General features: G+C 58.2%; 178 protein-coding genes, 10 tRNA genes, 1 other RNA gene, 5 pseudogenes and 1 riboswitch (2 of these 195 only partly in view). Of the genes and pseudogenes, 73 read left to right on the top strand and 121 right to left on the bottom strand.

Annotated elements, in window-relative coordinates; translation table 11 throughout:
• Positions 1-1,781, top strand: partial view of an RNA polymerase-associated protein RapA gene (gene rapA, locus ACTG27_RS19490; protein WP_439980217.1) — the 3' portion only. Its footprint begins 1,087 nt before the window's first position; the window shows 1,781 of its 2,868 coding nt (coding positions 1,088-2,868); the start codon falls outside the window, past its left edge; its stop codon occupies positions 1,779-1,781.
• Positions 1,782-1,896: 115 nt separating this feature from the next.
• Positions 1,897-2,553, top strand: a complete 657-nt coding sequence (gene rluA / locus ACTG27_RS19485) for a bifunctional tRNA pseudouridine(32) synthase/23S rRNA pseudouridine(746) synthase RluA (protein WP_069528708.1) — start codon at positions 1,897-1,899, stop codon at positions 2,551-2,553.
• 60 nt (positions 2,554-2,613) lie between these two features.
• On the opposite strand, the gene ACTG27_RS19480 is transcribed toward rluA, so the two are convergent.
• The 5 genes from ACTG27_RS19480 to treR all read right to left on the bottom strand — a co-directional run bounded on the left by ACTG27_RS19480 (position 2,614) and on the right by treR (position 7,848).
• Positions 2,614-2,802 carry a hypothetical protein gene (locus ACTG27_RS19480; RefSeq protein ID WP_005336040.1) on the bottom strand — a complete coding sequence of 63 codons (189 nt, stop codon included), beginning with the start codon at positions 2,800-2,802 and terminating at the stop codon, positions 2,614-2,616.
• Positions 2,803-2,922: 120 nt separating this feature from the next.
• A complete protein-coding gene (locus ACTG27_RS19475) occupies positions 2,923-3,546 on the bottom strand; it encodes a sugar O-acetyltransferase (RefSeq protein ID WP_439980215.1) in 624 nt (207 codons plus the stop codon).
• A gap of 3 nt (positions 3,547-3,549) precedes the next feature.
• Positions 3,550-5,211: an alpha,alpha-phosphotrehalase gene (gene treC, locus ACTG27_RS19470; protein ID WP_439980214.1), complete on the bottom strand. Its 1,662-nt coding sequence runs from the start codon at positions 5,209-5,211 to the stop codon at positions 3,550-3,552.
• A gap of 66 nt (positions 5,212-5,277) precedes the next feature.
• Positions 5,278-6,708 (bottom strand): PTS trehalose transporter subunit IIBC, encoded by a 1,431-nt coding sequence (treB, locus tag ACTG27_RS19465; RefSeq protein WP_005336043.1) that lies wholly within the window; start codon positions 6,706-6,708, stop codon positions 5,278-5,280.
• 192 nt (positions 6,709-6,900) lie between these two features.
• Positions 6,901-7,848 (bottom strand): trehalose operon repressor TreR, encoded by a 948-nt coding sequence (treR, locus tag ACTG27_RS19460; protein WP_439980213.1) that lies wholly within the window; start codon positions 7,846-7,848, stop codon positions 6,901-6,903.
• Between the two features lie 137 nt (positions 7,849-7,985).
• On the opposite strand from treR, the gene ACTG27_RS19455 reads away from it, so the two are divergent.
• From ACTG27_RS19455 to pbpG, 7 genes are all read left to right on the top strand, one after another.
• Positions 7,986-8,936: an AEC family transporter gene (locus tag ACTG27_RS19455; protein WP_268011743.1), complete on the top strand. Its 951-nt coding sequence runs from the start codon at positions 7,986-7,988 to the stop codon at positions 8,934-8,936.
• 62 nt (positions 8,937-8,998) lie between these two features.
• A complete protein-coding gene (locus ACTG27_RS19450) occupies positions 8,999-9,193 on the top strand; it encodes a heavy-metal-associated domain-containing protein (protein ID WP_120416408.1) in 195 nt (64 codons plus the stop codon).
• A 130-nt stretch (positions 9,194-9,323) separates the two neighbouring features.
• A complete protein-coding gene (gene ansB, locus ACTG27_RS19445) occupies positions 9,324-10,382 on the top strand; it encodes an L-asparaginase 2 (RefSeq protein WP_429211222.1) in 1,059 nt (352 codons plus the stop codon).
• A 17-nt stretch (positions 10,383-10,399) separates the two neighbouring features.
• Positions 10,400-10,663: a hypothetical protein gene (locus ACTG27_RS19440; protein ID WP_429211221.1), complete on the top strand. Its 264-nt coding sequence runs from the start codon at positions 10,400-10,402 to the stop codon at positions 10,661-10,663.
• The gene (locus ACTG27_RS19435) at positions 10,626-11,918 is read left to right on the top strand and encodes a hemolysin family protein (RefSeq protein WP_040069001.1); all 1,293 of its coding nucleotides are present in this window, start codon (positions 10,626-10,628) and stop codon (positions 11,916-11,918) included. Before ACTG27_RS19440 ends, ACTG27_RS19435 begins: the two co-directional genes overlap by 38 nt.
• 18 nt (positions 11,919-11,936) lie before the next feature.
• Positions 11,937-12,602: a DedA family protein gene (locus ACTG27_RS19430; protein WP_005343012.1), complete on the top strand. Its 666-nt coding sequence runs from the start codon at positions 11,937-11,939 to the stop codon at positions 12,600-12,602.
• Positions 12,603-12,761: 159 nt separating this feature from the next.
• Positions 12,762-13,589 (top strand): D-alanyl-D-alanine endopeptidase, encoded by an 828-nt coding sequence (pbpG, locus tag ACTG27_RS19425; RefSeq protein ID WP_005348750.1) that lies wholly within the window; start codon positions 12,762-12,764, stop codon positions 13,587-13,589.
• 343 nt (positions 13,590-13,932) lie between these two features.
• Here the strand turns inward: pbpG and ACTG27_RS19420 are convergent.
• The 12 genes from ACTG27_RS19420 to pncC all read right to left on the bottom strand — a co-directional run bounded on the left by ACTG27_RS19420 (position 13,933) and on the right by pncC (position 21,465).
• A tRNA-Arg gene (locus ACTG27_RS19420) sits at positions 13,933-14,009 on the bottom strand.
• Between the two features lie 27 nt (positions 14,010-14,036).
• A tRNA-Arg gene (locus ACTG27_RS19415) sits at positions 14,037-14,113 on the bottom strand.
• Positions 14,114-14,142: 29 nt separating this feature from the next.
• Positions 14,143-14,219, bottom strand: a tRNA-Arg gene (locus tag ACTG27_RS19410).
• A 25-nt stretch (positions 14,220-14,244) separates the two neighbouring features.
• Positions 14,245-14,321: transfer RNA gene (locus ACTG27_RS19405), tRNA-Arg, on the bottom strand.
• Positions 14,322-14,421: 100 nt separating this feature from the next.
• A tRNA-Arg gene (locus ACTG27_RS19400) sits at positions 14,422-14,498 on the bottom strand.
• Between the two features lie 3 nt (positions 14,499-14,501).
• Positions 14,502-14,594 (bottom strand) — tRNA-Ser (locus tag ACTG27_RS19395).
• Between the two features lie 213 nt (positions 14,595-14,807).
• A complete protein-coding gene (gene csrA, locus ACTG27_RS19390; RefSeq protein ID WP_005336053.1) occupies positions 14,808-14,996 on the bottom strand; it encodes a carbon storage regulator CsrA in 189 nt (62 codons plus the stop codon).
• 103 nt (positions 14,997-15,099) lie between these two features.
• Complete coding sequence (locus tag ACTG27_RS19385; RefSeq protein WP_005336054.1) at positions 15,100-16,338, bottom strand: aspartate kinase; 1,239 nt, start codon at positions 16,336-16,338, stop codon at positions 15,100-15,102.
• A gap of 16 nt (positions 16,339-16,354) precedes the next feature.
• Entirely contained in the window at positions 16,355-18,979 is a 2,625-nt protein-coding gene (gene alaS / locus ACTG27_RS19380) for an alanine--tRNA ligase (RefSeq protein ID WP_042033273.1), read from the bottom strand.
• A gap of 295 nt (positions 18,980-19,274) precedes the next feature.
• The gene (locus ACTG27_RS19375) at positions 19,275-19,784 is read right to left on the bottom strand and encodes a regulatory protein RecX (protein WP_158110449.1); all 510 of its coding nucleotides are present in this window, start codon (positions 19,782-19,784) and stop codon (positions 19,275-19,277) included.
• A 44-nt stretch (positions 19,785-19,828) separates the two neighbouring features.
• Positions 19,829-20,893, bottom strand: coding sequence for a recombinase RecA (gene recA, locus ACTG27_RS19370; RefSeq protein WP_149153707.1), 1,065 nt, complete (start codon positions 20,891-20,893; stop codon positions 19,829-19,831).
• Between the two features lie 80 nt (positions 20,894-20,973).
• Complete coding sequence (pncC, locus tag ACTG27_RS19365; RefSeq protein WP_421279173.1) at positions 20,974-21,465, bottom strand: nicotinamide-nucleotide amidase; 492 nt, start codon at positions 21,463-21,465, stop codon at positions 20,974-20,976.
• A gap of 610 nt (positions 21,466-22,075) precedes the next feature.
• Between pncC and ACTG27_RS19360 the strand changes: the two genes are divergently transcribed.
• The 3 genes from ACTG27_RS19360 to ACTG27_RS19350 all read left to right on the top strand — a co-directional run bounded on the left by ACTG27_RS19360 (position 22,076) and on the right by ACTG27_RS19350 (position 25,087).
• A complete protein-coding gene (locus ACTG27_RS19360; protein WP_139392548.1) occupies positions 22,076-23,026 on the top strand; it encodes a DUF932 domain-containing protein in 951 nt (316 codons plus the stop codon).
• A 94-nt stretch (positions 23,027-23,120) separates the two neighbouring features.
• Positions 23,121-24,110 (top strand): YqaJ viral recombinase family protein, encoded by a 990-nt coding sequence (locus ACTG27_RS19355; RefSeq protein WP_438403814.1) that lies wholly within the window; start codon positions 23,121-23,123, stop codon positions 24,108-24,110.
• Positions 24,107-25,087 (top strand): recombination directionality factor, encoded by a 981-nt coding sequence (locus ACTG27_RS19350; protein ID WP_438403815.1) that lies wholly within the window; start codon positions 24,107-24,109, stop codon positions 25,085-25,087. Before ACTG27_RS19355 ends, ACTG27_RS19350 begins: the two co-directional genes overlap by 4 nt.
• 11 nt (positions 25,088-25,098) lie before the next feature.
• Here ACTG27_RS19350 and ACTG27_RS19345 read toward each other — a convergent pair whose 3' ends face one another.
• Complete coding sequence (locus ACTG27_RS19345) at positions 25,099-25,449, bottom strand: helix-turn-helix domain-containing protein (RefSeq protein WP_101530889.1); 351 nt, start codon at positions 25,447-25,449, stop codon at positions 25,099-25,101.
• A 246-nt stretch (positions 25,450-25,695) separates the two neighbouring features.
• Here ACTG27_RS19345 and ACTG27_RS19340 point away from each other — a divergent pair, with 246 nt between their 5' ends.
• The 7 genes from ACTG27_RS19340 (at position 25,696) to ACTG27_RS19310 (ending at position 28,340) form a co-directional block, all read left to right on the top strand.
• Positions 25,696-26,019, top strand: coding sequence for a hypothetical protein (locus ACTG27_RS19340; protein WP_123173866.1), 324 nt, complete (start codon positions 25,696-25,698; stop codon positions 26,017-26,019).
• Positions 26,020-26,031: 12 nt separating this feature from the next.
• Positions 26,032-26,481, top strand: a complete 450-nt coding sequence (locus ACTG27_RS19335; RefSeq protein WP_439980211.1) for a hypothetical protein — start codon at positions 26,032-26,034, stop codon at positions 26,479-26,481.
• Positions 26,482-26,564: 83 nt separating this feature from the next.
• Positions 26,565-26,912, top strand: coding sequence for a YkvA family protein (locus tag ACTG27_RS19330; RefSeq protein WP_139729610.1), 348 nt, complete (start codon positions 26,565-26,567; stop codon positions 26,910-26,912).
• A 19-nt stretch (positions 26,913-26,931) separates the two neighbouring features.
• Positions 26,932-27,357: a DUF2787 domain-containing protein gene (locus ACTG27_RS19325; protein ID WP_439980209.1), complete on the top strand. Its 426-nt coding sequence runs from the start codon at positions 26,932-26,934 to the stop codon at positions 27,355-27,357.
• Between the two features lie 9 nt (positions 27,358-27,366).
• Positions 27,367-27,693, top strand: a complete 327-nt coding sequence (locus ACTG27_RS19320; protein WP_439980208.1) for a hypothetical protein — start codon at positions 27,367-27,369, stop codon at positions 27,691-27,693.
• Between the two features lie 75 nt (positions 27,694-27,768).
• Entirely contained in the window at positions 27,769-28,026 is a 258-nt protein-coding gene (locus ACTG27_RS19315; protein WP_201944266.1) for a hypothetical protein, read from the top strand.
• A 110-nt stretch (positions 28,027-28,136) separates the two neighbouring features.
• A complete protein-coding gene (locus tag ACTG27_RS19310) occupies positions 28,137-28,340 on the top strand; it encodes a hypothetical protein (RefSeq protein ID WP_236381743.1) in 204 nt (67 codons plus the stop codon).
• 134 nt (positions 28,341-28,474) lie between these two features.
• Here ACTG27_RS19310 and ACTG27_RS19305 read toward each other — a convergent pair whose 3' ends face one another.
• The gene (locus ACTG27_RS19305) at positions 28,475-28,876 is read right to left on the bottom strand and encodes a hypothetical protein (RefSeq protein ID WP_158651142.1); all 402 of its coding nucleotides are present in this window, start codon (positions 28,874-28,876) and stop codon (positions 28,475-28,477) included.
• Here ACTG27_RS19305 and ACTG27_RS19300 point away from each other — a divergent pair.
• The 4 genes from ACTG27_RS19300 to ACTG27_RS19285 all read left to right on the top strand — a co-directional run bounded on the left by ACTG27_RS19300 (position 28,839) and on the right by ACTG27_RS19285 (position 33,455).
• Complete coding sequence (locus tag ACTG27_RS19300; RefSeq protein WP_429072315.1) at positions 28,839-29,996, top strand: putative glycoside hydrolase; 1,158 nt, start codon at positions 28,839-28,841, stop codon at positions 29,994-29,996. The genes ACTG27_RS19305 and ACTG27_RS19300 overlap by 38 nt on opposite strands.
• A 61-nt stretch (positions 29,997-30,057) precedes the next feature.
• On the top strand, positions 30,058-31,347 hold the full coding sequence (locus tag ACTG27_RS19295; protein WP_236381745.1) for a carbohydrate porin: 1,290 nt from the start codon (positions 30,058-30,060) through the stop codon (positions 31,345-31,347).
• A 74-nt stretch (positions 31,348-31,421) separates the two neighbouring features.
• Positions 31,422-32,291 (top strand): MalM family protein, encoded by an 870-nt coding sequence (locus ACTG27_RS19290; protein WP_123172738.1) that lies wholly within the window; start codon positions 31,422-31,424, stop codon positions 32,289-32,291.
• A 141-nt stretch (positions 32,292-32,432) separates the two neighbouring features.
• Positions 32,433-33,455, top strand: coding sequence for a LacI family DNA-binding transcriptional regulator (locus ACTG27_RS19285; protein ID WP_042084009.1), 1,023 nt, complete (start codon positions 32,433-32,435; stop codon positions 33,453-33,455).
• Positions 33,456-33,785: 330 nt separating this feature from the next.
• Here ACTG27_RS19285 and ACTG27_RS19280 read toward each other — a convergent pair whose 3' ends face one another.
• The 3 genes from ACTG27_RS19280 to ACTG27_RS19270 all read right to left on the bottom strand — a co-directional run bounded on the left by ACTG27_RS19280 (position 33,786) and on the right by ACTG27_RS19270 (position 39,912).
• Complete coding sequence (locus tag ACTG27_RS19280; protein WP_439980207.1) at positions 33,786-35,114, bottom strand: ABC transporter substrate-binding protein; 1,329 nt, start codon at positions 35,112-35,114, stop codon at positions 33,786-33,788.
• A gap of 10 nt (positions 35,115-35,124) precedes the next feature.
• Positions 35,125-37,098 (bottom strand): methyl-accepting chemotaxis protein, encoded by a 1,974-nt coding sequence (locus ACTG27_RS19275; RefSeq protein ID WP_439980206.1) that lies wholly within the window; start codon positions 37,096-37,098, stop codon positions 35,125-35,127.
• 93 nt (positions 37,099-37,191) lie between these two features.
• Positions 37,192-39,912: a glycoside hydrolase family 3 protein gene (locus ACTG27_RS19270; RefSeq protein WP_236381749.1), complete on the bottom strand. Its 2,721-nt coding sequence runs from the start codon at positions 39,910-39,912 to the stop codon at positions 37,192-37,194.
• A 667-nt stretch (positions 39,913-40,579) separates the two neighbouring features.
• Here ACTG27_RS19270 and ACTG27_RS19265 point away from each other — a divergent pair.
• The 7 genes from ACTG27_RS19265 (at position 40,580) to ACTG27_RS19235 (ending at position 48,232) form a co-directional block, all read left to right on the top strand.
• Positions 40,580-42,931, top strand: coding sequence for a glycoside hydrolase family 9 protein (locus tag ACTG27_RS19265; protein WP_240037875.1), 2,352 nt, complete (start codon positions 40,580-40,582; stop codon positions 42,929-42,931).
• Positions 42,932-43,853: 922 nt separating this feature from the next.
• Positions 43,854-44,159, top strand: a complete 306-nt coding sequence (locus ACTG27_RS19260; protein ID WP_042658343.1) for a PTS sugar transporter subunit IIB — start codon at positions 43,854-43,856, stop codon at positions 44,157-44,159.
• A 27-nt stretch (positions 44,160-44,186) separates the two neighbouring features.
• Positions 44,187-44,396, top strand: a complete 210-nt coding sequence (locus tag ACTG27_RS19255; protein WP_439980205.1) for a hypothetical protein — start codon at positions 44,187-44,189, stop codon at positions 44,394-44,396.
• A gap of 29 nt (positions 44,397-44,425) precedes the next feature.
• A complete protein-coding gene (locus tag ACTG27_RS19250) occupies positions 44,426-45,538 on the top strand; it encodes a PTS sugar transporter subunit IIC (RefSeq protein ID WP_439980203.1) in 1,113 nt (370 codons plus the stop codon).
• A gap of 57 nt (positions 45,539-45,595) precedes the next feature.
• Positions 45,596-46,975 (top strand): glycoside hydrolase family 1 protein, encoded by a 1,380-nt coding sequence (locus ACTG27_RS19245; protein WP_100654524.1) that lies wholly within the window; start codon positions 45,596-45,598, stop codon positions 46,973-46,975.
• 10 nt (positions 46,976-46,985) lie between these two features.
• Positions 46,986-47,297 (top strand): PTS lactose/cellobiose transporter subunit IIA, encoded by a 312-nt coding sequence (locus ACTG27_RS19240; protein ID WP_010673336.1) that lies wholly within the window; start codon positions 46,986-46,988, stop codon positions 47,295-47,297.
• Between the two features lie 239 nt (positions 47,298-47,536).
• A complete protein-coding gene (locus ACTG27_RS19235; protein ID WP_139729615.1) occupies positions 47,537-48,232 on the top strand; it encodes a family 16 glycosylhydrolase in 696 nt (231 codons plus the stop codon).
• An 18-nt stretch (positions 48,233-48,250) separates the two neighbouring features.
• Here ACTG27_RS19235 and ACTG27_RS19230 read toward each other — a convergent pair.
• The 3 genes and pseudogenes from ACTG27_RS19230 to ACTG27_RS19220 all read right to left on the bottom strand — a co-directional run.
• Positions 48,251-48,371 (bottom strand): annotated as a pseudogene (locus tag ACTG27_RS19230) (IS3 family transposase); the annotation flags it as partial.
• 822 nt (positions 48,372-49,193) lie between these two features.
• On the bottom strand, positions 49,194-49,877 hold the full coding sequence (locus tag ACTG27_RS19225) for an inovirus Gp2 family protein (RefSeq protein WP_439980202.1): 684 nt from the start codon (positions 49,875-49,877) through the stop codon (positions 49,194-49,196).
• Positions 49,878-50,558: 681 nt separating this feature from the next.
• A complete protein-coding gene (locus tag ACTG27_RS19220) occupies positions 50,559-50,741 on the bottom strand; it encodes a helix-turn-helix transcriptional regulator (protein WP_162517042.1) in 183 nt (60 codons plus the stop codon).
• Between the two features lie 410 nt (positions 50,742-51,151).
• Between ACTG27_RS19220 and ACTG27_RS19215 the strand changes: the two genes are divergently transcribed.
• Entirely contained in the window at positions 51,152-52,198 is a 1,047-nt protein-coding gene (locus ACTG27_RS19215; RefSeq protein WP_139729618.1) for a hypothetical protein, read from the top strand.
• Between the two features lie 411 nt (positions 52,199-52,609).
• Here ACTG27_RS19215 and ACTG27_RS19210 read toward each other — a convergent pair whose 3' ends face one another.
• Positions 52,610-53,572 (bottom strand): tyrosine-type recombinase/integrase, encoded by a 963-nt coding sequence (locus ACTG27_RS19210; RefSeq protein WP_439980201.1) that lies wholly within the window; start codon positions 53,570-53,572, stop codon positions 52,610-52,612.
• Positions 53,573-53,774: 202 nt separating this feature from the next.
• On the opposite strand from ACTG27_RS19210, the gene mutS reads away from it, so the two are divergent.
• Positions 53,775-56,330 carry a DNA mismatch repair protein MutS gene (gene mutS / locus ACTG27_RS19205; protein ID WP_439980200.1) on the top strand — a complete coding sequence of 852 codons (2,556 nt, stop codon included), beginning with the start codon at positions 53,775-53,777 and terminating at the stop codon, positions 56,328-56,330.
• A gap of 90 nt (positions 56,331-56,420) precedes the next feature.
• Here the strand turns inward: mutS and ACTG27_RS19200 are convergent, their stop codons facing one another.
• The 4 genes from ACTG27_RS19200 to ACTG27_RS19185 form a co-directional block, all read right to left on the bottom strand.
• Positions 56,421-57,284, bottom strand: a complete 864-nt coding sequence (locus ACTG27_RS19200; protein WP_139740563.1) for a patatin-like phospholipase family protein — start codon at positions 57,282-57,284, stop codon at positions 56,421-56,423.
• A 277-nt stretch (positions 57,285-57,561) separates the two neighbouring features.
• A complete protein-coding gene (locus tag ACTG27_RS19195; protein WP_439980199.1) occupies positions 57,562-58,461 on the bottom strand; it encodes a hypothetical protein in 900 nt (299 codons plus the stop codon).
• Between the two features lie 74 nt (positions 58,462-58,535).
• Entirely contained in the window at positions 58,536-59,225 is a 690-nt protein-coding gene (locus tag ACTG27_RS19190) for an LrgB family protein (protein WP_041210813.1), read from the bottom strand.
• Entirely contained in the window at positions 59,218-59,619 is a 402-nt protein-coding gene (locus ACTG27_RS19185; RefSeq protein WP_139740561.1) for a CidA/LrgA family protein, read from the bottom strand. The genes ACTG27_RS19190 and ACTG27_RS19185 overlap by 8 nt, the downstream gene beginning before the upstream one ends.
• Positions 59,620-59,753: 134 nt before the next feature.
• On the opposite strand from ACTG27_RS19185, the gene ACTG27_RS19180 reads away from it, so the two are divergent.
• The gene (locus ACTG27_RS19180; RefSeq protein WP_103252113.1) at positions 59,754-60,638 is read left to right on the top strand and encodes a LysR family transcriptional regulator; all 885 of its coding nucleotides are present in this window, start codon (positions 59,754-59,756) and stop codon (positions 60,636-60,638) included.
• Here ACTG27_RS19180 and ACTG27_RS19175 read toward each other — a convergent pair.
• The 5 genes and pseudogenes from ACTG27_RS19175 to argE form a co-directional block, all read right to left on the bottom strand.
• Positions 60,632-61,516: a hypothetical protein gene (locus ACTG27_RS19175; protein ID WP_439980197.1), complete on the bottom strand. Its 885-nt coding sequence runs from the start codon at positions 61,514-61,516 to the stop codon at positions 60,632-60,634. The genes ACTG27_RS19180 and ACTG27_RS19175 overlap by 7 nt on opposite strands.
• A 110-nt stretch (positions 61,517-61,626) precedes the next feature.
• Entirely contained in the window at positions 61,627-62,418 is a 792-nt protein-coding gene (locus tag ACTG27_RS19170; protein WP_439980196.1) for a substrate-binding periplasmic protein, read from the bottom strand.
• A gap of 119 nt (positions 62,419-62,537) precedes the next feature.
• Positions 62,538-63,002: a Cys-tRNA(Pro) deacylase gene (ybaK, locus tag ACTG27_RS19165; RefSeq protein ID WP_323892028.1), complete on the bottom strand. Its 465-nt coding sequence runs from the start codon at positions 63,000-63,002 to the stop codon at positions 62,538-62,540.
• A 341-nt stretch (positions 63,003-63,343) separates the two neighbouring features.
• A complete protein-coding gene (gene ppc, locus ACTG27_RS19160; protein ID WP_115522987.1) occupies positions 63,344-65,977 on the bottom strand; it encodes a phosphoenolpyruvate carboxylase in 2,634 nt (877 codons plus the stop codon).
• A gap of 231 nt (positions 65,978-66,208) precedes the next feature.
• Positions 66,209-67,355 (bottom strand): annotated as a pseudogene (argE, locus tag ACTG27_RS19155) (acetylornithine deacetylase).
• Between the two features lie 271 nt (positions 67,356-67,626).
• Here argE and argC point away from each other — a divergent pair.
• The 5 genes from argC to argH all read left to right on the top strand — a co-directional run bounded on the left by argC (position 67,627) and on the right by argH (position 73,290).
• Entirely contained in the window at positions 67,627-68,634 is a 1,008-nt protein-coding gene (argC, locus tag ACTG27_RS19150) for an N-acetyl-gamma-glutamyl-phosphate reductase (RefSeq protein ID WP_110304444.1), read from the top strand.
• A 22-nt stretch (positions 68,635-68,656) separates the two neighbouring features.
• Positions 68,657-69,436, top strand: coding sequence for an acetylglutamate kinase (gene argB, locus ACTG27_RS19145; RefSeq protein WP_101348150.1), 780 nt, complete (start codon positions 68,657-68,659; stop codon positions 69,434-69,436).
• 25 nt (positions 69,437-69,461) lie between these two features.
• On the top strand, positions 69,462-70,373 hold the full coding sequence (locus ACTG27_RS19140) for an ornithine carbamoyltransferase (RefSeq protein WP_180343753.1): 912 nt from the start codon (positions 69,462-69,464) through the stop codon (positions 70,371-70,373).
• An 84-nt stretch (positions 70,374-70,457) separates the two neighbouring features.
• On the top strand, positions 70,458-71,693 hold the full coding sequence (locus tag ACTG27_RS19135; RefSeq protein WP_033115910.1) for an argininosuccinate synthase: 1,236 nt from the start codon (positions 70,458-70,460) through the stop codon (positions 71,691-71,693).
• Between the two features lie 211 nt (positions 71,694-71,904).
• Positions 71,905-73,290, top strand: coding sequence for an argininosuccinate lyase (gene argH, locus ACTG27_RS19130; RefSeq protein ID WP_236283103.1), 1,386 nt, complete (start codon positions 71,905-71,907; stop codon positions 73,288-73,290).
• Positions 73,291-73,364: 74 nt separating this feature from the next.
• Here argH and ACTG27_RS19125 read toward each other — a convergent pair whose 3' ends face one another.
• The gene (locus tag ACTG27_RS19125) at positions 73,365-73,820 is read right to left on the bottom strand and encodes a hypothetical protein (RefSeq protein ID WP_139428313.1); all 456 of its coding nucleotides are present in this window, start codon (positions 73,818-73,820) and stop codon (positions 73,365-73,367) included.
• A 254-nt stretch (positions 73,821-74,074) separates the two neighbouring features.
• Positions 74,075-74,590, bottom strand: coding sequence for a ClbS/DfsB family four-helix bundle protein (locus tag ACTG27_RS19120; RefSeq protein WP_139428312.1), 516 nt, complete (start codon positions 74,588-74,590; stop codon positions 74,075-74,077).
• Positions 74,591-74,723: 133 nt separating this feature from the next.
• On the opposite strand from ACTG27_RS19120, the gene ACTG27_RS19115 reads away from it, so the two are divergent.
• Entirely contained in the window at positions 74,724-75,056 is a 333-nt protein-coding gene (locus tag ACTG27_RS19115; RefSeq protein WP_139435018.1) for a nucleotidyltransferase family protein, read from the top strand.
• Between the two features lie 86 nt (positions 75,057-75,142).
• On the opposite strand, the gene ACTG27_RS19110 is transcribed toward ACTG27_RS19115, so the two are convergent.
• From ACTG27_RS19110 to plsY, 6 genes are all read right to left on the bottom strand, one after another.
• On the bottom strand, positions 75,143-76,315 hold the full coding sequence (locus tag ACTG27_RS19110) for a CD0519/CD1768 family membrane protein (protein ID WP_219264531.1): 1,173 nt from the start codon (positions 76,313-76,315) through the stop codon (positions 75,143-75,145).
• Between the two features lie 105 nt (positions 76,316-76,420).
• Positions 76,421-76,496: transfer RNA gene (locus ACTG27_RS19105), tRNA-Asn, on the bottom strand.
• 8 nt (positions 76,497-76,504) lie between these two features.
• Positions 76,505-76,580: transfer RNA gene (locus ACTG27_RS19100), tRNA-Phe, on the bottom strand.
• 3 nt (positions 76,581-76,583) lie between these two features.
• A tRNA-Thr gene (locus tag ACTG27_RS19095) sits at positions 76,584-76,659 on the bottom strand.
• 52 nt (positions 76,660-76,711) lie between these two features.
• A tRNA-Phe gene (locus tag ACTG27_RS19090) sits at positions 76,712-76,787 on the bottom strand.
• Positions 76,788-76,834: 47 nt separating this feature from the next.
• Entirely contained in the window at positions 76,835-77,497 is a 663-nt protein-coding gene (gene plsY / locus ACTG27_RS19085) for a glycerol-3-phosphate 1-O-acyltransferase PlsY (RefSeq protein ID WP_042053596.1), read from the bottom strand.
• Between the two features lie 157 nt (positions 77,498-77,654).
• Between plsY and folB the strand changes: the two genes are divergently transcribed.
• The 3 genes from folB (at position 77,655) to ACTG27_RS19070 (ending at position 79,150) form a co-directional block, all read left to right on the top strand.
• Complete coding sequence (gene folB, locus ACTG27_RS19080) at positions 77,655-78,026, top strand: dihydroneopterin aldolase (protein WP_042053564.1); 372 nt, start codon at positions 77,655-77,657, stop codon at positions 78,024-78,026.
• Positions 78,026-78,535 carry a 2-amino-4-hydroxy-6-hydroxymethyldihydropteridine diphosphokinase gene (folK, locus tag ACTG27_RS19075; RefSeq protein WP_005336107.1) on the top strand — a complete coding sequence of 170 codons (510 nt, stop codon included), beginning with the start codon at positions 78,026-78,028 and terminating at the stop codon, positions 78,533-78,535. The genes folB and folK overlap by 1 nt, the downstream gene beginning before the upstream one ends.
• Positions 78,536-78,661: 126 nt before the next feature.
• Entirely contained in the window at positions 78,662-79,150 is a 489-nt protein-coding gene (locus ACTG27_RS19070) for a YbaK/EbsC family protein (protein ID WP_439980194.1), read from the top strand.
• On the opposite strand, the gene mdtD is transcribed toward ACTG27_RS19070, so the two are convergent.
• On the bottom strand, positions 79,122-80,525 hold the full coding sequence (mdtD, locus tag ACTG27_RS19065) for a multidrug transporter subunit MdtD (protein ID WP_439980191.1): 1,404 nt from the start codon (positions 80,523-80,525) through the stop codon (positions 79,122-79,124). The genes ACTG27_RS19070 and mdtD overlap by 29 nt on opposite strands.
• Before the next feature lie 11 nt (positions 80,526-80,536).
• A complete protein-coding gene (locus tag ACTG27_RS19060) occupies positions 80,537-81,145 on the bottom strand; it encodes a TetR/AcrR family transcriptional regulator (RefSeq protein ID WP_005355070.1) in 609 nt (202 codons plus the stop codon).
• 90 nt (positions 81,146-81,235) lie between these two features.
• On the opposite strand from ACTG27_RS19060, the gene ACTG27_RS19055 reads away from it, so the two are divergent.
• Both ACTG27_RS19055 and ACTG27_RS19050 read left to right on the top strand, forming a co-directional pair.
• The gene (locus ACTG27_RS19055; RefSeq protein WP_257686559.1) at positions 81,236-82,336 is read left to right on the top strand and encodes an efflux RND transporter periplasmic adaptor subunit; all 1,101 of its coding nucleotides are present in this window, start codon (positions 81,236-81,238) and stop codon (positions 82,334-82,336) included.
• Positions 82,333-85,440 carry an efflux RND transporter permease subunit gene (locus ACTG27_RS19050; RefSeq protein ID WP_439980189.1) on the top strand — a complete coding sequence of 1,036 codons (3,108 nt, stop codon included), beginning with the start codon at positions 82,333-82,335 and terminating at the stop codon, positions 85,438-85,440. The genes ACTG27_RS19055 and ACTG27_RS19050 overlap by 4 nt, the downstream gene beginning before the upstream one ends.
• On the opposite strand, the gene ACTG27_RS19045 is transcribed toward ACTG27_RS19050, so the two are convergent.
• The 5 genes from ACTG27_RS19045 to ACTG27_RS19025 all read right to left on the bottom strand — a co-directional run bounded on the left by ACTG27_RS19045 (position 85,425) and on the right by ACTG27_RS19025 (position 95,074).
• The gene (locus ACTG27_RS19045) at positions 85,425-86,552 is read right to left on the bottom strand and encodes a CobW family GTP-binding protein (protein ID WP_335820103.1); all 1,128 of its coding nucleotides are present in this window, start codon (positions 86,550-86,552) and stop codon (positions 85,425-85,427) included. The two genes, ACTG27_RS19050 and ACTG27_RS19045, sit on opposite strands and share 16 nt — an antisense overlap.
• Before the next feature lie 9 nt (positions 86,553-86,561).
• Complete coding sequence (locus tag ACTG27_RS19040; RefSeq protein WP_439980187.1) at positions 86,562-87,956, bottom strand: D-arabinono-1,4-lactone oxidase; 1,395 nt, start codon at positions 87,954-87,956, stop codon at positions 86,562-86,564.
• A gap of 162 nt (positions 87,957-88,118) precedes the next feature.
• Complete coding sequence (locus tag ACTG27_RS19035; protein ID WP_088868335.1) at positions 88,119-89,705, bottom strand: EAL domain-containing protein; 1,587 nt, start codon at positions 89,703-89,705, stop codon at positions 88,119-88,121.
• 280 nt (positions 89,706-89,985) lie between these two features.
• Positions 89,986-92,583: a bifunctional aconitate hydratase 2/2-methylisocitrate dehydratase gene (gene acnB, locus ACTG27_RS19030; RefSeq protein ID WP_439980186.1), complete on the bottom strand. Its 2,598-nt coding sequence runs from the start codon at positions 92,581-92,583 to the stop codon at positions 89,986-89,988.
• 229 nt (positions 92,584-92,812) lie between these two features.
• Entirely contained in the window at positions 92,813-95,074 is a 2,262-nt protein-coding gene (locus tag ACTG27_RS19025; protein WP_439980542.1) for a patatin-like phospholipase family protein, read from the bottom strand.
• A 234-nt stretch (positions 95,075-95,308) separates the two neighbouring features.
• On the opposite strand from ACTG27_RS19025, the gene ACTG27_RS19020 reads away from it, so the two are divergent.
• Complete coding sequence (locus tag ACTG27_RS19020; RefSeq protein ID WP_439980185.1) at positions 95,309-97,219, top strand: methyl-accepting chemotaxis protein; 1,911 nt, start codon at positions 95,309-95,311, stop codon at positions 97,217-97,219.
• Between the two features lie 84 nt (positions 97,220-97,303).
• Here ACTG27_RS19020 and ACTG27_RS19015 read toward each other — a convergent pair.
• The 6 genes and pseudogenes from ACTG27_RS19015 to ampD all read right to left on the bottom strand — a co-directional run bounded on the left by ACTG27_RS19015 (position 97,304) and on the right by ampD (position 106,332).
• A pseudogene (locus ACTG27_RS19015) lies at positions 97,304-98,265 on the bottom strand (sensor domain-containing diguanylate cyclase).
• 123 nt (positions 98,266-98,388) lie between these two features.
• Positions 98,389-99,816: a dihydrolipoyl dehydrogenase gene (lpdA, locus tag ACTG27_RS19010; protein WP_005336123.1), complete on the bottom strand. Its 1,428-nt coding sequence runs from the start codon at positions 99,814-99,816 to the stop codon at positions 98,389-98,391.
• A gap of 148 nt (positions 99,817-99,964) precedes the next feature.
• On the bottom strand, positions 99,965-101,854 hold the full coding sequence (aceF, locus tag ACTG27_RS19005; RefSeq protein ID WP_439980184.1) for a pyruvate dehydrogenase complex dihydrolipoyllysine-residue acetyltransferase: 1,890 nt from the start codon (positions 101,852-101,854) through the stop codon (positions 99,965-99,967).
• Positions 101,855-101,973: 119 nt separating this feature from the next.
• On the bottom strand, positions 101,974-104,634 hold the full coding sequence (gene aceE, locus ACTG27_RS19000; RefSeq protein ID WP_005355086.1) for a pyruvate dehydrogenase (acetyl-transferring), homodimeric type: 2,661 nt from the start codon (positions 104,632-104,634) through the stop codon (positions 101,974-101,976).
• A 79-nt stretch (positions 104,635-104,713) separates the two neighbouring features.
• Positions 104,714-105,478: a pyruvate dehydrogenase complex transcriptional repressor PdhR gene (gene pdhR, locus ACTG27_RS18995; protein ID WP_439980183.1), complete on the bottom strand. Its 765-nt coding sequence runs from the start codon at positions 105,476-105,478 to the stop codon at positions 104,714-104,716.
• A 278-nt stretch (positions 105,479-105,756) separates the two neighbouring features.
• Positions 105,757-106,332 carry a 1,6-anhydro-N-acetylmuramyl-L-alanine amidase AmpD gene (gene ampD, locus ACTG27_RS18990; protein ID WP_439980182.1) on the bottom strand — a complete coding sequence of 192 codons (576 nt, stop codon included), beginning with the start codon at positions 106,330-106,332 and terminating at the stop codon, positions 105,757-105,759.
• A 130-nt stretch (positions 106,333-106,462) separates the two neighbouring features.
• On the opposite strand from ampD, the gene ACTG27_RS18985 reads away from it, so the two are divergent.
• The 9 genes from ACTG27_RS18985 (at position 106,463) to yacG (ending at position 114,302) form a co-directional block, all read left to right on the top strand.
• A complete protein-coding gene (locus ACTG27_RS18985) occupies positions 106,463-106,933 on the top strand; it encodes a retropepsin-like aspartic protease family protein (protein WP_040068932.1) in 471 nt (156 codons plus the stop codon).
• Between the two features lie 3 nt (positions 106,934-106,936).
• The gene (gene nadC / locus ACTG27_RS18980) at positions 106,937-107,812 is read left to right on the top strand and encodes a carboxylating nicotinate-nucleotide diphosphorylase (RefSeq protein WP_439980181.1); all 876 of its coding nucleotides are present in this window, start codon (positions 106,937-106,939) and stop codon (positions 107,810-107,812) included.
• A 315-nt stretch (positions 107,813-108,127) separates the two neighbouring features.
• Positions 108,128-108,583: a pilin gene (locus tag ACTG27_RS18975; protein WP_368171061.1), complete on the top strand. Its 456-nt coding sequence runs from the start codon at positions 108,128-108,130 to the stop codon at positions 108,581-108,583.
• Positions 108,584-108,586: 3 nt separating this feature from the next.
• The gene (gene tapB, locus ACTG27_RS18970; protein ID WP_005336134.1) at positions 108,587-110,293 is read left to right on the top strand and encodes a PilB family type IVa pilus assembly ATPase TapB; all 1,707 of its coding nucleotides are present in this window, start codon (positions 108,587-108,589) and stop codon (positions 110,291-110,293) included.
• Positions 110,294-110,533: 240 nt separating this feature from the next.
• Positions 110,534-111,775, top strand: a complete 1,242-nt coding sequence (locus ACTG27_RS18965) for a type II secretion system F family protein (protein WP_005355091.1) — start codon at positions 110,534-110,536, stop codon at positions 111,773-111,775.
• A 61-nt stretch (positions 111,776-111,836) separates the two neighbouring features.
• On the top strand, positions 111,837-112,709 hold the full coding sequence (locus tag ACTG27_RS18960; protein ID WP_439980180.1) for a prepilin peptidase: 873 nt from the start codon (positions 111,837-111,839) through the stop codon (positions 112,707-112,709).
• A gap of 14 nt (positions 112,710-112,723) precedes the next feature.
• On the top strand, positions 112,724-113,338 hold the full coding sequence (gene coaE, locus ACTG27_RS18955; protein WP_439980179.1) for a dephospho-CoA kinase: 615 nt from the start codon (positions 112,724-112,726) through the stop codon (positions 113,336-113,338).
• A gap of 37 nt (positions 113,339-113,375) precedes the next feature.
• A complete protein-coding gene (gene zapD, locus ACTG27_RS18950; protein WP_005336141.1) occupies positions 113,376-114,098 on the top strand; it encodes a cell division protein ZapD in 723 nt (240 codons plus the stop codon).
• Positions 114,099-114,107: 9 nt separating this feature from the next.
• On the top strand, positions 114,108-114,302 hold the full coding sequence (gene yacG / locus ACTG27_RS18945; RefSeq protein ID WP_439980178.1) for a DNA gyrase inhibitor YacG: 195 nt from the start codon (positions 114,108-114,110) through the stop codon (positions 114,300-114,302).
• A 75-nt stretch (positions 114,303-114,377) separates the two neighbouring features.
• Here yacG and mutT read toward each other — a convergent pair whose 3' ends face one another.
• From mutT to mraZ, 18 genes are all read right to left on the bottom strand, one after another.
• Positions 114,378-114,782, bottom strand: a complete 405-nt coding sequence (gene mutT, locus ACTG27_RS18940; protein WP_019444787.1) for an 8-oxo-dGTP diphosphatase MutT — start codon at positions 114,780-114,782, stop codon at positions 114,378-114,380.
• A gap of 74 nt (positions 114,783-114,856) precedes the next feature.
• The gene (gene secA / locus ACTG27_RS18935; RefSeq protein ID WP_005336144.1) at positions 114,857-117,577 is read right to left on the bottom strand and encodes a preprotein translocase subunit SecA; all 2,721 of its coding nucleotides are present in this window, start codon (positions 117,575-117,577) and stop codon (positions 114,857-114,859) included.
• 59 nt (positions 117,578-117,636) lie between these two features.
• Positions 117,637-118,542 carry a M23 family metallopeptidase gene (locus ACTG27_RS18930; RefSeq protein WP_005355107.1) on the bottom strand — a complete coding sequence of 302 codons (906 nt, stop codon included), beginning with the start codon at positions 118,540-118,542 and terminating at the stop codon, positions 117,637-117,639.
• Positions 118,543-118,682: 140 nt separating this feature from the next.
• On the bottom strand, positions 118,683-119,606 hold the full coding sequence (gene lpxC, locus ACTG27_RS18925; protein ID WP_005336146.1) for a UDP-3-O-acyl-N-acetylglucosamine deacetylase: 924 nt from the start codon (positions 119,604-119,606) through the stop codon (positions 118,683-118,685).
• Between the two features lie 99 nt (positions 119,607-119,705).
• A complete protein-coding gene (gene ftsZ / locus ACTG27_RS18920) occupies positions 119,706-120,857 on the bottom strand; it encodes a cell division protein FtsZ (RefSeq protein ID WP_005336147.1) in 1,152 nt (383 codons plus the stop codon).
• Positions 120,858-120,896: 39 nt separating this feature from the next.
• Complete coding sequence (ftsA, locus tag ACTG27_RS18915; protein ID WP_005336148.1) at positions 120,897-122,156, bottom strand: cell division protein FtsA; 1,260 nt, start codon at positions 122,154-122,156, stop codon at positions 120,897-120,899.
• A complete protein-coding gene (locus tag ACTG27_RS18910; RefSeq protein WP_005336149.1) occupies positions 122,137-122,889 on the bottom strand; it encodes a cell division protein FtsQ/DivIB in 753 nt (250 codons plus the stop codon). Before ACTG27_RS18910 ends, ftsA begins: the two co-directional genes overlap by 20 nt.
• A 97-nt stretch (positions 122,890-122,986) precedes the next feature.
• A complete protein-coding gene (murC, locus tag ACTG27_RS18905; protein ID WP_005336150.1) occupies positions 122,987-124,441 on the bottom strand; it encodes a UDP-N-acetylmuramate--L-alanine ligase in 1,455 nt (484 codons plus the stop codon).
• A 111-nt stretch (positions 124,442-124,552) separates the two neighbouring features.
• Positions 124,553-125,635 carry an undecaprenyldiphospho-muramoylpentapeptide beta-N-acetylglucosaminyltransferase gene (murG, locus tag ACTG27_RS18900; RefSeq protein ID WP_107684325.1) on the bottom strand — a complete coding sequence of 361 codons (1,083 nt, stop codon included), beginning with the start codon at positions 125,633-125,635 and terminating at the stop codon, positions 124,553-124,555.
• Positions 125,635-126,816: a cell division protein FtsW gene (ftsW, locus tag ACTG27_RS18895; RefSeq protein WP_439980177.1), complete on the bottom strand. Its 1,182-nt coding sequence runs from the start codon at positions 126,814-126,816 to the stop codon at positions 125,635-125,637. The genes murG and ftsW overlap by 1 nt, the downstream gene beginning before the upstream one ends.
• Positions 126,813-128,096, bottom strand: a complete 1,284-nt coding sequence (gene murD / locus ACTG27_RS18890) for a UDP-N-acetylmuramoyl-L-alanine--D-glutamate ligase (RefSeq protein ID WP_439980176.1) — start codon at positions 128,094-128,096, stop codon at positions 126,813-126,815. Before murD ends, ftsW begins: the two co-directional genes overlap by 4 nt.
• Positions 128,097-128,100: 4 nt before the next feature.
• Positions 128,101-129,183: a phospho-N-acetylmuramoyl-pentapeptide-transferase gene (gene mraY, locus ACTG27_RS18885; RefSeq protein WP_005356635.1), complete on the bottom strand. Its 1,083-nt coding sequence runs from the start codon at positions 129,181-129,183 to the stop codon at positions 128,101-128,103.
• Entirely contained in the window at positions 129,177-130,532 is a 1,356-nt protein-coding gene (locus ACTG27_RS18880; RefSeq protein ID WP_439980174.1) for a UDP-N-acetylmuramoyl-tripeptide--D-alanyl-D-alanine ligase, read from the bottom strand. Before ACTG27_RS18880 ends, mraY begins: the two co-directional genes overlap by 7 nt.
• Positions 130,529-132,061 carry a UDP-N-acetylmuramoyl-L-alanyl-D-glutamate--2,6-diaminopimelate ligase gene (gene murE, locus ACTG27_RS18875; RefSeq protein WP_439980173.1) on the bottom strand — a complete coding sequence of 511 codons (1,533 nt, stop codon included), beginning with the start codon at positions 132,059-132,061 and terminating at the stop codon, positions 130,529-130,531. The genes ACTG27_RS18880 and murE overlap by 4 nt, the downstream gene beginning before the upstream one ends.
• Positions 131,994-133,748, bottom strand: a complete 1,755-nt coding sequence (locus ACTG27_RS18870; protein WP_005336163.1) for a peptidoglycan glycosyltransferase FtsI — start codon at positions 133,746-133,748, stop codon at positions 131,994-131,996. The genes murE and ACTG27_RS18870 overlap by 68 nt, the downstream gene beginning before the upstream one ends.
• Positions 133,745-134,059: a cell division protein FtsL gene (gene ftsL, locus ACTG27_RS18865; RefSeq protein WP_005336166.1), complete on the bottom strand. Its 315-nt coding sequence runs from the start codon at positions 134,057-134,059 to the stop codon at positions 133,745-133,747. Before ftsL ends, ACTG27_RS18870 begins: the two co-directional genes overlap by 4 nt.
• 3 nt (positions 134,060-134,062) lie before the next feature.
• Positions 134,063-135,001, bottom strand: a complete 939-nt coding sequence (gene rsmH, locus ACTG27_RS18860) for a 16S rRNA (cytosine(1402)-N(4))-methyltransferase RsmH (RefSeq protein WP_420939024.1) — start codon at positions 134,999-135,001, stop codon at positions 134,063-134,065.
• Positions 135,002-135,460, bottom strand: coding sequence for a division/cell wall cluster transcriptional repressor MraZ (gene mraZ / locus ACTG27_RS18855; RefSeq protein WP_013723406.1), 459 nt, complete (start codon positions 135,458-135,460; stop codon positions 135,002-135,004).
• A 114-nt stretch (positions 135,461-135,574) separates the two neighbouring features.
• Between mraZ and ACTG27_RS18850 the strand changes: the two genes are divergently transcribed.
• Positions 135,575-136,024, top strand: a complete 450-nt coding sequence (locus tag ACTG27_RS18850; protein WP_159157764.1) for a hypothetical protein — start codon at positions 135,575-135,577, stop codon at positions 136,022-136,024.
• An 80-nt stretch (positions 136,025-136,104) separates the two neighbouring features.
• The gene (locus tag ACTG27_RS18845) at positions 136,105-137,112 is read left to right on the top strand and encodes a lytic transglycosylase domain-containing protein (protein ID WP_439980171.1); all 1,008 of its coding nucleotides are present in this window, start codon (positions 136,105-136,107) and stop codon (positions 137,110-137,112) included.
• Here ACTG27_RS18845 and ACTG27_RS18840 read toward each other — a convergent pair.
• From ACTG27_RS18840 to lfgB, 22 genes are all read right to left on the bottom strand, one after another.
• Positions 137,045-137,506 (bottom strand): hypothetical protein, encoded by a 462-nt coding sequence (locus tag ACTG27_RS18840; RefSeq protein ID WP_115521595.1) that lies wholly within the window; start codon positions 137,504-137,506, stop codon positions 137,045-137,047. The two genes, ACTG27_RS18845 and ACTG27_RS18840, sit on opposite strands and share 68 nt — an antisense overlap.
• Positions 137,493-138,440, bottom strand: a complete 948-nt coding sequence (lafU, locus tag ACTG27_RS18835) for a lateral flagellar motor protein LafU (RefSeq protein ID WP_439980170.1) — start codon at positions 138,438-138,440, stop codon at positions 137,493-137,495. The genes ACTG27_RS18840 and lafU overlap by 14 nt, the downstream gene beginning before the upstream one ends.
• Positions 138,440-139,297, bottom strand: a complete 858-nt coding sequence (gene lafT, locus ACTG27_RS18830; protein ID WP_019444796.1) for a lateral flagellar motor stator protein LafT — start codon at positions 139,295-139,297, stop codon at positions 138,440-138,442. Before lafT ends, lafU begins: the two co-directional genes overlap by 1 nt.
• A 50-nt stretch (positions 139,298-139,347) precedes the next feature.
• Complete coding sequence (gene lafS, locus ACTG27_RS18825) at positions 139,348-140,064, bottom strand: lateral flagellar system RNA polymerase sigma factor LafS (protein WP_047438672.1); 717 nt, start codon at positions 140,062-140,064, stop codon at positions 139,348-139,350.
• A 7-nt stretch (positions 140,065-140,071) separates the two neighbouring features.
• Positions 140,072-140,494: a lateral flagellar basal body-associated protein LafF gene (gene lafF, locus ACTG27_RS18820; RefSeq protein WP_272868844.1), complete on the bottom strand. Its 423-nt coding sequence runs from the start codon at positions 140,492-140,494 to the stop codon at positions 140,072-140,074.
• A gap of 71 nt (positions 140,495-140,565) precedes the next feature.
• A complete protein-coding gene (locus ACTG27_RS18815) occupies positions 140,566-141,591 on the bottom strand; it encodes a flagellar hook-length control protein FliK (RefSeq protein WP_368149916.1) in 1,026 nt (341 codons plus the stop codon).
• A 47-nt stretch (positions 141,592-141,638) separates the two neighbouring features.
• Positions 141,639-142,040, bottom strand: coding sequence for a LafX (locus ACTG27_RS18810; protein WP_234921483.1), 402 nt, complete (start codon positions 142,038-142,040; stop codon positions 141,639-141,641).
• A gap of 59 nt (positions 142,041-142,099) precedes the next feature.
• Positions 142,100-142,492, bottom strand: coding sequence for a lateral flagellar export chaperone LafC (gene lafC / locus ACTG27_RS18805; RefSeq protein WP_005336195.1), 393 nt, complete (start codon positions 142,490-142,492; stop codon positions 142,100-142,102).
• 49 nt (positions 142,493-142,541) lie between these two features.
• Entirely contained in the window at positions 142,542-143,828 is a 1,287-nt protein-coding gene (gene lafB / locus ACTG27_RS18800; RefSeq protein WP_374884854.1) for a lateral flagellar capping protein LafB, read from the bottom strand.
• A gap of 121 nt (positions 143,829-143,949) precedes the next feature.
• Entirely contained in the window at positions 143,950-145,098 is a 1,149-nt protein-coding gene (locus ACTG27_RS18795) for a flagellin N-terminal helical domain-containing protein (protein WP_362775096.1), read from the bottom strand.
• A gap of 251 nt (positions 145,099-145,349) precedes the next feature.
• Entirely contained in the window at positions 145,350-146,357 is a 1,008-nt protein-coding gene (locus ACTG27_RS18790; protein ID WP_368149914.1) for a hypothetical protein, read from the bottom strand.
• A 14-nt stretch (positions 146,358-146,371) separates the two neighbouring features.
• Positions 146,372-147,271: a lateral flagellar hook-associated protein LfgL gene (gene lfgL / locus ACTG27_RS18785; RefSeq protein WP_368149913.1), complete on the bottom strand. Its 900-nt coding sequence runs from the start codon at positions 147,269-147,271 to the stop codon at positions 146,372-146,374.
• Between the two features lie 11 nt (positions 147,272-147,282).
• Positions 147,283-148,626 (bottom strand): lateral flagellar hook-associated protein LfgK, encoded by a 1,344-nt coding sequence (lfgK, locus tag ACTG27_RS18780; RefSeq protein WP_439980168.1) that lies wholly within the window; start codon positions 148,624-148,626, stop codon positions 147,283-147,285.
• The gene (locus ACTG27_RS18775) at positions 148,626-149,024 is read right to left on the bottom strand and encodes a rod-binding protein (protein ID WP_019444809.1); all 399 of its coding nucleotides are present in this window, start codon (positions 149,022-149,024) and stop codon (positions 148,626-148,628) included. Before ACTG27_RS18775 ends, lfgK begins: the two co-directional genes overlap by 1 nt.
• An 8-nt stretch (positions 149,025-149,032) precedes the next feature.
• The gene (gene fgIL, locus ACTG27_RS18770) at positions 149,033-150,139 is read right to left on the bottom strand and encodes a lateral flagellar basal body P-ring FlgIL (RefSeq protein WP_043821934.1); all 1,107 of its coding nucleotides are present in this window, start codon (positions 150,137-150,139) and stop codon (positions 149,033-149,035) included.
• Positions 150,140-150,147: 8 nt separating this feature from the next.
• The gene (flgH, locus tag ACTG27_RS18765) at positions 150,148-150,819 is read right to left on the bottom strand and encodes a flagellar basal body L-ring protein FlgH (protein WP_439980167.1); all 672 of its coding nucleotides are present in this window, start codon (positions 150,817-150,819) and stop codon (positions 150,148-150,150) included.
• Positions 150,819-151,604 (bottom strand): lateral flagellar basal-body rod protein LfgG, encoded by a 786-nt coding sequence (lfgG, locus tag ACTG27_RS18760; RefSeq protein ID WP_005336212.1) that lies wholly within the window; start codon positions 151,602-151,604, stop codon positions 150,819-150,821. Before lfgG ends, flgH begins: the two co-directional genes overlap by 1 nt.
• 78 nt (positions 151,605-151,682) lie before the next feature.
• Entirely contained in the window at positions 151,683-152,417 is a 735-nt protein-coding gene (gene lfgF / locus ACTG27_RS18755) for a lateral flagellar basal-body rod protein LfgF (protein WP_005336213.1), read from the bottom strand.
• Between the two features lie 9 nt (positions 152,418-152,426).
• Positions 152,427-153,617 carry a lateral flagellar hook protein FlgEL gene (gene flgEL / locus ACTG27_RS18750; RefSeq protein WP_160881731.1) on the bottom strand — a complete coding sequence of 397 codons (1,191 nt, stop codon included), beginning with the start codon at positions 153,615-153,617 and terminating at the stop codon, positions 152,427-152,429.
• Positions 153,618-153,635: 18 nt separating this feature from the next.
• Positions 153,636-154,343: a flagellar hook assembly protein FlgD gene (locus ACTG27_RS18745; RefSeq protein WP_149152008.1), complete on the bottom strand. Its 708-nt coding sequence runs from the start codon at positions 154,341-154,343 to the stop codon at positions 153,636-153,638.
• A gap of 4 nt (positions 154,344-154,347) precedes the next feature.
• Positions 154,348-154,773, bottom strand: coding sequence for a lateral flagellar basal body rod protein FlgCL (flgCL, locus tag ACTG27_RS18740; protein WP_019444815.1), 426 nt, complete (start codon positions 154,771-154,773; stop codon positions 154,348-154,350).
• 2 nt (positions 154,774-154,775) lie between these two features.
• The gene (gene lfgB, locus ACTG27_RS18735) at positions 154,776-155,165 is read right to left on the bottom strand and encodes a lateral flagellar basal body rod protein LfgB (protein ID WP_088868307.1); all 390 of its coding nucleotides are present in this window, start codon (positions 155,163-155,165) and stop codon (positions 154,776-154,778) included.
• 59 nt (positions 155,166-155,224) lie between these two features.
• Between lfgB and flgA the strand changes: the two genes are divergently transcribed.
• The 3 genes from flgA to ACTG27_RS18720 all read left to right on the top strand — a co-directional run bounded on the left by flgA (position 155,225) and on the right by ACTG27_RS18720 (position 156,808).
• A complete protein-coding gene (flgA, locus tag ACTG27_RS18730) occupies positions 155,225-156,016 on the top strand; it encodes a flagellar basal body P-ring formation chaperone FlgA (protein ID WP_439980166.1) in 792 nt (263 codons plus the stop codon).
• 76 nt (positions 156,017-156,092) lie between these two features.
• Entirely contained in the window at positions 156,093-156,368 is a 276-nt protein-coding gene (flgM, locus tag ACTG27_RS18725) for a flagellar biosynthesis anti-sigma factor FlgM (protein WP_040068869.1), read from the top strand.
• Entirely contained in the window at positions 156,365-156,808 is a 444-nt protein-coding gene (locus ACTG27_RS18720) for a flagellar protein FlgN (RefSeq protein WP_040068868.1), read from the top strand. Before flgM ends, ACTG27_RS18720 begins: the two co-directional genes overlap by 4 nt.
• A 9-nt stretch (positions 156,809-156,817) precedes the next feature.
• On the opposite strand, the gene lfiJ is transcribed toward ACTG27_RS18720, so the two are convergent.
• The 16 genes and pseudogenes from lfiJ to rsmI form a co-directional block, all read right to left on the bottom strand.
• On the bottom strand, positions 156,818-157,231 hold the full coding sequence (gene lfiJ / locus ACTG27_RS18715; protein WP_439980165.1) for a lateral flagellar protein LfiJ: 414 nt from the start codon (positions 157,229-157,231) through the stop codon (positions 156,818-156,820).
• Positions 157,232-157,240: 9 nt separating this feature from the next.
• Entirely contained in the window at positions 157,241-158,572 is a 1,332-nt protein-coding gene (gene lfiI / locus ACTG27_RS18710) for a lateral flagellar FliI-like assembly ATPase LfiI (RefSeq protein ID WP_439980163.1), read from the bottom strand.
• Positions 158,565-159,257 (bottom strand): lateral flagellar assembly protein FliH, encoded by a 693-nt coding sequence (gene lfiH / locus ACTG27_RS18705; protein ID WP_439980162.1) that lies wholly within the window; start codon positions 159,255-159,257, stop codon positions 158,565-158,567. The genes lfiI and lfiH overlap by 8 nt, the downstream gene beginning before the upstream one ends.
• Positions 159,258-159,269: 12 nt before the next feature.
• Positions 159,270-160,298 (bottom strand): lateral flagellar motor switch protein FliGL, encoded by a 1,029-nt coding sequence (gene fliGL, locus ACTG27_RS18700; protein WP_005336238.1) that lies wholly within the window; start codon positions 160,296-160,298, stop codon positions 159,270-159,272.
• Positions 160,285-162,026 (bottom strand): annotated as a pseudogene (gene fliFL, locus ACTG27_RS18695) (lateral flagellar M-ring protein FliFL). The gene fliGL and the pseudogene fliFL overlap by 14 nt, the downstream one beginning before the upstream one ends.
• A 17-nt stretch (positions 162,027-162,043) precedes the next feature.
• Positions 162,044-162,370, bottom strand: a complete 327-nt coding sequence (gene lfiE, locus ACTG27_RS18690) for a lateral flagellar hook-basal body complex protein LfiE (protein WP_005336241.1) — start codon at positions 162,368-162,370, stop codon at positions 162,044-162,046.
• Between the two features lie 3 nt (positions 162,371-162,373).
• Positions 162,374-163,759, bottom strand: coding sequence for a lateral flagellar response regulator transcription factor LafK (lafK, locus tag ACTG27_RS18685; protein WP_160881735.1), 1,386 nt, complete (start codon positions 163,757-163,759; stop codon positions 162,374-162,376).
• 138 nt (positions 163,760-163,897) lie between these two features.
• Positions 163,898-163,985: riboswitch (cyclic di-GMP riboswitch) on the bottom strand.
• 174 nt (positions 163,986-164,159) lie between these two features.
• Complete coding sequence (gene lfhA / locus ACTG27_RS18680; RefSeq protein WP_439980161.1) at positions 164,160-166,235, bottom strand: lateral flagellar biosynthesis protein LfhA; 2,076 nt, start codon at positions 166,233-166,235, stop codon at positions 164,160-164,162.
• Between the two features lie 3 nt (positions 166,236-166,238).
• Positions 166,239-167,375, bottom strand: a complete 1,137-nt coding sequence (gene flhB / locus ACTG27_RS18675; protein ID WP_429189919.1) for a flagellar biosynthesis protein FlhB — start codon at positions 167,373-167,375, stop codon at positions 166,239-166,241.
• The gene (lfiR, locus tag ACTG27_RS18670; RefSeq protein ID WP_005336245.1) at positions 167,372-168,154 is read right to left on the bottom strand and encodes a lateral flagellar biosynthetic protein LfiR; all 783 of its coding nucleotides are present in this window, start codon (positions 168,152-168,154) and stop codon (positions 167,372-167,374) included. The genes flhB and lfiR overlap by 4 nt, the downstream gene beginning before the upstream one ends.
• Positions 168,151-168,420: a flagellar biosynthesis protein FliQ gene (gene fliQ / locus ACTG27_RS18665; RefSeq protein ID WP_005336246.1), complete on the bottom strand. Its 270-nt coding sequence runs from the start codon at positions 168,418-168,420 to the stop codon at positions 168,151-168,153. The genes lfiR and fliQ overlap by 4 nt, the downstream gene beginning before the upstream one ends.
• A gap of 1 nt (position 168,421) precedes the next feature.
• Positions 168,422-169,156, bottom strand: a complete 735-nt coding sequence (gene fliP / locus ACTG27_RS18660) for a flagellar type III secretion system pore protein FliP (protein WP_439980159.1) — start codon at positions 169,154-169,156, stop codon at positions 168,422-168,424.
• Positions 169,156-169,533, bottom strand: coding sequence for a lateral flagellar motor switch protein LfiN (gene lfiN, locus ACTG27_RS18655; protein ID WP_019444828.1), 378 nt, complete (start codon positions 169,531-169,533; stop codon positions 169,156-169,158). The genes fliP and lfiN overlap by 1 nt, the downstream gene beginning before the upstream one ends.
• Before the next feature lie 8 nt (positions 169,534-169,541).
• Positions 169,542-170,414, bottom strand: a complete 873-nt coding sequence (gene lfiM / locus ACTG27_RS18650) for a lateral flagellar motor switch protein LfiM (protein WP_193559147.1) — start codon at positions 170,412-170,414, stop codon at positions 169,542-169,544.
• 227 nt (positions 170,415-170,641) lie between these two features.
• Positions 170,642-171,028: RNase P RNA component class A (gene rnpB, locus ACTG27_RS18645), an RNA gene on the bottom strand.
• Positions 171,029-171,185: 157 nt separating this feature from the next.
• The gene (gene rsmI / locus ACTG27_RS18640; RefSeq protein WP_019444830.1) at positions 171,186-172,019 is read right to left on the bottom strand and encodes a 16S rRNA (cytidine(1402)-2'-O)-methyltransferase; all 834 of its coding nucleotides are present in this window, start codon (positions 172,017-172,019) and stop codon (positions 171,186-171,188) included.
• Between the two features lie 199 nt (positions 172,020-172,218).
• On the opposite strand from rsmI, the gene ACTG27_RS18635 reads away from it, so the two are divergent.
• The 4 genes from ACTG27_RS18635 to dolP are packed head-to-tail and all read left to right on the top strand — an operon-like array spanning position 172,219 to position 175,502.
• The gene (locus tag ACTG27_RS18635) at positions 172,219-174,006 is read left to right on the top strand and encodes a penicillin-binding protein activator (protein WP_439980158.1); all 1,788 of its coding nucleotides are present in this window, start codon (positions 172,219-172,221) and stop codon (positions 174,004-174,006) included.
• On the top strand, positions 173,948-174,319 hold the full coding sequence (locus tag ACTG27_RS18630; RefSeq protein ID WP_005341723.1) for a YraN family protein: 372 nt from the start codon (positions 173,948-173,950) through the stop codon (positions 174,317-174,319). Before ACTG27_RS18635 ends, ACTG27_RS18630 begins: the two co-directional genes overlap by 59 nt.
• A gap of 9 nt (positions 174,320-174,328) precedes the next feature.
• Positions 174,329-174,919, top strand: a complete 591-nt coding sequence (locus ACTG27_RS18625; RefSeq protein WP_005336275.1) for a D-sedoheptulose-7-phosphate isomerase — start codon at positions 174,329-174,331, stop codon at positions 174,917-174,919.
• 4 nt (positions 174,920-174,923) lie between these two features.
• Positions 174,924-175,502, top strand: a complete 579-nt coding sequence (dolP, locus tag ACTG27_RS18620) for a division/outer membrane stress-associated lipid-binding lipoprotein (RefSeq protein WP_005336277.1) — start codon at positions 174,924-174,926, stop codon at positions 175,500-175,502.
• Between the two features lie 44 nt (positions 175,503-175,546).
• Here the strand turns inward: dolP and ACTG27_RS18615 are convergent, their stop codons facing one another.
• The 8 genes from ACTG27_RS18615 to zapE form a co-directional block, all read right to left on the bottom strand.
• The gene (locus ACTG27_RS18615; protein WP_005336278.1) at positions 175,547-175,972 is read right to left on the bottom strand and encodes a ClpXP protease specificity-enhancing factor; all 426 of its coding nucleotides are present in this window, start codon (positions 175,970-175,972) and stop codon (positions 175,547-175,549) included.
• Positions 175,969-176,598: a stringent starvation protein SspA gene (sspA, locus tag ACTG27_RS18610; RefSeq protein WP_005336279.1), complete on the bottom strand. Its 630-nt coding sequence runs from the start codon at positions 176,596-176,598 to the stop codon at positions 175,969-175,971. The genes ACTG27_RS18615 and sspA overlap by 4 nt, the downstream gene beginning before the upstream one ends.
• An 87-nt stretch (positions 176,599-176,685) precedes the next feature.
• Complete coding sequence (locus ACTG27_RS18605) at positions 176,686-177,420, bottom strand: cytochrome c1 (protein ID WP_005336280.1); 735 nt, start codon at positions 177,418-177,420, stop codon at positions 176,686-176,688.
• On the bottom strand, positions 177,417-178,634 hold the full coding sequence (locus ACTG27_RS18600) for a cytochrome b (protein ID WP_005336282.1): 1,218 nt from the start codon (positions 178,632-178,634) through the stop codon (positions 177,417-177,419). The genes ACTG27_RS18605 and ACTG27_RS18600 overlap by 4 nt, the downstream gene beginning before the upstream one ends.
• A gap of 2 nt (positions 178,635-178,636) precedes the next feature.
• Positions 178,637-179,227, bottom strand: coding sequence for a ubiquinol-cytochrome c reductase iron-sulfur subunit (gene petA / locus ACTG27_RS18595; RefSeq protein WP_005336284.1), 591 nt, complete (start codon positions 179,225-179,227; stop codon positions 178,637-178,639).
• Positions 179,228-179,522: 295 nt separating this feature from the next.
• Positions 179,523-179,915: a 30S ribosomal protein S9 gene (gene rpsI / locus ACTG27_RS18590; protein WP_005336286.1), complete on the bottom strand. Its 393-nt coding sequence runs from the start codon at positions 179,913-179,915 to the stop codon at positions 179,523-179,525.
• Between the two features lie 15 nt (positions 179,916-179,930).
• The gene (gene rplM, locus ACTG27_RS18585) at positions 179,931-180,359 is read right to left on the bottom strand and encodes a 50S ribosomal protein L13 (protein WP_005336289.1); all 429 of its coding nucleotides are present in this window, start codon (positions 180,357-180,359) and stop codon (positions 179,931-179,933) included.
• A gap of 266 nt (positions 180,360-180,625) precedes the next feature.
• The gene (gene zapE, locus ACTG27_RS18580; RefSeq protein ID WP_115544965.1) at positions 180,626-181,720 is read right to left on the bottom strand and encodes a cell division protein ZapE; all 1,095 of its coding nucleotides are present in this window, start codon (positions 181,718-181,720) and stop codon (positions 180,626-180,628) included.
• A gap of 140 nt (positions 181,721-181,860) precedes the next feature.
• On the opposite strand from zapE, the gene ACTG27_RS18575 reads away from it, so the two are divergent.
• From ACTG27_RS18575 to degS, 3 genes are all read left to right on the top strand, one after another.
• Positions 181,861-182,241: a YhcB family protein gene (locus ACTG27_RS18575; RefSeq protein WP_005355138.1), complete on the top strand. Its 381-nt coding sequence runs from the start codon at positions 181,861-181,863 to the stop codon at positions 182,239-182,241.
• 81 nt (positions 182,242-182,322) lie between these two features.
• Positions 182,323-183,684 carry a Do family serine endopeptidase gene (locus tag ACTG27_RS18570; protein ID WP_005336295.1) on the top strand — a complete coding sequence of 454 codons (1,362 nt, stop codon included), beginning with the start codon at positions 182,323-182,325 and terminating at the stop codon, positions 183,682-183,684.
• Between the two features lie 109 nt (positions 183,685-183,793).
• Positions 183,794-184,918: an outer membrane-stress sensor serine endopeptidase DegS gene (gene degS / locus ACTG27_RS18565; protein WP_201992403.1), complete on the top strand. Its 1,125-nt coding sequence runs from the start codon at positions 183,794-183,796 to the stop codon at positions 184,916-184,918.
• Positions 184,919-185,112: 194 nt separating this feature from the next.
• Here degS and ACTG27_RS18560 read toward each other — a convergent pair whose 3' ends face one another.
• Positions 185,113-185,382, bottom strand: coding sequence for a hypothetical protein (locus ACTG27_RS18560; protein WP_439980552.1), 270 nt, complete (start codon positions 185,380-185,382; stop codon positions 185,113-185,115).
• Between ACTG27_RS18560 and ACTG27_RS18555 the strand changes: the two are divergent.
• From ACTG27_RS18555 to ACTG27_RS18525, 7 genes and pseudogenes are all read left to right on the top strand, one after another.
• Positions 185,281-185,591: pseudogene (locus ACTG27_RS18555) on the top strand (transcriptional regulator). The gene ACTG27_RS18560 and the pseudogene ACTG27_RS18555 overlap by 102 nt on opposite strands.
• Before the next feature lie 17 nt (positions 185,592-185,608).
• Positions 185,609-185,974: an SFCGS family glycine-rich protein gene (locus ACTG27_RS18550; protein WP_005355141.1), complete on the top strand. Its 366-nt coding sequence runs from the start codon at positions 185,609-185,611 to the stop codon at positions 185,972-185,974.
• A complete protein-coding gene (locus tag ACTG27_RS18545) occupies positions 185,974-186,270 on the top strand; it encodes a DUF4312 family protein (protein WP_439980157.1) in 297 nt (98 codons plus the stop codon). The genes ACTG27_RS18550 and ACTG27_RS18545 overlap by 1 nt, the downstream gene beginning before the upstream one ends.
• 39 nt (positions 186,271-186,309) lie before the next feature.
• On the top strand, positions 186,310-187,086 hold the full coding sequence (locus tag ACTG27_RS18540; protein WP_005341754.1) for a DUF4311 domain-containing protein: 777 nt from the start codon (positions 186,310-186,312) through the stop codon (positions 187,084-187,086).
• Positions 187,087-187,097: 11 nt separating this feature from the next.
• Positions 187,098-187,748, top strand: coding sequence for a DUF4310 family protein (locus ACTG27_RS18535; RefSeq protein ID WP_005355144.1), 651 nt, complete (start codon positions 187,098-187,100; stop codon positions 187,746-187,748).
• A gap of 42 nt (positions 187,749-187,790) precedes the next feature.
• On the top strand, positions 187,791-188,930 hold the full coding sequence (locus tag ACTG27_RS18530) for an amidohydrolase/deacetylase family metallohydrolase (RefSeq protein WP_439980155.1): 1,140 nt from the start codon (positions 187,791-187,793) through the stop codon (positions 188,928-188,930).
• Positions 188,914-189,376: the 5' portion of a DgaE family pyridoxal phosphate-dependent ammonia lyase gene (locus ACTG27_RS18525; RefSeq protein WP_439980154.1), read on the top strand. 653 nt of this gene lie beyond the right edge of the window; the window shows 463 of its 1,116 coding nt (coding positions 1-463); it begins with the start codon at positions 188,914-188,916; its stop codon lies off the right edge, out of view. Before ACTG27_RS18530 ends, ACTG27_RS18525 begins: the two co-directional genes overlap by 17 nt.

Raw genomic sequence — 189,376 nt, 5'->3', positions numbered from 1 at the left:
CCCTGAGCGATGAAGCCAGACAGATCCTCGCCAGCCAGCTGGAAGGGCTGGATTTGAGCGATGCGACTGCCCGCCAGCAGGCAGTCGCCAAGCTGCTGGATCAGCATGGCACCGGCCGGGTGCTGTTCCGCAACAGCCGCGCCAATATTCAGGGCTTCCCCGAGCGTCACCTCAACGTCTACCCCATGCCGCTGCCGGAGCAGTACAAGACTGCCATCAAGGTGATGGGCATGATGGGTGGCAACGGTGGCGATCTGCAGACCCGCGCCCTGCGCTACCTCTATCCCGAGAAGATCTTCCAGCAGTTCGAAGGCGACAACGCCACCTGGACCCAGTTCGACCCACGCGTTGAATGGTTGCTGGAGCTGCTGCTCTCTGCCCGTCAGCAGAAGGTGCTGGTGATCTGCTCCGAAGCAGCGACCGCCATCGCGCTGGAAGAGGCGCTGCGTACCCGTGAAGGGATCCGTGGTGCCGTGTTCCACGAAGGGATGTCGATCCTTGAGCGGGACAAGGCCTCCGCCTATTTCGCCCAGCAAGAGGGTGGCGCCCAGGTGCTGCTCTGCTCCGAGATCGGCTCAGAGGGTCGCAACTTCCAGTTTGCCAGCCATCTGGTGCTGTTCGATCTGCCTCTCAACCCGGATCTACTGGAACAGCGTATCGGCCGACTGGATCGTATCGGTCAGCAGAATACCGTCGAGATCCATGTTCCCTATCTGGAGGGTACCTCCCAGCGCGCCCTGCAGCTCTGGTATCACGATGGCCTCGATGCGTTCGAGCAGACCTGCCCGACTGCCCGCCCGGTATTCGAAGCGGTACGTGAAGAGCTGTTCGAGCTGCTGGCCGCCAACACCGGCGATCAGGCGGCCCTCGAGACCCTGCTGGTCAAGACCCGCGAACTGCACGAGCCGCTCAAGGCCCGGCTGGAACAGGGCCGCGATCGCCTGCTGGAGATCCACTCCAGCGGTGGCGCCGCCGCCCAGCAGCTGGTCGACAAGCTGGCCGCCGAAGATGATGACACCGGCATGATCTCCTTCGCTCTCAAGATGTTCGACGAGATCGGCGTCAATCAGGATGACCGTGGCGAGAACGCGCTGGTGCTGACCCCCGGGGATCATATGCTGGTCTCCAGCTTCCCGGGCCTGCCGCAAGACGGTATGACCATCACCTTCGATCGCAACACAGCCCTGTCGCGGGATGACATGGCGCTGCTCTCCTGGGATCACCCCATGATGCGCGGCGGTATCGACCTGATCCTGGGTTCCGAGATCGGTGCCACCTCGGTGGCACTACTCAAGAACAAGGCGCTGCCCATCGGCTCCATCCTGCTTGAGCTGATCTTCGTTGCCGAGTCTGCGGCCCATCCCCAGCTCTACCGCTTCATGCCGCCGACACCGATCCGTCTGCTGATGGACAAAAACGGCCAGAATCTGGGTGAGAAAGTGGCGTTTGATGCCTTCAACCGTCAGCTGACGCCGGTCAATCGCCACCTCGGCAGCAAACTGGTCACCGCGTCCCAACCGGTGATCCACGGTCTGATTGGCAAGGGCCAGGCCATTGCCGAAGAGCTGAAAGCCGGGATTGTCGACAAGGCCCGCGCCCAGATGGCGCAGACCCTGCAGCAGGATCTGGATCGTCTGGAAGCGCTCAAGGCGGTCAACCCGAACGTGCGAGACAGCGAACTGGATTATCTGCGCAATCTGCAGGCAGAATTGCACCACCTGATCGATCAGACCCAACTCAAGCTGGATGCCATCCGCTTTATCGTGGTCACCCATAACTGACAAGGTACCGACCGACAGCGGCCAGAACCAGCTCAAACTGGATACCCAAGGCCACTTTGTCGTGGTTACCCATAACTGATGGGGGCTTGCCCCCACCTTCTGATGCGAGACATTTATGTTTGAATACTCACCGCCTCTGGAACCCTGGCTCGATATCCTGTTCAAGGACAAGGACATCATGGTGGTCAACAAGCCCACTGGCCTGCTAAGCGTCCCCGGGCGCGGCCCCGAGAATGAAGACAGCGTCCTGCATCGGGTGAAACAGCAGCACCCCAAGGCGGCTGCTGCTCATCGCCTCGACATGTCCACCACTGGCGTCATTGTCATTCCCCTCAATCCCAACTCTCATCGGGAGCTGAGCAGACAATTCCGTGAGCGGGAGACCGAGAAGCACTACCTCGCCTGGGTGTGGGGTGAGCCGGAAGCAGAGTCAGGTCAGGTTGACCTGCCGCTCTGCGTCGACTGGCCCAACCGCCCGAAGCAGAAGGTGGATCACGAGGAGGGGCGTCACGCTCTGACCCTGTGGCAGAAGCTGAAGGTGGAAAATGGCAACAGCCTGATCAAGCTGACTCCCATCACAGGTCGCTCGCACCAGCTGCGCGTCCATATGCTGGAGCTGGGGCACCCGATCCTGGGTGACAACCTCTACGCCCATCCGGATGCGCTGGCGGCGGCGCCCCATCTCTACCTGCATGCGGCCAGCCTGACCATCAGCCACCCCCGCAGTGGCGAGCGGATGACCTTCGAGGCGCCGGCTCCTTTCCCGGTCTGATCCCGCAAATCGCTGAGATAAAAAAGCCCCCATCGCGAGATGGGGGCTTTTTCATTAGGGTCAGACGCGAATATCGATCTTGCTTCCCAGAGAAGCGCTGGCCGATGTCGGTGCAACCGGCGCTGATTGCGCTGCGTTTTGCAGCAGCTTCAGCGCAGCTTCGCCCTCTTGGGTCTGCTGTTTCTTGGCCAGACTGGCCGTCATCAGAGCAGAACCAAACGACGCATTTGCAGAACTTGATATATCCATAGGGTTCCTCCTGCACTCAACAGTATCGACCAAGCTGCCCAGAACATAAGCACTGAATGCAAAACAATCTGAAAGTCGCTTTTCTATCAATCAGATAGCAATAGCATTCATGGCCCCTGTTCACCGCTGGATGACGCCTTCAAGCTCCTGTGCCGTCATCGGTCGAAGTACCTTGCAAGGGTTGCCAGCCGCCACCACATTGGCGGGCACATCTTTGGTCACCACCGAGCCGGCGCCGATGACGCTGTTGTCACCGATGGTGACGCCGGGGCAGATAACCGTGCTGCCGCCAATCCAGACGTTGTGACCGATCCGTACCGGCTTGCCGAACTCGACACCCCTGATGCGCGGCGCCACCGCCACCGGGTGAGCGGCGGTGTAGATCTGCACCCCGGGCGCCAGCAGCACGTTGTCGCCGATGTGCACCTCGCAGACGTCGAGGATGGTGCAATTGACGTTGGCGTAGAAGTTCTCGCCGACGAAGATATTGGCACCATAGTCGCAGAAGAACGGCGGATTGATGGCACACTCCTGGCCGCGGCTACCGAGCAGCTCGTGCAGCAAAGCATCCTGCGCCGGTTTTTCCTGCCAGCTGGTGTTGAAGGTGTGATAGAGCTTGCGGCAGCGCTCGCGCGCCGCTTTCAGCTCGGGATCCCCCGCATCATAGGGATCACCGGCCACCATCTTCTGCCACTCGGCACCACGCGCATGCTGCTGTTCAGCTGCAACCATTTCCTCGCTCATCCACTACTCCATCAGCCAGATCAGGGATTCATAAGGGCGCAGCATACCCGATTGCGGTTGGGCCGGGCTATCGGGGTAGTTGCCGAGCAGCAGCCGACCTTGCCCGCTTTGCAGCTCAGCAGGCAAGGCAAACTCCACCGGCTCGCCGTAGAAGTTGCTCACCACCAGCAGGGTCTGACCGTTGGCACGGCGGGCATAGGCCCAGATCTGCGGGTGCCCGGTCAGCAGCTCCTGATAATCCCCCTGAGTGAAGATGGGGTGCGCCTTGCGAAGGGCGATGAGATCCCGATAGTGCCAGAACACCGAGTGCTGGTCGGCCAGCGCCGCCTCGGCATTGATCTCGGAATAGTTGGCGGCTGGCTTGAGCCAGGGCGTCCCTTGGGTGAAACCGGCATTGGCCGCAACGCTCCACTGCATCGGGGTGCGCGAGTTGTCGCGGGACTTGGCACCGAGAATGGCGAGGATCTCGGCCTCGCTCATCCCTTCCGCCTGCTTGATGGCGAAGATGTTACGGCTCTCCACATCCTGATAGTCATCGATGCGCTGATAGCCGGGGTTGGTCATGCCGATCTCCTCCCCCTGATAGATGTAGGGGGTGCCCTGCAAACCGTGCAGCGTGCTGGCCAGCATCTTGGCGGCCACTACCCTATGCTCGCCCTCATCGCCGAAGCGGGAGACGATGCGCGGCTGATCGTGGTTGCACCAGAACAGCGCCGACCACCCCTTGCCATGCATGCCGCTCTGCCAGTGGTTGAAGATGCGCTTGAGTTCGAGGAAGTCGAACGGCGCCTTGGTCCACTTGTCGCCGTTGGGGTAATCCACCTTGAGGTGGTGGAAGTTGAACACCATGGAGAGCTCTGAACCGTCGAGGGCGCCATAGCGCTGACAGTGCTCCAGACTGGTGGAGGACATCTCCCCCACCGTCATGGCTCCCACCGGGGCAAACACGTCGCGGCTCACGTCCTGCAAAAATTCGTGGATGCGCGGCCCGTCGGTATAGAAGCGACGGCCATCGCCAATCTCGTCGTTCGGGAACGCCTGATCCTTGGAGATAAGGTTGATGACGTCGAGGCGGAAACCATCCACCCCCTTCTTGGCCCAGAAGTGGATGATGTTTTTCACCTCGGCGCGCACCGCCGGATTTTCCCAGTTGAGATCCGCCTGCTCGCGGGCAAACAGGTGCAGGTAGTACTGACCGGTGGCGGGATCCAGCTCCCAGGCGCTGCCACCAAACTTGGATTGCCAGTTGTTCGGCACACCGCCATCCACCGGATCTTTCCAGATGTAGTAGTCGCGGTAGGGGCTGTTTTTATCCCCCAGCGCCGACTTGAACCAAGCGTGCTCGGTGGAAGTGTGGTTGACCACGATATCCATCACGATGCGGATGTCGCGCGCGTGGGCGGCGGCCAGCAGCGCCTCGAAATCTGCCATGGTGCCGTAGGCGGGGTCGATGGCAAGGTAGTCGGCGATGTCGTAGCCGTTGTCCACCTGCGGCGAGACGTAGACCGGGGTCAGCCAGAGGGCATCGACCCCCAGCGTCTTGAGGTAATCGAGGCGGGCCATGATCCCCTTGAGATCACCGGTGCCACGGGCGCCGGAATCCTGAAAGCTCTTGGGATAGATCTGGTAAATCACGGCGCTCTGCCACCAGGGTGTTTGGCTCATGGCTCTTTCTCTTGTCTCGAATAGAAAATGGAGAGGGCGACCCGCGGGTCGCCCTGATAATCAGTGTCAGGCGCTGGCTTGGGCCAACTTGCCAGCGGCTTGCTGGCGCTTGTAGACCAGCAAGGTCAGCACCACCGGCACCACGATGGCCACCAGCATGGCGATGGCAAATACCGCCCAGTATTGCGGCTGGATGGAGAGGATGCCCGGCAGGCCGCCTACCCCGATGCCGTTGGCCATCACCCCGGCGAAACCGCAGATAAGGGCGGCAAGGCTGGAGCCCACCATGGCGCACAGCATGGGGAACTTGTACTTGAGGTTGATACCGTACATCGCCGGTTCGGTCACCCCGAGGTAGGCGGAGATGGCGGCAGGCACCGAGATCTCCCGCTCGTTCTCCTTGCGGCTAATCAGAATGATGCCGACGACCGCAGAAGCCTGAGCGATGTTGGAGAGGGCGATCAGCGGCCAAATCGGGGTGCCACCCATGCTCTGCATCAGCTGCAGATCCACTGCGTTGGTGGTGTGGTGGATACCGGTAATAACCAGCGGTGCGTAGAGGAAACCGAAGAGGGCGGCACCGATGGGAGCGAAGGAGCCGGTCATGGCGGCCTTGGCAGCGAAACCAACGCCATCACCAATCCAGCGACCGAACGGGCCGATAAAGGCGTGGGCCACGATCACTGCCAGCAGCAGCGAGACAAACGGCACAATCACCAGATAGAGATAGGCCGGAATGATCCGCTTGAGGTTGGTCTCAACCCAGGCCAGGAAGACACCCGCCAGCAGCGCCGGAATGACCTGGGCCTGATAACCTACCTTCTGGATCACGAACAGGCCGAAGTCCCACACCTCGGGAGTCTGCTGACCGATGCCGTAGGCGTTCATCAACTGCGGTGACACCAGCGTCACCCCCAGCACGATACCCAGGATCTCGGAGCCGCCCATCTTCTTCACTGCAGACCAGCAAACACCAACCGGCAGGAAGTGGAAAATCGCCTCGCCCAGCAGCCAGAGGAAGGCGTGTACCTGAGCCCAGAACTGGCTGATCTCGGTGAGGGTGTGAGTGCCATCGTCGAACATCTTGATGTCGCCGATGACGTTGCGAAAGCCCAGGATCAGACCGCCGGTGATGATGGCGGGCAGCAACGGTACGAAGATCTCCGCCAGATGGGAAATGCCCCGCTCCAGCGGGTTCATGTTCTGGCGGGCCGCCTGCTTGGCGGTCTCCTTGCTACCACCGCTGACGCCGAGCTGCTCGGTCAGCGCCTTGTACCACTGCTCTACCTCGTTACCGATCACCACCTGGAACTGACCGCCCTGGGTGAAGCTTCCCTTCACCGCCGGGATGGTTTCGATAGCCTTGCTGTCGGCCTTGGCCGGATCGTTCAGGACGAAGCGCAACCGGGTCAGGCAGTGGCTGACGGTGGCGATGTTCTCCTTACCGCCGATCTTGTCGATCAGGGTGGCAAGCTGCTGTGCGTTGATCTTGGACATGGGTCTTCCCTCTGTGACGCCATTGAATAGTGGTCTGTATCGCCCTTTTGAGCCAGTCTGTCGGCCGGAGCGTTTTTGGTATCGTTCCCATTTAGCATGCCGACAATCTGGCCAGATCGAAATGGGAACGTTCCCAATTCGTGGCCAGCATCACAAAAAGCGCACTTTTTGTTCAGTCCGGAGTGATGGGGGTCACAGGGTTCGACAGGGGGCGATAGTCACCAGCGGCGGCTGATCCTGCTCAATCTGGCCGAGCAGCTGACGCGCCGCCTGCTCCCCCGCCCCTTTGTAACCGAGATCGAGACTGAGGGCGTTGGGGAAGAGGAAACTGAGCATGGGATTGTTGCCAAGTCCGGTCACCAGCACCTCGCTACGCCCTTGTTCTTGCAGGTATTTTGCCGCACCGATGGCGAGGGTGTCGCTGGCGCAGACCAGCGCCTGGGTGGAGGGCGTCAACAGCTCGGCCGCCAGCCGGTAGCCGCTCTGCAGGCTGAGATCGCCGAGGGCGCTGCGCGGGCGCAACCCCTGCTCTGCGCAGTAAGCGAGATAGGCGTCGAGGCGGCGCTGGCCGGTGGTGAGATCCGAGGCATCCACCCCCAGATAGGCGATGTCGCGGGCGCCACGGCTTGCCAGTTGCGCCAGCATGGAGCGCACCGCACCGGCGTCGTCAAAGCAGACCGAGGAGAAACCGGGATATTCACGAGCGACCAGCACCAGCTTCTCTTTCAGCGGCGTCATGGCGGCATAGTCCAAGTCATTGAAGGCGAACAGGATAATGCCATCCACCCCGCGCCGCTCCAGCACCGCCAGATGCTCCTGCACCTTGGCGGGGGAGAACTTGCTCTCCATCAGCACAGCATCGTAGCCACGCTGGTAGAGGGTCTCCAGCATGCCGCGCACCGCCTGATTCTCCGAGCTGGAGTCGAGCCGCGAGACGATGATCCCCACCACCTGCTGGCTCTGGCTGCGCATGGCCCGCGCCGATTTGCTCGGCACGAAGCCATGCTCGGCGATGATTTGCTCCACCCGCTCGCGGGTCTCCTGCTTCACCTTGGGATCCTGGTTGAGCACCCGGGAGACGGTCGACTTGCCGACGCCACTCAGTCTGGCGATATCGAGGATGGTCAGTTTCTTGTCCATGAATTGGCTCACAGGAGGCTAGGCGGTGGAATTGCCCACATTGTTGTGATTAACCCCTGTGAATACAAGCCCATGGCGTTAGAATGCCCTTTTTGCCCCGCCTTCAGGGTGTGTGGGCACAGCACAGGATGCCCATCATGGATCTGCTGGCCAGTCTGCTCTTCTCCCTCTCCATCACAGGCCCCATCTGCGTGGTGCTGCTGCTCGGCATCTTGCTCAAGCGGTTGGGGCTGCTGCCGGATCCCTTTACCGAATCCGCCTCGCGACTGGTGTTTCAGGTCACCCTGCCCGCTCTGCTCTTTCTCAGTATTCTGGGTACCAACTTCGCCACCATGCCGAGCCTCTGGTTTATCAGCTATGGCCTGCTCGCCACCGTTATCAGCTATCTGGTGCTGGAGCTGCTGGCCGGACGTTTTATCGGGGAGCAGCGGCTGCGCGGCATCTTCGTGCAGGGGAGCTTTCGCGGCAACAGCGCCATTATCGGGCTCGCCTATGTGCAAAACGCCTACGGCCACGAAGGGTTGGGGGCGGCGGCCTTCTATGTCGGCGCGGTGACCGTGCTCTACAACATTCTCGCAGTGATCACCCTCACCCGCAGTCTCGGCGGTGCCACCGGCATTCGCCCCATTCTGCTCGGTATCATCAAGAATCCGTTGATCATCGCCATTGTGGCGGCGCTGCCCTTTACCCTGCTCGGTATCAAGATGCCGCAACTGTTGCTCACCACCGGCAGCTACTTCGCCAACATGACGTTGCCGCTGGCGCTGCTCTGCACCGGCGCCTCCCTCAGCCTGGATGCTCTGCGTGGTGGTGCAGCCATTGCGGGCTGGGCCAGCATCATGCGGCTCTGCCTCATTCCGGCTGCGTTCACTCTTGGGGCAGCACTGCTCGGCTTCAGCCATCTGGAGCTGGGTATTCTGTTCCTCATCAGCGCTACCCCGACTGCCGCCGCCAGCTATGTGATGACCCGTGCCATGGGGGGCGACAGCGTGCTGGCCGCAAACATCATCGCCACCACCACCCTCGGTTCGCTGGTTACTACCAGCCTCGGGGCGACTCTGATGAACTACCTAGGGTTGATGTACTGACGGCTTGACCTTGCCGGAGGCGGCAGCTTTAGGCTGGCGCCCATCAACAAAGGAGATATCCCATGACCATCGAACTCACCGTGTCCGGCATGTCCTGCGGTGGCTGCGCCGCCAGTCTGCAAAAAGTGCTGCTGGCCCAGCCTGCGGTCACCACCGCAACCGTCGATTTCGCCAGCAGCAAGGCCGTCATCGAGAGCGATCTGAGCAAGGCCGAGCTGATCGCCCTGATCGAAGCCAAGGGTTTTTCTGCGAGTTAAATTATCTCCATAGAGGTATAAAACAGGTTAAAAATCTGTACTCACCTGTCTTTTGGTGAGTTTTATCACAGACCCGGGTTATTAAACGGGCAAACTTGCTGCGATTATTCCAACCACAAGGATTTGCAGCATGACCCTACCGATCCGCAAGACCCTGCTCGCCGCCGTCGTCGGCCTGACCCTCTCCCCCATGGCGATGGCGCTGCCCAACGTCCATATTCTGGCAACCGGCGGCACCATTGCCGGGGCTGGCCAGTCGGCTACCCAGTCCAACTACGAGGCTGGCAAGGTGGCCATCGAAACCCTGATCGCCGCCGTGCCCGAGATGAAAAACGTGGCCGATGTGCAGGGAGAGCAGGTGGTGAAGATCGGCTCCCAGGACATGAACGACGAGGTTTGGCTCAAGCTGGCCAAACGGGTCAACGAGCTGCTGGCCAAGGATGACGTGGATGGCATCGTCATCACCCACGGCACCGACACCATGGAAGAGACCGCCTACTTCCTAAACCTGACCGTCAAGAGCGACAAGCCGGTAGTGCTGGTTGGCGCCATGCGCCCCTCCACCGCCATGAGTGCCGATGGCCCGCTCAACCTCTACAACGCCGTGGTGACCGCCTCCGACCCCGCCTCCAAGGGCCGTGGTGTGATGGTGGCGATGAACGACACCGTGCTGGATGCCCGTGACGTCACCAAGACCAACACCACAGGCGTGCAGACCTTCACCTCCCCCAACTTCGGCCCACTGGGTTACATCCACAACGGCAAGATCGACTATCAGCGCACTCCGGCCCGTCTGCACACCAGCAAGACGCCGTTTGACGTGAGCAAGCTCGACAAGCTGCCGCAAGTGGGCATCGTCTACAGCTACGCCAACGCCACCGACTTGCCGGCCAAGGCGATGGTGGATGCCAAGTTCGATGGCATCGTCAGTGCCGGGGTGGGTAACGGCAACCTCTACCACACCCTGTTCGATACCCTGGCCAAGGCGAGCAAGGACGGCATTCGCGTCGTGCGCTCCGCCCGCGTACCGACCGGCGCCACCACTCTGGATGCCGAAATTGATGACGCCAAGTACGGCTTCGTCGCCGCCGAGACCCTCAACCCGCAGAAGGCACGGGTGCTGCTGATGCTCTCCCTGACCCAGAGCAAGGACCCGGCCCAGATCCAGCGCTGGTTCCAGCAGTTCTGACAACGGTTGTCTGAACCATGACAAGCAAGGGCGGGACTTCCCGCCCTTTTCCCTTCTGCAATGCTGCCTCGCCCATTACGCCGTTTGGCGGGGTCATCCTTCCCTTGTCCGGCCATCTTTTTCTGCCATCCCAGAGCGCTGTCATCAAATTAGCGAGCCGGATCACCCGCTTTCACAAGCGCATCGCCGCCAAATTCATTACACTGCCAGCGATCTTATCCACTCAAGGAGTGCTGTTGCTGTATGGAAATATTGATCCTGCTGGGATTGATTTTGCTTAATGGCGTCTTCGCCATGTCAGAAATCGCCATCGTCACCGCACGCAAGGCTCGCCTCGGCAAGCTTGCCTCTGAAGGCAACCGCTCCGCCGCCATTGCCCTCAAACTGGGCGAAGACCCGACCCATTTTCTCTCTGCCGTCCAAATCGGCATTACCAGCATCGGTCTGCTCAACGGTATCTACGGCGAATCCCTGCTGGCCCAGCCCTTCTCCCTCTGGTTGCAGGAGTGGGGACTCCCGGCCAAGAGCAGTGGCCTGATCGCCACCGTCATAGTGGTGGTGGTGGTTACTTACCTCTCCATCGTGGTGGGGGAGCTGGTGCCCAAGCGGCTCGGCCAGCTCAATGCCGAGCGCATCGCCTGTCTGGTGGCCCGCCCCATGCACTGGCTCGCCACCCTGACCCGCCCCTTCGTTTGGCTGCTGTCGGCCTCTACCAATGCCAGCCTGCGGCTGCTGCGGGTCAACCAGAACGGCAGCGCCAACGTTACCGAGGAGGAGATCCACGCCATGCTGGTGGAGGGCTCTGAAGCCGGGGTGATCGAGGATCATGAACACACCATGCTGCGCAACGTCTTCCGTCTCGACGAGCGCAGCCTCTCCTCCCTGATGGTGCCGCGCAGCGATATCCGCTATCTGGATCTGGCGCTGCCGCTGGAGACCAACCTGCAGCGGCTGGTGGAGTATCGCCACAGCTATTTTCCGGTCTGCGACGGCAACCTGTCAGAATTGGTGGGTATCATCAATGTCAGCAAGGTGCTGCACGCCTATATCAAGGGGGAGCCCATCGATCTGGCTGCCCTGACCCAGGAGGGCAGCCTGCTGCCCGAGACCCTCAACGGCGTCGAGCTGCTCAACCACTTCCGCACCCACAGCGAACAGATGGCGCTGGTGGTGGACGAATATGGCGAGCTGCAGGGACTGGTCACCCAGCAGGATCTGCTGGAGGCGCTGGCGGGGGATTTCCAGCAGGAGGATGGCGAGGACAACTGGGCATTCCGGCGCGCCGACGGCAGCTGGCTGCTCGATGGCCTGATCCCGCTGCCGGAGTTGAAGGACTGTCTGGAGCTGGTTCGTCTACCAGAAGAAGAAAAACATCACTATCACACCCTCGGAGGGCTTATCATGCTGCTCCTTGGTCGTGTTCCACAAACCGGAGACCTGGTGACACTGGAACAGTGGCAACTGGAAATTGTTGACATGGATGGCCTGCGCATCGACAAGGTGCTCGCCATGCCCTTGACCGATCAACCCAGCTAACCTGCGGAGTTTGCAAGTATGGAGCAGTTTTACCAACTGGCTCACGCCTTTATGAATCACGATCTGAACACACTTTCCGATCCCAAGATGGCCTTCATGATCTGTGGTGTGATTCTGACGTTTCTGGTACTGGAAAACGGATTCATCCCTACCGCCTTTCTGCCCGGTGACAGCCTGCTGATCCTCACCGGCGTGCTCATCTATCAGGATGTATTGTCTCTCGGGGTGATCCCGCTGTTGATCATGGCTACCTTTGTCGGCACCTGGCTCGGTTACATGCAGGGGCGCTTTCTCGGCCACACCCAGCTCTACCATCGGCTGATGTCCCACGTGGAAGAGCGGCACCAGCAGAAGGTCTACCACCTGCTGGACAAGTACGGGATCATCACCCTGATCACCGCTCGCTATATCGCCTTCGTGCGCACCGCCTACCCCTATATAGTGGGAGCTACCGAGCTGCCCCAGGGGCGCTTTCTCATCGTCAATCTGATCAGCTCCATCATGTGGATCTGCCCGCTGGTCGGGTTTGGCTACTACCTGAGCCACACCAAGCTGGCCGCCGAATACCAGACCCAGTTCTTCAACATCATCATCTATCTGCCGGTGGCCCTGCTGGTGGGTGGCATGGTGGCGCTGGTCTGGCGCTGGATCAGCAAACGCAGGGCCGCGCAGCCGCGGGATTGACCCCTCGCCCAACGCCCGACCTGAAAGCCCTCGCCAGAGGGCTTTTTTGATCGCCTATTTTGCGCAAATAGCAGAAATAGTCCCGCTCGGCCCTTGTAAAGCCGGGGTAAAAATGAGTGAATCTAGCGCCTTTTTTTGGATGGGAACGGAGTCGGTTGTATGTGGTGTCGGATTCGCGCAGCAGCGCTGGTTGTCGGGTTGATGGGAATGTTGGGATTGCCTGCTGTCAGCGCGGCACCCAACCCTGCCAAACTGGAAGTACGTTCGAGCAGCGCCCTGGTCGTGGATGTAAAAACGGGCAAGACGCTCTACCAGAAGAATGCCACCAAGGTGCGTCCCATCGCCTCCCTCACCAAGCTGATGACAGCGCTGGTGGTGCTGGATGCCAAACAGAATCTCAACCAGACCATCACGGTCGACAAGAACGATCTGGATCGGGTCAAACACACTCACTCCCGCATCCGCATGGGCACCAAGGTGACCCGCCGCGACGCCCTGCATCTGGCATTGATGTCCTCCGAAAACCGGATGGCCTCGGCACTGGCGCGTCACTATCCGGGCGGTCGCAGCGCCTTCGTGCGGGCCATGAACAACAAGGCCAGACAGCTGGGTATGCGAAATACCCACTTCTATGACTCCACCGGCCTCTCCACCCGCAACGTCTCTACCGCCCAGGATCTCGGCAAGCTGGCCGCCGCCGCCTATCGTCAGCCGCTGATCCGTCAGTTCACTCAGGATGAGAACCGGGAGATGCGCTTCAGCGCCCCCGCCTATAGCCTGATGTTCAACAACACCAACCCGCTGGTGAAAAACCCGGATTGGGACGTGCGCCTCTCCAAGACCGGCTTCACTGACGAGGCAGGACGCTGTCTGGTGATGCGCGCCAAACCGGACAGCCGCGAGCTTGCCATCGTGCTACTCAACTCGGTGGGCAAACGCACCCCTATCGGCGATGCCAACCGCATTCGCAAATGGTTGAAAAGCTGAGTCAATATCTCAACACAAAAGGATGCTGCGGCATCCTTTTTTATTGCCCGCAAAACGCCTCTGCAGGCCTTGCAGGATGTAGATGAGCGAACCTTGAGTGATAAGCTGCGCGGCATCTGCCGTTGCAACAGCAGGCATACAGGGCGCCTATAGATGAGGCAAAGGGTGGCAAGGGGTTGCACCGTTCAGAAGAACTGTGCGCAATCACAGAAAGGGGAAGAAATGAGGACAAGAACAGCCAGGTAAACGGGCGATCCACCCGCAACAGCGCACGGGGATCCGCACCAAAAGCTAAATATCGCCCATAAAAAAACAGCCCCGACCGAAGTCGAGGCTGTCTGTATGGTGCGCCCGAGAGGATTCGAACCTCTGACCACCTGGTTCGTAGCCAGGTACTCTATCCAGCTGAGCTACGGGCGCTCATAAACTTTGGTACTGCTTGAAATATGGTGCGCCCGAGAGGATTCGAACCTCTGACCACCTGGTTCGTAGCCAGGTACTCTATCCAGCTGAGCTACGGGCGCTCACAAACTTTTGTGTACTGCTTGAAAAATGGTGCGCCCGAGAGGATTCGAACCTCTGACCACCTGGTTCGTAGCCAGGTACTCTATCCAGCTGAGCTACGGGCGCTCATAAATCGTTGTGTCGTTTTAAATGGTGCGCCCGAGAGGATTCGAACCTCTGACCACCTGGTTCGTAGCCAGGTACTCTATCCAGCTGAGCTACGGGCGCCCTGTTTTAAAACGATAAAAAAAGCTTACTTATCAGTAAGCCTTTTCCAAAGTGCCGACTTGCTGATGGTCAACACATGACTCTTGCTTGAGTCGTAATATGGTGCGCCCGAGAGGATTCGAACCTCTGACCACCTGGTTCGTAGCCAGGTACTCTATCCAGCTGAGCTACGGGCGCAAATGGCGGAGAAGGGGGGATTCGAACCCCCGATGCGGGTATAAGCCGCATACTCCCTTAGCAGGGGAGCGCCTTCAGCCTCTCGGCCACCTCTCCGTTTGCGGGGCTGATAATACTTCACAGGGATTTTTAGTCAAACACTTTTTTGGAGAAAAAAGTGCGTTCGCTCAGCATTTGGTCAAAGCGTGGAATATTCAAACAATATCGGCACTTATCCCGCAGTTTCGCGCCCTGCAGGGCGATTTCAGGGGGCCGGAAAAACAAAAGGCGACACATGAGGTGTCGCCTTGTCACAGCCATGAAAGTGGCTTAGAAGCCCGGTTGGCCCGGAACTTTCTCGGCCTGGATGCGCTGGTAGATCTCTTCGCGGTGTACGGAGACCTCTTTCGGCGCGTTAACACCGATACGGACCTGGTTGCCTTTCACGCCCAGTACGGTGACAGTCACTTCATCACCAATCATCAGGGTTTCCCCAACACGACGAGTCAAAATAAGCATTCGCTTGCTCCTGTATCCTGTTTTGTTTTTATATCGATATGCGACATTATCTAACAAAGATACCGATATGGTAAATGGTTGAAACTAAATCAATCAGAGATTGTTAGCCCAAGGGCTGCTCTTGCGGTGCCTGATCCAACCCGAAAGCCGCGTGCAGGGCTCGCACCGCCAGCTCCAGATACTTCTCGTCAATCACCACAGAGATTTTGATTTCAGAGGTCGAGATCAACTGCATGTTGATCCCCTCCTCGCCCAATACCTTGAACATGGTGCGCGCAACACCGGGATGGTTCCACATGCCGACACCGACAATGGAAACCTTGGCAATCTCGCCATTTCCCTGCACGCAGGAGGCGCCAAGTTCGGTGGCGGTCTCCTCCAGCAGTGCCCGGGCGCGGCGATAGTCGTCACGATTCACCGTGAAGGTGAAGTCGGCGGTGCCATCTCCCAGGGTGTTCTGCACAATCATGTCGACATCAATGTTGGCGTCGCTGATCGGATTCAGGATCTGCGCGGCAACGGTTGGTCTGTCCGGCACGCCCAGAATGGTCAGGCTGGCCTCGTTGCGGTTAAAAGCGATCCCGGATACCAGGGGAGCTTCCATCCTATCACCTCCATATGTGATTAAGGTTCCCTCTCCATCGATAAAGCTCGACAGCACCCGCAGCGGGACGCGGTACTTGCCCGCAAACTCCACCGAGCGGATCTGCAACACCTTGGCGCCGAGACTTGCCATCTCCAGCATCTCCTCGAAGGTGATGGTGTCGAGACGACGCGCCTTGGGCTCGATGCGCGGATCCGTGGTGTATACCCCATCCACATCGGTAAAGATCTGGCACTCATCGGCCTTGATGGCCGCCGCCACGGCAACCGCCGTGGTATCCGAACCGCCGCGGCCCAGCGTCGTGATGGCGTTATGCTCGTCACGGCCCTGGAAACCGGCGATCACCACCACCTTGCCCGCAGCCAGTTCGGCATGAACCAGCTCGGTGTCGATGTGGGTGATGCGCGCCTTGCCATAGGCGGAATCGGTGTGAATCCGCACCTGATCACCGGTCATTGAGACCGCAGGACAACCGCGTTTGTTCAACGCGATCGCCAGCAGCGCTATGGTGACCTGCTCACCGGTGGAGACCAGTACATCCATCTCCCGCCGGTTGGCATCAGGATCCAGCTGCTGGGCCATGCCCAGCAGCCGGTTGGTTTCGCCCGACATGGCGGAGACAACCACCACCACGTCGTGTCCCTGGGCGCGGGTCTGCTCGACCCGCTCAGCTACCGCCTCGATCCGCTCCAGTGTGCCGACCGAGGTGCCGCCGTACTTCTGTACATAGAGTGCCACAGATCACCTCGCCCGATTACAGGCGCTCTTCCAGCCAGGAGTGAACGGATTGCAGCGCTGCCGGCACCGCCTCAGGCTGGGTACCACCCGCCTGTGCCATGTCCGGACGGCCACCGCCCTTGCCACCCACCTGCTGGGCAACCAGATTGACCAGCTCACCGGCCTTGACCTTGCCGGTCAGGTCGTTGGTGACGCCCGCGATCAGGTTGACCTTGCCATCGGCACAGGTTGCCAGCAGCACAACACCGGACTTCATCTGGTTTTTCAGCTCGTCCAGCATGCCGCGCAGGGATTTCGGATCAGCCCCTTCCAGCGCTGCAACCAGCACCTTCTGACCGTTGATCTCGATCACCTGACCCAGCAGGTCGTTACCGGCCTGAGCGGCCAGCTTGGCCTTAAGCTGCTCCAGCTCGCGCTCCATCATCTTGGCCTTGTCCAGCATCTGGCGAACCTTGTCGGCGATGCAGAACTGGTCGCCTTTCACCAGGGCAGCAGCCTCTTCGATCTGCTCGCCAACCTGATGCATGAAGTCGATGGCCGCTTTGCCGGTCACCGCTTCGATACGACGCACGCCAGCAGCGATACCGCTCTCGGCGATGATCTTGAAGAAGCCGATATCACCGGTGCGCTTGGCGTGAGTACCGCCGCACAGCTCGGTGGAGTAGTCACCCATGCGCACGACACGCACGTCGTCTTCATATTTTTCACCAAACAGCGCCATGGCACCGGCGGACTTGGCCGCTTCCAGATCCATCAGCTGGGTGGTGATTTCGTGGTTGGCGCGGATCTGGTTGTTGACCAGCTCCTCGACCCGGCGAATGGTCGCCATGGTCAGCCCCTCGAAGTGGGAGAAGTCGAAACGCATGCGCTCGGCTCCAACCAAAGAACCTTTCTGGGTGACATGCTCGCCCAGTGCCTGACGCAGGGCAGCGTGCAGCAGGTGAGTTACGGAGTGGTTCAGGGCGATGGCCTGACGACGGTCAGCGTCCACCACGGCCTCGACCTCGGCCCCTTTCTCCAGGGTGCCCAGCTCCATGTAGCCCTTGTGGATGATCGCCTTGCCCGCTTTCAGGGTGTCGGTCACGGCAAAGATGCCGTCGTCCACTTTCAGGGTACCGCTGTCGCCAATCTGGCCACCGGACTCGGCGTAGAAGGGGGTCTCTTCCAGCACGATGACTGCTTCGTCACCGGCGATCAGACCGCTCACCTCTTCCACACCCTTGTAGATGCCGACCACGCGAGTGCGCTCGCTCAGGGTCTTGTAACCGGTGAAGGGGGTCTCAAAGTCGAGCTTGAGCATCTCGTTGTAGTTCACGCCGAAGCTGGAGGCCTCTTTGGCGCGAGCACGCTGCTTCTCCATCTCGGCCTTGAAGCCCTCTTCGTCGATGCCGATCTCGCGCTCGCGCACCACGTCGGCAGTCAGGTCGGCCGGGAAGCCGTAAGTGTCGTAAAGCTTGAACACCACTTCGCCCGGAATAACCTTGGCATCGCCCAGGTTGGCCAGAGCGTCTTCCAGCAGCAGCAGACCGCGATCCAGCGTGCGGACGAACTGCTCCTCTTCGATGCGCAGCACACGCTCGACCAGCGGCAGCTGGGCGATCAGCTCGGCAGCGACATCCTTCATCTGCACTGCCAGCTCGGCAGCCAGTTTGTAGAAGAAGACATCGGTAGCGCCCAGCTTGCGACCGTGACGCACGGCGCGGCGGATGATGCGGCGCAGCACATAGCCACGACCTTCGTTGGACGGCATCACGCCATCTGCCACCAAGAAGGCGCAGGAGCGGATGTGGTCAGCGATGACGCGCAGGGACTGGTTGCTCAGATCGGTGGTACCGACAATCTCGGCCGCTTTCTTGATCAGCGCCTGGAAGATGTCGATTTCGTAGTTGGAGTGGACACCCTGCATGATGGCGGAGATACGCTCCAGACCCATGCCGGTATCCACGGACGGACGCGGCAGCGGCTCCATGGTGCCGTCAGCCTGACGGTTGAACTGCATGAACACCACGTTCCAGATCTCGATGAAACGGTCGCCATCCTCTTCCGGTGAGCCGGGACGGCCACCCCAGATGTGATCGCCGTGGTCATAGAAGATCTCGGTGCAGGGACCGCACGGGCCGGTATCGCCCATCGCCCAGAAGTTGTCGGAAGCGTAAGGGGCACCCTTGTTGTCACCGATGCGCACGATGCGATCGGCCGGGACACCGACCTCTTTTTCCCAGATGTCGAAAGCTTCATCGTCAGTCGCGTAGACGGTCACCAGCAGGCGATCTTTCGGCAGTTGCAGCACCTCGGTCAGGAAGCCCCATGCAAACTTGATGGCATCCTGCTTGAAGTAGTCACCGAAGCTGAAGTTACCCAGCATTTCGAAGAAGGTGTGGTGACGAGCGGTATAGCCGACGTTTTCCAGATCGTTGTGCTTACCACCGGCACGCACGCAACGCTGGGAAGTCGTCGCGCGATTGTAGGCACGCTTGTCTGCGCCAAGGAACACATCCTTGAACTGGTTCATACCCGCGTTGGTAAACAACAGGGTCGGGTCGTTATGCGGTACCAGCGAGCTGGAGGAGACAACCTGGTGCCCCTGGGAACGGAAATACTCGAGAAACGCAGCGCGAATCTCTGACGTGGACATATACATGGAAAATCCTGCTTGATTCGAATACGGACTTTTAACCGCATTAATGTAAGTTTTCTGCGGGGTAAAGTAAAACGGACAGGGCCGCCACGGGCGAAAAAGCGCGCATAAACGGGCCAGAAAAGAGCGCCACTGCTCACAGTGGCTTTTTCTACTGTCGAGAGGTAAAAAAGCAGCGCAGAAAGAGGGATGAGATGAACAAAAGGTGGCTCTTTCGGAATTGCACTCGCAACCTACTGAGCCGGTAGGAAAAACCTGCAACAAGGAGAGGTAAAACGACGTTTGCCACGCAGTAGCGTTACTCCTCCCGCTCCTGCAGGGCCGAGATGGCATAACGGGCCTGATCCTGGGTAAAGCCGCGCCCCAGCAGATATTTGAGCCACTTCATCCTCAGCTTGAAATCGGCCAGATCGGCCACCCGGGCGCGCCGTTCGAGCAGGGCAAACGCCAGTTCGAACCAGTCCAACTCCGGCTGATCGAATGCGGCATCAATCTGCATATCGTCGAGCCCCTTGCGGCGCAGATCGAAACGGATCTTGATGGGGCCATGGCCCTTGGCGGCACCGGCCCGTACAGCCATACCGCCGTAACGTTCGTCATTGACCCAGTTGTAACCGCGGCAGTAGTCGACCACCGCCTCGATCACCTCTTCATTGAAGCCCTGCTGGCGCAGCCGGTTGGCCAGCTCTGACTCGGCACTCTCGCGACGGGCCAGACTGCGCATGGCATAGCCGCGGGCAGCGGCCAGCTGTTCGGCAAAGGTCGGCTCGGCGGGCTCGACCGGTTCGGTCACGGATTCATCTACCATCATAAATAACAAGGCCGGGTATCTACCCGGCCTTCCTTTGTTCCTTATTCGAACTCTTGTTCGCTTTCGGCATCGAACTCTTCTGCCTCAACCGATGCAGCCTTGTCATCGACAGGCACTGCGCCGGAGAGCAGCAGCTCGCGCAGACGAGCCTCCACTTCACCAGCCATCACCTTGTTCTCGGCGAACAGCTTCATCACGTTGGCCTTGCCCTGACCGATCTTCTCGCCGTTGTAGCTGTACCAGGCACCCGCCTTGTCGATCAGCTTGTGCTTGACGCCGAGATCCACCAGCTCGCCCTCTTTGGAGATACCGGCACCGTAGAAGATCTGGAATTCAGCCTGCTTGAAGGGCGGGGCAACTTTGTTCTTGACCACTTTGACGCGAGTCTCGTTACCGACCACTTCGTCGCCTTCCTTGATGGCGCCGATACGACGGATATCCAGACGCACGGAGGCGTAGAACTTGAGCGCGTTACCACCGGTAGTGGTCTCCGGGCTACCGAACATGACGCCGATCTTCATCCGGATCTGGTTGATGAAGATGCACAGGCAGTTGGCGTTCTTGATGTTGGCGGTCAGCTTGCGCAGCGCCTGGGACATCAGACGGGCCTGCAGACCAACGTGGGAGTCACCCATCTCCCCTTCGATTTCCGCTTTCGGCGTCAGGGCCGCCACGGAATCGACGATGATGACGTCAACCGCGTTGGAGCGAACCAGCATGTCGCAGATCTCCAGCGCCTGTTCGCCGGTATCCGGCTGGGAGATCAGCAGGTCGTCGACGTTGACGCCCAGCTTGGCAGCGTAGATAGGGTCGAGAGCGTGTTCCGCATCGACGAAGGCACAGGTCTTACCCTTCTTCTGGGCTTCGGCGATCACCTGCAGGGTGAGGGTGGTTTTACCGGAAGATTCCGGGCCGTAGATCTCGACGATACGGCCACACGGCAGACCGCCAATGCCCAGCGCCACGTCCAGCGAGAGGGAACCGGTAGAGATGGCTTCGATATCCATGGTCTTGCTGTCGCCCAGACGCATGATGGAACCTTTGCCGAACTGCTTTTCAATCTGACCCAGCGCAGCCGCCAGTGCCTTCTGTTTGTTCTGATCCATGCCAATCTCCGCTGGAAATCGTGAGTAAGAAGTGAAGTTGGGCTAAGTATACTGTCTATTCATACAGTATCAAGCCCAATTTATCTGAGCAGGGCCAACAGACCCGACAAGGCCTGTCTCACCGCCTGCTGGCGCACCTGTCGGCGATCCCCGTCGAAGCGGGCGAGCAGGGAGTGGTGACGGCCGTTGCAGTCGGCCCAGGCGAACCAGACGGTGCCGACCGGCTTGCCCTCGGTGGCGCCGCCGGGGCCGGCGATACCACTGATAGCAACGCTGATGGAGGCAGACGAGTGGGCCAGCGCGCCGCGGGCCATCTCCAGCACCACGGCTTCGCTCACTGCACCGTGCTGATCCAGGCTCTCACTGCTCACCCCCAACATCTGCTGCTTGGCCTCGTTGGTGTAGGTGACAAATCCGCGATCGAACCAGCCGGAGCTGCCCGCGATGTCGGTGATGGCGCTGGCCACCCCGCCGCCGGTACAGGATTCGGCGGTCGCAGCCAGCCAGCCCCGTTGACCGAGGGCCCGTCCCAGCTCGATGGCAAGGTGCTCTATCTCTGCATCCAGTTTCATCACGACTCCTTCTGATCCGCTCAAGAGGCACATTATGCGATCCCGCTAGCGCCGCCCGCAACCACGGCAGACCGCCCTTGCCTGCCGCAATGTGAGGTGCCGCACCTGTGTCATGCCGTCAATAGTGCAGAACAACCGCGCCCGGAACACCCGCTCCCCCGTCGAGGCGCTTATGTGTAGAATGGCGCCATCAAGCTCAAGGCTCATCACCGCAGACATTGGCCCGCAGAGGCCCCTTCTGGAACAGAACATGACCGCACAACACCAAGCCAGCGGCGCCACAAGCTCCGCTCCCGGCGCCAATCTGAGCGCCCACACGCCCATGATGCAAGGGTGTTTACATGTTGATTTTAATGTGTTTTTTTGAAATTTATTTGTCTACCTACGCTTTAACCTACGCTATAAACACCCTTCATGATTGAGCCTCTTTTACCAATCCTGCACCCACATCTCCAATGAAGGGCATTGTCCAAACATAACAACCTGTACGCTGCTTAACAGCACACACAAATAAAAACACGACTACATCCTATTCAATAAACTTTCAAACCTACATCACCTCCATGAGTTAGCAGGCTGATGTCTGCATTTCACAATTCCTGGAGGAGATATGGCTCACCTGATTGACACCATGGCCTACACGGGGCAAACCCCTTGGCATGGCCTTGGCAATATTTTGCCCCCGCAACAATCTCTCGATATCTGGCTACAGGCAGCCGGGATGGATTGGACCATCGAGCAGAGCGACGTGATGTTTAACGTCGCCTCCGATGCACTGCATATCCGCCCCTACAGCGACAGCAAGGTGCTGTATCGCTCCGATACCCTCGCCCCCCTATCGGTGGTCTCAAGTCGCTACAACGTGGTACAGCCTCACGAGGTGCTGCATTTCTATCAAGACCTGGTGGAAGCCGGAGGCTTTGAGCTGGAGACCGCAGGCTCGCTCAAAGGCGGCCGCAAGCTGTGGGCTCTGGCCAAAACAGGCCAGGATCTAAAACTCAAAGGCAATGACTTGGTAAAGTCCTATTTGCTGCTGGCGACCAGCTGCGACGGCACGCTCTGCACCACGGCGCAGTTCACCTCGCTGCGGGTAGTCTGCAACAACACCCTACAGATGGCACTGCGCGGTGCTACCGGTGCCATCAAGGTGCCCCACTCTACTCAGTTCGATGCAGCTGCCGTCAAAGAGTCGCTCGGGCTGGGGCTCTCTCATTGGGATGAATTTAAGGCGCAGACCAAGGCGCTGGCACAGCGGCCCGTGGCCCCTGAAGAGGCACTGCGCTTTTTCAGCGACCTGTTGGCGCAACCGCTGGATGAGGAGAACATCATCCTCACCAAGCCGGTACAACGGCTGCATGAGCTCTATCAGGGCGCAGGCATGGGCTCAGAACTTGTCAGCTCCCGCAATACCGCCTGGGGGCTGGTCAATGCGGTAACGGAATACGTGGATCACCATCGCCGTGCTCGCAGCCAGGATCACCGGCTTGATTCCGCCTGGTTCGGTCAGGGCGCCCAGCTCAAATCCCAAGCCCTGAATCAGGCACTCACTCTGCTGCAGTAATTCCGCTTCCCCATTTAAACCGCATAACAACCTCACCCGGACTGGCGCAAGCCAATCCGGGCGTAGCCATTTATGCCGTCAACAAGGAGTCGTCATGAAAGCAAAAGCCAAATATGGCCAAGCCCTGCGGCTGGCCTCCACCACCCAATTAACCCGCGAACAGTGGCTTGCTATCCGCAAACTCGGCATTGGCTCCTCCGATGCCGCCGTGGCAGTGGGGCTCTCCCCCTACAAATGCCCGCTCAGCCTGTGGCTGGAGAAGACCGGTCGCAAGGAGTCGGAAGATATCTCCCACAAGGAAGCGGTGCTGTGGGGCATTGAGCTGGAGCCGGTCTTGGCGCAGGTCTATGCCAAACGCACTGGCTTTCGTGTTCGCCGGGTCAATGCAGTGCTGCAACACCCTGAGCACCCCTTCATGCTCGCCAATCTCGACCGGGAGGTGGTCGGCCATCCCGATGGTCCGGGCATTCTGGAGATCAAGACAGCCAGCTATCACAGCGCCCCCCAATGGGAGGAAGGGGTGCCGGTGGCTTACCAGTGTCAGGTACTCCATCAACTCGCCGTCACCGGCCATGCCTGGGCCGAAGTGGCAGTGCTGATCGGCGGCCAGGATTTTCGGATTTACCGCATCGAGCGCGATGAGGAGAAGATCCAGGATCTCACCGAGCGGGAAGCGCAGTTCTGGCAGATGGTGCAACAAGACCAGCAGCCCGAGCCTGACGGCTCCAATGATGCCGCCAATGCCCTGAGCTGGCTGTTTCCGCATGACGATGGCCAGACGGTGGATCTCTCCGATTCTCCCGAGTTCAACCAGCTCTTTGGCGAACTGCTGCGATTGCGTCAGCAGAAAGAAGCTGTCGAGCTGCAGGAGTCACAGCTCAAACAGCGGCTACAGGCCACTTTGGGCGAAGCCACTGCCGGACTGTTTGCCGATGGCAAGATCACCTGGAAGCGCAGCAAAGACCGGCTGGCGCCGGATCTGGATAAGCTCGGTCAGGATCATCCCGACCTGCTTACTCGTTACGTCAAACCGGTGCCCGGCGTGCGCCGTTTCACCATTCAACCCTTGAGGCACACACCATGATCAAAGGACTGGCGATCACCCCGCCCGTGATCGGGCGGATCTGCATCGGCAAGCTGGTGCAAAAACAGGATAAGTGGGTGCCGGAGAAGGACGACAGCTTCACCCTCACCACTCAGGTACAACAAAAAGGGGGATGGCTGCTCCATCCCCTGCATCAACACTACTCATCGCAAAAGAGTGGCCAAGGGCAGGAGCAGACCAAGATCCGCGCCATTCCGGTGCGGGTGCTGTTCAACGATAGCGACTTGAATCTACGGGCGGAATACAGCGCATTTGACCGGCAAACCGGCAGGCCGCTCTGTGTCGGGAATGGGGAGGTGGCAAGACGTGTGGGGGCACAAGGCATGGAGGAGGTCAGCTGCTCTGGACCAGAGCGCTGCGCCTTTGCAGGCCAACAGGGTTGCAAGCTGTACGGGCGACTGAACCTGTTTGTGGAGGGGCAAGGAGATGAGCTGGGCAGCTTTATCTTCCGAACCACCGGCTACAACTCGGTGCGCACCCTGGCGGCCCGGCTCAAGTACCTGGAGGCTGTGAGCGGTGGCCATACTCGCTATCTGCCGCTCACCTTGCGCTTGCGGGCCAAGAGCACTACCCAGTCCTACCGCACACCGGTCTACTACGTGGATTTAACCTTGCGGGAAGAAACCAACCTGACCGAGGCAGTCAGACAGGCTCAGGAGGAGGCCCAGCGTGACCAAGAGGCGGGGCTCGCCATCGACAATATGGAGCAGGCCGCTCGTGACTTGCTGCGTAATGGCCAGTTTGAGGATATCGATGAAGAGGTGCCGATGTTGCTGGAGGAGTTCTATCCCGAAGCAAACAGCGACGATACGGCGAATGGTATCAATGGTTCTGAGGCGACAACCTCACCTCACGTCCCGCTAGTCAAAGCAACCAGAACGCCACAGAGACCACAACCAAGAAGGAGTCCACTCACCAACAAATTGGGGAAAGGGACCCCATCCCCTCCTCAGTGAATGGTGGATGATCAGCGAGGACGCGCCAACCGCTCCACCAACCGTTCTACCGTTTCCAGCAACAGGGTTCGGTCCGCATCATCGAGCCGGGCCAGTTGCTGGCTCAGCACAATGCCCTGCTCGGTCGGGCGGTTACTGGTCTCGCGCAGAAAGTCCGCCAGCTCACAACCAAACAGTTGAGCGAGCTCCGCCAGCCGCACCACGGTCGGCACCACAATCCCTCGCTCCATTCGAGAGACGGCCTCCATCCCGATATTGAGGTGTTCAGCCACATGCTCTTGCGTGAATCCGGCTTGAGTACGCTTGTGGCTAATCGCCTTGCCAACGCTCTTGGCTAACAGCTCAAGGTTGATATCTGTCATGGTTCCTCCAGTCAACCCGTATGGTTGACCATGGACCCATTGACGATAAGGACTCAAAAAGGCGAGTATCAACTCAGTTGGTTGCAATTGGTCGTGAATCGATGATCGCTACGCTGACCGACTCACCGACAACAAACATCAATCCTCGTTTGTGGCATCCCCTCCTATCTCGGGTAAAGCGCTTTTACGCGAGCGGTTAGGGCGACTGCCATTGTTACTATTACTCTGTTACATAAGGAAAAGTACATGGCTCGTTATCCCGTTATTGCCTCCCTCTTTTTTCTCGTCGTCACCATTTACTCACTCTGGACCGGTAGCTCCCCGCAGCTCGGGTTCTGGGGCCATATCTGGCACTTTGTCTTTGGCTCTCTGTTTACCTCACTTGGCCTGATGGGAGGGGAATTGTTCCGCCGCTTCACCCAACCAGACATGTTGTTTGCTGACGGCGCACAGGAGATGTTCAAGAAGAAGCTGTTTTGGAAAGTTGGCCCCCAGCTCATCGGGGGTGTGGTGGGCTACATCGCGGCAGGTGGCTTTTTACAAAATGTGTTGGGTTACTACGTTGGATAAGGAGAGTTAACCATGAACAAATGTTGGATCACGTTGACGGCCATCCTGCTATGCAACAACGCCCTGGCCTATGGCGAGGCCGGACGCTGGAGCAGCGGCTGGGGTCAGGGCACCAGCGAATACACGGCGGTGGTCAACGAGCAAAACAACCTCTATATCGCCTGTAATGACACCCGCAAGGTCAGCATGACGGCTACCGTGCAGGGCAAGGAGTACGGCTCTTATGCTGGGCAGGCTTTCTCCATCGTCGTCGATGGCAGCCAATACGATGCGCCCTATGAGACCGAGTCCCGTGTCGGTGAGAACAATTTCTTCGACATGTGGGGCAAGCTACGCAAGGCCAAGTCGATCAGCATTTTAACGGCTGACGGCAAGCAGCTCGCACTGCCGACCCAAGAGGTGGCATCAGTTCTGCCCGCCACCAATACCCCCGAGTTTGACTGCTTGATGTGGGACCAATAGGTCACACCCATTCCCATCCAAGAGGAGGCATTTGCCTCCTCTTTTTATTTCTGCCATTCACCCACTCTTGAAGGAGACGCACTATGCCCCCCTGCATTCCCCCTGAATGCGAGCCGTTCGATCACACAGGCTTTTGGCACAAACTTTGGGCCTTTGCCAAACGGGCCGGTCGGCCCTTTATTGAGACCTGCCTGCTGCTCTACTACACCAGCCAGAAGGATGATCTGCCGCTGTGGGCCAAGCTACTGATCTACAGTGCGCTGGCCTACTTTATCTCACCCATAGATGCGCTCCCGGACGTGTTGCCGATGGGGCTCACCGATGACATCGTGGTACTCAGTGCGGCGCTCGCCAGCATTACCGCCTTTATTGATGAACAGATCCGTGCCCGTGTGGCCAGAAAAATGAACGCGTTGTTCGGCCAAGATTAACCCCCACAAGGAGTACACCATGACAATTCCCTTTTACCGGGACGGCTTTGCCATGCCCGTTGCACAAGCATTGCTGGTTCAGCTTAACCAGGAAGTCGCTAAAGCCGAGCTCAATCTTGAGCGCTTAACCCAACTGACCTTCAACTTTCGCAATCCCGGCTACAGCGCCGAGCAAGGCGGCGTACACCCGGTCGAGATCCGCCTGATCCGTGGGCTAGATGGCTGGCTGTTCGATTACGTCACCGACTTCAGCTACCAGGGGCAGGGCCAAGATGCTGAGCTCAGCAAGGAGCTTGATTTCAACTTCCTCGATGGCGAACACACCATGTTGGGCTGGGGACCGCTGCGGCTGGCTGAGGCGCGGGAGTTGTTCGACATCTGGCAAAGTAACTTCATTGCCTACTGCCGGTTGGAATGCTTCAGCGTCACGGTCGCAGGAGATTAGGAGGTAACGATGAGCCAAGAATTAGCGATCTCCCACTATACACGTCAGTGGCTGGGACGAGTCGCCACAAGCTCCAAGCTAACCCCCACTCGCAGTGGTCAGCGTTGGCTGCTGCACCTAACACCGGATAGCCCACCAGCCCGCACAGTCACCTTACAAGTGCGCTGGTCTGGCGTGCAGTGGCAACTGCTCTCTCTCACCAATGCCGAGGACTGGCGCACCATGAGCCAGCCGGTCGATGAGCTCTGCATTGACCCCAAGCGCCGTTGTTTCTGGCATTGCCAGCTGGCCCCGTGCCGCTCAGCGAGCAGCCCCGCGTGCTGGCCAACTTTCTGAACGATCTGCAGCGCACCTGCATACATCGCGGCTATCGCGTGGAGAGTGACCCCATCCCCGACAAGGAGACCGAAGATGATTAACGCCATGATCGCCATCGAACTGGAGGCTTATCTTGAGCGCGATGGTCAAATTGAAGTGGTGCATGACCAAGGCCAGCCCGTGAACGGTTATGGCCTCTACCTGCGCTATGAAAACGAACGGGGCGACGCACTGGCGCAATGGCTATGCGACCACCCGGATCACCGCTGGCTAACCCAGTTCGGCACCCTACTAGCCACCAGTTACCACATTCCGTTGCACGACTACACACCGCACACCTTGGCGGCATGAACACCGCCAACCAAGCCTGCGGTCACACCCCATGCAGTAACCTATTACCCAACTACTTCGCCTACCCTGCGCGTCCAATGCGGTGGGGCAATGGCGTATGGAGCCTAATCATGTTGCATCACAAACTGATCGCCGGGGAGATCCCCGGCACCTATCTCGTCACCGAGCTGATTAACGAAGAGGATCTGTTGAGCATCGCCAACCAAATTGCCTATCAGAAACGAGCAAAGGAAAATTTACGTTTAGGACCGATGCCAAGCCCCGCCTTATTGAATACCACACATGAAATCGAAATCAAAAAACCAAAACCGTAAAAACACCATGAAAACTTAGAATTACGTTCCATATTAACACCGAAACAACACTGACCCCCTCCCCCAAAAAAAATAAAAAAAAACACAAGAAAATCAAAAGCAAAAAGATTAAAGGCAAAGGAGGCAAGTAATCATCAACGTCCAGCCAAAAATGAATAGAAGTTGTTTTGTGATATACCACACAAACTTTGATAATTACGGTGGATAAGCATTGCTTTGGAAATCGATTTCAAGAAAATGGGCGCAGTGTGATTTGCCTTGGCATCGATTGCATGGTGGCAGTTTGAGTCTCGACAATTCATCGTGATGGACATTTTCCCATTGATTGGAGTGGTCAGTATGAATGCAACAAAAAAAGGACTTTTAGCAACATTGATCGCCGCAGCCTTGCTCGGTGGATGTGGCGGTGAAGAGAACATTTCTTCTAGCAACGGCAGTGAAACCCATCCGGGTGAAACGCTTCCTGGTGAAACACCTCCAGGCGGTGAAGATGGCGTATTGTTGCTGTTTGGTGTTGGAGCGAACGCAAAAGTCACCCCCAATATTCAGTCGGAGAAGGATAACTGGAACCTGCAGCCAGTCACGTCTACTCCTGTCGCCATGACCAGCATCAGTGCTGTGCTCATCAACAATGCTGGTACCGATGACACAGCCGATGTGCAGGTAGCCGGTGACGGAGATGGCACCTTTATGCTCAAATCCGCCACCCCTCTGAACCTGAGCAAATACGCTTCCGGTTTCATCGAGTTCCAGCTGCGAACCAAGAGCAAGGTGCCGGAAGTGCTCAATGCCTCCATCGACAACGAGTATCCCAACCGCAGCAGCCTGCCCATTGCAAGCGCCCTGACCGGTTCCGGCAACTGGGAAACGCTCACTCTGCCCATCAACTGCATGAAGCCCTTCCCCGGTGCCAAGGCCGTCAACCTCGCCACTGTGGGCACACCGTTCCACCTGGCCACCAAGGAAGCCTTCAACTACGAAATCACCAACATCAAGTACCTGCTCACCACCTCAGCCAAGCCCGTTGTCGACCCGGTCACCTGTGAAGCGCCTGGCGGCGCTACCGACCCTGGAACCGATCCTGACACCAATCCAGACACAGGCTCCGGCGTCAACAATGCCCCCGCGCTGGTGGCCACCGATGCCGCACTCTACTACTCCGGTGACAAGAGCCAGGCCCAAGACCGCAGCGCTGATTACCCGGCAGCCAGCTTCGGCGGCACCCTGACCGATGAAAACCAGGTCATCACCATGGACCTGCCAGGCAATGGCGCCGCCTTCCTCGGGACCGACAGCGCCAATGGGGATCTCTCCGCCTATCAGGACGGCGTCATGCTGCTCGACCTGAAAGTCTCCAGTTACGGTGACTCCCCCAACATCCAGATCCGCATGGACGGTACCGCAGGCCCAGACTTTGGCACCTTCTTTACCATGGACAGCAACATCGTGCCCGATGACGACACCTGGTACCGCTGCATCCTGCCGGTTGCATCTCTCATTCCGGCGGCCAACACAGGCTCAGTACAAAAGGCGCTCTACCTGAGCGGGGCCTGGGACTCCATGGCCGGTCTGCGCTTCGCCTTCACCAACGTAGCCCTGAAAACAGCCATCCCGGCAGACTTTGACAGCAATCAGCCCTGCCAGCAGATCAAGTGATAAGGCATTGAATCTTCGAGAAATCGATTGAAAATAATTTTCTACGGATTGGAGCAATAAGATGAAATTGAAGTCACTCGCCTTGTTTGTCGGGGCATGTTACGGGCTAGCAGTGCCCGCCGTATCGAATGCCGCCGAGAGTTTTGGCTTCCACGGTTATATTCGTGCTGGTTCAATGTTTGACGCCAAGGACAACTTCGCCAAGGCGGGGTACGAATATGAGATGGACAAGACCATGGGGCGCCTGGGCTCCGAGCTGGACAACAGCTGGGAAGCGGGTCTGAACAAGTTGTGGGATCTGGGCAACAACAAGTCGGTCAACATTCACTTCAAGGTGGAGTCCGATGCCGATGGCCTGCAAACCCGTGCAGCACCTCGCGAAAGCGGTGTGTCAGAAACCTATGTGGAGCTGGGTGGCATCACCCCGACCGGGACCATGTGGGGTGGTCTGCGCTATTACGACCGCGAGAACTACATCTGGACAACCGACTATTTCTACACGGACTACTCGGGGACCGGCGTCGGCATCAAAGCCATGGAGATGGCGGGTGGCAAGTGGGACTTTGCCTATATCAACAGCAACGACACCAGCCACTCCGACCGCGCCAATGGCACTGAAGCCACCATGCACACCCTCCACACCAGCGCCCTCTACGGCGCCTGGGACATGGAGATCGCACTCAAGCAGATGCCCAGCAACGAATTCACCGGCGACAACAAGCAATATGCGACCAAGGGGGCAGAAGGAACCGTCATTTATTCCCGCGACGACTTCTTCTTCATGCCGGGCGGCTTCTCCAAGTTCATCGCCCAGGCAGGACGTGGACTGGGTTCAGGCGACTTGCTGGGGGCCAACCTGACCAATACCGCCATGTATCGCAAGGGCTCCCTGTATCAGAAGACACTGCAGGACAAGGCGGATGGCTATAAACCCTACCAGTCCAAGGTGATGGAAGGCGATCAATCCTATCGCGTCTTCCTCTGGGGTGGCTGGTATGGCGCCAATATTCATCTGCTGCCGACCCTCTCCTACCAGTACAACGACTACGAGCTGGGTGGCCATGACTCCTGGTATGCCGCATCTCTGCGCCCGGTATTCCCGATCAATGAGTTCTTCTCCATCCAGACGGAAGTCGGATATGTGAAAAACAACCTGATCATCGATAACGTCGAACGGGGTGGCACCTCTCACAAGGTCAGCATAGTGCCGACATTTACGGTCAATACAGGCATGGGGCCGTCACCGGAGATCCGCATTCTGACGACCTATGTCGATCACAACAACGAGACCCCCTGGCAGGAAGACCGGGAAGATTTCCTGGTCGGTGTGCAGGCGGACATGTGGTGGTAGGTTAGGTCGCGATACTTATTTTCACTATAATCTCGGGTCCCTTGGGGGACCCGCATTGCATACGAGGAAACACGATGAAGGGAACGAAACAGTGTCTGCCTTTCCTGGTCAGTCTGTTGATGGCCGGGTGCGTCAGTAAAAGCCCGGAGCATCCGCCAAGATCGGCCACCTCCGACTTGCAGCAGCAGCTTCAACATGACCGAGAACAATTGTCGGGCAAAATGGCGATCGCGGCATTCAAGGATCTTCGCTTCCAGCCCTTCGGGCAAGAAAGCCGTTGGGTAAATGTGGGTACTGACAGCCCAGTTTACGCATTCGATTCGGGCAAAAGCTATGTGATGGCATTCTCATTGCCCGCTTTCCCCCAAGCTGCCCGCGTCAAAGTAACCATCCCAATCGACTATACCATTTTTCTGCCCAGCATCCTGTTACTGGACGAGAATCACCACCCCGTTCAAACCATTCCCAGCTCCTCTTTCAGTTATAACGGCCGTTCATTAATTTCAGGACAGAACATCCAGGGAGAATTTACCATTCCGGCCCCCATCGGCAGCGTCCGAGCTGCCTATATGGTGATCTATTCTACTACTCTGGATATGCAAGGCAGCACCAGGCTCAATCCCGACGATCTCCAGCGCGCAATGCAATATGATCGCTCCACGGATGTCGCCCGTCTCATCAATGTGGAAGTGCCCCATTCGGCCACCGGACGATTATATTTGGCACTGGACGCAGAGGCTGCTGTAAATGCGACACCGAACGCAAAAACCATATCGCCCGTGATGATCACAGCAGATAAAGCGCTAGGTGAACTGGATTATTATCAACATATTCGCACTGCGGTTGTGAGCAAAAACTACGAGCAGGCTCTCGCCTGGGTCAAGGCCGCCGAACAGGCCGGTTTTACCAAAGCAAGAGAGGTTTTTTTTGCCGCCCAGCAGTAGTGGGCCCCTCAATCTGAGGCGAAGCATCATTGCTTGTCACCACCAAGGGAAAGGGTTATCCTAACCCGCTGATTTATTGAGAATATATTCTTGTAATATTGGTTATAGCCAAGGGTTTTCACAGTCGAGTACGGAGGGCGGATGTCGAAGTCAGCTCAGGAGAAAAAAGCCACTGTCTATGATATCGCCAGACGAGCCGGTGTCTCGGCAAGCACTGTATCCCGGATATTAAACGGCTCGGCCAAAGTGGCCGCAGATAAACGCCAAGCGGTTGAAGATGCAATTCAGGAATTGAATTTTCGTCCCAACCTTATGGCACAATATCTGAAAACGGGTCAATCCATGACCCTTGGGGTATTGACTCAACATGTAGAGAGTCCATTTTCCAACGAAATGTTGCGTGGTGTTGAACATACCCTTCAGGGCATGGAGTATGTGCCGCTGATTGTCAGCGGTCACTGGAATGCGGAAGAAGAAGTCGAACGGTTGCGCCTGCTGGTAGCTCGTCGGGTCGATGGTCTTATTATTTTGACCGGCCACGTAAATCAACAAACGCTGCTCGAGTTTTCACAGCAAATACCCATTGTTGCCACTGGCCACAATATCATGACCGAGCGGGTACATTCCTTCAGCATCAATAATCGGCTGGGTGGCTACATGGCAACTCGCTATTTATTGGATCTGGGTCATCATGACATCGCCCACATTGTCGGCTTACCGGATCAAAACGATGCCATCGAACGTCATCATGGTTATCGTCAGGCCTTAGTCAGCGCGGGAATCGAATATGATCCATCCTTGGTCATCCAAGGGGATTTCGCCGAGGCTGGTGGCCTGAATGCAGTGAAGAAACTGGTGCAGAGTGGCCGGAAATTCTCAGCCATATTCTGCGCCAACGATCAGACCTGCTACGGGGCTATTTTGGGGCTCAAGCAGTGCGGCTTAAGGGTACCAGAGGATGTTTCACTCATTGGTTTTGATGACCTGCCATTCTCTACCTATTCCAACCCGCCATTGACCACGGTACGCCAGCCCATCTACGAGATGGGGGTCAAAATGGTCAAGACTCTGTTGGGTTTGATCGAGGGCACGGAGCCAAACTCGGACGAACTGCCCGAATTGAGCATTGTGGTGCGTGATACTACACTGCCGTACAAAGGATGAATGTCGACTGGGGGTTTTTCCCTGCGCAGCATCCGCTCAAAGCGGCCTTCGGGCCGTTTTTCTTTTGTCAGCCGCCTGTCCAGCGAGCGACTTGTCCTTGTCGCATCTTCCACCTTGTCTCTCTGACGTAGCACAGACTCCACACACAACCCGGCGTACCTCTTCTACCGGCCCCTCAATCCGGCTGGCTCCATAAAACCAGCCAGAGCCTGGCAATGACAACCCGATGACATCTGCCTACAAACCGGCCCTGATGGAAAAAGGCGCCTGAAGGCGCCTTGAAGAGTCTGCTGATCGCAGCGGGGGATTGCCCTGTGGGCGTGTCCACCGTCAAGGCGCAGCGAAGGGAGACTCCGTCCCGATAGCTGTGCTGGTTGCCAGCGTGGGAAGATGCTCGTCCGCCTCACAGAGACGGGCTCTTTTTGCCGTCTTCTGGGGGAGATACCAGCTTGCCAACCCCTGCTGGATGCGCGCGGCGGCCGCTTCCGGCGTCATGGTGCCGAGCACCACGGATTGCGATACCTCCGCAAGCTCTGTGGTAAGCAATGGCTCACCCCGGGTGAGGAACTGCGCCCCCAGACGCAAGGTGGAATCGCAGGTATCCCGCCAGCCCATCATGGTGCTCGCCACCGGTTCCTTGAGCTCGAAGAAGTGGTTGGAGAGGGAGAAAAAACCGGGTACCGAATTGGAGAAACGCTCGGCAAAGTCGGCGCTTGCCATCCACTCCACCAGTTTCAGGGCGGCCTCCTTGTTCGGGCTGGCGGCATTGATGCCGATCCCCATGTCGGTGTGATCGGTGAAATAGCAGGTGTCCCCCTCCCGCGCGACGGGGGGCGGGAAGGCACCAAAATTGACCTTGCCGGTGAACTGGGCCAGCGACCAGGAGCCCGCCACTATCATGGCGGCCTTGCCCGCAGCAAAGGCATCCACCGCCTGTGCTTCGGTGGCATCGGCAGGATGGTCCCCTATGTAGGGCCGCCAGCTCGCCAGCTCACGAAACGCCGCCACATAAGGGGCGTCGGTCACTCGCGCCTGACCGTTGATCAGCGCCAGGCGGCCATCTTCCCCATGCCAGTAATTGGGACCGATATTCTGATAACCAAGCTCGGAGACCACCCAGCTGTCGTGAGCCGCCAGTGCCAGCGGCAGATAGCGGCCATCCTGCTTCACCTTCTCCAGCACGGCGAAGAAGTCGGCACGGGTTCGCGGCAGTGTCAGCCCAAGGGCGTTGAAGATATCGACATTGAAGTAGAAACCCTGGATCACGGAGGCAATGGGCAGGCAGAAGGTCTGGGCCCCGGAGTCGGTCTGCCAGGCGGCCTTGGCAAAGCTCGGGAAGTTCTCCATCCCGGGCAGGTCCGTCAGATCCATCAGATGCCCCTGCTGGAACAGCCGCAGGGACTGATCATAAGGGCGGCAAGTGATGAGATCCCCCGCCTTCCCCGCCGCCAGCCGCTCGGCAAGCTCCCGATCGTAATCCGCCGAGCGCTGCGAATGCAGCTTAAGGGTGATCTCGGGATGGATCGCCTGAAAACGGGGCAGAAACTGCTCCTTCCAGAGCGCCTCGTCATCCACGCGCCAGGTTTCCAGCACCAGCTCCTGGGATACCGCCGCCGTACTCAGCCCCCAGACCAGCAGGGCACTCACAGATTTCCACATCGCCTCTCTCCTACACCTTGAAACGGGCCACCAGACTCTGCTGCTGGCTGGCCAGCCCCGACAACACCTCACCACTGCTCGCCGATACCCGGGACGCCTGCTCGGTCTCGTGAGCCACGTCTGCGATGGCCGCCACATGCTGGGCCACTCCCTGACTCACCGAAATCTGCTCCGCTGCGGCATAAGCCATGTGATCCGCAATCTCCTTGATTGCCTCCATACGCGAGGCAATCCGCGTGAGGGCACTCTCAACATCCCGAGTCTGCAGCACACTCAGCTCAGTCTGCTCATGGCTCTGGGCCATCACGTTCGCCACATCGCGGGCGCATCCCTGCAGGTTATCGATCATCACTTGGATCTCCTGAGTCGCCCCTTGTGAACGGGTAGCCAGCGCCCGCACCTCCTCGGCCACCACGGCAAAACCCCGCCCGGCCTCCCCTGCACGGGCCGCTTCGATGGCCGCATTGAGGGCCAGCAGGTTGGTCTGTTCAGCCATGCCACGGATCACCTCAAGAATGTTGCCAATGTTGCTGCTGTAGCCTTCGAGCTTGCGGGTGATCGCCATGGCCCCGGCGATGTCGGTCGCCAGTTGCTCGATGCCATCCCGATTGGCCTTCATCAGATGACGTCCGCGCCGGCTCTCGTCATTGGCCTCACCCACCTCCCGACGAACATGATCGCTCGAGCGCGCCACTTCGGTCGCACTGGTCTCCAGCTCGAAGATGGCGGCCGCCACCTGATCGGTCTGCGCCTTCTGCGCCTGCACCTGCGACATCACCTGCTCGCCGATCTCTGCGGTCTTGCGCGTCTCGCTCACCAGGTACTCAGACCCGGTCTGGACCTCCATCAGGAGCGTCTTGGTGTGGTGGGCCAGCTGGTCGATGGAGTTCGCGACCTCACCAAGCTCGTTCCTGGCGGGGTAGCGAACCCGCAGCGTCATGTCCCCTTGTGCCATCAGACCGAGAACCCGATTGATCCGCACCAGCGGCACCTGGATGCTGCGGGCCGTACTCCAGGCAACAATGAGGGCGATGAGCACGGAACACAGGGCCACCATCACGATCCAGGTGCGGGCGCTGTCAACCGCGACGTCGGCACTCAGCCTGTCCTCCTGCATGCTCTGGTTGCTGATGGCGATAAGCCTGTCCAGGACCTCCCCCAGTTGCTGGCTCTGCGCCTCCTGCTGTTCACGCAAGCCATGGAGTTGCTGGCTGATTTGCTGACGGCGCACCAGGGTGGCAATCAGCCCCTTGTCGCCAAATACCAGCTGGGGAATGCGCGCCACATGGCGGATGAACCTGGCCTTGACGTCATCGGGGACAACAATCCGCTCCAGACGCTGGTTCGCAATGTCGATGTCTTTGGCCAGCACCCCCTGTAGCGCCACCAGATCCGTGTTGTCGTCGGCACGCAGGATCAGCTTGAGATCCCGTGCAATACCGCTGGTGATGAGCTCCGCCTTGTTCTGCAAAGAGCGCCGCCCCGCCGTGTAACGCACCAGCAGGTCCGCCGCCGAACGGTAGTTGTCGTCCAGGTGCAGCAGCTCGCTCCGCATCCGTGCGAGCACCCGCTCCAGCTCGACCGACTCTTCGTGCAGGCTCATCAACTGCTCAGAGATGGTAAACAGCCGGGGGGCCTGGTCGGTGACCCGGGCGAGTTGCCGCTCACTCTCGGTATCGAGCGTCAGGGCCGCGAATGCCTTGATGTGCTGCTCATAGCGGACCTTGTCATGGGCAACACGCTGACGGGACTCGGGGAACGCCGACGCCTCCCGGATGGCGAGATGCGCCAGGCTGTCCCTGTCAGCCATCAGCAACGCGGCGCGCAACCGGCTGGCGGTCAGGGCCTGAGGCGTCGCCTCCTCGGTCACCTGCTGGAAACGACCGTGAATGGAGGTCGTCTTCAGGTAACTGATGGCCCCGAGCAATAGCAACAGGACCAGCAGCAGCGCAAAGCCCAATCTGATCCGCTGTACGATCGACATCCTTTTCTCCCACCTCTCCCTCCGCATCGGGGCGGAGCCGGTTATCAAGGCACCAGGAGCCCGACAGGCATCCTGGTGCATCTGGCTGACGGCTTATCGACTCAACCTGCCCTGGCAATCGAGCCTGACCACTTCCCCTGAGGCCCCCAGCAGAGAAGCCGGTACCCAGCGTACGGTCGCCATGTCGATGCGTGCCTGTCCACTGGTGCCCAGGATGAAGGGGGTATTGACCTTCGCGAAGTCCATGCCCTCTTCGAGGCAGCGCAGGGGCAGACTCAGGGTCACCCACTTCTGCGGGGGCAACTGGCGCAAGGCCGGAGCAATCTCGATGGACTTGCCGCAGGGCCAGCCACACTGCAGCCCCAGCGTCATGTCCCCCGCTGGTGCCTGCTGCACCCGCAGCGTCACCTGCAGCTCGCTTTCGCCCTTCAGGTAGGTGCGACGATCCGCCCCCTTGACCTGGGTGGTCTGCAACTGGATCGTTGCCCCGGAGTCGACACCCGGCTTGTCCGCCCCGAGGAAGGTGACCGCTCGCGCATCCTGCTGGCGCAGGTAGTCGATGGGCTGAACCTTGATGAAGGTCATCTCGGTCACGCTGTTGCCGGAGACTTCAGTCCCCGTCCAGTTGCTGGCATCCCCCATGCGCAGACGGTGTTCTTCACCCGCCTTTGGCCCAAACAGCTCGAGCACCTTGTCAGCGGCGCTCAGTTTAGCGGGGTCGCTCTCGTTGCAACCGAAGGTTCGTTTATCCAGGGTCAGGGTATTGAGGTTGCTGACCCGGGCCGCCACAGGGGAAGGCTTGCCGTAGCTGAGCCCGTAGCCATAGGGGAAGAGCGGTGCGTACTCACCCGCTGGATCCTGCTCGAAGGTTGGGCGCTGCCAGCCCGGGATATGGGTGGGCGTGCGATTGATGGTGGTGGCGCACTTGCTGAAGGGCCACGAGAAGGAGAGGCGTCCCTGGAAGTCATGGGCCACCTTGCCCTTGGCATCCTTGAACAGCAGATCGGTGATCCCCTCCCCCTCGGTGCCCGGCAACCAGGCGGCGACAAAGGCGGAAGAGAGATTGATCTCCTCATTGACGTAGAGCGGACGTCCGGAGAAAAGCACGGTCACCACGGGGATGCCGGCCGCCTTCAGTCGCTTGAGGGTCAAAAGATCCTCGTGATAGCTGCTCTTGAGATCCCCATAGGCAAGGGTCTTGTTGTCAGGAATGTCACCGAACCACTCGGCATAGGGATCCTCCCCCATGACCAGGATGGCGACATCGGGCTTGGCTCCCGCAAGCTCACCAGATCCCGTGCTCACCTGTACATGATCCGCACCGACGGTGGCGGTCACCGCATCCAGTACGCTCTGGGCACCGGGGAAATCACCGCGCCCGTTCTCGCTGCCTTGCCAGGTCAGGCTCCAGCCCCCCACCTGCTTGCCCAGATCGTTGGCGGCGCTCCCAGCCACCAGCACCCGGCTCTGCCGGCTCAGGGGCAGGATCCTGCCCTCGTTCTTGAGCAGCACCAGCGACTTGCGTACCGCCTCCCGGGCCAGCGCCTTGTGCGTCACTGCACCAAGTTCACTCTGTTTGCCCGCCAGCTCACGGGCCGACGGCATGGGTTTCTCCCACAGCCCGGCCCGCATCTTGACCCGCAGGATACGCGTCACGGCATCGTCGATCCGGCTTATCGGGATCTGCCGACTCGCCACGCCATCGAGCAGGCTCTGGCGAAACTCCATCCAGTCCTTGCGCGCCGTGACCATGAAGATGTCGACCCCGGCCAACACCGCAGGCAGGCAGCTCCCCATGGTGCAGCCGGCGATCTCGCTGTGACCGTTCCAATCAGAGACGACAAGACCATCAAAGCCCATCTTGCCCTTGAGCACGTCGGTCAGCAGATAGCGGCTGCCGTGCAGCTTGCCGTTGTACTCCACCCCGTCTTCTGGCAGCACGTCGCGGTTGAGCTCGTTGTGCCAGCTGTTGAACGAAGCCATGACCACCTGGGCACCGGCATCCAGCCCCGAGAAGTAGCCCACCGCGTGCAGGTTGCGCAGATCCTCTTCCGAATAGAAGTTCTGACCCCGGTCGACCCCGTTCAGGGTACCACCGTCCCCCACGAAGTGTTTCACGTTCGAGATGACATGGCGCTGGCCGCGTAGATCCGTCGCGGAACCTTGCAGGCCACGCACCATCTCGCCAGCATAGTGATAGACGATGGCGGGATCTTCGGAATAGCCCTCATAGGTCCGGCCCCAGCGATCATCTCTGGGCACCGCCACCGTCGGGGCGAAGGTCCAGTCCAGCCCGGTGGCGGCCACTTCCCGCGCCGTCACCTGGCCGATACGGTAGATGAGCCCCGGATCCCGCGCAGCACCAAGGCCGATGTTGTGCGGGAACAGGGTCGCCGCAAAGACGTTGTTGTGGCCGTGCACCGCATCGGTCGCCCACATGAATGGAATGCGATAGCCCCTGCCCTCAAAGCCCGCTTCCGCCGCTTGCCAGTAAGTGTCGGCCTGGCGTGCCCAGTCCGCTGCTGAGGCGTGTTTGTTGTTGCCTGGCCAACCGCCACCCCCGTTGAGGACGGAACCAATCTTGTAGCGAGTGACCTCCTCTGGGGTCACTTCACGAAAGTCGGGCTGGATCATCTGGCCGACCTTCTCCTCCAGGGTCATCCGGGAGAGCAGGGACTGGATCTGGCGCTCCATCCCCTCGTCCTTGGCAATGGCGCTATGGATCTGCGGCCAAGTGACAAAATAGGGCATGGTCGACAGCTCATCCGCCATCCCGGCACTCCAGATGCCGCACCCCACGAATAGGCAGGTCATAGACCTGGTGAGACCTGTAGTTTTACGCATTTTCCTTATGACTCTCCGGATATTCTCATTCATCGCCTGACGCATCGATCATGGGGGTCCGCCTTGAAAAACAGTCCAAATATGAAATCGATTGCAAGAATATTTAATGGTAAACAGAAATCTCCTCACCATTCCAGCAGTATCTTTACCCTGCCACGGTAAAAATCCCACCGAGAGAGTAAATAGTGATGTAGCTCACAAAGATCAGACTGTTTCTCGCCAGCAAAATATCCAGGAGGGGATGGAGCACACGGAAAAGCACCATGATAGAAAAAGCAATAAAATTATAAACATATAGTGTATTTTTCATCTCATGCCACTGCATATTTTACCGAGAATGGCACCCATTTGGTTAAACTGGCGGGAAATAAAGAGAGGATGATAAGGATTCAATAGAATTCAAACCTCGTAGATCTACATATCAATAAACGAAAATTTGTAGCCCACATCACAGTTCATAAAGGCAAACTTGATTTGCCACAAACTTTACTATTACCTAATCCATGAAATCGATTTCCACTCAAGGGTTGTATGTAAGTCTTGACAGTGAAATGCGGGTAGCAGGATGACTCGGTCATTTTCAGCGCGAGTGCGAAAATCGACGCCATTATTTCCGTCTGTGATCAAAGGGGTAACAATGAAAATATCTCGGCTTAGTGCCCTGACGCTTGCCATGTCTTGCGTCATTGGCTTGCATGGCTGTTCCCTGCCCAGCGCAGGGGCATCAGGCTCCGGTGCCTCCTCGGCATCTGCCGGACCTGTGGGTGAATTGCTAACCAACGGGGGCTTCCAGGGAACCGATGGCTGGTGGACGGCTGGGGGCACCCTGAACGCCGAGAACCAGATGGGCTGTATCACCTTCACCGAGTCGGGATCCAATCCCTGGGATGTCATCCTGGGCCAGTCCAACCTCGGCCTGGTTCAGGGGCAAACCTACAAGCTCCATTTCACTGCCATGGCCAAGAGCGACATCAACGTCAAGGCCCTGATCCAGCATGATGGCGCCCCCTACACCAACCATATGGTGCAGGACCTCGCCCTCAGCAGCACACCCAAACCTTTCGACATCCAGTTCACGCCCTCCTCCACGGACGAGAAGACCCAGTTTCAACTCCAGATGGGCACCCAGACACCGACCACCGTCTGCATCGGTGAAGCAACGCTCTCGGGTCCATCCCTGGTCAAGAAATCTGATCTGGCCAGCGTGCGCGTCAACCAAGTCGGCTACCTGAGCAAGGCATTGAAACGTGCGACCATCGCCACCGACAGTAAGGACTCGCTCCCCTGGACCCTGCGCAATGCCCAGGGTGAGGCCATCGCCGAAGGCAAGACCACACCCTTTGGCCTGAATGCAGCATCCGGCGAGAACGTACAGATTGCCGACTTCAGTCAGGTCACCACCCCGGGCACCGGCCTGGTACTGGAGGTCGCCGGCCAGAAGAGTCATCCATTCAGCATCGGCGATGACATCTATCACACCATGAAATTCGATGCCCTCTCCTTCTTCTATCAGCAGCGTAGCGGCATCGACATCGAGGCCAAATATGTCCAGCGCCCCGATCTCGCTCGCCCGGCAGGACACAAGCCCGAGAAAGTGACCTGCTTCAACAAACAGGATGCCAAGGGCAACCAGTGGCCAGGTTGTGACTTCACGCTGGATGTGACCGGCGGCTGGTACGACGCTGGCGATCAGGGCAAGTACGTGGTCAACGGCGGCATCTCGGTATGGACCTTGATGAACCTCTATGAGCGAGAGCAACTGGCGCAAGAGGGTGACAAGAGCGCCTTTGCCGACGGCAAGGCTAAAATCCCGGAACAGCACAACGGCCACAACGATCTGCTGGACGAATCCCGCTGGATGATGGAGTTCTTCCTCGCCATGCAGGTACCCGAAGGCAAGAATGCCTGGGTACCGGTAGGAGATCAGTCCAAGCAGCTCGACAGCCTGAAACTGACCGAGATCGATGCCTCAGGCATGGTCTTCCACAAGGTCGCCGATGAAGCCTGGACCGGGATGCCGCTCCCGCCCCACAAGGATCCACAACCCCGTTTCCTGAGCCACCCCAGCACGGCTGCGACCCTGAACCTGGCTGCCACCGCAGCCCAGTCTGCTCGCGTATGGAAAGATCTGGATCCGGCCTTCGCACAGCGCAGCCTACAGGCAGCCGAACGAGCCTGGAAGGCGGCAAAACGCCATCCGGACGTCTATGCCTATGACAACTTTGTGGGATCCGGTCCCTACGATGACACCAACCTGAAGGACGAATTCTACTGGGCTGCCGCCGAGCTATTTACCACCACCGGCAAATCCGAGTACAAGCAGGCCGTCCAGCAGTCCCCTCTCTATATGGCCGCCCCCAAGGGGGATCGCAGCGCAAGCGGTGATCTCTACTGGCAGGATCTCAGCAGCGCAGGGACCATCACGCTGGCCATGGTGCCTAACAAACTGGGCAAACAGGAAGTGGAGAAGGCGCGCGCTGCTATCATCGCCGCCGCCGACGGCTACCAGAAGAGCGTGGCGACAGAGGGTTACCTTATCCCCTATCAGGCCACCGAATACCCCTGGGGCTCCAACTCCAACCTGATGAATCGCAGCATCTTCCTCGGGTTGGCCCATGACTTCACGGGGGAGCGCAAATACCTGCAGGCCATGTCCGATGCCATGGACTATGTGCTGGGCCGCAACCCCCTCGACCAGTCCTATGTGTCGGGCTACGGCAGTCGTCCGCTGAAGAATCCGCACCACAGGTTCTGGGCACACCCAGCTGATCACGCGTCCCCCCTGGTTCCGCCAGGAGTAATGTCTGGGGGCCCCAACTCCATCAACTTCAGCGATCCCGTTGCATCCACTATGAAAGGGAAGTGCACCGGCCAGACCTGCTGGAAAGACGAGATAGGAGCCTGGACCCTGAACGAAGTTACCATCAACTGGAATGCTCCCTTCTTCTGGGCTGTCAGCGTGCTGGATGAAGGCGGATTAACCCGTTAAGTGCGCTCCCGATGCTCCGTCACCATGGCGGAGCATTTTCCCCTCCCGACCTTGTCCCTATGCAGATATCGGGCCTGTGTCTATCTTTTTCCCCATCTCCCATCAATACAAACGCCACAGGGCGAATAGATAAGTGGCCCCGCAAACTCTTGCGTCCCTCCCTTATCCACAGCCTTTACGACAAAGTTATGCCTTCTGAGTGCTTCTCATCCACCTTTGGGCGCTGCTGATTTTCTACCGTAATACCGTGCCCTTAGGCCTCCTGACGCAATACGGCAGCCGCGCAGAGCAATCTCTCCTGCGATGCAATACAGTGCTACATACAGGTAGATGAGCCCGTGCCAGTACCTAGAGTCGATACTGTCATCATCCCTTCGGGCTTACGGCAAGGTTAGGTCAACGCCTCCATCGGCGCAGGGCTTTGCCCTAGGTCTGCGAGCTTCTGCAATGAAATCTTGCAACCATCTCACATCTGAAAGGTCTCCCTATCCCCGACATGGTCCAGAAAAGGCCCCTAGGCCATGACGAGACCTGCCATCAGGGCGGAGTAACCATCAGCAGAGAGCGGTAAAGCACAGGACATCATGGAGGCGGGTATCTGTTGGGGCTTTCAACATCAATGCACCGCGGGAAGAGTACGCTCTGCATCTTGTGGGGCCTGCCCAGCAGGTGTTGGGTTGGCATAAAGAACCAACAGATATGAAATCGATATTCCAAAAGAAAAACCCAACAACAACCAGATCAAAATAATCAACACAAAAACAAAAAACCTTATTTTCAAAGCACTTAACATCCTTATCACGCACAAACACAACCCGATGAGTGATCGGCATCACAATTGCAAAAGCTCAAATGTGAAATCGATTTCCCAAATTATTAGGTCGATCTATAGTGAGTTCAATTTAATAACTGAGGAATGATCATGAAAAAAATCATGCTGTGCTGCTCTGCCGGGATGTCCACCAGCCTGCTGGTGAAAAAAATGCTGGTAGAAGCCGAAAAACGGGGCCTGGCTGCCGAGATCAAGGCTTTTGGCGCATCAGAGTTCGATGATCAGATGCCGCTCTACCAGGTGGTCTTGCTAGGGCCACAGATCAAGTACATGCAACCTGAATTACAAGCCAAGGCAGCCGTTCATGGTGTCAAGGTACAACCCATCGACATGATGGATTACGGCATGCAGCGCGGTGACAAGGTGTTGGATTACGCCCTGTCCCTGATTGGTTAAGCGTGCTCACAAGGAAGGACACACACAATGAGTTCACTCTATGGGATGCTGGTCAAGTTGATCGAACAACGGATCGGCCCATTGGCAGGAAAACTGGGCCAGCAACGCTATGTTCTGGCCATCCGTGACGGCTTCATTGCCGCGCTGCCGTTCATGATCGTCGGCAGCTTTATGCTAGTCTTCATCTTCCCCCCATCTCCAGCGAAACCACCTGGGGCTTTGCCAGAGCTTGGCTAGATTTTTCCAACACCTATCGTGCCGAACTCATGTTGCCCTTCAACATGAGCATGGGACTGATGACGGTCTTCATCTCGGTGGGCGTCGCATCCAGCCTGGCCAAGCAATACTCCCTGGACCCCATCACCACGGGCCTGCTCTCCCTGATGTCGTTCATGCTGGTGGCGGCGCAATATAAAGACGGCACCATCTCCACCCAGTATTTCTCCGGTCAGGGCATCTTTACCGCTCTCATTTGTGCCATCTATTCGACCGAGGTCTACGCCTGGCTCAAGCGCAACAACATCACCATCCGTCTGCCCGAGCAGGTCCCGATGGGGGTGGCGCGCTCCTTCGAGGTACTGATCCCGGTCCTGGCGATCATCCTGACCTTACACCCCTTCAACATGCTGCTGCAGGAAACCACAGGCATGATCCTGCCCGAGGCGATCATGGCCATGCTCAAACCGCTAGTGGCGGCTTCCGACAGCCTGCCTGCCGTCTTGCTGGCGGTGCTGTTGTGCCAGATCCTATGGTTTGCCGGCATCCACGGCACCATGATCGTCACCGGCATCATGAACCCCTTCTGGATGGCAAACCTGGCCAGCAACCAGGCCGCACTAGCCGCAGGTCAGGCCATTCCTCACACCTTCCTGCCCGGTTTCTGGGATCACTTCCTGTTCATCGGCGGCGTGGGATCCACCTTGCCACTGGCATTCCTGCTGATGCGCAGCCGTGCCGTGCACCTGCGCACCATAGGACGAATGGGCGTGGTCCCCGGGTTCTTTAACATCAACGAACCGATCCTGTTTGGTGCCCCCATCATCATGAACCCGGTCTTCTTCCTGCCCTTCATCCTGGTGCCGGTGATCAACGCCATCCTGGCCTGGTTTGCCGTGGATCTGGGTCTGGTTGAGAAGGTCGTGATGCTGACCGCATGGACCACGCCGGCCCCCATCGGCGCCTCCTGGGCGACCAACTGGGCCTTCAGTCCGGTCATCATGTGCTTCATCTGCATGGGGATCTCCGCCCTGATGTATTACCCCTTCGTGCGGGCTTACGAACGCACCCTGCTCAAGCAGGAAGCCGAGACGGCTGAAGCGGAAGAAGCCGCCAGATCAGAAAAAGCAGACACAATCACACCGATTCAGAGTCAGGCGTAAGCACCCGGCGTGCGGGCGCCACGCCGCCTGCACGCCGGTCATCAAGAGGAAACTGCAATGCAATATACATTCCCCGAAGGCTTCTGGTGGGGTAGCGCCTCGTCGGCCGCACAATCGGAAGGGGCTGCCAACGTGGGCGGCAAGGCACCGACCATCTGGGATCACTGGTTCGAGACGGAGCCACATCGTTTCCACGGTCAGGTAGGCCCAGCCAACACCTCCACCTTCTACGATCGTTATCGTGAAGACATCGCATTGATGGAACAGATTGGCCACAACAGCTTCCGCACATCCATCTCCTGGGCCCGGTTGCTGCCGGATGGCCACACCGTCAACCAGGAGGCCGTCGACTTCTACAACAAGGTTATCGATGAGCTGCTGGCCAAGGGGATCAAACCCTTCATCGGCCTGTTCCACTTCGACATGCCGATGTACTGGCAGGAGCAGGGGGGCTGGGAGAGCCGCGAAACCGTGGCGGCTTATGCCGAGTACGCAGAGCTCTGCTTCAAACTGTTCGGTGATCGCGTCGCCTGCTGGATGACCTTCAATGAACCAGTGGTGGTGGTGGAAGGTGGTTATCTGTATGACTTCCATTACCCGAACCAGATGGACTTCAGACGGGCAGCCCAGGTGGCTTATCACATGATGCTGGCCCACAGCCTGGCGGTGAAGCGTTATCGAACACTATCCCTGCCCGGCCAGATCGGCATTGTCCTGAACCTGACCCCCTCATATCCGCGCTCTTCAAACCCGGCGGACTTGAAGGCCTCGTTCATTGCTGACCTGTTCTTCAACCGCGCCTTCCTCGATCCTGCGGTGAAGGGAGTTTATCCCCAGGAGCTGATCGATATCCTGCGCGAACACGATCAGATGCCCGTGGTGCAAAGCGGCGACTGCGAACTGCTGGCCGCCGGCAAGATCGATCTGCTCGGCATCAACTATTACCAGCCGCGGCGAGTGAAGGCACGCATGACCGCCATCAACCCGGACTCCCCTTTCCTGCCTGACTGGTTCTTCGAGAATTACGAGATGCCAGGCCGCAAAATGAACCCTTATCGTGGCTGGGAAATATATGAGCGCGGTATTTATGACATATTGATCAACCTGCGCGACAACTATGGAAATATTCCAAGCTATATCTCCGAAAATGGCATGGGTGTCGAAGGGGAACACAGATTCATTGGTGAAGATGGTCAGGTAAAAGACGACTATCGTATCGACTTCATTCGTGGCCACCTCCAGTGGATTCATACCGCCATTGCTGAAGGAAGTAATTGCCGTGGTTATCACCTGTGGACCTTTATTGACAACTGGTCCTGGATGAATGCCTACAAGAACCGCTATGGATTCATCAGCCTTGATTTGGAAAGCCAGCAGCGCACCGTCAAGAAAAGTGGTGAATGGTTCGCCAACGTCTCTCGTAATAATGGATTTTAAGGAGTCATAAATGATGGATCTTGAAGAAGCAGTCATGGGCATCATCGTCAATGCCGGTCAATCTCGCAGTCTCTGTTTCGAAGCCCTGCGTCAGGCTCGTGCTGGCCAGTTCAGCGAAGCGGATGCCTTGCTGCTCCAGGCCACCGACGCAGGGAAGGCTGCCCATGCCGTACAAACCAAACTGATTGAAGCCGATGAGGGCGAAGGCAAGACCAAGATGACACTGGTCATGGTACATGCTCAGGATCACCTGATGACATCCATTCTGTGCCGCGAACTGGCCACCGAACTGGTCGAGATCTATCGCCGCCAAGCAAGCTGATTTTAACTCATCGGATCGGGAGTCCGTGCTTTTGCCACCGTTATATACGGTGGCTTTTTTTATTCTGGTTATACCAACCAGCCGTCATGTATTTCATACCTTTTCAGGCAATTTCAAAAATATGAAACTGTCATGACGCGATACCAGTATAAGTTTCAATATCTGTTTATGGCTATTCTTATGCTGCTTGTAGTCATCAATAAAACACTCATTAATAAACACACAGGAATGTGGATAATATGCGTAAACTTGGACTGATGTCAGTATTGCTGATGGCGGGAGGATTATATTCCACTCAGGCATCGGCATGGTGGTGGAGCAATCAGGATTGGCAGGTCTCTGATGGTTGGCGTAATGGAGGGGCAGAATTCGACTGCACCTGGCGCGCCGCCAACGTCTGGATGGAGTCCGGCATGGCCATCCTCCATGCGAAATCCGACAAAGGAAACAAGAGCTGCGCTGAGCTGCGAACCTACAACTACACCCGCAAGGGTCGTTATGAGGTGCAGATGCAGGCAGGATCGGTGCCCGGCACCATCAGCTCCTTCTTTACCTATACCGGAGATGCAGGCACCAGCTCTCACTATGAAGTCGACATCGAGCTGATGGGGGGCACCAACCTGCTCCATACCAACATCTGGATCCAGGGGCGTCAGTATCCTCAAGACATCGATTTAGGCAAGTACGGCATGTCAATCTGGAATATGGAGCGCTACGCCTTTAATATCGATGCAGCGGGTGTCACTTGGCAGGTGTTCAGCCGCACCCAGAACAAATGGGTGAGCGTGCGCCGAGAGAGCCGCCCCGTCACCAGTTGGATGCAGGTTTTTGTGAACAACTGGATCAGCGCCAATCCCAGCTTCCCACCCAGTACCTACAACAGCCAACCTGTCTACGCCAAATACAAGTACGTCAACGTAACTCCATGGGAATGATAGTAGGCTATGTAATGATCAACTAAATTCGGACACTTGGTAAGGTCAGTCTTCGGCTTTTTCTGGCGACAATCACAAGATTGTAACGATGTGGATGCCGCCAGTTGTAGTAATCCATCAGGTAATAACTGATATCCCGCTTTGTGTATATATATGATTATCAACTGACACCGACTTAAGGTCGGTGTTTTTTGTTGTTTTAGTACGAAATTCCTTCAGTATCAATTTAGCACTTTTCTTGAACATAGCGTTGTTGCCCAAATCAGCCAGCAAATCATGACTTCCCCAGCCCCAAGCGACCGTTACACTCGGGCCTTTCTGACAGGTAGGCCAATGGTCGTCCCGGTTTGCCAAGCCTTCAATCGATGACGGTAAGTTAGGTTGAGATTGCAGCCATAGATCCGGACTGTGATCGAGGCTACTGCCTCGGTCCCTGATGGGATTCGATTACGCGCTCCTCTATCAGTTTGTCGCTCTCGAAAGTGCTTTGAATACCTCGGGTTTTGCCAGTCACGGTCTGACCTGTCTCGCCATCACGTCACATCCCTGTTTATCGCCATGCCGGAAAAGCTGCGTCGCCACTACCGACGAGCCAAAACCATCACGCTGATCCTCGATAACTACATCATTCACTAGAGCCAAGGAGGCATGGATGCATGGATGCATGGATGCATGGATGCATGGATGCATGGATGGTGCGGATCCGGTTCTCTCAACGCAACATAAGAACCTGAGAGCTCTGAGCAAACCGCTACAGCCCCAGCAACTCAGCGATATCCGCCACTCGACTCAACATGGCATGGGTCATGGGTGAAGGAAGGGGAATAGGCTGCCATGGGTTACTCCAACTGATGCGATAACAAATGAGGAATTAGCTTAACAGATCCGGGAGTAGAAACTCTCCCAGTTGAATTTGAATGGCCAAGCATCCCCGCTAGAGCCCATGAATTAAGTGTAAACATTACCTTATCAGTTGACTACGCCCGAAATTACGCTCACCTCGTACTTTCGAACGTAATTTAAATAAATACGCAGTCCTCTCCAAGAATTTATAAAATTTCTCATTGTGTAGGTCAGCATCTCGGCGATCAAATCGATACTCTGCATCATCAGGGAAATGCACCAAAGACGCATAATCAGGGTATGCGAGCCTCAATGCACTACACCAAGCTTTACGGATGCGTGTAGCCATGTTATCCGCATCAAAATTAGAGTAATCACCAAGATGACCGTAGTCATCTCGGTTAAACAGTAGCACCACGTGGTAATGAGGATGTTGGCTTGCTACTTGCTCCTTCACCCAGATATAACCCAAGAAGAATGGTTTACCGGTCTTCCCCTTACGGTGACGTGCCGCCTGTATTTGGCTTTTTAGTGAAGCTATAAAGCGCTTAATCACCCTTTCCTCCTCTACCTCCGGTGGAAAGCTTGTCGGCATGTCCGGATCATCCATAACTGGTATCTGGGGAAAGCGTAGATCAACGCGCACTGCAAACACTCGTGGGTAGCGATGCAAGAAGTTCATGATCACACCTAATGACGTTTCCAATTGTTCATGTGATATTTCGCCATACTTGGCTTCTGCATCAATTCGCAAGTTTTCTAGCTCGTCGGCTATTAAATGATACCCAACAATTGACTTCATATACAGACCTATTGTTCGCATGGAATATCCATGCCTTGGGGTTAGATACTCAGGTGACTTCACTTATCGTAATTAATGAGGATTGCTACGTAAAACTTTACGGACAACTGATACCTTGCTCTCTTATCAAACCACTAGGTTTATATATCAACCAACATTTAGCACCCTGTGTTTTACATATGCTTCGCTATGCAGATGTATACGGCTAATGGCTTGTCTCTGATGTACAAGCCTGATGTGCATCTGATTGGTATACACGAAGTGTATATATCACATATTCTCGTTCACATACCCTGTGATACACTCTGATGGTGTATCACTCTCACCCTCGATATATCTCCTACCCCCTCTACCTGGGTATACACCTTGGTGTGTATATCCTCTACGCCGCATTTACCTTGTTATACACTTCGCGTGTATAGTAATACTATTACCGAACTTAGCGACCTCCTAAATCACCGGGGAATACGTGATCACTTTAAATAAAACTCCAGCAGCACCGGATGTTAAGGCAAGAACGTCACTCTGAACTTAGCTTCAACGTACAAGCAACTACTCCATGCCAAGAAATTAACTAGCAAAGAAAATTGACGACCAACATTTACCTCCCCTAAATAGATAAAATTAAACCACCAAGCTAAAAAAGGCTCCCCAAAGGGGAGCCCAGTAAATTGTTAGTTGTTAGCCTTCTCGCTCCATTATCAATTTGCGAATCCAGTCCTCTATTTCTGATTTTTCCCATGCCACAGTCTTGGGCGATGTTTTGAGTTGTGAAGGGAACTTTCCAGCCTTGATTAGCCGGTAGATTGTAGGGCGAGACAGCTTAGTCATTGCTATCAATTCATTTATTTTAATGAGACCCATCTTACTCTCCTTAGATTTTTTCATACCTAAGGTTCGTTGTGTTCATTTTTACATATCCCAGACGCCATCATCACAGTAGGATCCATTACCCCACAATTTAAACTCACTGATCCACAGCAAATACCAAATCACCAACGCCTCACCGATGCTACTACAGGCATTCACATACCAGCTCTCTCTAAAAACCAGTGATGAGCAAGCTCACGCCAACCACGAGAACCAAAACTCTCCCCCCCCATAAGAAGCTAATGAAAATCAATGAAAAAGCACAAGGAGTGGGGATAACAGTCCAAACGTAGATACTATAAATCGACTACAAAAACTCAATAAAAACCCTATGATGACACTTGACTAGCACTATAAAAACTCTAGTATAAAATTTTAATTATTTTTAAATGGAATGAATTTATATGAAAACATCCAGCTATGAACAACCAATAGCAAGTGATTCAAAATACCCATGGGGTGATCGTTTCAATAGATTGAAAGCCACAGAGGAAATGAGAAGATTTGCAGAGTATATTTTGCATCAACTACAATTTGACACCATAAACACTGATTTTGACTCAATTTTATCAATTTTTAATGACCATTTAAAAACCAAGCAAGATTATATTTTCGCAAACTACATTCGAAAGATAGATAGCTCAATCCAGCTAGATAACACCGATGCTATCGCAGAATTTCTATTCAAACAGTTCAGTAGAAACTGCCTAGAGATGGAGCACTTTTATTGGATACAGGTAGCGAACCAAAGAGTGTGTAATTTTGTATTCGCTATAACTAATAATTGGAGTTATTTTTTTGACAAAGACAGTGACCTTTACAAGAAAATCATCCCAAATCTTAGTCAACCAGGGCTAGCTTATTTTAGAAGTAATTCTTTTGAAGACACAATCTCATTAAGCCACATGCGTTTTACCAATAGTCACCCCAGAGCCAAAACTTCTCGTCAAAAAAAAGAAAGGATAATTGAGTATTTTGATCGCTTAGAAGATGGTATCGCTATAAAATCCAAACAACTTCAGCTTATTGAATTGCTTTGGGGTAAAATAATTAAAAGACAAAAACCTAAAAGCTGGTTGAACTTTAAAGAATTAGATGATGAAGATGTGCTATGGATAAAAGACCAGATAGATCAAGAGGACATTTTTTTAAAAATAATTGACGGCAATAGCAATGAAGATATTTCTGAAGCCATTACAACTTACTTTGATTTACTATTCGTATTTAAAGAAAGTGACTGCATAATCAAAGTTGATAAAATCAAAAAATCCCTAACCCAAAAAAATTACAGAAAAAACAACCCACACAACAAGCAATATAACTTTGTCATGAATATAGATATTGAAAGGAAATTAAAAGCAATAACAAAAGCAAAGGGACTAAAAAGAAATGCAGTCTTAGAAGAACTAATTAACGATGCATACTGCAGCATCAATCCCTATGAGAAATAGCATCAACCGTTAAGATCTAACTATAAAAATAACATGTTACATGGGGGCTATTACGCCCCCAGGAAAACTATATTTAATCGAGGAAAACCATCTATATCGCAGTTAACCTGTCTAAATGATCCGCCCACTTTTGCAACCACTCTTTGCACTCATCATTGTATCTGTGGAGGTTATATGTTCCTTCTATGCCCTTTGGAGCATGACCTAGTATTGCCTCCGCAATATCACTTGGGCATTTCAGCTTTGCAAGCCCTGTTCTAACGGTACGCCTAAGGTCATGTGGTGTCCACGAAGGTATATCAATCATTACATTGTCTTTGCGCAATCGCCACGCAGTTTCAGTTAACAACTTTTGAGGTATCGGCTTTTTAGTCAAAAGAGAGGGGAATAAACAATCACCTGTGATTAATTTCAGTGAATGAAGAAAGTCGATAGCTTGTTTGGCAGCTGAACATATCGCTCGGTATCAGTTTTCGTTTCTTTTAAATGGAATGTACCATTACTTAGATCAATATCTCGCCAATAAGCACCACAGATTTCTCCGGTTCGACACCCTGTCCATAGCGTCATTCTGAGCACGTTTTTCTGTGGAATAGTAAAACCAGAACTTGGTAACCAGAGAAGAAATTTTTTTAGCTCTTCATCACTAAGAATTCGAGTTCCTTTTTGACATGTTAAACGCACTTTCGCTAATTTTAATCTTTTCTTTGCGTTCGTAACTGGGTTTACAAAGTGCTCATCCAGTTTACCCGTTCCAATTGCATAATCGAAAGCAGCTGATAGCTCACGAAGAACACTACCAGCTTGAACATTCGCTCCCCGCGCAACAATCTCCATGACCAAAGCCACGATATCGTTAGCTAGCACCTCCGTGGCTAACCTCTCTCCGAATACACGCACAGGATCGTTATAGAGAGTCCTTCGAGTTTCTGCTTGCCCTTTGGGTTTACGGGCTCCAGGTAAAATCCCTCCTTCCTTGGCGTGCCGATCTTCGATGTGCTCAGTCAGGTAAAGCTCGATCATGTCAGTGATGGTAAACGGTGCAACGACTTCAGGTTCCTGCTCGAGCTTGACTTTAACTGCGCTCAGCTCTGTAGCCGGACAGACACCTTGATGCCTCATGAGCTTCAATTCCTTGAACTTGGTCCTTGCCTCCTCCAATGACATGGCAGGAAAGACACCTAAGGTGACTTGCTTTTGTTTACGCGGATTCAAAGGGTCATTGTAGCGGTAGTAAAAGCTTTTCTTTCCCGTTTTCCCGCACGCTACTCGCAATCCTCGGTAATCACCGATGTCGACTTTATCTTTGTCTCCTGGCTTCATCGACTCAATTGCCTTGTAAGAAAGCGGTTTGCTATTCTGGGGCGCAGCCATCACTTACATCCTTTCATATCGTTTTTTATGAGAGAAAAGCGTAGGTTTTCATTCTAATCACGTTCATCATCACACAAACCTACGCTTTAGCCTACGCTTAGAAGCAAGATTCAGTGAGCTTAGGTGAGACAAACTGAACCATGCTGAGCTTTAACAAAGAATAAAGACAGTTTAAGAACAGCAACTTAACGGCGATCAGACATTGATAACAATAGAAAATCTACAACAACACACACCTATGATGCAGCAGTACCTCGGCCTCAAGGCCGAGAACCCGGAGATCCTGCTGTTCTACCGGATGGGCGACTTCTACGAGCTGTTCTATGACGATGCCCGCAAGGCCTCCCAGCTGCTCGACATCTCCCTGACCAAGCGCGGCCAGTCGGCGGGTAGCCCCATCCCGATGGCGGGGGTGCCCTATCACGCCATCGAGGGCTATCTGGCCAAGTTGGTACAGCTCGGCGAGTCGGCCGCCATCTGCGAACAGGTGGGGGATCCCGCCACCAGCAAGGGGCCGGTAGAGCGCAAGGTCATTCGCATCATCACCCCAGGCACCGTCTCCGACGAGGCGCTGCTCAGCGAGCGACAGGACAACCTGATCGCCGCCGTCTACCACGATGGCCGCCGCTTCGGCTATGGCACCATGGACATCGGCTCCGGCCGCTTCTTCATCAACCAGTTCGAGAAAGAAGAGACCCTGCTGGCGGAGCTGCAGCGCACCAATCCGGCGGAGCTGCTCTATCCCGAATCCTTCGCCTTCCTGCACCACGTCGAGGGGCGCCGCGGTCTGCGCCGCCGCCCGGAGTGGGAGTTCGAGCTCGGTACCGCCCGCAAGCTGCTCTGCCAACAATTCGGAACCCAGGATCTGGTGGGCTTTGGCGTCGAGCAGAGCGAGACCGCCCTGTGTGCTGCCGGTTGCCTGATGCAGTACGTCAAGGACACCCAGCGCACCGCCCTGCCCCACATTCGCAACGTGCGCCTCGAGCAGCCGGATCACGCCGTCATCATGGATGCCGCCACCCGCCGCAATCTGGAGCTGACCCAGAATCTCGCCGGCGGTCACGACAACACCCTCTCCGCCGTGCTGGACTGCACCGCCACGCCGATGGGCAGCCGGCTGCTCAAGCGCTGGATCCACCAGCCGATCCGCGATCGGGTGATCCTGAAAGGTCGCCAGAGCACCATCCATACGCTTATCGAGCAGAACCTCTACGATGAACTGGGCAGCCTGCTGCGTCAGGTAGGGGATGTGGAGCGGGTGCTGGCGCGTCTGGCCCTGCGCTCGGCCCGTCCGCGCGATCTCACCCGGCTGCGGCAGGCTTTTGCCCAGCTGCCCGAATTGCAGCGCCTGCTGGCGGAGAGCGAGCATGAGGCGGTGCAGCAGCTGCGCGAGCGGGCCAGCACCTTTCCCGAGCTGCTCGACCTGCTGGAGCGCGCAGTGATGGAAGTGCCGCCGGTGCTAATCCGCGATGGTGGCGTCATCCGTGACGGCTTCAATCAGGAGCTGGACGAGCTGCGGGATCTCGCCAACGGCGCCACCGCCAGCCTCGCCCGCATCGAGGAGCGGGAGAAGCTGCTGACCGGCATCAACACCCTCAAGGTGGGTTACAACAAGGTGCACGGCTTCTATATCGAGGTGAGCCGCGCCAACAGCCATCTGGTGCCGGCCCACTACATCCGCCGCCAGACCCTCAAGAACAACGAACGCTACATCATCGATGAGCTGAAGAAATATGAGGACAAGGTACTCACCGCCCAGTCCCAGGCGCTGGCGCTGGAAAAACGGCTCTACGAAGAGCTGCTCGATGCCCTGCTGCCCCACCTCGGCGATCTGCAGGATTCCGCCGCCGCACTGGCGGAGCTGGACGTGCTGGCCAACCTGGCCGAGCGGGCCGAGACCCTCGACTATCGCTGCCCGACCCTCATCGATGAGGATCAGATCCTGATCGAGGCGGGCCGCCATCCGGTGGTTGAGCAGGTAATGACAGATCCCTTTATCGCCAACCCCATCCGGCTGGAGCGAGAGCGGCGGATGCTGATCATCACGGGTCCCAACATGGGCGGTAAATCGACCTACATGCGCCAGACCGCGCTCATCGTGCTGCTGGCCCATATCGGCGCCTTCGTGCCTGCCGACAGCGCCCGCATCGGCCCCATCGACCGCATCTTCACCCGCATCGGGGCGTCGGATGATCTCGCCTCCGGCCGCTCCACCTTTATGGTGGAGATGACCGAGACCGCCAATATCCTCAACAACGCCACCGCCCGCAGTCTGGTGCTGATGGACGAGATTGGCCGCGGCACCAGCACCTACGACGGCCTCTCGCTGGCGTGGGCCTGTGCAGAACAGCTGGCGAGCAAGATTGGCGCCTACACCCTGTTTGCCACCCACTACTTCGAGCTGACCCGCTTGCCCGAGCTGATGAGCGGGCTGGCCAACGTCCACCTAGATGCGGTGGAGCACGGCGACACCATCGCCTTTATGCACGCGGTGCAGGAAGGGGCGGCCAGCCGCTCTTACGGTCTGCAAGTGGCAGCGTTGGCAGGGGTGCCGAAATCGGTGATCCAGCAGGCCCGTCACAAGCTGCATGAGCTGGAGAGCGCCACTCCGGTCGCCGCCGGTGAAAGCCGCCCAGCCCCGGTGGCCCTCGCCCCGCAGCCTCATCCGGTGGTTGAAGAGCTGGAAGCGGTGCGCCCGGACGAATTGACCCCCCGTCAGGCCCTCGACCTGCTCTATCGCCTCAAGCAGCTGCTGTAAGCAGCTGCCGCCGCGCAAGCATGCAAAAGGGGAACCGCGAGGTTCCCCTTTTTATGTTCAGCGCATCATATTCAGCACCCGGCAAACCAGTCAGGCCACCGCCCGCACCTCTCCACGGGCCCGCAACAGACTCTGACGCCCCTGCCAGTAACCCTGCAGATAACCGGACTCCAGCTTGACCGGATCCTGGGTAAAACGGGAGACCATGAAATCGGCCGGTGGCGCGATCACCTCGATCTCGCAATCGGCAGGGGGATTGGCAATGAAATCGAGCGCCCGGTTGTAGGCGCGATCCCGCTCCAGCATGGCTTGCGCCAGCGCAGGCTGGGTTTTCAGCAAGGCTTTGACCATCCAGCAGAAACGGGCCGGCTTCTTGCGATATCCCCAGGGCTCCGACAGCACCACCGTCATCCGACGCGCCCCACGACGATAGGCCTCGATCACCGGAATGGAGTCGCTGATGCCGCCATCGGCCATCGGGCGACCATCGACGCAGGGGGTATCGTGCTGCACCACCGGCAGAGCGCAGGTGGCAGTCAGCACCTCATCCATGTTGTCGGGCCGCACCGGCAGATAGATGGCCTTGCCGCTCGCCACATCGGTCGCCACCGCGTAAAAGGGAATGTCGCGGGCGCAGAAGGTCTCGAGATCGAGCGGGAAGCGATAGCGACTGGCTTGCCACAGCCAGCCGATGTCCACCAGATCGCCCCCTTTGACGAAACGCAGGGGATCGAGAAACCGGGAGCTGCAAGCCAGCTCGGTGATGATGTGGTGACTGCGGCGCGGCTGCTCGCTCAGGTAGGAGACCAGATTGGTGGCACCGGCCGAGACGCCCATGACGAAATCGAACGGGTAGTGGTGACTTTCGACAAACGCATCGAGCACGCCGCTGGCAAAGATGCCGCGCATCGCGCCCCCTTCGACAATCAGGGCGCAAGGGTGGGGATTAAACATAACAAGGCTCCGTCAGCTGTAATACCTGCCGGGATCGATCCCGGCCCAGTGATGGACGCCTTCATGCAGAACATCAAGACGCCGCAGCAGGACGATTCAGGCTCACTCGCACAAGCCAGAAGCGGGCAGGAGCAAACCTGAACCGTGAAGCGACCCCCAGTATATGCAGCGCACCAACCTTCAAAAAATGAATTTAAATAATAAAAAGCATGCCTTTTGGGCATGATTTAGCACATCAGCAGAGACGGCCCTTTATCCGGTAACAGCCCCATCAGGATCAAGGTAGCCCGGGCCCGAACGTCCCGTCGACGGGGTTGTAGTGGTACGCCCGATAGTCAAAGTCCACCTTATCAAGGCGCGGATTGGCCAACTCGAACAACAGGCGTCCGGGGAGCTGCGCCTGCTCGAGGGAAGGTTTGAAGTGGCGCAGCCAGAGCTGTTGCAACGAGCCATCCCGCCACGCCAGCTTGAGCCCGACCGAGAGGCGGCGGATGGCGGCCTGATTATCCTTGTGGGTGTAGAAGAGGTGGAGGAAGGGATAGTGCAGCGCCACTCGCCGATCCACGGTGAGGCCGGGCAGATCACTGTGCTGCTCCTGCTCGATAAAGAGCTCGTTGGCACCGCGGCAGAAGAGATCGATGCGACCGCGCGCCACCAGCTTGAACAGCCGCTCGTAACCGTCGATCTCCTGCACCTTGAATCCCCCATGACGCAGGATCTCCGCATCCTGCCAGCCACGCCCCTGCCCGTGCAGAAATTGCTGCAGCTCGGTCAGGGTATTGATCCTTGCCACCGCGTCGGCCTGCTGCGGACTGACAAAGCAGATGCGATAACCGAGGATGCCCAGCTCCACCGGAAAACGGACGTAATCCAGCGCTCCGCTCTCCGCGGCCGGACGCAGACTGTCGGCCACAAACAGATTGGGGTATTGCTGAGTCTGCACAATCTGTCGCATCCGGATACGGTTCATCGGCGGCGCGGTTCGCAGCTCGTAGTCACCGAAGCTATCGCGGGTCTTCTCCAGCGCCAGCTGCAACAGATCGCGAAAATAGAGGGTACGCAAGTCCCGATCGCTCTCGGGGCTGATATGAGTGATGACGTCGCTCGCCCTTAGGGGAGTGGCAAGGAGGGAAAGACTGCACAGCAGCAAGCAGGAAGCGAGGCAATGAAAGGTCATACTGCTCATCCCGGAAATACAGGCTCACTAGAGTGTAGCGCCGGGGCGAGCCGCCTTCTAAATGGAAGCCAGGCCTACCAGAACATCCGGCCCAGCAGGGGTGCCAGCAGCACGGTCACCATGCCGGCGATCATCATCACCATGCTGGAGACCACCCCCTCTTCGTTACCCATTTGATAGGCCTTGGCGGTACCGGCGCCGTGGGCCGAGGCGCCAAAGCCAGCCCCCTTGCCGAGGCGACTGCGAATGGCCAGCACGGTCAGCACGCTCTCCCCCACCGCCATACCGATGACGCCGGTCAGCACCACAAACAGCGCAGTGAGATCGCTCTGACCACCGATGGCGCGGGTCGCCTCCACCGCAAACGGCGTGGTGATGGAACGCATCGCCAGACTGCGCTGCAGCATGTCGGAGAGATCCAGCCAGCGAGCCAGCAGCACGGTACTGCCCACCGCCATGATGACCGAGGCAACCACCCCGACCGATAGCGACAACCAGTGGCGACGAATGAGCTGGCGGTTCTCGTAGACCGGCACCGCGAAGGCGACGGTCGCCGGGCCCAGCAGCCAGAGCAGCCAGTGGGATTCCGCCATGTAATCCTGATAGGGGATGTGGAACAGCAGCACCACGGCCACCAGCAGGGTCGGCGCCAGCAGCAGCGGCATCAGCGGCAGGATCCGCTTTTTGCCATAGAGCCATTTGCTGGCGTAGTAGAAGAGCAGGGTGAGGGCGAAGCAGATCAGCCCGAGCAGGGTATCAGACATGACGACGACTCCGGCGGGCCAGTTTCAGTTCGAGGCGGTAAATCCGATCTACCACCAGCGCCGTGGTGCCGAGTACCAGGGTGGTGCTCACCAGCAGCACCACCATGATGCGCCACCCCTCCTGCAGCAGCAGATCCTGATAGTTGACCACCGCCACCACGGCAGGAACGAAGAACAGCAGCATCTCCGCCAGCAGCCAGCGAGCCCCCGCGCTGAACCACTCGGCCTTAACCACCCCGAGCAGGATGCAGGCCAGCAGCAACAGCATGCCGGTGAGGTTGGCGGGCAGCGGCAGATGGAGGGTACGCACCGCGGTATCGGCCAGCAGCCAGATGGCTGCCAGCAACACAATCTGGAAGGGAGTCTGTAACCAGCGCAAGCAGAGGGCTTTCATGATCATCGTCTTTCTGTGAACCGGCTCACAGTATAGAGTTGAGCAAAACCTGCCAGAAATGAATTAAAATTATCGAATTCATGCCGCATAGGCATACTTCATCCCGTACCCGCCAACACGAGTCGAGAGAGTCCATGGATATTCGAGCCTTGCGCTATTTTGTCGAACTGGTGCGGGAAAAAAGCTTCACCCGCGCCTCTGAAAAGCTGTTCGTCACCCAGCCCACCATCAGCAAGATGATCCGCAATATCGAAGAGGAGCTGGGCCAGCCCCTGCTCAACCGGGAAGGGCGCCGCTTCACCCTGACCGACAGCGGCCAGGTGCTGTTCAACCGTGCCCAGACCATCTTGGCGGAGATGCAGCAGCTGGAGGCCGAACTGGCGGATCTGCAGAGCCTGCAACATGGTCGCCTCACCCTCGGCATTCCCCCCATGGTGGGTCACGTCTATGCAGATCTGATCCGCGCCTACCGCACCCGCTACCCCAAGGTGGAGCTGACCCTGGTGGAGTACGGCGGTCGCCGCATCGAACAGGCGGTGCTGGAGGGGGAGCTGGATCTCGCCATCACCATGCTGCCGACCAAAGAGGGGGGCGCCCTCAGCGCGCTGGAGCTGGATCAATACCCGATCCGGGTGGTGCTGCCTGATCAACCCCGCTGGCATGGCGAGGCACCGCTGCGGCTGGAGTCCCTGCAGGAGGAGCCCTTCCTGCTTTATACCCAGGCGTTTACCCTGAGCGAGCGGCTGGAGCAGGCGTGTCAGGAAGCGGGCTTTGTGCCTCAGGTGGCGGCGCGCAGCAGCCAGTGGGATTTTCTCACCGCCATGGTACGCAGCGGCATGGGGGTCGCCTTCTTGCCGGAGCCGGTCTGCCACCGGCTGACCCCGGATGGTCTGGTGCTGCGGCCACTGGAGCCCGAATTGAGCTGGCGACTCGGGGTGATCTGGCCGAGCGAGCGCTATCTGTCGCGCACCGCCGAGGCCTGGCTGGCCCTCTGCCGCCAGCGGCAGGCACCTCAGTAATCGCCGAAGCGATCGGTCTGCGGATTGTAGAAGTAGGGGCGGTAATCGAAGCTGATCCCGTCGAGGAAGGGGTTATCCAGTCGCAGCAGTCGGCGCTGGGAGAGCTTGGCAAAAGCGATGGCCGGGCCAAAGCTCTTGCGCCACAGAGCCTGTAGCGAGCCATCCTGCCACGCCAGCTGCAACCCCCGCTCGACCCGCTGCAGTGCCTCGCGATTGTTGGGATTGGTGTAGAAAACCCGGGGCAGCGGGTAGTAGATCAACAAGGCGTCATCCACCAGCAGATCCGTCATATCCTTGTGGGTAAGCTGCTCGCTGCGCAGCTCGCTCACCCCGCGGCAGAAGAGATCGAAGCGGCCCCGCGCCACCATCTTGAACAGCTTTTCGTACCCCTCCACTTCCACCACCTCCATCCCGGCGTAACGCAGGATATCCACATCCAGCCACCCCTTGCCCTGACCGAAGGTAAACTGCCGCAGCCCCTTGAGGTCGGTCACTTTGCTTACCGCCACCTTTTGCTGCGGGCTGACAAAACAGATGCGGTAGCTGACGATCCCCAGATGGATGGGAAAACGGACATAGGCGAGCCCCAGATCCTCGCGGGTGCTGCTGTAGCTGTCCATCACAAAGAGGTTGGGATAGCTGTCGAGCTGCATGCTGAGCCGCTCGCGCGCCTTGGTCATGGGCGGCGCAGGCTCCAGCAGATAGTCACCAAACTGGTCGCGGGTCTTGTCGAGGGCGAGCCGCAGCAGCTCCCGATCATAAGTGGTACGCGGATCCCGCTCGCTCTCCGGGCTGATGAAGGTAAACCGGGTGGCCGCCTGTCCGGTCAGCGACAACATGCAGAGCAGAGCGGTGGCCAGCAGATGCAGGGGTGACATAAACCGCGCCTTGGCTGAAGGGGGTACTTTCAGTGTAGCCCTGAGCGTGGGCGCTCGGCCCTGCCCCCCCCACGCTCTCCTCCCCTTTTCGGCCAGTCGCATCCATCAGCCTACTCCCCCACCGGAGGCGTTCTTCTGAGCGCTGTGGCATAACGCTGATAGGCAGCAGAGTCGCGCACCTGCTCGATAGCATCCCACACCTGCCGGCTTTGTCGGGGATGGGCCTGATAGAAGCGGTGAGAGAAGACCAGATAGTAGGGCTTCTCCACCAGCACCGGCGACAGCCGCTCGATGCGAGTCTGCAACGCGGGATGGGCCGCCAGAATACTGTCAGCCACCTCGGTCTGTATGGCGGTCGCCTGCGCCCGATCCATCACCAGCTTTTTCAAAATGATCAGCGGGTCACGGCTGGAGTCATCCACCTCGGCTCCCGCAGCCTGCAACAAGTCGACGATGGAAAATCCTGACTGGGCCGCAACCACGCCATTGACCCTGAGGGTGGTGCCATCCCACTGGCTCTTACCCCCCTTGAGCTGGTAAAGACTGTAACTCTCGGTCAGCAGCCGCTTGGCAGGGTCGGGTTTGCCCTCACGCATGGGATAGACCCCCACTGTGGTCGCCCGCTCGACGCTATAGCTCATCTTGATGGCCGCATCCATCTGGCCACTGCTCACCCGAGAGAGGCAGCGCTTCCACGGTAGCGGCGTCAGCACGATCTCGGCATCAAGAGCGGTAGCAACCGCCTTGAGGTGATACTGCACAACCCCCTCCCCCGATTGCAGCAGCCAGGGGTAGGAATCACTGTTTTCAAAGCAGGTACGCAGCGTAAAGGCAGGGGCCGCACTGCCGGTGGCGGGCAGCAGCAACGCAATAAAGAGCAGATAGCGGGCAGATGCGCGCATGGGCCATATCCTTGGCGGCAATTATTCCATCTCCACTATATCAGCCAACAGGAGTGAGCCAACAAGGATACATCCGGGCCACCACAGACCCGGAGGGCAGGTTCACAACGTGCCCGGCACTACTCTTCGCCGATGGGAGCGGCGATCCACTTCATCAGCGTCAGCATATCCTGCGGCGCCACCCCTACCGAGAGACCGCGCTTGCCGCCGCTCACCAGGATCTCGTCAAACTGCAGCGCCGACTCGTCGAGTACGGTGGGCAGCAGTTTCTTCTGCGCCAGCGGGCTAATGCCGCCCACCTTGTAACCGGTCAGCTTCTCCGCTTCCGCCGGTTTCATCATCTCCACCTTCTTGAGGCCGGTCGCCTTGGCCAGCTGTTTCAGACTGCACATGCCGGATGAGGGAACGATGGCCACCACCGCCTGCTTGTCGTGATGGGCGACCAGGGTCTTGAACACCTGCGCCTCCGGCAACCCGAGCTGGGTCGCGGCATACTTGCCGAAATCGTCGTGGGCTTCGCACTCGTAGGGGTAGAGCTTGTGGGGGATTTTGAGCTTCTTCAGCAGGTTGATGGCAGGAGTCATGATGGTTGCCTTGAATCGAATCGCATAAAAACAAGGCCAAACAGTCTGCGCCTGCGTGGCGAGGGATGCAAGCCGGAGGGTCAATCTGCGCTCGTCATCCGTAGGGTGCAATGAACGAAGTGAATTGCACCGCTTGCCATATCAAACGCAGGACGAGTCCGGGCAAAACACATTGTCGAGCGGTGCAATGCGCTGTGCTTATTACACCCTACGAAATACAGCCCAAAACATGGGGGTTCCCATCGAGCCCAATTCTGCCGGACAACAAAAAACAAAGGGCGCCTTGTCGGCGCCCTTTGGCTTGATGGATATTGCTGAAGCCTGCTGGATTGAGCTGGCTATCAACCGGTGTTGCGCATCCCTGCGGCAATACCGGCGATGGTGACCATCAGCGCCTTGTCCAGCTCGGGGTGCAGGGTCTCCGGGTGGTTGCGGGAGCGGTTGAGCAGCTCGGCCTGCAGCACGTTGAGCGGGTCTGTGTAGGGGTTGCGCAGCTTGATGGACTCCTTGATCCAGGGCTGATCCTCCAGCAGATCCCCGCGCGGGCTCAGTTTCAGCACCACTTCAATAGATTCGGCGAGCTCCTGACGCAGCTGTTTGCCAAGGCCCCACAGCTCCTGCGGCACCAGACGGGTGTCGTAGTACTCGGCGAGCCAGACGTCCGCCTTGAGGAACACCATCTCCAGCATCTCGAGGCGAGTGCGGAAGAAGGGCCACTGGGCGCTCATCTCTTCCAGCACCGCCAGCTTGCCGCCGTCGATGGCCTGTTGCAGCGCCTTGTGGGCACCGAGCCAGGCCGGCAGCATCAGGCGGTTCTGGGTCCAGGCGAAGATCCACGGAATGGCGCGCAGGCTCTCGACGCCGCCGTTAGGCTTGCGCTTGGAGGGACGGGAGCCGAGCGGCAGCTTGCCGAGCTCCATCTCCGGGGTAGCGGCACGGAAGTAAGGGACGAAGTCCGGATGACCGCGCACGATACTGCGGTAGTGATCGCAGGAGTCGGCGGCCAGCTGTTCCATCACCTCGCGCCAGCACTCTTTCGGCTTGGGTGGCGGCAGCAGGTTCCCTTCCAGCACGGCGCTGGTGTAGAGCTCCAGACTCTTGATCGCCACTTTCGGCAGACCGAACTTGAAGCGGATCATCTCCCCCTGTTCGGTGGTACGCAGACCGCCGCGCAGGGATCCCGGCGGCTGGGAGAGGATGGCCTGATGGGCTGGCGCACCACCACGACCGACGGTACCGCCACGGCCATGGAACAGGGTGAGTCGGATGTTGTTGGCTTCGGCCAGCCCCACCAGGGATTCCATGGCAGCGTACTGGGCCCAGCCTGCGGCCATCATGCCCGCATCCTTGGCGGAGTCGGAGTAACCGATCATCACGTACTGACGGCCCTGAATGTAGCCGCGATACCAGTCCACCGAGAGCAGGCGCTCCATCACGGCGGTGCCTGCCATCAGGTCATCCTGGGTTTCAAACAGCGGGGCGACCGGCATGCGGAACTTGCAGCCCGCCTCTTTGAGCAGCAGTTGCACCGACAGCACATCGGACGGCGCACCGGCCATGGAGATGATGTAGATACCGAACGCATCGGGGTCGTGCTCGGCGATAACCTGACAGGTATCCAGCGTCTCGCGCACCTCGGCGCTCGGCTCCCAGTCGTGGGGAATGAGCGGGCGACGGGAGTTCAGTTCGTTGAGCAAGAAGGCCTGCTTGTCATCTTCACTCCACTCGGCGTAGTCACCCAAACCCAGATAGCGGGTCAGCTCGGAGAAAACCAGCCCGTGACGCTCACCATCCTGACGGATATCCAGCTTGACCAGATGGATGCCGAAACAGGCGACCTTGCGCAACACGTCCAGCAGCATGCCATCGGCGATGTTGCCCATGCCGCAGGCGTGCAATGAGTGGTAGCAGAGCTCCAGCGGCTCGCGCAGCTGGGCGGTGGTCTTGACCAGATCCTGGCTCTCACTCGCCTGGCCCTGCACCTTGGCGGTGAGGTGCTCCTTGGTTTCGCGCAGCGCTTCACGCAGCTCGCGCACCAGCGCGCGGTAGGGCTCGGGGTGATCGCCAACGCGAGCGCGCACGGCGTCGGTACAGTCGGACATGGAGAGCTCGGAGGTGAGCTCCTTGATGTCTTTGTAGAAGAGGCTCACCGCCATCCAGCGGCCCAGCTCCAGCACTTCGGCAGTCACCTTGGCGGTGACGAAGGGGTTGCCATCGCGGTCACCGCCCATCCAGGAGGTGAACTTGACCGGCGCGGCATCCAGCGGCAGCCGCACACCCAGATGGTGTTGCAGACGCTCGTCCAGATTGCGCATGAATTCGGGAATGGCGGGCCACAGGCTGTTCTCCACCACCGCAAAGCCCCACTTGGCCTCGTCGACCGGAGTCGGGCGCTGTTCGCGGATCTCGTTGGTGTGCCACGCCTGATTGATCAGCTGTTCGATGCGATTGAGGATCTTGTCCCGCTCGCGGGGCAGCAGGTCGGAGAGCTCCAGCGCCTCGAGGCAGTCGTTGAGCTGTACGTGCTTGTGGATCAGAGTGCGACGAGTCACCTCGGTCGGGTGAGCGGTCAGCACCAGATCGATATCCAGCTCGCGCACGGCCTGAATGATGGCCTCTTGCGACAGGTTGGACGCTTTCAGCTTGTCGAACATCTGCTCCAGCGGGTCCGGGGTGCAGACCTGCTCTTCACAGCGACGGGAGATGGTGTGGAACTGTTCCGCCACGTTGGCCAGATTGAGGAACTGGCTGAAGGCGCGGGCCACCGGCAGCAGTTCATCATCGCTCAGGGTGCGCAGGGTATCGAGCAGACGTTCCCGGTCTGATTCATTGCCCTTGCGGGAGGACTTGGCCAATTGGCGAATGGTTTCGATCTTGTCGAGAAAGGCCTGACCCTGATGATCCTTGATGGATTTACCCAGCAGCTGACCCAGCATACCTACGTTGGCGCGTAGTGCGGCGTACTTTTCGTTCATTCCACATCCTTATCTTGTTGGTGCCTGACACCCATCCGGGGTGCTAGACGACCTCACTTATTGTTGTGCGATTACAACATATGCTCCGTCATCTTAGGGTGACAATCTACCCAGATTGTCTGCGCAAGGTCAAATAACAGGCCGATTCAGAACATGTATTTCCATCACCACTCCACAACCGGCTTGTTATGTAACTTACTTACAGTTTTTACGCCCCTTTCACCGCCGCCGCTACAGGCAAAAACGTCTGATCAGGTGCTGCAACACTGCGGTGGTCGGCTTGACGAAGGAGAGGTCCAGATACTCATCCGGCTGGTGCGCCTGGGTGATATGGCCGGGCCCCATGACGATGGTCTCGCAGCCAAGCTGCTGGATAAACGGCGCCTCGGTGCAGTAGTTGACCGACTCGGCGGCGCGGCCGCTCGCCTTCTCCGCTTCGCGCACCAGCACAGAGTCGTCGGCGCAGGCGTAGGCAGGAATGGGTTCATGCAGATGTTGCAGATGCAGGCAGCCCGGCTGGTGGATCTCGATGGGCGACAGCGCTTCTTTGAGCATCCCCATCAACTCATCCGGCCCCACCTGCGGCGTGGGTCGCAGGTCGATATGCAGCTCGCAGCAGCCGCAGATACGGTTCGGGCTGTCCCCGCCCTGAATGTAACCCAGGTTCAGGGTCGGCTGTGGCACGGCAAAGCGGTGGTCGGCGTAGCGATCTTTCAGATCCTGCTGCAAGCGCAGCACCTGCCCCATCGCCTTGTGCATGATCTCCATGGCGTTGACGCCGTTGGCGGGATCCGAGCTGTGACCGCTCTTGCCGGTAATACGGATCGCCTCCGACATATGTCCCTTGTGGGCCACCACAGGCACCAGCCCGGTCGGCTCGCCAATCACGGCGTAGTCGGGTTTAAGCTCCGCCGCCGCGGCGATGGCGCGGGCGCCCGCCATGGTGGTCTCTTCATCGGCGGTAGCGAGAATGCGAAGAGGCTTGGTCAGCTTGGTGAGATCGATTTCTTTGAGCGCTTCCACTATGAAGGCGAAGAAGCCCTTCATATCGATGGTACCGAGACCATAGAGACGGTTGCCCTCTTCGGTCACCTTGAAGGGATCCTTGCTCCACCCTCCTTCATCAAACGGCACCGTATCGGTGTGGCCTGCCAGCAGCACCACCGCCCTCCCCCTGACCAATCGTCGCCACCAGATTGAACTTGCCCGGCAGGTCGGGGAGCGCCGTTACCTCGCACTGAAAACCGAGCTGACCGAACCAGCCAGCCAGCAGCCGGATCACCGCCTCGTTGCTCTGATCCCACTTGGGATCCGTGCTGCTGATAGAGGGAATCGCAATAATATTCTTATAAAGTGAAAAAAAATCCAGATTGGCCATCAGCTCCTCCTTGCGTCCCCGGAATGTTTCTGTTAGAAAATACAAATGCAAAGTGAGTGCATGAATATTCTGTAATTTTACCTGAATATCTGGCTCATCAACAAAGGCTTCTAGTTGTAAGGGAAAGTTAATGTTCTGTCACCTGATCTATAACCGACGACACACACCCGCCTGAATTGCCCCTCCGCACTTGTGCAAAGGGGCGATCGAACACCCTTGTGCACTGCAGCGTCATGCTGTGAATCTCGAACCCTGACTTGGAATATTCAACATGCTTAACACCGTTATCGTCGGTGCCAGTGGCTACGCGGGAGCCGAACTGGCCGCACTGGTACAGAACCATCCACAACTCAAGCTGTTCGGCCTCTATGTCTCCGCCGGCAGTCAGGATGCCCACAAGCGCTTCTCTTCCCTGCATCCCCAGTGGGTCGGAGCCCTCGATCAACCGCTGCTACCGCTGGACGACGACGGCATGACCCGGATCCTGACCCAGGCCGATCTGGTGCTGCTGGCCACCGCCCACGAGGTGAGCGCCGAGCTGGCGCCCAAGTTTCTTGCCAAGGGGCTGCCGGTATTCGATCTCTCCGGCGCCTTCCGGGTCAAGGATCAGGGCTTCTACGACAGCTTCTACGGCTTCACCCACGACAGCGAGCAGTGGCTGGATCAGGCCGTCTATGGCCTGGCGGAGTGGAATGCCGATGCCATCGCTACCGCCCAGCTGATTGCGGTGCCGGGTTGCTACCCGACCGCATCGCTGTGCGCTCTCAAGCCGCTGCAGCAGGATGGTCTGATTGCCAAGGGGTGGCAGCCCATCATCAACGCCGTCTCCGGGGTTTCCGGCGCCGGTCGCAAGGCGGCCATCAACACCAGCTTCTGCGAAGTGAGCCTCAACCCTTACGGCACCTTCAATCACAGACACCAGCCGGAGATCAGCCATCACCTCGGTAAAGAGGTGCTGTTCCAGCCCCACCTTGGCAACTATGTGCGCGGCATTCTGGCCACCATCTATGTGCAGCTGGCGGATGGCGTCACCCCCACCCAGGTGGATCAGGCCTTCCTCAAGGCTTATGAAGGCAAGCCGCTGGTGCGCCTCACCGGCCAGATGCCCTCTATTCGCGGTGTGGCAAACACCCCTTACTGCGACATTGCATGGCAACAGCAGGGCAACATGCTGGTGGTGGTCTCCGCCATCGACAACCTGCTCAAGGGCGCCGCCTCGCAAGCCATGCAGTGCATAAATATCAAATTTGGTTTTGAACCGGCCACCGGCCTGATTTAAGGACTTAGGAAGGATCTCGAACATGGACAAACAGACGTTGGTAATCAAGCTGGGCGGCGCCCTTATCGAGAACGACGAGGCGCTGACCGCCCTGTTCGCCACCCTCAAAACCTTTCTCGACGATCAGCACCGTCCGCTGGTGCTGGTACACGGCGGTGGCTGTCTGGTGGATGACCTGCTCAAGGGGCTGGGTCTCACCTCCACCAAGAAGAATGGCCTGCGGGTGACCCCGTTCGAGCAGATCCCCTTTATTGCCGGGGCGCTGGCGGGGACCGCCAACAAGCAGATGATGGCCAAGGCGATCGCCACCGGCATTCCGGCGGTGGGGCTCTGTCTGGCAGATGGCGGCCTCTGTCAGGTGACCCAGCTCGACCCGGATCTCGGCGCCGTCGGCGAGTGCAAGCCGGGCAATCCGGCACTGGTGGCGGGCATCCTCGGTCAGGGCTTCCTGCCGGTAGTGAGCTCCATCGGCATCACAGCCGACGGGCAACTGATGAACGTCAACGCGGATCAGGCGGCCACCGCCATTGCCGAGGCGCTCGGTGCCGATCTGGTGATGCTCTCCGATGTGAGCGGCATCCTCGATGGCAAGGGCAAGCTGGTGCCCCAGCTCGACAAGCTGACCGCGCTGGATCTGATGGAGAAAGGGGTGATCCGCGATGGTATGGCGGTCAAGGTTGAAGCAGCCCTGCACGCCGCCGAGACCCTCGGCAAGCCGGTCTGTGTCGCCAGCTGGCGTTACCCGGATCAGCTGCTCAAGCTGCTGGCTGGCGGCGCGGTCGGCACTCAAGTGGCCATTTGATCTCCACCGGAACAAGGAACATCCGATGCAACATCTTCTGAAAGACAGTGATCTGAACAAAGCCCAGATTGAAGCGCTGATTGCGCTGGGCAAGGCAGTGAAGGCCGACCCGAAGAAGTACAGCCAGGCGCTAGCGGGCAAGAGCGTGGTCACCCTGTTCGAGAAGCCCTCCCTGCGCACCCGGGTCACTTTCGACATCGGTATCGCCAAACTGGGCGGCCACAGCGTCTATCTGGATCAGCAAAACGGCGCGCTGGGCAAGCGGGAGTCGGTGAAGGATTTCGCCGCCAACCTGTCCCGCTGGTGTGATGCCATCGTCGCCCGGGTGTTCGATCACCAGACCCTGATCGAGCTGGCGGAGCACGGCACAGTGCCGGTGGTGAACAGCCTGTGCAACCTCTACCACCCCTGTCAGGGGCTGGCCGACTTTATGACCATTGCCGAGCACTACGACGACCTGTCGAAGGTGAAGCTTGCCTACCTCGGTGATGGCAACAACGTCAGCCACTCTCTGCTGCTGCTGGGGGCGACACTGGGCACCGACGTCACCCTGATATGCCCGAAAGGCCACGGCCCGGATACCCAGATCTTCCTGCAGGCGCAGGCTCTGGCGGCCAAGTCGGGGGCAACCATCCACATCAGCGATGACGTGGCAGATATCGAAGGGTTCGACGTGGCCTACACAGATACCTGGGTCTCCATGGGTGACAACACCCCGATGGAGCAGGTCAAAGACCTCTTTATGCCTTACCAGATCAACCAGGCCCTGCTCGACCGCACCGGCATCCAGCACGTGCTGCACTGCCAGCCGGCGCACCGGGAGCTGGAGATCACCTCGCAGGTGATGGATGGCCCCGCCTCCCTCATCATGGACGAGGCCGAAAACCGGATGCATATCCAGAACGCCGTGTTGCTGACCCTGTTTGGGCATAAATAGTCAGGGCAACAAGTAACGCGGCACTCAACCTGAATCACGACCCTTTTATTGAATCATCATCGAATCATCACGGAGAGAAGTAACATGAGCGGAATCAACAAGATCGTACTGGCTTACTCGGGTGGACTGGATACCTCGGCCATCATTCCCTGGCTGAAAGAGCACTATGATGCCGAAATCATTGCCTTCGTGGCCGACGTCGGTCAGGAGCGCGACGATCTGGAAGGGATCGAGCAGAAGGCGATCGCCTCCGGCGCCACCAAGTGCATCATCAAGGATCTGCGGGAAGAGTTCGTCAAAGAGTACGTCTACCCGACCCTGAAGACCGGCGCCGTCTATGAAGGCACCTATCTGCTGGGCACCTCCATGGCCCGTCCGGTGATCGCCAAGGCGATGGTCGAGGCCGCGCTGGCGGAAGGGGCTGATGCCATCTCCCACGGTTGCACCGGCAAGGGTAACGATCAGGTGCGTTTCGAAGGCGCGGTCGCTGCGCTGGCCCCCCAGCTGAAAGTGATCGCCCCGTGGCGGATCTGGGACATGCGCTCCCGGGAAGATCTGCTCTCCTATCTGGAGACCCGCAACATTCCCTGCAAGGCGACCCTGAAGAAGATCTACAGCCGCGACGCCAACGCCTGGCACATCTCCACCGAGGGTGGTGAGCTGGAGAGCACCTGGAACGAGCCCTCCGAAGCAGTCTGGCAGTGGACCGTGCCCGCCGAGCAGGCTCCGGATCAGCCGGAGTACGTCAAGCTGACCGTGGCGCAGGGTGAAGTGGTGGCCGTTGACGACCAGCCGCTCAGCCCGCACCAGATCCTGATGACCCTGAACGAGCGTGCCGGCAAGCACGGCGTGGGCCGCATCGACATCACCGAAAACCGGATGGTGGGCATGAAGTCCCGCGGCTGCTACGAAACCCCGGGCGGTACCGTGATGGTCGCTGCGCTGCGCGCGGTGGAAGAGCTGGTACTGGATCGCCCGACCCGCGCCTGGCGGGAGAAGCTGGGTGCCGAGTTCTCGCATCTGGTCTATGACGGTCGCTGGTTCACCCCGCTGTGCAAGGCGATCCTCGCCTCTGCCAACGCCATCGCCGAAGATCTGGATGGTGAAGTGGTGCTGAAGATGTACAAGGGTCAGGTCACTGCGGTGCAGAAGAAGTCGCCGAATAGCCTCTACTCCGAAGACTTCGCCACCTTCGGGGCCGACGAAGTGTATGACCAGAGCCATGCCGAAGGCTTTATCCGTCTCTACACCCTGGCCAGCCGGATCCGCGCCATGAAGGAGCAGCATCAGGCCATCGGTGGCGACCATACCCACGGCTAAGCAAGCGCGATAACCCGTTGATTCCGTTGAGGGGGCATGGCCCCCTCTTCTATAGGCAGAGGGCATAGCCCCTGACCCATCATCAGCGGGTGTGACAAGAGCGGCAGCGCCCCGGCCGCTTCTGTGAGATAACAGGCTCGCAGAAAAACAGGGCACGATTTCAAGCTCGGTGGCGCAAGGCGCCGCCGACAACGCATTCAAGGAGAGCAGTATGGCACTTTGGGGTGGACGCTTCAGTCAGGGAGCCGATAGCCGGTTCAAGCAGTTCAACGATTCGCTGCGGTTCGATTACCGGCTGGCGGAGCAGGATATTCAGGGCTCCATGGCCTGGGCCAAAGCGCTGGTCAAGGTGGGCGTGCTGACCGCCGATGAGCAGGGCAAGTTGCAACAGGCGATGGAGGTGCTGCTCGCCTCGGTGCAGCAGGATCCACAGCAGATCCTGAGCTCGGACGCCGAAGATATCCACTCCTGGGTCGAGAGCCAGCTCATCGCCGCCGTCGGCGATCTTGGCAAGAAGCTGCACACCGGCCGCTCGCGCAACGATCAGGTCGCCACCGACCTGAAACTCTGGTGCAAGGCACAGGGCGAGCTGCTGCTCGGCTCCATCACCGCCCTGCAGCAGGGGCTGGTCGCCTCTGCCCGTGCCAATCAGGCGGCGGTGCTACCCGGTTACACCCACCTGCAGCGGGCCCAGCCGGTCACCTACGCCCACTGGGCACTGGCCTATGTGGAGATGCTGGAGCGGGATTACTCCCGCCTGCAGGATGCGCTCAAGCGCCTCGACACCAGCCCGCTCGGCTGCGGTGCGCTGGCGGGCACCGCCTACGCCATCGACCGTGAAGCGCTGGCGCTGGACATGGGCTTTAGCGGCGCCACCCGCAACAGCCTGGATTCGGTCTCCGATCGGGATCACGTGGTGGAGCTGATGCACGTGGCGTCACTCTCCATGACCCACCTGTCGCGCTTTGCCGAAGATCTCATCTTCTACAACACCGGCGAGGCGGGCTTTGTCGAGCTCTCCGACGCGGTCACTTCCGGCTCCTCCTTGATGCCGCAGAAGAAGAACCCCGATGCGCTGGAGCTTATTCGTGGCAAGACTGGCCGGGTCGTCGGCGCCCAGATGGGCATGCTGATGAGCCTCAAGGCGCTGCCACTGGCCTACAACAAGGACATGCAGGAAGACAAGGAGGGGCTGTTCGATGCACTGGACACCTGGCACGACTGCCTCGATATGGCGGCGCTGGTGCTGATCGATCTGAAAGTGAATGGCGAGCGCACCATGGCGGCCGCGCAGGGCGGTTACGCCAACGCCACCGAGCTGGCGGACTATCTGGTGGCCAAGGGGATTCCGTTCCGTGAAGCGCACCATATCGTCGGCGAAACCGTGGTCTTCGCCATCAGCGTGGGCAAACCGCTGGAGGAGCTCTCCATCGGCGAGTTCCAGCGCTTCAGCCCGGTGATCGAGTTCGACGTCTACCCCAATCTGGAGCTGGAAGCGACCCTCGCTAAACGGGTCGCCAAAGGCGGCGTCGCCCGGGAGCAGGTTGAGGCAGCCCTGACCGCAGCCGAAACCTGGCTGGCAAAACGGACGGGTTAAACCAACCTGCTTGTCATTCGAACTAGAAAGCAAAACGGCAACCTCGGTTGCCGTTTTTTATTGCCTGCCACCGTTCACGCGCTGGCATTTAGCAGCTTGCCTACCCCCTCCCCCTTGCCATTGGGCAAGGTCTGTTTAAAGGCGCCGAGCAGCTGGTCGAGGTTGAGATGGCTGGCACCGAGGGAATCCTTGAGAGTATCAAGCTCGCTTTGCAGCGCATCGAGGCGGGTGCTCTGGGTACCATTGGCCAACTGGTTGCGGGCGCTGTCGATGGCAGCCGGGAGGGATTGGCCGCCATTCTCCTGCCCCAGAGTCTGCATCAACTCACCCATAAAGTGGTTGATGGCAGCGCGATTTTGCTCGCTGTCGGCATCCTTGATGCCGAGTCGCTGGAACAAACTCTGGACGGTCGGGGCGAGGCGATCTTCCTGCACTGTTTGCTGCACAGGCTCAGGTTTGGCACTGCTGCCGAGCAGCTGACTGCCCAGCTTGAGGGCGATAGAGGCAAGGGGAAGCAGGTTGCTGATCATGATATCTCTCCGCGACAACGACCCTTGATGGTGTTGCCAAGAGATGTGCATAAGCGGGGCCAGCACGGCGATAAAACGCACCGCACCGGCTAATCCCTTGAATGACAGAACTATTTGTTCACCCACCACGCCAGCACGCAGGAGATGGCCGAGCGCAAAGGGGGGTCAGGCGGCCAGTAGCTGCCGCCACGGGCGGTAGTGGCAATATGGTGGCAAAGCGTTTTGCCGCCCACCCGAGCCGCGACCCCTGCCTTTCACACCCTGATCGCCAACTCTCTTAGCCACTTGCGCAGCCGCCCGTTGGCGTTGAGATAGGGGGAGGCGCTATTGAACTGGATCATCCGCCCCAACGTCCACTTCTCATACCAGAGGCAACCATACAGCTGCAGGTCGCTGCGCGCCTCCACCAGTTCGATGATGTGCCCTCTGGCGGCAGCCAACCGCTGCAACAACGCCGGATAGCTGAGCCCCTCGTAATCCCGATAGAACTTTTGGGCCAGCCTGCCCAACTCGTTCCACTTAAAACCGGTTTCGGGAAAATCCACTGGCAGACCTGCCGCATCCCGCTCGATCCACTTGATCAGCAGTTCGTTCCAGCCGATAAGGTAGGCCAGCAGATTGACAACGCTCATGGTGGTTCCCTTGCTGTGCCCTGCCAGATTCGGCTCCCGCACCCGGCTCTCGGGGACGGTCTGCAACGCCTTGAACAACTTGCTGAAATTGGTATCGATCGCGAGTAGCAGCTCGGCCTTGTTTTGCGGGATCCCCATTGCTCTCCCCTTTTCAGATTTGCTTGCGGTGCAGCCGAGGCGATTGCCGCAACCCCGGCAGCACGTTACGCTAGCCCGCTTCCATCCTGTGCAGCTCATCCAGTGCAGGCCAACCATCACGGCAAGATCGGCAATGAATCAACTAATCAGTTATATCAGGGCCATTCATCGACAGGCGAGCCCCGTCACTCTCACACGCCAAGAGAGTGAACACTATAGCGAGCATGATGAGAGCGGCACTGTGATCCAGCACCAGATAACCACCAGCTGGTTTGCCAATGGGGTCGTCATCCGCCAGCAAACCGAACAGGACGAAGCGCCATCGCAGCAGCTTTGTGCCGAGTGCTGGATCAGCTATCGGGTCATCGCCAGTCCCATCCCCATCACTCCAGCCAGCAAGCTGTTTCACAACCACTGTCAGGAGCAATTCTGGTTGAAGGTGCAGGGCATCACGCCACACAGGTGATTGGTGCGCCCGTGAGCAGGGCGCGGCAGGGGGAAACGCAAAGAGGCTCCGAAGAGCCTCTTTTTGTTTCCGTGTCTGAACCCGACTCAGCCCAGCAGTAGATAGAGCTGGTGAGCCGCCACACCAGCGCACAGGCCGCCGATGGTGTGGGCAACGATGGCGCGGGAGGTGAGGTGGCGATAGCCGAGGGCATCGAGCATGGCGGTGTGGGTGCTCAGGAAGCCACTCCAGCACATCCCCATGGCGGTAAACACCGCGACCTCGTTACCAGTGATCCACCCCTTGGCGATAAAGGGGGGCACCAGTGACATGGCGGCACCGACCGCACCGAGGGAGGTGGCTGGGAAGGCGACCAGCTCCGGCTGCTGGAAGCCGAACAGCAGGTCAAACAGCCAGCTCACCTTGGCGGCCAGCACCGGCAGCAGGGCTACCCCCTGAAACGCTTCGCCGGTGTACCCCTTGTCGCCCGGGCCGAAGGTGAGCAGCATCACGAAGGTACTAATGATCAGCACCCCGGGGATCACCGCCATTCCCAGCTCCACACCAGATTTGCCGCCATCGAGCAGAGAGTTGAGGATCCGCAGCCAGCCGGGAGCCGCCTCTTTGGTTACCCCGACCTTGCGGCCGTCGGACGATACCGCGTCATCGTTCAGCACTTCCCCCACCAAGGGGCGGATCATCCGTTGCATCAGTCGGGTAGAGACCACCGAGCCCACCAGAGCACCGAGCAGCCCGATCAGCGCCGCGCTGGCGGTGGATTCACCGCTCGGCAGCTGCAAGGTGGCCATAAAGGTGACCACGATCAGCCCCATGCCGAAGGCGGTGCCGAAGTTGGTCAGCGACACCAGTTGCCACGGAGTGAAGCCTTTGCGAAAGCGGCTGTCCTTGGCGAGGCTGATCACCGCCGGGTTGTCTGAGAAGAAGGTCATCAGCGCCGCCAGCGCGGTGCGACCGGGCAGACGAAACACCGGCTTCATCAGCGGGGCCAGCAGCACTTCCAGCAGGCGGATCACTCCGAACTCGCTCAATAGCTGGCTCAGGGCACCAGAGAGCACCGTGATCCCCATGATAAAGAGCACGGTATTGAGCAGTAGCTGGTGGGCGGTATTGAACAGGGTGTTGACCATGGCAGAGAGGCCCATCTGGCTGCCGAGGTAACCGAACAGGCTGCCGAGAATAAGCAGCACCAGCACGGGTTCCATCCAGTTCCGAATGACGGCAAGTCGCCCCTTTGACTCTATAACTACATGATTTTCCATATCTATCCTGCGGTTCATCTGTGCGTGTGTGGTTGTTTTTATGGTTAAAAAATGGCTGCGCCAAATAGAAAAAAGCCCTTGTCTTGCGACAAGGGCTTTTTGAATTGGCTCCTCCTACTGGACTTGAACCAGTGACATACGGATTAACAGTCCGCCGTTCTACCGACTGAACTAAGGAGGAATTGTAATTGGTGCCCAGAGACGGAATCGAACCGCCGACACGGGGATTTTCAATCCCCTGCTCTACCGACTGAGCTATCTGGGCAAATGGTGCCGGCTACCGGAATCGAACTGGTGACCTACTGATTACAAGTCAGTTGCTCTACCTACTGAGCTAAGCCGGCACACTTTAAACCATTGTGCATGAACAAATTTTTTATTTCATGGCACCAAAATTGGTGCCCAGAGACGGAATCGAACCGCCGACACGGGGATTTTCAATCCCCTGCTCTACCGACTGAGCTATCTGGGCGTGGGCGCTATTAAACGGATTTTAAGGCGGATGGTCAACGGGAAATTTCACTTTTTGTCTCGTTCGTCTCTTTTTTGCGCAACATCGTCCATTTCTGCCACTTCTTCGGCACAGGCCGCGCCTTTTCGCCCCCAGACTCTGGGTTCCTCCCCCTTGAGCAGGCGGGAGATGTTCTCGTGATGGCGGATCAGGATGAGGCAGGAGAGCAGCGAGACTGGCAGGGTGTATTCGGGTTTGAGCAGATAGGTAAAGAGTGGCGTCAGCAGCACGGTAATGATGGAGGCCAGCGAGGAGTAGCCGCTCACCAGCAGCACCAGCAGCCAGGTGCCAATCACGGCGCCCCCCATGGTAAAGCCGATGGGCATCATGGTCCCCAGTGCCGTGGCGACTCCTTTGCCACCACGAAAATGAAAGAAGATGGGGTACATATGGCCGAGGCAGGCGGCGACCCCGATAAAGCCGAGGTAGACGGGTTTGATCTGCAGATACCAGGCGAGATAGACGGGCACAGTGCCCTTGAGCACATCGAGCAACAGCACCACCAGCGCCGCCATCCGGCCACCGAGGCGCAGCACATTGGTTGCCCCCGGATTGTGGGAGCCATGATCCCGCGGGTCGGGCAGACCTGTGCAGCGGGAGACCAGCACAGCACTGGATAGTGAACCACCCAGGTAGGCCAGAATAATCATCAAAATCGTCAGGGCCGTCATCTTGGTCGTTTTTACCACGATATGAATGGGGTATGATGCGGGCCACATACGCTGGCATGGGCCCATGCCCACCCAGAGCGCCTCGGCAAGCCTGTTGCCCGGCCAGCATCCCTGCGCTGTCATCACAGCCCATCAAGAGTAAAGAAGAAGTACAGTCATGGACAAGGTGTTTATTCGCGGACTCGAAGTTTTGACCACCATAGGTGTATATGAGTGGGAGAAGGGCATTCGCCAAAAGCTCCGTTTTGACCTCGAGATGGGGTTCGACAACCGCCCCGCGGCAGCAACCGACGACATCAATCTGGCACTGGATTATGCCGACCTCTCCAACAAGATTTGCGAGCATGTCACCGGCAAAGTCGTTGAGCTGGTCGAGACCATGGCCGAGCAGGTTGCCATGCTGGTGCTCGCCGACGAGCGGGTACAGTGGGTCAAGGTGACCCTCACCAAGCCGGGCGCCGTGCCCAATGCCGCCGGGGTCGGCGTCGAAATCCTGCGCCATCGCACACCAACTGCGAGCAGCAACTGATGACCACCATCTATATCAGCCTGGGCTCCAACATCGAGCGGGATCGCCATATTCGCGCCGGGCTCGATGCCCTGCACGCCGAATTTGGCGAGCTGCGGGTCTCCCGGGTATTCGAGAGCGAGGCGGTCGGCTTCAACGGCCGCCCCTTCTACAACCTGGTGGCGGCTGCCGAGACCGATCTGCCGCTGACCACCGTCTGCCAGCGACTGCGGGCCATGGAGTTCGCCCACGGCCGCGAGCCGGATGCCAAGAAGTTCGCCCCGCGCACTCTGGATCTCGACCTGCTGCTCTATGGCGATCTGGTCTGTGACACCCCGCTGGTGCTGCCGCGCGGTGAAGTGCTCACCAACGCCTTCGTGCTCTGGCCGCTGGCCGAACTGGCACCCAAACTGCGCCACCCCGTCGATGGCCGTACCATGGGCGAGCTGTGGCAAGCCTATGACAAGGCCTCCCAGCAGCTGTGCCCCATTCCCTTTCACTGGGAAGCGTGCGAATTGCAGCATCACTGATCAACAAGGGCGCCTCACGGCGCCCTTGTTGTTTGCACAGACAGGGTTGCTTATCACGGATAAGAAAGTGTCATTGGGCCTGACCCTGCGAGGCTGGCAGGATAGCGCCCACTACAGGAGAACCCCATGCCACTCGATACCATTCACCACTTTAACTGCCAGCTACTGGCCGAACTGCCCCACCAGCGCTATGAGCATGAACCCATCCTCGACTACGCCACCGATGAAAAGGTCAAGGCCCGCCTCGGCTGGCAGGCGGAGTTCAGCAAGACCCTGTTTCTCAAGTTCAAGGATGGCCGCTTCGCCCTGCTGCTGACCCACAGGGACGGACGGCTCGACAACAAGGCGGTCAAAGCCGCGCTCGGTGCCAAGCCCTCCATCTGCACCGCCGAAGAGATGCAGGCGGAGATTGGCTGCCTGCCGGGGGCTGTGTGCCCCTTCCTGCCCCGCGCCGATATTCCGCTACTGGTGGATCCGCAACTGCTCAACCACACTGCCTTCACCTGGACTCCGGGCCACCCGGAGCAGACCTTTCTGCTGGCGACCGAGCATCTGACCGAGGTACTGGCGCAGCTCCCCTGCGAGGTCAGCTATCTGCCCTCGCCGACGGCGTAGCCCCATCGCGCGCCAGCTGGGCAAAGATCAGCGCCGCCAGCATGGAGAGCAACCCGACACAGAGGTAGGTAAGGTGGAACCCGGCCAGCCACTGGCCGTTAGCCGCTGAGGTACCCGCCGAGAAGAGCCCGAGCAGGCTGGCGGCAATCGCCACCCCCAAGCTCATGGAGAGCTGCATCACCACCGAGAGCAGACCGTTGCCACTGCTGGCCAGGGTCGGGCTGAGATCTTGCAGCGTGAGAGTGTTCATGGCGGAGAACTGCAGCGAGTTGATGGCGCCGAAGATCGCCAGCCAGCCCAGCAAGACCCCGAAGGGGAGCTGGTTGTCGATAAAGTAGAAGCTGGCGATCATCGCCCCCAGCAACAGGGTGTTGCCGATCAAAATGCGGCGATAGCCCACCTTCGGAATCAGCTTGTTCACCAGCGTCTTGGTCAGCATGGCGCCAATCACGGTGGGGATCATGGTCATCCCCGCCTTGCTCGGGGAGAAGCCGAGCCCCAGTTGCAGAAACAGCGGGGTGAGGAAGGGCATGGCGCCGCTGCCGAGGCGGGCAAACAGGTTGCCCCAGATGCCGATGGCAAAGGTGGTGGTCTTGAACAGGTTCAGGCTAAAGAGCGGCTGCTGTGCATTGGCGGCATAGAGCCAGTAGCTCGCCATCGCCGCCAAGCCGAAGATCAGCGCAAACAGCGCCCAACCGGTGGAGATGCTGTGCTCCCCCAGCCCCTGCAAGCCGACCGACACCAGCACCATGCCGACGCTGAACATCACAAATCCCTGCCAGTCGAACCGGGCGGTCTGCTGCCGCAGCTCCGGCATAAAGTGCCAGCTGGCGATAAAGCCGAGCAACCCCACCGGCAAGTTGATGAGAAATACCCAGTGCCAGCTCGCCACTTCCACCAGCCAGCCACCGAGCGCCGGCCCCATCAACGGGCCGAGCAGCCCCGGGATGGTGACAAACGACATCACCCGCAGCAGCTCGTGCTTGTCATAGACCCGCAGCACCGCCAACCGTCCCACCGGCATCAGCAGCGCACCGCCAATCCCCTGAAGCACACGGGCGGCCACCAGCATGGAGAGGGAATTGGAGGCGGCACAGGCGAGCGAGCCGAGGGTAAAGAGCGAGATGGCGGCCAGATAGATGCGGCGGGTACCGAATCTGTCTGCCAGCCAGCCGGAGGCCGGGATCAGCAGCGCCACCGTCAACATGTAGGCGATGATCACCGACTGCATCTGCAGCGGGCTCTCTCCCAAGGTCTCGGCCATGCTGGGCAGGGCGGTGTTGAGAATGGTGCCATCCAGCGCCTGCATAAAGAAACCGACCGCCGCCAGCAGGGGCAGCCACTTGCGCTGGGCATCTGTCACTGTGTGGCTCATTGCCACCTCCATTATTTTTGCGGGGGAGCGGCGGCGGTCAGGAAGAGATCGACACAACTCAGGGTCCAGGCATCCTGCTCGGCAGCGCTCTGGGTCAACGGCAGACCCAGCTCACGGAGCATGCGCTCCTTGCCCTGCCACATCAGCAACAGCTGCAAGGCGGCCTGTTCACTGTCTTGATGGCACAGCAGGCCTTGCTGCTTCTGCTGCTCCAGCCAGTTGGACAGCATCTCGGTCACATAGAGCGGGCCCGCCTCGAAAAAAAGGGTGGCCAGCTGGGCATCGTTGCAGCTGATGCAGGTGCGAAAGATATTGATGGCATCATCGCTCAGGATCAACTTGCGAAAGCTGCGACCAAAGGCAATCAGACTCTCCCGCACATTGTTGCCACGCAACAATACCTCCGGCATCAGCTCGCTGCTGACGCACTTGCTGCCCACCGCCTCGGCAAACAGCGACTCCTTGTTGGCAAAATGGCTGTAGACCGTCTGCTTGGAGACGCCCGCTTCACTGGCCACCATGTCCATGCTGACCAGATGCAGACCGTGCTGACAGAAGAGCCGCCCTGCAGCATCGAGGATCGCAGCCCGCTTCTGCTGACTACGGGGTGAAATGTTCATTTTTCCTCCACAATCAAACTGGACAGTCTAGTTTCGAAAAACTAGACTCACCGGTGTGATTTGATGTTATGTCAACCAGAGGATGATGTCATGACACTTTGCTTAATCCTGCTGGCGCTGTTACTGAGTGGCTGCAGCCCGGTCACAGAGTCAGAAGAAACACCCGCCCTGACCCGGGTGATCGCCCAGCCGCTGCAAGCCAGCGATCACTACCCGGTGCTGCACCGTTTCAATGGCCGGGTGATCGCTGCCGAACACAGCCAGATAGGCTTCGAGCTGGCAGGGCGGATCGCCACCCTGCACAAGGGACGCGGAGAGCCGGTAGCGGCCGGTGAGCTGCTCGCCACACTGGACACCCGGCTGCTGGCAGTGGAAGCCAAAGAGCTGGCCGCCCGGGCAGCCCAGAACGAGGCCGAGCTGACCCTTGCCCGACAGACGCTCGAACGACTCACCGCCCTGCGCCAGCAGCAGTTCAGCTCCCGACAGGCGCTGGATGAACAGCAAGGCAAAGTCCGCATGCTGGAGGCAAGCGCCAACCAGCTGGCCGCCGCCCTCGAAGCCAACCGGGTCACACAGGAAAAATCACAGCTGCGCGCCCCCTTCAACGGGATCGTAGTCAGCCGCGAGCAGGCATTGGGGGCCGTGGTGGCCGCAGGCCAGCCTCTCTTCTCCCTGACCCGCAGCGGCCAGTGGGAGGCCGATATCGGCGTGCCGGTGAAACAGGCCGAGACCCTGCTCGTCGGCCAACACTACCCCCTGCAAAGCGGGGAGCAATCACTGGAGGGGCGCCTGCTTAATCTGGGGGTACAAGTGGACGGGCAGACACACACCCGCACCGCCCGCTTCCAGCTGACCCGGGGCGGTGAACAGCTGGCAGAGGGACAACTGATCACCCTGCTGCATCAGACCCGCGAGCCCACCCGCGCCTACGAGGTACCGCTCACCGCGCTGACCCAGGGATTGCGCGGCAGCTGGACCCTCTATCTGCTCAATGACGAAACGCCACCCCGGGTGGTCAGTCGGGACGTCACCCTGCTGCAGCAAGATGGCGAGCGGGCCTGGATCAGTGGTGCCCTGAATGGACAGGAACAGCTGGTGACCGATGGCCTGCATAAACTGGTGCCGGGCCAGCAGGTCACCCTGACAACCAGCGTGGCTCATCAGGCAGGCCATCCGGAGCCACAGTCATGATCCGCCCGTTTATCGAGAATGGCCGCCTGCTGCTGCTGACGGTCGCGCTGCTGCTGACGGCCGCCCTTGCGGCATTGCAGACCCTGCCCAGAACCGAAGATCCCCAGCTCACCAGCCGCTTTGCCAGCGTGGTTACCCACTTCCCCGGGGCCAGCGCCGAGCGGGTGGAAGCGCTGGTGAGCGAGCCCATCGAGAACCGGCTGCGGGCCCAGAGCGAGATCAAGCTGATCGAGTCGAGCTCTCGCCCCGGCCTCTCCATCATCAATCTGGAGCTCAAGGATGAGGTCAGCGATGTCGAACCCGTCTGGTCCAGAGTCCGTGACCGGCTGGCAGATCTGGCCGCCGTGCTGCCAGCCGGCGCCAGTGCCCCCAAGCTGGATGACGAGAAGGGCTACCCCTTCACCCGGCTGGTCAATGTGGTCTGGCGCGGGCCGGGCCAGCCGCAGCTGGATCGCCTCGCCCGCTACAGCGCCGAGCTGGAACGCAGGGCTCGCCAGCTGCCGGGTACCGAATACGTCGAGCGGGTCGGGGCACCGCATGAGGAGATCGAGGTGCGGTTCGATCCCCTCGCCCTCAGTGCCAGCGGCATGAGTGGCGAACAGCTTGCCCAGGCGCTGAGTGGTGCCGATGCCAAGGTGGCCGCCGGGGAGCTGCAGGGCAGCCACAATCGCTTTCAGGTGGAGATCCGTGGCGCCCTCGATACCCTGGAGCGGATCCGCCAGATCCCGCTGCGTACCGGCGAGCAGGGCCAGACCCTGCGTCTTGGCGATCTGGCCGAGGTAAGACGTACCCTGCACCAGCCGGAGAGCCAGCTGGCCTTTGCCAATGGTGAACGGGCCGTGGTGGTCGGTCTGCGCATGGCACAGGATCACCGCATCGACCTCTGGTCGGCACGGGTCGATACCATGCTGGCCCAGCTGCAACAGGACTTGCCGGATAATATCGGCCTCGTCACCAGCTTCGATCAGCAGCGTTATACCGATCAGCGGCTCGACACCCTGCTCATCAACATTGTGCAGGGCTTCCTCATCATAGTGGCCGTGCTGCTGGTGACCTTGGGGGTCAAGGCTGCCATTATCGTGGCCCTGTCGCTGCCGCTTACCGTGGCGTTCTCTTTCGCCTGCATGAACCTGATCAATCTGCCCATTCACCAGATGTCGGTCACCGGTCTGGTGGTGGCGCTCGGGATCATGGTGGACAACGCCATCGTCATGGCGGATCGGGTGCAGTATCAGCGCCGCCGCGGCATGGCCATGAGTGCCGCCGCACTGGAAGCCATCGGCCACCTCTGGCTGCCACTGCTGGGCTCCACCCTCACCACCATGCTCGCCTTTATGCCGATCATTCTGATGCCGGGCCCGGCGGGCGAGTTTGTCGGCGGCATCGCCTGGGCGGTGATCTGCTCGCTGCTGGGATCCTACCTCATCGCCCACACCCTGGTGGCTGGCCTCGCAGCCCGCTGGATTGGCCGTGCTCAGGGGGGACGCTGGTATCAGGATGGCTTGCACCTGCCCCGGGTGAGCGCCCGTTTCCAGCAGAGCATCGCCATGGCGCTGGCTCACCCCTGGCGCACCCTGCTGCTGGTCAGTCTGCTGCCCCTGCTCGGTTTCTGGGTGGCGGGCCGCCTCACCGAACAGTTCTTTCCCCCTGCCGACCGGGACATGATCCACATCGAGGCCAGCCTCTCCCCACAGGCGAGCCTGGCACGCACCCGCGAGCTGGCACTGGGGGTTTCCGCCGAGCTGGCCAGTCTCCCCGAGCTGGTTCGACAGGATTGGGTGGTGGGCGACAACGCACCCAGCTTCTACTACAACCTGGTGCCCAGAAAACAGGGGCGGGCCGATTACGCTCAGGGGATGATCACCCTGCAGGATGCCGATGCTGCCGAGCGGCTCATTCCACAACTGCAGCAGCGACTCGATGCAACATTTCCCGAAGCGCAGATCCTGGTGCGCAAGCTGGAACAGGGGCCGCCTTTCAATGCCCCGGTCGAGCTGCGGCTGTTTGGCCCCGACCTTGAACAACTACACCGTCTGGGAGAGGAGCTGCGCAGTCTGCTCGCCAATACCCCGGCCGTAGTGCAGACCCGCGCCACCTTGCAGGCAGGGGCCCCCAAACTCTGGTTGCAGGTCGATGAGGAGGCCGCCCGACTGGCAGGCATGAGCCTGACCGATGTTGCCTCCCGGCTGGCGGGCGCACTGGATGGCAGGTTGGGCGGCACTGTGCTGGAAGGCACCGAGTCAATCCCGGTTCGGGTGCGACTGGCCGAGCCCTTGCGTCAGGATCCGGATGCGCTGCTCAATGTGCCGCTATCGCTCACCGGCACCGGCCAGCAAGGGGCTGCCAATCTCACCTTGCGGGCACTGGCCACTCCCGAGCTGCTGCCAAGCTGGGGGGAGATCAGCCGTCGGGATGGTGAGCGGGTCAATGTGCTGGAGGCCTATCTGGCGGTCGGCGTACTGCCGCAAACTGTGCTGGAGCAGGTCAAAGAGAGGCTGGCCGCCAAGGCGCTGGCATTGCCGCCGGGCTATCGACTGGAGTTTGGCGGGGAAGCCGCCAAGCGGGATGAATCGGTGGGAAATCTGATGGCCCATGTCAGCCTGGTCGCCGTGCTGCTGGTGGCCGTGCTGGTGCTCAGCTTCCACTCGTTCCGGCTGGCGGGCATCGTCACCCTGGTGGCGATCCAGTCGGCGGGGCTTGGGCTGCTGTGGGTCTGGCTGCTGGGGTACCCCTTCGGGTTTACGGTGATCATCGCCCTGCTGGGACTGATGGGGCTGGCCATCAACGCCGCCATCGTCATTCTGGCTGAGCTGAGGGCAGACCCGCTGGCACAACAGGGCAATCTGCCGCAGATCCGCGATCTGGTGGCCGGTTGCAGCCGCCACATCGTCTCGACCACCATCACCACGGTGGGCGGCTTCATCCCGCTATTGCTGGGGGGCGGCGGCTTCTGGCCACCCTTTGCCATCGCCATCGCCGGTGGCACAGCGCTGGCGACCCTGCTCTCGTTCTACTTTGTGCCGGTGGCGTTTGTGCTGTTCAACCGTCGCCGTCCTGACCTGATGCAGGAGAGCTGCAACGCGCCAGATCAGTTGTCGGGCTGACCCAGCATGGCTTTGAGCCGCTCTTCCAGAGTGGGCTCGGGGGCCTTGAGGGTCGCCATAAAGAGTTGCTCGATACCGGCCTTGTCCTGACTTTTCACGATAAACACCAGTCGGGACTGGGCCTTGCCCTCCGGCCAGTCGCCCAGCGCCTGCAGCGGATAGAGCTGGCCGTGGACGCCGTGGATCACCACCGGCTGGCTCTCTCCCTCCAGCTGCAAGATCCCCTTGAGGCGCAGCAGGGCATCGCCATATTGGGCCTGCACCGCATCGATGGCCGCCAGCAGGCGAGAGGGCTTGAGCGGCTCGCCGATACGCAGGGAGAAACTCTCGATGTTGCCGTGCTCGAAGTGGGTGGGGGCAGCTGTGCCTACCTTGGCGGCGAACGGTTGCATCTTCGGCTGCATCGGTGACGCCAGCCCCTGCTTGGGGGATTCGGTGCGCAGCCAAGCAAGGAGCTGGCGCATATCGCGCCCCGCCGCTTCGTTGTAGGCACCGAGCTTCTCCAGCACCGCTGGCGACAGTTCACCATTGGTCACCTGCTGGATCGGGGCCGCAGGATTGAGTGCAGCCAGCTGGGCTTCGACCCGTGCCAGCTGCTCGTCATCCACCAGATCGCCCTTGCTCACCACCAGCAGATCAGCCAGCGCCACCTGTTTGACCGCCTCATACTGGGCCGCCAACTGCTGCTCGATATGACCGGCATCCACCACGGTGACGGTGCCATCGAAGCGGTAGCGCTGGGCGATAAAGCCCTCTTCGCGCAGGGTAAAGAGCACGGGGGCCGGATCTGCCAGACCGGTGGTCTCGATAATCAGTCGCTTGAACGGTTTGATTTTGCGCTGGATGGCCTTCATAAAGAGCCCCTGCAGCGCCTCCACCAAGGAGCCCTGCACCGAGCAGCAGATGCAGCCGGAGTCGAGCAGCATCACCTGCTCATCCACCTGTTGCACCAGATGGTGATCCAGCCCCACCGAGCCGAACTCGTTGATCAGCACAGCGCACTCGCCAAGCTCGGGCTGCTTGACCCAGTGGTTGAGCAGAGTTGTCTTGCCGCTGCCGAGAAAGCCGGTCAGCAGGGTCACTGGGATACGGGTATCTTGCATATCGGTCATGTCAGATCCTTACCGGTTGGCAAACAGGTCGCTGAGCCAGCGGTTCTCAAAGCGGCCGTGGGGGTCGAGCTCGGCTTTCAACGCAACAAAGTCGTTCCAGCGCGGCAGCAGGGCCGGGAAGTCGTAGAGATCCATCGCCAGATGTTTGCCGAAATGGGGAATGCCGCCGAGCGGCGCCAGCAGTTGTTGCAGCTCGTGCATCTGCTCCATGGAGCCGTTGACGAAGGTGCCGTCCGCCGCCAGATAGACCAGAAAACCGATCCAGCAGACCGGCTGGCCGTAAGCGGCACTGAGCCAGGCCTCGGAAGGGCCGGTGCAACGCAGGATAAAGGGGTAGTGCAACACGCCGGGGTTGGCCTGCTGCCACGCTTGCAGAGTCTCCAGCGCCTCGTTCATGCGATGAAGCGGCACCGCCACCTCACAGTTGATCTGAGGTGCCGGGATCCCCTTGCAGAGAATTTGGTAGACGTTGCCCACCAGATCGGAGGCATCCTTGAAGCGGCGCACCGTCTCGAAGTGCTCCCCCGCCAAGGCCTCATCCTTGGTGTCTTTCGCCATCTTCTGCAAAGTGGCATCAATGGTGGCATTCATGCGGGCGTCGATATCGCCATCCAGCAGCAGCGGCTCGCTGCCACCGACACGATAGCGGGCCACCTCCTCATCAGAGGCAGGGTCCACCAACCAGATGTGGCTCTCGCCGGTCCAGGCAAACCACCAGCTCTTCACAAAGCCGTGCTCGCGGTTGAGCCGCTCGTTGTGCTCCAAGAGGAAGGAGTAATCTGTGGTGAACTTGGTGCAGCGCATAATGCGGTTGGGCACGGTACGCAAGGTGACGTCGAGCAGGATGCCGAGCATCCCCATCCCCATCACGAAGGCGCCGAAGCGCGGGTCACTGCGATCCACCCGGATGATGTCGCCATTGGCCAGCATCACGGTCAGGGCCTCCACCGCATCGCAGAGGGCAGACTGGTGCAGCCCCTGACCGTGGGTGCCGGTGCTGAGGGCGCCGCCCAGGGTCTGGATGCCGATAACGCCCGGGGATGCGGGCAGCATCCGCTCCATGGCGATCAGCTCGGCATAAACGGTATCGAGCGGCGTCCCCGCCTGATAGGTCACGGTATCGGCCGTTTTCGCCAGCTGGCCGCGCAGGTGGTGCAAGTCCACCAGCAGCGCCTGACTGCCCTCGGCATAGACGCTATGGATGGGTTCAAAAGAGAGGCCGGAACCGATAAGGCGCAGCTTGCGCTCGGGGTGTTCCCGCAGCAGCGCTTGCAGCTCGTCGCGGGTTTTCGGGCGCCACACCTGATCCAGCGCCCCGAGGGGATTGGTTCTCGACCAGTTGAACAGCACCTCCCGATTACCGATCGCCTTGATGCTGTGAAATGCCTGGAACTGAACCGTCATACCGCGCCTCATCTTTTACTGACGTCAAAATGAGCGCCGATTCTACCGAAAAGTGAGCCACAAGGCATGGAAAACAAGCCCCTGCAGTCGAGGGGGGATAGGGATATAGCACTTCCCTACCCTGCCAGACGGGAGCGTGGCCGCCCGTCTGTCACCGATAGATCAGGTGGCGTTCGGGATGCCTCGCACCCCATCTGGCTGGCGGGTCTGTGCCTCTTCCGGCAGCAGCTCCTCACAGAACTGGCGCAGCGGCATGGGGCGGGCAAACAGGTACCCCTGCAGATAATCGACCCCTTTGGCCCTGAGGTAGTCAGCCTGACGCTCACTCTCCACCCCTTCCGCCACCAGCGCCAGACCGAGCCGGGTCGCCAGATCGATCACGTTGTCCACGATATGTTCCGAGAGCGACTCGGTACCGATGCGGGCGATAAAGGATTTGTCGATCTTGAGGTAATCCACATGAAACTGCTGCAGGTAAGCCAGGCTGGAGTGGCCGGTACCAAAGTCGTCGATGGCGAGTTTGACCCCCATCTCGTCCAGCTGGCGGAACAGGGAGAGGGTCTGGGGATCTGACATCAGCAGCTCCCGCTCGGTCAGTTCCAGCACCAGTACCACCTTGCCGGGAACAAAGTGACCGAGGAAGGCGCGACACTCGGCCAGCAGGGCAAAATCGTGGCAATGGGCGGCGCTGATGTTGAAGCTGATATGAAACCCGTCGGGCAACTGCTCCTGAGAGCGGTTCAACCGTGTCGCCACCTGCTTCATGATATGGGTGGTCATGGGGACGATCAGTCCCGACTCTTCCGCTTGCGGGATAAAGAGATCGGGCCGGATCACCCCTTCATTGACATGCTCCCAGCGCATCAGCACCTCGGCGCCCATCATCTTGCCGTCGTGGCTGGCAATCAGCGGCTGCAGGTAGGGAACAAACTCCCTGGCTCGCAGGGCCCGTCGCAATTCATCTGTTGGCGAGCCGGGACGCCCCAGCACCCACCACACCAGCCAGGCCAGCAAAAGCGAGGAAACCGCCAGCCACGACAGCGCCACGTGCCGCGCGGCCCACAGCGACTTCCAGTAGACCGGCATGGCATAACCGGCATGGATGGTGAAAGGATAATGGGATGAGGTGAGGGCCTGGCTGATCCCGCGATGGAGGGTGGGCGCCTCGCTCAGATAGCGGCCAGACTCATTGAGCCAGGCCGATCCCACCTGCAGATAGAGCGCACTGGATTTTCCACTCATGGAGAGCATGAAGCTGAGCTGGGTACTGTCGATGGCACTCAAGGCGGCATCCTTGCCCTGTTCGGTGCGCACCACCAGCAGCGGGTGATTTTGCCGCACCCGGTTGCCACTCATCAGCAACAGCTTGCGGCCGGTGTAGATGGAGCCGTCATCGGCATCATTGGCCTCACCAAACAGCGAAGTGCAATTGATGATGCCGTTTCGCACCAGATTGACCGAACGCAGGAAGGGCTCGATTGCGACCTTCTTGCGCAGCACCAGCAGGTTGTCGCGACAGGGAGCATTCACCAGAGGCAGCACAGAGCGATTGGCCTGCTCCGCATGATCCAGCATCGACTCCATCAGGGTTCTGGCCTTGTGGGCCGAGGCACTGGATTCCGCTTTCAGCTCCTGCACATAATTGCTGTGGATGAGCCAAGCTCCCACCAGCAGCGGCAGGGTAAAGACCAGCAAGGCACCGCCGAAGCGTAACCCGGTTCGGGAGAGATCGATCCTGAACAGAAACATAAAGAACCACGCCGCAATTCGTCAGGCCTGCCAACGCAAGCACCCAGTGAACAGATATCCACTTTCCCTCGATAACGATGCCTCATCATTACCGCACATAACCGAACAACATAACCCAAAGCGTTTATAAAACGAACCACCAAACAGGTGGTTGGATCTCTCTAGCAAGGATCGTGCAAACAATCTTCAAAAAAGACGGTGAATAACACACAAATAAATAATGCCGCGTAAATACGCGGCATTATTGGCTTCTTATCGTGCAAATCGCGCAAGAACTCCGTTAAACGGCTTGTTGCAGGATCACCGCATCGGCCTTCTTGGTGTAGGAGGCGATCTCGTTGAAGTTGAGGTAGCGGTAAGTATCTGCCGCAGTGGCATCCAGCGCCTTGGCGTACTGCAGGTACTCCGCCACAGTCGGGATCTTGCCGAGGATGGCGGCAACGGCGGCCAGCTCCGCAGAGGCCAGATAGACGTTGGCACCTTTACCCAGACGGTTCGGGAAGTTACGGGTGGAGGTGGAGACCACGGAGGCCCCTTCCGCTACCCGCGCCTGGTTGCCCATGCAGAGGGAGCAGCCTGGGATCTCGATGCGGGCACCAACGCGACCAAAGATGCCGTAGTAGCCCTCTTCGGTCAGCTGATCCTTGTCCATCTTGGTGGGCGGTGCGATCCACATGCGGGTCGGCAGCTCGCCCTGATACTTCTCGAGCAGTTTACCGGCGGCGCGGAAGTGACCGATGTTGGTCATGCACGAACCGATGAACACCTCGTCGATCTTGTCGCCAGCCACGTCGCTCAGCAGACGGGCATCGTCCGGATCGTTCGGCGCACAGAGGATCGGCTCCTTGATGGTGGCCAGGTCGATCTCGATGATTTCGGCGTACTCGGCATCCTTGTCAGCTTCCATCAGGGTCGGGTTGGCCAGCCACTCTTCCATCCCCTTGATGCGACGGGTGATGGTACGCGGGTCACCGTAACCTTCGGAGAGCATCCATTTCAGCATCACGATGTTGGACTTCAGATACTCAATGATCGGCTCTTTATCCAGCTTGATGGTGCAACCGGCAGCGGAGCGCTCAGCGCTGGCATCAGCCAGTTCGAACGCCTGCTCCACCTTCAGGGTCGGCAGACCTTCGATCTCGACGATGCGGCCGGAGAAGATGTTCTTCTTGCCCGCTTTCTCGACGGTCAGCAGCCCTTTCTGGATGGCGGCGTAGGGGATGGCATGAACCAGATCACGCAGGGTGATGCCCGGCTGCAGCTCGCCCTTGAAGCGCACCAGCACGGACTCCGGCATATCCAGCGGCATCACGCCGGTAGCAGCGGCGAAAGCCACCAGACCGGAGCCCGCCGGGAAGGAGATACCGATGGGGAAACGGGTGTGGGAGTCACCACCGGTACCCACGGTATCCGGCAGCAGCATGCGGTTCAGCCAGGAGTGGATGACGCCGTCACCCGGACGCAAGCTCACACCGCCGCGGTTCATGATGAAGTCCGGCAGGGTGTGGTGGGTCTGTACGTCGATGGGCTTCGGATAGGCTGCGGTGTGGCAGAAGGACTGCATGGTCAGATCGGCGGAGAAGCCGAGGCAGGCCAGATCTTTGAGCTCGTCGCGGGTCATCGGGCCCGTGGTGTCCTGAGAGCCGACCGTGGTCATCTTGGGCTCGCAGTAAGTGCCTGGGCGAATGCCCTTCACGCCGCACGCCTTGCCCACCATCTTCTGGGCCAGGGTGAAGCCTTTACCGGTATCGGCCACCGGCTGCGGGCGACGGAATACGGTGGAGAACGGCAGCCCCAGCGCTTCGCGGGCCTTGTCGGTCAGGCCGCGGCCGATGATCAGCGGGATACGGCCACCGGCGCGCACTTCGTCGATCAGTACATCGGTTTTCAATTCAAACTGTGCCAGCACCTGTTCGGTGCCGTGTTTGCAGATCTTGCCGGCATAGGGGTAGATGTCGATTACATCGCCCATTTCCAGCTTGGAGACGTCCACTTCGATAGGCAGAGCGCCGGCATCTTCCATGGTGTTGAAGAAGATCGGGGCAATCTTGCCACCCAGACAGACACCGCCAGCGCGCTTGTTCGGCACGAACGGAATGTCGTCGCCCATAAACCAGAGCACCGAGTTGGTGGCGGATTTACGGGAAGAACCGGTACCGACCACGTCACCCACATAGGCCAGCGGGAAGCCTTTCTCTTTCAGGGCATCGATGGTCTTGATGGGGCCGACGGCGCCATCCTTGTCCGGAGTAATGCCGGGACGGGCGTTTTTCAGCATCGCCAGGGCGTGCAGCGGAATGTCCGGGCGGGACCAGGCGTCCGGTGCCGGAGAGAGGTCGTCGGTGTTGGTTTCGCCGGTCACCTTGAACACGGTGACAGTGATCTTCTCGGCCAACTCCGGGCGGGAGAGGAACCACTCGGCATCAGCCCAGGACTGCATCACCTGTTTGGCGTGGACATTGCCCGCCTTGGCCTTCTCTTCCACGTCGTGGAAGGAGTCAAACATCAGCAGGGTATGGGAGAGCCCCTTAGCGGCAAGCGGCGCCAGGGTGGCGTGATCCAGCAGGTCGATCAGCGGCTGAATGTTGTAACCACCCTGCATGGTGCCCAGCAGCTCGACAGCTTCGGCGGCAGTCAGGATGGGAGAGTGGGCTTCGCCCTTGGCGACGGCGGTGAGGAAACCGGCTTTGACATAGGCCGCTTCATCAACACCGGGGGGAATACGGGAGGACAACAGCTCTTTCAGAAAGTCTTGTTCGCCAGCGGGCGGGTTCTTGAGCAGCTCAACCAGGGCGGCGACCTGCTCTGCATCCAGAGGTTTGGCAACCACGCCCTCGGCGGCACGTTCTGCGACGTGTTTACGGTATGTTTCAAGCACGACTAATTCCTCTTTGGTCTTTTTTTGGGGTTCGCCCACGCTCGCGGCGATCGTCCTTGCGGGACACCCCGTAGGGTGCTCCCCACTATATAAGTTTTAACGACTAATTAAAATCCAAACCCTGTTTACTTATTCACCACAAAATCGTAACCAATTAAACAGACTGGTATTTTTTGAAAATTAATTGAACGCCCTCAACCAGAGTTAACAAATTGGCATCATTTCGGCATTATTCGAACGTACTGCCCAATTGCAGATAGAAGACGTCATTGCCCCCCTCCGCCATGCCGTAGCCGAGGAACACAGGGCCGAGGAAGCTCTCCACCCCGACATAAACCGACCCGGCGGTGAAGGAGCTCTCCAGACTGATATCCTCACCCTTGTTCCAGACCCCGCCCTGCTCCAGAGATCCACCCAGATAGAGCGGCATTTTGAGGGCACCGAAGTCGTTGTCCGCCACCCGATAGATGTAACGCAGGCCACCAAACAGGCTGTAGCGACCGCTCAGCTGGTAGCGCTGGAAACCTGAGAGGCGGAACAGCCCGCCCAGATCCTGAATATGCAGTGGCACCACCTCTTCACTGCCCGAGCCACCCCCTTCGAGGATCAGGTTGAGGCTGTGCCTGTCCCATGACCAGGGCTTGATCATCGAGAGCTGATAATTCCAGCCTTCACTGCGGCCATCTGCCGACTCGAGTCCATCCACACTGACGTGGGAGTGGCCCAGTTTCATGTCCCATTTCACCCCCTGATAGGGGAAATAGCGGCTATCCAGATTGTCGTGTTCAAAGCGGACATAGGGGCCCCACGCCGTGGCATCCATCTCCAGCCCCTTGAAGTTCTTCACATCAATCGTGCCCAGTTGTCCCTCCAGCCCCATCGACAACCTGCTCCAGGGCTGGCGGTTCCAGCCCACCGCCAGATCACCGCTGAAGAAGGAGTATTCGGAGTCGAGATAGCTTATCGAAACCGCCTCGGGATCCGGATTGGGGAAAAACAGGCGGCGCAGGGTCTGGTCATAGGCCAGACTCGCCTCACCATAGAAGGTCTGGGAGGGTTCGAGCGGGGTATAGAAGTCGGTCTTGATATGTTTGGCCGTGCCCAGCGACGCCTCGGTCAGCCACTCCGCCCCCCACTCATTGACGTTAGTGAGGGTATAGGACATGCCGACGTTGTAGTTGGAGGTGTTCTCGAAGTCATCGGTGAAACCGAACTGGAAGTTGAGGTAGCCCGGCCCCCAGTTCTTCTCGCTGGCATCCACCAGCAGCACGTTTTCCCCGTCACGCTCCTCCACCTCGTAGGTGATGCGGTCGAACGACTCAAGGGCATAGAGGCGGCGAATACCCGCTTCCAGACTCTCATTGGTCTGTACCTTGTCCGGACGCACTTTCAGCATGGCGCGCACCGTCTCGTCGGAGAGGCGCGACTTGTTGATGATCTCCACCTTGTCGATGAAGTAGGCGGGCTGACCGCTACGCTCGGCACGGCGGCTCAGCTTCTGGTTGCGATAGGCGTTGTACTGCGCCTTGGTGAGCGACAGCTTATCGAGTTGCAGCGACACCTTGTCAGCCGCCGTCTCACCGATCTTGATCCCCTCCGGCATCCGGGCAAAGTCGGCGATCCCCATATCGCCAAACTCGGGGGCGATCAGAATATCCTTCGGTCCCATCAGCGCCTTCTGCTTGTCGGTGCCCACCTGGGTCATGTAGGTGGTGAGCTGGTCGATCATAGCCAACCCTGACTTGAGGGATTCACGGGTACGCAGCTTGGCACCGATATCCACCGCGATCACCACGTCGGCCCCCATCGCCTTGGCGACATCCACCGGCATGTTGTTGACGCTGCCGCCGTCCGCCAGGATGTGCCCCTCCCACTCCACCGGCTTGAGGGCGCCGGGAATGGACATGGAGGCCTGCATCGCCTTGGCCAGGCTGCCGTGATCCAGCACAAAGGGGGTGACCGTCTCCATGTCGGTCGCCATGGCGCGGTAGGGAATGGGGAGATCGTCGAAACTCGCCTGCACCGGCAGGTTGGAGGTGGCCCCCCGTAGCAGGCTGGCCATGGATTGGCCCTGGAAGAAACCGTCCGGCAGCTGGGTGGTGTCGCCATTCACCCCGATGTCGGTGCGCAGCTGATACTGCTCGTTCTGCTGCTTTTTGCGCAACGACAGTTCGTCGCGGCCCACCTTGTCCTGATACCCCTTGTTCCAGTCGATGGCCAAAGTGGTGCGCTCCACCTCCTCGGCACTGAGCCCCATGGCGTACATCCCCGCCACATAAGAGCCCATGCTGGTGCCGACTATGATGTCGACCGGAATCCGTTTCTGCTCCAGTACCTTGAGGATGCCGATATGGGCCGATCCCTTGGCGCCGCCGCCGCTGAGCACCACCGCAATTTTCGGGCGATCCCCCTGTGCCGCCACAGCCAGCAGCGGCATCGCCGCCAGCATCACCAAAAGCAGACGGGTCCATCCCGCACCTAAGCTGCGCATCATATTTTCCATATTATTCAGAGGGTCAGTCACCAAGGATGGCCTCTACTATAAGGGGCCCGGCAGTTAGCGCAACCGTCAATCCGCATCCCGCCTGTGCTGCATGGCGAAGGGGCACGCCGCCGCCCCTGTGAGCGCAAACGTAATCCGCAAATAAAGGGCTGCAAGCCTCATGGGTAGCGCCGCGCTGCCGCTAATATGAGCGTCGTCAATCTCAACCTTTTGAGCACCTTTATGCTGGCAACCCTCACTCTTAAACAGAAAATACTGGCCACGGTCACCCTGGCCGTGGTCGTCTCCTGCCTGCTGGTAGGCTACTTCAGCCAACGCTCGGCCCAGCAACTGATCGAAAACCGGATGTTCGAACAGGAGCTCCCCAACCTGACCCAGCGGATCAGCAAGGAGATTGAACAGGATCTCCACGGCATCGCCCAGGCCGCACGCCAACTGGCCACCGACCGCTTCATCCTCGACTGGGTGGATCGGGGCATGCCCAAAGAGCAGGAGCCGATCCTCATCAACCAGCTCAAGGATGTGGCCAACCAGTACAGACTGGTGACCGCCTCCTTCGCCGATCGCCAGACCGCCGCCTACTACAACCAGGATGGCTTTCTGCGCAACCTGACCCCGACACAGGACGCCTGGTTCTATGACTACACCAAGAGCCAGAAGGAGATGACCCTCAGCATCTTCCGCGAGAGCAACGGCGAGGTGAAGCTGTTCGTCAACTTCCAGCAGCTCAACGGGCGCGGGCTGGCCGGCTTTGCCAAATCCCTCGATACCATGGTGACCATGGTCTCCAACTTCCGGCTGGAAGAGAGCGGCATCGTCTTTATGGTCGATGGCAGCGGCAAGGTGAAGCTGCACCCCGAGGCCAACCGTATTGAACGCGATACCTTGGGCGGCATCGCCAGCGGTGATACCGGCAGCCTGCTGGCCAAACGCCCCTTTGCCGTTATCAACGCCGAGGTAAATGGCGAGCCCATGGTACTGGCCAGCAGCTATATCCCGCTGCTCGACTGGTATCTGGTGGCCCAGGTGCCAGAAGCCGAGATCTATGCCGAGCTGGATCAGACCCGCAACGAGATCCTGATGATCTCGCTGGTGATTGCGCTCGCCATGGGGCTGATGGGGATGCTGCTGGCAGGCTCGGTCAGCCGCCCGCTCAACGAGCTGGCCCGCCTGTTCAAGGAGCTGGGCAGCGGCGATGGGGATCTCACCCAGCGCCTGAAAGTGGAGGGGCGTGACGAACTGAGTCAGGTCGCCACCGGCTTCAACAACTTCGTCGCCAAGATCCACGGCTCCATCGAGCAGGTGGCGGAGAACTCCCGCCAGCTCGCGGCCACCGCCAACGAGGTGGCCAACAAGGCGCAGCTGACCCAGCACAACTGTACTGCCCAGCGTGACCGCACTGTGCAGGTGGCCACCGCTATCCATGAAATGGGGGCCACGGTGAGCGAGATCGCCGGTAACGCTTCGCTGGCAGCCGAAGTAGCCAGACAGGCCAACGATCAGGCCGATGCGGGTGCGGTAGTGGTGGCGCAGGCACGCCACGGCATCGTCGACCTCTCCGGCGAGATTGAGCAGGTGGCAGGGGTTATCGAGTCGCTGGCGAGCCAGACCGACTCCATCGGCAGCATCCTCGAAACCATCCGCAGTATCTCGGAGCAGACCAACCTGCTGGCATTGAACGCCGCCATCGAGGCCGCTCGCGCCGGTGAACAGGGTCGAGGTTTCGCCGTGGTGGCAGATGAAGTGCGCAATCTGGCCAACCGCTCCGCCGCCTCGACTGCCGAGATCCAGGGGATGATCAACCGCTTGCAGGAGCAGAGTGCCCGCGCGGTCAGCGCCATGGCACAGGGACGCAACCAGAGTCTGGAGGTGGTGAGCCAGGCCGATGAGGCCAACGCCGCCCTCGGCCAGATCACCGCCCACATCACCCAGATCAACGACATGAATATCCAGGTCGCCACCGCCACCGAGGAGCAATCCAGCGTGGTCGGCGAGATCAACCGCAACGTAGAAGACATCAACCAGCTCACCATGGAGACAGCCGATATCGCCCACCAGCTGACCGAGTCCAGCCGCAGCCTGCAGCAGCTCTCCGGTCAGCTGGACAAGCTGGTTGGCAACTTCCGACTCTGACCCCGACCTTGACCTGAGTCCTCAACAACAGAGAGCGCCGTGGCGCTCTCTGTTGTTTTGGTGGCGGCTAATCCGGCATAGCCGTCAGCCCTTGCCATCCCGTTTGCGCTGATACATCAGCTCATCTGCCCGGGTGAGCAGCGCGGCCAGAGAGACACAGCCGCGCCCGTCGTAGCAGACAATCCCGGTGCTGCAGGTCAGCGCATAGCCGCAACCACTGCGCTGATTGTGCTCGACCAACATGGCATTGAAACGCTCATAGGCCAGTTGTGCCTGCGCCTCCACCACATTGGGCAGCAGGACGGCGAACTCATCGCCGCCCATGCGGGCAAACACGTCTGCGCCCCGAAAAGCCTGCTTGAGCAGAGTGGCAAAGGCGATCAGGGTCCGATCCCCTTCTGCATGCCCCCACCGATCATGATCCCCTTGAAGCCATTGAGATCCAGATAGAGCAGCGCCAGCGGCATCTGCAAGCGACTGGCCAGCGAGAGGCTCTTCTCCGCCAGCATCACGAACCCGCGCCGATTGGAGATCAGGGTCAACTCATCAATGGTGGCCAGCTGCACCGCTTCGAGCTCCCGCACCACCATCGCAGCCAGATCCTTGAGCAGCCCCACATCCTCATCGCTCAATTCCCGCGGCACCGTATCGATGATGCAGAGTGTCCCAAGTTTGCAGCCGTTGGCGATCCGCAGTGGCTGTCCAGCATAGAAGCGGATGCCGGGCCCACCCACCACCAGCGGATTGTCGGCAAAGCGGGGATCCTGCGAAGCATCCGGCACGATGAAGGTCTCATTACCCATGATGGCGTGGCCACAGAACGAGATGTCCCGGGCGGTCTCGCGGACCTCCAGTCCGATACAGGATTTGAACCACTGGCGATCTTCATCCACCAGACTCACCAGCGCGATGGGGACATTGAACACCCGTCGGGCCATGCGGGTCAGCCGGTCAAACCGCTCCTCGGCCTCGGAATCCAGCAAAGATAGCCGCTGCAGGGTCTCCAACCGCAATGCCTCATCAGGTGGAATGGGTGCTTCTAGCATTATGCCTCTCTCGTCAGTGCCAAACCTATCTTTAGCATATTGGGCTTTGTCGAAGCCGGGGCAGCAAGGAGAAAACAAAAAGCCGCTCATTCGAGCGGCTTTTTAGACAAGCGGGGAAGAAAATTACTTTTTCTTCTTGGCCTTGGCGTTCGGCAGGTCGGTGATGGAGCCTTCGAACACTTCGGCAGCCAGACCCACGGACTCGTGCAGAGTCGGGTGAGCGTGGATGGTCAGCGCGATATCTTCGGCGTCCGCACCCATCTCGATGGCCAGACCGATTTCACCCAGCAGTTCACCACCATTGGTACCGACGATGGCACCACCAATGACGCGGCCGCTCTCCTTGTCGAAGATCAGCTTGGTCATACCGTCGGAGCAGTCGGACGCAATGGCGCGGCCGGAAGCAGCCCACGGGAAGGTGGCGACTTCGAAGTTCAGGCCCTGTTGCTTTGCTTCCTTCTCGGTCAGACCAACCCATGCCATCTCTGGCTCGGTGTAGGCGATGGACGGGATCACTTTCGGGTCGAAGTAGTGCTTCTTGCCGGCGATCACTTCGGCGGCAACGTGACCTTCGTGAACACCTTTGTGTGCCAGCATCGGCTGGCCAACGATGTCACCGATGGCGTGGATGTGCGCCACGTTGGTACGCAGCTGCTTGTCCACCTCGATGAAACCGCGCTCGGTCACGGCAACGCCTGCCTTCTCGGCATCCAGCATCTTGCCGTTCGGCACACGACCTACGGCAACCAGCACGTTGTCGTAACGAACCGGCTCGGCCGGAGCGTGCTTGCCTTCATAGGAGACGTACAGGCCGTCTTCGCGCGCTTCAACTGCGGTGACCTTGGTCTCCAGCATGATATTGAATTTCTTGGCGACGCGCTTGGTGTAGATCTTGACGATGTCTTTGTCGGCAGCCGGAACCAGCTGGTCGGCAAATTCCACCACGTCGATCTCGGAACCCAGAGAGGAGTAAACGGTACCCATCTCCAGACCGATGATGCCGCCACCGATAACCAGCAGTTTGCCGGGAACGGTTTTCAGCTCCAGCGCATCGGTAGAGTCCCATACGCGCGGGTCATCGTGGGGGATGAACGGCAGTTTCACCGGACGGGAACCGGCCGCGATGATGGCGTTGTCGAAGGTCACGGTAGTCTTGCCGTCTGCACCTTCCACTTCAAGGGTGTTCGGGCCGGTAAATTTACCCAAGCCGTTAACAACCTGAACTTTACGCATCTTGGCCATGCCAGCCAGACCGCCGGTCAACTGGTTGATAACCTTCTCTTTCCACAGACGGATCTTGTCGATGTCGGTCTGCGGGGCACCGAAGACGATGCCGTGCTCGGCCAGCGCCTTGGCTTCTTCAATCACTTTGGCAACGTGCAGCAGCGCCTTGGAGGGGATGCAGCCCACGTTCAGGCAGACGCCACCCAGGGTGGAGTAACGCTCGACGATAATAGTATCCAGACCCAGATCGGCTGCACGGAAAGCAGCGGAATAACCGGCAGGGCCAGCACCCAGTACTACGACCTGGGTTTTGATTTCTTTACTCATCATGACCTCTTTGTCGTTCTTATATCCCCGGACAGCGCAGTCTTATACCGAAACGGGTGGCTGCAGCCGTGAAAAAAACGGGGCAAGTTTACGATCATGTTAATGAAATGAGAAGTAAAAAGGGCAGGCTCTGGGCCCGCCCTCTCACTTACAGGACCAGTCGACGAATGTCGGACAGCACGCCGTTCATGGTGGTGATGAAGCGAGCCCCATCGGCACCATCGATCACGCGGTGGTCGTAGCTCAGAGCCAACGGCAGCATCAGGCGCGGCGCAAACTCTTTGCCATTCCACTTCGGCTTCATCTCGGACTTGGAGACACCGAGGATGGCCACTTCCGGCGCGTTGACGATCGGGGTAAAGCTGGTACCGCCGATGCCACCCAGGCTGGAGATGGTGAAGCAACCGCCCTGCATGTCGGCAGCGGTCAGCTTGCCGGCACGGGCCTTCTTGGAGATCTCGGCCAGATCGCGAGACAGCTCCATGATGCCCTTCTTGTTAACATCACGAACCACAGGCACAACCAGACCGTTGGGGGTATCCACCGCCACACCGATGTGGATGTACTTCTTCATGATCAGCTTGCTGCCATCTTCGGACAGGGAGCTGCAGAAGCGCGGGTGAGCTTCCAGCGCCTTGGCGGCGGCTTTCAGGATGAACACCAGCGGGGTGATCTTCACGTCAGCCTTCTGCTTCTCGAGCATCACGTTCTGCTCTTTGCGGAACGCTTCCAGCTCGGTGGTATCGGCTTCGTCGAACTGGGTGACATGAGGGATCATGACCCAGTTGCGGTGCAGGTTCGGACCGGAGATCTTCTGGATGCGGGTCAGCTCGACCTCTTCCACATCGCCAAACTTGCTGAAGTCTACCTTCGGCCACGGCAGTACGCCCAGACCGTTGCCACCGGCTACGCCGGCAGAGGCAGGAGCGGACTCGGCACGCTTGATGGCATCCTTCACGTAGGCTTGCACGTCTTCTTTGACGATGCGACCCTTGCGACCGGAGGCTTTCACCTTGGCCAGGTTGACACCGAACTCGCGTGCCAGACGGCGTACCGCCGGAGAGGCGTGTACATAAGCGTCATTGGCAACGAAATCAGTCGCAGCGGCAGCAGCCTGGGCAACCGGAGCCGGAGCAGCGGCAACAGGGGCTGCAGCGACCGGGGCGGCAGCTTGAGCAACCGGCGCGGCGGCAGGAGCTGCGCCAGCCACTTCGAATACCATGATCAGGGAGCCGGTGGAGACCTTGTCACCCGCCTTCACCTTGATCTCTTTGACCACACCGGCGAACGGCGCAGGCACTTCCATGGAAGCCTTGTCACCTTCCACGGCGATCAGGGACTGGTCGGCTTCAACCTTGTCACCCACAGCAACCATGATCTCGGTGACTTCCACTTCGTCGCCACCGATATCCGGTACGTTGACCTCTTTGGCAGCAGCGGCAACCGGGGCAGCAGCAACGGGCGCGGCAGCTTGAGCCGGAGCAGCAACGGCAGCAGGCGCAGCGCCCGCCACTTCAAATACCATCACCAGAGAGCCGGTAGAGACCTTGGCGCCAGCGGCCACCTTGATCTCGACTACGCGGCCTGCGAACGGTGCCGGTACTTCCATGGAGGCCTTGTCACCTTCCACGGCAATGATGGACTGGTCAGCTTCAACCATGTCGCCCACGGCAACCATGATCTCGGTGACTTCAACTTCGTCACCACCGATGTCCGGTACGTTGACATCTTTGCGAGCGGCAGCGACCGGTGCGGCAGCCGGAGCAGCAGCAACCGGTGCAGCCACTTCAGCAGGGGCGGCAGCGCCTTCGGCTTCGAAGATCATGATCTGGGAACCGGTGGCAACCTTGTCGCCCACCTTGATCAGGATCTCTTTAACGATACCGGCAGACGGGGCCGGTACTTCCATGGAGGCCTTGTCGCCTTCTACCGCGATGATGGACTGGTCCAGCTCGACCTTGTCACCCACGGCCACCATGATCTCGGTGACTTCAACTTCATCGGCGCCGATATCCGGCACCATAATCTGTTTGGACATTGTGCTTTATCCTCTTGCGTCGATCCGCGCGACTGGCTGATGCCGCCACGCACATCTCGCGTTAACCGTTTTAAATCCTGGCAGGGTCGCGCCCTATGACGGCGCGACCCTTGATCCACTTACGCGTACAGCGGGTTGACCTTGTCGGCATCGATGCCGTACTTGGCGATGGCGTCGGCCACAACCTGCTTGTCTACCTCGCCGCGCTTGGCCAGTTCGGTCAGAGCAGCAACCACCACGTAGAACTCGTTCACTTCGAAGTGACGACGCAGGTTGGCACGGCTGTCGGAACGGCCGTAACCGTCGGTACCCAGCACGCGGTAGTTCTCGGTCGGAACGAAGGCGCGAACCTGATCGGCGAAGGACTTCATGTAGTCAGTCGCAGCGATGGTGGCTTCGGAACCCAGTACCTGAGCGATGTACGGTACGCGAGCTTCGGCAGTCGGGTGCAGCATGTTCCAGCGATCCGCGTCCTGGCCGTCACGAGCCAGCTCGTTGAAGGAGGTGACGCTGAACACATCGGAACCGATGCCGTACTCGCTGGCCAGGATCTGGGCAGCCTTGCGCACGTGACCCAGGATGGAACCACAACCCAGCAGCTGAACTTTCGCCTTGGCACCGGCTACGGATTCCAGCTTGTAGATACCCTTGCGGATGCCTTCCTCGGCGCCTTCCGGCATGGCCGGCATGGCGTAGTTCTCGTTCAGGGTGGTGATGTAGTAGAACACGTTCTCCGGGTTCTCACCGTACATGCGGCGCAGGCCGTCCTGTACGATCACCGCCACTTCATAGGCGTAGGACGGATCGTAGGAGATGCAGTTCGGGATGGTGTTCGCCAGGATGTGGCTGTGGCCATCTTCGTGCTGCAGACCTTCGCCGTTCAGGGTAGTACGACCGGAGGTCGCACCCAGCAGGAAGCCACGGGCTTGCTGGTCACCGGCTGCCCACGCCATGTCGCCGATCCGCTGGAAGCCGAACATGGAGTAGTAGATGTAGAACGGGATCATCGGGCAATCGTTGGTGCTGTAAGAGGTCGCAGCAGCCAGCCAGGAGGACATGGCGCCCAGCTCGTTGATACCGTCTTGCAGAACCTGACCCTGCTTGTCTTCCTTGTAGTAGGAGACGATGTCGCGGTCTTGCGGGGTGTACTGCTGACCGTGCGGGCTGTAGATACCGATCTGGCGGAACAGACCTTCCATACCGAAGGTACGGGCTTCGTCAGCGAGGATCGGAACAATGCGCTTGCCGATGGACTTGTCTTTCAGCATCACGTTCAGGGAACGCACGAACGCCATGGTGGTGGAGATTTCGCGCGCCTGCTCACCCAGCAGCGGGCCGAAGGCATCCAGCGCCGGGATTTCCAGCTTGGTGGTGCTTTCACGCAGACGGGTCGGCACATAGCCTTTCAGGGCAGTGCGACGGTCGTGCAGGTATTTGTGCTCGGCAGAACCGGCTTCGATCTTCAGGTAAGGCAGATCGGCCAGCTGCTCGTCGGCTACCGGCAGGTTGAAGCGGTCACGCAGGTGACGCACGGAGTCCAGCTCCATCTTCTTGACCTGGTGAGCGATGTTCTTGCCTTCGGCCGCTTCACCCATGCCGTAACCCTTGATGGTCTTGGCCAGAATAACGGTCGGCTTGCCCTTGGTCTGGGTCGCCTTGTTGAATGCGGCGAACAATTTGCGAGGATCGTGACCACCGCGGTTCAGAGCGAAGATCTCCTCGTCGGTCATGTCTTTGACCAGCGCGGCAGTTTCCGGATAACGGTTGAAGAAGTGCTCGCGGATGTAGCCACCGTCGCGGGACTTCATGGTCTGGTAGTCACCGTCTACGGTCTCGTTCATCAGCTGGATCAGCTTGCCTGAAGTGTCTTTCTTCAGCAGCTCATCCCACTTGCGACCCCAGATAACCTTGGTGACATCCCAACCGGCGCCGGCGAACAGGCCTTCCAGCTCGTTGATGACCTTGCCGTTACCGACAACCGGACCATCCAGGCGCTGCAGGTTGCAGTTAACCACAAACACCAGGTTGTCGAGCTTTTCACGCACGGCAACAGTCAGGGCGCCCTTGGCTTCCGGCTCGTCCATCTCGCCGTCACCCAGGAAGGCGTAAACGGTCTGCTCGGAGCAATCCTTGATGCCACGGTCGGTCAGGTACTTCAGGAAGCGAGCCTGATAGATGGCGGCGATGGGGCCCAGACCCATGGAGACGGTCGGGAACTGCCAGAAGTCCGGCATCAGTTTCGGGTGCGGATAGGAAGGGATACCCTTGCCGTCCACTTCCTGACGGAAGTTGTCCAGCTGCTCTTCGGTCAGACGACCTTCAGCAAACGCACGGGCGTAGATGCCCGGGGAGATGTGACCCTGGAAGTAAACCAGATCGCCACCATCCTTCTCGTTGCGAGCACGGAAGAAGTGGTTGAAGCAGACATCATAGATGGTCGCAGAAGAAGCGAAGGAAGACATGTGACCACCCAGGTCCAGGTCTTTCTTGGACGCGCGCAGCACGATCATCATGGCGTTCCAGCGGATGATGGCGCGAATGCGGCGTTCCATCTCCAGGTCACCCGGGTAGTCCGGCTCGTCGCTGGACGGGATGGTGTTGATGTAATCGCGATTTGCCTTGGCAGCCACGTCCACACCGCTTACGCGGGCTTTCTCGGCCAACTGTTCAAGGATGAACTGAGCGCGTTGCGGACCCTCTTCACGCAGCAGGGATTCCAGAGAGGCAAGCCACTCCAGCGTTTCTATCGGGTCCACATCGTTCTTCAGGATATCAGACATGGCTGGTTCCTATGTTGTTGTGATTGCACGGCATTGCACGGCGAAGGGCGCAAGCATTCGACAATAAAGCCTTGTGGGATTAGTTTTCCTGCTGACGGATCCGACGCATGGATCGCTGGATCCGGCTGTCTTCCCTCTGCATATCCAACAAGGTGTCCTCGATAAAGGCCAGATGCTCATGACAAGCTGTTCTGGCCCGCTCCGGAGCCCCCGAAAGAATAGCCTCGATCAGATTCACGCGATGGCGACGTATCTTGGCTACCACTCCCGGGCGGCGATTCAAAATCTCGTTATTCTGCAGAATGTTCTGTTCGAGCATGGGGCTCATGGCCCGCAGCAGGTGCAGCAGCACCACGTTGTGGGACGCCTCGGCCACCGCCAGATAGAACTGGGTCACGGCTACCGATTCGGCCACCAGCGAGCCCAGCTGGCCCGCCTCTTCGATGGTGGTTTGCACCTGACGAATGCGCTCGAAATCAGACCCGGTTCCCCGCAAGGCCGCGTAGTAGGCACAGATGCCTTCCAGCGCGTGGCGAAACTCCAGCAGGTCATACTGTGCTTCCGGGTGGGTACTGAGCAGTTCGAACAGAGGATCGGCGATCCCCTTGCTCAGGGCATTCTGCACATAAGTGCCGCCGCCCTGACGGCGATAAAGCAATCCGCGCGCTTCCAGTCGCTGGATGGCTTCGCGCAAGGAGGGGCGCGATACCTGAAACTGGATGGCGAGTTCCCGCTCAGGAGGCAATTTCTGCCCCGGCTGCAGGCTGCCTTCCAGAATCATCTGTTCCAGCTCGGCGACAATGGAGTCGGCCAACTTGGGTTGCGTAATCTTGCGATAGGGCATGAGGCTACTTTGTTAAATTGGTATTACCAATTTTATGGATGGGGCGAAAATTAGCAGAGGCCTTTTGAAAAGTCCACTCAAAAGATGATCTGAGTCAAGAATCAGCCCCACCACTTAAGGGGTAAAGCAGGGGAAACATGATTTAGCTCATAGAAAATGGTCTGACCAATATTCTTGACCACGCTCACAAATAACATTTGCGCAACCAGAGACAAAAATGGCCTGCCAGATAGGCAAGCCATTGATTTTAAAATCCAAACTAAATTTGAATATTTACTTTAGCTGTTTAGTAGTTGCCGGTAGTAATCCCACTGGAAACTGGCTCCGGGATCCGTCTTGCGCCCTGGCGCGATATCGCAATGGCCGACAATTTTTTCGTGGGTGATGGCCGGATAGCGCTCCGAAATGGCTCGAGTGAGCCCTACCAATGCCCGGTATTGAGCCTCGGTGTAGGGGATTTCGTCAGTCCCTTCCAGCTCGATGCCGATGGAGAAGTCATTGCATGCCACCCTCCCCTGCCAGCTCGAGACACCTGCATGCCAGGCGCGTGCGCCGAACGGCACATACTGCACCAACTCGCCATCACGGCGGATCAGGCAGTGTGCCGAGACCCTCAGCTGATGGATACCGGCAAAATAGGGGTGAGCCTCGGGGTCGAGCTGCCCCATAAAGAGATCGTCGATAAAGGGGCCGCCAAACTCCCCCGGCGGCAGGCTGATGCCATGCACCACCAGCAGGGAGATATCATCCGGCACGGCCCGTTCGTTGTGATGGGGAGAAGGCACCCGGCGCGCCTGCTGGCACCAGCCAGCGGCATCGATAGAGAAACAAGGTTGCGAAGCGAGTTGAGTCATCGGCTACTCGAGTTGGCTGATAAATGGCGAGAAAACGAAGATACCTGATAGGCAACCCGGCACCAACTCACTGAATCAACGGGAAATGGTATGTTAGGCTGAGTCATCTTCCGCTCGATATGGATGGGGTATGCAGCACACGGCACGCTGGATGTGGTTACTGGCCTGGCTCTCTTTGATGGGCCTGCTGACCCTCTATTTTCACTCCCGCAACCAACCCAGCGTAACCGCCAGCGGCGAGTTGTTGCTGCGGGCCGACCAGAGCGGCCACTATCGTCTGGAGGGTGCCATCAACGGCCAGCCGGTGCAACTGCTGCTCGATACCGGCGCCACCCGTATCACCATCCCGCAGCAGGTTGCCGAGCGGCTCGGCCTGACCGCTCATGGCAGCAGCCAGGTCAATACTGCCGCGGGGCAGATCCGGGTCGGCAACGGCACCATCGAAACGCTGGCGATGGGGCCATTGACCTTGTACGATCTGGCCATCTTTATCAATCCGGCGGCAGACGGTGACGAAGTGCTGGTTGGCATGAACGCCCTCGGTCGGCTGGAGCTGGTTCAAAAGGAGCGGCAACTGCTGCTCAGACCCTTGCAGGAATAAGGCATGTTTCAACAGGATGTCAGCCGCGCCGTGCGCGCCGCACTACTCGAAGATCTGGGCGATGCCCTCACCGCGCTGGACCAACCGGACGCCAGCGCCGATATCACCGCACAACTGATCCCGGCCGACCGGATGGCCAGCGCCCGGGTCATCACCCGTGAAGCCGGAGTATTCTGCGGCCAGCCTTGGGTGGATGAAGTCTTCCTGCAACTGAAGGCCCAGCTCGGTGGCGAAGTGAAGGTGGAGTGGAAGGTGCAGGATGGGGAAGTGCTCTCCCCCAATCAGGAGCTGTTCCGCCTCCATGGCCCTGCCCGCCTGCTGCTGACTGGCGAGCGCAATGCGCTGAACTTTGTCCAGACCCTCTCCGGCGTCGCCACCCTCACCGCCCGCTATGTGGCGGAGCTGGAGGGCACTGACTGCCGCCTGCTCGACACCCGCAAGACCATCCCTGGGCTGCGCACCGCCCAGAAGTACGCGGTCACCTGTGGCGGCGGCAAGAATCACCGCATCGGCCTCTACGACGCCTATCTCATCAAAGAGAACCATATCCTTGCCTGCGGCGGCATTGCCGAGGCGATTAATGAGGCTCGCCATCTCAATCCGGGCAAACCGGTAGAGGTGGAAGTGGAATCACTGGCAGAGCTGGAACAGGCACTGGCGGCAAAGGCCGATATCGTGATGCTCGACAACTTCGACGTGACCATGATGCGGGAAGCAGTCGCCATCAATCGGGGCCGCGCCAAGCTGGAAGTCTCCGGCAATGTCACCCTCGATACTCTGGCCGAGTTTGCTGCCACCGGTGTCGATTTTATCTCGGTCGGGGCGCTCACCAAGCATGTGCGGGCGCTCGATCTCTCCATGCGCTTTATCCAGCAGTGAGATTCACCCCGCAGGCCTGAGCAAATACTCGACCTAACCGGATAAACAACTTGCAAAAGGCGCCATGGGCGCCTTTTCTTTATGCAGGATCCCTCAGCAAAGGAGTGTAATGACGGACCCGCTTTCACCCGTAACAAAGAGTCATAGGAAGCCACTTATTTTATGACTCGCATCAAGTTTTTGGTAAATGACATGAAAGTAGTTAACAAAGGCAGCAATCTCTGTTGCCACCCCTGACAGCTCGGATAAGATACTGACGTGCGGATGATTTTCCACCGACACTTCCCAGGAACCAAGGATAAAAGGATATTTTCCATGAAGAGCGAAATGAAGAAACAATCGGGTTTTACCCTTATTGAACTGATGATCGTGGTCGCAATCGTGGCCATTCTGGCGGCGGTAGCACTGCCTGCGTATCAAACATATACAAAGCGGGCTAAATTTGCTGAAGTTGTCTCAGCTGTAGGCCCAGCAAAAACCGCAGTTGAAGTTTGTATCCAAGGCTCTTCAGCAACTGTGGATGCGAACTTAATGGCAACATGCTCCACCGCTGGTGACTCAGCAGTCAGCGGCGCATTCAACACGGCGATAGTCGCAACTGTTGATGCGGCCGCCAGTGGCGCTACTGGTGTTGTGATTACAGCTACTGGGGCCACTGCTCCTTTTGGCGCAACAAACAACGCGTTTACATTAACCGGTACAGCCAATACTACCACTCGCCAAGTAACCTGGGTTAAGGGTGGAACATGTGAAGCAGGCGGTCTCTGTTAACGCATGACCTCTAGTCCTAATAGCGGCCTGGCGTTAAGCCTGGCCGCCTCTTCACTGATCAGTGAAGAGGACTCCCAGCGCTATCTGAGCCAGGCCAAGGCCCAGCGCAAACCCTTTGTGACATTTCTGATAGAGAACGAGATCCTCGACAGCAAGGCGCTCGCCGATTTTTGCGAGCTGGAGTATGGGGTACCTCTGCTGGATCTTGCCGCCTTCGATTTGGCCGAGATCCCGCAGAAGTACCTCAATCAGAAGCTGATTGAGAAACACCACGTCCTGCCCATCTACACCCAGGGCCACACCCTCTATATCGCCATGTCGGATCCGACCAATGTCTCGGCGTTGGAGGACTTTGGCTTCAGCTTCGGTCTTCATACGGAAGCCCTGCTGGTGGAGGAGAACAAGCTCACCGCCGCCATCGGCAAGCTGCTGGAGAGCGAAAATGACGCCCTCGGCATGGAGGATATCGACGAGTCCGAAATTTCGGATCTCGAGGTCTCCGACGAAAACAGCCGGCTGGACGAGAGCGTCAATACCGCCGATGACGATGCTCCCATCGTCAAGTACATCAACAAGATCCTGATGGACGCCATCAAGCGCGGTGCCTCCGACCTGCACTTCGAGCCCTATGAGTTCAAGTATCGGGTCCGCTTTCGCATCGACGGCATTCTGCATGAAATCGCTACGCCGCCGGTCAACCTCTCCAACCGTTTCTCCGCCCGCCTCAAGGTCATGGCGCGGCTCGATATTGCCGAGCGGCGGCTGCCACAGGATGGCCGCATCAAGCTGAAGCTGTCGCGCAACAAGTCGATGGATATGCGGGTTAATACCCTGCCCACCATGTGGGGCGAGAAGATCGTTATCCGTCTGCTCGACTCCTCGGCGGCACGCCTCAATATCGAGCAACTCGGCTTTGATGACCGACAGAAGGCGCAGTACCTGCGCGCCCTCTCGAAACCACAGGGGATGATCCTGGTGACCGGCCCCACCGGCTCGGGCAAAACAGTCTCGCTCTATACCGGCCTCAATATTCTCAACACCACCGAGGTAAATATCTCTACCGCCGAAGATCCGGTGGAGATCAACCTGCCCGGCGTCAACCAGGTGCAGGTCAACCCCAAGGCGGGGCTCACCTTCGCCAGCGCCCTGCGCTCCTTCTTGCGACAAGATCCGGATGTGGTGATGGTGGGGGAAATTCGCGATCTCGAAACCGCCGAGATCGCCATCAAGGCGGCCCAGACCGGCCACCTGGTGCTCTCCACCCTGCATACCAACTCCGCCGCCGAGACCCTGACCCGGATGATGAACATGGGGGTGCCCGCCTTCAACATCGCCTCCTCGGTGACCCTGATCATGGCCCAGCGGTTGGCCCGTAAACTGTGCGACCACTGCAAGGCGCCGGAAGTGGTGCCGGAAGCCGAACTGCTGGAGCTGGGCTTTACGCCGCAGCAGCTGGCAGCCGGGCTGCGACTGTTCAAACCGGTCGGTTGCAAGGAGTGTTCCGGCGGCTACAAGGGGCGGGTCGGCATCTACGAAATCATGCTGATGTCGGAGAACATCGCCAAATTGATCATGCAGGGGGCCAACTCCCTGCAAATCGCAGCTATCGCGCAGAAAGAGGGGATGCGTACCTTACGTACCTCGGGACTGGAGAAGGCCCGGCTCGGGGTCACCAGTCTGGCTGAGGTCAACAGGGTCACCACCAACTGATCCGTATGACGGAACGACCCGACGGTTTGGCTGGCAGAGCGAATTCGTCGTTCACGAACACGGAATAGATGACAACCCGAACGACAGAATAATCAGGTATTAAAGTGACCGGGCTGGCGCCAAGAAGGTACCACCCACCCTATCAGTACCCCGCAGGCATCAAGCCAGTCGGGCACCTTGACCAAGTTGGTGACGTGCAGAGTCCGACTCTGACAACTAACCCCATTGCAGGATGCAAAGATGGCAACCCTAACGAAAAAGAACAATGCCCCCAAGAAAGTCTTCGCCTTCCGCTGGCACGGGGTTAATCGCAAGGGGCAGAAGGTCTCCGGCGAGCTGCAGGCCGACAGCATCAACACCGTCAAGACAGAACTGCGCAAGCAGGGAGTCAACGTCACCAAGGTAGCCAAGAAATCCCAGGGGCTCTTCTCCAAGGGCGGCGCCAAGATCAAACCAATGGATATCGCCATCGTCTCACGCCAGATCACCACCATGCTCTCCGCCGGTGTACCGCTGGTGCAGAGCCTGCAGATTATCGCCCGCAGCCACGAGAAAGCCTCGATGCGCGAGCTGATGGGGCAGATTGCCGCCGATGTGGAGACCGGTACCCCCATGTCGGAGGCGCTGCGCCGCCATCCTCTCTATTTCGATGATCTCTACTGCGATCTGGTGGAAGCCGGTGAGCAATCCGGTGCACTGGAGACCATCTACGACCGTATCGCCACTTACCGGGAAAAGTCGGAAGCGCTCAAGTCGAAGATCAAGAAGGCGATGTTCTACCCCACCATGGTCATTCTGGTCGCCATCGTGGTCACCTCCATCCTGCTGCTGTTCGTCATTCCGCAGTTCGAGGATATCTTCAAGAGCTTCGGTGCCGAGCTGCCGGTGTTCACCCAGTTTGTTATCGGCATCTCCCGCTTTATGCAGAACTGGTGGTATGTCTTCTTTGGTGGCACCGCCCTTGGCATCTTCCTCTATGTGCGGGCCTGGCGGGCCTCCCAGAAGGTGAAAGACAATACCGACAAGTTCGTCCTCACCATTCCGGTGGTCGGAATGATCCTGCACAAGGCGGCGATGGCTCGCTTTGCACGCACCCTGTCGACCACCTTCTCCGCCGGTATCCCGCTGGTGGATGCGCTGATTTCGGCGGCAGGGGCCTCCGGCAACTATGTCTATCGCACCGCGGTCATGGCCATTCGCAACGAGGTGGTGGCGGGCATGCAGATCAACGTGGCGATGCGCACCGTCGATCTCTTCCCTGACATGGTGATCCAGATGGTGATGATCGGTGAGGAGTCCGGTGCCATCGATGATATGCTCTCCAAGGTCGCCACCATCTTCGAACAGGAGGTGGATGATCTGGTCGATGGCCTCACCAGCCTGCTGGAACCCCTCATCATGGTGGTGCTCGGGGTGCTGGTCGGCGGTATGGTTATTGCCATGTACCTGCCCATCTTCAAGCTTGGCGAAGTGGTAGGCTGATTCATCAGGGCATGGCACCACAACCATGCCCTCCCCCTCATCCAATAACTGACGGTTGGTTATGACACTTCTTCTCGAGCTGGCTCACGGCTTGCCCTGGCTCTACTTCTCGCTGGTTTTTCTTTTCTCCCTGATGATCGGCAGCTTCCTTAACGTAGTGATCCACCGCTTGCCCATCATGCTGGAGCGGGAGTGGCAGACCGAGTATCACAGCTACTTCGCCCCCGATGAGGAGGCCATCGCGCCAGAGCGCTACAACCTGATGGTCCCCCGCTCCGCATGCCCTCACTGTGGCCACGCCATCACTGCGCTGGAGAACATCCCGCTGTTGAGCTGGCTCTGGCTCAAAGGGCGTTGCCGCGACTGTCAGGCCCCCATCTCGGCCCGCTATCCGCTGGTAGAGCTGCTGACCGCCCTGCTATCGGTGGCCGTAGCCATGGTCATAACGCCGGGCTGGGGTACGTTGGCCGCCCTGTTGCTGACCTGGGTGCTGGTCGCCCTCACCTTTATCGATCTCGACAAGATGTTGCTGCCCGACCAGCTCACCCTGCCACTACTGTGGGGCGGGCTGCTGTTCAATCTGGCAGGTGGCTTCGTCCCCTTGGCTGATGCAGTGATCGGCGCCATGGCGGGCTATCTGGTGCTCTGGAGCCTCTACTGGGCTTTCAAACTGCTCACCGGCAAAGAAGGAATGGGTTATGGCGACTTCAAGCTGCTGGCGGCGCTGGGCGCCTGGCTCGGTTGGCAGGCGCTGCCCATAATTCTGCTGCTCTCATCTCTGGTCGGCGCCGTGATCGGCATCAGCCTGATCGCCTTGCACAAACACCATCAGGGCAAGCCTATCCCCTTCGGCCCCTACCTCGCCATCGCGGGCTGGATCGCCCTGCTGTGGGGCGATACCATCACCCGCTGGTATCTCTCTACCCTGCTTTGAGCAAGAGGCCCCCCATGTATGTAGTTGCTATCACAGGTGGTATCGGCAGCGGCAAGACCACTATCGCCAATCAGTTTGCCGCGCTGGGTATCGAGGTGGTGGATGCCGATGTGATCGCCCGCGAAGTGGTCGAGCCGGGCACCCCGGCCCTTGCCGCCATCGCCGACCATTTTGGCCCTGATGTGATTGAACCTAGCGGTCAACTCGACCGTCGCGCCCTGCGTGAGCGGGTCTTCAGCGACCCGCAGGCCAAGGAGTGGCTCAATGCCCTGCTTCACCCGCTTATTCGCAGCGAAATGCAGCGCCAATGTGCCGCAGCCAGTTCACCTTACTGCCTGCTGGTGGTGCCGCTGCTGGTGGAGAACAAACTCACCGGCCTCGCCAATCGGGTGCTGGTGATCGATGTGGATGAAGCGACCCAGATTGAGCGCACCTGCCGCCGGGATGGGGTATCGGCCGAGCAGGCCCGTGCCATCATCGCGGCCCAAGCGAGTCGGGTGGAACGCCTCGCTGCGGCGGATGATGTCATCGAAAACCACAATGGCAGTGAAATGGCGATTAAAACGCGGATTTTGGCGCTGCACGAGACATATCTGGCAATTGCCTCTCAACAAGGCCGCCAAGTGTGAGTACACTAGGCCGGTTTATGGCTGGCCAGGATTAGGCATGATTTACGATTTCCCCCTCAATGAAAAAAGCCGGACCTATCTTCGTCTGGAGTCCCTGTTTTCCCAGATCCGCGACAATCTGGAGAGTGAACAATCCTGGGCACATATCGCCTTCTTCAAAGGGCTGTTCGATCTGCAGGAGTTGCTGGAGCGTGGTGACCTGCGCGCCGACCTCATCAAGGATCTGGAGCGTCTCGGCCAGCGTCTGAGCCACTGGGCCAGCCTGCCCGATGTCGATCTGGAGCAGATCAAACTGATGCAGCAAGAGAGCAGCCAGCTCTCTCGCAACCTGCTCAACTCGCCACGCCCAGGTGCCCGCCTGAAAGAGGATCGTCTGCTCGGCTCCATCCGCCAGCGCTTCTCCATCCCGGGTGGCCTGTGTGCCTTCGATGTGCCGCAGCTGCACCACTGGCTCGGTACCCCGGCCATCACCCGTCACCAGCAGATGCAGGGCTGGCTGAGCGATATCAATCTGCTGATGAATGCCATCACTCTGCTGCTGCGCCTGTGGCGCGAATCAGGCAGCTTCAGTGAGCAGGTTGCCAGCAACGGTTTCTTCCAGGACACCGCCGAGAGCGCCGAGCTGATCCGCATCAAGCTGCCGGGCAATCTGTTCTGCTACCCAACCCTGAGCGGCCACAAGAACCGCTTCGCCCTGCGCTTTCTGCCCACCGCAGAACAGCCGATTGGCGATGTGCCGTTCCAGCTCGCCTGCTGCTAAGGAGGGCTTATGGTCACCAAGGTAAAGTGTCCGACCTGTCAGAGCGAAGTGGAATGGGGCCCGCAGAGTCCGTTCCGCCCCTTCTGCAGTAAGCGCTGCCAGCTGATCGATCTCGGCGAATGGGCCGATGAAGAGAAGCGGATCCCGGGGGAGATCAACCCGGATCTGCTGCAGGAACCGGAAGAGGGCGATCAGTGGCTATAAGCACCAGATCACCCACCTCTGCAATATGAAAAAAGGGCCGATTGGCCCTTTTTCATGCTTGTTGTTGCAACCGGTTCAAGCCAGCAGGCCTTGAAGCCGCGCGACAATCGGACCGTTGGCATCGGGGAAGTGGTAATTGTGCAGCTCGGCCACCGGCACCCACAGACACTCCTGCCCCTCTTTGCCGAACGGCTCACCGCTGAAACGGGTCACCTTCCAGATATCCAGCAATACCTGCTTCTCGGGGTAGTCGTGCTGCAGTTCCATAAAGGGGGCACAGTCCAAAACCCGAATACCGATCTCTTCCCACAGCTCCCGATCCAGTGCGGTGAGCAGATCCTCGCCCGACTCCACCTTGCCACCGGGAAACTCCCAGCGATCCCCCTGATGGCGATCGGAGGAGCGTCTGGCGATGAAGATATCGCCCCGTTCATTCTCGATGACGCCAACCGCCACCCAGATCCGTTTTTTCTGTTCCATCAATTACCTCTGTTCGCTTGTTGCCACCAATAACAAGGCGGGCACTTGGCCCGCCTGTTATGGCATAGCGTCGATCAGGTCAACTGACCGTGGCAGTGCTTGTACTTCTTGCCGGAACCGCACGGGCAGGGATCGTTGCGACCAACCTTCTGCTCGTCGCGCACGAAAGTGGTGTGACCCTCTTCGCCTGCGGCCTGTTCATCGGCCAGCTGGCTCTCGGCAGCGGCGTGGGTATAGGTGCGGGGAGCGGCTTCCGCCTGCTGGCGCTGCTGCTCTTCCATCGCTTCCACATCGCGCTCCTGCACCTGAACACGGCTCAGGATGCTGACCACGTCGCGCTTGAGGGTTTCCAGCATCTGGGTGAACAGATCGAAGGATTCGCGCTTGTACTCCTGCTTGGGGTTCTTCTGGGCATAACCGCGCAGATGGATGCCCTGACGCAGGTGATCCATGGCCGCCAGATGCTCTTTCCACAGACCATCCAGGGTTTGCAGCATCACCGCTTTCTCGAAGTTGCGCAGCACCTCTTTGCCGACCAGCTCCTCCTTGTGGGCATAGAGCTTGGTGGCTTCGTCCAGAATGCGCTCGCGCAGCTTCTCTTCGTACAGCTTGTCATCTTCCGCCAACCACTGTTGCAGCGGCAGATCCAGCGCGAAGTCCGCCTTCAGGCGCGCTTCCAGACCCGGCACATCCCACATCTCTTCCAGAGACTGGGGCGGGATGTACTCGTCGATCACCGCGCCGTAGACGTCGTCACGGATAACGTGAATAGTCTCGGAGATGTCGTTGGTATCCAGCAGCTCGTTGCGCTGCTCGTAGACCACCTTGCGCTGATCGTTGGCCACGTCATCAAACTCCAGCAAGCTCTTGCGGATGTCGAAGTTGCGACCTTCCACCTTGCGCTGGGCGTTTTCGATCGCCTTGGTGACCCACGGGTGCTCGATGGCTTCGCCCTCTTCCATGCCCAGCTTCTTCATCATGCCGGTCACGCGATCGGAGGCGAAGATCCGCATCAGGGTATCTTCCATGGAGAGGTAGAAACGGGAGGAACCCGGGTCACCCTGACGACCGGAACGGCCGCGCAGCTGGTTGTCGATACGACGGGATTCGTGACGCTCGGTGCCGATAATGTGCAGACCACCAGCGGCCAGCACCGCATCGTGACGCACCTGCCAGGCGGCTTTCAGCTCGGCAATCTGCTCGCTGGTCGGGTTCTCCAGCTTGGCAATCTCTGCTTGCCAGTTGCCGCCCAACACGATGTCGGTACCACGACCGGCCATGTTGGTGGCGATGGTGACAGCGCCAGTCTGACCGGCCTGGGCGACGATCTCCGCTTCCATGGCGTGGAACTTGGCGTTCAGCACCTTGTGCGGGATCTTCTCCTTGGTCAGGATGCCGGAGAGCAGCTCGGAGTTCTCGATAGAGACGGTACCAACCAGTACAGGCTGGCCCTTGGCCACGCACTGACGGATATCTTCGATGATGGCGGCATACTTCTCATTGGCGGTCAGGTAGACCAGATCGCCCATGTCCTTGCGCACCATCGGCTTGTTGGTCGGGATAACCACGGTATCCAGGCCATAAATCTGCTGGAATTCAAAGGCTTCAGTATCTGCAGTACCTGTCATCCCCGCCAGCTTGTTGTAGAGACGGAAGTAGTTCTGGAAGGTGATGGATGCCAGCGTCTGGTTCTCGTTCTGGATCTTCACCCCTTCCTTCGCTTCAACGGCCTGATGCAGACCATCGGACCAGCGACGACCCGGCATGGTACGACCGGTGTGCTCGTCAACGATGACGATTTCGTCTTTCTGGACGATGTAGTCCACGTTGCGCTCGAACAGGGTGTGAGCACGCAGACCTGCATTGACGTGGTGCAGCAGGCTGATGTTGGAGGCGGAGAACAGGGAATCGTTCTCGTCCAGCAGCCCCTCTTTCTTGAGCAGCTCTTCCACGAAGATCTGACCGTTTTCGGTCAGCAGCGCCTGACGGTTCTTCTCGTCTACTGTGTAGTGACCGTCGCCGGTGTACTCTTCGGTGTCTTCCTTGTCCTGCTTGACCAGCAGCGGGATCAGCTTGTTGACGCGGATATAGAGCTCGGAGCTGTCTTCGGCCGGGCCGGAGATGATGAGCGGAGTACGGGCTTCATCGATAAGCACCGAGTCCACCTCATCCACCAGCGCGTAGTTGAGCGGACGCTGTACGCGCTGCTCTGGCGAGAACGCCATGTTGTCGCGCAGGTAGTCGAAACCGAATTCGTTGTTGGTACCGTAGGTGATGTCGGCGGCATAGGCGTCACGCTTCTGGGACGCATCCATACCGGGCACATTGCAGTCGACGGTCATGCCGAGGAAGGCGAACAGCGGGCGGTTCGCCTCTGCATCACGCTTGGCCAAATAGTCGTTCACCGTTACCACGTGCACACCACGGCCACTCAGGGCATTCAGGTAAGCTGGCAGGGTTGCGGTCAGGGTTTTACCTTCACCGGTCTTCATTTCTGCGATGCGGTTGGAGTTCAGCACCATGCCGCCGATCAGCTGCACGTCGAAGTGACGCATGCCGAACACCCGCTTGGAGGCTTCACGCACGGTCGCGAACGCTTCCGGCAGCAACTGCTCCAGGGTCTCACCCTGCTCGATACGCTGACGATATTCAGCCGTTTTGGCCTGCAACTCGGCATCGGAGAGAGCTTCGAACTGCGGCTCCATGGCATTGATCTGTTTTACAATTTTGCGCAAAGCCTTGAGCGTTCTGTCGTTCCGGCTGCCGATAATCTTGGTAAGCAGTGTGCTAATCATGGGTACCAACTATTTCTGGTTATAAAAGCGTTCCGTCACTGGAACCTGAAGAAAAAAACCTAACCCCGTCTGGCACTGAGAAAGCGTGCGGGGTTGACCTGACGACCATCTTTCAACACTTCGTAATGCAGATGGACCCCGGTCGCGCGACCGGTGCGTCCCATCAAGGCAATCTTCTGACCCTGATCAACTAGGGTGCCCACCTCGACCAGCAACTTGGAGTTGTGGGCATAGCGGGTGACCAGGCCATTGCCGTGATTAATCTCCACCATATTGCCAAATTCCGGATGACGGCCCGCCCAGCTGACAATGCCGGGCCCGGTGGCCAGAATCGGGGTTCCGGGTTTGCCACGGAAATCGACCCCTTTGTGCATCTTGGCACGCCCATTGAACGGATCGACCCGTCCACCAAACCCGGACGAGACCCAAACTCGCTCCTGTTTGACTGGCGTGCCGGAAATAAAACCGGCATCGGTGATATGGTGATTCATGATGAAAGATTCAAGTACCGACAGCTGCTCTTCACGGCTGCTGAGCTGCTGGCTGAGGTGCTTCATCGAGGCTTGCAGCTCGTTGAGGCTCACTTCCAGCTCTTCATCATAAGAAGGGCCGCCCATGGGGGGCAGCTCTTTGAAATTGAACTCGTCGGGATCGAGATCGGCCTGCTCGGTCAATCGTTCGCCGAGGGCATTGAGACGGCCAAGCTGGCCCTGCATGGTGCCTACCTGAGCAGCCAGCATTGCCAACTGTTCACGGGCTTCGTCGCCACTCTGGTCGACGGACTGTTGCTCGGCAACGGCAAGCGCCACTTCCAGCGCCTCCATTTTCTGGTGCCAGCTCTGCCAGAGCCAACCACCACCAAGGGCCAACAGGGAGAAGAGAATACCGCCGACCCAGGCCAGACGTTGTTTGGGCAGGTGCAACTTGCGTCGCTGCTTGCCATGGAGGATCAGGGTAATGCTCATAGAAATCAGTCTGCTCGGTCAGGTGCGGCCAGGAGCCTGCACGGGAAATAAAACCGGGAGATAATCGGTATTAAAGGATGGAGTAAACAAATGACGGAACGTCGGTGCGGAGAGAGGACCGACGTTCCGTTGCACAGCTATCAGGCCAGAACCAGACCGTTATCGTAGTAAGCGATAGGCGCTTTGTCGCCCTCACCCTCGAAGGTCACCAGTTCCCACGCCTCCTGCTCGGCCAGCAAGGCACGCAGCAGCTTGTTGTTCAGGGCATGTCCGGTCTTGTAGGCACGGAACTCACCGATGATGCTGCGGTTACACATATAGAGGTCACCGATCGCGTCCAGCATCTTGTGCTTGACGAACTCGTCCTCATAACGCAAACCGTCTTCGTTCAGCACCCGATAGTCGTCCAGTACCACGGCGTTTTCCAGGCTTCCGCCCAGCGCCAGGTTCTGGGAACGCAGGTACTCGATATCGCGCATGAACCCGAAGGTACGGGCACGGCTGATCTCTTTCACGAAGGAGGCACCGGAGAAGTCCAGTACGCAACGCTGATTGCGCCCTTCAAAGACCGGATGCTGGAAATCGATCTCGAGATCCATCTTGAAGCCGTTGCGGTAGGGGTGGAATTCCGCCCACTTGTCGCCGTCTTCAACCCGGATGCTCTTTTTGATCCGCACAAACTGCTTGGCAGCATTCTGCTCACGGATCCCGACTTCCTGCAGCAGGTAGATAAAGGGATGCGCACTGCCGTCCATCACCGGGATCTCGGGCGCGTCAACCTCGACATAGAGGTTGTCGATCCCCATTCCGGCCAGCGCGGCAGAGAGGTGCTCAATGGTAGAGACACGGACACCGGCTTCGTTGACCAGAGCGGTACAGAGCACGGTATCGCGCACCTGATCGGCATTGGCTGGCAGCTCCACCACAGGATTCAGGTCGGTACGCAAGTAAACGATCCCTGTGTTCACAGGCGCCGGACGGAACGTCATGGTGACTTTCCGGCCCGAATGCAGGCCGACACCAGTCGCCTGTACACTCGTTTTCAAGGTTCTTTGTCTAATCATGGGTGTACCCTAAACAGCTTAAAATCCGGACCAGATGGTCGTTGGCAGGCCATCTTAGCACATTCCTTGAACAACAAACAAACGAGAGCCATATAAGGCTTAATCAGCTTGCTTGCGCAGGAACGCCGGAATATCCAGGTAATCCGGTTCACGACGAGCTTGCGGCTCGGCGTTGACCACCTTGGCTGGGGCTTCGTCCATCACGCGGCCTTGCATCATGTCGCTAACCAGCGGCTGACGCACCGGGCGCTCTTGCACCTGGCTGCTCTTGACCAAAGTGATGTCCGGCTTGCGCTCGGCACCGATACCGGTAGCAACCACGGTCACACGCAGCTCGTCGTGCATTTCCGGATCGATTACGGTACCCACAACTACAGTGGCGTTCTCGGAAGCGAAGGCCTTGACCGCGTTACCCACGGTTTCGAACTCTTCGATGGTCATGTCCATACCGGCGGTGATGTTGACCAAGATGCCACGGGCACCAGCCAGATCCACATCTTCCAGCAGCGGGCTGGAGATGGCTTTCTCGGCCGCTTCTTCGGCACGGTCATCACCAGAGGCGGAACCGGTACCCATCATGGCAGTACCCATTTCACGCATTACGGTACGTACGTCCGCGAAGTCGACGTTGATCAAGCCCGGGCGGGTGATCAGCTCGGCAATGCCCTGTACCGCGCCAAGCAGTACATCGTTGGCCGCCTTGAAGGCATCCAGCAGGGAGATACCGCGACCCAGCACCTTCAGCAACTTGTCGTTGGGGATGGTGATCAGGGAGTCGACGTTCTTGGAGAGCTCTTCGATACCGTGCGCGGCGAAGCCCATCCGCTTCTTCCCTTCGAAGGAGAACGGCTTGGTCACCACAGCAACGGTCAGGATGCCCATCTCGCGCGCCACTTCGGCCACGATCGGCGCAGCACCGGTACCGGTACCACCACCCATACCGGCGGCGATGAACACCATGTCGGAACCGGTCAGCAGCTCACGCAGTGCTTCACGATCTTCCATGGCCGCATCACGACCCACTTCCGGATTGGCGCCGGCACCCAGACCCTTGGTGATACCACCGCCGATCTGCAGGGTAGTGTTGGCGCTGGAGTTACGCAGTGCCTGGGCGTCGGTGTTGACGGTAATGAACTCAACACCCTCAATATTTTGACGAACCATGTGCTCGACAGCGTTACCGCCGCCGCCACCTACACCGATCACTTTAATGACGGCTTCGTCAGTGTGGCTATCCATAAATTCAAACATGTTGTCTCTCCGCTTTATTTGCCTGACTCAGCAAAATTCTTAGAACTCGCCACGCAGCCAGTTGCTAACCCGTTTGACCAGGCCACCGACGCTTGCCTTGGCGGCATATTCTTTGTTGCTACCTGTGGCTTGATGGGTGCGGCCATATTGCAGCAACCCGACCGCAGTCGAGTACACCGGTGCCTGCACGTAATCACTCAAACCACGTATGTTCATGGGCTCTCCCACCCGGACCTGGCTCTGGAAGATCTGCTCTGCACACTCCACAATGCCTTCAATCTGGGCAGCGCCGCCGGTCAAGACCACACCGGCTGCCAGCTGATGCTTGACCCCCTGCGCTTTCAACTCGCTTTGTACCCGCACCAGCTCATCATTCACCATGGAGAGCAACTCGGTGTAACGGGGCTCAATCACTTCAGCCAGTGTCTGCCGTTGCAGGCTGCGCGCCGGGCGACCGCCGACACTGGGTACTTCAATATTGTCTTCCTTGCTGACCAGACGGCCGAGGGCGCAACCGTAGCGGACCTTGATCGCTTCCGCGTCGAGCGGCGGCGTGCCAAAGGCGTAGGCGATGTCGCTGGTCACAGTGCTGCCAGCGTACGGGATCACCTTGGTGTGGCGCAGGGCACCGCCGGTAAACAGCGACATATCCATGGTGCCGCCACCGATGTCCACCACGCAGACACCCAGCTCTTTCTCGTCTTCGGTCAACACGGCATAGCTGGAGGCCAGCGCGGAGAAGATCAGTTGATCCACACGCAAGCCGACCTTCTCCACGCATTTCTCAATGTTGCGGGCCATGTCGTTGTGGCAGGTGATCAAGTGAACCTTGGCTGCCATCCGCACACCGGAGAGGCCAACCGGATTCTTGATCCCTTCCTGATAATCGATGGCAAACTCCTGAGGCAGCACATGCAGCACACGCAGCTCATCGGAGAGGCGAACCGACTTGGCGGTGTGGATCACGTTATCCACATCCTCCTGGGTCACCTCTTCATCGGAGATGGGCACCATGCCGGTCTCGTTACGGCAGTCGATATGCTTGCCGGACAACCCCAGATAGACCGAGCTGATCTGGCAATCTGCCATCATCTCGGCCTCTTCCACCGCGCGGCGCAGTGACTTGACCACGGAGTCGAGGTCATTGACCCCGCCCTTCTCCATTCCGCGAGAAGCGTGACTGCCCATACCGATGACGTTCAGTTCACCGTCCGGCAATACTTCCCCGACCAGAACCGCCACCTTGGTTGTGCCGATATCCAGTCCGACAATCAAATTCCTATCTGCGGTGTTGGTCATGCACTTTCTCTTCGCTCTTCTTCCAGCCAACTGCCATTCCGGTGTCATATCGAAGATCCACGTAGGCGACTTGCGCACGGGGTTCGATAACCGGGAAGGCATCGATAAACCGCTGCAACCGGAGCGCAATGTCATTGCGTCCCAGGAACAGCTTGATATTGCCATCCAGGGTCAGTTCCCAGGCATGGCGGGGGGTCAGATTCACCCCCAGCAACTTGTATCCCTTGGCAGCCAGTTGCGACTCGTACTGCCGACTCTCTTTCAACACCCGGGCGGCCTGGTCATCCGGCCCTGACAGCTGCAACAGCGGCGTCTTGACCCGATCCGGGGCACTGAATACCTTGCCCTTGGTGTTGACGAAGCGGTTGCCATTCCAGCGCGCCGCCACATCTTGTTCCGTGAGGTAGATCTTGATCTTGTTCGGCCACTTCTTTCGTACCGAGACCGAGGCCACCCATGGCAGGGCATTGAGCCTTGCCTGCAATTCGTTGACGTCCAATTCGAAGAAGTTGCGCAGCTCGGCGCCATCCAGCACGGCCATCCGCAGCTCTTCGGTTTGCAAATACTGGTGTTGCCCCTGCAGCAACAGCTCGCTCATGGGCAACCGGTTGGCATCTGTCAGCCAACCTTTAACATCCAGCGCCGTCCGGTAGCAGCCCCATATCACCAGCAGGAAAAACGCTACCCCTGCGATGAAGCCACCCTTGGTGCGCCCCTGTGCCCTTGCCTCCACCCGATCGATCCCCGTGTAACGCGCTAAACCGGCCTTTGACAGACCGGTTCGCCATTATATAGGCCCCGGCTTGGCGGTCAAAATACTCATTGGGCCCTCAGGCGCCAGATTTCATGCTATCTATGCTCAATTTCATCTCTCCGAGACGACGGGCCAGTGCCCCGACGTTCCCGGCGCCTTGAGTCAACACCAAATCCCCCTCGCCGATCAGGTCGGCCAGCACGGCTGGCACGTCATCCGGTGTAGCGACGAAGATGGGTTCCAGGTTGCCGCGCGAGCGAATGGAGCGGCACAGTGCCCGTCCATCAGCGCCCGGGATCGGCTCCTCACCGGCAGCATAAACCTCCAGCATCACCAGCACGTCTACCTTGGAGAGCACATCGGCGAAGTCCTCGTAGAGGTCGCGGGTGCGGGTATAACGGTGCGGCTGGAACACCATCACCAGACGCTTCTCGGGCCAACCGGCACGGGCGGCGTTGATGGTGACCTTCACTTCGCTCGGGTGGTGACCGTAATCGTCCACCAGCATCGCCTTGCCGCGACCGGTTTCAAACTCGCCATACTGCTGGAAGCGACGACCGACCCCTTCAAATTTGGCCAGAGCAGAGATGATGGCCTCATCGCTAACACCGTCCTCTGTCGCGACAGCTATCGCCGCTGCAGCGTTCAATGCGTTGTGAATACCCGGCAAATTGAGGGTCACCTGCAGCTCGCCCGCTTCTTTGCGGCGAACACGGAAGCAGCTGTGGTTGGTGGTCTGGACAAAATCCAGCACCTGCACATCCGCATCGTCAGAGAGACCGTAGGTCAGGGTCGGACGGGCAATCTCGGGCAACATGCCACGGATCACCGGATCATCGATGCAGACCACCGCCAGTCCGTAGAAGGGCAGGTTGTGCAGAAACTCGATGAAGGTGGCCTTCAGCTTGGAGAAATCACCGCCGTAGGTATCCATGTGATCAGCTTCGATGTTGGTCACGATAGAGACCATCGGCTGCAGATGCAGGAAAGAGGCGTCGCTCTCGTCCGCTTCGGCAATCAGGTAGCGGCTGCTACCCAGACGGGCATTGGTACCGGCACTGTTGAGCAGGCCACCGATGACGAAGGTCGGGTCGCGGTCGGCTTCGGCATAGATGCTCGCCACCAGACTGGTGGTGGTGGTTTTGCCGTGGGTACCGGCGATGGCGATACCGTGACGGAAACGCATCAGCTCGGCCAGCATCTCAGCGCGGCGCACCACCGGGATCCGCAGTTCGCGGGCAGCCAGCAGCTCCGGGTTGTCCTGCTTGATGGCGGTAGATACCACTACCACGCTGGCACCCTCAACGTGTTCGGCACTGTGGCCGACGAAGATGTGCGCGCCCAGTCCGGCCAAGCGCTCGGTCACGGCGTTGCGAGCCAGATCAGAACCCGTTACCTGATACCCTTCGTTGGCAAGCACTTCGGCGATCCCGCCCATACCGGCACCACCGATGCCGATAAAGTGGATGCGACGCACGCGACGCATTTCGGGGATCACAGTACGCAGTTTTGCCAGTTCAACCTTGGTCATAATCGTCTCTTTAGTCTGCCGCAGGCCATGTGCCGTCAAAGCGCGGCTGCACGGCGGCATCAATACATACAGGTACAAGGCTGCACGGTGTCACCGCTGCAACCTTGCTCATCAATCTTTACCACGCTGCCCGGTTGCGAGCTGTTTGCACTCATCTGCAACCCGCTCGGCCGCATCGATGATGGCGACGCGGCGAGCCGCTTTCGCCATGTTAAACAGGGTCTCCCTGCGACCAGCCAACCAGGTCAGGCGCGCCGCCAGCGACGCGGTATTCAGCTCGGACTGGGGCAGAAACTCGGCCGCTCCGCCGTCGACCAGGGTCAGGGCGTTACGGGTCTGGTGATCATCCACCGCATGGGGCAGCGGCACGAAAATGGCGGCCACACCGGCGGCAGCCACTTCGGAAACAGTCAGGGCACCGGCACGGCAAACCACCAGATCGGCCCAGGCGTAGGCGCTGGCCATATCCTTGATAAATTCACTCACCTCGGCATTGATGCCGTGCTGGGCATAGGCAGCAGAGACAGTCTCGGCATTGCCCTTGCCACACTGGTGACGCACTTCAATGGGCACGCCAGATGCCGCCACCGCAGCAGGTACCTGCTCGTTGAGCACCCGCGCCCCCAGACTGCCACCCACGATCAGCAGATGCAGTGGCTCGTCCCCGCTGCGCAGTTGCGGATCCGGCAGGGCGACCACTTCGGGACGCACTGGATTACCGACCACGGCGGTGCGACGGCTCGGCGCGAAGGCGCCCGGAAATGCCATCAAAACCCGCCTGGCGATACGGGCCAGCAACTTGTTGGTCATGCCAGCAGCAGCATTCTGCTCATGGAGCAACAGCGGAATGCCGGAGAACCAGGCCGCCACGCCACCCGGGCCGGAAGCAAAACCGCCCATGCCGAGCACCACATCAGGGCGAACGGTCTTGAGTACCTGACGCGCCTGCAAGATCGATTTGACGATGCGATAGGGCGCCACCAGCAGTCGCTTGATGCCGTTGCCACGCACCCCCTGAATATCGATGAAGGAGATGGGATAACCGTGGGCTGGCACCAGTTCCGCCTCCATCCGGTCGGCAGTGCCTAGCCAGTGGACAGTCCAGCCCTGGGCCTTAAGGCGATCGGCCACGGCCAGACCGGGGAACACATGCCCACCGGTACCACCTGCCATCACCAACAGAGTCTTGCTCACTAAACCTCCCGCACGCGCGCCTGGGCTGTCGCCTGACGCAACTCAAAATCGATTCGAATCAACATGCTCACCGCCACCGACATGATGATGAGACTGGAACCACCGTAACTGACCAGCGGCAGGGTCAAGCCCTTGGTTGGCATCATGCCACTAGCCGCGCCGACGTTAACGAAGGTCTGGAAGCTGAACCAGATGCCAATGCCGATCGCCAGATAACCGTCATAGAGCCGCTCGGCCACCAGCGCGCGATGCCCCAGCTTGAGCGCCTTGACCGCCAGCGCAAAAATCAGGAACAGGGCGCCCAGCACCCCGACGTAACCCAGCTCTTCACCGAGGATCGCAAACACGAAGTCGGTGTGCGCTTCCGGCAGGTACTCCATCTTCTGGATGGAGTTGCCAAGCCCTTCGCCAAACCAGCTGCCACGGCCAAACGCCATCAGCGACTGGGTCAACTGGTAGCCGCTGCCGAACGGATCGGCCCAGGGATCCATAAAAGAGGTCACCCGCCGCATCCGGTAGGGCTCGACGATGATCAGCATCACCACCGAGCCGAGACCCGCGCCGATCAGAGTCAAAAACTGTCCCAGTCGGGCACCGGCCAGAAACAGCATGCCGAACGAGGTGACGAACATCACTACGGTGGAACCCAAGTCCGGCTGCAACAGCAGCAAGACCGCCAGCACCCCGAACACCGCCAGCGGTTTCAGGAAGCCGATCCAGGCTTCACGCACTTCACTCTGGCGCCGCACCAGATAGCCGGCCAGATAGACAAACAGCGCCAGCTTGCCAAACTCGGCAGGCTGCAGGTTGAAGGGGCCAAGCGGCAACCAGCGCACCGCACCGTTGACGTTGCGGCCCACCAGCAGCACCAGCACCAGCATCAAGAGCGCCAGCAGCAGCATGGGGCCGTTGTGCTGTTGCCAGCGCGCCATCGGCACCTGCAACACAAACCAGGAGATACCGAGCGCCATCACCAGAAACAGGGCGTGACGCTTCACAAACATGAAGGGGTCATCCCCCAGCGCAATCCCTTCGGGGATCGACGCCGAGGCCACGATGACCACCCCGACCGCCATCAGGGAGAGCGCAAGCAGTACCAGCTGCCGATCGTAGAGACCGGCAGGACGCGCCGGTAACAACCAGCGCTGGAACAGACCTGCGGCTGCGCGAAGGGCGTTCATAGCGCCAGCACCATTTCGGTGAAGCGATCGCCGCGCACCTCGAACGACTTGAACTGATCGAGGCTGGCACAGGCTGGCGCCAGCAGCACCCAGTCACCGGGCTTGGCATCTGCCGCCGCTTTGGCAACCGCAGCGGCCAGGTCGGCCACCCGTTCGGTCTGCTCGCCCAGTGCCAGCAGCACCTCGGCATCCTGACCGAAGCAGTACATGTGATCGATCTGGTTGCCCAGCAGCGCCTGGATAGGGCCAAAATCCTGCCCCTTGCCCTGACCACCGGCCAGCAGCAGCAGGCGCCCCTTGACCGACTCGCGCACACCGGCAACGGCAGCCAGCGTGGCTCCCACATTGGTGGCCTTGGAGTCGTTGATCCAGCGCACTCCGTTCACCTCGCGCACGAAGCGGGCACGATGGGGCAAGCCCTCGAAACGACGCAGCACGGTAAGCTGAGCCGCACGAGGAATACCGACCGCATCGCACAGCGCCATGGCCGCAAGGGCGTTGGCCTGATTGTGGGCACCGACGATCTTCATCTCGTCCACCGCCAGCAGCGGTTCGCCGTGCAGGGTCAACCAGTAGCGACCATCCAGCAGGCAACGGCCATAGCCATTGCAGTCGAGACCAAAGCTCTGCCACACCTGACCCACATCGGGCAAAGTCTGGGGATCGTCGCGATTGACCAGAATGTGTTTGGAGTGCTGATGGATCTCCATCTTGGCGGCACGGTAGTCAGCCATACCCTGATAGCGATCCATGTGATCTTCGGAGAGGTTCAGCACCACGGAAGCGGCAGCACGCAAACTGTGAGTAGTTTCCAACTGGAAGCTGGAGAGCTCCAGCACGCAGAGATCCATCGGCTGCTTGAGCAGCTCCAGCGCAGGCGTGCCGATATTGCCGCCCACACCGACATTGAGACCGGCTTCGGCAATCATCTCGCCCACCAGGGTAGTGACGGTGCTCTTGCCGTTCGAGCCGGTGATGGCGATGACCGGGGTCTGGGTCTCGCGCACAAACAGCTCGATGTCACCGACGATCTGCACGCCACACTCGGCAGCTGCTTTCAGTTCGGGGGTCGCCAGCGCGATACCCGGGCTCGCGACAATCATGTGCGCCTGCTTGAGCAGCGCCTCGTCGAGACCGTGAATGAGCTCTACCTCAGGCGGCAGTTGATCCTTGCCAGGCGGGTTGGCACGGGTATCCATCACCAATGGCGTCACGCCACGGCCGAGGAAGTAGTCGACACAGGAGAGTCCGGTTTTGCCCAATCCGATGATGATGACCATGGCCTTACCTCACCTTCAGGGTGGCAAGACCCAGCAGCACCAGCACGAGGGTGATGATCCAGAAGCGCACGATGACGCGCGGCTCCGGCCAGCCCTTCTTCTCGTAGTGGTGATGGATCGGCGCCATGCGGAAGATCCGCACGCCGCGCAGCTTGTAGGAACCCACCTGCAGGATCACCGAGACGGTCTCCATCACGAAGACGCCGCCCATGATCACCAGCAGGAACTCCTGACGGACCAGCACGGCGATGGTGCCAAGCGCGCCGCCCAGCGCCAAGGAACCGACGTCCCCCATGAATACCTGCGCCGGATAGGTGTTGAACCAGAGGAAGCCTAGGCCCGCCCCGACGATGGCGGTACAGACGATCACCAGCTCGGAGGTATAGGGCACGTAGGGAATGTGCAGGTAGCTGGCAAAGTTGACGTTGCCGGTGGCCCAGGCAATCAGGGCAAAGCCCCCCGCCACCATCACGGTCGGCATGATGGCCAGGCCGTCGAGACCGTCGGTCAGGTTGACCGCATTGGAGGTACCGACGATGACAAAGTAGGTCAGCACGATAAACATCAAGCCAAGCTGCGGCATCACATCCTTGAGGAAAGGCACCACCAGCTGGGTCTGCCCCTCATGGGTTGCAGTCGCATAGAGGAACACAGCCACCGCCAGCGCTACCGCGGATTGCCAGAAATACTTCCAGCGCGCGATCAGGCCGTCGGTATTCTTGCGCACCACCTTGAGGTAGTCGTCGGCAAAGCCGATGGCGCCATAGGCACCCAGCACAAACAGCACCAGCCAGACATAGGGGTTGTCGAGGCGGCACCAGAGCAGCACAGACGTAAAAATCGCAGCAATGATCATCAGGCCACCCATGGTCGGGGTACCCCGCTTGCTGAGGTGGGACTCGGGACCATCGTTGCGGATCACCTGACCAAACTTCAGGATCTGCAGGCGACGTATCAGGCGTGGCCCCATCCAGAGGGCAACCCCCAGTCCGGTGATGATCGACAGGATGGCGCGAAACGTCAGGTAGGAGAAGACGTTGAAGAAGGTGAAGTGCGGGGTGAGCAGTTCGGCCAGCCAGACTAGCATGTGGCTGACTCCTGACGGTCTTTGACCATCTCGACGATATCTTCCATGCGGGAGCCACGTGCCCCTTTGACCAGAATCGAAATTTCCTGATGTGTATTTATCATTTGCGCAAGCACTTCAAACAACGACGCCTTGTTATCGAAATGTCGGCCCGCCGCGGCATCTGCGGTATGGCGACTCTCTTCTCCCACTGTCAGCACGGCATCCAGACCGCACTCGCGGGCATGACGGCCAACCCGGGCGTGTTGCTCGGCAGACTCCTCACCCAGTTCCCGCATATCACCAAACACCAGCACCTTGAAGCCGCCCATGGCGGTCAGGGCATCGATGCCCGCCAGCACGGACTCCACGCTAGCATTGTAGGTATCATCTACCAGGGTCAGACCGCCCCAGCGCTGCACGCAGAAGCGCCCCTTGACCGGAGCCATCTGCTCCAGCCCCGCCTTGACACCGGCGAGGGATGCGCCGAGTGCCAGACAGCCCGCGGCGGCAGCCAACGCATTGGCCACGTTGTGGCGACCCGGGATCGCCAGAGTCAGGCTCAGCTCGCCTTGCGGGGTCACCATCACGAACTCGGCGCAGCCTCGCTCGTTGAGCACAAGGTTGCGCGCGTGGAACGGCTGGCACTGATCTTCGATGGTGAAGGCGCACTGAATGCCGCGTTCCCGCCACTTCGGCCAGAATTCGTTGTCGGCATTGACGATGGCGGTGCCGCCTTCGCTCAGCCCCTCAAAGATTTCGCTCTTGGCGTGAAACACGCCTTCCAGCGAGCCGAAGCCCTCCAGATGGGCCGCCGCCACGTTGTTGATGATGGCGGCATCGGGTTTGGCCAGCGAGGTAGTCCAGGCGATCTCGCCCGGATGGTTGGCACCCAGCTCCATCACCGCAAACTTGTGCTGCGGCTCGAGGCGCAGCAGGGTGAGCGGCACGCCCACCTCGTTGTTGAAGTTGCCAGCGGTGGCCAGTACTTCCCCTTCGTTGCGCAGGATGGCGGTTGCCATCTCCTTCACCGTGGTCTTGCCGCAGCTGCCGGTAATGGCCAGCACTTTCGGGTTGATGCGCTCGCGCACCAGTTTGCCGAGGCGGCCCAGTCCTTTCAGAGTGTCGGTCACCACCAGCTGGGGGATGGCCAACGGCAGCTCACGCTCGACCAGCAGGGCAGAGGCCCCTGCCTGAACGGCCTGCTCGCAAAAATCGTGGGCATCGAAGCGCTCGCCGCGCAGGGCAACGAACAGGGCACCCGCGCCCAGTGTGCGGGTGTCGGTACTGACGACGGTGATCTCGCCATCGTTACCAATCAGACGGGCATCGAGTACCTGCGCCAGCTCGGCAAGCCTGAGGGTCATCATTTGAATGACTCCAATAATGTGTGCAAGGCGGCCGCAACGGTTTCCCGGTCGCTGTAGTGCCGCTTGTCGGTTCCAATGATCTGATAATCCTCGTGACCCTTACCGGCCACCAGGATGATGTCCTGTTTGCTCGCCTGACCGATGGCCAGCGCAATCGCCTTGACCCGGTCGTGCTCCACCTGCACCGCAGCAGGATCGCGAAGACCCGCCACCATGTCGGCCATGATCCGGGCCGGCTCCTCGGTACGGGGATTGTCGTCGGTCAGGATCACGCGATCCGCATACTGCTCGGCCATGGCGGCCATCATGGGGCGCTTGCCGCGATCGCGGTCGCCACCACAACCGACCAGACACCAGAGCTGCCCTGTGCAGTGCACCCGCAGGGCCTGCAATGCCTTCTCCAGCGCATCCGGGGTGTGGGCGTAATCGACCACCGCCAGCGGCGTATCACCACCGCCAAAGCACTCCATGCGGCCGGTCACCGGCTGCAATTGAGGCGCTGTAGCAAGCAGTTCGTTGAAGTCGTAACCGAGCGCCAGCATCACGCCCATCGCGGCCAGCACATTGCTGACGTTGAAGCGCCCGAGCAAGGGGGCGGATAATACACCATTCCCCCAGCTGGAGTTAATCTGCGCGCGAAAACCTTGCTGGTGAAAATCAAGCTGCTGCGCCGTTAATTGACGGCCAGAATGGTGTTCAATCGGGCCATCCACACTGAAGGCCACCGCTGCCGGGTATTTCTCGAGCCACTTGGCACCCAGCTCGTCATCGCGGTTGATCACTGCATTCGACTCATCGACCAGTTGCAGCAACTGCTCTTTGGCCGCGCCATAGGCTTCCATGGTGCCGTGGTAGTCGAGGTGATCCCGGCTCAGGTTGGTGAAAACGGCAGCGGCAAACGGCAGTGCGGCAACACGGTGCTGTACCAGACCGTGGCTTGAAACTTCCATCGCCACCAGATCCGCCCCCTGCGCTTGCAGCGCTGCCAGATTGGCTTGCACCTGCACGGCACTGCCGGTGGTATTTTCCGCTTCGATCAAATTGCCAAACAGGCCGTTGCCGATGGTGCCCATCACACCCGCCTTGCCACCCAGCAGGGTGCGCCAGTTGGCGACCAGCAGTGCTGTAGTGCTCTTGCCGTTGGTGCCGGTGATCCCGACCAGATCCAATTTTTGGGCTGGCTGATCGTAGAAATAGCCCGCAAGAGCAGAGAGGTGAGCGGGCAGATCCCGCATCCCGATACAGGGAACCGGAGTCGATGGTGGGATAAATTCACCATCCTCCTCAAACACAACAGCGGTCGCTCCCTGAGCCACCGCCTGTTCGATAAACCGTCTGCCATCCACCTGATGACCACGAATGGCCACGAAAAGCGAGCCGGGGCCAACCCGCCGACTATCCAGCTGGATATCGGTCAGGGTGAGCGCCGGCGCCTGGATACCGAAGGGGCGCAGTAATGCATCAAGTGCGCGGGACAAGAGAAGCCTCCGTACGGGCAAGTTTGGTGGGCACCGCTGGCGGCACCGCATCGGGACGAATATTGAAGAGCTGCAGCACCCCGCCCATGGCCTCTGCAAACGGTGGGGTCGCCACGGCGCCGCCATAATAGGCGCTGCCTTTTGGCTCGTTGATCACCACCACCATGACGAAACGGGGATCACTGGCGGGTGCGAAACCGGCAAACCAGGCCATGTAATCCTTGCCATAGCCACCGGCGACGGCGACCTTGGCGGTACCACTCTTGCCACCGACCCGATAGCCCGGGATCTTGGCTTTTGGAATGGCGTTGTCGACCACATACTCCAGCGCCTGCAACATGGCAGCGGCGTTGTTGTGATCGATAACCTGCTCACCCTTGGGCGGCGTAGTCACCTTGACGATGGAGAGCGGCACCCGTTTGCCCTTGTTGGCCAGGGTGGCGTAGGCGGAAGCCAGCTGCAGCGGGGTGACTCGCAGACCATAACCGAACGAGAGGGTTGCTCGCTCGATGTCGGACCAGCGACGACGCTGGGGCAGCATGCCGCTGCTCTCACCCATCAGCCCGCTGCCGGTATCCATGCCGAAACCGAACATGCTGAGGGTATTGATCATCTCCTGCGCCGGCATCCGCAACGCGATGCGCGACATACCGATGTTGGAGGAGTAACGCAGGATATCGTAGAGGTTGGTCGCCTTGTGGATACTGACGTCCTTGATCTGCTTGGCACCGATAAAGAGCGGACCACCGGGAATGAAATCTTTCCAGCTGGTGACGCCTGCCTGCAAGGCACTGAGCAAAATCAATGGCTTGACGGTCGAACCCGGCTCGTAGGTATCGGTCACCACCCGGTTGCGTACCCGGAAACTCTGATACTGGCCGCGGTTGTTCGGGTTATAGGAGGGGGTGTTGACCATGGCGAGTACTTCACCGGTCTTGATATCCAGCATCACCATGGAGCCGGAGGTCGCCTTGTTCTCGTCGGTTGCCCGCTTGAGGGCACGGTAGGCCAGAGCCTGCACTCGCTGATCGATACTGAGCTGCAGATCGTTGGCGTTCTTGCCCTCTTTGACGATGCCAAGCCGCTCGATGACGCGCCCCTGACGATCCTTGCGCACCCGCATTTCGCCGGGTGTCGCCGTCAGCCACTCGTTGTAGCTGCGCTCGATCCCTTCAATACCGCTGCCATCGATGTTGGTTACCCCCACCAGATGGGCGCTGATTTCGCCAGTCGGATAGAAGCGGCGCGCTTCTGGGCGCAGGTAGACGCCACCCAGCTTGAGCCCCTTGATATATTCCGCCACCGCAGGAGTAACCTGACGCTGCAGATAGACGAAGCGCTTGCTGGGGTTGGCAATGCGATGCTTGAGGGTATTGATGTCGAGCTTGAGCACGGCGGAGAGCGCCAGCCAGGCGCGCTCATTATTGATGGCCCCGGATTCATGCACCGTCTTGGGATCGGCCCAGACCGCCTCGACCGGTACCGAAACCGCCAGCTGCTCGCCGTTGCGATCGGTGATCATGCCGCGCACCGCCTGGGTAGAGGTGGTACGCAGGGAACGCATGTCACCCTCCTGACGCAGACGATCCGGATTGATCACCTGGATCCAGGCCAGACGCAGGATCAGACCCACAAACGCGATGCCGATAAACACCGCAAGCGTGCGAAAGCGCCACGGATAGATCGATGGCGCTTTGACATTCGCTTTGGCAGCTTTGGCTGTAGCCTTGCGTTTCATGGTTGGGTAATTACCTTCTCGGTGGTCACCAGCGGACGACCCATCTGCAACTTGTCCATCGCCAGACTCGCCACCCGGGAGTGTTCAGCCAGGGTGCCCTGCTCCAGCAGCAGGTGGCGCCATTCGATATTGAGGCGATCCTCTTCCGCCATCAGATCGTTCTGCTTGGCCGTCAGACCGCGGGTCATGTTGGTCACCAGGATCACGGCAAACGCGGTCACCAGCACGGCGACCGACAGAAAAATCTGCAGCTTGTGCCGCCAGAGATCCGCAACGATCTCCTTGGCCAGATGAACACGCACTTCGCTCATCGCTTACTCCGCCAACCGTTCGGCAACCCGCAGCACCGAGCTGCGTGACCGGCTGTTTTCAGATACTTCATGATCAGAAGGCTTGAGCGCCTTGCCGACCGACTTCAATTTGCGACCGCCTGCCAGCTGGGCCTCGGTCAACGGAATGCCGTAAGGCACTTCCGGCCCCTTCTCGTGCTTGCGGATGAAATGCTTTACCAATCGATCTTCCAGAGAATGGAAGCTGATCACCGACAGACGGCCATGTGGTGCCAGCACTTCCAGTGCACCGTTGAGCGCGGTTTCGATCTCGTCCAGCTCGCTGTTGATATAGATGCGAATGGCCTGGAAACTGCGGGTTGCCGCATGCTTGCCCTTCTCCTTGCTCGGATTGACCCGGGCAATCATCTCCGCCAGTTGGCGGGTACGCACATAAGGCTCGGTCACACGGTCGTGCACGATGGCACGGGCGATCTTCTTGGCAAAACGCTCCTCACCAAAGGTCTTCAGCACCCAGGCGATGTCATCCACATCGGCCTTGCCCAGCCACTCGGCGGCGCTCTGACCGGAGGTGGGGTCCATCCGCATATCGAGCGGACCATCTTTCATAAAGCTGAAGCCGCGCTCGGCATCATCCAACTGGGGTGAAGAGACCCCCAGATCCAGCAGGAAGCCATCCACCTTGCCCAGCAAACCGCGCTCATCCAGATAGGAGGCGATGCCGGAGAAGGGGCCGTGCACGATTTCGAAGCGGGGATCCTGGATCTTGGCCGCTTCGGCGATCGCCTGCGGGTCGCGGTCGATGGCGATCAGGCGGCCATTGGGGCCAAGGTGCTGCAGGATCAGACGAGAATGACCACCACGGCCAAAAGTACCGTCGACGTAGACACCGTCCGGCTTGATGGCCAGACCTTCAACGGCTTCGTGCAGCAGCACTGTGATGTGTTCAGCGACTTGGGTCATTTATAAAGAGAAATCCTGTAGTCGTGGTGAGCTTGCCCAATCGTCCCCGGGCAGACCCAAGATGTCGTCATTGACCTGTTGTTGCCAGCGGGCTTCATCCCACAGCTCAAACTTGTTGAGCTGGCCCACCAGCATGATTTTCTTGTCCAGCCCCGCATGGTTGCGCAGTGGCTGACTGAGCAGCAGACGGCCATTGCCATCCAGCTCGCATTCGGTTGCATGTCCCAGCAGCAGACGCTGCAAACGGCGCTCTTGCGGATTCATGCTGGAGAGGGTCTTGAGCTTGCGCTCGACCTCTTCCCATTCATTCAGGGGATAAAGCAGCAGACAGGGATGGGCAATATCGATGGTGCAGACCAGCTGGCCGTCGCTTTCGTCGCGCAGCCAATCACGGAATTTGGTCGGAATTGCCAGCCGCCCTTTACTGTCCAGGCTGATGGCATGAGCGCCACGCAACAAATTGCAGTCCCTGAAGGTGAGTGAGCAGGCAGATTGCCCCTCTAAAAACCACTTTGATCCACTTTTCCCCACCTTGAAGTTTAAGGACGTGCAGGGGGCTTTTCAAGCAAGGAGATGGGACAGAGGGAACATATTGACGCAGCAATTGCATGCTGCGGATTGAGTCGGTTGATTTTCCAAGAGTTATTGCTGAAAAAACAGAAAGTGATTAATAAGCAGCAAGTCGGTGAGCGGTCACTATCTGGGCGATATGATGAAACGGAACAATACCACTGCACAGAGCAAAATACTGACACATATCACTGGATAGATGATGTAACCATCTTTCGAACGGCGAGCACGCAGAGACACCAGCTGACAAAGCAACAGATTGTAAATAATCAGCAGGGATGTCAGCAGAATATTGGTGGCAAATGTCAGCTCTTGAGCGTAACCAATGTACAAGCCCATCAGAATGAAATTGGCGAGTATCAGATACAGCAAAAACTTCTGAATCGCTTTACCCGAATTTGGGCTCTTTTTTACTCGTGTTATCATGCTTGCTACGTCCTGGATTACACATGATCAGACGACCTTAAATTCAAAAAACTGTTGAGATATATCATGTTTTTATTATTGCGCGATCCTTGCTCAACAATTGCACCATGACCCAGCTCGTTTTTTTGCTAATGAGTGGGATGTTAATGATATCAACATCTTGCCATGCATATCACAATTATCACTGGCAAGCTGGTTTCCCAATCCCGATCCAGGGAAAAGGGGTCGACTTGGTCAGCCAGCAGCAGCAATTCTTGCTGAAGCAGCGCCCTTATCTCCAACAACGTCTTGCGGAGACACAGCCCGTTATTCGCTGGGTCGCGGAACAGGTTCACGAACGCAAACTGCCGCCCTTGCTTGCCTTTGTTCCTTTACTGGAAAGCAGTTACCGATTGGATGTGGTCTCTTCTGCTGGCGCCGCAGGCCCTTGGCAGCTGATGCCAGATACCGCCACCCGATTTGCCATTCCCATCACCAGCGAATTTGATGGCCGCTATTCACTGCCATTGTCGACAGAGGCTGCCCTTTCCTATCTGGCATGGCTGTATCGCTTCTTTGGCAATGACTGGCTGCTTGCTTTGGCCGCCTACAACGCAGGAGAAGGGCGGGTACTCAATGCGGTTTTAAAAGCGGGGACACGTAATATATGGGAACTGGAGCTTCCGACTGAAACACGCTTTTATGTCGCGCGCTTTGTTGCGCTGGCAAGACTGCTTGATATGGCTGACAGCTATCAGTTTCAACTTCCGCCATGGCACAGCGGCAATGATTTGCAAATATTCCGTCATCCGAACGGCTGCTCACTGCCCGCGTGGGCTCAGGCAAAGGGCGTGTCAATGAATGACGCCAGCCGCTGGAATCCGGCCTGGCAACTCCCTGTCGCGCAAGGGATAACCAATTGTCCGATCGTCTATAGCAAGGGCAAGGCCCCCACCGCCAACCGGAAGAAAGGGGCGACCGCCATTGTCAAAGCGGTCTCACTGGACAGTCTGCATGACCCCCTGTTGCTGAAAGCTGCCAGGGGGCTTGATATGAGTCGAGGCGAGATCAGGCTGGAACGCTTGCCTGATCCTCTTGGGATTCAGCAGAAGCGGCCGCTGATTGCGGCACCATGAAACAGTGGCGCCAATGGCTCAGTACCGGAGCCAAATCGACCTCTTCCGGATATGACCAGCGAGCACCATAAAAGCAGAGCTGCCGACCAATAGCGCGACGATGAGTGATGTTGCAATCCAGCGCAATTCGCGGCAACAGGGAGAGTGTCACCGTTTCGGGTAATTCAAATCGAGCAGGAGCAAGGAAACCGACCCCGCCCGGACCTATGTCTTTGATCACAGCGCGGCCAATGCTCTTGTCAAACAGCAATCCGGAAATCAGCAATCTGGCCGCAATACCACAACTCTGTGACTCGAAAGGCGTTGTTCCATCATGCAGATACCAGCGCGGTACTTTTCTGCGTGGATCATTGTGCGAGGTATGCAGCGGAAACTCGATCTCAGGGTCGTCCATGGGAAATCATCTCCTTGGCATGGCTGGTTGCCGCTTGCGTTTGGGAGCTGAAAAGTTGCTCCAGATTAGTTTCTGCCTGGGTTGTCATGACCAGCAATTCAATGCGCCGATTACGGCTGCTTTGTGGATTGCGGGTATCTTCCAGCATGGTATCGGCCATCGCGACAACCTGCCCGACCCGTTCAGGTGGCATGCCTCCCGCCAGCAACACCCGTCTTGCCATCATGGCGCGGTCTGACGATAGCTCCCAGTTGCTGTAGTTGTCACCGGCAAACGGTGTGCTGTCGGTATGGCCAGAAATCATGACCCGATTCTCGATACGCTGGAATATGGGGGCCAGCGCCATCAACATATGGCGAAAGAAAGGGCTAATACGGGCACTGCCGCGGCTATACATTTCCCGATCCGCGTCATCACGGATCAGGATCCGCAATCCTTGGGGAACAATTTGAATCTCGAGGTTATTCTTCGCCTGCATCTGCTCAGCAAGATGGTCGATAAAGCTGGCCAGCTGCTTCATCTGGGCTTCCCCCTCAAGCTTGCCTATCAACAGCTTTTCATATCCACCGCCCGGACCGTCAGAAAAAATGCTCTGATTACGGTCCATATGCTTTGGCATCAGCTGACCCTGCTGATCGAACTTGGGGTTCAACTCATCAATCACGGAGGGATTGCCACCGAGATCGGCAGGATAGGGGCTGTTGCGAATATCAAACGGGTTGGCCTCACTGTCCATGATGCTGTAGTCCCGCAGGCGGCTGGCAACGACTTCCCGCTCCTCCTGATTGGACACAGCCAGGATCCAGAGCACCATGAAGAAAGCCATCATGGCCAACGTGAAGTCGGCAAATGCCACCTTCCAGGCGCCGCCCCCTTTGGGACCGCTGTTACGACGCTGCTGGCGCTTGACGATAATCTGTTCGTGATTGCGCATTACATCGCCCTGTTGGTCACCCAATCTTCCAGCTCAAGGAAGCTTGGTTTGACTTCAGGTTCCAGGATCTTGCGACCCGAATCGACGGCAAGCAGCGGTGTCTTGCCACGCAACTGGGCAATCAGGATCGACTTGATGCACATCAACAGGCCGATACGGCGCTTGACCATCTCTTCCATGGCATTGCTGATTGGCTCCAGCAAGCAGTAGCAGAGGAAAATACCGATAAAGGTGCCTACCAGCGCCGCCGCCACATGGACACCGATATTGCTCAGGGGGCCGTCCAGTTGCTGCATGGTGATGATGATCCCCATCACCGCAGCAAGAATGCCGAAGCCCGGGCAGGCCTCGCCGGTTTTGTGCAAGGCATGAGCAGGCTTGAGCATGTCCTCTTCAATGGCCATGATCTCCTGCTCCAGCACGGTATCCAGTTCATGGGGTGTGATCTTGCCCATTCCGAGCAGACGCAGGTTATCGATAATGAAACCAAGCAGTTGGGGATCTTCCGAAATCTGGGGATACATCAAGAAAACCGAGCTCTGCTGGGGATTTTCAATATGCTCGTCGAGCGCCTTCATACCCTTGTTGCGTGTCTCTTCAAGCAGTTGATGCATCAGAGTCAACAGCTCACGATAGACCTCTTTCTCTTCTTTATTCGCTTTGAAGCACATCTTTATCTGCCGCCACATTTCATGCATCACCTCTTTCGAGTTGCCCAGAAACATGGAGCCTACCGCTGCGCCGATGATGATGATGAGCTCGGCTGGCTGCCACAAGGCTGCGAGGTTTCCCCCGGCCATCATGAAGCCACCCAGCACGCACACTAATATGACGCCGATGCCAATCTGTTTTTGCATGAATGTTCCCGCACGATACAAGAAGGGTCACCAGTAAAGGTGAAGCACTACTATATGGAGTCGACCAATCGCTGCTTTAGCTGAAGTACACATTGTTTGTGCAGCTGACAAACCCGGGATTCGGTTAATCCAAGCACCAGCGCGATCTCTTTCATATTGAGCTCTTGCTGGTAATAGAGGGAAAGCAATAACTGCTCGCGTTTATCCAGAGTGGCCAACACCTTGCTGATGGTCATCGCCATATCGACATCATCAGACTCTGTGGTCGGAGCTTTGCCGCCATTCTCCAGCCACTCTTCCAGACTCTGCAGCGCTTCAGCCTGGCTGGCGTAGGACAACTGACGCACCTCATCCACCGAACAGTCGAGCGCAGCAGCAAGTTCTTGCTCTGAGGGGGGGCGCCCCAAACGATTGTGCAGTTCACGCTGCGCCTGATTATGGCCGTGTACCTGCTGTCGCAGTTGGCGGGGTCGCCAATCCAGACGGCGCAACTCATCGAGCATGGCGCCACGAATCCGTTTGAAGGCATAACTTTCAAACTGGGCATCGGGCTCGCTGCCATAACGGCGCCACGCCTCCAGCAATCCCATCATTCCCACCTGCTCCATGTCCTCCTGATCAAAACAGGCACTGACCTGGCTGCGCAGATGGCTGGCGGCTCGCTTCACCAAGGGTAGATAGCGAGCAAGAATAGCAGGCTCTCCCGTGCGAGGAAGTTGCGGAGTATCGGCAAACTCTTGTTGAGCATCCCAAACGGAATCAGTCATATCGTGGCTACTGTACCAGTACCTTGGTGATCAGCACTTCATCAAGATAGGGCTTATAGCCATATCCCTGTACCGTAGTGACCAGCTTGTCGCGCAGAGAGACTTGCAACTTGGAAATATTCTGCAGCTCGACTTTTACGTCATCATGGGAGCGGTGGCTGAAATACTGCACCATGGCATTGCGGATCAGTGGCGTCAGTTCATCCAGCTTGGCAACCTGCGCCGGGTTGTAGGTCACCAGTGCCAGCTCCAGCACCAGATAATGAGACTGTTCACCCCCTTCCAGACTGATAACAAAGCGCTCCATCGGCTTGAACAGCGGAGTGCTGCTCAGCTCGGGCCTTGGCTCTGCCAATCCGAGCCAGACTTCGACCACATCGCGCTTAAGCCATGCGCCATAGGCCAGTATGGCCAACAGACACAGAGCCATGACGAATATCATCAACCACTTCATGACACGACGCATAATGTAAAACCACTCTCGCTGTTACGGGTTAAAAATCAGACCAGTGTATTGAGCCAGTCGTGCACCGTATCCCATTGGGAATCCGGATCATCCTGCCACTGGCGGCGGCCAGCCAGGATCTTCTCCTGTTGCCACCGCTCCTGCTGTCCCTGTTCGCCACCCTGCCCCACATTGACCTCGACCCCGCCGGCATGATGGGGGGCCAAACTCATGCGCAAGCGCTCCATCGACTGGATCATCGCATCGCGCACCGCCGGATTGGTCACGTTCAACTGGACATTGAGCCGGTCACCATCGAGCTTGACGGTCAACTCCAGTCGCCCGAGCTCTGGCGGATCCAGCCGGATGTGGGCCTGTTTCACCTGTTGATTGACCTGCAGTTCAACCTTGTCCTGAAGCAGGCTAACCAGCTGCTGTCCCCACTGGCTCTGGTTGTCTGACAACCGGACAGGTGCCCATTGATAGTCGACCGGACGCAGCGGTGCAGCGGCGAGTTGTCCAACTGCCAGCTGGCGAGCATCTGGCAACCTGTTTTCTACCGCAGCGGTATCAGGCACATTTCCAGCATCGAGACCGGCGGCCATAATCGGCAAGGTGAAGCGGCCGGGCAATACACCGGTTTGCCCATTTGATTTGGCAAGCAACGTAGAAAGCGCCTGTTCTGCAGCAGCAGAGACCGTTTCACGACGCGGCATCACCTCTTGCTCGGGCAGCGTGGTCGCACTCCCCATCAATGCACGAAGAGAGGGCGGCAATTTGTTATCCACCACCACCTGCTGGCCACCGGTGCTACCTTCAGCTCGGGAAAAAGTACGGCTCACACGAAAACCATCAAGATCGGCATCACTCACTCTGACAAAGAGAGGAGGCATATTGGTAAACGCTTGCAGCTGTTCAGCCGGGTCGCCTTCCATCCTTGGCTGTTCGTTCTCTTTTTCCTCTACCGCAACATCGCTGGCAGCCAGCTCGGGCAAGGGCAATGCAACCAGAGGGTCAACCGCCTCATCCAGCGGTTGATATAACTCCCCTTCACTGCCGGCTTGGCCGGACAAACGGTTCAAGGCCGTGACATCCGGCAAATACGCAGCGTCAAAACCGCTAAATTGAATCAATCCCATTGCTCTGTCTCACCGTAGGCGGTCAAGCCTTCACGAATCGAAGAAAGCTGCTGCCACTCCTGTTTACGAACCTGGGTCTCCTGCTCGCAGAGTTGCAATGCCTGTCGATACAAAATTCGGGCTTTATCTCTTGCTGGTTGCAACGCAGCCCAGAGTTGGGGATTCCGGCTAACTTGAGAGACAAATTGTGCAAAACGTCCATCGGTTAGCCTGACTGCATCCCACTGGCCAGCTTGCGCTTGTTGCAGCAAGAGCGTACCCAACCCCAATAACTGACGCTGGCGAGTCTGCAGTTCGGTCTCACGCAACACGGGAGCAATACCTGACATGACGAGCCCCAAAAAGAAGATGAACCAGCCCACAAGCAAGGAGTGGGCCAGACCGAGAACCAAGAAATTTCAATATGTTGGGCGTGAGAAAGAACAGAGAGGAAGGAAGTACTACTTCCGTATTAACGAGGATGACGCGCCATTGCTTCCCAACCCTCTTTCAGCTCTTGCAGGATTTTGCGCACTTCGGCGAACCCCTCAACATTGTTGGAAACGCTGATTTCGAACAATTTTTGACCACAGTAGTCATAAAGACGATGCAGATTAACCGCCAGTTCGCCCCCCTTATTCATATCAAGCGCACTGTCCAGCCCCCCCAGGATCTGCAGACACTTGTTGATGGCCAACCCTTTGCGCTCAAACTGTTTGGCCAAGATATGCCCTTCGGCTCTGGCTATCTCGTCAAGCAAGCCATCCATCAACATCAATACCAACTGATATGGATCGGCACTGGCCGCCTTGGCTTCTGTGGCAGCAAATCGATAGGCGTCGTAGCCATCTTCGGATTCAAACATGGGTCACTCGCTATTGCAGGTTCAAAACCAGTTCATCCAGGGGAAAAGCTTAAAGTGCTCCCATGGTCTGCATCATCTGGTTCATGGTGGTGAATTGATTGAGGTAACGCTTGTAAACAGACTCCATCCGTTTATTCAGCGACTCCATTTTATCATCAAGTCGCTTTTGATTGGCTTCCAATGTGCTCTTGCGAGTGGCCATCACACCATTAGTCTTGGAGAAAGGATCGAGCACCTTGCTCATCCGCTTGAGCAAACCGTCATCCCCCATCAGCGCCTTGCCCAGCAGTTCAGGGTCCTTCTCGAGCGACTTTTTGAAATCCGAGTCACTAAACGCCAACTTGCCCGATTTCTCGGTTTTGATACCAAGCTGAGTCAGGGTCATGCCAGCAGGAAGATTGCGAACCGCGTTGGCCAGCGCACCTTTCAAACCTCGCACCGTGGCATCAGAAGCCAGTACGCCTTTCGCCTTGATATCGGTGGATGTCTCTTTGTTCAACAGATCCAGCAACTCATTGTAACTATCAACAAATTTCTTCAATGAGCCGGTGACGGCTTCATTGTCATAAGCCACTGTCACCTGCATCGGGCCATCGGTTGGCTTTTGCACCTTGGTGAGATCCAGCGTCAGCCCTTCAACTACGTTTTCAATTTTGTTGGTCGGCGATTTGATCTCCAGCGCACCGTCGCCAACCCCCATCTTGATGATGGAGTCCTGACCCGGGGTGATCACCTTGCCATCGATAAAAGCCTTGCCGAAGGCTGAAGCCGGGTCGCCATCATAGGTGGGGGTAAACACCTTGGCTACTCCGCTCTCTTTGCTGGTCAGCACCAGGTTAACCTTGCCATCCGTGCGGATCAGGCTTGCCTTAACCCCTGGGTTATCCGCCGAATCATTTATCGCAGAAACCAGACTCTGGGCTGTCGCACCCGCAGGCAAGGTCGCCAAGTCGATAGCAAACGCCTTGCCATCAAGGGTGAACGACACTTTGCCGGAGGTTGGCAATGGCGCCTTTTCATCTGCCAGTTGCACCCCGAACTGATGGGCCTGTGCCAGTTGCTTGACCTCAAAGTTATATTGCCCCGGGGTCGCCTTGCCATTGCTGGTGACCGTCATGATCCCCTCTTGCGAGAGGCTGGCTTTCTGGGCCTGCAACGTCGCTGGCTTGTTCATATCTTTCAGCAGAGTCTGAAAGCTGGAGAGCTTGGAGTTAATGGATGACAGCGAACTCTGCTGCGCCTTGACATTGGCCAGCTGCCCCTTGAGCAGCTTGTCCATGTTCTTGCGCTCATTGGTCACCATGTTCATCGCGGCTGAAGCGGGATCGACCTGCATATATCAACTCCTTCGGTATCAGGGCAAGACTTGCTTGTTGAAAAAGGCTGTTACACCAGCACTTTTCAACCGGCAAGGGGAAGAAAAGAGGCCGCCACACAGGTGGCGGCCCTTATAGCGATTAACGCAGCAGACCGGTGACCATACCAGTCATCTGGTTTGCCTGACCCAGCACAGACATGCCAGCTTGCATCAGCATCTGGTTCTTGGTCATGTTGGTGCTTTCGGTGGCGAAATCGGCATCCATGATGCGCCCCTTGGCGATATCGGTGTTCTCTTTCATGTTGGAGAGGTTGTTAACGGTGTGCTCCAGACGGTTGATATTGGCACCGAAAGCGGAACGTACGCTGGTGATATCCTGCATAAAGGATTCCAGCTCACCGATGGCTTTCTGGGCATGCTCTTGGCTTTGCAGACCAAGAGTCAAAGTGCCTGAGTCCAGACCAGAACCTGCGGTCATAGCAGCAGCACTTACATTATTTAGTGCTTTTTGCTTATCTTCGACATCAATTTGTTTAGTAACAACAACTCCGTTTTGAGCATCAGCTGCTTTTTTTGCTGTCTCCCAATCACCTTTTTTGGCTGGGTCAGCATCATAAAGGCGTTTAGCGTCATCTTCTGTTTTCTTGAGAGGAGCATATTTATCTTTTTCTGCCTGTAGCGCCAACTTTGCATCTTCTACAGCTTTTGTAGGAGCGGCAATTGCAGCTAAAGCATCTTGATCAACTTTACTCATTGGGGCTCCACCGACAACTTTCTTCAGTGTTTCACCAATATCTACGGTAAGTGTTTCTTTATCAGTGCCGCCAATCTGGAAAGTCACTTTACCCTTGGCAAATTTGCCATTGGTACTATCCAACAGGTTTTCACCACCAAAGGTGGTATTGCCAGCGATATTTTTCAGCTCTTTGGTCAGCTCACCAAATTCGGCATTCATGGCGGCAATATCTTTATCGCTGCTGGTGCCGTTGGCGGCCTGAGTGGCCAGATCCTTCATGCGCTGAACGATATTGGTCATCTCGTCCATGGCACCTTCGGCAGTCTGCATCATGGAGATGGCATCCTGGGCGTTGCGCATACCGGTCTTCTGGCTGTTGGACTGGGATTGCAGACGGGTGGCGATTTGCAGACCAGCAGCATCGTCAGCAGCAGAGTTGATGCGCATACCGGTACCCAGACGCTGCATGGCAGTGCTGGCCAGCTTGTTGGTTGAAGCCAGCTGATTCTGGGTGACCATGGCGGCAAAGTTGGTGTGGATTGACAGACTCATTTTCGTTTCCTCGAAATAGATGCTGCCACAGGCAGCGTTTGGGTTGACCCCAATGAAGAACGACCACGGCGTCGTGAAAATTAAATCTTTTTTTGCTGAACAGCAGTTTCTCTTGGCCCCCCACGTTCGGATGCGAAACAGTGGGCCCGCGAGCAGACAGCGCCGTCACTGGCACAAGAGGGCATCACAGAGATAAAAAAACCGCACAAGTCAGCTTGTGCGGTTTTTTACAAGGAGACAGCTCAGCGCTATCAAGTGAGTAACGCAACCACCCCTTGACGAGTGACATTGGCCTGCGCCAGCAGACCGGACATGGTGCCCATATAACCGCCTTGTGAGAGGCGAGCTGCCAGAGAGGATTGCAACTGTGCCAGCTCCTCCTGTTTCAGGTTCTGACTGCGAGCCTTGACCTTGTCCAGTTGCAGCACCATCTTCTGGCGAAACTGTTTCAACTCCCGAACCGATTGCTCAATCTCGCCAAGTACTTTTTGCAGCCGCTGCCGCTCCTGACGGATCTCCCCTTTGGCAATCCCTTCGGCCATGTGAGTCAGCGCTCCGGCCCTGGGCTTGAACTGCACCGGGATCGGGTTGCCAGCCGGGATACGAATCCCCTCGCCCCGGATCAGTACCGGCTCATCCAGTTTGCGACGATGGGGTTCAGCGACAGAGAGCTCCAGCTTGCCTAACTCATTCAGCCGAGCCCGGATATGCTCTTTACGCAGCGCCCGATCGAGTATGGTTGCGACCTCCCCCTCTCGCGCTCCGGCCGGGATGGTCACCTCCACCGCACTACTGCTTTGGGGGAAAGAAAACACCAGTCGCTCAGTGCTATTTTTGGCGCTTAATAAATCCAGATGCTCGGCACTGAACCGGGTGCGTAGCTCCTGAGGTGACGCAAGAAGTCTGGGCTTGAGATCGTCAGTCAAAGGGCCTCTTGGTTGGGTGACTTTCTCTTCCAGCATTTTTAAGCGGTTGGCAACGTCACTGCTAGCCAGCTCACGCTGACCCAACTGGCGTTCCAGCCGCTTCAATTCACCCCAAACCTGATTGAGTGCCTGTTCCCCACCCTGAGCATGAGCAATGCGTTGTTGCGCTGCGCCGATCAGGGCCCATCTATCCATCCGGATAATATTGGGGTGGCGCTCGTTCTGCTTTCGATTTTCCGGAGTGTGAGCCTGTGCAGTTGCGCGGCCCTGCAACTTGGGCTTTGCCTGCGCCTCGGCAACGCCCCCAAGACGGGTTTGCTGGATCTGCATCATGACTCCTTCACTCGTTACGGCATGTAGTTGAACAGGCTAAGGCCATTAACCTTGGCAAAAGCTTGCTGTTGCACCTGTAATGCCATCAGGACATGGGCCTGTCGGGTCGCGGCCTCGGCATAATCCAGCGACTCTATCTGGTTACTCACTTCCTTGCTATAGACACCTTTCTCGGCATGGCTCTCGTCAATCTGATCCAGCAGATTGATCCGGGCACCAATCGTGCTCACCGCCTGGCTGATACTATCTTGCAGCGTCTGGCTGCGGCCGAGCATGGCTCGGGCTTGATCGACGGCGTCAGGTGCTGCGTCATTAATTGCCTTCACCATGCTATCGAGTCGTTTGAAAAAATCGTCAGGCTGCAGAAACAGCTGGTCAGCCGTCTGGTTCAAGCCCACAGTGACGCCGTTGGCAATACTGACCTCACGCACCAGATTGTCCCCCTGGTAGCTGTAGTCACCACTAGCCTGCTTTACCAATGCAGTCTGATCAACCTTGCTACCGGTAAAGAGGCTGGAGCCACTCTCGTTACGTGCATTGGCCAGATCCAGCAGACCATCCTTGATAATGGCGACCTCACTGGCCACCGCTTTGCGATCCGCATCCGACAAAGAGCCTGTTGCAGCAGTCTGGGTCAACTCCCGCAACCGCATCAGCATGTTGGTCATGGTTTCAAACTGCAGTTCCCCCTGAGAGAGCTGGCTCTTGGCATTGGCAATATTTTTCTGGTACTGCGCCATCGCCACCTGCTCTTTCTGCAAGCCCAGCAGTTGCACACTGCCAACAGGATCATCAGAGGGCTGAAGGATGCGTTTTTGCGTGGAGATTTGGCGATCGAGCCGGGCATATTCACCGAAGCCATGCTGCAAGTTGTCTAGCATGCTGAGCTGGATCTGGTTGGTACTGATGCGCATGGTCACCCTCCTCAGAACATATTCAGAATGGAATTGAAGAGTTGTTCCGAGGTGCTGATCACCTTGGCATTGGCCTGATAAGCCTTGGTGTAAGCCATGACTTTCACCCCCTCCTCATCGGTATTCACACCGCTGACACTGCTCAGCTTGGCCGCCATCTGTTTTTCCATATTGGCATCGGCCTGCATGCTCGCTTTCGCCTGCCCGCTCTGCACCGCCATCTTGCCAAGCAGGGCACTATAGGCATCGTATTGGCCATTTTTTATCGTCAGCAGGTCCTGCAAGTTGCGGTTATCGCCCTTGCCGCCACCTGCCTTGGCAAAAGCAAGATTGTCTCCGGTAAAACCATCAGCCACCCGCAATGTTCCCAACGCATTGATGTAGTTACCATGGATATCTTTTGTTTCGTCAAAAGCGAATAGCGGTTTCCCGGTTACTCCATGAAGGTCAAAGCCACCGGCCTGTTTGGCATTGAAATCCTCTGCCAGCTTGCCCGCTATCTGATTCAACGCCTCTCTGGTCGGCCGCAATACTGTGGTGCGATAATCCATCACACCCGCCAGCGAACCACCATGCAATTTAGGAACTTCAAACGTCTGACCACCGAAAGCGAGGCTGAGTTTATCGCCAGCAAGCGCGAGAGTACTGCTGCTTCCTCCCAACACCAGCGGCTGTCCTTGCGGCAGGCTGATCGCGAAAGCGCCGTCACTCTGACGATTAACCCGCACTTCCATATAGGTCGACAACTCACGAACAACCTGTTCGCGACTATCTTCCAGCGCTGAGGTATTGACTCCCTTGGCGGCTTGATCGCCAATCTGGACATTCAATTCGGCCAGTTGTGAAAGGTAGCTGTTCACTTGGGAAACAGTGCTGCTCAACTGATCGTCGATCTGTTTTTCCTGGGTGACCAGGCTCTCGCCCAGCTGGGTAAAGCGGTTGGCGAGGGCCCCAGCCGAGCTGACGATCTGGCTGCGCTGTGCCGGGGTTTCTGGACTGTCGAGCGCAGCACTGAGCGAGGCAAAAAAGCTGTCGAGCCCTTTTGCGATATTCATCGACTCACTGCCCAGCAACTGCTCTGCCGTATTGATGTATTGATGAAAGGCATAAGAAGAACCGGTGGCCGAACGGCTACGCCAGTGTTGAGCAACCAGATAGTCATCCGTTACCCTGCGTACCCCTGTCACCTCGACACCGGCACCATTATCCAACCGCCCGAAACCGGACAGACTGCCCATCATGGCTTCCTGACGGCTATACCCGATGGTATTGACGTTCGCGATATTCTGGGCGGTCAGGTTCAATGCAATCTGGGCTGCATTTAGTCCGCTGGCGCCGATATTGAGCAGTGACATCAGTCAACCTTCTTCATTTTTACCGAGTTGAGAGGCTGGCTGAACGCAGCCAGGGTCTGCTGCTCTGAAGCGACCACCCCGTCCGGATTCTTTAATGACGGAGCCAGCTGGTTGACCATCTGCTCCCGCAGACCTATGCCACCTCGCTTGACCATGCTCATCGCCAACTGGCTGTCATACATATCGCGATAGAGGGATTGCCCCTTGATAATCTTGTCGTCCTCATCCTGCAGGGCATCCGTCGCCGAGCGCATATGTTTGAGCACGGTTTGCAAAAAACTGACTTCAAACTGACCGGCTGCAGCATCCAGCGCGGCACGCTGATCCGGGTTGCTTTTGATTTGCTGCAATTCATTGAGATCCTGATAAAAACCGGGATCCGAGCTAATTCTGGTCATGATAATCCTTAGATAACCACCAACTCACCTTCGAGGGCGCCAGCCTCATCAAGCGCTTGCAAGATGGCCATAACATCATCGGGGGTTGCACCGAGTGAGTTGACAGCCTTGACGATCACTTCCAAGGAAGTGCCATCCGGCCAGACAAACATGTTGTTACGTTCCCGATCGACCTGGATCTTGGAGTTGGGGGTAGTGGTGGTCTGCCCGTTGGAGAAGGCGTTGGGCTGACTGACCGTCTGACTCTCGCCAATCGTCACCGTCAGACTGCCATGACTGACGGCAGCCTTGTGAACCTTGACCCCCTGCCCCATCACCACAGTGCCGGTTCGACTGTTGAAGACCACTTTCGGCCGTTCCTGACCCGGATCCACCTTGATATCTTCCAACAGAGCCATAAACGCGATGCGCTGACTCTCGTCTCTGGGGGCTGCAACCTGAATCCGCCCGGCACTCACCGCTCGGGCAACCGGCCCCAGCTGATGGTTGATGGCTCGCTCCACATTGCGCGCGGTCTTGAAGTTGGGTTGATGCAGATTGAGGGTCACTTCCGGCTTTTCGGCAAAATTGCTGACCACCTCTCGCTCGATGGTGGCGCCATTGGGGATAATCCCGGCTGTCGGCACGTTAATCGTGACCGATGAACCTGATTGCCCTTCCGCTTTCACCCCGGCGACGACCAGATTGCCCTGCGCCACGGCATAGACTTCACCGTCGATACCACGCAGGGGGGTCAGCAGCAGAGAGCCGCCACGCAGACTCTTGGCATCACCAATGGAAGTCACGGTCACATCGAGCAACTGCCCCTTACCAGCCAAGGCGGGTAGCGTGGCCTGAACCGAAACGGCTGCTACGTTCTTGAGCTTGGGATCAATATCGTCCGGTAACTGCACCCCAAACTGCTTGAGCATGTTGGCCATGGATTGGCCGGTAAATTTGACCTGGCTTTTGTCACCGGTTCCGGAGAGACCGACCACCAGACCATAACCCACCAGCTGGTTGGTTCTCAGCCCCTGCACATCGGCAATATCCAGCAAGGCTCGTTTGGCCGGTGCGGCAGCCTGACTCACCCAGGGCATGCTGAGACACAGCAGGGCGATAAACCATCTGTTCATGTGATTCCTCAAAATGGCGCCAACGCCGAGCTAAAGAAGCGGCCCAGCCACCCCATCTGGTTACTGTCGGCGAGGGCTCCACGACCGGCGTAGGTGATGCGGGCATCGGCAATGCGCTGGGACGAGATACGGTTGCTCTGGTCAATATCCTCGACCCGCACCATGCCACCCAAGCGGATATACTCATCCCCCTGATTGAGGCGGATCCACTTTTCACCGCGGATCCCCAGCACACCGTTGGGCATCACTTCCGCAACAGTCACGGTTATGGAACCTGCCAGGGTATTCTGCTGGCTGGAGGTCGCACCGCCATCAAAATCCCGATCAGCACTGAGGGTTGCCCCCCAGTCGGGGCGCAGTTTACCGCCAATAGAGGGGGCCGGCACATTCATGCTGCTGTTTTTGCTCATGCTGGTATTGGCTTTCTTGCTCGACTGGGTACGCTCTTCCAGCACCACGGTGAGAATGTCACCAACACGGTAAGCTCGCCGATCCTGAAACAGGGTCATCATGTAGTTGCCACGATAGAGGCCACCATCTTCGCTCTGCGCAGCCGCGGTCACCTTGGGACGGGATGGAGCCCATTTCTCGTCACCCGGCTCGGGCGCCTGCAGCTCATAGGTGGCACAGCCGCCCAACAGCAATACCAACCAGATATAACGCAGCATCGACTTCATCATTACAGTGCCTGAGTGACAAACTTGAGCATCTGGTCGGCGGAAGAGACCACCTTGGCATTCATCTCGTAAGCCCGCTGGGTCGTGATCATGTCAACCATCTCCTCGACCACGTTCACGTTGGAACTCTCCAGCGTGAATTGCTTGACGGCCCCCATCGCCTCTTCACCCGGTACACCTTCAATGGGCTCACCGGACGCACCGGTTGCACGGTAGAGGTTGCCACCGAGCGCTTCCAGACCGGCCGGGTTGGCGAAATTGGTCAGGGTGATACGGCCCAACTCGACGTTCTCTTGCTGACCGGGCAACGAGGCGCTGACAGTGCCGTCGGTACCAATGGAGATCTTGGTGGCGTTATCGGGGATCTGGATCTGCGGCACCATGGGCAAACCATCCGCGTTAACCAGCTGCCCCTCGGCATTGCGATGCCATTGACCATTACGGGTATAGGCCGTCTCGCCATCCGGGCGCTCAACCCCGAAGAAACCGGCACCGACCACCGCCATATCCAGCTCCTGATTGGTATTCTGGAATTGGCCGGAGGTGAAGACCTTTTGGGTACCCACCACCCGCACACCATTACCCATCTGAATACCGATAGGCGCCAGATTCTGCTGATCCTGCTGGGCACCCGGCTGGCGCTGCACCTGATAAAAGAGATCTTCAAACGCCACCCGATCGCGCTTGAAGCCGACCGTGTTCACGTTAGCCAGGTTGTTGGAGATACTGGACATCTTGGCATCTTGTGCCGACAGACCTGTTTTACTGACCCATAATGCTGCGTGCATTGTTATTCCACCTTGTTCATCAAGCCTCATCCACTGGGATGTGGCAAGGCATCGGGTATCTGCCCGATGCCGTCAAAATCAACCCTGACCGGAAATCAATTTGGCCCCTTGACGAGCCTGATCATCCGCCGCTTTCATCAACTTGACCTGCAGTTCGAAATTGCGGGTCAATGACATGCTGCTCACCAATTCATCCACAGCATTGACGTTGGCCCCTTCCAAAAAGCCGGATGCCATTACCACCTGCTCGCTACTTTCGGCATCCCCCCCCTGGCGCATCCGGAACAGGCCATCGTGGCCTTTTACCAGCTCAGCCGGATCAGGATTGACAAGCTTCAGGCGGCCAACATCGAGCCGGGCGCCACCACCCGGCGGAGTGATGCTCAGGGTGCCATCCTTGCCGAAACTGATGTCACGATAAGCGGGCAGCACCAGCTCGCCCCCCTCCCCCAGCACCGGCCGACCATTGAGGGTCAACAGCCCGTCGGCATCGGCCTCCAGATTACCAGCGCGGGTATAAGCCTCTTTGCCATCAGGCGTCTGCACCGCCAGAAAACCCTCGCCACGAATCGCCACATCCAGCTTGCGACCGGTCTGCATCAGAGGGCCAGCTTTGAAGTTGGTCCCGGCCATCTCTTCTCTGGCCATCACTCGGCTCTGGTAACCATCGCCCGTCAGGGCATAAGCCGAAACTCGCTCAAAGTCAGCCCGAAAACCGGCGGTATTGACGTTGGCCAGGTTATTGGCCCGGATTTGCTGGGCCATCAGGGTATGTTGCGCCCCGGACATGGCGGTGTAGATAAGCTTTTCCACGGGTTACCCTTAGAAGGAGTTGAACAGAACCTGGGTCATCTTGTCAGCGGAACTGATGGTCTTGGCGTTGGCCTGATAGTTACGCTGGGAAGTCATCAGGCTTACCAGTTCACCGGTCAGATCCACGTTGGAGCTCTCATAGGCCCCGGCGGTCAGCTTGCCCATGGTGCCGGTTCCCGGCGCCCCCAGTACCGGCTGGCCGGAACTGAACGACTGTTGCCAGGTGGTGTTGTTGGTCTGCAGCAGACCATTGGGATTGGTGAAGTTCGCCATCACGACCTGCCCCTGCAACAGGCTCTGACCGTTGGTAAAGGTGGCATAGACACCACCATCGGCATCAACCCGCACACCGGTCAGGTCACCTGCGGTATAACCATTGGACTGGTTGCGGGTAGCGTTGAAGTCAGAGGCATACTGGCTCACCTTGCTGATATCCACTGCCAGCGTGATATCTACAGCCCCTGGCGCATTAAGGGTCAACTTGGGCATTTTGTCAGCCGCAGGCGCATTCAATGTGCCGTTTTTGGTGAATTCCAGATCCGTTTTTGCAGCCAGATCACTACCATCGAGGGTGTAATGTACTGTCCACTTGTTCTCATCGGTCTTGACAAAATACTGGGTCAGGCTGTGCTCACTGCCGAGGGAGTCGTACACCTTGCTGGTCTGGGAGTAGTTATAGGTTTCCGAATTATCTTTGTTGAACACCTGGGTAATCTTGCTGGCATCCGCTTTTAGGTTCGCCACAAACTCCAGCTTGTCGGATGCCTTGGCTGGCAGGCTGCCCGCCTTGACCTGAATATCCCCGACCACACCGGATTGCAATTTGCCGGCGTCATCCGTGGTATAACCCTGCAGACGGGTACCACTCGCCGTGGTCAGGTAGTTACCGCTATCACGCTGGAACATGCCAGCTCTTGTGTAGGAGGTTTGTCCGCTGCCATCTTTCAGCACGAAGAAACCACTGCCAGAAATCGCCAGATCCAACCCGCGCCCGGTGCGCATCACATCACCGTTGCGATCAAAGTTCTGGGAGACGTTGCTCATCTCGACACCGCCAGCCTGACCACCACCATAGATGGCAGCAAACTCGGCACGGCTGGATTTGAAGCCTGCGGTACTGGCATTAGCAACGTTGTTACTGATAACGCTCAATTCCTGGTTTACGGCACGCAGGCCGCTCAATCCGATACTGAAAGACACTGTGTCGCTCCTTTCTGATTACGCTGATTTGCCGAACTGGATTGCACTGAACAGCGGGACATCGCCCACACCGGCAACCTGCAGCATGATTTCTCCCGTACCGGGCAAAGCAACACGTTCTACCTTGCTCGCTACATAATTTTTGGTCGCCACCAGGGTCTTGCTCGCCGAGGCCTTGACCTCAAAGCGGTACTCTCCGGCAGGAAGGGGGGGCAGTTCATAATCCAGCCCGCCCGCCTTGCTCTCACCCCAACTCTTGCTGGCCACCAGCACGCCGTGCTGGTCATACACTTTGAGATCCACTTGCTCCGCCGCACCTTGCAGCTCGATTTGACCGCGGATCTTGTGCTCTTGCTGTTGTTTAAGGGTTTTGCTCGGCACCATGACCTCTTTGTCGACCAAAGCGGTACTCTGCAACACCTGTTGTGTATCCATCTTGGTGTTGCTCTGGAGCTGGAGCTTCTTCAGCCCTTCGACCCCTTCAACCATGCTGAACTGGGCCAGCTGGGCGACATACTGGGCACCATCAAGCGGGTTGGTGGGATCCTGATTCTGGATCTGCGCCACCATCATCTGCAGGAATTCGTTACGCAGTTGCATCCCGCTATTCTGGTTGGCTTGCGTTTCCTGAGCAGCACCGGCGCCATTGCTGGCGATCTTGGGGTCAGCAACAGCCTGACCCGTACCACGCGCCGTATCCAGACTGCTTATCTGTGGCAGACTCATGGGCTTAGGCTCCCTGACCAAGACGCAGCAAACCTTGCTGCATACTGTTGATCCGGTTGATCACCTCTACCGAGGTTTCAAAACCGCGAGAGGCACTCATCATGTCCGCCATCTCTTCCACCACGTTGACGTTGGAGTAGTAGACAAAGCCATCCTGATCTGCCATCGGGTTGGTCGGCTCCAGCCGTTTCTCGACCTGACGGTCGGACTGTACGATACCCGCCACTTGCACCGACGCAGCCCCGAGGCCATCGGCATCCTGAATCTTCTGATAGAGAGTGGAAAAAACCGGCTTGATGGCACGAAACGCGGCGTCTTCACTGGCGGCCGCGCTATCCACGTTGGCCAGGTTGGAGGCAACGGTATCCAGCCGCACGGTCTGGGCGCGCATGGCACTGCCAGCGATGTCATAAATCTTGTTGAACGACATGGTTAACGGCCCTCGATCGCCTTGGCGATCCCGGTAATCTTCATATTGAGGAAAGTGAGACTGGTCTGAAAATCGGTGGCGTTGTTGGCAAATTTGCCCTGCTCCACGCCCAACTCAGCGGTATTGCCATCCATGGAGACCTGATAAGGAATGCGATAGAGGGGGTGACGCATATCGTCACGCATGGTGCCCTGGTTGATGGCCTGACTCTCCTCGCCCGCAGCAACTTGCTGCGCGACACGGCCCAGAATCGTCTTATAATCGACATCCCGAGCCAGATAGCCCGGTGTATCCACGTTGGCCAGATTTCCCGCCAGAATACGCGCCCGCTCCGCCCTGACATCGAGGGCATAAGGGTGTACGCCGAGGGCGCTGTCAAATGAGATACTCATGCTTCATCCTTTATCGTTCACTCAGACCGGGGTTACCCTTATCAAGACTCATGCCAACCATGAAGATACCTAGTTTCAAGCGGTTACCATGCACCATCCGCCGCAAGCAGATGAAAAATGAGGAAGTGCGACTTCCCGTGTGGAAATGGAGCGGCATCCTCTGGCTACTGCTGAGCGCATTCGCGCACGGTGCCCCGCAGGTGCAAAGCGCCATGCTTGAACAGTTGCTTGAACAAGATGCCCGCCAGAGTCTTGATGACTACATCACCCAGCAGGGATGGCCCGCAGCCTCAGGGGAGTTTAAGGTCTGGCTTGCCCCTTCCGCCGAGCACCTTCCTCCCTGTCCCTCACAGTCACTCTCGTTACAAGCAGGTGGCCAGTATCGGCAACCCTGGGGACGACGCCCCTATCTCATCGAATGCACAGATCCCGCCTGGCAAGTGCGCGGGCGGGTAGAGGTCTCGCTACTGTTGCCGGTCTGGGTTGCTGCACGGGATATCGCAAAAGGTCAGGCCATCAGCGCCAGCGATCTGGTGGAGAAAGAGTTGGATGTCAGCCGCATACAGCGCGGGTTCACCCCGAGTAATCACTCCCTGCTGGGCCATAAAAGCAACCGGCATCTGAGAAGCGGGCAACTCATCGGTGAGCTGGACTTACAAAAAAGTTGGGCGGTCAAACAGGGGGAAGGGGTACTAATTCGTGCAGGGAAAGGTGAGTTCTCCGCCACAACCAGAGGGGAAGCACTCGAAAATGGCAGAATTGGCGATGGCATTAAAGTGAAAAATCTTAGCTCAGGCAAGCAGATACAGGCATGGGTGGTAGATAAAGGAGAGGTGGAAACCCGTTTTTGAACCCAGGCCACTATTTGATTCAAGTTTGACAAACCTTGGGTCGCTTGTCATAGACAGACCATCAGGAAGTTACGTTATGAAAATTACCCGAACTGACCCGCTCTATATTCAAAACCAGTCTGGCCGCAAACCGGATGTGACGGCCAAACCGGAAACCAAATCTTCACAGTCATCCGAAGCCCGGATCAGCAGCACAGCGCAGTCAGTCGCCAACGCCCGCAGCCAGCTGGCCACCACATCCGACGTCGACATGGACAAGGTCAACGAGATCCGCAAAGCCATCAGTGAAGGCAAGCTGGAGATCGATCTGGATGCGCTGGGTCAAGCCATTCTGGATATGCATCGCCGATGAGCGTGGATACCAAGGCCACCGTCAAGGCATTGCTCCTCGGGATCCAGCAGGATTACGGCCACTATACCGAACTCACAGCCCTGTTGCTGCGCCAGCATGCACTGCTGGCAAGCCACGATGTCGATGGTCTGCAAGTCCATAACGAACAGCAGACCGAACTGATGGCCAAGGTGACACAACAGGCAAAATTGCGTTGCCAGCAGCTGCAGGCATTGGGCCTCAAACCCGATGAGAAGGGGATGACCACCCTGATAGCCAAGCTGCCACTTCCCCTGCGCACCACGGTAGCCAATCAATGGCAACAGCTTGAACAGCTGCTGCACCAGTGTCTGCGCCAGAATGATCTCAATGGCCGTCTGCTGGCAGGCCAGATGGAGACGATTCATTCACTGTTGGGACAAGATTCAGGTTATCGCGACCCGGACAGCATTACGGATTAACCTTCCGCCTTACTCTTTACAGGTCAGGTGACGCAAACTCGCCAGCTCATCCAGCTGTAGCTGATCCCGCCTCTCCTGCTGCTGACGAGCAACATCATCACGTCTTGCCAGCAATAGCTCCAACCCCTTGACCCGTCCGAACTGCCGGACAAGTTCCACTTCGTGGCGCTCCAGATCCAGTCTGGCCAGCGCCGATTGCTGCACCTGATGGGAGAGCAAACGGCGCAACTGGCCATCCATCTGTTGCTTGTTTTGCCATAGCAAAGGGTGAAACTTGTCGGAACCGGGTCGCAACGAGGAGATCACTTCCTGCAATTTGTGTGCTCGCTGCTCTTCCCGCAACGCCAGCTCCCGCAAACGCTGACGCTCAGCACCAAGATTTTCCAGCTCTTCCTGTTGCAACCCCAGATAAGACTTCAGCATAACGAATCCTTATCCCTGCCCCAGCACCTGCTTGAGACCAACCATCACCTGTTCAAAGGCCATCTCTTCATGCAAGCCTTGCTGCAGGAATGCGGCAATCCCCGGATAACGCTGAACAGCCTCATCCATCTGCGGATCGGCCCCGGGTTGATAACCGCCCAGTGGCAGCAGCTCACGCACTTGCTGATAGCGTCCCCATAGCTGGCGCAAGGTGACCGCCAGCTTTTGCCATTCGGCAGGCACGACTTGTGGCATGACCCGACTCACCGAGGCACCGATATCGATGGCGGGATAGTGGCCCTCTTCTGCAAGACGGCGGGTTAGCACGATATGACCATCGAGAATGGCGCGCGCCGCATCGACCACCGGATCCTGTTGGTCATCCCCTTCCGCCAGCACTGTGTAGAACGCACTCAGACTGCCATCCGGATGCGTGCCGTTACCGGCTCGCTCCACCAGCTGGGTCAGCATGCTGAATACCGAGGGCGGGTAGCCCCGGGTCGCGGGGGGTTCACCGATAGCCAGCGCAATTTCCCGCTGCGCCTGGGCATAGCGGGTCAGTGAATCCATCAGCAGCAGCACATCCTGCCCCTGCTCACGGAAATACTCGGCAATCCGGTGGCATAGCTGGGCCGATCGCAGCCGCATCAGGGGAGATTGATCCGCTGGCGCCGCAATGACCACGGCGCGAGCCAGACCATCTGCCCCCAGACTGTGTTCGATGAATTCGCGCACCTCACGGCCCCGCTCACCAATCAGCCCCACCACGACGATCTGGGCTGCGGTATTGCGGGTCATCATGCCCAGCAACATACTCTTGCCGACCCCCGAGCCGGCGAACAGCCCCAAGCGCTGGCCCTTGCCAACCGTCAGCAGGCCATTGATGGCGCGGATACCGACATCCAGCGGTTCACGTACCGGAGTTCGCAATAGCGGATTGGGGGGAAGAGCAAACAGGGGGACACTGTCACCAACATCGGGTAACGGCTGCCCGTCGAGGGGCTGCAGCAGGCCATCGAGTACCCGCCCCAGCAGATGACAACCAAGCCGAACGGTTTCCTCCCCATCGATCGGTTCGACCTGAGCTCCCGCGAAGAGGCCACTCATCGGCTGCAGCGGCATCAAGTAAGAGATATCCCGGTTAAAACCGACCACCTCGGCCAGCAAGGGGGCGCCACTTGCCGTGCTGACACGACAACGCTGCCCCATCACCAGTTGGCAGCCGACTACCTCGAGAGTCAAGCCGGTCACTCGCACCAACCGGCCAAAACGACGAAACGCGGGCAGTTCATCAAGATTATCCAGCGCACTGGTCAGTGCCTGCTGCAAGGCTTCATGCATCTTGCGGCACGTCCAGCGAGCTGTTGAGCTGTTCGATGCAGGTTGCCAGACGGGAGCTGGTGCTTACCTCGACGACGGCAGCGCGCGTTTCGATACGGGCATCGCCTACCCCAAGTGCTGCATCAACTTGTAATGGCCACCCTTCGCAGCGAGTCACCCCCTGCTCGGCGAGTCGCTGTCGATCTCCCTCGTTGAGGTAGATCACCAGCTCTTCCGACCCACTCGGCAAGGTAGCCAGCGCCTGCTCGACCTGATTCATCACCTGCTGCGGATTGAGGGTGAACTCGGCCATGATGACCCGCTTGGCCACCTGCGCCACCAGCTGGGCAATCAGCTCTTTCTGCTCGGCCATTCGGGCCCGGCTCAGTGACTCCCACTGCTCTTGCAGCTTGGCAAATGGCACCATTGCCTGTTCGAAGGCAGCGCGTCCCTCCGAAAGGCCCTGAGCAAACCCGCGAGTTTGCCCTTGTTGCAAACCGGTGCTCTCGCCTTCCTGCAGGCCGCTAGTCAGCCCTTGCTGATAGCCGGCCTGATAACCTTCGTCATGACCTTGCTCCAGCCCCTGCTGATAACCAAACTCGAACTGCTCCTGCTGACTCTGAGCCTCTTCCCCGCTCTGCCCCAAGGCCGGAAAGCGGTAGAGCCGGGTCGGGCCTGGCATCAACTTGCGCACATAGTGACTCATCAATGCCTCCTGTTAACTGACGGTGGGCTCTTCGAACAGCTGGAACTCGATCTCGCCCTGCTCCACCAACTCGCGGACCAGTTGCATGACCTCTTCCCTTGCCTGCTCGACCTTGCGCAAAGAGACACTGCCCTGGTTCTGGATCTGATCGTCCAGCGCCTGAGCCATCCGCTTCGGCATGGCACCCAACACCACCTTGCGGAAGCTGGTTTCGGTGTTCTTGAGAGCCAATGCCAGCAATTCGCTGGGCAGCTCCTGCACCAACCGTTGCAAGGTGTCGTCGCTCTGACGGCGCAACGCCATGAAATCGAACATGTTCTTCTCAATTTCAAGCGCCATGTCACCATCGTGTTCCCGCAACAGGGAGAGCATCTGCTCCTTGTCACCCTGATAACGGTTGAGAATATCGGCTACCTGCCGCACCCCGTTTACCTTGGCACCAGATTGATCCGCCACGTAGGTGAGACAGCGATCCAGTGTCAGCCTGAGTTCGCCCAGCACATGTTCACTGACACTGCTGAGACTGGCGACGCGCACCAGCAAATCGTCATGCACCGAGCCGGGCAAGGCATCAAGCACGGCGGACGCAGTCTGGGGCGGCAGGAAGGCCAGCAGCACAGCCTGCATCTGGGGATGCTCGTTGCGGAAGAAACGTGCAAGCACATCGGCAGGTACCCACTGCAGACGCTGGATATCCTGGCTCATCACATCGCCGTACAGACTGTCGAGCAGACTACGGGAGAGTCGTTGCCCCAAAGCAAGATCGAGCGTCTGTTCCAGATACTCCCGTGAAGCGCTGCCAATTCCGCTCTGCTCACGGTAGTGATTGAAGAACTGCTGCAACGTCCACTTTGCCTCCATCGAACTGACGCCAGAGAGAGAGGCCATCTTGGAAATCAAACGCTGCACCTCGTCGCGGGAGAGCTTTTGCATCACCTTGGCCGCAGATTCGGTCCCCATGCTCAGCAACAAGATGGCGGCCTTCTCAAGGTTGTCGATATCGATATCGACGGCACTCTGATTCAAGTTAACGCTGTTCATTGCCACTCACCCATGCTCTGACAACCTCCGCCACCCGGGCGGTATCTTTTTCAACCAGCAACTGCAAATGCTTGAGCTGAACCTCCAGCTCGGATCCAGGTTCCGGCAACGACTCCATATCGAGTGACGAGAACTGGGGCTCCATCTTGTTGTCAGTACGGATCAGACTATTTGAAAGAGCAGACGTCAGCTGGGGATCATCGTCATCCCTGCGCATGGACAATCCGACTGTGGGCTCCAGCTCTTCTTCCGTCTCACCCATTTCCATATCCGGCTGCTGTTGGGTGCGAACCAGATGTTTCACCAACGGACGAATACCGAAGAAGACCAGTGTCAGGCCAAGCAAACCTCCGACCAGATAGCGCAAGGAGTCTTGCCAGTAGGGGGTCTCCCACCAACTGGATTCGGGAGCGGCTACTTGTACTGCACCATTGAAATCGAAGGCCTGCAGACTAATCTGATCGCCACGCGTCTCATCGAAACCGACAGCACGCTCTACCATCTGACGGATCTGTTCCAGCTGCTCGGCACTCCAGCCACCTTTCGGTGCAATCTGCTGGTTAAGCAGAATTGATACGTTAATTCGTTCCAGACGTCCCTGCTGGTAACGGGTGTGTACTATGGTGCGACTGTTTTCGTACTGCTTGCTGACTTCCTGACGCTCGGTACGAGTGTCGTTCTGTTGTGTAGCGGTATTGGCATTGCCTTTGTCAGCATCTGCCTTTTCATTTTTTGCCGCCATTTCAGGCGGGCGGTTGGATAGCGCCCCCGGGATCCCCATCGCCAACGCATCGATGGTCTTGTCTGACTTGTTGGACTCGCGAGTCACCACCCCTTGCGGACAAGCTGCTGCTGGGTCTCTTCGACGGCATTGAAGTTCACGTCTGCCGCGATCTGCACCTTGAAATTGGTGCTGCCCAACATGGGATAGAGCATGTCATTGGCACGCTGACGGATATATTGTTCCAGCTTGCGCACATACTCCATCTGTTGAACGCTTTGCTTGCCAAAACCGACCTTGTCCCCCAGCTCTGCGCTGAGCAACTGGCCGGATTGATCAACCACGGTCACTGCACCAGGTTTCATTCCGGAAATACTGCCCGCCACCAGGTTGGCTATCGCTTCGACCTGACCCGCTTCGATGGATTGGCCCGGTTGCATATCGAGCATTACTGACGCGCTGGGTTTCTCCTCATCGCGCCCCACGAATAGCGTGCGTTTCGGAATAGCCAGATGAACACGGGCACTGCGCACGGCATCGAGGGCTATGATGGTACGGGCCAGCTCCCCTTCCAAGGCATGACGATAACGCGCCCCTTCCATAAATTCGCTGGTACCCAATCCGGTTACGTTGTCCAGCCCTTCCAGACCAGACGGCATGGCTGCACGCACCCCTCGTGCAGCAAGCGCCATCCGGACATGAGCCAGCTGGTTTTCAGGAACCAGTACCTGACCGGTGCTCTTTTCCAGACGGAAAGGCACCTGCTCTTTCTCCAGCATCTCCATGATGTTGGCGGTATCGTATAGCTCCTGTTTGCCATACAGGGGTACATAGTTTTTGCTGGAGGTCCACAGGATAACGACTATGGTGCCTGCCACAATGGCAGCCAGCAGAGCAATGGTCAGGATCGATTTGTTGTCACGGGAGAGGGTACGCCAGTTGCGTAATCCCTCTTGTAGCCTGATTTTGAGCGAATCAGGGGCTGCCCCCTGAGGAGACGTTACCAGTTCAGTCATCTGTTACCTCAGAGCGGCATGCGCATAATGTCGTCAAAACCGGTCATCAGCTTGTTGCGAACCTGCATCAAGGCTGAAAAACTCAAGCCGGCTTTTTGACTCGCCACCATGGCGCCCACCAGATCATCGCTCTGCCCAGCATCGACCGATGCCATTAATTTTGACGCGACATTCTGCTGTTCATTGACACGCCCGACCACATCCCGCATGGCATCGGTAAATGATGCTCCCGACAGATCATTGGATTCGATAGAAGGGGTCTGGCTTGCGACACGCTGCATCTCCTGCATCTGCTGCAGTAGTGTCACTTGTGATGACATCATCTGAATCTTCACTCTTTATCCCTCTGCTTGAATCTGCTGTTCAATATCAATGCCTTGCTCACGCATCGCCGCAAGCTTGTAGCGCAGTGCCCGGGTTGTCATGCCCAGTGCATCGGCTGTGCGGGTACGATGGCCACGAAAGCGGCGCAAGGTCTCTAATACAAATTGGAACTCGGCATGCCGCCGGGTTTCACTCAACCCCTCGGGAGCATGCCACGTGTCTGCTGCGACTGTTTCTTCGGGAAGAATACAATTTGGCAACATCAAATCGACGGACTGTATATGCAAACCACGCGCCATTATTAATGACCGTTGAATGACATTATCCAGCTCTCGTACATTTCCTGGCCATTCATATGACAGCAACAACTGACAGGCACGTTCACTCAGGCGATAGCCCTGTTGGGATGCATAACGCTCAATAAAGTAGTTGGCCAGCGGAATAATATCCTCAGGACGTTCACGTAATGCAGGCCAATTCATTGGCAATACATCAAGACGATAGAAAAGGTCTTCACGAAATAGCCCACATGCAACCAGTTTGCGCAGATCTTTATTGCTGGCGGCAATGATTCGAACATCAAGAGCAATCGTTTGATTGCTGCCAAGTCGCTCAACTTCTTTTTCTTGCAGCACCCGTAATAATTTAGCCTGCAGGTTCAAAGGAAGCTCTGATATTTCATCCAGCAACAGGGTTCCCCCCTGAGCCAACTCAAATTTTCCGGGCTGGGCAGAAACAGCACCGGTAAATGCACCTTTATTGTGGCCAAAAAGAATTGACTCAAGCATTGCCTCAGGAATTGCTGCACAATTAATCGCCAGAAATGGTTTTTCCGCTCTGGCAGACATTTCGTGAATATAACGGGCCAACCGTTCTTTACCGGTTCCTGACTCACCACCGATCAGAATGGTGGCAGAGGTTTTGGCTGCTCGTCGGGCCAGTTGCAAGACCTGCAGGCTCATGGGCGACACAGCGATAAGATTGGGGATCGCCTGACGAAGGCGTAGAGCACCACGGACAACATCGAGCAATTGCTGGGGGCAGAAGGGCTTGATAATATAGTCAACAGCCCCGGCACACATAGCTTCCGCAGCAATGGTGGCCTGGCGCTCATTGACCATGATGACACAATCAAGTCCTTCGAACTCACGCAGAATACGCGGCCCGAGCTCGGTCATAGCATCCATATCGAGCAGGATCAAATTGACATTACCATCAGCAATAATGCCCTTTGATTGTTTAACAGAATTAACGCTTGATACCCTGATGCCTTCCTTTGATAGGACTTTTTCAACCTCATTTTCGGAAACTATTAGCGGCTGAATCAATAATATATGTGGTTCAGCCAAGCTATCGCCACATAACCCGATGATTTTATTTATTGATAATCCCGAAGACATAGACGTCTGACACCTGTGATTGTGGATAGAACAATCAATAGAACTGAAGTATCAGGCACAAAGGAGCAATACAAGATCATACTGGAAAAAACAGCATACCCAATATCTATATGGTAACAATTTTGTATCCAAATTCACCTTGGTAACCCCGCTGTCATTAGCTTTCCTGCTGTTAGACCGGAGGCTTTGCGTCCTGACTTTTCAGTTCAGTTTGCCCTTACAATGTGATAACACACCCGACCTGATGGTCTAAGCGTGTAGCAACACAATTAATATTGTTTTTGTTATTTAACTTTCACACATTGCTGCGTCAATTTTCGCCACATCATATAGTATTCATACGGCAATTCAAGCTGGGGCGGAAAAAACACTTCCCTTCAGGATATTTATCCAACAGTAATTAACCAAGTGTACCAATTACCTCCACCCGTAACTCTTCGGGGATTTCGTTATATGAGAGAACTTTGAGACCCTTTGCAAATGATCGAGCATAACGAGCTATCAACGGCCTTAGCTGCGGCATGACGACCAGAACCGGTGCATGTCCCAACTGCTGCAACTGCTCCTTCACCAACGGCATATTTTGCTGCAATTGGGCCAGCAATTGCGGATCGACCGGGAAGCTGTCCAGCTGGATTTTGCCCTGCTGTTGTGACTGATTCATTGCAGCCAGCAATGTCTGCTCAAGGCGATCATCCAGCGTAAAAGTGGCCAACACATCGCGATTGCCAATGGCCTGCCGCACAATCTGGCGCTTCAAGGCACAGCGTACATCAGATGCCAACAAGACAGGGTCTTTGGTCAGCTCGCTCGCATCCAGCAGCGTCGTGGCTATGGTTCGTATATCGGTAAGACTGACCTGTTCCTTTAGCAATTGACGAAACACTCTCAATTGCTGCATCTGGGTCAGCGCCAGATTCAGCTCTTCAGCCAACCGGGGGGACTGACTGGCCAGATATTGGCCCAGTTTGCCCACTTCATCGTGGCCAAACAGTGCATCAAGTTGTTCACGTAACAGCTTGCTGGCGTGAGTGGCAATCACGGTGGCCGAATCCACCACCGAGTAACCAAGATTAAGTGCCTTGGCCTTTTGCTCAGGGGAGATCCAGACCGCACTCATGCCGTAGGCCGGGTCCTGAGTCAACTCGCCATCTAAAGCGCCATAGGTCTCACCACTGCTGATGGCCATCAAGCGCTGACAATCCACATTCCCCATCGCCAACGCGACGCCGGACAGCTTGATCCGGTACTGATCCGGCTGCAGTTGCAGATTGTCGCGCACCCGGATCTCGGGGAGCAGAAAACCGTACTGCTCGGAGAGGGTTTTGCGGATCCCGCGCACTCGTGCAAGCAGTTCAGCCCCTTTATCCGTTTCAGCCAATGGCACCAGACGATAACCAAGCTCGATGGCGACCGTATCGACTGGTGGCAAATCCTGCCACTCCAGTGCTTGCTGTTCAGGCTGAATCATTTGACGAGTCAGCTCTTGCGCTGCATCCAGATCCGGCACATTGACGGCTCGCTTGCTGACACTCCAGCCAGTCCAGGCCAGTACAGCTGCGAAACTGAGGAATGCGAGCATAGGCATCCCGGGCACCAGACCCAGGATCAGCATTATCGTTGCAGAGGTATAGATAACGCGAGGGGATGCCAGGATCTGCTGACCAACCTGATCAGCCATCTCCCCCTCATCACTGACCCGGGTCACGATAATGGCCGCAGCAGTCGACATCAGCAGGGACGGGATCTGGGCAACCAGACCATCACCAATGGTCAGCAGCGCATAACGCTGGAAGGCTTCTGCAACGGGCAAGGCATGCTGGAAAATACCGATGGCCAACCCACCCACCAGGTTGATGATCAGCACCAACATGCCAGCTATCGCGTCACCACGAACGAACTTGGAAGCACCATCCATTGCACCATAGAAGTCCGCTTCTCGCGCGATCTCCTCACGGCGAGCCCTGGCCTGATGCTGATCCATGGTGCCGGCATTCAAGTCGGCATCGATGGCCATCTGCTTGCCGGGCATGGCATCCAGCGTGAAGCGGGCGGATACTTCCGAAATCCGCTCGCCACCCTTGGTGATCACCACAAAGTTGATGATCATCAGGATCACGAAGACCACCAGACCGACGACATAGTTGCCACCGATCACCACTTCACCGAATGCCTGGATGACCTTACCGGCTGCTTCATGCCCTTCGTGACCATGCAGCAACACAACCCGGGTAGAGGCCACGTTCAGCGACAGCCGCATCAAGGTGGCCACCAGCAACACGGTTGGGAATACCGAGAAATCGAGTGGTCTGCGGGCCGAGACGGATACCAGCAACACCAGAACCGCCAACACGATGTTGAAGGTAAAGAGCGCATCCAGCAGCCAACCGGGCAGAGGCAGGATCATCATGGCCAGAATGGCCAATAACATCAGCGGAATTGCGGTATAGGATTGGGTGAATACACGCCAGTTCACAACTTACCTCTCAGGTTGACGTAACTCGGGCGGTACATATAACGGGGCAAGAGGGGTCGGTTTCCTCCCCTTGCCTGCCTCATACGCCCTTAACTGCAATACATGGTTCAATACATAGGCAACTGCCGTGTACAGACCTGCGGGGACTTCCTGATCCACCCTGGTCGAGTGATAGATGGCTCGCGTCAACTCAGGCAAGCTCATCACCATCTTGTCATGCTGCTTGGCAACCTGACGGATCCGCTCGGCCATACTGTCGACCCCTTTGGCAATCACGAAAGGGGCATTGGCACGAGTCGCATCATATTTTATTGCCACCGCATAATGGGTCGGGTTAACGATAATCACATCTGCCTGCGGTACCCGCTGTTCGATACGCGCGCGGGCAAGCATTCCCTGTACCTGGCGGATTTTGGCTTTGATTTCGGGACGCCCTTCGCTGTTCTTGTGCTCATCCTTGACCTCTTGTTTGGTCATCCTGAGCTGCTTGTTAAGCGACCAGCGCTGATAGGGCACATCCAGCACGGCAATCAGCATCTGAACGCTCCCCAGCAGAATAAATGCCTGGGAGAGGATCCGTAGCGCTTGCTCGAGGGCCGCCTGAGGGGGCATCCGGTTCATCATCAACAAGGAAGGCCATTGATGATTTAACATCAACGCCAGCGTGCCGCCGATCAGCGTCACCTTGAGCAGTGACTTCAGCAACTCCATCAGGCTGTTCTTGGAGAACATCCGCCCCAGCCCCTTCAAAGGGTTCATCTTCTCGCAACTGGGTAGCAGCTTTTTCCAGGTCAGCGCCATACCGCCCGGCACTATGCTGAGCAACACCAGCATCAGGGCCAGAAAGCCAAACAGGGGCAGCAGCACCCACAGCATGTTTATCAGCGCTTCCCCCAGCCAATGGATCATCATCTGCGGGTCACGGGCACCTTGCCAGTCAAAACGCTGCGGACGCTTCATCAACTCGGCAAAGAACTGGCCAAACCCCGGCACCATCCACTGCATCACCAACCCGCCAAGCAGCAGCAAACCGGCAGAACTGAGCTCTTTTGAGCGGGCGATCTGCCCCTCATCTCTCGCTTTCTGGCGTTTCTGGCTGGAGGCCTCTTCGGTTTTGTCCTGTGCGCTGTTCTGACTCATGCCGGGGTCAAGCCTCGCAGCTGTTCAAGCACATGGGTAACCAAATCCAGATAACGGGAGGGCACACCACTGATGGAGAGCGCCATGGTGAGCAACCCGAGCAACAGGGTCATGGGAAAACCGAGAGAGAAGATATTGAGCGAAGGGGCGGTCCGGTTCATCACCCCGAAGGTCAGGTTAACCATCAACATGGCGACAACGGCTGGCAACGTCAGCAACAGGGCGGCACCGATAGACCAGCCAAACAACCCGATCACACCTTTCATATCGATCAGATCCAGAGATGAACCCGGCGGCCAGCTACGCAGGCTCTGCACCAGAATATCCAGTACCACCAGGTGGCCATTCAGCCCCAGAAAGAGCAATGCGCAAAACACCATCATGACCTGACTGATGATGGGGGCTGAATCCCCGTTGACCGGATCATTCATCACCGCCATCGCGAGCCCCATCTGCATGGAGAGGATCTGCCCCGCAGTGGTCATCACCATATAGAGCAGCTGGACACACAGACCAAACAACAAACCAAACAGCAGCTGCTCGACCGCCAGGACCAGCGCACCGGCACTGAAAGGATCGACAACCGGCATATCCTTCATCATGGGGGCCAGCAGCAGGCTGATAATAAACGCCAGCATCAGGCGAACTTGCGCAGGCACCCGGGTATCCCCAAAGACCGGCATCACCCAGAATGCCATACCGATCCGGATAAACGGCCACCACCACTGTCCCAACCATGCGGTCAGGTCAGCAGCACTGAGGGACAGCAGCGAATTCATCCGATAAACCCGGGGATTTTAAGAAAAAGATCCTGGAACAAGGTGGTTATCTGCGACAACAGCCAGTTACCCGTAAAGATAAGGGTCATCAGAGTCACGATAAAACGAGGAAGAAAACTGAGCGTCTGCTCCTGGATCTGGGTCGCCGCCTGAAAAATACTGACCACCAGTCCCACAATCAGGCCCGGTACAATCAGCACCGAGACCATGGTCACCACCAGATTGACCGCGCCACCAACCAGGGCAACGCTCTGCTCAGGGGTCATATCAGCCTCCCCCACCAAAGCTGGCAGCCAAAGTGCCGACGGTCATCGACCAACCATCGACCAGCACAAACACCATCAGTTTGAAGGGTAACGAGATGATCAGCGGTGAGAGCATCATCATCCCCATCGCCATCAAGACGCTGGCGACCACCAAGTCAATCACCAGAAAGGGGATAAACAGCATAAAGCCAATCTGAAATGCGGTATTCAACTCACTCAAGACAAACGCGGGCAACAGCACACCGAAAGGCACATCCTCTTTGGCGACCGTAGTTGGTTCGCCAGAGATGCGCAGCATCTGCTCCAGATCCGGTTCACGGGTCTGGGCCAGCATGAATTTGCGCAGGGGTTTTTCTGCCTTGGCGAACCCCTCTGACAGGGTTATTTCATTCTGGTCATAAGGGACAAATGCATTCTGATACATGTCCGTCCAGACCGGACGCATAATCACCACAGTCAGGATGAGGCTGATGCCGATCAGCACCCGGTTGGGAGGGCTCTGCTGCAGGCCAAGGGCCTGTCTCAATATGGCCAGCACGATGATGATCCGGGTAAAACTGGTCATCATCAGTAACAAGGTCGGAAGCAGACCCAACAGGGTCATGAAGAAGAGGATCTGCAACTTGATGTTGTAGTCCTCGCCCCCTGAAGCGCCTGGCGATACCGAGAACAGGGTCATGTCCGCCCCCCAGCCGGGCAGCGAAAATAACAGCAGCGTCAGCAGCAGATAGCGCATCAGTCGTCCATGCCGCCCAGCAGGTTGGTATCGATGACATCAACCAGGCGCAGACCATATTTGCCATTCACGACGACGACTTCGCCCTTGGCAAGCAGACGGCCATTCACCCGCACATCCAGCGGTTCACCCGCCAGTTTGTCCAGCTCAATGACAGCCCCCTCCTCGACGCGCATCAAATCGCCGAGCGGCACTTCGGTACTGGCCACTTCCAGCGTCACCTTGACGGGGATCTGGCGAAAGAAGGAGAGATCCCGCTGTTTGCTACTACTGGTGGGGGCCAAGTAGTCTGCAGCGCTAGGCATGCTGATGTCGTCACCAAACAGTTGATCCAGTCCATCCAGATCCAGCGGATCATTCATATTGTGCTCGCTCATGATTCAATTTACTCCTCTACAACCGTCGCAACCTGATAGACCAGGCTGCCTTTGTGTTCTGCGATTCGTCCACTGAAGCAGGGACGGCTGCCAATCAGTGCTGGCACAACTTCAGGCAAGTCCAGTGACAGCACATCACCCACCTTGAGACACTCGAGATCCGCCAGCGTCATGGACAACTGGCCCATCACTACCCGCAGACGAACCGGGACATGAGTCAGAGCCTGTTCCAGCTGACCTGCCGGCAATGAATGACTGACCTGAGAAATGGACTCCTCGGGGGGAAGCAACCACATCTGCCAGTGATGAGTGCAATTACCTGCCTGCAGGGTTGCCTGCGTGGTCCAGAGCTGACGGTGGGCGATGGAATCACGCGGCACGACATGCAACTGCCACTTCAAATCCCCCAACCCCAGACAAGCACACCAGATATCAACCTGATACTGGCAAAGCCGCAATAACAGCCGCTGTTCGGTATCGGTCAGCCCTTTGCCAGACTGAACGGGCTCCTCTTTTTGCTGCAAGGTGCCGCCGAAAAAGAGGACCGCCAGACGATAGATGACCAGAGGTGCGATCGAGAAATAGACGGCGCGCTGAGGTTCAAGCGGACTTCTCGCCTCGACCCAGATATGAGCGTCATCTATCTCTGCCGGACCGGAAAAGGCGAACTCGCCATAATTCAGTTCGCACTCTGCACTATTGAACAGCTGGGCCATACAACTCGCAGCTTGCAGGGAAAATGTGCTCAACTGGCCATTGACCTGCTTCAAGCGGGCGTGATTAAGCCGCTCGACACCCAACAGATCATAATGAGGCAGGGTTCTGCCACGTTCTGCGCTAAGCAGCCGGGAAGGTGTGAGCATTGCGCTGCTTGATGACATTAATAATCCACCTTAACCATTTCATCTCGCCTTATTGCCACAGGGTCGCTCATCAGGCCAGCAGTGTGATAGATACAGACAGTCCAGCCGACGTATATCGACCAAAAAGGGTGAGAACTTTATTACAAATTCCAGAAAGCCGCCATGCGGTGCATCTCGGCGTGAATAATAAAAATCCCGGTGCCGTTAGGCACCGGGATTTTAGCGTGACGGTTCACGCGGAATGAGGTCGGAGTCGGCCTGTAAGCCGGGTTCTGTACCGGGTTGCCCCGGGTAGCAATCATTCCTCTAGGCCAGCAATCGCTCGCTGGCTCAAGCAACCTACCCGCCCCCAACGCGGGCCGCGCCAATAGGGGCCTATTTGGTCTTGCTTCGGGTGGAGTTTACCGTGCCACGAACTGTTGCCAGTCGCGCGGTGCGCTCTTACCGCACCCTTTCACCCTTACCTGATCCCTTGCGGGCCATCGGCGGTCTGCTCTCTGTTGCACTGGTCGTAGGCTCACGCCCCCCAGGCGTTACCTGGCACCCTGCCCTGTGAAGCCCGGACTTTCCTCCCCTCCGCCCGTCTGTCCCGAGGGACACAACGACGAAGCAGCGATTGCCCAGCCAACTCCGAGGCGCGGATTATAGCCTTGCGATACGCACGGGGTAAACCGGCAATTCCCGTTTACAGCCATTTATCGCGCTTTGGCCCCCGTTTACATGCTGAATGCTCGCCGGTTCGGGGGATTGCACAGGTCAAAAAGCAGTCAGCCAGCCTATTTCATCGGCTCAATAGTGCTCGAGACCGTATTTGTAGAGGGCGTTCTTCTTCACGCCGTGGATCTCGGCGGTCAGGGCAGCCGCTTTTTTCAGTGGCAGCTCGGTCACCAGCAGACCCAGAGTACGGATCGCCTCGGCTGGCAGATCCTCTTCATCTTTGGAGGCGCCAGCCACGACCAGCACGATCTCGCCGCGGCAGCGGTTGTCATCCTCACCAAGCCAGGTCAGCATTTCGGACGCTGGCAGGCCATGGATAGACTCAAAAGTCTTGGTCAGCTCACGGCACACCACCACCTGACGCTCGCCGAGAATGCGAGCAATCGCTTCTACTGTATCCTGCACACGGCGCGGGGATTCGTAGAACACCAGCGAGCGGGTGTCTTCAATAACGGCTTGCAGGCGATCGTCACGCCCCTTGCTCTTGGCGGGCAGGAAGCCTTCAAAGGCAAAGCGATCGGTGGGCAGACCGGCCGCGCTCAGGGCGGTAATGGCGGCACAGGGACCGGGCAGCGGCACCACCTTGACCCCGGCTTCACGACAGCGGGTGACCAAGTGATAACCGGGGTCGCTGATGAGCGGGGTGCCGGCATCGGAGACCAGCGCAACACTCTTGCCCTCTTTGATCCGGCCGATCAGCACATCGGCTTTCTGCTGCTCGTTGTGATCGTGCAGGGCGAAGGTCGGCACCGAGATTTGGTAGTGGCTGAGCAGGATACCGGTATGACGGGTATCTTCGGCTGCCACCAGATCGACACTGCGTAAAATGTCCAATGCACGCTGGGTGATGTCCGCCAGATTGCCGATCGGAGTGGGGACTATATACAGGGTTGGGATGTCACTCATGGGATCTCCGAGTGCCCCGACAATTGTGTCGCCATATTGGCCCGTTTACACTATGGGGAACTTCAACACTGGTCGGGGAATGAACTTGAACCGGGTTACAAAGCAGCTAAGTGTATCACGACTCTTCGGCATCATACTCGCGGCAGTACTGCTCGCCGCCTGTGCGTCGGAGCCCAATCAACCGTCAGGGCAGTCAGGCATGCCCTCTGCGTTCTCCAATCTGACCAAGAATGCCCAGTGGTATCTTGAGCAGGTGGACCCCGCCAAGCCGGCCGAGGCCTTTACCTGGCAGATGCTGGCGGCACGCAGCTATCTGGCGCTGGGCCAGGCCAAACCGGCCTCGGCACTGTTCCAGCAATTGCAGAAGCAGGCCAAGGATCCCGTTCAGAAGGCGCAGTTGCAACTGCTGCAAGCCCATCTGTTGCTGGCGCAAGGCCACGCCAATCAGGCGCTGATCCTGCTGGAAGGCAAACCTGAGGTGGTGCTGGATGCCGATACCCAGAAGGATTGGTATCGCCAGCGCGTAGTGCTGCAGCTCGACATCAACAACAAGTTTGGCGCAGCCAAGTCGTTGATTGCACTGGAGCCCTACCTCAATCAGAGCGAGCAGGCGACCAACCATCAGCAGATCTGGTCGCTGCTCAAGAGCATGACTCCTTCCACCCTGCAAGCGCTGGAAGAGGCTCCGGCCCCTGATGTGACCACCGGCTGGCTACGACTGGCGGCACTGGTCAACGAGTTTGGCGCCCAGCCGAACTTGCTGGCCCGCCAGCTGGCAGGCTGGAAGCGCGACTTCCCCAACCATCCAGCCCAGAAGGATATGCCGGCAGGATTGGGCGATCTGGCGGCCACTGCCAGCACCTCGGTGCAACAGATCGCTGTGCTGCTGCCCCTCTCCGGCAATCTGGAGCCGCAGGGCGCCGCCATCCGTAACGGTATGCTGATGTCTTATAAGGAAAATCAGGGGCAATTCACCCTGAACTTCTACGACACCCAGAGCAAGTCAACCGGCGATCTTTACAAGCAGGCGATTCAGGAAGGGGCGGACATGATCATCGGCCCGCTGCTGAAAGACCGGGTCGAGGAGCTGCTCAAGGCCAATCCGACCGTGCCGGTACTGGCGCTCAACGAGCTGGACAAGCCGGTCGTCAACGACACCACCTACTACTTCTCCCTATCTGCCGCCGCAGATGCCGCCCAGGCAGCCCAGTACCTTTACACCCAAGGCTACCGCAAACCGCTGCTGATCGCCGCCCAGGGACGGATCGGTTACAGCAGTATCAAGGCGTTCGAGCAGAGCTGGGCCACCCTGAGCCAGGACAAGCCGGTCGTCGCCACCTTCGGTGCCCGCAACGAAGTGCAGGGGATGGTCAAGAATGCTCTGAGCGGCCGCTCTACCGCCCGTGCTGGCGAGGTAGTGCAACTCTCTGATGCCGCACCGCGCAGCATCGATGCCGTTTATGTGGTGGCCAACAGCCTGGAAACCCGGATGATCAAGCCCTACGTGGATGTCTCGGTCAATCCGATGGGAAGCCTGCCCATCTACACCAGCTCCCGTGGTTACGACAGCGCAGCCACCGAGGTCGCCTCCGAGCTCAACGGCATGCATATCGCTGATATGCCGCTGCTGCTGGGTGGCTACGAGAAACAGCGCGAGCAGATCGCCCTGCTCTGGCCGCAGACCCAGGGTGACCTGCTGCGTCTATTTGCCATGGGCTACGATGCCGTCAGCCTGGCTGAGAACCTGCAGCAGATGCGCAAGGTGGGTGGCATGCAGCAGGCCGGCATGAGCGGTCAGCTGAGCGTGGATGCCCAGGGCAATATCGTGCGGATGCTGAGCTGGGGTACTTACCAGAACGGCAAACTGGTCGACGAGAACGCCGTGCAGCAACTGGAGGAGCCCTCCAATGAAGGAACTATGGAAACGGATGCGCCAGCAGTTGCCGAGCCTGTTCCCCTCTCCAACGAGCAAGGGACAGCACTTTGAACAAGTCGCTGAACGCTGGTTGCAGGCTCAGGGCCTGCAACCGGTAGCTCGCAACTACCGCTGTCGTGGCGGTGAAATAGATCTCATCATGCACCAGGGCCAGACCCTGGTGTTTGTTGAGGTGCGCTACCGGGCCACCGGCAGCCATGGTGGGGCCGCCAGCTCGGTCACCCGCAGCAAACAGCACAAGATCATGCTGGCAGCGCGCCACTATTTGAAGCAACATGCCATCAACGAGGCCAATCAGGCCTGCCGATTCGATGTGATTGCGTTCGAGGGCGACCAGCCAGCCTGGATCCAGAACGCATTTTAAGAGGACCCTATGACTGACCGCATCAAAGAGAACTACACCGAAAGCATCCAGACCAAGATAGCCGCCGCCGAGGCGCTGCCGGATGCCATCCATACTGCAGCCCAGATGATCACCATCTGCCTGCTCAATGGCCACAAGGTGCTGGCATGCGGTAACGGTCCTTCTGCCGCACTGGCGCAGCTGTTTATCTCCGAGCTGGTCAACTGCTACGAGACCCAGCGCCCCTCCCTGCCCGGCATGGCCCTGACCCCGGACATGGCAACCATCAGCGCCATCGCCACCGACCACGGTTTTGAAGAGGTCTACGCCAAGCAGATCCGCGCGCTGGGCCAGCCTGGCGACATTCTGGTGGTCATCACCACCTCCGGCCACAGCCGCAGCCTGATCAAGGCCGCCGAGGCTGCCCTCTCCCGCGACATGACCATAGTGGTGCTGAGCGGGGGTGACGGTGGCGAAATGGCAGGTCTGCTCGGCCCGAACGATGTGGAGATCCGTGTTCCCTCCGCCCGTCGCCCTCGCATTCTGGAAGTGAACCTGTTGACCCTACACTGCCTGTGTGATCTCATCGACCAGACTCTTTTCCCGCAACAGGAAGATTGAAACCATGAAAAAGCACACTATCCTGCTCGGTCTGCTGGTTAGCACCCTGCTGCTGCAAGGCTGCGCAGCCCTGGTTGTTGGCGGCGCCGCAGGGACTGCCAAGGCCTCTGGCGATCGCCGAACGCTGGGCGCGCAATGGGATGACCAGACCATCGAGCTGAAAGCGGCCAATCTGCTGGCCGACAACAAGCCGCTCAGCGCAGCCAGCAAGATCAGCGTCTACAGCAACAATGGCCGCGTCCTGCTGGTCGGCCAGACACCTTCTGACGTTTACAAGATTGAAGCTGGCAAAATTGTCAGTCGCATCGAAGGGGTGCGCCACGTCTACAACGAATTGCGCATCGGCCAACCTGCCAGTTTCACCACTCGCAGCAATGACTCCTGGATCACCTCCAAGGTGAAAGCCGACATGTTCGGCACCAAGAACTTCGACAGCACCAAGGTCAAGGTGGTCACCGAGAACGGCGAGGTATTCCTGATTGGTCTGGTGACTCGCCAGGAGGGAGAGCAGGCAGTCAACATCGCCCGCCATGTCACCGGCGTGAAGCGTGTGATCAAGGCCTTCGAATTCGCCCAGAACTAAGCTCGACCGCACATAAAAAAACGCAGCCAATCGGCTGCGTTTTTTTATTTGATCACCTTCAGGGTCGGACGACCGCTTGGACGCGGCGGTTCCGGCTCAGGCTCCACCGGTGCTTCAGCCTGTTCCAGCCATATGTCGTAACCCGGCTCGGGCGGGAACATGGTGCCCACGCCGTTCTCCCGGGCATGAATAGCCAGTACGGCCGCCATCGGGATATAAACCTGCTGGGAGACCCCGCCAAAACGGGCACTGAAGCTGATAGCCTCGTTATCCATGTGAAATTGCATCACGGCGCGTGGCGCTATGTTCAACACAATCTGCCCATCCTGAGCGAACTGCATCGGCACCATCACATGGGGGATGTTGACGTTGACCACCAGATGGGGGGTCAGATCGTTGTCCAGCAACCAGTCAAAGAACGCCCGTAACAAGTACGGGCGGCTCGGTGTCATTGTCGGTTCCATGCTCATACGCCAGCACGGATCTCGCGTTCGGCTTCGGTCAGGGAAGCCTGGAAGGACTCACGCTCGAACAGACGAACCATGTAAGCCTTCAGCTCTTTGGCACCACGACCGGTCAGGTCGATGCCAAGGCTCGGCAGACGCCACAGCAGCGGTGCCATGTAGCAATCCACCAGACCGAACTCTTCGCTCATGAAATAGGGCATTTCACCGAAGATCGGCGCGATGGCCAGCAGGTTGTCACGCAGTTCGTTGCGTGCTGCTTCAGCATCGGTACCGGCCATGATCTTGTCAGCCAGTGAGTACCAGTCCAGCTCGATGCGGTGCATCATCAGACGGCTGTTACCACGGGCAACCGGGTAAACAGGCATCAGGGGCGGATGCGGGAAGCGCTCGTCCAGATACTCCATGATGATGCGCGAGGTGTAGAGTGCCAGCTCACGATCAACCAGGGTCGGTACAGAGTTGTACGGGTTCAGCTCGGCCAGCTCATCCGGCAGATTGGCTGGATCAACCTGGCAGATATCTACGCTAACACCCTTCTCCGCCAGGACAATACGCACCTGATGGCTGAACATATCGTTGGCACCGGAAAACAGCGTCATTACCGAACGCTTATTGGCAGCTACAGCCATTGAACCCTCCCGTCATTAAAAAGCAGAAACGGCAATGAAGCATCTTGGTCTTCATTGCCGTGCATTATATTACCCGTATCTGGTCGCTTAGTGAACGTCGCGCCAGAATTCCTTCTTCAACAGCACAGTGAAGATGAAGAAGATCACGATGAAACCAAGCACCCAGAAGCCCATGCGTTCACGCTCCTGTTGTACCGGTTCAGCCGAGTAGACCAAGAAGTTTACCAGATCCAGTACCGTCTGATCATACTCTTCGTCATCCATTTCACCATTACCGTCAGATTTGATGCTGACAACCTGCTGGGTTTCCACTCCGTCGACCGTGTGAGTAGCGAACTCGGCACGGGGGGTTCCCTGCAATGGCTCCAGCACATGGGGCATGCCCACGGACGGGAACACGGCGTTGTTCACCCCGAACGGACGGGTCTCATCCACGTAGAAGGAGCGCAGATAGGTGTAGATCCAGTCTGCACCGCGCACCCGGGCAACCAGAGTCAGATCAGGGGGCGGTGCACCAAACCACTTGGCGGCATCCTTCTCTGACATGGCGCTCTTCATCAGATCACCGACCTTTGCACCGGTGAAAATCAGGTTCTCTTTCATCAAATCTTCGGGGATCCCGAGATCTTCTGCGACCCGGTTATAACGCTGATACTGGGTGGAGTGGCATCCGGCGCAATAGTTCATGAAGGTGGCCGCGCCGCGTTGCAGCGATGCCTTGTCACTCAGATCGTAATTGGCTTTGTCCAGATGAACAGCTCCGCCACTTGCAAATACCAGAGATGGCAGCAGGGTCAGCACTGCAAATATTATTCTTTTCATTTAAATGTCACCCTCTCCGGCAGCGGCTTGGTGCTTTCATTCTTGCTATAGAAGAACAGCAGGACGAAGAACCCGAAATATCCCAGTGAACAGATCTGGGCAACCAGCGTCAACGTCGGCGTCGATGGCAACACCCCCAACACCCCCAGGATGATAAAGCAGACCACAAACTGGGCAATGTTCAGCTTGTGCAGCATGCTGCGATAACGCACCGAGCGCACCTTGCAGCGATCCAGCCACGGCAGCAGGAACAGTACCACGATGGAGAGACCCATCATGATGACGCCAAGCAGCTTGTCCGGCACCGCCCGCAAAATGGCGTAAAACGGCGTGAAGTACCACACAGGCGCAATGTGCTCCGGAGTTTTCAGACCGTTGGCCACTTCAAAGTTCGGTTTCTCGAGGAAGTAACCCCACATATCCGGCTTGAAGAAGATGATGGCGCAGAAGAAGAACAGGAAGCCAGCGACACCGATCATATCCTTGACGGTGAAGTAAGGGTGGAACGCCACCGCATCCAGCGGCCAGCCGTTCTCGTCCTTGTGCTTCTTGATGTCGATACCGTCCGGGTTGTTGGACCCCACTTCGTGCAGCGCCAGAATGTGCATGGCAACCAGCATCACCAGCACCAGCGGCAACGCGATGACATGCAGCGCGAAGAAGCGGTTCAGGGTCGCACCTGAGATCACGTAGTCACCGCGGATCCACAGGGTCAGATCGTCACCGATGACCGGAATGGCGCCAAACAGCGAGATGATGACCTGGGCACCCCAGAATGACATCTGGCCCCAGGGCAACAAGTAGCCCATAAAGGCTTCCGCCATCAGCACCAGGAAGATCAGCATGCCGAAGATCCACAGCAGTTCACGAGGCTTCTGATAAGAGCCATAGATCATGCCGCGGAACATGTGCATGTAGACCACGATGAAGAATGCAGACGCGCCGGTTGAGTGCATGTAACGCAGCAACCAGCCGTACTCCACATCACGCATGATGTACTCCACGGACGCAAACGCACCTTCCGCGGAGGGGTTGTAGTTCATGGTCAGCCAGATACCGGTGATGATCTGGTTGACCAGCACCAGCATGGCAAGCGAGCCGAAGAAGTACCAGAAGTTCAGGTTCTTCGGTGCCGGATACTTGGCCATGTGGTCGTTGTACATGGCCGTGAGCGGGAATCGATAATCGATCCAGCCCATCAGTTTACTCAACATGGTCAGGCCTCCTTGCCATCGGCACCGACCTGGATGGTGGTGTCATTAATGAATTGATAGGGCGGAATGACCAGGTTCAGCGGTGCAGGCACCCCCTGGAACACACGGCCGGCCATGTCGAACTTGGAGCCATGGCACGGGCAGAAGAAGCCGGACGTGACGCCCTGCACCTGCTCGCCAAAGCTGTCAGGTAGATAGGAAGGTGAACACCCCAAGTGGGTGCAAATACCGACCGCGACAAAAATTTCGGGCTTGATCGATCTGTACCCGTTATGGGCATAGTCAGGCTGCTGCGGCTCTTCAGATGAGGGATCCCGCAGCTTGTCATCATGTGCGGCCAAGGCATCCAGCGTCTGTTTGGTGCGTTTCACCACCCAGACAGGCTTGCCTCGCCACTCGACACGGATGAGCTGACCCGGTTCCAACTTGCTGATATCGACTTCAACCGGCGCACCGGCTGCTTTGGCCTTGGCGCTCGGATTCCATGACTTTATAAACGGCACTGCGGTAAACGCAGCTCCTACCCCACCAACGGCAACCGTTGACCAGGTAAGAAATCTGCGGCGACCGGTATCAACTGGCGCATTGCTCATCCAAAAACTCTCCCATGTGGACTCCGCACATTCTTATAGTGTCCCTGTTCCCCATTTTTCCCGTGACAACAGCGGCGGAAGCTGGATTTACAATTGCCACAGAAAACAGGGGAAATTTTAAAGAAAAGATAACAACTTGACAAGAAAGAGCGGTGAGCAATGAAAACAATAAAGAAACAATTTTTTGTCTTTTGTGACGCGTGGTTAGCATTGATGTCGGTAATATTACCAATAAAAAAAGCCTGGCAGTTGCCAGGCTTTTTTGACACTCGAAAGAGTGAGTACCAAAAGCGAATTAACGCTTGGAGTACTGCGGACGCTTACGAGCTTTGTGCAGACCAACTTTCTTACGCTCAACCTTACGGGCATCACGAGTAACAAAGCCAGCTTTACGCAGTTCGGAACGCAGGGTTTCGTCGTACTGCATCAGAGCACGAGTGATACCGTGGCGGATCGCACCAGCTTGACCGGAGATGCCACCGCCGTTAACGGTGATGTACAGGTCCAGTTTCTCGGTCATCTCAACCAGTTCCAGCGGCTGACGAACTACCATGCGGGCAGTCGGACGGCCGAAGTACTGCTCCAGGGAGCGCTGGTTGATTACGATCTTGCCGCTACCCGCTTTGATAAATACGCGAGCAGTGGAGCTTTTGCGACGGCCGGTACCGTAGTATTGATTTTCTGCCATGTTGCCAGTTCCCGATTAGATATCCAGTACTTGAGGTTGCTGAGCAGCATGAGCATGCTCGGCGCCTGCGTAAACTTTCAGTTTACGGAACATGGCACGGCCCAGAGGACCTTTCGGCAGCATGCCTTTGACGGCTGCTTCGATTACCATTTCCGGTTTACGCTGAATCAGCTTGTCGAAGCTGATTGACTTGATACCACCCGGGAAACCGGAGTGAGCGTGGTACATTTTGTCGGTAAATTTCTTACCGGTTACGTGTACCTTCTCAGCGTTTACAACGATGATGTAATCACCGGTGTCAACGTGCGGAGTGTACTCAGCTTTGTGCTTACCACGCAGACGAGCAGCGATCTCGGTTGCGATACGACCCAGAGTTTTACCTTCTGCGTCCACAATGTACCAGTCACGTTTTACGGTTTCTGGCTTGGCAACGAAAGTTTTCATTAAGTTAAACCCAATTACCTGTTACAGACCCAATTGCTTATGGGGGCTCTCCCACAAACAACAAACGATGGCCTACCTGTACCCCTTCGAATACAAGTAAAGCTTAAAGTGTTGCTGTCTTATCGACAGCTGTAACGTGGGCCGGGCGATTATAAGTGAAGTTGCCTTAAATATCACCTGCTAATTTCACTGCCATGAAACCAGCAAATGTCGCCCGGCCCTGCCTGCCGCAGATGCCCATCCGACTGGCAGGCGCGGTATTGTGACTAAGGAAGGTGCACTCTGGCAAGGTATTCGTGCGATTGCATTTCCTGAAGCCGCGAAAGACAGCGTTTGAATTCGAAATTCAGCAGCCCTTCGCCGTAGAGTTCTGTCATGGGAACCGCTGCCGACATGATGAGTTTGACGTGCCGTTCGTAAAACTCATCGACCATGGCAATGAAGCGGCGAGCCGCGTCATCCGTGCCTGTGCCCATTGGTTGCACATTGGCCAGCAGAACAGTATGGAACAGCCTGGCCAGCTCGATATAGTCGTTCTGGGAGCGGGGAGTACAGCAAAGTTGCTCAAATTCCATATAGAGCACCCCTTCCCCCATCCCGAGCGACCTCAGCTGACGATGATTGACCTCGAACGCCCCCTCGCAAGCCGTGTGCCCACCGGTTAATTGCTGAAAATAGTGGTCAAGATTGGCTTTTGCCTGCAAATCCAGCGGGCAGTGATAAATCTCCGCTTGTTCCAGCGTACGCAGGCGATAGTCGATACCTCCATCCACGTTAAGTACCTCGCAATGGCGCTCGATAAGCTCGATAGCTGGCAGAAAACGGGCTCGCTGCAGCCCGTTGCGATAAAGATCCTGCGGCGGAATATTTGAAGTGGCGACCAGCACGACGCCGTGACCAAACAGCTCCTGGAACAGCGTGCCCAGCAACATGGCATCGGTGATATCGGAGACGAAAAATTCGTCGAAACAGATGATGTCTGTCTCGCTGGCAAGCTTGCTGGCCACCAGCTTGAGGGGATCGGACTGCCCGCTCAGTCCCTGCAGTTCATCGTGAATGCGGTGCATGAAGCGGTGGAAATGGCTGCGCATCTTGCGCGTCCCCGGCAGGCTGTCGAAAAAAGTATCCATCAGCCAGGTCTTGCCTCGGCCCACTCCGCCCCACATATAGATACCCAGGACGGGCTCCGGCGGCTTGGGTTTTTGCAGCCAACCCAGCAGCCCTCGAGATCTGGTCGGAGTCGGGCGCCGTAGCAAATCCTGATACAGTCGCTCCAGCCTGCTAATGGCCATCCCCTGTGCGGGGTCGGCCACAAAGCCGGGGCGCAGCAGATCCTGCTGGTATTTTTGCTGCGGTGTCATCCTTGAGCGCCTCTCCAAGTCCCTGAATCGAGGACAAAATGGTATCACGGCCTCAGGACGCACGGTATAGTGCCATCAAGGCATGGCGGTTATAACGACCGCATAAACCCACTCTGTTTTAGCTGTAACAAGGAGCATCTATGAGTCTGTTAACTGGGATCCTGCTGGCTGTCGCGGCCTTGATTATCGGTGTCGTTCTCGGCCGTTTTTCGGTACGTAGCCGCGATGCTGGCCGTCTGGAACAGGAACTGAAGAAGGCCCACAAGGAGCTCGAGAGTTATCAGGGCCAGATCAACACCCACTTCGCCGACAGTGCCGCCCTGATGGAGCAACTGGCCGAGCAGTATCAGACCCTCTATCGCCACATGGCCGAGCAGAGCAAATTCCTGGCCAAGGCGCAGGAACCGCTGTTCCGCGAGTCATTGGTAGAAGAAGCCCCTGCCAATGTGGCAGAAGAGCCGGGCGTTCCGCCTCGCGACTATGCTGGCGCCTCTTCCGGACTGCTCAAGCAACCAAACTAGTTCCTCGCGGAACTAATTGGCCAGTCCCGTGGTCTGACCTTGACGATTGCAATGCAACTTTTTCTGGGAGCTGTTTTTCATATGCGTAAACCTCTTTCCATGCTCAGTGTGCTAGCCCTCAGTGTCGGTATCGCCATGTCTGCGGCCCCTGCTCAGGCTGCACTGCCTTCCCTGTTAGGTTCAAATCAGGAGATGCCAAGCCTGGCGCCTGTTCTCGAACAGGTCACCCCGGCGGTGGTCAATATCTCGGTTTCTGGCAAAAAAATTACCCGTCAGCGTCTGCCGGAACAGTTCAAGTTCTTCTTCGGCCCCAACATGCCCGATGAACAGGTGAGCGAGCAGCCGTTCCAGGCGCTCGGCTCCGGTGTCATCGTCGATGCCAAGAAGGGTTACGTGATCACCAACGCCCATGTGGTTCACGAGGCGGACGAGATCAAGGTCAATCTGAAGGATGGTCGTGAGTACGCGGCCAAGAAGATCGGTGAAGACAAGCAGTCCGACATCGCTCTGCTGCAAATCAAGGCCGAGGATCTGGTGCAGATCAAGTTTGCCGACTCCGACGAGCTGCGGGTGGGTGACTATGCGCTGGCCATCGGCAACCCGTTTGGTCTGGGTCAGACCGTCACCTCCGGTATTGTCAGCGCGCTGGGCCGCAGCGGCCTCAACATCGAGAATCTGGAGAACTTCATCCAGACCGATGCGGCCATCAACTCCGGTAACTCCGGCGGTGCCCTGCTCAACCTGCGTGGCGAGCTGATCGGTATCAACACCGCGATTCTGGGCCCGAACGGCGGCAACATCGGCATCGGCTTTGCCATCCCTTCCAACATGGTGCGGGATCTGACCGAGCAGATCGTCAAGTACGGTGAAGTGCGTCGCGGCCAGCTGGGTATTACCGGCACCGAGCTCACCTCCGACATCGCCAAAACCTTCGGTTACAACAAGAAGGATGGTGCCTTCGTCAATCAGGTCATGCCTGATTCGGCGGCCGACAAGGCGGGTATCAAGGCAGGCGATATCATCGTCAGCATCGATGGCAAACCGGTTCGCTCCTTCGGCGAGCTGCGTGCCAAGATCGCCACCATGGGCGCTGGCAAGCAGGTCGAGCTGGGGCTGATCCGCGATGGCAAGTCACAAACTGCCAAAGTGACCCTGAAGCAGGCCGATGACAGCGAAGTACGCGCCAGCGCGCTGCATCCGGCACTGGAAGGGGCCAAGCTGAGCACCACTACCGACCCGGTCTCCGGCGTCGCGGTGGCCGATATTGATCCGCGCTCTCCGGCAGCCGCTTCCGGCCTGCAGAAGGGTGATATCATCATCGGGGTCAACCGCCTGCGCATCAACACCCTGGGCGAGCTGACCAAGGCGCTCAAGAACAAGCCTGACGTGCTGGCGCTCAACATCCAGCGCGGCGACTCCTCGCTCTATCTGGTGATCCGCTAACGCTCAAGTTGTTCGCTACTCTCTCTATCACCCGCGGCCTTCACCGCGGGTGATTTTTATCCATCGATAGTGTTATTCTCTGCGCGCAGCCTGTACGGATGAGAATGACATGAAAATCCCCCCTTTAGTCAGTTACTTGGGCAAGTCTGTCGGTTTTGGATTGACCGTCGCAGCGCTGCTGTTGCTGCTGTTTCCCCATTTTCGCGGTGGTGCCCAACTGCCCGGCATCATCACCAATGCCCGTGAACTGAGTTTCTCCTATGCCGCCCATCGGGCAGGCCCTGCCGTCGTCAACATCTACACCCGCAGCTTTGCCCCCAATCAGGGCAATCAGGGGGAACTGCGCCCGCAAGGGCTGGGTTCTGGCGTCATCATGAATCAGCGCGGCTATGTACTGACCAACTACCACGTCATCGCCGATGCCGACCAGATCATCGTCGCGTTGCAGGATGGTCGGGTCTTCAGTGCCGAGCTGGTCGGCACCGATCAGCTCACCGACCTCGCCGTGCTCTATATCGAGTCAGACAACCTGCCGGTGATCCCGCAGGATCCCGAGCGGCTACCAGAAGTGGGGGATGTGGTGCTCGCCATCGGCAACCCCTACAACGTCGGCCAGACCATCACTCAGGGCATCATCAGTGCGACCGGCCGTACCGGCCTCTCCAGCATGGGACCCGACAGCAATGGCCGTCAGGATCTGCTGCAGACCGATGCCGCCATCAACGAGGGCAACTCGGGCGGCGCGCTGGTCAACGGCCGTGGCGATCTGGTGGGTATCAACACCGCCACCTATCACCTCAACGGCAATCAGGAGAGCTACGGCATCAGCTTCGCCATCCCCTACCGGCTGGCAAAACGGATCATGGATGAGCTGATCGCCAACGGCCGGGTGATCCGCGGCTACCTCGGGATCTCCAGCGTCGAGATCAACCCCATAGTCGCGCGGATGATGAACCTCGGCGACCTGCGTGGTCTGGTGGTGGAGAGTCTGGATCCCAACGGACCGGCGGCCAAAGGCGGCCTACAGCGAGGGGATGTGCTGCTCAAGATCAACGGAGAGGCCATCAGTGGCGTACGCAGCGCCATGGACAAGATTGTCGAAAGCCGCCCCGGCACCCAGCTGACCATCTCGGTATTCCGCTCCGGCAAGCCGCTGGAAGTGGTGGTCACTATAGAGGAAGACCTGCGCTATCAGCAGAGAACGGCCAGCTCGAGCGCCGCATCGGCCAGCTAGCGTCACTCCTTTTTATGAGAAGGGCGGGAAACCGCCCTTTTCCATATCTGCCCCCTCGACAACGTCGCTTACCGTGAGATGACTCACAGTTTCCCACAACGCTTGCCCTCTCCCCGCCCCCCGATTAGTGCGCTACCGATCACACAAAACCAGCTTCAATAAGCACTCTTTTTGTCTTTTCAGTATCCAAACGATCACTTCGGGGCCATTTCCTCAGGAATTTCCGCTTCGAATCGGAAAAACACTGCCTCCTCCACATCGACGCGCAGGCTTAGGGTAACGCCATACCTTCTGCCAGCCTTGGAGAGCAGACATTGCAAACAGAGACTCACGACCAGACCCTGACCCCGAACAGCCCGGAGTTGCTGCGCCAGACCGATCATATCCTCGCGCGCATTTATCCCCTGCTGGCCGAACAGGGCATCATCCCCAACGAGGTGCAACGGCAGATGCTGGCCTCCCATGTCAAAGCCATGGTGTGGCGCTCCCACAGCGGCGAGCCCCTGCCAGAAGTTGACCTCAGCCTGTTTGAAGAGATCTCCCCCTCTCACTGCGTCTCGCCGAACAGGTCGTCAGCTGGCTGGATCAGCTTGCTTATGAGGAGGCACACCTCTTGTCCGTCCATTTTGAAGTCGCCAAAGAAAACGAACTCAGCTCGGTGCAGAACAACTAACTCAAGGAGAAATCGATATGACAGCCATCAAACTCGTGATTGGAGACCGTCTCGGCAAGGGTCAGAAAGTGGGCGCAGGCGCGGAAGCTGCCGGGGCCAACGTGACCATCATCCCAGGCATGGCCGCTGACATGAAGCTCGGCGACGTGATGAACAAGGAGCAGGCGGATCTCGGCATCTCCTTCTGCGGCAGCGGCGGCGCCGGGGCGATCACCGCCCAGACCAAATACGGCTACAAGTGCCGCTACGGCATGCGCTCTGTTGAAGAGGGCGTCACCGCCATCAACGAAGGGTGCGTGGTGCTGGGCTTCGGTTTCATGGACAAGGAAGAGCTGGGTCAGAAGCTGGTCGAAGCCTTCGCCAAGAAGCACGGACGCGCCTGATGAAAGAGAACTTCACCACCCAGGTCATCGTCAACGGCAAGGGGACGACACGCCAGCAGGCGTTTGCCTCCGCCCTCAGCCAGGTGCAACCCACACTGCTCAAGGACAACCAGCATGTACTGCTGCGTATTGAGCCGGTCGATGTACAGGTGCTCAAAGCCGAGGAGTCGGTCCGGGTGGAGAAGTTCCTGTTCTTCTTCCTGCCGCGCCAGCGCCGCGAATACCGCGTCCAGCTGGAGATCAAGGTTCAGGTCACCAGTCTCGACGTCGCCAAGGTGACATTCACCCAGGTGTGATGCCTGCGCAGGCACAACCCCACAAGAAGGATACGTTGGATGTTTCTAATCATTTTTATCAAGTCACTCATCATTGGCGGCCTGGTTGGCGTCGGGGTGGGGGCCGGCGCGGCGCGGATGTTCCACGCCCCGACCGTACAGGGCATGGGTGCCTTCCGCACCCTGGGCGAACTTAACTCCTGCGAAGGGGATCCCGCTTCCCACTTCTCGTTTGGTCTGGGCTTCTTCTTCAACGCCTGGGCCTCGACCGTGGCGGCAGGCGCCTTCACCCAGGATGTGGATCACCGCATCATTCCGCACTGGGCCACGGCGGCACTGCTGTTCAAAAATCGGGATCTCGCCACCACTCTGCACGACCCGAAAAAGATGGCCATCGCTGGCGGCATCATAGGTGCCATCGTGGTCGCCTTCCTCAACAGCACGGCCGCAGCCGTCCCGGCCGCCCTGCAGGTCACTGCGGTCAAGGTGCTGGTACCGGCCGCCAACCTGCTGGTCAACACCGTCATGCCGGTGATCTTCTGGCTGGCCGCCATTGAGGCGGGCAAGAAATCCGGTTTCTGGGCCACCATCTTCGGCGGTCTGGCACAGCTCATCATGGGCAACGCGGTACCGGGCCTGGTGCTCGGCATCCTGATCGGCAAGGGCGTGGAAGAGAGCGGCTGGAACCATGTCACCAAGGTGATGATGGCTGCCATCGTCCTGCTGTTCGTGCTGAGCGGCTTCTTCCGCGGCTTTGACATGAAACTGATTGAATCCTTCCATATGGGTGTCCCCCTGTGGCTGGAAAACGTCCATAACCTGCTGAGCGGCAAATAAGGGGTCACACCATGGATGAGAAACTGAAAAACAACTTCTGGTACGCCGACTGGTCATTCCCCATCTTCGTCGGCCTGCTCTCGGCTGGGGTCTTTGCCGGTACCCATATGTTCTATCTGTACGGGGTTGGTGCCTTCAACGAGGTAGCCTTCGTCGCCATGCTGAAAGCCGGAATGGACACGGGTGCCTACGGCGCGGTAGCCGCGTTCGGTGCCAGCTTCCTGTTCGCCCGCATCATCGAGGGATCCCTGGTGGGGATTCTGGATATCGGCGGAGCAATCCAGACCGGGGTCGGCCTCGGTGTGCCAGCCCTGCTGCTGGGAGCCGGCATCGTCTATCCGGTGGAGAACTTCGGTGCCTCGCTGGCAACCGGCATGGGGATTGGTCTGGCTATCGGCTACGTCATCATTCTGGCGCGCAAGTTCACCATCAACCAGAGCAACTCCACTTACGGTGCTGACGTGATGATGGGTGCTGGCAACAGCTCTGGCCGCTTCCTCGGCCCCCTCATCATCCTCTCCGCCATGGGCGCTTCCATCCCCATCGGTATCGGTTCCCTGCTGGGTGCGCTGCTGTTCTACGTGTGGGGCAAGCCCATCACCGGCGGTGCCATTCTGGGAGCCATGCTGCTGGGTACCTTCTTCCCGGTAGCCCTTGTGTAAGTACCAGCCGCCCTGCGGGGCGGCTCGCCAGAGGTTATCAGCATGTACGACATCATCATCAAAGCGGGGCGGCTGGGAGATGGCCAGCTCGTCGATATCGCCATCAGGGAGGGCAAAATCGCCGCCATCGGCTCCCTGCCGGAGACGGCAACGGCGCGGCAGATCCTGGATTTCGGCGGCCGGGTGCATGTGAGCGCTGGCTGGATCGACGGCCACACCCACTGCTACCCCACCTCCCCCATCTATCACGATGAGCCGGACAAGGTGGGCGTAGAGTCCGGCGTCACCACCGTCATCGACGCCGGCAGCACCGGAGCCGACGATGTGGATGACTTTCAGCAGACCGCTGCGGGCTGCAAGACCCGGGTGCATGCCCTGCTCAACATCTCCCGCATCGGTCTGCTGCGCCAGAACGAGCTGGCGGATAGCCGGGACCTCGATATGGATCTCGCCTCGGCAGCCATTCGCCGCCACCCCGACTTTATCGTTGGCATCAAGGCGCGGATGAGCGGTAGCGTGGTAGGTGAGAACGGCCTGCAACCGCTGCGCATGGCCAAGGCCCTGCAACAGGCTCACGGCCAGCTGCCGCTGATGGTGCACGTGGGTAACACACCGCCGGATCTGGACGAGATCGTCGCTCTGCTGGGGGATGGCGATCTGCTGACCCACTGCTTCAACGGCAAACCGAACCGCATCCTGACTCCGGCTGGCGAGCTGCGGGTCGCGGTGCGCGAGGCGATGAAACGGGGCCTGTTGCTCGACATCGGCCACGGCGGTGCCAGCTTCAGCTTCGAGGTGGCGGAGCTGGCTATCCGGCAGGGGATCCTGCCCCGCACCATCAGCTCAGACATCTACTGCAAGAACCGCATCAAGGGGCCGGTCTACAGTCTGGCTCACGTGATGTCGAAGTTTCTCGCCATCGGCATGACGCTGGAGCAGGTGATTGCCTGCGTCACCCATCAGGCCGCCGATGCCCTGCGCCTTTCCGGCAAGGGGCGGCTCGAGGTAGGCGCCGATGCCGATCTGACCCTGTTCGAGGTCACCAGCGGCCCGACCCTGTTTATGGATACCGAAGCCCAGTCCCGCAGCGGTGACCAACAACTGCAGCCTCTCGCCGCCCTGGTCGGTGGCGAACTGGTTCTGACTCACTATGGGAAATCACACCATGCCTTCTGTTTATGAGAAATATCAGCTCAAACCGGTGATCAACGCCTCCGGGCGCATGACCATTCTCGGCGTCTCCACCCCCGAGCAGGAGGTGGTCGATGCGGTCAATTTTGGCCTGGGCCACTACTTCGAGGTCAAGGATCTGATCAACAAGACCGGCACCTATCTGGCTGGTTTACTGGATGTGGAAGATGCGGTGGTGGTCTCCTGTGCCAGCGCCGGCATCGCCCAGTCAGTGGCCGCCATGATAGTGCGCGGCGATCCCTACCGCCTTGAGCACCTGCATGCCCACCCCCATGACGTGCCGAGTGAAATCGTGCTGCCCAAGGGGCATAACGTCAACTTCGGCGCCCCGGTCGGCACCATGGTCAATCTGGGTGGCGGCAAAGTAATAGAGGCCGGTTACGCCAACGAGTGTTCCCCGGCCCAGCTGGCCGCCGCCGTCAATGCCAACACAGCAG

The organism is Aeromonas sp. 97A, from assembly GCF_051919185.1.
In the GTDB taxonomy this organism is placed as follows: Bacteria; Pseudomonadota; Gammaproteobacteria; order Enterobacterales; family Aeromonadaceae; genus Aeromonas; species Aeromonas veronii.
This window is presented reverse-complemented; position numbering and strand designations above follow the sequence as displayed.

Coding starts and splice junctions, on each gene's coding strand:
- rluA (WP_069528708.1), top strand. CDS start 1,897: ATGTTTGAATACTCACCGCCTCTGGAACCCTGGCTCGATATCCTGTTC.
- ACTG27_RS19480 (WP_005336040.1), bottom strand. CDS start 2,802: ATGGATATATCAAGTTCTGCAAATGCGTCGTTTGGTTCTGCTCTGATG.
- ACTG27_RS19475 (WP_439980215.1), bottom strand. CDS start 3,546: ATGAGCGAGGAAATGGTTGCAGCTGAACAGCAGCATGCGCGTGGTGCC.
- treC (WP_439980214.1), bottom strand. CDS start 5,211: ATGAGCCAAACACCCTGGTGGCAGAGCGCCGTGATTTACCAGATCTAT.
- treB (WP_005336043.1), bottom strand. CDS start 6,708: ATGTCCAAGATCAACGCACAGCAGCTTGCCACCCTGATCGACAAGATC.
- treR (WP_439980213.1), bottom strand. CDS start 7,848: ATGGACAAGAAACTGACCATCCTCGATATCGCCAGACTGAGTGGCGTC.
- ACTG27_RS19455 (WP_268011743.1), top strand. CDS start 7,986: ATGGATCTGCTGGCCAGTCTGCTCTTCTCCCTCTCCATCACAGGCCCC.
- ACTG27_RS19450 (WP_120416408.1), top strand. CDS start 8,999: ATGACCATCGAACTCACCGTGTCCGGCATGTCCTGCGGTGGCTGCGCC.
- ansB (WP_429211222.1), top strand. CDS start 9,324: ATGACCCTACCGATCCGCAAGACCCTGCTCGCCGCCGTCGTCGGCCTG.
- ACTG27_RS19440 (WP_429211221.1), top strand. CDS start 10,400: ATGACAAGCAAGGGCGGGACTTCCCGCCCTTTTCCCTTCTGCAATGCT.
- ACTG27_RS19435 (WP_040069001.1), top strand. CDS start 10,626: ATGGAAATATTGATCCTGCTGGGATTGATTTTGCTTAATGGCGTCTTC.
- ACTG27_RS19430 (WP_005343012.1), top strand. CDS start 11,937: ATGGAGCAGTTTTACCAACTGGCTCACGCCTTTATGAATCACGATCTG.
- pbpG (WP_005348750.1), top strand. CDS start 12,762: ATGTGGTGTCGGATTCGCGCAGCAGCGCTGGTTGTCGGGTTGATGGGA.
- csrA (WP_005336053.1), bottom strand. CDS start 14,996: ATGCTTATTTTGACTCGTCGTGTTGGGGAAACCCTGATGATTGGTGAT.
- alaS (WP_042033273.1), bottom strand. CDS start 18,979: ATGTATATGTCCACGTCAGAGATTCGCGCTGCGTTTCTCGAGTATTTC.
- ACTG27_RS19375 (WP_158110449.1), bottom strand. CDS start 19,784: ATGGTAGATGAATCCGTGACCGAACCGGTCGAGCCCGCCGAGCCGACC.
- recA (WP_149153707.1), bottom strand. CDS start 20,893: ATGGATCAGAACAAACAGAAGGCACTGGCGGCTGCGCTGGGTCAGATT.
- pncC (WP_421279173.1), bottom strand. CDS start 21,465: ATGAAACTGGATGCAGAGATAGAGCACCTTGCCATCGAGCTGGGACGG.
- ACTG27_RS19360 (WP_139392548.1), top strand. CDS start 22,076: ATGGCTCACCTGATTGACACCATGGCCTACACGGGGCAAACCCCTTGG.
- ACTG27_RS19355 (WP_438403814.1), top strand. CDS start 23,121: ATGAAAGCAAAAGCCAAATATGGCCAAGCCCTGCGGCTGGCCTCCACC.
- ACTG27_RS19350 (WP_438403815.1), top strand. CDS start 24,107: ATGATCAAAGGACTGGCGATCACCCCGCCCGTGATCGGGCGGATCTGC.
- ACTG27_RS19345 (WP_101530889.1), bottom strand. CDS start 25,449: ATGACAGATATCAACCTTGAGCTGTTAGCCAAGAGCGTTGGCAAGGCG.
- ACTG27_RS19340 (WP_123173866.1), top strand. CDS start 25,696: ATGGCTCGTTATCCCGTTATTGCCTCCCTCTTTTTTCTCGTCGTCACC.
- ACTG27_RS19335 (WP_439980211.1), top strand. CDS start 26,032: ATGAACAAATGTTGGATCACGTTGACGGCCATCCTGCTATGCAACAAC.
- ACTG27_RS19330 (WP_139729610.1), top strand. CDS start 26,565: ATGCCCCCCTGCATTCCCCCTGAATGCGAGCCGTTCGATCACACAGGC.
- ACTG27_RS19325 (WP_439980209.1), top strand. CDS start 26,932: ATGACAATTCCCTTTTACCGGGACGGCTTTGCCATGCCCGTTGCACAA.
- ACTG27_RS19320 (WP_439980208.1), top strand. CDS start 27,367: ATGAGCCAAGAATTAGCGATCTCCCACTATACACGTCAGTGGCTGGGA.
- ACTG27_RS19315 (WP_201944266.1), top strand. CDS start 27,769: ATGATTAACGCCATGATCGCCATCGAACTGGAGGCTTATCTTGAGCGC.
- ACTG27_RS19310 (WP_236381743.1), top strand. CDS start 28,137: ATGTTGCATCACAAACTGATCGCCGGGGAGATCCCCGGCACCTATCTC.
- ACTG27_RS19295 (WP_236381745.1), top strand. CDS start 30,058: ATGAAATTGAAGTCACTCGCCTTGTTTGTCGGGGCATGTTACGGGCTA.
- ACTG27_RS19290 (WP_123172738.1), top strand. CDS start 31,422: ATGAAGGGAACGAAACAGTGTCTGCCTTTCCTGGTCAGTCTGTTGATG.
- ACTG27_RS19285 (WP_042084009.1), top strand. CDS start 32,433: ATGTCGAAGTCAGCTCAGGAGAAAAAAGCCACTGTCTATGATATCGCC.
- ACTG27_RS19280 (WP_439980207.1), bottom strand. CDS start 35,114: ATGTGGAAATCTGTGAGTGCCCTGCTGGTCTGGGGGCTGAGTACGGCG.
- ACTG27_RS19275 (WP_439980206.1), bottom strand. CDS start 37,098: ATGTCGATCGTACAGCGGATCAGATTGGGCTTTGCGCTGCTGCTGGTC.
- ACTG27_RS19270 (WP_236381749.1), bottom strand. CDS start 39,912: ATGACCTGCCTATTCGTGGGGTGCGGCATCTGGAGTGCCGGGATGGCG.
- ACTG27_RS19265 (WP_240037875.1), top strand. CDS start 40,580: ATGAAAATATCTCGGCTTAGTGCCCTGACGCTTGCCATGTCTTGCGTC.
- ACTG27_RS19260 (WP_042658343.1), top strand. CDS start 43,854: ATGAAAAAAATCATGCTGTGCTGCTCTGCCGGGATGTCCACCAGCCTG.
- ACTG27_RS19255 (WP_439980205.1), top strand. CDS start 44,187: ATGAGTTCACTCTATGGGATGCTGGTCAAGTTGATCGAACAACGGATC.
- ACTG27_RS19250 (WP_439980203.1), top strand. CDS start 44,426: ATGTTGCCCTTCAACATGAGCATGGGACTGATGACGGTCTTCATCTCG.
- ACTG27_RS19245 (WP_100654524.1), top strand. CDS start 45,596: ATGCAATATACATTCCCCGAAGGCTTCTGGTGGGGTAGCGCCTCGTCG.
- ACTG27_RS19240 (WP_010673336.1), top strand. CDS start 46,986: ATGATGGATCTTGAAGAAGCAGTCATGGGCATCATCGTCAATGCCGGT.
- ACTG27_RS19235 (WP_139729615.1), top strand. CDS start 47,537: ATGCGTAAACTTGGACTGATGTCAGTATTGCTGATGGCGGGAGGATTA.
- ACTG27_RS19225 (WP_439980202.1), bottom strand. CDS start 49,877: ATGAAGTCAATTGTTGGGTATCATTTAATAGCCGACGAGCTAGAAAAC.
- ACTG27_RS19220 (WP_162517042.1), bottom strand. CDS start 50,741: ATGGGTCTCATTAAAATAAATGAATTGATAGCAATGACTAAGCTGTCT.
- ACTG27_RS19215 (WP_139729618.1), top strand. CDS start 51,152: ATGAAAACATCCAGCTATGAACAACCAATAGCAAGTGATTCAAAATAC.
- ACTG27_RS19210 (WP_439980201.1), bottom strand. CDS start 53,572: ATGGCTGCGCCCCAGAATAGCAAACCGCTTTCTTACAAGGCAATTGAG.
- ACTG27_RS19200 (WP_139740563.1), bottom strand. CDS start 57,284: ATGTTTAATCCCCACCCTTGCGCCCTGATTGTCGAAGGGGGCGCGATG.
- ACTG27_RS19195 (WP_439980199.1), bottom strand. CDS start 58,461: ATGACCTTTCATTGCCTCGCTTCCTGCTTGCTGCTGTGCAGTCTTTCC.
- ACTG27_RS19190 (WP_041210813.1), bottom strand. CDS start 59,225: ATGTCTGATACCCTGCTCGGGCTGATCTGCTTCGCCCTCACCCTGCTC.
- ACTG27_RS19185 (WP_139740561.1), bottom strand. CDS start 59,619: ATGAAAGCCCTCTGCTTGCGCTGGTTACAGACTCCCTTCCAGATTGTG.
- ACTG27_RS19180 (WP_103252113.1), top strand. CDS start 59,754: ATGGATATTCGAGCCTTGCGCTATTTTGTCGAACTGGTGCGGGAAAAA.
- ACTG27_RS19175 (WP_439980197.1), bottom strand. CDS start 61,516: ATGTCACCCCTGCATCTGCTGGCCACCGCTCTGCTCTGCATGTTGTCG.
- ACTG27_RS19170 (WP_439980196.1), bottom strand. CDS start 62,418: ATGCGCGCATCTGCCCGCTATCTGCTCTTTATTGCGTTGCTGCTGCCC.
- ybaK (WP_323892028.1), bottom strand. CDS start 63,002: ATGACTCCTGCCATCAACCTGCTGAAGAAGCTCAAAATCCCCCACAAG.
- ppc (WP_115522987.1), bottom strand. CDS start 65,977: ATGAACGAAAAGTACGCCGCACTACGCGCCAACGTAGGTATGCTGGGT.
- argC (WP_110304444.1), top strand. CDS start 67,627: ATGCTTAACACCGTTATCGTCGGTGCCAGTGGCTACGCGGGAGCCGAA.
- argB (WP_101348150.1), top strand. CDS start 68,657: ATGGACAAACAGACGTTGGTAATCAAGCTGGGCGGCGCCCTTATCGAG.
- ACTG27_RS19140 (WP_180343753.1), top strand. CDS start 69,462: ATGCAACATCTTCTGAAAGACAGTGATCTGAACAAAGCCCAGATTGAA.
- ACTG27_RS19135 (WP_033115910.1), top strand. CDS start 70,458: ATGAGCGGAATCAACAAGATCGTACTGGCTTACTCGGGTGGACTGGAT.
- argH (WP_236283103.1), top strand. CDS start 71,905: ATGGCACTTTGGGGTGGACGCTTCAGTCAGGGAGCCGATAGCCGGTTC.
- ACTG27_RS19125 (WP_139428313.1), bottom strand. CDS start 73,820: ATGATCAGCAACCTGCTTCCCCTTGCCTCTATCGCCCTCAAGCTGGGC.
- ACTG27_RS19120 (WP_139428312.1), bottom strand. CDS start 74,590: ATGGGGATCCCGCAAAACAAGGCCGAGCTGCTACTCGCGATCGATACC.
- ACTG27_RS19115 (WP_139435018.1), top strand. CDS start 74,724: ATGAATCAACTAATCAGTTATATCAGGGCCATTCATCGACAGGCGAGC.
- ACTG27_RS19110 (WP_219264531.1), bottom strand. CDS start 76,315: ATGGAAAATCATGTAGTTATAGAGTCAAAGGGGCGACTTGCCGTCATT.
- plsY (WP_042053596.1), bottom strand. CDS start 77,497: ATGACGGCCCTGACGATTTTGATGATTATTCTGGCCTACCTGGGTGGT.
- folB (WP_042053564.1), top strand. CDS start 77,655: ATGGACAAGGTGTTTATTCGCGGACTCGAAGTTTTGACCACCATAGGT.
- folK (WP_005336107.1), top strand. CDS start 78,026: ATGACCACCATCTATATCAGCCTGGGCTCCAACATCGAGCGGGATCGC.
- ACTG27_RS19070 (WP_439980194.1), top strand. CDS start 78,662: ATGCCACTCGATACCATTCACCACTTTAACTGCCAGCTACTGGCCGAA.
- mdtD (WP_439980191.1), bottom strand. CDS start 80,525: ATGAGCCACACAGTGACAGATGCCCAGCGCAAGTGGCTGCCCCTGCTG.
- ACTG27_RS19060 (WP_005355070.1), bottom strand. CDS start 81,145: ATGAACATTTCACCCCGTAGTCAGCAGAAGCGGGCTGCGATCCTCGAT.
- ACTG27_RS19055 (WP_257686559.1), top strand. CDS start 81,236: ATGACACTTTGCTTAATCCTGCTGGCGCTGTTACTGAGTGGCTGCAGC.
- ACTG27_RS19050 (WP_439980189.1), top strand. CDS start 82,333: ATGATCCGCCCGTTTATCGAGAATGGCCGCCTGCTGCTGCTGACGGTC.
- ACTG27_RS19045 (WP_335820103.1), bottom strand. CDS start 86,552: ATGACCGATATGCAAGATACCCGTATCCCAGTGACCCTGCTGACCGGC.
- ACTG27_RS19040 (WP_439980187.1), bottom strand. CDS start 87,956: ATGACGGTTCAGTTCCAGGCATTTCACAGCATCAAGGCGATCGGTAAT.
- ACTG27_RS19035 (WP_088868335.1), bottom strand. CDS start 89,705: ATGTTTCTGTTCAGGATCGATCTCTCCCGAACCGGGTTACGCTTCGGC.
- ACTG27_RS19025 (WP_439980542.1), bottom strand. CDS start 95,074: ATGCGCAGCTTAGGTGCGGGATGGACCCGTCTGCTTTTGGTGATGCTG.
- ACTG27_RS19020 (WP_439980185.1), top strand. CDS start 95,309: ATGCTGGCAACCCTCACTCTTAAACAGAAAATACTGGCCACGGTCACC.
- lpdA (WP_005336123.1), bottom strand. CDS start 99,816: ATGAGTAAAGAAATCAAAACCCAGGTCGTAGTACTGGGTGCTGGCCCT.
- aceF (WP_439980184.1), bottom strand. CDS start 101,854: ATGTCCAAACAGATTATGGTGCCGGATATCGGCGCCGATGAAGTTGAA.
- aceE (WP_005355086.1), bottom strand. CDS start 104,634: ATGTCTGATATCCTGAAGAACGATGTGGACCCGATAGAAACGCTGGAG.
- pdhR (WP_439980183.1), bottom strand. CDS start 105,478: ATGCCCTATCGCAAGATTACGCAACCCAAGTTGGCCGACTCCATTGTC.
- ampD (WP_439980182.1), bottom strand. CDS start 106,332: ATGACTCAACTCGCTTCGCAACCTTGTTTCTCTATCGATGCCGCTGGC.
- ACTG27_RS18985 (WP_040068932.1), top strand. CDS start 106,463: ATGCAGCACACGGCACGCTGGATGTGGTTACTGGCCTGGCTCTCTTTG.
- nadC (WP_439980181.1), top strand. CDS start 106,937: ATGTTTCAACAGGATGTCAGCCGCGCCGTGCGCGCCGCACTACTCGAA.
- ACTG27_RS18975 (WP_368171061.1), top strand. CDS start 108,128: ATGAAGAGCGAAATGAAGAAACAATCGGGTTTTACCCTTATTGAACTG.
- tapB (WP_005336134.1), top strand. CDS start 108,587: ATGACCTCTAGTCCTAATAGCGGCCTGGCGTTAAGCCTGGCCGCCTCT.
- ACTG27_RS18965 (WP_005355091.1), top strand. CDS start 110,534: ATGGCAACCCTAACGAAAAAGAACAATGCCCCCAAGAAAGTCTTCGCC.
- ACTG27_RS18960 (WP_439980180.1), top strand. CDS start 111,837: ATGACACTTCTTCTCGAGCTGGCTCACGGCTTGCCCTGGCTCTACTTC.
- coaE (WP_439980179.1), top strand. CDS start 112,724: ATGTATGTAGTTGCTATCACAGGTGGTATCGGCAGCGGCAAGACCACT.
- zapD (WP_005336141.1), top strand. CDS start 113,376: ATGATTTACGATTTCCCCCTCAATGAAAAAAGCCGGACCTATCTTCGT.
- yacG (WP_439980178.1), top strand. CDS start 114,108: ATGGTCACCAAGGTAAAGTGTCCGACCTGTCAGAGCGAAGTGGAATGG.
- mutT (WP_019444787.1), bottom strand. CDS start 114,782: ATGGAACAGAAAAAACGGATCTGGGTGGCGGTTGGCGTCATCGAGAAT.
- secA (WP_005336144.1), bottom strand. CDS start 117,577: ATGATTAGCACACTGCTTACCAAGATTATCGGCAGCCGGAACGACAGA.
- ACTG27_RS18930 (WP_005355107.1), bottom strand. CDS start 118,542: ATGAGCATTACCCTGATCCTCCATGGCAAGCAGCGACGCAAGTTGCAC.
- lpxC (WP_005336146.1), bottom strand. CDS start 119,606: ATGATTAGACAAAGAACCTTGAAAACGAGTGTACAGGCGACTGGTGTC.
- ftsZ (WP_005336147.1), bottom strand. CDS start 120,857: ATGTTTGAATTTATGGATAGCCACACTGACGAAGCCGTCATTAAAGTG.
- ftsA (WP_005336148.1), bottom strand. CDS start 122,156: ATGACCAACACCGCAGATAGGAATTTGATTGTCGGACTGGATATCGGC.
- murC (WP_005336150.1), bottom strand. CDS start 124,441: ATGACCAAGGTTGAACTGGCAAAACTGCGTACTGTGATCCCCGAAATG.
- ftsW (WP_439980177.1), bottom strand. CDS start 126,816: ATGAACGCCCTTCGCGCAGCCGCAGGTCTGTTCCAGCGCTGGTTGTTA.
- murD (WP_439980176.1), bottom strand. CDS start 128,096: ATGGTCATCATCATCGGATTGGGCAAAACCGGACTCTCCTGTGTCGAC.
- mraY (WP_005356635.1), bottom strand. CDS start 129,183: ATGCTAGTCTGGCTGGCCGAACTGCTCACCCCGCACTTCACCTTCTTC.
- ACTG27_RS18880 (WP_439980174.1), bottom strand. CDS start 130,532: ATGATGACCCTCAGGCTTGCCGAGCTGGCGCAGGTACTCGATGCCCGT.
- murE (WP_439980173.1), bottom strand. CDS start 132,061: ATGCGGTGCCGCCAGCGGTGCCCACCAAACTTGCCCGTACGGAGGCTT.
- ACTG27_RS18870 (WP_005336163.1), bottom strand. CDS start 133,748: ATGAAACGCAAGGCTACAGCCAAAGCTGCCAAAGCGAATGTCAAAGCG.
- ftsL (WP_005336166.1), bottom strand. CDS start 134,059: ATGAGCGAAGTGCGTGTTCATCTGGCCAAGGAGATCGTTGCGGATCTC.
- rsmH (WP_420939024.1), bottom strand. CDS start 135,001: ATGACCCAAGTCGCTGAACACATCACAGTGCTGCTGCACGAAGCCGTT.
- ACTG27_RS18850 (WP_159157764.1), top strand. CDS start 135,575: ATGGGACAGAGGGAACATATTGACGCAGCAATTGCATGCTGCGGATTG.
- ACTG27_RS18845 (WP_439980171.1), top strand. CDS start 136,105: ATGACCCAGCTCGTTTTTTTGCTAATGAGTGGGATGTTAATGATATCA.
- ACTG27_RS18840 (WP_115521595.1), bottom strand. CDS start 137,506: ATGGACGACCCTGAGATCGAGTTTCCGCTGCATACCTCGCACAATGAT.
- lafU (WP_439980170.1), bottom strand. CDS start 138,440: ATGCGCAATCACGAACAGATTATCGTCAAGCGCCAGCAGCGTCGTAAC.
- lafT (WP_019444796.1), bottom strand. CDS start 139,297: ATGCAAAAACAGATTGGCATCGGCGTCATATTAGTGTGCGTGCTGGGT.
- lafS (WP_047438672.1), bottom strand. CDS start 140,064: ATGACTGATTCCGTTTGGGATGCTCAACAAGAGTTTGCCGATACTCCG.
- lafF (WP_272868844.1), bottom strand. CDS start 140,494: ATGGCTCTGTGTCTGTTGGCCATACTGGCCTATGGCGCATGGCTTAAG.
- lafC (WP_005336195.1), bottom strand. CDS start 142,492: ATGTTTGAATCCGAAGATGGCTACGACGCCTATCGATTTGCTGCCACA.
- lafB (WP_374884854.1), bottom strand. CDS start 143,828: ATGCAGGTCGATCCCGCTTCAGCCGCGATGAACATGGTGACCAATGAG.
- ACTG27_RS18795 (WP_362775096.1), bottom strand. CDS start 145,098: ATGAGTCTGTCAATCCACACCAACTTTGCCGCCATGGTCACCCAGAAT.
- ACTG27_RS18790 (WP_368149914.1), bottom strand. CDS start 146,357: ATGATGCAGATCCAGCAAACCCGTCTTGGGGGCGTTGCCGAGGCGCAG.
- lfgL (WP_368149913.1), bottom strand. CDS start 147,271: ATGCGCATCAGTACCAACCAGATCCAGCTCAGCATGCTAGACAACTTG.
- lfgK (WP_439980168.1), bottom strand. CDS start 148,626: ATGTCACTGCTCAATATCGGCGCCAGCGGACTAAATGCAGCCCAGATT.
- ACTG27_RS18775 (WP_019444809.1), bottom strand. CDS start 149,024: ATGACCAGAATTAGCTCGGATCCCGGTTTTTATCAGGATCTCAATGAA.
- fgIL (WP_043821934.1), bottom strand. CDS start 150,139: ATGAACAGATGGTTTATCGCCCTGCTGTGTCTCAGCATGCCCTGGGTG.
- flgH (WP_439980167.1), bottom strand. CDS start 150,819: ATGATGAAGTCGATGCTGCGTTATATCTGGTTGGTATTGCTGTTGGGC.
- lfgG (WP_005336212.1), bottom strand. CDS start 151,604: ATGCACGCAGCATTATGGGTCAGTAAAACAGGTCTGTCGGCACAAGAT.
- ACTG27_RS18745 (WP_149152008.1), bottom strand. CDS start 154,343: ATGAGTCTGCCACAGATAAGCAGTCTGGATACGGCGCGTGGTACGGGT.
- flgCL (WP_019444815.1), bottom strand. CDS start 154,773: ATGTCGTTCAACAAGATTTATGACATCGCTGGCAGTGCCATGCGCGCC.
- lfgB (WP_088868307.1), bottom strand. CDS start 155,165: ATGAGTATCTCATTTGACAGCGCCCTCGGCGTACACCCTTATGCCCTC.
- flgA (WP_439980166.1), top strand. CDS start 155,225: ATGAAGATACCTAGTTTCAAGCGGTTACCATGCACCATCCGCCGCAAG.
- flgM (WP_040068869.1), top strand. CDS start 156,093: ATGAAAATTACCCGAACTGACCCGCTCTATATTCAAAACCAGTCTGGC.
- ACTG27_RS18720 (WP_040068868.1), top strand. CDS start 156,365: ATGAGCGTGGATACCAAGGCCACCGTCAAGGCATTGCTCCTCGGGATC.
- lfiJ (WP_439980165.1), bottom strand. CDS start 157,231: ATGCTGAAGTCTTATCTGGGGTTGCAACAGGAAGAGCTGGAAAATCTT.
- lfiI (WP_439980163.1), bottom strand. CDS start 158,572: ATGCATGAAGCCTTGCAGCAGGCACTGACCAGTGCGCTGGATAATCTT.
- lfiH (WP_439980162.1), bottom strand. CDS start 159,257: ATGAGTCACTATGTGCGCAAGTTGATGCCAGGCCCGACCCGGCTCTAC.
- fliGL (WP_005336238.1), bottom strand. CDS start 160,298: ATGAACAGCGTTAACTTGAATCAGAGTGCCGTCGATATCGATATCGAC.
- lafK (WP_160881735.1), bottom strand. CDS start 163,759: ATGTCTTCGGGATTATCAATAAATAAAATCATCGGGTTATGTGGCGAT.
- flhB (WP_429189919.1), bottom strand. CDS start 167,375: ATGAGTCAGAACAGCGCACAGGACAAAACCGAAGAGGCCTCCAGCCAG.
- lfiR (WP_005336245.1), bottom strand. CDS start 168,154: ATGAATTCGCTGCTGTCCCTCAGTGCTGCTGACCTGACCGCATGGTTG.
- fliQ (WP_005336246.1), bottom strand. CDS start 168,420: ATGACCCCTGAGCAGAGCGTTGCCCTGGTTGGTGGCGCGGTCAATCTG.
- fliP (WP_439980159.1), bottom strand. CDS start 169,156: ATGCGCTATCTGCTGCTGACGCTGCTGTTATTTTCGCTGCCCGGCTGG.
- lfiN (WP_019444828.1), bottom strand. CDS start 169,533: ATGAGCGAGCACAATATGAATGATCCGCTGGATCTGGATGGACTGGAT.
- lfiM (WP_193559147.1), bottom strand. CDS start 170,414: ATGTCATCAAGCAGCGCAATGCTCACACCTTCCCGGCTGCTTAGCGCA.
- rsmI (WP_019444830.1), bottom strand. CDS start 172,019: ATGAGTGACATCCCAACCCTGTATATAGTCCCCACTCCGATCGGCAAT.
- ACTG27_RS18635 (WP_439980158.1), top strand. CDS start 172,219: ATGCCCTCTGCGTTCTCCAATCTGACCAAGAATGCCCAGTGGTATCTT.
- ACTG27_RS18630 (WP_005341723.1), top strand. CDS start 173,948: ATGCGCCAGCAGTTGCCGAGCCTGTTCCCCTCTCCAACGAGCAAGGGA.
- ACTG27_RS18625 (WP_005336275.1), top strand. CDS start 174,329: ATGACTGACCGCATCAAAGAGAACTACACCGAAAGCATCCAGACCAAG.
- dolP (WP_005336277.1), top strand. CDS start 174,924: ATGAAAAAGCACACTATCCTGCTCGGTCTGCTGGTTAGCACCCTGCTG.
- ACTG27_RS18615 (WP_005336278.1), bottom strand. CDS start 175,972: ATGAGCATGGAACCGACAATGACACCGAGCCGCCCGTACTTGTTACGG.
- sspA (WP_005336279.1), bottom strand. CDS start 176,598: ATGGCTGTAGCTGCCAATAAGCGTTCGGTAATGACGCTGTTTTCCGGT.
- ACTG27_RS18605 (WP_005336280.1), bottom strand. CDS start 177,420: ATGAAAAGAATAATATTTGCAGTGCTGACCCTGCTGCCATCTCTGGTA.
- ACTG27_RS18600 (WP_005336282.1), bottom strand. CDS start 178,634: ATGTTGAGTAAACTGATGGGCTGGATCGATTATCGATTCCCGCTCACG.
- petA (WP_005336284.1), bottom strand. CDS start 179,227: ATGAGCAATGCGCCAGTTGATACCGGTCGCCGCAGATTTCTTACCTGG.
- rpsI (WP_005336286.1), bottom strand. CDS start 179,915: ATGGCAGAAAATCAATACTACGGTACCGGCCGTCGCAAAAGCTCCACT.
- rplM (WP_005336289.1), bottom strand. CDS start 180,359: ATGAAAACTTTCGTTGCCAAGCCAGAAACCGTAAAACGTGACTGGTAC.
- zapE (WP_115544965.1), bottom strand. CDS start 181,720: ATGACACCGCAGCAAAAATACCAGCAGGATCTGCTGCGCCCCGGCTTT.
- ACTG27_RS18575 (WP_005355138.1), top strand. CDS start 181,861: ATGAGTCTGTTAACTGGGATCCTGCTGGCTGTCGCGGCCTTGATTATC.
- ACTG27_RS18570 (WP_005336295.1), top strand. CDS start 182,323: ATGCGTAAACCTCTTTCCATGCTCAGTGTGCTAGCCCTCAGTGTCGGT.
- degS (WP_201992403.1), top strand. CDS start 183,794: ATGAAAATCCCCCCTTTAGTCAGTTACTTGGGCAAGTCTGTCGGTTTT.
- ACTG27_RS18560 (WP_439980552.1), bottom strand. CDS start 185,382: ATGGGAGGCCAGCATCTGCCGTTGCACCTCGTTGGGGATGATGCCCTG.
- ACTG27_RS18550 (WP_005355141.1), top strand. CDS start 185,609: ATGACAGCCATCAAACTCGTGATTGGAGACCGTCTCGGCAAGGGTCAG.
- ACTG27_RS18545 (WP_439980157.1), top strand. CDS start 185,974: ATGAAAGAGAACTTCACCACCCAGGTCATCGTCAACGGCAAGGGGACG.
- ACTG27_RS18540 (WP_005341754.1), top strand. CDS start 186,310: ATGTTTCTAATCATTTTTATCAAGTCACTCATCATTGGCGGCCTGGTT.
- ACTG27_RS18535 (WP_005355144.1), top strand. CDS start 187,098: ATGGATGAGAAACTGAAAAACAACTTCTGGTACGCCGACTGGTCATTC.
- ACTG27_RS18530 (WP_439980155.1), top strand. CDS start 187,791: ATGTACGACATCATCATCAAAGCGGGGCGGCTGGGAGATGGCCAGCTC.